Source organism: Nonomuraea sp. bgisy101 (assembly GCF_057708945.1).
Map to the genome: position 1 here is coordinate 1 of NZ_JBYITD010000002.1, position 227655 is coordinate 227655.

Annotated in this window: 215 protein-coding genes, 1 pseudogene and 2 riboswitches (1 of these 218 only partly in view); of the genes and pseudogenes, 133 read left to right on the forward strand and 83 right to left on the reverse strand. The window is 70.4% G+C overall.

Going from position 1 to position 227655, the window contains the following annotated elements; all coding sequences use genetic code 11:
- Window positions 1-60 precede the first annotated feature (60 nt).
- The 40 genes from AC3EO4_RS03555 (at window position 61) to truA (ending at window position 29264) form a co-directional block, all read left to right on the forward strand.
- The gene (locus AC3EO4_RS03555; protein WP_379570550.1) at window positions 61-3939 is read left to right on the forward strand and encodes a DNA-directed RNA polymerase subunit beta'; all 3879 of its coding nucleotides are present in this window, start codon (window positions 61-63) and stop codon (window positions 3937-3939) included.
- A gap of 651 nt (window positions 3940-4590) precedes the next feature.
- Entirely contained in the window at window positions 4591-4962 is a 372-nt protein-coding gene (gene rpsL, locus AC3EO4_RS03560) for a 30S ribosomal protein S12 (protein ID WP_354906488.1), read from the forward strand.
- A 2-nt stretch (window positions 4963-4964) separates the two neighbouring features.
- Complete coding sequence (gene rpsG, locus AC3EO4_RS03565) at window positions 4965-5435, forward strand: 30S ribosomal protein S7 (RefSeq protein WP_358143269.1); 471 nt, start codon at window positions 4965-4967, stop codon at window positions 5433-5435.
- Window positions 5436-5522: 87 nt separating this feature from the next.
- A complete protein-coding gene (gene fusA, locus AC3EO4_RS03570) occupies window positions 5523-7571 on the forward strand; it encodes an elongation factor G (RefSeq protein WP_379571497.1) in 2049 nt (682 codons plus the stop codon).
- A 279-nt stretch (window positions 7572-7850) separates the two neighbouring features.
- Window positions 7851-9044 carry an elongation factor Tu gene (tuf, locus tag AC3EO4_RS03575; RefSeq protein ID WP_379570553.1) on the forward strand — a complete coding sequence of 398 codons (1194 nt, stop codon included), beginning with the start codon at window positions 7851-7853 and terminating at the stop codon, window positions 9042-9044.
- 258 nt (window positions 9045-9302) lie between these two features.
- Window positions 9303-9611, forward strand: coding sequence for a 30S ribosomal protein S10 (gene rpsJ / locus AC3EO4_RS03580; RefSeq protein WP_012887830.1), 309 nt, complete (start codon window positions 9303-9305; stop codon window positions 9609-9611).
- A gap of 14 nt (window positions 9612-9625) precedes the next feature.
- Window positions 9626-10279 (forward strand): 50S ribosomal protein L3, encoded by a 654-nt coding sequence (gene rplC / locus AC3EO4_RS03585; RefSeq protein ID WP_354906485.1) that lies wholly within the window; start codon window positions 9626-9628, stop codon window positions 10277-10279.
- Window positions 10276-10923, forward strand: a complete 648-nt coding sequence (rplD, locus tag AC3EO4_RS03590; RefSeq protein WP_379570555.1) for a 50S ribosomal protein L4 — start codon at window positions 10276-10278, stop codon at window positions 10921-10923. Before rplC ends, rplD begins: the two co-directional genes overlap by 4 nt.
- On the forward strand, window positions 10923-11225 hold the full coding sequence (gene rplW, locus AC3EO4_RS03595; RefSeq protein ID WP_379570557.1) for a 50S ribosomal protein L23: 303 nt from the start codon (window positions 10923-10925) through the stop codon (window positions 11223-11225). The genes rplD and rplW overlap by 1 nt, the downstream gene beginning before the upstream one ends.
- 194 nt (window positions 11226-11419) lie before the next feature.
- Entirely contained in the window at window positions 11420-12256 is an 837-nt protein-coding gene (gene rplB, locus AC3EO4_RS03600) for a 50S ribosomal protein L2 (RefSeq protein WP_379570559.1), read from the forward strand.
- Between the two features lie 11 nt (window positions 12257-12267).
- Entirely contained in the window at window positions 12268-12546 is a 279-nt protein-coding gene (gene rpsS, locus AC3EO4_RS03605) for a 30S ribosomal protein S19 (RefSeq protein ID WP_179819692.1), read from the forward strand.
- 31 nt (window positions 12547-12577) lie between these two features.
- Window positions 12578-12931 carry a 50S ribosomal protein L22 gene (gene rplV / locus AC3EO4_RS03610; RefSeq protein WP_192779597.1) on the forward strand — a complete coding sequence of 118 codons (354 nt, stop codon included), beginning with the start codon at window positions 12578-12580 and terminating at the stop codon, window positions 12929-12931.
- Entirely contained in the window at window positions 12931-13776 is an 846-nt protein-coding gene (gene rpsC / locus AC3EO4_RS03615; protein WP_379570562.1) for a 30S ribosomal protein S3, read from the forward strand. The genes rplV and rpsC overlap by 1 nt, the downstream gene beginning before the upstream one ends.
- A 2-nt stretch (window positions 13777-13778) precedes the next feature.
- On the forward strand, window positions 13779-14198 hold the full coding sequence (gene rplP, locus AC3EO4_RS03620) for a 50S ribosomal protein L16 (protein WP_379570564.1): 420 nt from the start codon (window positions 13779-13781) through the stop codon (window positions 14196-14198).
- Window positions 14198-14434: a 50S ribosomal protein L29 gene (gene rpmC / locus AC3EO4_RS03625; RefSeq protein WP_379570566.1), complete on the forward strand. Its 237-nt coding sequence runs from the start codon at window positions 14198-14200 to the stop codon at window positions 14432-14434. Before rplP ends, rpmC begins: the two co-directional genes overlap by 1 nt.
- The gene (gene rpsQ, locus AC3EO4_RS03630) at window positions 14427-14702 is read left to right on the forward strand and encodes a 30S ribosomal protein S17 (protein WP_379570568.1); all 276 of its coding nucleotides are present in this window, start codon (window positions 14427-14429) and stop codon (window positions 14700-14702) included. The genes rpmC and rpsQ overlap by 8 nt, the downstream gene beginning before the upstream one ends.
- A gap of 230 nt (window positions 14703-14932) precedes the next feature.
- Window positions 14933-15304 carry a 50S ribosomal protein L14 gene (rplN, locus tag AC3EO4_RS03635; protein ID WP_043623452.1) on the forward strand — a complete coding sequence of 124 codons (372 nt, stop codon included), beginning with the start codon at window positions 14933-14935 and terminating at the stop codon, window positions 15302-15304.
- 8 nt (window positions 15305-15312) lie between these two features.
- Window positions 15313-15600: a 50S ribosomal protein L24 gene (gene rplX, locus AC3EO4_RS03640; protein ID WP_379571499.1), complete on the forward strand. Its 288-nt coding sequence runs from the start codon at window positions 15313-15315 to the stop codon at window positions 15598-15600.
- Window positions 15600-16175 (forward strand): 50S ribosomal protein L5, encoded by a 576-nt coding sequence (gene rplE / locus AC3EO4_RS03645; protein WP_358143246.1) that lies wholly within the window; start codon window positions 15600-15602, stop codon window positions 16173-16175. The genes rplX and rplE overlap by 1 nt, the downstream gene beginning before the upstream one ends.
- Window positions 16176-16177: 2 nt before the next feature.
- The gene (locus AC3EO4_RS03650; protein WP_358143244.1) at window positions 16178-16363 is read left to right on the forward strand and encodes a type Z 30S ribosomal protein S14; all 186 of its coding nucleotides are present in this window, start codon (window positions 16178-16180) and stop codon (window positions 16361-16363) included.
- A 226-nt stretch (window positions 16364-16589) separates the two neighbouring features.
- The gene (gene rpsH / locus AC3EO4_RS03655) at window positions 16590-16988 is read left to right on the forward strand and encodes a 30S ribosomal protein S8 (RefSeq protein WP_157252527.1); all 399 of its coding nucleotides are present in this window, start codon (window positions 16590-16592) and stop codon (window positions 16986-16988) included.
- Between the two features lie 18 nt (window positions 16989-17006).
- A complete protein-coding gene (rplF, locus tag AC3EO4_RS03660) occupies window positions 17007-17549 on the forward strand; it encodes a 50S ribosomal protein L6 (RefSeq protein ID WP_379570572.1) in 543 nt (180 codons plus the stop codon).
- 2 nt (window positions 17550-17551) lie between these two features.
- Window positions 17552-17935: a 50S ribosomal protein L18 gene (gene rplR / locus AC3EO4_RS03665; RefSeq protein ID WP_379570574.1), complete on the forward strand. Its 384-nt coding sequence runs from the start codon at window positions 17552-17554 to the stop codon at window positions 17933-17935.
- Between the two features lie 25 nt (window positions 17936-17960).
- Window positions 17961-18593: a 30S ribosomal protein S5 gene (gene rpsE / locus AC3EO4_RS03670; RefSeq protein WP_354906473.1), complete on the forward strand. Its 633-nt coding sequence runs from the start codon at window positions 17961-17963 to the stop codon at window positions 18591-18593.
- A gap of 2 nt (window positions 18594-18595) precedes the next feature.
- The gene (gene rpmD / locus AC3EO4_RS03675; protein ID WP_020542293.1) at window positions 18596-18778 is read left to right on the forward strand and encodes a 50S ribosomal protein L30; all 183 of its coding nucleotides are present in this window, start codon (window positions 18596-18598) and stop codon (window positions 18776-18778) included.
- 2 nt (window positions 18779-18780) lie between these two features.
- Window positions 18781-19236: a 50S ribosomal protein L15 gene (rplO, locus tag AC3EO4_RS03680; RefSeq protein WP_431893698.1), complete on the forward strand. Its 456-nt coding sequence runs from the start codon at window positions 18781-18783 to the stop codon at window positions 19234-19236.
- Between the two features lie 171 nt (window positions 19237-19407).
- The gene (gene secY, locus AC3EO4_RS03685; protein ID WP_379570579.1) at window positions 19408-20724 is read left to right on the forward strand and encodes a preprotein translocase subunit SecY; all 1317 of its coding nucleotides are present in this window, start codon (window positions 19408-19410) and stop codon (window positions 20722-20724) included.
- Window positions 20724-21374: an adenylate kinase gene (locus tag AC3EO4_RS03690; protein WP_431893702.1), complete on the forward strand. Its 651-nt coding sequence runs from the start codon at window positions 20724-20726 to the stop codon at window positions 21372-21374. Before secY ends, AC3EO4_RS03690 begins: the two co-directional genes overlap by 1 nt.
- Window positions 21375-21603: 229 nt before the next feature.
- On the forward strand, window positions 21604-22413 hold the full coding sequence (gene map / locus AC3EO4_RS03695) for a type I methionyl aminopeptidase (RefSeq protein ID WP_379570582.1): 810 nt from the start codon (window positions 21604-21606) through the stop codon (window positions 22411-22413).
- A gap of 35 nt (window positions 22414-22448) precedes the next feature.
- Complete coding sequence (locus AC3EO4_RS03700; protein WP_379570584.1) at window positions 22449-22838, forward strand: DUF1707 SHOCT-like domain-containing protein; 390 nt, start codon at window positions 22449-22451, stop codon at window positions 22836-22838.
- Between the two features lie 96 nt (window positions 22839-22934).
- Entirely contained in the window at window positions 22935-23330 is a 396-nt protein-coding gene (locus AC3EO4_RS03705) for a hypothetical protein (protein WP_379570586.1), read from the forward strand.
- 200 nt (window positions 23331-23530) lie between these two features.
- Complete coding sequence (locus tag AC3EO4_RS03710; protein WP_431893705.1) at window positions 23531-23836, forward strand: hypothetical protein; 306 nt, start codon at window positions 23531-23533, stop codon at window positions 23834-23836.
- Between the two features lie 426 nt (window positions 23837-24262).
- On the forward strand, window positions 24263-24484 hold the full coding sequence (infA, locus tag AC3EO4_RS03715) for a translation initiation factor IF-1 (RefSeq protein WP_012887858.1): 222 nt from the start codon (window positions 24263-24265) through the stop codon (window positions 24482-24484).
- A gap of 25 nt (window positions 24485-24509) precedes the next feature.
- Window positions 24510-24623 (forward strand): 50S ribosomal protein L36, encoded by a 114-nt coding sequence (gene rpmJ, locus AC3EO4_RS03720; protein ID WP_003956441.1) that lies wholly within the window; start codon window positions 24510-24512, stop codon window positions 24621-24623.
- Between the two features lie 189 nt (window positions 24624-24812).
- Window positions 24813-25193 carry a 30S ribosomal protein S13 gene (gene rpsM, locus AC3EO4_RS03725; RefSeq protein ID WP_183650839.1) on the forward strand — a complete coding sequence of 127 codons (381 nt, stop codon included), beginning with the start codon at window positions 24813-24815 and terminating at the stop codon, window positions 25191-25193.
- Between the two features lie 45 nt (window positions 25194-25238).
- Window positions 25239-25643, forward strand: coding sequence for a 30S ribosomal protein S11 (gene rpsK, locus AC3EO4_RS03730; protein ID WP_020542285.1), 405 nt, complete (start codon window positions 25239-25241; stop codon window positions 25641-25643).
- A 20-nt stretch (window positions 25644-25663) separates the two neighbouring features.
- The gene (rpsD, locus tag AC3EO4_RS03735; protein WP_358143225.1) at window positions 25664-26290 is read left to right on the forward strand and encodes a 30S ribosomal protein S4; all 627 of its coding nucleotides are present in this window, start codon (window positions 25664-25666) and stop codon (window positions 26288-26290) included.
- Between the two features lie 289 nt (window positions 26291-26579).
- On the forward strand, window positions 26580-27596 hold the full coding sequence (locus tag AC3EO4_RS03740; RefSeq protein WP_358143223.1) for a DNA-directed RNA polymerase subunit alpha: 1017 nt from the start codon (window positions 26580-26582) through the stop codon (window positions 27594-27596).
- Window positions 27597-27792: 196 nt separating this feature from the next.
- Window positions 27793-28326: a 50S ribosomal protein L17 gene (rplQ, locus tag AC3EO4_RS03745; protein WP_431893784.1), complete on the forward strand. Its 534-nt coding sequence runs from the start codon at window positions 27793-27795 to the stop codon at window positions 28324-28326.
- 71 nt (window positions 28327-28397) lie between these two features.
- Window positions 28398-29264 carry a tRNA pseudouridine(38-40) synthase TruA gene (gene truA / locus AC3EO4_RS03750; RefSeq protein ID WP_431893787.1) on the forward strand — a complete coding sequence of 289 codons (867 nt, stop codon included), beginning with the start codon at window positions 28398-28400 and terminating at the stop codon, window positions 29262-29264.
- A gap of 194 nt (window positions 29265-29458) precedes the next feature.
- Here truA and AC3EO4_RS03755 read toward each other — a convergent pair whose 3' ends face one another.
- The 3 genes from AC3EO4_RS03755 to AC3EO4_RS03765 form a co-directional block, all read right to left on the reverse strand.
- The gene (locus AC3EO4_RS03755) at window positions 29459-32554 is read right to left on the reverse strand and encodes a hypothetical protein (protein ID WP_431893789.1); all 3096 of its coding nucleotides are present in this window, start codon (window positions 32552-32554) and stop codon (window positions 29459-29461) included.
- 195 nt (window positions 32555-32749) lie between these two features.
- Window positions 32750-33553 carry a hypothetical protein gene (locus tag AC3EO4_RS03760; protein ID WP_431893792.1) on the reverse strand — a complete coding sequence of 268 codons (804 nt, stop codon included), beginning with the start codon at window positions 33551-33553 and terminating at the stop codon, window positions 32750-32752.
- Window positions 33554-33588: 35 nt separating this feature from the next.
- Window positions 33589-34338, reverse strand: coding sequence for a CAP domain-containing protein (locus AC3EO4_RS03765; RefSeq protein WP_379570598.1), 750 nt, complete (start codon window positions 34336-34338; stop codon window positions 33589-33591).
- A gap of 307 nt (window positions 34339-34645) precedes the next feature.
- On the opposite strand from AC3EO4_RS03765, the gene rplM reads away from it, so the two are divergent.
- The 4 genes from rplM to AC3EO4_RS03785 all read left to right on the forward strand — a co-directional run bounded on the left by rplM (window position 34646) and on the right by AC3EO4_RS03785 (window position 37627).
- A complete protein-coding gene (gene rplM / locus AC3EO4_RS03770; RefSeq protein WP_379570601.1) occupies window positions 34646-35089 on the forward strand; it encodes a 50S ribosomal protein L13 in 444 nt (147 codons plus the stop codon).
- 26 nt (window positions 35090-35115) lie between these two features.
- Window positions 35116-35640: a 30S ribosomal protein S9 gene (gene rpsI, locus AC3EO4_RS03775; protein WP_379570603.1), complete on the forward strand. Its 525-nt coding sequence runs from the start codon at window positions 35116-35118 to the stop codon at window positions 35638-35640.
- Window position 35641: 1 nt separating this feature from the next.
- Window positions 35642-36991: a phosphoglucosamine mutase gene (gene glmM / locus AC3EO4_RS03780; RefSeq protein WP_431893794.1), complete on the forward strand. Its 1350-nt coding sequence runs from the start codon at window positions 35642-35644 to the stop codon at window positions 36989-36991.
- A 129-nt stretch (window positions 36992-37120) separates the two neighbouring features.
- Window positions 37121-37627, forward strand: a complete 507-nt coding sequence (locus AC3EO4_RS03785) for a hypothetical protein (RefSeq protein WP_379570607.1) — start codon at window positions 37121-37123, stop codon at window positions 37625-37627.
- Window positions 37628-37735: 108 nt separating this feature from the next.
- On the opposite strand, the gene AC3EO4_RS03790 is transcribed toward AC3EO4_RS03785, so the two are convergent.
- The 5 genes from AC3EO4_RS03790 to AC3EO4_RS03810 are packed head-to-tail and all read right to left on the reverse strand — an operon-like array spanning window position 37736 to window position 42076.
- On the reverse strand, window positions 37736-38452 hold the full coding sequence (locus tag AC3EO4_RS03790) for an ABC transporter permease (protein WP_379570609.1): 717 nt from the start codon (window positions 38450-38452) through the stop codon (window positions 37736-37738).
- The gene (locus AC3EO4_RS03795) at window positions 38452-39366 is read right to left on the reverse strand and encodes an ABC transporter ATP-binding protein (protein WP_379570611.1); all 915 of its coding nucleotides are present in this window, start codon (window positions 39364-39366) and stop codon (window positions 38452-38454) included. The genes AC3EO4_RS03790 and AC3EO4_RS03795 overlap by 1 nt, the downstream gene beginning before the upstream one ends.
- The gene (locus tag AC3EO4_RS03800; RefSeq protein ID WP_379570613.1) at window positions 39363-40217 is read right to left on the reverse strand and encodes an ABC transporter permease; all 855 of its coding nucleotides are present in this window, start codon (window positions 40215-40217) and stop codon (window positions 39363-39365) included. Before AC3EO4_RS03800 ends, AC3EO4_RS03795 begins: the two co-directional genes overlap by 4 nt.
- Window positions 40210-41103, reverse strand: a complete 894-nt coding sequence (locus AC3EO4_RS03805; RefSeq protein WP_379570615.1) for an ABC transporter ATP-binding protein — start codon at window positions 41101-41103, stop codon at window positions 40210-40212. The genes AC3EO4_RS03800 and AC3EO4_RS03805 overlap by 8 nt, the downstream gene beginning before the upstream one ends.
- Before the next feature lie 28 nt (window positions 41104-41131).
- Window positions 41132-42076, reverse strand: a complete 945-nt coding sequence (locus AC3EO4_RS03810; RefSeq protein ID WP_379570617.1) for a DUF389 domain-containing protein — start codon at window positions 42074-42076, stop codon at window positions 41132-41134.
- Window positions 42077-42140: 64 nt separating this feature from the next.
- Between AC3EO4_RS03810 and AC3EO4_RS03815 the strand changes: the two genes are divergently transcribed.
- Window positions 42141-42275 (forward strand): hypothetical protein, encoded by a 135-nt coding sequence (locus AC3EO4_RS03815; RefSeq protein WP_379570619.1) that lies wholly within the window; start codon window positions 42141-42143, stop codon window positions 42273-42275.
- Here AC3EO4_RS03815 and coaA read toward each other — a convergent pair.
- The gene (coaA, locus tag AC3EO4_RS03820; protein WP_379571501.1) at window positions 42247-43149 is read right to left on the reverse strand and encodes a type I pantothenate kinase; all 903 of its coding nucleotides are present in this window, start codon (window positions 43147-43149) and stop codon (window positions 42247-42249) included. The genes AC3EO4_RS03815 and coaA overlap by 29 nt on opposite strands.
- Window positions 43150-43248: 99 nt before the next feature.
- On the opposite strand from coaA, the gene AC3EO4_RS03825 reads away from it, so the two are divergent.
- The 12 genes from AC3EO4_RS03825 (at window position 43249) to tsaD (ending at window position 52684) form a co-directional block, all read left to right on the forward strand.
- Window positions 43249-43650, forward strand: coding sequence for an alkaline phosphatase PhoX (locus AC3EO4_RS03825; RefSeq protein ID WP_379571503.1), 402 nt, complete (start codon window positions 43249-43251; stop codon window positions 43648-43650).
- Between the two features lie 19 nt (window positions 43651-43669).
- Complete coding sequence (locus AC3EO4_RS03830) at window positions 43670-44020, forward strand: holo-ACP synthase (RefSeq protein ID WP_379570621.1); 351 nt, start codon at window positions 43670-43672, stop codon at window positions 44018-44020.
- A 10-nt stretch (window positions 44021-44030) separates the two neighbouring features.
- A complete protein-coding gene (locus tag AC3EO4_RS03835; protein ID WP_379570623.1) occupies window positions 44031-45494 on the forward strand; it encodes an NAD(P)H-hydrate dehydratase in 1464 nt (487 codons plus the stop codon).
- A 12-nt stretch (window positions 45495-45506) separates the two neighbouring features.
- Complete coding sequence (alr, locus tag AC3EO4_RS03840; protein WP_379570625.1) at window positions 45507-46649, forward strand: alanine racemase; 1143 nt, start codon at window positions 45507-45509, stop codon at window positions 46647-46649.
- Window positions 46646-47695 (forward strand): alpha/beta fold hydrolase, encoded by a 1050-nt coding sequence (locus AC3EO4_RS03845; RefSeq protein ID WP_379570627.1) that lies wholly within the window; start codon window positions 46646-46648, stop codon window positions 47693-47695. Before alr ends, AC3EO4_RS03845 begins: the two co-directional genes overlap by 4 nt.
- Window positions 47692-48147, forward strand: a complete 456-nt coding sequence (gene tsaE / locus AC3EO4_RS03850; RefSeq protein WP_379570629.1) for a tRNA (adenosine(37)-N6)-threonylcarbamoyltransferase complex ATPase subunit type 1 TsaE — start codon at window positions 47692-47694, stop codon at window positions 48145-48147. The genes AC3EO4_RS03845 and tsaE overlap by 4 nt, the downstream gene beginning before the upstream one ends.
- A 111-nt stretch (window positions 48148-48258) precedes the next feature.
- Window positions 48259-48963 (forward strand): hypothetical protein, encoded by a 705-nt coding sequence (locus AC3EO4_RS03855; protein ID WP_379570631.1) that lies wholly within the window; start codon window positions 48259-48261, stop codon window positions 48961-48963.
- Between the two features lie 3 nt (window positions 48964-48966).
- A complete protein-coding gene (locus AC3EO4_RS03860) occupies window positions 48967-49518 on the forward strand; it encodes a class F sortase (protein WP_379570633.1) in 552 nt (183 codons plus the stop codon).
- Window positions 49519-49554: 36 nt separating this feature from the next.
- On the forward strand, window positions 49555-50484 hold the full coding sequence (locus AC3EO4_RS03865; RefSeq protein ID WP_431893800.1) for an aminoglycoside phosphotransferase family protein: 930 nt from the start codon (window positions 49555-49557) through the stop codon (window positions 50482-50484).
- A 79-nt stretch (window positions 50485-50563) separates the two neighbouring features.
- Entirely contained in the window at window positions 50564-51211 is a 648-nt protein-coding gene (gene tsaB / locus AC3EO4_RS03870) for a tRNA (adenosine(37)-N6)-threonylcarbamoyltransferase complex dimerization subunit type 1 TsaB (protein ID WP_379570637.1), read from the forward strand.
- Window positions 51212-51222: 11 nt separating this feature from the next.
- Window positions 51223-51660: a ribosomal protein S18-alanine N-acetyltransferase gene (gene rimI, locus AC3EO4_RS03875; RefSeq protein ID WP_431894195.1), complete on the forward strand. Its 438-nt coding sequence runs from the start codon at window positions 51223-51225 to the stop codon at window positions 51658-51660.
- A complete protein-coding gene (gene tsaD, locus AC3EO4_RS03880) occupies window positions 51653-52684 on the forward strand; it encodes a tRNA (adenosine(37)-N6)-threonylcarbamoyltransferase complex transferase subunit TsaD (protein WP_379570639.1) in 1032 nt (343 codons plus the stop codon). The genes rimI and tsaD overlap by 8 nt, the downstream gene beginning before the upstream one ends.
- A 91-nt stretch (window positions 52685-52775) precedes the next feature.
- On the opposite strand, the gene AC3EO4_RS03885 is transcribed toward tsaD, so the two are convergent.
- The 4 genes from AC3EO4_RS03885 to AC3EO4_RS03900 all read right to left on the reverse strand — a co-directional run bounded on the left by AC3EO4_RS03885 (window position 52776) and on the right by AC3EO4_RS03900 (window position 58586).
- Entirely contained in the window at window positions 52776-53468 is a 693-nt protein-coding gene (locus AC3EO4_RS03885; protein ID WP_379570641.1) for a DUF429 domain-containing protein, read from the reverse strand.
- Between the two features lie 306 nt (window positions 53469-53774).
- Window positions 53775-56276 carry an endo-beta-N-acetylglucosaminidase gene (locus AC3EO4_RS03890; RefSeq protein WP_431893803.1) on the reverse strand — a complete coding sequence of 834 codons (2502 nt, stop codon included), beginning with the start codon at window positions 56274-56276 and terminating at the stop codon, window positions 53775-53777.
- Window positions 56277-56290: 14 nt separating this feature from the next.
- Complete coding sequence (locus AC3EO4_RS03895; RefSeq protein ID WP_431893805.1) at window positions 56291-57502, reverse strand: glycoside hydrolase 5 family protein; 1212 nt, start codon at window positions 57500-57502, stop codon at window positions 56291-56293.
- Window positions 57503-57557: 55 nt separating this feature from the next.
- Window positions 57558-58586, reverse strand: coding sequence for a LacI family DNA-binding transcriptional regulator (locus AC3EO4_RS03900; protein ID WP_379570647.1), 1029 nt, complete (start codon window positions 58584-58586; stop codon window positions 57558-57560).
- Between the two features lie 100 nt (window positions 58587-58686).
- Here AC3EO4_RS03900 and AC3EO4_RS03905 point away from each other — a divergent pair, with 100 nt between their 5' ends.
- From AC3EO4_RS03905 to AC3EO4_RS03920, 4 genes are read left to right on the forward strand one after another with little or no spacing between them, the layout of a single operon-like run.
- The gene (locus AC3EO4_RS03905) at window positions 58687-59964 is read left to right on the forward strand and encodes an ABC transporter substrate-binding protein (RefSeq protein ID WP_431893807.1); all 1278 of its coding nucleotides are present in this window, start codon (window positions 58687-58689) and stop codon (window positions 59962-59964) included.
- Window positions 59964-60836, forward strand: a complete 873-nt coding sequence (locus AC3EO4_RS03910) for a carbohydrate ABC transporter permease (protein WP_379570651.1) — start codon at window positions 59964-59966, stop codon at window positions 60834-60836. The genes AC3EO4_RS03905 and AC3EO4_RS03910 overlap by 1 nt, the downstream gene beginning before the upstream one ends.
- Before the next feature lies 1 nt (window position 60837).
- Window positions 60838-61704 carry a carbohydrate ABC transporter permease gene (locus AC3EO4_RS03915; protein WP_431893810.1) on the forward strand — a complete coding sequence of 289 codons (867 nt, stop codon included), beginning with the start codon at window positions 60838-60840 and terminating at the stop codon, window positions 61702-61704.
- A 27-nt stretch (window positions 61705-61731) separates the two neighbouring features.
- Window positions 61732-64749 carry an alpha-mannosidase gene (locus AC3EO4_RS03920; RefSeq protein ID WP_431893813.1) on the forward strand — a complete coding sequence of 1006 codons (3018 nt, stop codon included), beginning with the start codon at window positions 61732-61734 and terminating at the stop codon, window positions 64747-64749.
- A 238-nt stretch (window positions 64750-64987) separates the two neighbouring features.
- On the opposite strand, the gene AC3EO4_RS03925 is transcribed toward AC3EO4_RS03920, so the two are convergent.
- The 4 genes from AC3EO4_RS03925 to AC3EO4_RS03940 form a co-directional block, all read right to left on the reverse strand.
- Window positions 64988-66568, reverse strand: a complete 1581-nt coding sequence (locus tag AC3EO4_RS03925; protein WP_431893815.1) for a hypothetical protein — start codon at window positions 66566-66568, stop codon at window positions 64988-64990.
- Between the two features lie 155 nt (window positions 66569-66723).
- Window positions 66724-68070: a class I SAM-dependent methyltransferase gene (locus tag AC3EO4_RS03930; RefSeq protein WP_431893817.1), complete on the reverse strand. Its 1347-nt coding sequence runs from the start codon at window positions 68068-68070 to the stop codon at window positions 66724-66726.
- Between the two features lie 11 nt (window positions 68071-68081).
- The gene (locus AC3EO4_RS03935; protein WP_379570661.1) at window positions 68082-68705 is read right to left on the reverse strand and encodes a Uma2 family endonuclease; all 624 of its coding nucleotides are present in this window, start codon (window positions 68703-68705) and stop codon (window positions 68082-68084) included.
- A 32-nt stretch (window positions 68706-68737) separates the two neighbouring features.
- Window positions 68738-69229, reverse strand: coding sequence for a MarR family winged helix-turn-helix transcriptional regulator (locus AC3EO4_RS03940; protein ID WP_379570663.1), 492 nt, complete (start codon window positions 69227-69229; stop codon window positions 68738-68740).
- A gap of 96 nt (window positions 69230-69325) precedes the next feature.
- Between AC3EO4_RS03940 and AC3EO4_RS03945 the strand changes: the two genes are divergently transcribed.
- The 3 genes from AC3EO4_RS03945 (at window position 69326) to groL (ending at window position 72334) form a co-directional block, all read left to right on the forward strand.
- Complete coding sequence (locus AC3EO4_RS03945; protein ID WP_379570665.1) at window positions 69326-70174, forward strand: NAD-dependent epimerase/dehydratase family protein; 849 nt, start codon at window positions 69326-69328, stop codon at window positions 70172-70174.
- A 166-nt stretch (window positions 70175-70340) separates the two neighbouring features.
- On the forward strand, window positions 70341-70652 hold the full coding sequence (groES, locus tag AC3EO4_RS03950; protein ID WP_043623565.1) for a co-chaperone GroES: 312 nt from the start codon (window positions 70341-70343) through the stop codon (window positions 70650-70652).
- A 59-nt stretch (window positions 70653-70711) separates the two neighbouring features.
- Complete coding sequence (groL, locus tag AC3EO4_RS03955; protein WP_379570667.1) at window positions 70712-72334, forward strand: chaperonin GroEL; 1623 nt, start codon at window positions 70712-70714, stop codon at window positions 72332-72334.
- A gap of 342 nt (window positions 72335-72676) precedes the next feature.
- Here groL and AC3EO4_RS03960 read toward each other — a convergent pair whose 3' ends face one another.
- Window positions 72677-73615, reverse strand: a complete 939-nt coding sequence (locus AC3EO4_RS03960) for a GlxA family transcriptional regulator (protein ID WP_379570669.1) — start codon at window positions 73613-73615, stop codon at window positions 72677-72679.
- A gap of 64 nt (window positions 73616-73679) precedes the next feature.
- Here AC3EO4_RS03960 and AC3EO4_RS03965 point away from each other — a divergent pair, with 64 nt between their 5' ends.
- The 3 genes from AC3EO4_RS03965 (at window position 73680) to AC3EO4_RS03975 (ending at window position 77401) form a co-directional block, all read left to right on the forward strand.
- Window positions 73680-74318, forward strand: coding sequence for an HD domain-containing protein (locus AC3EO4_RS03965; RefSeq protein WP_431893823.1), 639 nt, complete (start codon window positions 73680-73682; stop codon window positions 74316-74318).
- A gap of 42 nt (window positions 74319-74360) precedes the next feature.
- A complete protein-coding gene (locus AC3EO4_RS03970; protein WP_379570673.1) occupies window positions 74361-74816 on the forward strand; it encodes a nuclear transport factor 2 family protein in 456 nt (151 codons plus the stop codon).
- A 1946-nt stretch (window positions 74817-76762) separates the two neighbouring features.
- Complete coding sequence (locus tag AC3EO4_RS03975) at window positions 76763-77401, forward strand: sigma-70 family RNA polymerase sigma factor (protein WP_379571507.1); 639 nt, start codon at window positions 76763-76765, stop codon at window positions 77399-77401.
- Between the two features lie 106 nt (window positions 77402-77507).
- Here the strand turns inward: AC3EO4_RS03975 and AC3EO4_RS03980 are convergent, their stop codons facing one another.
- Both AC3EO4_RS03980 and AC3EO4_RS03985 read right to left on the reverse strand, forming a co-directional pair.
- The gene (locus AC3EO4_RS03980; protein ID WP_379570675.1) at window positions 77508-77885 is read right to left on the reverse strand and encodes a DUF5319 domain-containing protein; all 378 of its coding nucleotides are present in this window, start codon (window positions 77883-77885) and stop codon (window positions 77508-77510) included.
- A 28-nt stretch (window positions 77886-77913) separates the two neighbouring features.
- Complete coding sequence (locus tag AC3EO4_RS03985) at window positions 77914-78924, reverse strand: helix-turn-helix transcriptional regulator (protein WP_379570677.1); 1011 nt, start codon at window positions 78922-78924, stop codon at window positions 77914-77916.
- Between the two features lie 418 nt (window positions 78925-79342).
- Here AC3EO4_RS03985 and guaB point away from each other — a divergent pair, with 418 nt between their 5' ends.
- Entirely contained in the window at window positions 79343-80827 is a 1485-nt protein-coding gene (gene guaB / locus AC3EO4_RS03990; RefSeq protein WP_431893825.1) for an IMP dehydrogenase, read from the forward strand.
- Window positions 80828-80835: 8 nt separating this feature from the next.
- Entirely contained in the window at window positions 80836-81954 is a 1119-nt protein-coding gene (locus AC3EO4_RS03995; RefSeq protein WP_379570681.1) for a GuaB3 family IMP dehydrogenase-related protein, read from the forward strand.
- A gap of 196 nt (window positions 81955-82150) precedes the next feature.
- Here the strand turns inward: AC3EO4_RS03995 and AC3EO4_RS04000 are convergent, their stop codons facing one another.
- A complete protein-coding gene (locus AC3EO4_RS04000) occupies window positions 82151-82570 on the reverse strand; it encodes a dihydrofolate reductase family protein (RefSeq protein WP_431893827.1) in 420 nt (139 codons plus the stop codon).
- Window positions 82571-82577: 7 nt separating this feature from the next.
- On the opposite strand from AC3EO4_RS04000, the gene AC3EO4_RS04005 reads away from it, so the two are divergent.
- Window positions 82578-83165 carry a phosphotransferase gene (locus AC3EO4_RS04005; RefSeq protein ID WP_431893828.1) on the forward strand — a complete coding sequence of 196 codons (588 nt, stop codon included), beginning with the start codon at window positions 82578-82580 and terminating at the stop codon, window positions 83163-83165.
- 6 nt (window positions 83166-83171) lie between these two features.
- Here the strand turns inward: AC3EO4_RS04005 and AC3EO4_RS04010 are convergent, their stop codons facing one another.
- From AC3EO4_RS04010 to AC3EO4_RS04030, 5 genes are all read right to left on the reverse strand, one after another.
- Complete coding sequence (locus AC3EO4_RS04010) at window positions 83172-83549, reverse strand: hypothetical protein (protein ID WP_431893830.1); 378 nt, start codon at window positions 83547-83549, stop codon at window positions 83172-83174.
- A 340-nt stretch (window positions 83550-83889) separates the two neighbouring features.
- A complete protein-coding gene (locus AC3EO4_RS04015; RefSeq protein WP_379570689.1) occupies window positions 83890-84711 on the reverse strand; it encodes a class II fructose-bisphosphate aldolase in 822 nt (273 codons plus the stop codon).
- A 29-nt stretch (window positions 84712-84740) separates the two neighbouring features.
- Window positions 84741-85619 carry a 1-phosphofructokinase family hexose kinase gene (locus tag AC3EO4_RS04020; RefSeq protein WP_431893832.1) on the reverse strand — a complete coding sequence of 293 codons (879 nt, stop codon included), beginning with the start codon at window positions 85617-85619 and terminating at the stop codon, window positions 84741-84743.
- Window positions 85619-86752 carry an N-acetylglucosamine-6-phosphate deacetylase gene (gene nagA / locus AC3EO4_RS04025; RefSeq protein ID WP_379570693.1) on the reverse strand — a complete coding sequence of 378 codons (1134 nt, stop codon included), beginning with the start codon at window positions 86750-86752 and terminating at the stop codon, window positions 85619-85621. The genes AC3EO4_RS04020 and nagA overlap by 1 nt, the downstream gene beginning before the upstream one ends.
- Window positions 86749-87621: an SIS domain-containing protein gene (locus AC3EO4_RS04030; protein WP_431893833.1), complete on the reverse strand. Its 873-nt coding sequence runs from the start codon at window positions 87619-87621 to the stop codon at window positions 86749-86751. The genes nagA and AC3EO4_RS04030 overlap by 4 nt, the downstream gene beginning before the upstream one ends.
- 103 nt (window positions 87622-87724) lie before the next feature.
- Here AC3EO4_RS04030 and AC3EO4_RS04035 point away from each other — a divergent pair, with 103 nt between their 5' ends.
- Both AC3EO4_RS04035 and AC3EO4_RS04040 read left to right on the forward strand, forming a co-directional pair.
- A complete protein-coding gene (locus tag AC3EO4_RS04035; protein ID WP_431893835.1) occupies window positions 87725-88495 on the forward strand; it encodes a DeoR/GlpR family DNA-binding transcription regulator in 771 nt (256 codons plus the stop codon).
- Window positions 88496-88572: 77 nt separating this feature from the next.
- Window positions 88573-90309: a glycerol-3-phosphate dehydrogenase/oxidase gene (locus AC3EO4_RS04040; RefSeq protein WP_379570699.1), complete on the forward strand. Its 1737-nt coding sequence runs from the start codon at window positions 88573-88575 to the stop codon at window positions 90307-90309.
- Between the two features lie 60 nt (window positions 90310-90369).
- Here AC3EO4_RS04040 and AC3EO4_RS04045 read toward each other — a convergent pair whose 3' ends face one another.
- The 3 genes from AC3EO4_RS04045 to AC3EO4_RS04055 all read right to left on the reverse strand — a co-directional run bounded on the left by AC3EO4_RS04045 (window position 90370) and on the right by AC3EO4_RS04055 (window position 96766).
- Window positions 90370-92457 carry a beta-propeller domain-containing protein gene (locus AC3EO4_RS04045; RefSeq protein WP_379570701.1) on the reverse strand — a complete coding sequence of 696 codons (2088 nt, stop codon included), beginning with the start codon at window positions 92455-92457 and terminating at the stop codon, window positions 90370-90372.
- Between the two features lie 32 nt (window positions 92458-92489).
- The gene (locus AC3EO4_RS04050; RefSeq protein ID WP_431893837.1) at window positions 92490-94598 is read right to left on the reverse strand and encodes a protein kinase domain-containing protein; all 2109 of its coding nucleotides are present in this window, start codon (window positions 94596-94598) and stop codon (window positions 92490-92492) included.
- A 182-nt stretch (window positions 94599-94780) separates the two neighbouring features.
- The gene (locus AC3EO4_RS04055) at window positions 94781-96766 is read right to left on the reverse strand and encodes a serine/threonine protein kinase (RefSeq protein ID WP_431893839.1); all 1986 of its coding nucleotides are present in this window, start codon (window positions 96764-96766) and stop codon (window positions 94781-94783) included.
- 55 nt (window positions 96767-96821) lie between these two features.
- Between AC3EO4_RS04055 and AC3EO4_RS04060 the strand changes: the two genes are divergently transcribed.
- Genes AC3EO4_RS04060 through AC3EO4_RS04075 form a run of 4 tightly spaced genes read left to right on the forward strand, consistent with a single transcriptional unit; the run spans window position 96822 to window position 101595 of the window.
- Window positions 96822-98342, forward strand: a complete 1521-nt coding sequence (locus AC3EO4_RS04060) for a succinic semialdehyde dehydrogenase (RefSeq protein WP_379570707.1) — start codon at window positions 96822-96824, stop codon at window positions 98340-98342.
- Complete coding sequence (locus AC3EO4_RS04065; protein WP_431893841.1) at window positions 98339-99985, forward strand: FAD-dependent oxidoreductase; 1647 nt, start codon at window positions 98339-98341, stop codon at window positions 99983-99985. The genes AC3EO4_RS04060 and AC3EO4_RS04065 overlap by 4 nt, the downstream gene beginning before the upstream one ends.
- Complete coding sequence (locus tag AC3EO4_RS04070; RefSeq protein ID WP_379570711.1) at window positions 99982-100836, forward strand: PLP-dependent cysteine synthase family protein; 855 nt, start codon at window positions 99982-99984, stop codon at window positions 100834-100836. The genes AC3EO4_RS04065 and AC3EO4_RS04070 overlap by 4 nt, the downstream gene beginning before the upstream one ends.
- 15 nt (window positions 100837-100851) lie before the next feature.
- A complete protein-coding gene (locus AC3EO4_RS04075; protein ID WP_431893842.1) occupies window positions 100852-101595 on the forward strand; it encodes an MBL fold metallo-hydrolase in 744 nt (247 codons plus the stop codon).
- 61 nt (window positions 101596-101656) lie between these two features.
- On the opposite strand, the gene AC3EO4_RS04080 is transcribed toward AC3EO4_RS04075, so the two are convergent.
- A complete protein-coding gene (locus AC3EO4_RS04080) occupies window positions 101657-102124 on the reverse strand; it encodes an Lrp/AsnC family transcriptional regulator (protein WP_379570714.1) in 468 nt (155 codons plus the stop codon).
- A gap of 66 nt (window positions 102125-102190) precedes the next feature.
- Here AC3EO4_RS04080 and AC3EO4_RS04085 point away from each other — a divergent pair, with 66 nt between their 5' ends.
- Window positions 102191-103555, forward strand: a complete 1365-nt coding sequence (locus tag AC3EO4_RS04085; protein ID WP_431893844.1) for a pyridoxal phosphate-dependent decarboxylase family protein — start codon at window positions 102191-102193, stop codon at window positions 103553-103555.
- Here the strand turns inward: AC3EO4_RS04085 and AC3EO4_RS04090 are convergent.
- Window positions 103548-104780, reverse strand: a complete 1233-nt coding sequence (locus AC3EO4_RS04090; protein ID WP_431893845.1) for an MFS transporter — start codon at window positions 104778-104780, stop codon at window positions 103548-103550. The genes AC3EO4_RS04085 and AC3EO4_RS04090 overlap by 8 nt on opposite strands.
- A 90-nt stretch (window positions 104781-104870) precedes the next feature.
- Here AC3EO4_RS04090 and AC3EO4_RS04095 point away from each other — a divergent pair, with 90 nt between their 5' ends.
- The 5 genes from AC3EO4_RS04095 to AC3EO4_RS04115 all read left to right on the forward strand — a co-directional run bounded on the left by AC3EO4_RS04095 (window position 104871) and on the right by AC3EO4_RS04115 (window position 110513).
- Window positions 104871-105848 carry a LacI family DNA-binding transcriptional regulator gene (locus tag AC3EO4_RS04095; RefSeq protein ID WP_379570720.1) on the forward strand — a complete coding sequence of 326 codons (978 nt, stop codon included), beginning with the start codon at window positions 104871-104873 and terminating at the stop codon, window positions 105846-105848.
- The gene (locus AC3EO4_RS04100; RefSeq protein WP_431893848.1) at window positions 105845-107338 is read left to right on the forward strand and encodes a DUF885 family protein; all 1494 of its coding nucleotides are present in this window, start codon (window positions 105845-105847) and stop codon (window positions 107336-107338) included. The genes AC3EO4_RS04095 and AC3EO4_RS04100 overlap by 4 nt, the downstream gene beginning before the upstream one ends.
- Window positions 107339-107442: 104 nt before the next feature.
- A complete protein-coding gene (locus AC3EO4_RS04105) occupies window positions 107443-108273 on the forward strand; it encodes an SDR family NAD(P)-dependent oxidoreductase (RefSeq protein WP_431893850.1) in 831 nt (276 codons plus the stop codon).
- Between the two features lie 84 nt (window positions 108274-108357).
- A complete protein-coding gene (gene guaA / locus AC3EO4_RS04110) occupies window positions 108358-109908 on the forward strand; it encodes a glutamine-hydrolyzing GMP synthase (protein ID WP_379570726.1) in 1551 nt (516 codons plus the stop codon).
- A 38-nt stretch (window positions 109909-109946) separates the two neighbouring features.
- Window positions 109947-110513 (forward strand): hypothetical protein, encoded by a 567-nt coding sequence (locus AC3EO4_RS04115; RefSeq protein WP_488186329.1) that lies wholly within the window; start codon window positions 109947-109949, stop codon window positions 110511-110513.
- Window positions 110514-110615: 102 nt separating this feature from the next.
- On the opposite strand, the gene AC3EO4_RS04120 is transcribed toward AC3EO4_RS04115, so the two are convergent.
- Complete coding sequence (locus AC3EO4_RS04120; RefSeq protein ID WP_431893854.1) at window positions 110616-112010, reverse strand: MFS transporter; 1395 nt, start codon at window positions 112008-112010, stop codon at window positions 110616-110618.
- A gap of 78 nt (window positions 112011-112088) precedes the next feature.
- Here AC3EO4_RS04120 and AC3EO4_RS04125 point away from each other — a divergent pair, with 78 nt between their 5' ends.
- The gene (locus AC3EO4_RS04125) at window positions 112089-112505 is read left to right on the forward strand and encodes a winged helix-turn-helix transcriptional regulator (protein ID WP_379570732.1); all 417 of its coding nucleotides are present in this window, start codon (window positions 112089-112091) and stop codon (window positions 112503-112505) included.
- Here AC3EO4_RS04125 and AC3EO4_RS04130 read toward each other — a convergent pair.
- The 3 genes from AC3EO4_RS04130 to AC3EO4_RS04140 are packed head-to-tail and all read right to left on the reverse strand — an operon-like array spanning window position 112492 to window position 115764.
- Complete coding sequence (locus AC3EO4_RS04130; protein ID WP_379570734.1) at window positions 112492-113643, reverse strand: acyltransferase family protein; 1152 nt, start codon at window positions 113641-113643, stop codon at window positions 112492-112494. The genes AC3EO4_RS04125 and AC3EO4_RS04130 overlap by 14 nt on opposite strands.
- A 10-nt stretch (window positions 113644-113653) precedes the next feature.
- Window positions 113654-115033: a hypothetical protein gene (locus tag AC3EO4_RS04135; protein WP_431893857.1), complete on the reverse strand. Its 1380-nt coding sequence runs from the start codon at window positions 115031-115033 to the stop codon at window positions 113654-113656.
- A gap of 47 nt (window positions 115034-115080) precedes the next feature.
- Window positions 115081-115764 (reverse strand): polysaccharide deacetylase family protein, encoded by a 684-nt coding sequence (locus AC3EO4_RS04140; RefSeq protein WP_431893858.1) that lies wholly within the window; start codon window positions 115762-115764, stop codon window positions 115081-115083.
- A 159-nt stretch (window positions 115765-115923) separates the two neighbouring features.
- Here AC3EO4_RS04140 and AC3EO4_RS04145 point away from each other — a divergent pair, with 159 nt between their 5' ends.
- A complete protein-coding gene (locus tag AC3EO4_RS04145; protein WP_431893860.1) occupies window positions 115924-117345 on the forward strand; it encodes a glycosyltransferase family 39 protein in 1422 nt (473 codons plus the stop codon).
- Here AC3EO4_RS04145 and AC3EO4_RS04150 read toward each other — a convergent pair.
- The 5 genes from AC3EO4_RS04150 to AC3EO4_RS04170 form a co-directional block, all read right to left on the reverse strand.
- Window positions 117305-118555: an acyl-CoA reductase gene (locus tag AC3EO4_RS04150; protein WP_379570742.1), complete on the reverse strand. Its 1251-nt coding sequence runs from the start codon at window positions 118553-118555 to the stop codon at window positions 117305-117307. The genes AC3EO4_RS04145 and AC3EO4_RS04150 overlap by 41 nt on opposite strands.
- Complete coding sequence (locus AC3EO4_RS04155; protein WP_431893861.1) at window positions 118555-119583, reverse strand: LuxE/PaaK family acyltransferase; 1029 nt, start codon at window positions 119581-119583, stop codon at window positions 118555-118557. Before AC3EO4_RS04155 ends, AC3EO4_RS04150 begins: the two co-directional genes overlap by 1 nt.
- Window positions 119580-120965 (reverse strand): AMP-binding protein, encoded by a 1386-nt coding sequence (locus tag AC3EO4_RS04160; RefSeq protein ID WP_431893863.1) that lies wholly within the window; start codon window positions 120963-120965, stop codon window positions 119580-119582. The genes AC3EO4_RS04155 and AC3EO4_RS04160 overlap by 4 nt, the downstream gene beginning before the upstream one ends.
- Window positions 120966-121031: 66 nt before the next feature.
- Window positions 121032-121778 (reverse strand): SDR family NAD(P)-dependent oxidoreductase, encoded by a 747-nt coding sequence (locus AC3EO4_RS04165; protein ID WP_379570748.1) that lies wholly within the window; start codon window positions 121776-121778, stop codon window positions 121032-121034.
- A complete protein-coding gene (locus AC3EO4_RS04170; RefSeq protein ID WP_379570750.1) occupies window positions 121765-122004 on the reverse strand; it encodes an acyl carrier protein in 240 nt (79 codons plus the stop codon). The genes AC3EO4_RS04165 and AC3EO4_RS04170 overlap by 14 nt, the downstream gene beginning before the upstream one ends.
- Before the next feature lie 172 nt (window positions 122005-122176).
- Here AC3EO4_RS04170 and AC3EO4_RS04175 point away from each other — a divergent pair, with 172 nt between their 5' ends.
- The 3 genes from AC3EO4_RS04175 to AC3EO4_RS04185 are packed head-to-tail and all read left to right on the forward strand — an operon-like array spanning window position 122177 to window position 126554.
- Window positions 122177-123016, forward strand: a complete 840-nt coding sequence (locus AC3EO4_RS04175; RefSeq protein ID WP_431893865.1) for a hypothetical protein — start codon at window positions 122177-122179, stop codon at window positions 123014-123016.
- Window positions 123007-124665 (forward strand): class I SAM-dependent methyltransferase, encoded by a 1659-nt coding sequence (locus AC3EO4_RS04180; RefSeq protein ID WP_379570753.1) that lies wholly within the window; start codon window positions 123007-123009, stop codon window positions 124663-124665. Before AC3EO4_RS04175 ends, AC3EO4_RS04180 begins: the two co-directional genes overlap by 10 nt.
- A gap of 11 nt (window positions 124666-124676) precedes the next feature.
- On the forward strand, window positions 124677-126554 hold the full coding sequence (locus AC3EO4_RS04185; protein ID WP_431893866.1) for a glycosyltransferase family 2 protein: 1878 nt from the start codon (window positions 124677-124679) through the stop codon (window positions 126552-126554).
- Here the strand turns inward: AC3EO4_RS04185 and AC3EO4_RS04190 are convergent.
- The gene (locus AC3EO4_RS04190; RefSeq protein ID WP_431893868.1) at window positions 126547-127671 is read right to left on the reverse strand and encodes a DegT/DnrJ/EryC1/StrS family aminotransferase; all 1125 of its coding nucleotides are present in this window, start codon (window positions 127669-127671) and stop codon (window positions 126547-126549) included. The genes AC3EO4_RS04185 and AC3EO4_RS04190 overlap by 8 nt on opposite strands.
- Entirely contained in the window at window positions 127671-128630 is a 960-nt protein-coding gene (gene pseB, locus AC3EO4_RS04195) for a UDP-N-acetylglucosamine 4,6-dehydratase (inverting) (RefSeq protein ID WP_379570759.1), read from the reverse strand. Before pseB ends, AC3EO4_RS04190 begins: the two co-directional genes overlap by 1 nt.
- A 128-nt stretch (window positions 128631-128758) precedes the next feature.
- Between pseB and AC3EO4_RS04200 the strand changes: the two genes are divergently transcribed.
- Together AC3EO4_RS04200 and AC3EO4_RS04205 are read left to right on the forward strand one after the other, a co-directional pair.
- On the forward strand, window positions 128759-129487 hold the full coding sequence (locus AC3EO4_RS04200) for a cytidylyltransferase domain-containing protein (protein WP_431893870.1): 729 nt from the start codon (window positions 128759-128761) through the stop codon (window positions 129485-129487).
- A complete protein-coding gene (locus AC3EO4_RS04205) occupies window positions 129484-130437 on the forward strand; it encodes a PseG/SpsG family protein (RefSeq protein ID WP_431893872.1) in 954 nt (317 codons plus the stop codon). Before AC3EO4_RS04200 ends, AC3EO4_RS04205 begins: the two co-directional genes overlap by 4 nt.
- 17 nt (window positions 130438-130454) lie before the next feature.
- On the opposite strand, the gene pseI is transcribed toward AC3EO4_RS04205, so the two are convergent.
- Together pseI and AC3EO4_RS04215 are read right to left on the reverse strand one after the other, a co-directional pair.
- Window positions 130455-131498, reverse strand: a complete 1044-nt coding sequence (gene pseI / locus AC3EO4_RS04210) for a pseudaminic acid synthase (protein WP_431893873.1) — start codon at window positions 131496-131498, stop codon at window positions 130455-130457.
- Complete coding sequence (locus AC3EO4_RS04215; protein WP_431893874.1) at window positions 131495-131995, reverse strand: GNAT family N-acetyltransferase; 501 nt, start codon at window positions 131993-131995, stop codon at window positions 131495-131497. Before AC3EO4_RS04215 ends, pseI begins: the two co-directional genes overlap by 4 nt.
- Window positions 131996-132119: 124 nt before the next feature.
- On the opposite strand from AC3EO4_RS04215, the gene AC3EO4_RS04220 reads away from it, so the two are divergent.
- Genes AC3EO4_RS04220 through AC3EO4_RS04230 form a run of 3 tightly spaced genes read left to right on the forward strand, consistent with a single transcriptional unit; the run spans window position 132120 to window position 135608 of the window.
- A complete protein-coding gene (locus tag AC3EO4_RS04220) occupies window positions 132120-133619 on the forward strand; it encodes a glycosyltransferase family 2 protein (RefSeq protein WP_431893875.1) in 1500 nt (499 codons plus the stop codon).
- Window positions 133620-133654: 35 nt separating this feature from the next.
- Window positions 133655-134572 (forward strand): CDP-alcohol phosphatidyltransferase family protein, encoded by a 918-nt coding sequence (locus tag AC3EO4_RS04225; RefSeq protein WP_379570771.1) that lies wholly within the window; start codon window positions 133655-133657, stop codon window positions 134570-134572.
- Window positions 134565-135608: a sulfotransferase family protein gene (locus tag AC3EO4_RS04230; RefSeq protein WP_379570773.1), complete on the forward strand. Its 1044-nt coding sequence runs from the start codon at window positions 134565-134567 to the stop codon at window positions 135606-135608. Before AC3EO4_RS04225 ends, AC3EO4_RS04230 begins: the two co-directional genes overlap by 8 nt.
- A gap of 99 nt (window positions 135609-135707) precedes the next feature.
- On the opposite strand, the gene AC3EO4_RS04235 is transcribed toward AC3EO4_RS04230, so the two are convergent.
- The 8 genes from AC3EO4_RS04235 to AC3EO4_RS04270 all read right to left on the reverse strand — a co-directional run bounded on the left by AC3EO4_RS04235 (window position 135708) and on the right by AC3EO4_RS04270 (window position 146041).
- On the reverse strand, window positions 135708-136757 hold the full coding sequence (locus tag AC3EO4_RS04235; protein ID WP_379570775.1) for a glycosyltransferase: 1050 nt from the start codon (window positions 136755-136757) through the stop codon (window positions 135708-135710).
- Window positions 136754-139429: a bifunctional glycosyltransferase/CDP-glycerol:glycerophosphate glycerophosphotransferase gene (locus AC3EO4_RS04240; RefSeq protein ID WP_431893877.1), complete on the reverse strand. Its 2676-nt coding sequence runs from the start codon at window positions 139427-139429 to the stop codon at window positions 136754-136756. Before AC3EO4_RS04240 ends, AC3EO4_RS04235 begins: the two co-directional genes overlap by 4 nt.
- Before the next feature lie 80 nt (window positions 139430-139509).
- Window positions 139510-140178 carry an SRPBCC family protein gene (locus AC3EO4_RS04245; RefSeq protein ID WP_379570779.1) on the reverse strand — a complete coding sequence of 223 codons (669 nt, stop codon included), beginning with the start codon at window positions 140176-140178 and terminating at the stop codon, window positions 139510-139512.
- Between the two features lie 244 nt (window positions 140179-140422).
- Complete coding sequence (locus AC3EO4_RS04250) at window positions 140423-141265, reverse strand: FAD binding domain-containing protein (RefSeq protein ID WP_379570781.1); 843 nt, start codon at window positions 141263-141265, stop codon at window positions 140423-140425.
- On the reverse strand, window positions 141262-143652 hold the full coding sequence (locus tag AC3EO4_RS04255; RefSeq protein WP_431893879.1) for a xanthine dehydrogenase family protein molybdopterin-binding subunit: 2391 nt from the start codon (window positions 143650-143652) through the stop codon (window positions 141262-141264). Before AC3EO4_RS04255 ends, AC3EO4_RS04250 begins: the two co-directional genes overlap by 4 nt.
- A complete protein-coding gene (locus tag AC3EO4_RS04260; protein WP_379570785.1) occupies window positions 143649-144116 on the reverse strand; it encodes a (2Fe-2S)-binding protein in 468 nt (155 codons plus the stop codon). Before AC3EO4_RS04260 ends, AC3EO4_RS04255 begins: the two co-directional genes overlap by 4 nt.
- Before the next feature lie 139 nt (window positions 144117-144255).
- A complete protein-coding gene (locus AC3EO4_RS04265) occupies window positions 144256-144462 on the reverse strand; it encodes a hypothetical protein (RefSeq protein ID WP_379570787.1) in 207 nt (68 codons plus the stop codon).
- Complete coding sequence (locus tag AC3EO4_RS04270; protein ID WP_431893880.1) at window positions 144452-146041, reverse strand: PspC domain-containing protein; 1590 nt, start codon at window positions 146039-146041, stop codon at window positions 144452-144454. Before AC3EO4_RS04270 ends, AC3EO4_RS04265 begins: the two co-directional genes overlap by 11 nt.
- 125 nt (window positions 146042-146166) lie before the next feature.
- Between AC3EO4_RS04270 and AC3EO4_RS04275 the strand changes: the two genes are divergently transcribed.
- The 4 genes from AC3EO4_RS04275 to AC3EO4_RS04290 all read left to right on the forward strand — a co-directional run bounded on the left by AC3EO4_RS04275 (window position 146167) and on the right by AC3EO4_RS04290 (window position 150675).
- Window positions 146167-147369, forward strand: a complete 1203-nt coding sequence (locus AC3EO4_RS04275) for an ATP-binding protein (RefSeq protein WP_379570791.1) — start codon at window positions 146167-146169, stop codon at window positions 147367-147369.
- A complete protein-coding gene (locus tag AC3EO4_RS04280; RefSeq protein ID WP_379570793.1) occupies window positions 147366-147998 on the forward strand; it encodes a response regulator in 633 nt (210 codons plus the stop codon). Before AC3EO4_RS04275 ends, AC3EO4_RS04280 begins: the two co-directional genes overlap by 4 nt.
- A 56-nt stretch (window positions 147999-148054) precedes the next feature.
- The gene (locus AC3EO4_RS04285) at window positions 148055-149191 is read left to right on the forward strand and encodes an FAD-dependent monooxygenase (protein ID WP_431893882.1); all 1137 of its coding nucleotides are present in this window, start codon (window positions 148055-148057) and stop codon (window positions 149189-149191) included.
- Between the two features lie 83 nt (window positions 149192-149274).
- Entirely contained in the window at window positions 149275-150675 is a 1401-nt protein-coding gene (locus AC3EO4_RS04290) for a glutamate-cysteine ligase family protein (protein WP_431893884.1), read from the forward strand.
- A 132-nt stretch (window positions 150676-150807) separates the two neighbouring features.
- On the opposite strand, the pseudogene AC3EO4_RS04295 reads toward AC3EO4_RS04290, so the two are convergent.
- A pseudogene (locus tag AC3EO4_RS04295) lies at window positions 150808-150912 on the reverse strand (DNA-binding response regulator); the annotation flags it as partial.
- 76 nt (window positions 150913-150988) lie between these two features.
- On the opposite strand from AC3EO4_RS04295, the gene AC3EO4_RS04300 reads away from it, so the two are divergent.
- From AC3EO4_RS04300 to AC3EO4_RS04310, 3 genes are all read left to right on the forward strand, one after another.
- Complete coding sequence (locus AC3EO4_RS04300; protein ID WP_379570799.1) at window positions 150989-151633, forward strand: neutral zinc metallopeptidase; 645 nt, start codon at window positions 150989-150991, stop codon at window positions 151631-151633.
- Between the two features lie 62 nt (window positions 151634-151695).
- On the forward strand, window positions 151696-151959 hold the full coding sequence (locus AC3EO4_RS04305) for a WhiB family transcriptional regulator (protein ID WP_431893886.1): 264 nt from the start codon (window positions 151696-151698) through the stop codon (window positions 151957-151959).
- A 9-nt stretch (window positions 151960-151968) separates the two neighbouring features.
- On the forward strand, window positions 151969-152649 hold the full coding sequence (locus tag AC3EO4_RS04310) for a CPBP family intramembrane glutamic endopeptidase (protein ID WP_379570803.1): 681 nt from the start codon (window positions 151969-151971) through the stop codon (window positions 152647-152649).
- Here AC3EO4_RS04310 and AC3EO4_RS04315 read toward each other — a convergent pair.
- Entirely contained in the window at window positions 152591-153337 is a 747-nt protein-coding gene (locus AC3EO4_RS04315; protein ID WP_379570805.1) for an ABC transporter permease, read from the reverse strand. The genes AC3EO4_RS04310 and AC3EO4_RS04315 overlap by 59 nt on opposite strands.
- A 219-nt stretch (window positions 153338-153556) precedes the next feature.
- Complete coding sequence (locus AC3EO4_RS04320; protein WP_379570807.1) at window positions 153557-154258, reverse strand: PIG-L deacetylase family protein; 702 nt, start codon at window positions 154256-154258, stop codon at window positions 153557-153559.
- Window positions 154259-154354: 96 nt separating this feature from the next.
- Here AC3EO4_RS04320 and pcrA point away from each other — a divergent pair, with 96 nt between their 5' ends.
- From pcrA to katG, 3 genes are all read left to right on the forward strand, one after another.
- Window positions 154355-156604, forward strand: a complete 2250-nt coding sequence (gene pcrA / locus AC3EO4_RS04325; RefSeq protein WP_379570809.1) for a DNA helicase PcrA — start codon at window positions 154355-154357, stop codon at window positions 156602-156604.
- Window positions 156605-157871: 1267 nt separating this feature from the next.
- On the forward strand, window positions 157872-158309 hold the full coding sequence (locus tag AC3EO4_RS04330; RefSeq protein WP_379570811.1) for a Fur family transcriptional regulator: 438 nt from the start codon (window positions 157872-157874) through the stop codon (window positions 158307-158309).
- 33 nt (window positions 158310-158342) lie between these two features.
- The gene (gene katG / locus AC3EO4_RS04335; RefSeq protein WP_431893887.1) at window positions 158343-160571 is read left to right on the forward strand and encodes a catalase/peroxidase HPI; all 2229 of its coding nucleotides are present in this window, start codon (window positions 158343-158345) and stop codon (window positions 160569-160571) included.
- 262 nt (window positions 160572-160833) lie between these two features.
- Here katG and AC3EO4_RS04340 read toward each other — a convergent pair whose 3' ends face one another.
- On the reverse strand, window positions 160834-161040 hold the full coding sequence (locus AC3EO4_RS04340; RefSeq protein WP_379570815.1) for a ferredoxin: 207 nt from the start codon (window positions 161038-161040) through the stop codon (window positions 160834-160836).
- A 3-nt stretch (window positions 161041-161043) separates the two neighbouring features.
- Window positions 161044-162252: a cytochrome P450 gene (locus AC3EO4_RS04345; protein ID WP_379570817.1), complete on the reverse strand. Its 1209-nt coding sequence runs from the start codon at window positions 162250-162252 to the stop codon at window positions 161044-161046.
- A 198-nt stretch (window positions 162253-162450) separates the two neighbouring features.
- Here AC3EO4_RS04345 and AC3EO4_RS04350 point away from each other — a divergent pair, with 198 nt between their 5' ends.
- Window positions 162451-163110, forward strand: a complete 660-nt coding sequence (locus AC3EO4_RS04350) for a GbsR/MarR family transcriptional regulator (protein WP_379570819.1) — start codon at window positions 162451-162453, stop codon at window positions 163108-163110.
- Window positions 163111-163315: 205 nt separating this feature from the next.
- On the opposite strand, the gene AC3EO4_RS04355 is transcribed toward AC3EO4_RS04350, so the two are convergent.
- The 4 genes from AC3EO4_RS04355 to AC3EO4_RS04370 all read right to left on the reverse strand — a co-directional run bounded on the left by AC3EO4_RS04355 (window position 163316) and on the right by AC3EO4_RS04370 (window position 166726).
- Window positions 163316-164107, reverse strand: coding sequence for a hypothetical protein (locus AC3EO4_RS04355; protein WP_379570821.1), 792 nt, complete (start codon window positions 164105-164107; stop codon window positions 163316-163318).
- Window positions 164104-164937, reverse strand: coding sequence for a hypothetical protein (locus AC3EO4_RS04360; protein WP_431893890.1), 834 nt, complete (start codon window positions 164935-164937; stop codon window positions 164104-164106). The genes AC3EO4_RS04355 and AC3EO4_RS04360 overlap by 4 nt, the downstream gene beginning before the upstream one ends.
- A 35-nt stretch (window positions 164938-164972) precedes the next feature.
- Window positions 164973-165761 carry a hypothetical protein gene (locus AC3EO4_RS04365; protein WP_379570825.1) on the reverse strand — a complete coding sequence of 263 codons (789 nt, stop codon included), beginning with the start codon at window positions 165759-165761 and terminating at the stop codon, window positions 164973-164975.
- 140 nt (window positions 165762-165901) lie between these two features.
- On the reverse strand, window positions 165902-166726 hold the full coding sequence (locus AC3EO4_RS04370; RefSeq protein WP_431893892.1) for a hypothetical protein: 825 nt from the start codon (window positions 166724-166726) through the stop codon (window positions 165902-165904).
- 310 nt (window positions 166727-167036) lie between these two features.
- Here AC3EO4_RS04370 and sucC point away from each other — a divergent pair, with 310 nt between their 5' ends.
- From sucC to AC3EO4_RS04385, 3 genes are all read left to right on the forward strand, one after another.
- On the forward strand, window positions 167037-168218 hold the full coding sequence (sucC, locus tag AC3EO4_RS04375; protein WP_379570829.1) for an ADP-forming succinate--CoA ligase subunit beta: 1182 nt from the start codon (window positions 167037-167039) through the stop codon (window positions 168216-168218).
- Window positions 168218-169093, forward strand: a complete 876-nt coding sequence (gene sucD / locus AC3EO4_RS04380; RefSeq protein WP_379570831.1) for a succinate--CoA ligase subunit alpha — start codon at window positions 168218-168220, stop codon at window positions 169091-169093. Before sucC ends, sucD begins: the two co-directional genes overlap by 1 nt.
- 251 nt (window positions 169094-169344) lie before the next feature.
- A complete protein-coding gene (locus AC3EO4_RS04385) occupies window positions 169345-170967 on the forward strand; it encodes a cell division protein PerM (protein ID WP_431893895.1) in 1623 nt (540 codons plus the stop codon).
- Between the two features lie 99 nt (window positions 170968-171066).
- Here AC3EO4_RS04385 and AC3EO4_RS04390 read toward each other — a convergent pair whose 3' ends face one another.
- On the reverse strand, window positions 171067-171483 hold the full coding sequence (locus tag AC3EO4_RS04390) for a hypothetical protein (RefSeq protein ID WP_431893897.1): 417 nt from the start codon (window positions 171481-171483) through the stop codon (window positions 171067-171069).
- A 76-nt stretch (window positions 171484-171559) separates the two neighbouring features.
- Here AC3EO4_RS04390 and purN point away from each other — a divergent pair, with 76 nt between their 5' ends.
- The 3 genes from purN to AC3EO4_RS04405 all read left to right on the forward strand — a co-directional run bounded on the left by purN (window position 171560) and on the right by AC3EO4_RS04405 (window position 174080).
- On the forward strand, window positions 171560-172183 hold the full coding sequence (purN, locus tag AC3EO4_RS04395; protein ID WP_431893898.1) for a phosphoribosylglycinamide formyltransferase: 624 nt from the start codon (window positions 171560-171562) through the stop codon (window positions 172181-172183).
- On the forward strand, window positions 172180-173745 hold the full coding sequence (gene purH, locus AC3EO4_RS04400; protein WP_379570839.1) for a bifunctional phosphoribosylaminoimidazolecarboxamide formyltransferase/IMP cyclohydrolase: 1566 nt from the start codon (window positions 172180-172182) through the stop codon (window positions 173743-173745). Before purN ends, purH begins: the two co-directional genes overlap by 4 nt.
- Before the next feature lie 158 nt (window positions 173746-173903).
- The gene (locus tag AC3EO4_RS04405) at window positions 173904-174080 is read left to right on the forward strand and encodes a hypothetical protein (RefSeq protein ID WP_379570841.1); all 177 of its coding nucleotides are present in this window, start codon (window positions 173904-173906) and stop codon (window positions 174078-174080) included.
- Here the strand turns inward: AC3EO4_RS04405 and AC3EO4_RS04410 are convergent.
- The 3 genes from AC3EO4_RS04410 to AC3EO4_RS04420 are packed head-to-tail and all read right to left on the reverse strand — an operon-like array spanning window position 174040 to window position 180055.
- Window positions 174040-175026, reverse strand: coding sequence for an ROK family protein (locus AC3EO4_RS04410; protein WP_431893900.1), 987 nt, complete (start codon window positions 175024-175026; stop codon window positions 174040-174042). The genes AC3EO4_RS04405 and AC3EO4_RS04410 overlap by 41 nt on opposite strands.
- The gene (locus AC3EO4_RS04415; protein ID WP_431893902.1) at window positions 175026-175928 is read right to left on the reverse strand and encodes a DUF7158 domain-containing protein; all 903 of its coding nucleotides are present in this window, start codon (window positions 175926-175928) and stop codon (window positions 175026-175028) included. Before AC3EO4_RS04415 ends, AC3EO4_RS04410 begins: the two co-directional genes overlap by 1 nt.
- Window positions 175925-180055 (reverse strand): glycoside hydrolase family 38 N-terminal domain-containing protein, encoded by a 4131-nt coding sequence (locus AC3EO4_RS04420; RefSeq protein WP_431893903.1) that lies wholly within the window; start codon window positions 180053-180055, stop codon window positions 175925-175927. Before AC3EO4_RS04420 ends, AC3EO4_RS04415 begins: the two co-directional genes overlap by 4 nt.
- Before the next feature lie 188 nt (window positions 180056-180243).
- Window positions 180244-180373, forward strand: a riboswitch (cobalamin riboswitch).
- Between the two features lie 31 nt (window positions 180374-180404).
- On the opposite strand from AC3EO4_RS04420, the gene AC3EO4_RS04425 reads away from it, so the two are divergent.
- The 6 genes from AC3EO4_RS04425 to AC3EO4_RS04450 are packed head-to-tail and all read left to right on the forward strand — an operon-like array spanning window position 180405 to window position 186117.
- On the forward strand, window positions 180405-180596 hold the full coding sequence (locus AC3EO4_RS04425; RefSeq protein ID WP_358136434.1) for a CbtB domain-containing protein: 192 nt from the start codon (window positions 180405-180407) through the stop codon (window positions 180594-180596).
- Between the two features lie 9 nt (window positions 180597-180605).
- Window positions 180606-181355, forward strand: a complete 750-nt coding sequence (locus AC3EO4_RS04430; protein ID WP_431893906.1) for a CbtA family protein — start codon at window positions 180606-180608, stop codon at window positions 181353-181355.
- Between the two features lie 5 nt (window positions 181356-181360).
- A complete protein-coding gene (locus tag AC3EO4_RS04435) occupies window positions 181361-181987 on the forward strand; it encodes a histidine phosphatase family protein (RefSeq protein ID WP_431893907.1) in 627 nt (208 codons plus the stop codon).
- Complete coding sequence (locus AC3EO4_RS04440; RefSeq protein ID WP_431893909.1) at window positions 181984-184083, forward strand: VWA domain-containing protein; 2100 nt, start codon at window positions 181984-181986, stop codon at window positions 184081-184083. The genes AC3EO4_RS04435 and AC3EO4_RS04440 overlap by 4 nt, the downstream gene beginning before the upstream one ends.
- 1 nt (window position 184084) lies before the next feature.
- Window positions 184085-184687, forward strand: a complete 603-nt coding sequence (gene cobO / locus AC3EO4_RS04445) for a cob(I)yrinic acid a,c-diamide adenosyltransferase (RefSeq protein ID WP_431893911.1) — start codon at window positions 184085-184087, stop codon at window positions 184685-184687.
- An 8-nt stretch (window positions 184688-184695) separates the two neighbouring features.
- Window positions 184696-186117: a cobyrinic acid a,c-diamide synthase CobB gene (locus tag AC3EO4_RS04450; RefSeq protein ID WP_431894198.1), complete on the forward strand. Its 1422-nt coding sequence runs from the start codon at window positions 184696-184698 to the stop codon at window positions 186115-186117.
- Here the strand turns inward: AC3EO4_RS04450 and cobN are convergent.
- On the reverse strand, window positions 186072-189734 hold the full coding sequence (cobN, locus tag AC3EO4_RS04455) for a cobaltochelatase subunit CobN (protein WP_431893912.1): 3663 nt from the start codon (window positions 189732-189734) through the stop codon (window positions 186072-186074). The genes AC3EO4_RS04450 and cobN overlap by 46 nt on opposite strands.
- Window positions 189735-189772: 38 nt before the next feature.
- Window positions 189773-189963, reverse strand: a riboswitch (cobalamin riboswitch).
- Between the two features lie 7 nt (window positions 189964-189970).
- Here cobN and cobG point away from each other — a divergent pair.
- From cobG to AC3EO4_RS04470, 3 genes are read left to right on the forward strand one after another with little or no spacing between them, the layout of a single operon-like run.
- Window positions 189971-191320 carry a precorrin-3B synthase gene (gene cobG / locus AC3EO4_RS04460; RefSeq protein WP_431893913.1) on the forward strand — a complete coding sequence of 450 codons (1350 nt, stop codon included), beginning with the start codon at window positions 189971-189973 and terminating at the stop codon, window positions 191318-191320.
- Window positions 191317-191937: a precorrin-8X methylmutase gene (locus tag AC3EO4_RS04465; protein WP_431893914.1), complete on the forward strand. Its 621-nt coding sequence runs from the start codon at window positions 191317-191319 to the stop codon at window positions 191935-191937. The genes cobG and AC3EO4_RS04465 overlap by 4 nt, the downstream gene beginning before the upstream one ends.
- Window positions 191938-191942: 5 nt before the next feature.
- Complete coding sequence (locus tag AC3EO4_RS04470; protein WP_379571513.1) at window positions 191943-193406, forward strand: precorrin-2 C(20)-methyltransferase; 1464 nt, start codon at window positions 191943-191945, stop codon at window positions 193404-193406.
- On the opposite strand, the gene AC3EO4_RS04475 is transcribed toward AC3EO4_RS04470, so the two are convergent.
- From AC3EO4_RS04475 to AC3EO4_RS04490, 4 genes are all read right to left on the reverse strand, one after another.
- Window positions 193394-194119, reverse strand: a complete 726-nt coding sequence (locus tag AC3EO4_RS04475) for a cobalt-precorrin-6A reductase (protein WP_431893916.1) — start codon at window positions 194117-194119, stop codon at window positions 193394-193396. The genes AC3EO4_RS04470 and AC3EO4_RS04475 overlap by 13 nt on opposite strands.
- A gap of 133 nt (window positions 194120-194252) precedes the next feature.
- Window positions 194253-194999, reverse strand: coding sequence for a precorrin-4 C(11)-methyltransferase (gene cobM, locus AC3EO4_RS04480; RefSeq protein WP_379570865.1), 747 nt, complete (start codon window positions 194997-194999; stop codon window positions 194253-194255).
- On the reverse strand, window positions 194996-196201 hold the full coding sequence (cbiE, locus tag AC3EO4_RS04485) for a precorrin-6y C5,15-methyltransferase (decarboxylating) subunit CbiE (protein WP_431893918.1): 1206 nt from the start codon (window positions 196199-196201) through the stop codon (window positions 194996-194998). Before cbiE ends, cobM begins: the two co-directional genes overlap by 4 nt.
- The gene (locus AC3EO4_RS04490) at window positions 196198-196617 is read right to left on the reverse strand and encodes a pyridoxamine 5'-phosphate oxidase family protein (RefSeq protein ID WP_379570869.1); all 420 of its coding nucleotides are present in this window, start codon (window positions 196615-196617) and stop codon (window positions 196198-196200) included. Before AC3EO4_RS04490 ends, cbiE begins: the two co-directional genes overlap by 4 nt.
- An 81-nt stretch (window positions 196618-196698) precedes the next feature.
- On the opposite strand from AC3EO4_RS04490, the gene AC3EO4_RS04495 reads away from it, so the two are divergent.
- On the forward strand, window positions 196699-197550 hold the full coding sequence (locus AC3EO4_RS04495) for a bifunctional methylenetetrahydrofolate dehydrogenase/methenyltetrahydrofolate cyclohydrolase (protein WP_379570871.1): 852 nt from the start codon (window positions 196699-196701) through the stop codon (window positions 197548-197550).
- Between the two features lie 142 nt (window positions 197551-197692).
- Here AC3EO4_RS04495 and murQ read toward each other — a convergent pair whose 3' ends face one another.
- The 3 genes from murQ to AC3EO4_RS04510 all read right to left on the reverse strand — a co-directional run bounded on the left by murQ (window position 197693) and on the right by AC3EO4_RS04510 (window position 200940).
- Window positions 197693-198598 (reverse strand): N-acetylmuramic acid 6-phosphate etherase, encoded by a 906-nt coding sequence (gene murQ, locus AC3EO4_RS04500; RefSeq protein WP_379570873.1) that lies wholly within the window; start codon window positions 198596-198598, stop codon window positions 197693-197695.
- An 81-nt stretch (window positions 198599-198679) separates the two neighbouring features.
- On the reverse strand, window positions 198680-199552 hold the full coding sequence (locus tag AC3EO4_RS04505) for a MurR/RpiR family transcriptional regulator (protein WP_358136465.1): 873 nt from the start codon (window positions 199550-199552) through the stop codon (window positions 198680-198682).
- Entirely contained in the window at window positions 199537-200940 is a 1404-nt protein-coding gene (locus AC3EO4_RS04510; protein ID WP_431893920.1) for a glycoside hydrolase family 3 protein, read from the reverse strand. Before AC3EO4_RS04510 ends, AC3EO4_RS04505 begins: the two co-directional genes overlap by 16 nt.
- Before the next feature lie 145 nt (window positions 200941-201085).
- Between AC3EO4_RS04510 and AC3EO4_RS04515 the strand changes: the two genes are divergently transcribed.
- On the forward strand, window positions 201086-202609 hold the full coding sequence (locus AC3EO4_RS04515) for a glycoside hydrolase family 10-like protein (RefSeq protein WP_431893921.1): 1524 nt from the start codon (window positions 201086-201088) through the stop codon (window positions 202607-202609).
- Window positions 202610-202833: 224 nt separating this feature from the next.
- On the opposite strand, the gene AC3EO4_RS04520 is transcribed toward AC3EO4_RS04515, so the two are convergent.
- Window positions 202834-203475: an FHA domain-containing protein gene (locus AC3EO4_RS04520; protein WP_358136472.1), complete on the reverse strand. Its 642-nt coding sequence runs from the start codon at window positions 203473-203475 to the stop codon at window positions 202834-202836.
- A 181-nt stretch (window positions 203476-203656) separates the two neighbouring features.
- Here AC3EO4_RS04520 and AC3EO4_RS04525 point away from each other — a divergent pair, with 181 nt between their 5' ends.
- The 4 genes from AC3EO4_RS04525 (at window position 203657) to AC3EO4_RS04540 (ending at window position 207744) form a co-directional block, all read left to right on the forward strand.
- A complete protein-coding gene (locus AC3EO4_RS04525; protein ID WP_431893923.1) occupies window positions 203657-204778 on the forward strand; it encodes a citrate/2-methylcitrate synthase in 1122 nt (373 codons plus the stop codon).
- Complete coding sequence (locus AC3EO4_RS04530; RefSeq protein WP_431893925.1) at window positions 204775-205101, forward strand: DUF3017 domain-containing protein; 327 nt, start codon at window positions 204775-204777, stop codon at window positions 205099-205101. The genes AC3EO4_RS04525 and AC3EO4_RS04530 overlap by 4 nt, the downstream gene beginning before the upstream one ends.
- Before the next feature lie 52 nt (window positions 205102-205153).
- Entirely contained in the window at window positions 205154-206368 is a 1215-nt protein-coding gene (locus tag AC3EO4_RS04535) for an NADP-dependent isocitrate dehydrogenase (RefSeq protein ID WP_379570884.1), read from the forward strand.
- A 335-nt stretch (window positions 206369-206703) separates the two neighbouring features.
- A complete protein-coding gene (locus AC3EO4_RS04540; protein WP_379570886.1) occupies window positions 206704-207744 on the forward strand; it encodes a polysaccharide deacetylase family protein in 1041 nt (346 codons plus the stop codon).
- On the opposite strand, the gene AC3EO4_RS04545 is transcribed toward AC3EO4_RS04540, so the two are convergent.
- On the reverse strand, window positions 207741-208730 hold the full coding sequence (locus AC3EO4_RS04545; RefSeq protein WP_431893928.1) for a hypothetical protein: 990 nt from the start codon (window positions 208728-208730) through the stop codon (window positions 207741-207743). The genes AC3EO4_RS04540 and AC3EO4_RS04545 overlap by 4 nt on opposite strands.
- Before the next feature lie 33 nt (window positions 208731-208763).
- Complete coding sequence (locus tag AC3EO4_RS04550) at window positions 208764-209894, reverse strand: saccharopine dehydrogenase family protein (RefSeq protein ID WP_379571515.1); 1131 nt, start codon at window positions 209892-209894, stop codon at window positions 208764-208766.
- Between the two features lie 206 nt (window positions 209895-210100).
- On the opposite strand from AC3EO4_RS04550, the gene AC3EO4_RS04555 reads away from it, so the two are divergent.
- From AC3EO4_RS04555 to AC3EO4_RS04565, 3 genes are all read left to right on the forward strand, one after another.
- Window positions 210101-212191 (forward strand): serine/threonine-protein kinase, encoded by a 2091-nt coding sequence (locus AC3EO4_RS04555; RefSeq protein WP_431893930.1) that lies wholly within the window; start codon window positions 210101-210103, stop codon window positions 212189-212191.
- Between the two features lie 55 nt (window positions 212192-212246).
- Window positions 212247-213221, forward strand: coding sequence for a malate dehydrogenase (locus AC3EO4_RS04560; protein WP_431893932.1), 975 nt, complete (start codon window positions 212247-212249; stop codon window positions 213219-213221).
- A gap of 399 nt (window positions 213222-213620) precedes the next feature.
- Window positions 213621-214832, forward strand: coding sequence for a COG1361 family protein (locus AC3EO4_RS04565; protein ID WP_379570894.1), 1212 nt, complete (start codon window positions 213621-213623; stop codon window positions 214830-214832).
- On the opposite strand, the gene AC3EO4_RS04570 is transcribed toward AC3EO4_RS04565, so the two are convergent.
- The 3 genes from AC3EO4_RS04570 to galE are packed head-to-tail and all read right to left on the reverse strand — an operon-like array spanning window position 214770 to window position 217174.
- Window positions 214770-216017, reverse strand: a complete 1248-nt coding sequence (locus AC3EO4_RS04570) for an MFS transporter (RefSeq protein ID WP_431893934.1) — start codon at window positions 216015-216017, stop codon at window positions 214770-214772. The genes AC3EO4_RS04565 and AC3EO4_RS04570 overlap by 63 nt on opposite strands.
- 27 nt (window positions 216018-216044) lie before the next feature.
- Entirely contained in the window at window positions 216045-216188 is a 144-nt protein-coding gene (locus tag AC3EO4_RS04575; protein WP_379570898.1) for a hypothetical protein, read from the reverse strand.
- A gap of 26 nt (window positions 216189-216214) precedes the next feature.
- Window positions 216215-217174 carry a UDP-glucose 4-epimerase GalE gene (gene galE / locus AC3EO4_RS04580; protein ID WP_379570900.1) on the reverse strand — a complete coding sequence of 320 codons (960 nt, stop codon included), beginning with the start codon at window positions 217172-217174 and terminating at the stop codon, window positions 216215-216217.
- A 105-nt stretch (window positions 217175-217279) separates the two neighbouring features.
- Between galE and AC3EO4_RS04585 the strand changes: the two genes are divergently transcribed.
- The gene (locus AC3EO4_RS04585; RefSeq protein ID WP_379570902.1) at window positions 217280-218590 is read left to right on the forward strand and encodes a hemolysin family protein; all 1311 of its coding nucleotides are present in this window, start codon (window positions 217280-217282) and stop codon (window positions 218588-218590) included.
- 14 nt (window positions 218591-218604) lie between these two features.
- Complete coding sequence (gene trpS, locus AC3EO4_RS04590) at window positions 218605-219612, forward strand: tryptophan--tRNA ligase (RefSeq protein ID WP_379570904.1); 1008 nt, start codon at window positions 218605-218607, stop codon at window positions 219610-219612.
- Between the two features lie 142 nt (window positions 219613-219754).
- Here trpS and AC3EO4_RS04595 read toward each other — a convergent pair whose 3' ends face one another.
- Entirely contained in the window at window positions 219755-220258 is a 504-nt protein-coding gene (locus AC3EO4_RS04595; protein ID WP_379570906.1) for a MarR family winged helix-turn-helix transcriptional regulator, read from the reverse strand.
- A 59-nt stretch (window positions 220259-220317) separates the two neighbouring features.
- Here AC3EO4_RS04595 and AC3EO4_RS04600 point away from each other — a divergent pair, with 59 nt between their 5' ends.
- Window positions 220318-221538: an amidohydrolase family protein gene (locus tag AC3EO4_RS04600; RefSeq protein WP_431893936.1), complete on the forward strand. Its 1221-nt coding sequence runs from the start codon at window positions 220318-220320 to the stop codon at window positions 221536-221538.
- A 233-nt stretch (window positions 221539-221771) separates the two neighbouring features.
- Window positions 221772-222713, forward strand: coding sequence for a YihY/virulence factor BrkB family protein (locus tag AC3EO4_RS04605; RefSeq protein WP_431893938.1), 942 nt, complete (start codon window positions 221772-221774; stop codon window positions 222711-222713).
- A gap of 190 nt (window positions 222714-222903) precedes the next feature.
- Here the strand turns inward: AC3EO4_RS04605 and AC3EO4_RS04610 are convergent, their stop codons facing one another.
- Window positions 222904-224034, reverse strand: coding sequence for a D-alanyl-D-alanine carboxypeptidase family protein (locus AC3EO4_RS04610; RefSeq protein WP_431893940.1), 1131 nt, complete (start codon window positions 224032-224034; stop codon window positions 222904-222906).
- A gap of 71 nt (window positions 224035-224105) precedes the next feature.
- Between AC3EO4_RS04610 and AC3EO4_RS04615 the strand changes: the two genes are divergently transcribed.
- Window positions 224106-224315, forward strand: coding sequence for an SCO4848 family membrane protein (locus AC3EO4_RS04615; protein ID WP_431893942.1), 210 nt, complete (start codon window positions 224106-224108; stop codon window positions 224313-224315).
- A 94-nt stretch (window positions 224316-224409) separates the two neighbouring features.
- On the opposite strand, the gene AC3EO4_RS04620 is transcribed toward AC3EO4_RS04615, so the two are convergent.
- Complete coding sequence (locus AC3EO4_RS04620; protein ID WP_379570916.1) at window positions 224410-225756, reverse strand: peptide ligase PGM1-related protein; 1347 nt, start codon at window positions 225754-225756, stop codon at window positions 224410-224412.
- Window positions 225757-226217: 461 nt separating this feature from the next.
- Between AC3EO4_RS04620 and AC3EO4_RS04625 the strand changes: the two genes are divergently transcribed.
- Window positions 226218-227453, forward strand: coding sequence for a M20 family metallopeptidase (locus AC3EO4_RS04625; RefSeq protein ID WP_379570918.1), 1236 nt, complete (start codon window positions 226218-226220; stop codon window positions 227451-227453).
- 180 nt (window positions 227454-227633) lie between these two features.
- Here AC3EO4_RS04625 and AC3EO4_RS04630 read toward each other — a convergent pair whose 3' ends face one another.
- Window positions 227634-227655 carry the end of a Xaa-Pro dipeptidyl-peptidase gene (locus tag AC3EO4_RS04630; RefSeq protein ID WP_431893943.1) on the reverse strand. It continues 1838 nt past the right edge of the window, so 22 of the gene's 1860 nt are visible here — the last part of the coding sequence; its start codon lies beyond the right edge, outside the window; the stop codon is at window positions 227634-227636.

The following is a 227655-nucleotide window of genomic DNA, read 5'->3' on the forward strand; positions in this document are numbered from 1 at the left end:
TATCGATCTGTCGCGGCGCGAGCCGAGCAGCGTGGAAGAAGTCTGAGGGGGAGATAGCACATGCTGGACGTCAACTTCTTCGACGAGCTCCGGATCGGCCTTGCCACGGCCGACGACATCCGCCAGTGGTCGCACGGCGAGGTGAAGAAGCCCGAGACCATCAACTACCGGACTCTCAAGCCGGAAAAGGACGGACTCTTCTGCGAGAAGATCTTCGGCCCGACCCGCGACTGGGAGTGCTACTGCGGTAAGTACAAGCGCGTCCGCTTCAAGGGCATCATCTGTGAGCGCTGCGGCGTCGAGGTCACTCGCGCCAAGGTGCGTCGTGAGCGGATGGGCCACATCGAGCTGGCCGCGCCTGTCACTCACATCTGGTACTTCAAGGGCGTTCCCTCGCGCCTCGGCTACCTGCTCGACCTGGCCCCGAAGGACCTGGAGAAGGTCATCTACTTCGCGGCCTACATGATCACGCATGTCGAGACCGAACTGCGTGACCGTGACCTGCCGTCGCTGGAGGCGAAGATCTCCGTCGAGCGGCAGCACATCGAGCAGCGCCGTGACGCCGACATCGAGGCCAGGCAGAAGAAGCTCGAGGGCGACCTGGCCGAGCTCGAGGCCGCCGGTGCCAAGGGTGACCAGCGTCGTAAGGTCCGCGAGGGTGCCGAGCGCGAGATGCGTCAGCTTCGCGACAGGGCCCAGCGCGAGCTGGACCGTCTCGACGAGGTGTGGAGCCGCTTCAAGAACCTCAAGGTCCAGGACCTCGAGGGCGACGAGATGCTCTACCGCGAGATGCGCGACCGCTTCGGCCGCTACTTCAAGGGCGGCATGGGCGCGCAGGCGATCCAGGAGCGCCTGATCAGCTTCGACCTCGACGCCGAGGCCGAGAACCTGCGCGAGACCATCCGCAGCGGCAAGGGCCAGAAGAAGGCCCGTGCCCTCAAGCGGCTCAAGGTCGTGTCGGCGTTCCTCAACACGACCAACTCGCCGCGCGGCATGGTCCTCGACTGCATCCCTGTCATCCCGCCGGACCTGCGCCCGATGGTGCAGCTCGACGGTGGCAGGTTCGCGACCTCCGACCTCAACGACCTCTACCGTCGTGTGATCAACAGGAACAACCGCCTCAAGCGACTTCTCGACCTCGGCGCGCCCGAGATCATCGTGAACAACGAGAAGCGGATGCTCCAGGAGGCCGTCGACGCGCTGTTCGACAACGGCCGCCGCGGTCGCCCCGTCACGGGCCCCGGCAACCGTCCGCTGAAGTCCCTCAGCGACATGCTGAAGGGCAAGCAGGGCCGCTTCCGCCAGAACCTGCTGGGCAAGCGAGTCGACTACTCCGGCCGTTCGGTCATCGTCGTCGGCCCGCAGCTCAAGCTGCACCAGTGCGGTCTGCCCAAGCAGATGGCGCTGGAGCTGTTCAAGCCGTTCGTGATGAAGCGACTGGTCGATCTCAACCACGCCCAGAACATCAAGTCGGCGAAGCGCATGGTCGAGCGCGCCCGCCCCGTGGTGTGGGACGTGCTCGAAGAGGTCATCACCGAGCACCCGGTGCTGCTCAACCGTGCGCCCACGCTCCACCGTCTGGGTATCCAGGCGTTCGAGCCGCAGCTGGTCGAGGGCAAGGCCATCCAGATCCACCCGCTCGTCTGCACCGCGTTCAACGCGGACTTCGACGGCGACCAGATGGCCGTGCACCTGCCGCTGTCGGCTGAGGCCCAGGCCGAGGCTCGCATCCTGATGCTCTCGACCAACAACATCCTCAAGCCGGCCGACGGCAAGCCCGTGACGATGCCCACCCAGGACATGGTCATCGGCCTCTACTGGCTGACCACGCAGAAGGAAGGCGCGCAGGGCGAAGGCAGGGTCTTCGGCTCGGTGGCCGAGGCGCAGATGGCCTTCGACCGCAGCGAGCTGGAGATCCAGGCGAAGATCCAGATCCGGCTCGCCGGCGACGTCCAGCCGCCGCGCGGCTGGGCCGCTCCCGAGGGCTGGGAGCCGGGCGACACCATCCGCCTGGAGACGACCTTCGGCCGGTGCCTGTTCAACCAGACGCTCCCGGCGAACTACCCGTTCGTCAACTTCCAGGTCGGCAAGAAGCAGCTGTCCGCGATCGTCAACGAGCTGGCCGAGACCTACCCCAAGGTCGAAGTCGCCAACTCGCTCGACGCGCTCAAGGACGCGGGCTTCCGCTGGGCGACCCGCTCCGGCGTCACGATCTCCATCGACGACGTCGTCGCGCCGCCCAACAAGGCCGAGATCATGGAGAACTACGAGCGCAGGGCCGACAAGGTCCAGCGTGAGTACGAGCGCGGTCTGATCACCGACGAGGAGCGCCGTCAGGAGCTCATCGAGATCTGGACCCACGCCACGGCGGACGTCGAGACCGACATGGTCAACGCCTTCCCCGCGACGAACCCGGTCTGGATGATGGTCAACTCCGGCGCCCGCGGTAACAAGATGCAGGTGCGTCAGATCGCCGGTATCCGTGGCCTGGTGTCCAACACCAAGGGTGAGACGATCCCCCGGCCGATCAAGGCCTCCTTCCGTGAGGGCCTGTCGGTTCTGGAGTACTTCATCTCCACCCACGGTCAGCGGAAGGGTCTGGCCGACACCGCCCTGCGTACCGCCGACTCGGGTTACCTGACCCGTCGTCTGGTGGACGTCGCGCAGGACGTCATCGTGCGCGAGATCGACTGCGGCACCGACCGCGCGGTCCCGCTGCACGTCGGTGAGCGCGACTCGGCCGGCAACCTGGTCAAGGCGGAGAACGCCGAGTCCAACGTCCACGGCCGCATCCTGGCCGAGGACGTCGAGGTCGACGGCAAGGTCATCGCCTCGGCGGGTGTCGACATCAACGACAACCACGTCACGGCGCTGGTCGAGGCCGGCATCGAGACGGTCCGCACCCGCAGCGCGCTGGTGTGCGAGGCCAAGATCGGTGTCTGCGCGACCTGCTACGGCCGCTCGCTGGCCACCGGCAAGCTCGTCGACGTCGGCGAGGCGGTCGGCATCATCGCCGCCCAGTCGATCGGTGAGCCCGGCACCCAGCTGACGATGCGTACCTTCCACACCGGTGGTGTGGCGGGCGCCGACATCACCCACGGTCTGCCCCGTGTCCAGGAGCTGTTCGAGGCCCGCATCCCCAAGGGTGTCGCCCCGATCTCCGAGGCCGAGGGCAGGGTCCGCATCGACGAGACCGACAAGACCCGCAAGATCGTGATCGTCCCCGACGACGGGTCGGAGGAGGTCGCCTACCCGGTGTCGATGCGTTCGCGCCTGCTCGTGCAGGACGGCCAGCACGTGTCGGTGGGCACCCAGCTCATCGCCGGTGCGGTCAACCCGAACGAGGTGCTGCGCATCCTCGGCCCGCGTGCGGTGCAGCTGCACCTGGTGGCCGAGGTCCAGCAGGTCTACCGCTCGCAGGGTGTGTCGATCCACGACAAGCACATCGAGATCATCGTTCGGCAGATGCTCAAGCGCGTCAACGTGCTCGAGTCCGGCGAGACCGACCTGCTGCCCGGTGAGCTCGTCGAGCGTCCGCGCTTCGAGCAGATGAACCGCGAGACCGTCGCCGAGGGTGGCAGCCCCGCCTCCGGCCGTCCGGTCCTCATGGGCATCACGAAGGCCTCGCTCGCCACCGAGTCGTGGCTGTCGGCGGCCTCCTTCCAGGAGACGACCAGGGTCCTGACGGACGCGGCGATCCACGCCAAGTCCGACTCGCTCCTGGGCCTGAAGGAGAACGTCATCATCGGTAAGCTCATCCCGGCCGGTACGGGCATGCCCCAGTACCGCAACATCAGGGTCGAGCCGACCGAGGAGGCCAAGGCCGCGATGTACACCGTCGGCGGGTACGACGGCTCGGCCGCGGACTACACCTTCGGCACCGGCAGCGGCGAGGCCGTGCCGCTGGAGGAGTACGACTTCGGTCAGTACAACCGGTAGGCGATCAGCTCGTCGGAGCGCCCCGCGTCCTGTCTCACGACAGGACGCGGGGCGCTCCCGCTTTTCCCGACAGTTTCCGCAAGCGTCACCTGCGCCGTGAACGTTCCCGAAGATGTCACCGGCGGCTGATCCGCTGTCCGGTCCGTACGGCACGCCCCGCCACGCCCCACCCGAGGCGCGTGGCCGGGCTCCGTCCAGGGATACGCGTCACCGAGCGCGCGTGGCCGGCCGCCGAAACGGAAGGCCACGACGTGGGCTTGCCGTACAGAAGGGGAAAACGTGTGGCGCAGAAGGGCCGGAGAACTCGGGGGATGCGGGTAAGCTAGACGAGGGTCTGATAGGACCACGGCACGAATGTACGGTCGCATCAACAGTGACCGGGTCGCAGTCGTTTTGACGTGCTGCGCTGGGCTGGGTAGTCTTGCCCTTCGTGCCCGTGTGTTCACGGGCCCTCATGCATGCGCTCCGACAGGCGGCGCGGCATGGTCCCTCTCCGGCGTGCGACTGCGCAGGGGCTCGTGGCTCGGTAGAGCGCGACACGCCCGACCGCGTGGGTCGGCGGGAGGGGAAAACTAGCAGGTCATGACACCGGCAGCACCTGCGAAACGCTCAACCTGACGTATCACCGGCCAAGGCACGAACGGAGTGGCAGTGCCCACTATTCAGCAGTTGGTCCGCAAGGGCCGGCAGGACAAGGTCACCAAGACCAAGACTCCTGCCCTCAAGGGGAGCCCGCAGCGCCGCGGCACTTGCCAGCGCGTCTACACCACGACTCCCAAGAAGCCCAACTCGGCACTGCGCAAGGTGGCCCGTGTTCGGCTCACCAACGGCATCGAGGTCACGGCCTACATCCCCGGTGTGGGTCACAACCTGCAGGAGCACTCCATCGTGCTCGTGCGTGGCGGTCGTGTGAAGGACCTGCCGGGTGTTCGCTACAAGATCATCCGTGGCTCGCTCGACACCCAGGGCGTCCGTAACCGCAAGCAGGCCCGCAGCCGCTACGGCACGAAGAAGGAGAAGTAACCATGCCTCGCAAGGGTTCTCCTGGCCGTCGTCAGCTCATGGCTGACCCGGTTTACAGCTCGCCGCTGGTGACCGCTCTGATCAACAAGGTCCTCCTGGACGGCAAGCGCTCCATCGCGCAGTCGATCGTCTACGGGGCCCTCGAGGGCTGCAAGGACAAGACGGGCAACGACCCCGTCGTCACGCTGAAGCGCGCCCTCGACAACGTCAAGCCCACTCTCGAGGTCCGCAGCCGCCGTGTCGGTGGCGCGACCTACCAGGTGCCGGTCGAGGTGCGCGCCGCGCGCAGCACCACCCTGGCCCTGCGGTGGCTGGTGCAGTACTCCCGCGCCCGCCGCGAGAAGACCATGACCGAGCGCCTCATGAACGAGCTCCTGGACGCCAGCAACGGCCTCGGGGCGAGTGTCAAGAAGCGCGAGGACACCCACAAGATGGCCGAGTCCAACAAGGCCTTCGCCCACTACCGCTGGTAACAGCGGGTTCGACGAGACGACGAGGACGCGAGAGAAGTGGCCACCACGACCGCTCTTGACCTGGCCAAGATCCGCAATATCGGGATCATGGCCCACATCGACGCGGGCAAGACCACCACGACCGAGCGCATCCTGTTCTACACCGGCATCAACTACAAGATCGGTGAAGTCCACGAGGGCGCTGCCACGATGGACTGGATGGAGCAGGAGCAGGAGCGCGGCATCACGATCACGTCTGCCGCGACGACCTGTGAGTGGCTCGACCACACCATCAACATCATCGACACTCCTGGTCACGTCGACTTCACCATCGAGGTGGAGCGCTCGCTCCGCGTCCTCGACGGTGCCGTCGCCGTGTTCGACGGTGTCGCCGGTGTCGAGCCGCAGTCGGAGACGGTGTGGCGCCAGGCTGACCGCTATGGCGTGCCGCGCATCTGCTTCGTGAACAAGATGGACCGCGTCGGCGCGGAGTTCCACCGCTGCGTCGACATGATGATCAGCCGCCTGGGCGCGACCCCGGCTGTCATCCAGCTTCCCTGGGGCGTCGAGTCCGGTTTCAAGGGCGTCATCGACCTGGTGAAGATGAAGGGTCTGCTCTGGAGCGAAGAGGCTGCCAAGGGCGAGATGTACGACACCGTCGACATCCCGGCCGAGTACGCCGACGCTGCTCGTGAGTGGCGCGAGAAGCTGGTCGAGACCGTCGCCGAGAACGACGACGAGCTGATGGAGCTCTTCCTCGAGGGCAACGAGCCCACCGAGGAGCAGCTGGTCGCGGCCATCCGCCGCGCCACGCTGTCCAGCGCCATCAACCCGGTCCTGACCGGCACCGCGTTCAAGAACAAGGGCGTTCAGCCCCTGCTCGACGCGATCGTGGCCTACCTCCCCGCCCCGACCGACATCCCGGCCTTCAAGGGCCACGCGGTCAACAACGAGGACGAGGTCGTCGAGCGTCACGCGGACGTCTCGGAGCCTTTCTCCGCGCTCGCCTTCAAGATCATGAGCGACCAGCACCTGGGTCGTCTGACCTACATCCGCATCTACTCGGGCACGCTCGAGACCGGCACCGGTGTCATCAACTCGGTGAAGGGCAAGAAGGAGCGGATCGGCAAGATCTACCAGATGCACGCGAACAAGCGCGAGGAGCGCCCGTCCGCGCACGCTGGTCAGATCGTCGCCGTGATGGGTCTGAAGGACACCACCACGGGTGACACGCTCTCCGACTCGGCCAACCAGGTCGTGCTCGAGTCGATGACGTTCCCGGCCCCGGTCATCAACGTCGCGATCGAGCCCAAGACCAAGGGCGACCAGGAGAAGCTCGGCACCGCCATCCAGCGTCTGGCCGAGGAGGACCCGTCCTTCCAGGTCCGCCGTGACGAGGAGACCGGTCAGACGGTCATCTGGGGCATGGGCGAGCTTCACCTCGAGATCCTCGTCGACCGTATGCGTCGCGAGTTCAAGGTCGAGGCCAACGTCGGCCGCCCGCAGGTCGCCTACCGCGAGACCATCCGCCGCAAGGTGGAGAAGGTCGACTACACCCACAAGAAGCAGACCGGTGGTTCCGGTCAGTTCGCGCGGGTCATCATCGACCTGGAGCCGCTGGGCGACGGCAACGACGGCTACGAGTTCCAGAACAAGGTCTCGGGTGGTCGTGTCCCGAGGGAGTACATCCCCTCGGTCGACGCGGGCGCCCAGGAGGCGGCCGAGTTCGGCGTGCTGGCCGGCTACCCGATGGTGGGCGTGAAGGTGACGCTGACCGACGGTGCGGCGCACGACGTCGACTCCTCCGAAATGGCCTTCAAGATCGCCGGCTCGATGGCCTTCAAGGAGGCCGCTCGCAAGGCCGACGCCGTGCTCCTCGAGCCGATGATGGCCGTTGAGGTCACCACGCCCGAGGACTACATGGGTGACGTCATCGGTGACCTCAACGGTCGCCGCGGGCAGATCCAGTCGATGGACGAGCGCGCTGGCGCCCGTGTCATCGCCGCGCTCGTTCCGCTGTCCGAGATGTTCGGCTACGTGGGTGACCTGCGCAGCCGTACACAGGGCCGGGCGAGCTACAGCATGCAGTTCGACTCCTACGCGGAAGTGCCTCCGGGCATCGCCAAGGAGATCGTCGCGAAGGCCCGGGGCGAATAACTCCCGAGTCCCGATGGCAGGAGGGCGAAGATCGCTCATCTGCCAAAGGGGCCCGGGGCGAGTAAGTCCCCGGCGTCCGACGGCAGAGGGCTTGTTCCCTCTGCCGGAGAGCCGGGGCGATGCGCCCGGAGACTCGCCCGCGGTCCTGCCGCTGGAGAGGTCCGGGACACCCCGGTGGCCCTGGTGGAGCGGTGACGAGCCGCCCACCGCCCAGGGGCCGGGCTAAACCCCGGGCCCGAGTGTGAAGTAAGTCAGTCAGATTCTCTAAGGAGAGAACCAGTGGCTAAGGCCAAGTTCGAGCGGACTAAGCCGCACGTGAACATCGGCACCATTGGGCACATCGACCACGGCAAGACCACTCTGACCGCGGCGATCACCAAGGTGCTCCACGAGCGTTACCCCGAGCTTAACGAGGCGACCCCGTTCGACAAGATCGACAAGGCGCCCGAGGAGAAGGCTCGTGGTATCACGATCTCCATCGCGCACGTCGAGTACCAGACCGAGAAGCGCCACTACGCTCACGTGGACTGCCCCGGTCACGCCGACTACGTGAAGAACATGATCACCGGTGCCGCTCAGATGGACGGCGCGATCCTCGTGGTCGCCGCCACTGACGGCCCGATGCCGCAGACGAAGGAGCACGTCCTCCTGGCCCGCCAGGTCGGCGTCCCCTACATCGTCGTGGCCCTCAACAAGGCCGACATGGTCGACGACGAGGAGATCCTGGAGCTCGTCGAGCTCGAGGTTCGTGAGCTCCTGTCCGCTCAGGAGTTCCCCGGCGACGACCTGCCCGTCGTTCGCGTCTCCGCTCTGAAGGCCCTCGAGGGCGACCAGAAGTGGGGCGACAGCATCATCGAGCTGATGACCGCTGTCGACGAGAACGTCCCCGAGCCGCAGCGTGACACCGACAAGCCGTTCCTGATGCCGATCGAGGACGTCTTCTCGATCACCGGTCGTGGCACCGTCGTCACCGGCCGTATCGAGCGCGGTGTCGTCAAGGTCAACGAGACGGTCGACATCATCGGCATCCGTACGGAGAAGACCACCACCACGGTCACCGGCGTCGAGATGTTCCGCAAGCTGCTCGACGAGGGCCAGGCCGGTGACAACGTCGGTCTGCTCCTGCGTGGCATCAAGCGTGAGGACGTCGAGCGCGGCCAGTGCATCATCAAGCCGGGCACGACCACCCCGCACACCGAGTTCGAGGCCCAGGTCTACATCCTGAGCAAGGACGAGGGCGGCCGCCACACGCCGTTCTTCAACAACTACCGCCCGCAGTTCTACTTCCGTACGACGGACGTGACCGGTGTGGTGAACCTCCCCGAGGGCACCGAGATGGTCATGCCGGGCGACAACACCGAGATGCGCGTTGAGCTGATCCAGCCCATCGCCATGGAGGACGGTCTGAAGTTCGCGATCCGTGAGGGCGGCCGCACCGTCGGCGCCGGTCGCGTGACGAAGATCCTCAAGTAGCACGACCGCTGGGGCGGCGGTCGGCCCGGGAAGGGGCCGACCGCCGATCCGCGAACTGAGCACCACCGGCTCCACGCACCACCGTGATCTCGCAGTGGCTTCGGCAACGTGACCGAAGTAACTGCCGGATCACGGAAGAAAGTCGCAGATCGATTACGTCTGCTACGTGGGGTCAGCGGGCGGTCTCCGCCCGTACCAATAGCGGCAACAGGCCGCACGATACTTTTTCAGACGACAGCGAAGGACACCGAGGCCACTATGGCGGGACAGAAGATCCGCATCCGGCTTAAGGCCTATGACCACGAGGTCATCGACAGCTCGGCCAAGAAGATCGTCGAGACGGTGACGCGGACTGGCGCGAAGGTCGCGGGCCCGGTGCCGCTGCCGACCGAGAAGAACGTGTACTGCGTCATCCGCTCGCCGCACAAGTACAAGGACAGCCGCGAGCACTTCGAGATGCGCACGCACAAGCGGCTGATTGACATCATCGACCCGACGCCGAAGACGGTCGACTCGCTCATGCGACTCGACCTCCCCGCCGGCGTCGACATTTCGATCAAGCTCTGAGGGAACGCACTGACATGGCTAAGACGATCAAGGGCGTCCTGGGCAAGAAGCTCGGCATGACCCAGGTCTTCGACGCGGACAACCGGATGGTTCCGGTGACCGTGGTCGAGGCCGGTCCGTGCGTGGTGACCAGGGTCCGCACCGCCGACAAGGACGGCTACTCCGCCATCCAGCTCGGCTTCGGGCAGGTCGACCCCCGGAAGGTCAACAAGCCGCTCGGCGACTACCTGCGTAAGCACGACATCACCCCGCGCCGTTACTTTGCGGAGATCCGCACCGACGACGCGAGCGACTACACCCTCGGCCAGGAGCTGCTGGCCGACACCTTCGAGGCCGGCCAGTTCGTCGACGTGACGGGCAAGAGCAAGGGCAAGGGCTTCGCCGGTGTCATGAAGCGGCACGGCTTCGGTGGTCTGGGTGCTTCGCACGGTACGCAGCGCAAGCACCGTTCGCCGGGTTCCATCGGTGGCTGCGCCACCCCGGGCCGCGTTTTCAAGGGTCTCCGCATGGCCGGTCGGATGGGTAACGTCCGCACCACCGTGCAGAGCCTCAAGGTTCACGCCGTGGACGCCGAGAAGGGCCTCATCCTGATCAAGGGTGCGATCCCCGGCGCCAACGGCAGCCTGGTCCTCGTCCGCACCGCTGCAAAGAAGGGGGCTGCCAAGTGACCAGCATTGACGTCCTCGACGCCAGCGGCGCGAAGACCGGCTCCGTCGACCTGCCCGAAGACATCTTCGGCGCCAAGGTCAACGTTCCGCTGATCCACCAGGTCGTCGTGGCCCAGCTCGCCGCTCGCCGGCAGGGCACGCACAAGGCCAAGACCCGTGGTGAGGTCAGCGGTGGCGGTAAGAAGCCTTACCGCCAGAAGGGCACCGGTCGCGCCCGTCAGGGTTCGACCCGCGCGCCGCAGTTCACCGGCGGTGGCACCGTCCACGGTCCGCTCCCGCGTGACTACTCCCAGAAGACGCCCAAGAAGATGAAGGCGGCCGCGCTGCGTGGCGCCCTCTCCGACAGGGCGACCGGCGGTCGCGTGCACGTGGTCAGCGGCCTGGTCACCGGCGAGACGCCGAAGACCAAGGCGGCCCTCGAGGCCCTGCGCAAGATCACCGAGGCCAAGACCGTCCTGGTCGTGGTCGACGAGACCGACGAGCTCACCTGGCTGAGCCTGCGCAACGCGCCGGAGGTCCACCTGCTGGACGCCGGTCAGCTGAACACCTACGACGTGCTCGTGCACGACGACGTGGTCTTCACGCAGGAGGCCTACGACCAGGTCGTGGCTCGCCTGAGCAAGAGCGGGAAGGAAGAGGCCTGATGCAGAAGATCGCCGACCCGCGCGACATCATCATCAAGCCGGTCGTCTCCGAGAAGAGCTACGGCCTGATCGATGAGAACAACAAGTACACGTTCCTGGTGAAGACGACCGCGAACAAGACCCAGGTCAAGATCGCGGTTGAGCAGATCTTCGGGGTCAAGGTCACCAGCGTGAACACCATCAACCGGCAGGGCAAGCGCAAGCGCACCCGCGCCGGCTTCGGCAAGCGTCCCGACACCAAGCGCGCGATCGTGAGCTTGGCCGAGGGCGACAGGATCGACATCTTCGGTCAGATCGGCTAGCCGACAACTAACAAGAAACATGCTCGTCAGGCCGCCGGAACTGGTCGGTGCTCGCACAGGCAGGCGATGGCGGCCCACATCGCACGTTTCTCATTAGTAAGTAAGCGCGGGCCGTACGGCCCGCGGGGGATGAGACCGCCGTGCGAAAGCACGGCGGGCTCACCCATGTAACCGACGAAGGATGAACGAAAAAGATGGGCATCCGTAAGTACAAGCCGACGACTCCGGGTCGCCGCGGCTCGAGTGTCTCGGACTTCTCCGAGATCACCCGCAGCACGCCGGAGAAGTCGCTGCTTGCTCCCCTTCACAGCAAGGGTGGCCGTAACGTCCACGGCCGGGTCACCGCTCGCCACCAGGGTGGTGGACACAAGCGCGCCTACCGGATCATCGACTTCCGCAGGCACGACAAGGATGGCATTCCGGCGAAGGTCGCTCACATCGAGTACGACCCCAACCGCACCGCCAACATCGCGCTGCTGCACTACGCCGACGGCGAGAAGCGCTACATCATCGCGCCGACCGGCCTCAAGCAGGGCGACAGGATCGAGAACGGCCCCTCGGCCGACATCAAGCCTGGCAACTGCCTGCCGCTGCGCAACATCCCGACCGGTACCTTCATCCACGCGGTGGAGCTCCGTCCGGGCGGCGGCGCCAAGCTCGGCCGTTCCGCCGGCGCGCAGATCCAGCTGCTCGCCAAGGAGGGCCAGTACGCCACGCTGCGTATGCCTTCCGGCGAAATGCGCATGGTCGACGTGCGCTGCCGCGCGACGGTCGGCCAGGTCGGCAACGCCGAGCAGGCCAACATCAACTGGGGTAAGGCCGGCCGTATGCGGTGGAAGGGCAAGCGCCCGACCGTCCGTGGTGTGGCGATGAACCCCGTCGACCACCCGCACGGTGGTGGTGAGGGTAAGACCTCCGGTGGTCGCCACCCGGTCAACCCCAAGGGCAAGCCCGAGGGCCGTACCCGTCAGGCGAACAAGGCCAGCGACAGGCTGATCATCCGCCGTCGGTCCAAGAGGAAGAAGCGGTAGGAGCAGCCGAAATGCCACGTAGCCTTAAGAAGGGTCCCTTCGTGGACGACCACCTTCAGAAGAAGGTGGACTCCCAGAACGAGAAGGGCACCAAGAACGTCATCAAGACGTGGTCGCGGCGTTCCATGATCGTTCCCGACATGCTCGGTCACACGATCGCCGTTCACGACGGCCGCAAGCACGTCCCGGTGTTCGTCACCGAGTCGATGATCGGTCACAAGCTCGGTGAGTTCGCGCCCACGCGGACCTTCCGCAGCCACGTCAAGGAAGACCGCCGCAGCCGGCGGTAAGCGCCTTTCAGAAGCATCAGAGGAGTAAGCGATGGAAGCCAGGGCTCAGGCGCGGTTCGTCCGTGTCACGCCCCAGAAGGCCCGCCGCGTGGTGGACCTTATTCGCGGGCTGCCCGCTTCGGAGGCGCAGGCCGTGCTGCAGTTCGCCAGCCAGGCGGCTAGCGAGCCGATTTACAAGGTGCTCTCGAGCGCGATGGCGAACGCTGAGCACAACTTCAAGCTCGACCCGCAGACGCTCGTCGTGAGCCGCGCGTGGGTCGACGAGGGCCCGACGCTGAAGCGGTTCCGTCCGCGTGCCCAGGGTCGCGCCTATCGGATCAACAAGCGGACGAGCCACATCACCGTGATCGTGGAGTCCCGCGAGCCGAAGGGAAGGACCCGATAGTGGGCCAGAAGGTTAACCCGCACGGGTTCCGCCTCGGCATCACGACCGACTTCAAGAGCCGGTGGTACGCCGACAAGCTGTACAAGTCGTACGTCGCTGAGGACGTGGCGATCCGTCGCATGCTGCAGAAGGGCATGGAGCGGGCCGGCATCTCCAAGGTCGAGATCGAGCGTACGACCGACCGCGTCCAGGTCGACATCCACACCGCGCGTCCCGGCATCGTCATCGGTCGCCGCGGCGCCGAGGCGGACCGTATCCGTGGCGACCTCGAGAAGCTGACCAAGAAGCAGGTCCAGCTGAACATCCTCGAGGTCAAGAACCCCGAGATCGACGCCCAGCTCGTCGCGCAGGGCGTGGCCGAGCAGCTCTCCAGCCGTGTCTCCTTCCGCCGCGCCATGCGCAAGGCGATGCAGTCGGCCATGAAGAGCGGCGCCAAGGGCATCAGGGTCGCCTGCTCCGGTCGTCTGGGCGGCGCCGAGATGTCGAGGTCGGAGTTCTACCGCGAGGGTCGTGTGCCGCTGCACACGCTGCGCGCGGACATCGACTACGGCTTCTACGAGGCCCGTACCACCTTCGGCCGTATCGGCGTGAAGGTGTGGATCTACAAGGGTGAGGCTCCGACGAGCCGCGCCGAGCGTGAGGCGGCTGCCGCCGGCGCTCGCGCCGGCCAGCGTCGTGACCGCGACGACCGTCGCGGTGGCGGCGACCGTCCCCGTCGTGGTGGTGGCGCCGGTGGCGCTCGCCGCGGTGGCGGCCGTGGAGACCGTGCCCCCAGGACTGAGGCGGCCTCGCAGGCTGCCCCCGAGACCGGCCCGGCTGCGCAGCCGGGTGCTGAAGGGAGCTGACCATGCTGATCCCGCGCAGGGTCAAGCACCGCAAGCAGCACCGGCCCGACCGCAGCGGAGCCGCCAAGGGCGGCACCAGGGTCGTGTTCGGCGAGTTCGGCATTCAGGCGATTGAGCACTCCTACGTGACCAACCGCCAGATCGAGTCGGCTCGTATCGCCATGACCCGTCACATCCGCCGTGGCGGCAAGGTGTGGATCAACATCTACCCCGACCGTCCGCTCACCAAGAAGCCCGCCGAGACCCGCATGGGTTCCGGTAAGGGTTCGCCGGAGTGGTGGATCGCGAACGTCAAGCCTGGTCGCGTGATGTTCGAGCTGTCCGGTGTCGCCGAGCCCGTGGCTCGCGAGGCGCTGACGCGTGCGATCCACAAGCTTCCGATGAAGTGCAAGATTGTTAAGCGTGAAGTGGGTGAGGCGTGATGGCTAAGGGCCTGACCGCCGGAGAGCTGCGGCTCGAGGACCAGGACACCCTGGTTCAGAAGCTGAAGGAGGCGAAGGAGGAGCTGTTCAACCTCCGCTTCCAGTCGGCGACCGGTCAGCTGGAGAGCCACGGGCGGCTGCGCGCCGTCCGCCGCGAGATCGCCCGTATCTACACCGTGATGCGCGAGCGCGAGCTCGGAATCGTCACGGTCGAGAAGGAGACGAGCGATGTCTGAGGCAACCGAGAAGAGCGCGCGGAACTACCGCAAGACCCGTGAGGGCCTGGTCGTCAGCGACAAGATGGACAAGACCGTCGTCGTCGCCGTCGAGGACCGCGTGAAGCACCCGCTGTACGGCAAGGTCATCCGCCGTACGACCAAGTACAAGGCGCACGACGAGGCCAACAGCTGCGGCGTCGGCGACCGCGTTCTCCTCATGGAGACCAGGCCGCTGTCCGCCACCAAGCGCTGGCGTGTCGTCGAGGTGCTTGAGAAGGCCAAGTAAGGTCTTCCGCATAGATGCGCGCCTCGTGGGGGGTGGAGACACCCCCCATGACGGTGTCCAAGGACGCGGGGGCTCCGCGCGGTGGTCGTGCCTGAGGGCACGGCGCCCGGGACGAAGCCCTCGCGTCGCCTGCGGTGCGGCCCCTTCGGGGCTGTAGCCGGAGGACCAAGAAACCACAGAGTTCCGCCAGGCTCAGGGATGAGAACCAGCGGAGACCAACAGGAGTTGACGTGATTCAGCAGGAGTCGCGGCTCAAGGTCGCCGACAACACGGGTGCCAAGGAGATCCTTTGCATCCGCGTTCTCGGTGGCTCGGGCCGGCGCTACGCAGGAATCGGCGACGTCATCGTCGCCACGGTGAAGGACGCTCTTCCCGGCAGCACTGGTGTGAAGAAGGGCGACGTCGTCAAGGCGGTCGTCGTCCGTACGGTGAAGGAGCGCCGCCGTCCTGACGGCTCCTACATCCGTTTCGACGAGAACGCCGCCGTCATCATCAAGGACAGCGGCGACCCTCGCGGCACTCGTATCTTCGGCCCGGTCGGCCGCGAGCTGCGCGACAAGAAGTTCATGCGCATCATCTCGCTCGCCCCGGAGGTGCTGTGATGGCGAAGCTGCACGTGAAGAAGGGTGACCTGGTTCAGGTCATCGCCGGCAAGGACAAGGGTGCCAAGGGTCGTGTGATCTCGACGAACCCGCGCGAGGACCGCGTGGTCGTCGAGGGCGTCAACATGATCAAGAAGCACTCGAAGGAGAACCTCAACGGTCCTCGCGGCGCCAAGCAGGGCGGCGTCGAGACCATGGAGGCTCCCATCCACGTGAGCAACGTGAAGAAGCTCAAGGATGACGAGAAGCCTGCCAAGAAGGCCGACAAGGCCGACGAGTCGGGTGAGGACAACTGATGACTGCCACGACTACTGAGACCGAGCGTCCCACGCCGCGCCTCAAGACGAAGTACCGCGAGGAGATCATCGCGAAGCTTCGTGACGAGTTCGGTATCGAGAACATCATGCTGGTGCCCGGCCTGACCAAGATCAAGGTCAACATGGGTGTCGGCGAGGCGGCTCGCGACTCGAAGCTCATCGAGGGCGCTGTCCGTGACCTCACCACGATCACCGGCCAGAAGCCCGCGGTCGTCAGGGCCCGCAAGTCCATCGCGCAGTTCAAGCTGCGTGAGGGCATGCCGATCGGCGCGCACGTCACGCTGCGCGGCGACCGCATGTGGGAGTTCCTCGACCGTCTGCTCTCGCTGGCGCTGCCCCGCATCAGGGACTTCCGCGGCCTGTCGCCGAAGCAGTTCGACGGCAACGGCAACTACACCTTCGGTCTCACCGAGCAGGTCATGTTCCACGAGGTCGACCCGGACAAGGTCGACCGTCCGCGAGGCATGGACATCACGGTCGTGACCACCGCGAAGAACGACGATGAGGGCCGGGCGCTGCTGAAGCTTCTCGGTTTCCCGTTCAAGGAGGCCTGAGTATGGCTAAGACGTCTCTGAAGGTGAAGGCGGCGCGCAAGCCGAAGTTCGCGGTTCGCGCCTACACCCGCTGCTCGCGCTGCGGGCGTGCGCACGCCGTCTACAAGAAGTTCGGCCTGTGCCGGATCTGCTTCCGCGAGATGGCGCACCGGGGCGAGCTGCCGGGCATCACCAAGTCCAGCTGGTGACATCCTCCCGCGGGTGCTCCTTCACGTGGGGGGAGCACCACGCGGGAGATGGCATCCTTCTGTAGGGCGTTTCGCGCGTCCTGCGGAGGCTTCGGGGTTCGACCCCGCCGAGCCGTACAAGAAATATCAACCGGGCGCTCTTCAGAGCGCCCATGACCGCGCCGAAGGTCCACCGGTAGAGCTCAGCTTCACCGACTGGAAACCGCGGCGAGGAAGGCCGTTGGCCATGACGATGACCGACCCGATCGCAGACATGTTGACACGTCTGCGCAACGCGAACTCGGCGTATCACGACTCCGTGACCATGCCGTATTCGAAGATCAAGGCGCACATCGCCGAGATCCTCCAGCAGGAGGGTTACATCCAGTCTTGGACCGTCGAGGACGCCAAGGTCGGAAAGAACCTCGTGGTGGAGCTCAAGTTCGGGCCGAGCCGTGAGCGTTCGCTCGCGGGGCTGCGCCGGGTTTCCAAGCCTGGGCTGCGTGTTTACGCGAAGAAGGACAACCTGCCTCGAGTCCTGGGCGGACTGGGTGTCGCGATCATCTCGACGTCCGGTGGCCTCATGACCGACAAGCAGGCCGGCAAGCGTGGTGTGGGCGGGGAAGTCCTCGCCTACGTTTGGTAACGAGGGGAGGACTACAGCATGTCGCGAATCGGACGGCTGCCCATCCCTGTACCGAGCGGCGTCGACATCACGATCGACGGCCAGGATGTCCAGGTCAAGGGCCCGAAGGGCACGCTTTCGCACACGGTCGCTGAGCCCATCACGGTGGCTCGCGACGAGGACGGCACCATCGCCGTCTCCCGGCCCAACGACGAGAACAAGGTCCGCGCTCTGCACGGCCTGTCTCGGACGCTGATCGCCAACATGGTGTCCGGCGTCACCCAGGGTTACTCCAAGACCCTGGAGATCGTCGGCGTCGGTTACCGCGTCGCGGCCAAGGGCCCGACGCAGCTGGAGTTCGCTCTGGGCTTCAGCCACCCGGTGATCGTGGACGCCCCCGAGGGCATCACCTTCCGCGTCGAGAAGCCGACCCTGTTCCACGTGGACGGCATCGACAAGCAGAAGGTCGGCGAGGTCGCCGCCAACATCCGCAAGCTGCGCAAGCCTGACCCCTACAAGGGCAAGGGCGTGCGTTACCAGGGCGAAGTTATCCGCCGCAAGGTCGGAAAGGCTGGTAAGTAGGCATGGCTCCCAAGACTGCGTACAGCAAGCACACGGCTGCTCGCACCGTCTCGCGGGCCCGCCGTCACGGCCGCGTCCGCAAGAAGGTCGTCGGTACGTCCGCGCGCCCGCGTCTGGTCGTCAACCGCTCGACCCGTCACCTGTTCGTGCAGATCGTGGACGACACCGTCGGCCACACGCTGGTCAGCGCGTCCACCATGGACGCCAGCCTGCGCACTGCCGAGGGCGACAAGACCGAGAAGGCCAAGAAGGTCGGCGAGCTCCTCGCTCAGCGGGCCAAGGAAGCCGGGATCACCGCCGTCGTCTTCGACCGTGGCGGTAACCGCTACGCGGGTCGCATCGCGGCTCTCGCGGACAGCGCTCGCGAAGGCGGGCTCGAGTTCTAATGGCTACTGAGAAGAGGAACCACTGATGGCTGCAGCTCCGCGTCGCGGTGGCGGCACCGGTGGCGAGCGGCGGGACCGTCGTGACGATCGCCGCGGTGGCGCCGCCGACAAGGGCGTCTCGTACATCGAGCGCGTCGTAAAGATCAACCGAGTGGCCAAGGTCGTGAAGGGTGGTCGTCGCTTCAGCTTCACCGCCCTGGTTGTCGTCGGTGACGGCAACGGCCTGGTCGGTGTCGGCTACGGCAAGGCCAAGGAAGTACCCGCGGCCATCGCCAAGGGTGTCGAGGAGGCGAAGAAGCACTTCTTCCGCGTCCCCCGCATCCAGGGCACCATCCCGCACACCGTGCAGGGTGAGGAGGCGGCCGGTGTCGTCTTCCTGCGTCCGGCCTCCGCCGGTACCGGTGTCATCGCCGGTGGTCCGGTGCGCGCCGTTCTGGAGTGCGCCGGCATCCACGACGTCCTGTCCAAGTCGCTCGGCTCGGACAACCCGATCAACATCGTGCACGCCACGGTGGCCGCGCTGAAGGGCCTGTCCACGCCCGAGGCGATCGCCGCCCGCCGTGGTCTGGCGATCGAGGACGTCGCTCCGACGGCGATGCTCAAGGCTCGCGCCGAGGGCCTCGCCGAGGCCGCTGCGGCGGCTAAGGCGGTGAGCTAGTCATGGCACGCCTGAAGATCACTCAGGTTCGCTCGAAGATCGGTGGCAAGCAGAACCAGCGTGACTCGCTGCGTTCGCTTGGCCTGAAGCGAATCGGCGATGTCGTCGTCAAGGAGGACCGTCCCGAGATCCGTGGGATGGTCGCCGTGGTGACGCACCTCGTCGAGGTGGAAGAGGTCGACTAGTCATGACTGACAAGGCTCCGCTGAAGATTCACGACCTGCGGCCGGCCAAGGGCGCCAACAAGGCAAAGATCCGCAAGGGTCGCGGCGAGGCGTCCAAGGGCAAGACCGCTGGTCGTGGTACCAAGGGCACGACGGCGCGGAACAAGGTTCCTCTCGGTTTCGAGGGTGGCCAGGTGCCGCTGCAGCGCCGTCTGCCGAAGTACAAGGGCTTCTCCAACGCCCTGTTCAAGACGACCTACCAGGTCGTCAACCTGGACAAGATCGGTGAGCTGTTCCCCGAGGGTGGCGAGGTCACCGTCGAGACGCTGGTCGCCAGGGGCGCTGTCCGCAAGAACCAGCCGGTCAAGGTCCTCGGCACCGGTGAGATCTCCGTCGCGGTGAACGTGCAGGCTCACGCCTTCTCGGGTTCCGCCAAGGAGAAGATCGCCGCGGCCGGTGGGTCCGTTACCGAGCTGTAAGTGTCATTACGAGGCACGGGGGTCCTGACAATGGGCTCCCGTGCCTGTAGTGCGTTAGAGTTCGCGAGACGGCAGGGTTCTGTCCTGCTCGACGCCTGACCTTGAGACTCAGATGGCTGATCCCCGCACCATCGCAGACCCATACCGCCATCACGGCGTGCTGGAGGGACCGTGCTGACCGCGTTTACCCGGGCGTTCCGGACGCCGGACCTGCGCAAGAAGTTGCTCTTCACTCTGGGCATCATCGCGCTGTTCCGCCTCGGCTCGGTTCTTCCGACTCCGGGTGTTCACACCGAGAATATTCGCACCTGTCTCGCACAGGCGCAGGCCGGTGACTCCGGCAACCTCTACGGCATGGTGCAGCTGTTCAGCGGCGGCGCTCTGCTGAAGCTGTCGGTGTTCGCGCTGGGCATCATGCCGTACATCACCGCGAGCATCATCCTGCAACTCCTCGTCGTGGTCATCCCGCGGCTCGAGGCCCTGAAGAAGGAGGGCCAGGCCGGGCAGACGAAGATCACGCAGTACACGCGTTATCTGACCATCGGCCTCGGCATCCTGCAGTCGACCGCCTTCATCGCGCTGGCGCGCTCCGGGCAGCTGTTCCCGCAGTGCAACCAGCAGATCCTGCTCGATCCCGACAACGTCTTCAGCATCGTGACGATGGTCGTCATCATGACGGCGGGCACCTCGGTCATCATGTGGCTGGGCGAGCTCGTCACGGACCGCGGCGTCGGCAACGGCATGTCGATCCTCATCTTCACGCAGGTCATCGCGGTCTTCCCGTCCGAGCTGCTGAACATCTACCGCGTCAACCCGTTCACCTTCGCCGTCGTGATGGTGGTCGGTGTCTTCATGATCGCCGCGGTGGTCTTCGTCGAGCAGGCTCAGCGCCGGGTCCCGGTGCAGTACGCCAAGCGCATGGTCGGCCGCAGGATGTACGGCGGCACCTCGACCTACATCCCGCTGAAGGTCAACCAGGCCGGCATCATCCCGGTCATCTTCGCGTCCTCGCTGCTCTACCTGCCGCAGCTGCTGGTGTCGCTGTTCGCGAACACGTCCACGGACAGCGTCAACCCCGTGGTCGAGTGGATCTCGCGGAACCTCGTCACGGGTGACACGCCGGTCTACATGATCACCTTCTTCGTGCTGATCGTGTTCTTCACGTACTTCTACGTGTCGATTACCTTCAACCCCGCTGAAGTCGCCGACAACATGAAGAAGTACGGTGGGTTCATCCCGGGCATCCGTCCGGGTCGGCCCACGGCCGAATACCTGAACTTCGTTCTGACCCGCCTGACCGCTCCCGGTGCGCTCTACCTCGGCCTCATCTCGATGGTGCCGATCATCGCACTGGCGATCTCGGGGGCCAGCCAGAACTTCCCGTTCGGAGGGACGAGCATCCTGATCATGGTTGGTGTCGGCCTTGACACGGTGAAGCAGATCGAGAGCCAGCTGCAGCAGCGTAACTACGAAGGCTTCCTGCGGTAGTGCGTCTCGTTCTGGTCGGGCCCCCCGGAGCGGGTAAGGGGACACAGGCCCAGTTCATCGCATCGAACCTGTCCATCCCGAAGATCTCGACAGGTGACATCTTCCGTGCCAACGTCTCGGGCGGCACGGAGCTCGGCAAGCTCGCCAAGACCTATATGGACCGTGGCGACCTCGTGCCCGACGAGGTCACCATCGCCATGGTCCGCGACCGTCTGTCCGAGGACGACGCGCAGGACGGTTTCCTGCTCGACGGCTTCCCCCGTACCGTCCCTCAGGCGGAGATCCTCCGCGACATGCTGAAGGACTGGGGGCAGAAGCTCGACCTGGTCCTGGAGCTCGTGGTCGACGACGAGGAGGTCGTCCGCCGCCTGGCCGGACGGCGCACCTGCAGCCAGTGCGGCCGCATCTGGCACGTCGAGTTCGACGACAAGAGGGACGACGTCTGCGACGCCTGCGGCGGCACGCTGTTCCAGCGTGACGACGACAAGGAGGAGACTGTCAGGCACCGCCTGGAGGTCTACCAGCAGCAGACCGCGCCGCTGATCCGCTTCTACGCCGACGAGGACATCCTGGTCGGGGTGGACGCGACAGGCCCCGTCGAAGAGGTCACCCAGCGGGCGATGAAGGAGATCCGGCCCTACGCCGGCTAGCACGAACCGATGACGCCGACCCTGTTGATCAGGGTCGGCGTTATTCATGCCAGGCGTGGTCGGGATCTTCCGCCATCCGGTCGCTCAGCCGCCTGGCCTGCTGTTCGGAGCCCTTTGAGCTGCTCTAACAGTGGAGGCGCGGTTCACATGAGTATTGCGTGATCAGGCCCACTGTGGGGGAATTGGGCTCCAGTGTTCGCCCGTTGAACCACCCTGGGGGGTGTCGAACTTGTTCAAGAAGAACAGACATGGAATCCAGATCAAGTCGCCGGAGCAGCTGGAGAAGATGCGCGCGGCCGGTCTGGTGGTCGGGCGGACGCTGGACCTGTTGAGGCGCTCGGTTGAGCCGGGCATGACACCGCTCGACCTGGACGCGATCGCCGAGAAGGCGATCAGGGACGAGGGCGCGATCCCGTCCTTCAAGGGCTACCAGGGCTTTCCCGCGACGATCTGCGCGTCGGTCAACCACGAGGTCGTTCACGGGATCCCGTCGAACGAGCGCAAGCTGCGCGAGGGCGACATCATCTCGATCGACTGCGGGGCGATTCTCGAGGGGTGGCACGGCGACTCGGCGGTGACCGTACCGGTGGGAGAGGTCGCGCCCGCGCTCACGGAGCTGATGCGGGTGACCGAGGAGTCGATGTGGCGCGGCATCGCCGCGCTGGGCGTCGGCCGGCACCTGTCGGACGTCGGCTACGAGGTCGAGAAGTACGTCAGGTCCCAGGGCAAGTACGGCATCCCGCAGGAGTACGGCGGGCACGGCATCGGCACCGAGATGCACATGGACCCCTGGGTGGCCAACCACGGACGCCCGGGACGGGGCCCTGCCCTCGAGGCGGGCATGTGCCTGGCGATCGAGCCCATGGTCAACATGGGGACGGCCCGCACCCGCGTGCTGGACGACGACTGGACCGTCGTCACGATCGACGGCAAGGCCTCCGCACACTTCGAACACAGCGTCGCCGTGACACATAATGGTCCTTGGGTGCTTACCGCCCTCGATGGGGGCAAAGAGCGCCTTTCGCAACTGCTGAGCTGAAGCGGGAAGTGGTGGGGATGGCGCAGAGCCCCGAAATGCGTGCATCGGATGTCGACCGCGATCGGGTGGCCGCCGTCCTCCGCGAGCACACCGCCCAGGGCCGGATCTCCGTCGAGGAGTTCAACGAACGCCTGGAGCAGGTCTACCAGAGCAAGACCTACGGCGAGCTCGCCAGGGTGACCGCCGACCTGCCCGACGTCGACCTGCGGGCCCAGCCCGCCCGCGTTCCCGCCGCGAAGTCCCCGCAGCAGGGAATGCATCCCGGTATGAGGGGCGCCTGGGCGGCCTGGGCGTCGGCGGTCGCGGTGACCTCGGTGATCTGGCTGCTGACCGACTTCGGCGGCTACTTCTGGCCGATGTGGGTCGCGGGCCCCTGGGGCGCGTTGCTGCTGGTCAGCAGCATTTTCGGGACGAATCGGAAATGACCCCATCTGTGCAGTAGTGCACTGTGTGGATTTGTCCGCAGAAGGCTTGGCGGCGGCTTCCTAACGTGAGTGTCACATCACTCACAGGAGGAAGAAATGCGCAAGTTTCTCGCAGCAGCAGCCATCGCCGGCGCGGCCATCACCGGCCTGACCGTCGCCCCCGCCGCCCAGGCCGCCACCACTCAGGCGACCGCCACGGACAACTGGGGCAGGTACTTCTCCAGCGAAGGCAAGGCCTACACCTACGGCAAGACCTTCAGCTCCCACGGCAAGGTCTACACGAAGTGGTACGGGGTGGAGAAGTTCGGCGGCAAGCACGGCTACGTCTGGTTCGAGTACTACAAGGGCGGCAAGTGGTACAAGTTCTCCCACGGCTGGGACGGCAAGTCCAGCGACGCCTGGAGTGGCCACGGCATCAAGAAGATCTACACCTACACGTGCTGGGGCGACTCGAAGTTCGACAACTGCGGCAGCAAGCACCGCATCTACTGAGGTTCCCCGCGCGCGTGACGCGCGCTTCTGGGGGGCTCTGACATGGAAGGCCCGCCGGTGACACGGTCACCGGCGGGCCTTCGCGCTTCTCTGCCCTGATACGGCAGGCAATAGACCCACTCTTTACCGCTGGTCGCAGTTGGCGGTGATCACGCCGGGTAGGTGATCTTTGACGATGGAACCATCGCAATGGGGGGACGATGGGCCTGAGGCGGTGTTGCGGGCTGTTGGCGTGGATCGCGGTCACCGGCGTGGTGATCGGGTCGCTGACGGCGGGAGCCGTACCGCAGGGTGGGCGGTACGCTTCCGCGACGCCGAACCAGACCAGGCCCGGCATCGAACCGGCCGGACGGCGTCCGGCCGGGCCGCACCTCGGCGGGGGCGGCCCTGACATGGTGGGCCGGTCAGCCCGCGGCGCGTGGCTGGCCGGCGCGCTGGCCGTCCTCGTCGCGGTGGGCGGCACCGCGGCCTTCGTCGCCAGGAGGAGGCGCCCTCCCAGGACGTGACAACGTCCCATGAGCACGTGCCCGCCCGCTACCGCGTGTCGGCGGCCGCAGGGGCGGGCGGGCACGTCGCCCTCGGGCCGGCGCCTGGGCCCTCGGGCTGGCGCCTGGGTCCTTGGGCTGGCGCCTGGCTGGCGCCTGGGTTCTCGCGCTGACGCCGGCGCCGTCGGCCCGGGCTGTCGCATCCACAGCGGATGCCGCGCGGCCTGAGTAGCCGCGGATCTGGGGTAGCCTTGCCTATGGTTGTGTCAGGACACCTGGCATGGGCGTTTCGCATTTTCCCGCTGGGTGTCGTACACTCCTTAGTCGGCTCACTATGGCCATCCTGTGTTGGCGGTCCTGCAGACCGCCGCTCTCATTCGATGCGGATGGCCGCGGCTGCTTAGTGATCCGATACCTCAGACGACCGATCAGTGAAACGCGAGGGACATGGCCAAGAAAGACGGCGCCATCGAGATCGAGGGCACTGTGGTTGAGTCGCTCCCGAACGCGATGTTCAGGGTGCAACTCGACAACGGCCATAAGGTCCTGGCCCACATCAGCGGACGGATGCGGATGCACTACATCCGAATCCTGCCGGACGACCGGGTAGTCGTGGAACTGAGCCCTTACGACCTGAGTCGTGGGCGGATCGTCTACCGATACAAGTAAAACGTCTGAGGAATCACGAAGGACTATGAAGGTTAAGCCGAGCGTCAAGAAGATCTGCGACAAGTGCAAGGTGATCCGCCGGCACGGTCGCGTCATGGTGATCTGCGACAACCTGCGCCACAAGCAGCGTCAGGGCTAGTCGCGAAGGCTTCTCCGAGTCCGCCCCTGCTGGGGAGCGGACTCGACGCATGAGAAGTCTGAATCAGTAATCGCGCGTCACACCCACGCGAGTGGGCCACCCCCGGTCGGAGGCCGGGGCCCTCACCCCGGGCATGGGGAGGGGAGTGGGGCGCAAGACCTCCGCCACAGTGAAGGAGAATGCCCGACCATGGCTCGCCTGGTTGGCGTCGACCTCCCCCGCGAAAAGCGGCTGGAGATCGCTCTCACCTACATCTACGGAATCGGCCGCACCCGTGCCCTGGAGATCCTCCAGGCCACCGGCGTCAGCGGCGACCTCCGCGTGCACCAGCTCTCCGACGCAGAGCTCGTCCCGATGCGTGACTACATCGAGGCGAACTACAAGATCGAGGGTGACCTGCGCCGCGAGGTCCAGGCCGACATCCGTCGCAAGATCGAAATCGGTTGCTACCAGGGCATCCGTCACCGCAAGGGTCTTCCCGTCCACGGCCAGCGCACGCAGACCAACGCGCGCACCCGTAAGGGCAAGAAGAAGACCGTCGCCGGTAAGAAGAAGCCCGGTAAGAAGTAGTCCTCGCAGCCGCGGGACCGATGAACTCAGGAGTGAAGGCAAAGAATGCCTCCTAAGAGCCGCCAGGGTGCGCCCAAGAAGGTGCGCCGCAAGGAAAAGAAGAACGTCGCTCACGGGCACGCCCACATCAAGAGCACGTTCAACAACACGATCGTCTCGATCACCGACCCGAACGGGAACGTGATCTCCTGGGCCAGCGCCGGCCACGTGGGTTTCAAGGGCTCCCGTAAGTCCACCCCGTTCGCCGCGCAGATGGCCGCCGAGAACGCCGCCCGCCGCGCCATGGAGCACGGCATGCGCAAGGTCGACGTCTTCGTGAAGGGCCCCGGCTCCGGCCGTGAGACCGCGATCCGTTCGCTGCAGGCGACGGGCCTCGAGGTCGGCTCCATCCAGGACGTGACCCCGGTTCCGCACAACGGCTGCCGTCCGCCGAAGCGCCGCCGCGTCTGACACCCAGGAGATAGTGAGAAATGGCTCGTTACACGGGTGCGGACTGCAAGCTCTGCCGTCGCGAGAAGACCAAGCTCTTCCTCAAGGGCAGCAAGTGTGAGTCCGCGAAGTGCCCCATCGAGATCCGTCCTTACCCGCCGGGTGAGCACGGTCGCGGCCGTCCGAAGGAGTCTGAGTACCAGCTCCAGCTTCGTGAGAAGCAGAAGACCCGCCGCATCTACGGCGTCCTCGAGAAGCAGTTCCGCAACTACTACGAGGAAGCCAACAAGAAGGGCGGCAAGACCGGCGAGAACCTTCTCCAGATCCTGGAGAGCCGTCTCGACAACGTGGTCTACCGCGCCGGTTTCGCCCAGTCGCGCGACGCCGCTCGCCAGCAGGTCCGTCACGGCCACATCCTGGTGAACGGCAAGAAGGTCGACATCCCGTCGTACCGCGTGCGCGAGCACGACATCGTCGAGGTCCGCGAGAAGGCCGTCAACCTGCTGCCCTACGAGGTCGCCAAGGCGACCGCGGGCGACAAGACGATCCCGGCCTGGCTGGGCGTCGTGCCGGAGAAGCTCCGCGTCCTGGTTCACCAGCTGCCGGTTCGCCAGCAGATCGACACCCAGGTCCAGGAGCAGCTGATCGTCGAGCTCTACTCCAAGTAAGCCCTTCCGGGCGGCGCGCCCCTGGCGCGCCGCCACGGCTCGCCTTCTCGGGCGAGGGTTTCTTGGGGGAACCGGCGGCGGGCCCCGCGCGGGCGCGCCGGCCAGGGTTCGTGGAAGAGGCGTTCGGCCCCGGATTTCCGGGGTCGGGGCGCCGGCAGGCTTCCCCGACGGCTTGGGTTTCCTGGCCGGAGGGGGACGGATGGGGTACGGCATGCCGTACCCCATTTAGGCTGTTTATCGGAGTGGCGTCATATAGCGGGCGCCACACGACAAGGGGAGATCCCGAAGCATGCTGATCGCTCAGCGTCCGACTCTTCTGGAAGAGTCGATCGACGAGACCCGGTCCAAGTTCGTCATCGAGCCGCTGGAGCCGGGCTTCGGCTACACCATCGGCAACTCGCTGCGTCGCACGCTGCTGTCGTCCATCCCGGGCGCGGCCGTGACGAGCATCCGCATCGAGGGCGTGCTGCACGAGTTCTCGACCGTTCCCGGCGTGAAGGAAGATGTCACCGACATCATCCTCAACCTCAAGGAACTGGTCGTCTCCTCCGAGCACGACGAGCCCGTCGTGATGTACCTGCGCAAGCAGGGCCCCGGCGAGGTCACCGCAGCCGACATCGCGCCTCCGGCCGGTGTCGAGGTGCACAACCCCGAGCTGCGCATCGCCACCCTGAACGGCAAGGCGAAGCTGGAGATGGAGCTGACCGTCGAGCGCGGTCGCGGCTACGTCTCCGCCGCGCAGAACAAGCAGCCGGGCCAGGAGATCGGTCGTATCCCGATCGACTCCATCTACTCCCCGGTGCTCAAGGTCACCTACAAGGTCGAGGCGACCCGTGTCGAGCAGCGCACCGACTTCGACCGGCTGATCCTCGACGTCGAGACCAAGGCCGCGATGAAGCCCCGCGACGCGGTGGCCTCCGCGGGCAAGACCCTGGTCGAGCTGTTCGGGCTGGCCCGCGAGCTCAACGTCGAGGCCGAGGGCATCGACATCGGTCCCTCGCCGACGGACGCGGCCCTGGCCGCGGACCTGGCGCTGCCGATCGAGGAGCTCAACCTCACGGTCCGTTCCTACAACTGCCTCAAGCGCGAGGGCATCCACACCGTGGGTGAGCTCGTGGCCCGCAGCGAGCAGGACCTGCTCGACATAAGGAATTTCGGCGCCAAGTCCATCGAAGAGGTCAAGCAGAAGCTGCACGAGATGTCGCTGGCGCTCAAGGACTCCCCGCCCGGATTCGACCCGAGCGCGGTGGCCGGCGGCGGCTACGACGACGACGACAGCGCGTACGTCGAGACCGAGCAGTACTAGATCGCGGCGCGGGGTCTCGTGGCGGTGTCCACGAGGCCCTCTCGCTCGATCCGTCCCGGGAGACCGGGACATCGAGACGCCCGGGGACGTCCCGGGCCGACGCAGCTGGATATCGCGGGCCGCCCTCGTGGCGGCCTGGCGGCTCGACTCCGGTACCTGACACGGCCGGGGCGGGTTCACTCTCAAGGAGAACGCAATGCCCAAGCCCACCAAGGGTGCACGTCTTGGCGGCAGCCCGGCTCACGAGCGGCTGATCCTGGCGAACCTCGCCACGGACCTGTTCCGCCACGGCCGCATCACCACCACCGTGACCAAGGCCAAGCGCGTCCGCCCGCTGGCGGAGCGCCTGATCACCAAGGCCAAGAAGGGCGACATCCACAACCGTCGCCAGGTGCTGACCGTCGTCAAGGACAAGGGCGTCGTCCACCACCTCTTCACCGAGATCGCGGTGACCTTCGCCGAGCGTCCCGGTGGCTACACCCGCATCACCAAGATCGGTAACCGTAAGGGCGACAACGCGCCCATGGCGGTCATCGAGCTGGTGACCGAGGCGCTGAACCAGGTCACCACCGGCCGTACGGCTCCCGCCGCCGCTCCGGCCGCCGCCCCGGCCGCCGAGGCCGTGGAGGAGGTCGTCGAGGAGAGCGCCGAGGCTCAGGCCGAGGAGAGCGCCGAGACCGCGGAGGCCGGCGAGGCTCCCGCCGACGAGGCGAAGAAGGACGAGGCCTGATCTTTCAGGCCCACGGGCCCGGCACCCTTCTGGGTGCCGGGCCTTCCCCATTTCATCCAGGAGGGGTGATCGTGGTACGGCTTCGCCTCGACCTCGGCTACGACGGCACCGACTTCTCCGGTTGGGCTCGCCAGCCGGGGCGGCGCACGGTGCAGGGCGAGCTCGAGGACGCGCTCGGCAAGATCCTCCGGCTGGGAGAGGTCTCGCTCACCGTGGCGGGCAGGACGGACGCGGGCGTCCACGCACGCGGGCAGGTCGCCCATGTCGATCTGCCGGTGACCGCGCTCGGCGAGCTGGAGCGCAACCGGCGCAGGGGCGAGCCGCCCGTCGAGGAAAGCGTCGATGAGCGGCTCGCCACGCTCCTCAGACGGCTGGCCGGGGTCCTGCCGCCGGATGTGCGCGTTCATCGCGTCAGCGTGGCTCCTGAGGGCTTTGACGCACGGTTCTCCGCGCTCTCCAGGCGCTACGTCTACCGCGTTCACGACGCGCCCGGCGGCGTCGACCCGCTGCGGCGCGACGAGATCGTCTGGCACACGCGGCCGCTGGACCTCGACGCGATGATCGCGGGGGCCGCGCACCTGCTGGGCGAGCACGACTTCGCCGCCTTCTGCAAGAAGCGGGAGGGCGCCACCACGATCAGGGAACTGCAGCGGCTCGACTGGGTGCGCTCGCCCTCGGGCGTGCTGGAGGCGACCGTCGTGGCCGACGCGTTCTGCCACTCCATGGTCAGGGCGCTCGTCGGTTGCCTGCTCGCCGTGGGAGACGGCAGGCGACCCGTGGAATGGCCTGCGCGAGTGCTCGCGGGCGCCGTACGGGACTCGGGCGTGCACGTCGCGCCCGCGCACGGGCTGTGCCTTGAAGAGGTCAGCTACCCGGCGGACGACGAGCTGGCCGCCAGGGCGGCCGCGACCCGCAGGGTCCGCACCCTCACGGACTGACTCCCGGGATCGCCCGCCCGCGTGGTGGTGATCCAGCAGGGCCGAGGGGTCGGGGTGATCCAGCGGGGTCCGCGGGAGTCTCCCAGGGGGTCAGCAGGAGTCGTCCAGAGGGGTCAGCGGGAGTCGTCCAGCGGGTCCGCGGGAGTCGTCCAGCGGGGTCCGCGGGGTCGGGTGATCCCGCGGAGCCCGCGCTACTACTCGGTGATCCTGCGCTCCAGCACCAGCGAGGTGTGGTCGCGGAAGGCGCCGCTGACGTCGCCCAGGCCCTTCTCCTTGGCGGTCGGGGTGTGGCCGTCGGCGAACGTCGCGTAGCTGAAGACGATGTAGCGGCCCCACAGCAGCCCAGCGGCGTACCCGCCCGCGATGTGGATCCGGTCGGCGCCGCTGGACGTCGGGCCGGTCAGCGGACGGAACCACAGGTTCTTGTCGAGGTCCTTGGCCTGGTCGGCGGCCGCGGCCGCCTCCTTGTTCGGCAGGACGGCGATGCCCGTGCTGATCGCGTAGCGCTTCTTGTCGTCGACGTAGGTCGCCCGCAGTACGCGACTGCACTTCTGGTCCTGCAGGGCCGTGGCGAACGGGCCGGCGGCGGCCTGCCGGCAGTCGTCGGACATGTCGACCTTCACGCGCGTGTAGACGCGTCCGCCCAGGTCCACCTTCTGCTCGGGGAACGCCTCGTTGATCGACATCTTCTCGGGGTCGGTGCCCTCGGAGTTGAGCAGCGAGTTGGCCAGCGGGTCGTCGGTGTCCGAGACGGACGGCACGGCGCCGGTCGCCGTCGAAGCGCTCGCCTCGGCCGGCTGTCCTGTGCTCATCGACCGGTAGGCGAAGAAGCCGCCGGTGGCGACTCCCAGCACGACGAGGACGCCGACACCGGCGATCAGCGCCTTCCTGCCCGTGCTCGGCTCCTTGGCCGGCGGCTCGGGCGGGGGCGCGATGCCGCCCTGCGACACGGGCGAGAACGGGTCGAAGGTCGCGGCAGGCGTGCCGTGCGGCGGCGTCGGCAGGTCGGCGGGGGAGGCTCCGGCCGGTACGGCGGGGGCGCCGCCGGACGGGGCGGGAAGCGCGGGAAGGCCGGCTGGGGGCGGGATGGCGGGCAGCGGGATGGCTCCATCGGTCGGGAACGGGTGGTCGTGCGGCGCGTCGCTCCCTGTCGTGCCGCCGATGGGCGCGTCGTCCCCTGACACGTCGGTTCGTGACCCGTCGGTTCCTGGCGCACCGTCTCCTGGCGCACGGTTTCCTGCGGCGTCGTTTCCTGGAGCGCCGTCGCCTGGCAGGCCGTCGGGCTGCGTGTCGTTCGGCGAGGCCTGGGCTCCCCGGGCGTCCGAAGCGGGCGAGCCGTGGCCTGACGCGCCTGTAAGAGCGAGGTCGGTGCCGGGCGCGCCCGCGGCGGTGACGTTCGGGCTGGACACGCCTGCGGCGGTGACGTTCGGGCCGGACACGCCTGCGGCAGTGGCGTTCGGGCCGGGCGCGCCGGCGGCGCTGTTGTCCGTGCTGGGCGCGCCTGCGGCCGGGGAGGCGCCGAGCGCGGGTGCCTCCGGGGTGGCGGCGCGGTCGGCGGGAGGGTCGTCCAGCACGTCGGCGGGCGGTTGGTCGCCCTTGGCCCGCCCCCACGTGGCGCTGTCGAACGGCAGGTCGGGGATGCGTTCGTCAGCGTGGTCGGCGCCAGGAGGGTGCGGCGGCCAGACCGGCACGTCGCCGGGCTCGGCGCTGTGGGAGATCGGGACCGTCATGCTCGGATCGGTGGCCTGGGCCTCCTGCGGCCCGTCGTGGTCGTCGATCGGCTCACCGGTCGCGGCGGGCCACGGGGGCATGGCGGGCGCGTCCGTCGTGGAGGACGGCCAGACCTTCATGCCCGCGGCGGCCGCGGTGAAGGCCTGTGGGGGCTGCCAGCCGGCCTGGTCGGGCTCGGCCTGCCACGCCGCTGGGGACGGCTTCCACGGTTCGGCCTGCGGGCCCGGTGATGGCGGCCACTCGGCTTGCGTGCCGGGTGATGGCGGCCACTCGGCTTGCGTGCCAGGGGATTGCGGCCACTCGGCCTGCGGGCCCGGTGATGGCGGCCACTCGGCCTGGGGGCCGGGCGACGGCTGCCACTCGGTCTGCTGTCCCTGCGACGGCTGTCCCTCGGGCTGCGGGCCCTGTGGCGGCTGCCATCCGGTCTGTGGCGACTGGCCTGGCGACCACGGGGGCGGCGGCGCCTGCCCTGGCGCGGGAGTCCATGAGGTCTGGGGCTGGTCGGGCGCCCATGGCGAGGGCGGGGTCCACGCGGCACCGTGCTGGGCAGCGGGCTCGCCGCCGAACGCCGGAGGCGGGGAAACACCGGGCACCGGAGCGCCGGGCACCGGAGCGCCGGGCACCGGAGCGCCGGGCACCGGAGCGCCGGGCATCGGAGCGCCGGGCACGGGGGCGTGCGCGGCGCCGGGTGCCGAGGGGTCGGGCGCGCCGGGTGCCGGGGGATGGGGTGCCGGGAGATGGGGTGCGCCGGGGGAAGGGGGCGCGGGCGGCTGCGGGGCCCCGGGCGGCGCCCACGTGCCCTGCGGCGGAGGCGGCGACGCGGGTACGGAGCCGGGCTGCGGTGAAGCGGGTACGGAGCCGGGCTGCGGCGACGTGGTCTCCGCGCCGGGCTCGGGGTCGGCGAACCAGTCGTAGGGCCGGCCGTCCTCCGTCTGCTCCCACGGCTGGGCCGCGGCCGACCAGGTCTCCGCGGGCACGCCGGGGAAGGCGGGCAGCGGCCTGTCGGGTCTGGGGCGCTCGATCGTCGCGCCCTCCACGGGCTGACCCGCGTCCTGTCCACCGGAAGGGTGCCCGCCGGAGAGCTCGGGCGCCCACGGGGTTCCCGCGTCCGGGGACGCGGGCGGCTCGGGCGTCCACGGGCTTCCCGCGTCCGCGGAGGCCGGCGGCTCGGGAGACCAGGGCGTGCCCGACTCCGGAGCGGCTGATGGGCTCCATGGTCCCTGGGCGCCCGCCGGGGCGGCGGGCTCGGGGCTCCACGGACCGTCCGACGGGGCCGTGAGTTCGGAGCTCCACGGGCCGCTCGACGGGGCCGCGGGCTCGGGGGCCCAGGGGCTGTTGACCGCGGGAGTCATGGGCTGACCCGCGTCAGGAGCCTGCGCGGGCTCGGGGGCCGGCAGGTCGGGCGGCGGCCCCTGGTAGACGGGGATGGGAGGCCGGGCCGGGACCGTATCGGAGTCGATCACCTGGCCGGCGGGGAGGTCGGCGTACGAAGGCGCCGCCAGCGCGTCGCCGTGCGACGCGCCGTAGGCGCCTTCCTGGAAGGCTGATGGGGCCTGCACCGTCGGCCTGCCGAAACTCGGCGGTGGCGTCGCCGGTGCGGCTGAGCCGTCCGTTTCGCGCTCGTGCTCAGACCCAGATTCCTGGCCACGCATAGGGGGAGCCTAACCATAGTCAGGAGATCGCCATGCCCGTATGGGTGTTCTCGGGCGGATCGGCCGGGAAGTTTGATCCCTTTCGGGATTGATTGGGCGGTTTCATCCTCCGCGGCGGCCGCTGAGCGAACGCGAGTCGAGCGCCGGGTACACCGTCGCCTTGGTCACGTCGACGCTGGCCTGGGAGAGCTGCTTGGCGCCCTTCTTGTCGGGCTTGTGGCCGTCCTTGAACTGGACGTACAGCATGACCGCGTAGTGGCCGTGGGTGGCCACGTGGACGCTGGCCTCGCCCGCGCCGATGAACTTGGTGATGTCGTCCTTGCCCGCGAGCGGCTTCACGAACAGCTTGCTCTCGCCCTTGGCGCGCACGGAGGCGGCGACCTTGGCCGCCCCCTTGCCGTCGACCAGGTTGGCGACGCCGACGGTGCCGATGACCTTGCCGGACTTGTCCTTGAAGGTGGCCCGGATGAGCTGCGTGCACTTGGCTGACTTGAGCGCCTTGTCGAGCTTGTCGCCCTCGGCCGCGTCACCGCACTTCTTGTCGGTCTTGAGGGTCGTCACCTCGTAGGAGCGCCCGGAGACCGTGAACTTCTTCTTGGGGAAGAGCTCCTTCTGCGTGAGCGTGTCGGGGTCTGTCTCGCGGGCGGCGGCGAAGCCGTACTTGTCGGCGGGGGCCACGGGCTGGTCGGCGGGCGGCGCGCTCGCCCGTCCCACGGGGTCGGCCGTCGGGTCGGGACCCTCGGAGTTCCACATCACCACGAGACCCGCCACGAGCGCCCCGAGGACGAGCAGGCCGCCGAGGGCGAACCAGAGCGGTGTGCGCGAGCGCGGGCCCTCGTCATAGGGGCTCCACATCGCGCTGCGCTGCTGGGTGGGGGTTTCGTCGGTCTTCTTGGTGGAACCCATGGGCTGAGATTAGCCGGGGTTGACCGTCGGCGAGGTCACGAAAACCCGAAGTCCTGGGTCCACCAGGGGCCGCCGGGGCCCGACACGACGCCTACGCCGACCGCGCGATAGCCGCAATGCAGGAGGTTGCGGCGATGTGCGGGGCTGTCCATCCAGCCGCGCACCGCCTGTTCCGCCGAGACGTAGCCGCGGCCGATGTTCTCCGCCGCGCCGTCGCGGTAGCCGGCCCGCTCCATGCGCTTCCAGGGCGAGGCGCCGTCGGGGGAGTCGTGGGAGAACAGGCCCGACTCGGCCATCTCCAGCGAGTGGGCGCGCGCCGAACTCGTCAGCCGCCGGTCGACCCGCAGCGGGGCGCAGCCCTTGCGAGCGCGGGCGGCGTTGGTGAGCCTGACGACCTGGGCGGCGAGGCCGGGGGAGATCTCCAGCAACGGCGAGCCCAGCACGGTGGTGGGATCGCCTGGCACCTCTCCGGGCACCTCGGTCAGCTTCTTGCGCGCCTGCGCCGTGGGCCTCGACGTCGGCGTGGTCTTGAGCGTACGGCGAGGGCGGCTCTCCAGGCGCGCGCTCGGCTTCTTCTGCGGCGCCGAGACCGAAGGGGTGGGGGTGACGGCCGGCGGGGCCGTGTTGTTGAGGTAGACCTGGTCGGAGGCGTCAAGGCGGTTGACCGACAGCCTGCCGATGAGCACGCCGGCGAACAGGACCGCGAGCAGGCAGGCGAGGAGACCCAGCAGGTTCCGGCGCCGCGATCTTGGCTGGGTGTGCCGGGTGTGAGGGGTCTGCCACATACCGCAGTCAACGATAGGGACGGTAGATATTGCTGGAGAAGGGGTTACAGCTAACCGAAACAGAACCGTGCCGCACGTAGACTGTCCCCCGGTGTCTCCGCTCGTTTTGACCCGTGTCCTCGAGTGGCGGTAACCTTAGCGTTCGTTGTATGCGAGTCGGTCCGTCTGTGACCGATGCGCGGCGCGTCCGGCGTCATCTCCCATCTGTTGGAGACGGAAGGTCCGGGCTGTCGTGCGCCCGCACCGACCGACCATAGAGCTGTCGCATCCGACAGCGCCGAAGACGCGATTAAAGAAGGCTACGACCGTGCGCACGTACACACCGAAGCCCGCCGACGTCCAGCGTCAGTGGTACGTCATCGACGCTACTGACGTGGTGCTGGGCCGGCTGGCCAGCCACGTCGCGACCCTGCTCCGCGGTAAGCACAAGCCGATCTTCGCCAACCACGTCGACACCGGTGACTTCGTCATCGTCATCAACGCCGACAAGATTGCGCTGAGCGGCAACAAGCTCGAGCAGAAGAAGGCCTACCGCCACTCGGGCTACCCGGGCGGTCTGCGTTCCGTGACCTACGGCGAGTTGATGGAGAAGCGGCCCGACCGCGCCGTCGAGAAGGCCGTCAAGGGCATGCTCCCGAAGAACGCCCTCGGCAGGAAGATGGCCAAGAAGCTGAAGGTCTACGCCGGGTCCGAGCACCCGCACCAGGCCCAGCAGCCCGTGCCGTTCGAGATCACCCAGATCGCCCAGTAGTAGTTCGAAAGATTTAGAGGAGAACCGTGGCTGAGCCCACCGGTGTCGAGACGGCCGTGATCGAGGCCGAGCTGGAGGACTTCTCCGGCGAGGACTTCCCGTCCGAGTACACCACCGAGACCGCTGCCAGCGCCGACGCTCCCGTGCGCAAGCCCGTCACCACGGGCAACTCGTACGGCACCGGCCGCCGCAAGGAGGCGATCGCCCGCGTGCGCATCGTCCCCGGCACCGGCAAGTGGACGATCAACGGTCGTTCGCTTGACACCTACTTCCCCAACAAGGTCCACCAGCAGATCGTCAACGAGCCCTTCGTGGTGCTCGGTGCCGAGGAGGCCTTCGACGTCATCGCCCGCATCGACGGCGGCGGCGTGACCGGCCAGGCCGGTGCCCTCCGCATGGGCCTGTCCCGCGCGCTGGCGATCCTCGACGTCGAGAACAACCGCCCGCCGCTGAAGAAGGCCGGCTTCCTCACCCGTGACGCCCGCGCCACGGAGCGGAAGAAGTACGGCCTCAAGAAGGCCCGCAAGGCTCCGCAGTACAGCAAGCGCTAAATTGGGGCGCCTTTTCGGCACCGACGGGGTACGTGGGGTCGCGGGTCGCGACCTCACCGCCGAGCTCGCCATGGACCTTTCGGTCGCGGCGGCTCATGTCCTCGGCGATGCAGGCGCTTTCACCGCCACAGGCCACAAGCGGCCTGTGGCGGTCGTAGGCCGGGACCCCCGCGCTTCAGGTGAATTCCTGGAGGCGGCGGTGGTCGCCGGCCTCGCGTCGTCCGGGGTGGATGTGCTGCGTCTCGGCGTGTTGCCCACTCCCGCCGTCGCCCATCTGACGGCCGCGCTCGGCGCCGATCTCGGCGTCATGCTGTCGGCCTCCCACAACCCGGCGCCCGACAACGGCATCAAGTTCCTGGCCCGTGGCGGCTTCAAGCTGTCCGACACGGTGGAGGACGAGATCGAGCGCCGGCTCGGCGAGCGGTGGCAGCGCCCCGTGGGCGCTGGTGTCGGCCGCGTGCGCGAAGCGTACGGCGAGGCCGACCGCTACATCTCCCACCTGCTCGACACGCTCAACGGGCGGCTCGACGGGCTCCACATCGTCGTCGACTGCGCCAACGGCGCGGCCAGCGTGGTGGCGCCCGAGGCGCTGCTGCGCGCAGGCGCCCAGGTCGAGGCCATCGGCGCCAGGCCGGACGGGCTCAACATCAACGCGGGCTGCGGTTCCACCCACCTGGACAAGCTGCAGCAGGTCGTCATCTCGCGCGGCGCCGACCTCGGCATCGCCTACGACGGCGACGCCGACCGCTGCCTGGCCGTCGACCACACGGGCGCGGTGATCGACGGCGACCAGATCATGGCGATCCTGGCGCTGGCCATGCACGAGGAGAACCGGCTGGCCAAGAGCACCGTGGTCGCGACCGTGATGTCCAACCTCGGCTTCAAGCTGGCCATGCGTGAGGCGGGCATCGAGGTCGTCCAGACCGCGGTCGGCGACCGCTACGTGCTGGAGGCGATGAAGGCCGACGGCTTCAACCTCGGCGGCGAGCAGTCCGGTCACGTGATCCTGCTCGACCACGCGACGACGGGCGACGGCCTGCTGACCTCGCTGCACCTGCTGTCGGTGGTGGCCAGGTCGGGCAAGTCGCTGCGTGACCTCGCCGCGGTGATGACCGCGCTCCCGCAGATCCTGATCAACGTCAAGGACGTCGACAGGGGCAAGGCGGCCGCGCCGCAGCTCTCGGAGGCCGTGGCGGCGGCCGAGGCGGAGCTGGGCGAGACGGGGCGCGTGCTCATCAGGCCGAGCGGCACCGAGCCGATGATCAGGGTGATGGTCGAGGCGTCGTCGGAGGAGCAGGCCAGCAGGGTCGCGGGCCGGCTGGCCGACGTGGTCCGCACCGCCTGCGTCTGAACTCACCCGAACCGCCGGCGTCCGAGCTCACCCGAAGACCGAGCTCGCACGGCGGCTGAGCTCATGCTGAGGCTGAGCTCACACGAAGGGGTACGGCACGCTCGTGCCGTACCTCTTTATAGTGTCCGCGTGAATTCCTTACGCGCGCTCGCTGGAGCGCTTCTCGCCTCGACACTCCTTCTCGGCGCCGCCCCCGCGCAGGCCGCGTCGGCTTCGGCGGTATCGGCTTCGGAAGACTCGGCCGCGGCGGCCAGGCCCGGTAACGGCCGGGTGCTCTACGCCGGTCTCAGCGGCGGAGAGGGCCACCTCAAGGTCAAGAACGGGACGACGAGGGACGCGGTCGTCACGCTGGTCAAGGGTAAGAAGAAGGCGCTGAGCTTCTACATCCGCGCCAAGTCGACGGCGACGCTCAAGGACATCCAGGACGGAACGTACCGGGTGTTCTACACGAGCGGCTACCGGTTCAGCACGTCGAAGGGGCGGTTCACGCGCTACGCGGTGTACCGGCGCTTCGACGACACGCTGAGATACACGACAAGCTCGACGTCGGCGACGATCTGGACGCTCACGCTCAAGCCCGCGATCGGCGGCAACGCGACGACCAGTGGCGTCGATCCGAAGAACTTCCCCTCCTGAGGCCTTCCCTGCCAGAGAGGACGCCCGCTCCGCGCCCGCGGGATCGGGGCGCGGGGCGGGCGACGCCCATGACGGGGTGCTCGGCCCAAGCGGCGGGACTTCGGCGGGTCACTCGTCGCCGGTCAGGGAGAAGGCGCGCAGCCGCTGCCCCGCCCACACCACGGCGCCGACCGTGACCACGATCAGGGCGGGGATCGCGAACCCCGGCTTCACGTCCGTCGACAGGAACGGTGACGAGCTGATCTGGTCGGCGATCGACTTCGCCCACTGCTGGACCGAGAACTGCCGCGCCCCCGGCACCAGGTTGCCGATCAGCCCCTCCCACACCAGCGCGTAGATGATCCCGAAGGTGACCGCGTGCTTGGTGATGACCCCCAGGAGCAGGAACACCGCCGCGTAGGCGATCCCGCCGCACAGCGCTCCCACGGTGAAGCCGCCGGCGATGCCCGACTCCCCGCCCACCAGCAGCCACGCCGACAGGAAGGTGGGCACCCCGGCGAAGACGGCCAGCAGCGAGGCGGCCACGGCGAACTTGGTCTGGGCGATGACGGGGCGCGAGATCGGCTTGGACAGCAGGTGCAGGACGGTGCCGTCGTCGATCTCCGGTGCGATCACGCCGGTGCCGGCGATCAGGCCGAGCAGCGGCAGCATGGTCCCGATGGCGAAGCTCTGCATGAGCGTGACCGCCGAGCGCTCGTCCGTGTTGCCGACCAGCCGCAGCAGCACCGCCATCGCGACCAGGGCGACGGGGAGCAGGATGAGCAGCAGGATGCGGCGGCGGCCGAGTACCGCGCGGTAGGTGATGCCCGCTACGACGCCGTTCACTACGAGCTCCTTGTGATCAGGTAGGCGAAGACGCTCTCCAGGTCCTCGTCGGCGGGGGACACCTGGAGGAGGTGGACGCCCTCGTGCCGGGCCACGCGCGGCAGCAGCCAGGTGAAGCGGCGGAACTCCGCGGCCTGGACCTCCAGCCCGTTGGGAGTGAGCACCACGCCCGCCGCCGAGCTGTCCGCGATCAGCGCGGCGGCCAGCTTCCTGTCGTCGCTCGACCGGATCCTGAACAGGTGCGGCCTGTCGGTCATCAGACGGCGGATCTGGCGGAAGTCACCCGAGGCGGCGTGCCGTCCCGCGACGACGACCTCGATGTGCTGGGCGACGCGCTCGACCTCCTCCAGGATGTGCGAGCTGAACAGGATCGTCTTGCCCGCCGTGCCCATCGCGGTGATGAGGTCCATGAGCTGGAGCCGCTGGCGCGGATCCATGCCGTTGAAGGGCTCGTCGAGCAGCAGCACCTGCGGGTCGTGGACGAGAGCGGCCGCGACCTTGACGCGCTGCTTCATGCCCTTGGAGTACGTCTCGACGCGGCGGTCCTTCGCCGCCTCCATCTCGACCATCGCCAGGGCCTTCTTGGCGGCGTCCTCGGGTGCGGCCAAGCCGTGCAGCTTGGCCGCCGAGAGCACGAACTGCCAGCCGGTGAGGAAGCCGTAGATGCCCTCACGCTCGGGGACCAGGCCGATGTGTCGGTAGATGTGGTGGTTCTTCCACGTCTTGTCGCCGTCGAGGGTGACCGTGCCGCCGGAGGGGGCCAGGAAGCCGGCCATCATGTGCAGCAGCGTGGACTTGCCCGCGCCGTTCGGGCCGAGCAGACCCGTGACGCCAGGGCCGATGGTCATGGTGACGTCGTTGACGGCCACCACGTTGCCGTACCAACGCGAGGCCTGGGCGAGCTCGATCTTCACCGGGAGGCCGCCTTCCGGTAGCGGAGGATGAACGCGGCCAGGCTCGCCGCGATGAGCGCGACGATCGCGAGAGCGGCGACGGCGCCTGGCGGGTAACTGAAGCCGCCGGCGGGCGGGGTGCCGAACAGCCACGACTGCACCACGTCGACGAGGAAGAACGGGTTGATCAGCCACGACCACTCGGCCAGGTCGGAACGGCCGAGCGACTCGAAGGCCCCGAAGAGCGCGGTCTGCACGGCCGAGGCGAGCAGGTACACCGCGATGACCGAGGCGACGCCCAGGCCGCGGCGCGGGGTGAAGGAGGCGAGCGCCAGCCCGAACGTGGACAGCAGCAGCGCCAGCACCAGCGCCGTGACGACGGACGCGACGTACTCCTTGATGTGCGGCGGGCCCGGCGGGTCGACGAGCAGCTCGCCGACGAACATCACCGTCAGCGGTATGGCGACCAGCGCGAACAGCGCGATCGTCATCGCCACGACCTTGGCCGCGACGTAGTCGAGCGAGGAGATGGGCCGCGACAGGTACAGCGGCAGCACCTTGTGCCGCAGGTCGGGCGCGGTGATCGTGGGCGACTGCGAGGCCAGGAAGATGGCGATCACCGGCTGCATGATGACGGCGAAGCCGGTGTAGCCGATGTCGCTGCGGCCCACCGTCGCCATCAGCGCGATCGAGATCACCGGCAGCAGCATCATGGAGCCCGCCAGCAGGAACGGCATGAGCTTGCTGCGGGCCCTGCGGCCGAGCCCGAAGACGCTGCGCAGGTTCTGGACGATCAGCGCTCGTACGGCATGGGCCCTGCCGAGCCGTACCCCTTCGTAGTGGCGGTAGCCGATGTCGTAGATCTCAGACACGGAACACGTCCTCGATTCGCTGCCTGCCCTGTTCGAGCCGGATGAGGCACAGGTCGAGATCGGACACCGCGTCGCGGATCGAGTCGTAGGTCTCGGGGCCGCTGACCTGGACCAGCAGGCCGCGGCCGTGCGCGGTGACGGACTGCCCGAGCTCGGCCAGCCTCGCGGCCAGCGGCTCGGCGCCCTCCTCGACCTCGACGGTGAGGGTCTGGGTCGCCTGGGTGAACTCGGTGATGGCGCTGGAACGCAGCAGCCGCCCGCCGTCGATGACGATGACGTGGTCGCAGACGCGTTCGAGCTCGCCGAGCAGGTGGGAGGTGACCAGGACGCTGATGCCGAACTCGGTGCCGATGCGCCTGATCAGCGTGAGCATCTCGTCGCGGCCCTGCGGGTCGAGCCCGTTGGTCGGCTCGTCAAGGAAGACGAGCTTGGGGTCGTGGACGAGCGCCTGGGCGAGCTTGACCCGCTGTTTCATGCCGGTGGAGTAGCCGCCGATGGCGCGGTAGCGCTCCTCGTACAGGCCGACGTGGCGCAGCACGTCGGCCGCGCGCTCGCGGGCGGCGGTGCGCGGCAGCCCGGAGATCTGTGCGAGGTGGACGACCAGCTCGGTGGCGGACACGTCGGGCGGCAGGCAGTCGTGTTCGGGCATGTAGCCGACGAGCCTGCGGATCTGGGGGCCCTGCGTGACCACGTCGAGCCCCAGGACCTCGGCGCGGCCGGCCGTGGGCGGCAGGAGGCCGAGCAGGATCTTGATCAGCGTCGACTTGCCCGCTCCGTTGGCGCCCACCAGGCCCGTGACGCCGTCGTCGACCGTGATGGACAACTGGTCCAGCGCGGTCACCGCAGGGAAGCGTTCGGTCAGCCCCTCGGTCGCGAGGATGTGCATGATCCGGACACTACCCGCGCGGGCCCACCTACGGCCTCGTCCCCGCGGACGAACCGCGGCTCATCCCCTGGGGCCAGATGCGGCGCTGCACGTACAGCACGGCCGTACCGGAGATGACCATGCCGGCGATGTTGACGGCGAGTTGCAGCGCGGACCCGCCGACCTCCGGCCAGTTGCCGAGAGCCATGGCGACGGCCGCGTAGCCCGCCGCGGGGATGGTGGTGACCGAGATGAAGACACCCACCAGCGCCGAGGACTTGCCCGCGGTGACGGACAGCACTCCGGCCGCTCCCGCGAGCAGGGCGACGATGAAGGACCAGCGGTCGGGCTTGACGATGAACTGGACCTCCTCGTGGCCGATGTCGAGGGAGCGCGCGTCGATCCAGCCGAGCCCCCTGGAGACGAAGGCGCAGGCGAAGGTGATGGCGATCGCGACCGCGAAGCCGATGGCGAGCGTGGTGATGGCCCTGCCGACCAGCCGCCAGCGCCGGGTCAGCAGGCCGAAGCAGGCGGCGGCGATCGCGCCGAACTCGGGGCCGAGGACCATCGCGCCGACGATGAGGACGAGGGAGTTGGTCACGACGCCGATCCCCGCGAGCTGCGCGGCGATCGCGATGAAGGCGAGGTAGGCCCAGGTGAGCCGGAGGTCGTCGTCGACGCGCTGGGCCAGCGCGGCCCACACCACCGCGTCGTCGCCCTCGCCCGGCGCGTCGGCCTCGGCCCGTTCGGCGGCCCGCGAGATCGACAGGTCGATGTGCTCGACGGCGATCGAGCCCTCCTGCTCCAGCCAGTTGACGCGGTCGATGACCTCGTTGGCGGACTCCCTGGCCATGTCGCAGAAGATCAGGTCGCCGCGCGGCGCGCGGGCCGCCCCGGGGAGGACGGCGATGTTCGTGACGCCCGTGCAGCCCTCCAGAACCTCGATCACTTCGTGGGTGCGGTCAGGAGGGCTGATGAGTCGCAGATGCAGCACGCGCCTCATTGTCGTCCATCGAACGTTGATAGCGCGTTGACAGCCTGTCGCCAGGATGCCGTCCATGATGATCAGCTGTCATGAGGAAGGCGAGCCCTGCTGGTTCGCCGACATCGACGATCTGGGGTGTCAGAGCAGGTTCGCGGCGTTCGTGATGGAGGAGGTCGTCGTCAGGTACGGCGCAGCCGTACCCGCTTGATGGCGTGGTCGGGGCCCTTCTTGAGCACCAGGCCTGCGCGCCCGCGGGTGGGGAGGATGTTCTCGACGAGGTTGCGCTCGTTGATGTCGCGCCACACGTTCTTGGCGAACGCGGTGGCCTCCTCTTCGGAGAGCTCGGCGATGTACTTGAAGTACGACTTGGGGTCCTCGAAGGCGGTGCGGCGCAGCTGGTGGAAGCGGTGGACGTACCAGGTGCGGATGTCCTCGACCTTGGCGTCGACGTAGATGGAGAAGTCGAAGTAGTCGTTGACGGCGAGCGCGGTGGGCGGGGCGGGCTGCAGCACGTTGAGGCCCTCGATGATGAGGATGTCAGGCTTTTTCACGACCTGGGTCGCGCCGGGGACGATGTCGTACTCCAGGTGGGAGTAGACGGGGGCATGCACCTCGGCCGCGCCCGCCTTCACCTCGGCGACGAAACGGACCAGGGCGCGGCGGTCGTAGCTCTCGGGGAAGCCCTTGCGGTGCATGATCCCCCTGGCCTCCAGCACCTGGTTGGGGTAGAGGAAGCTGTCGGTGGTGATCAGGGCGACCTGCGGGTGCTCGGGCCATCGGGCCAGCAGCGTCCTGAGCAGCCGCGCCGTGGTCGACTTGCCGACCGCGACGCTGCCGGCGATGCCCAGGATGTACGGCACGCGCTGCTCGTCGTTGCCGAGGAACGCGCTCAGCACGCTGCTGCGCTGCTTGGACCCGGTGAAGTGGAGGTTCAGCAACCGGGTCAGGGGGAGGTAGATGTCGGTGACCTCGGCGAGATCGATGGGATCGTCGACGCCACGGAGGTCTTCCAGCTCGTCTGCGGTGAGAGTCAAGGGCGTGTTCTTGCGGAGCTCGCTCCACTGCTCCCTGCTCAGGTCCACGTAGCCGTTGTTCACCCTGAAAGCCTATTGACCGTGAAAGCTTGGTCGGTTCGTGGGTGTCCCGGTCCATTGTGCACAGCCTGTGGATAACCGCCTGGGATTACGGCGAGAGGAAACCGGGTACATGATTCCTTTCCTCTCCGATCGCCCACCGGCGGGCCCGCCAGGCACGCCGCCAACGAGACCTGGAGCGGACGGCTCAGGCTCGTCTACGAGTCGCCGGGCTCGATGGTGCTCGACCTGCCCGACAACATCACCACCAGCCCCAGGGGCACGCTGGTGCTGTGCGAGGACGGCGGCGCCGACAACTACCTGCGCGGCATCACCCGGCGCGGTGAGATCTTCGACTTCTCCCGGCCGGCACCCGTCGACGGCGACCCCGGCGCGGAGTTCGCAGGCTCGACGTTCGGCCCCGGCGGCCAGACGCTGTACGTCAACGTGCAGTCGTCCGAAGGCCTGTCGATCGCCATCTGGGGCCCGTGGCACTGGGGAGCCTTCTGATCCTGGTTACGCTGGGTGAATGATTCTGGGCATCGGGGTGGACGTCGTCGACGTGGCCAGGTTCGAGGCGACGATGGCGCGCACGCCGGGGCTGCGCTCCCGGCTGTTCACCGAGACGGAGCGGACCCTCGGCCCGCAGTCGCTGGCGGCCAGGTTCGCGGCCAAGGAGGCCGTCGCCAAGGCGCTCGGGGCGCCGCCGGGCCTCAGCCACCTCGACGCCGAGATCCGCTCGGGCGACGACGGCAAGCCCGAACTGCACGTCAGCGGCCAGGCCGCCGAGGTCGCCTACGGTCTCGGCGTGAAGCGCTGGCACGTCTCGCTCACCCACGACGCGGGTATCGCCATGGCCTACGTGATCGCCGAGGGTTAGGTTCTGACACGTGCGCACCGCTTACACCGCCGACCAGATCAGGGCAGCCGAGCTCGCGCTGATGGCCACGCTTCCCGAGGGCACGCTGATGCAGCGCGCGGCCGCGGGCCTGACCTCCGTCTGCGCGAGCCTGCTCGGCAGGGTGTACGGCTCGCGGGTGCTGCTGCTCGTCGGCAGGGGCGACAACGGAGGCGACGCCCTCTACGCCGGTGAGCGGCTGGCCCGTCGCGGAGCCAGGGTGGAGGCGATCCTCGCCGGGTCGAAGACGCACGCCGAGGGGCTGGCGGCCTTCCTCGAGGCGGGCGGCAGGGTCGTCGAGGAGGTGGGCGCCCCCGAACTCGTCGTCGACGGGCTCGTCGGGATCGGAGCGTCGGGGGCGCTGCGCGAGCCGTACGCGTCGCTGGTCGCCGAGGCGAACGCGGTCGACGCGCTGATGGTCGCGGTCGACGTGCCCAGCGGCGTCGACTCCAGCACCGGCCGCGTCGCGGGCGTCGCCGTCGACGCGCACGTCACGGTGACGATGGGAGCCTGCAAGACCGGGCTGCTCGTCGACCCAGGGGCCGCCAAGGTGGGCCTGCTCGAAGTGATCGACATCGGGCTCGGCCCCTACCTGCCCGACCCCGACGTGGCCGCTTTGACCGCCGAGGACGTGGAGGGCCTGCTGCCGAGGCCGGGCGCGGAGTCCGACAAGTACCGCAGGGGCGTGATCGGCATCGCCGCCGGCAGCGACCGCTACACCGGCGCGGCGGTCCTCTCGGTCGGCGGGGCGCTGCGGGCGGGCGCGGGCATGGTCCGCTACGCCGGTACGGCCCCGCCGGTTCAGCAGGTGCGCGCGCGCTGGCCCGAGGCCGTCGTCACGGAGCTGGACCATCCCTCGATCGCCGGCGTCGGACGGGTCCAGGCCTGGGTGGCGGGGCCAGGGCTCGGCACCGGCGACTGGGCCCACGAACTGGTCGCCGGGGTGCTGGCCACCGACGTGCCCGTGCTCCTCGACGCCGACGCGCTCACGATCGTGTCCAGGGACCGCGGTCTGCTGCGCCGCGCCGCACCCGTGCTGATCACCCCGCACGCGGGGGAGCTCTCGCGGCTGATCGGCGTGCCGGGCGACAGGGTGGAGGCGAGCAGGCTCGAGCACGCGCGCAGGGCGGCCGCCGAGCTCGGCGTGACGGTGCTGCTCAAGGGGTCGACCACGCTGATCGCCGAGGATGAGAGGCCGGTCAGGGTCAACCTGACGGGCTCGTCGTGGCTGGCGACGGGCGGCACGGGCGACGTGCTGTCAGGGGTCGGAGGGGCGCTGCTGGCCGCAGGGCTCACACCGTACGACGCGGGCTCGTGCGCGGCCTTCCTGCACGGGCTCGCCGGGCGCATCGCCTCCGACGGCGCGCCGCTGGCCGCGGCCGACGTGGCCGACGCCGTGCCCTCGGCCATCCGATCTCTGAGAGGCGAATCACGCTCAGGTGGTCGGCGGAGCTGACAAACTGGGGGCATGAGCTTCCGTGAGGCCACGCCCGCGCAGGCGCGGGTGGACCTGGCCGCCATCAGGCGAAACGTCGAGCTGCTCAAGGATCGGGCGCCAGGCGCGGAGCTGATGGGCGCGGTCAAGGCCGATGCCTACGGCCACGGTCTCGTGCCCGTCTCGAAGGCCGTCATCGAGGGCGGGGCCACCAGGCTCGGCACCGCCTACGTCAGGGAGGGACTGGCGCTGCGCGCGGCCGGGATCACCGTGCCGGTGCTGTCATGGATCCTCACGCCGGGCGAGCCGCTGGAGGAGGCCCTGCTGGCCGGCATCGAGCTGTCGGCCTCCGGCGCGGGCCGCCTGGAGGAGGTCGCCGCGGCGGCCCGCCGTACGGGCAGGACCGCGAAGACCCACCTCGAAGCCGACACGGGCATGAGCAGGGGCGGCGCGCCCCTGGCCGCGTGGCCGGGGCTGCTCGCCGCGGCGGCGCGGCTGCAGGCCGAGGGAGCGATCGAGGTCGTCGGGCTCTGGTCCCACTTCGCCTGCTCCGACATCCCTGGACACGGTTCCATCGACCTGCAGATCGACGCCTACGAGGCGGCGCTGAAGCTGGCCGAGCAGGCGGGTGTCTCCGGCTCCCACGTGATCAGGCACCTGGCCAACTCGGCGGCCATCGTGTCGCTGCCGCGCACCCACTACGACCTGGTCAGGCCGGGCATCGCGATGTACGGCCTGAGCCCCATCCCCGAGCAGGGCGACTTCGGCCTGCGGCAGGCGATGACGCTGGCGGCGCGGGTCGCGCTGGCCAAGCGGGTGCCGGAGGGCTCGGGCGTCTCCTACGGTCATCTCTACACCACCGCGAGCGAGTCGACGCTCGGCCTGGTGCCGCTCGGCTACGCCGACGGCATCCTCAGGCACGCGACGGGCAGGGCCGAGGTCATGGCGGGTGGCAGGCGCAGGCAGATCGTCGGCAGGGTGTGCATGGACCAGTTCATGATCGACGTGGGCGACGACCCGCTGGACGACGGTGACGAGGTGATCCTGTTCGGCCCGGGTGACGGCGGCGAGCCGACGTGCCAGGAATGGGCCGACAATCTCGGCACGATCACGCATGAGATCGTGACCAGGCTGGGCGCCAGGGTGCCGAGGGTCTACGAGGGAGCGGGCGCATGACGACGACGACGCGCAGGAAGGTCGGCGTCGCGGGCGCGATCGTCGGCGCGGCCTCCGCGGGCCTGGCCGCCGCCGCGCTGGCCAAACGCTACGCGGTCGGCCGGATCAGGCTGCGCCCTGACCTGGAGGCCAACGAGCCGTTCGGCGAGCTGAGGGGCAGGGAGCGCACGCTCACCACCTCCGACGAGGTGGCGCTGCACGTCGAGATCGACGGTCCCGACGACGCACCTGTGACGATCGTGTTCTGCCACGGCTACACGCACAATCTCGACTCCTGGCACTACCAGCGTCGCGACCTGCGGGAGAACTACCGGATCGTGCTGTGGGACCAGCGCTCCCACGGCCTGTCACAGCGCACGGAGAAGCAGGACAGCTCGATCGAACGGCTGGGCGAGGATCTGTTCGAGGTGCTGGAGACGTTCGTGCAGGGGCCGTGCGTCCTGGTCGGCCACTCGATGGGCGGCATGACGATCATGGCGCTCGCCGATCGCCATCCTGAGCTGTTCGGCGACAGGATCAAGGGCGTGGGCCTGATCTCGACCAGTGCGGGCAAGCTGGCCGAGATCACCCTCGGCCTGCCCGCCCTGCTGGCCAAGGGCCTGCACAAGGTGGCCCCGCTGACGGTCTCCATGCTGGGCAGGGGCGGCTCACTGGTCGACAAGACCCGCCACGCCGGCAACGACGTGGCCTTCCTGGTGCTGCGCCACTTCGGGTTCGGCGACTCCAAGAACGTCAGCCCCACCCTGGTCGACTTCGTCGAGTCGATGATCCGCTCGACGCCGACAGAGGTGATCGCGGACTTCTATCCGGCGCTGATGAACCACGACAAACTGTCCGCGCTCGGCGTCCTCGACGACGTGCCGACCGCGATCATGGTCGGTGAGAAGGACTGGCTGACGCCGCCCGAGCACAGCAGGGCGATCGCCGCGGCGCTGCCCAGGGCACAGCTGACCGAGGTGCCGGAGACCTCCCACCTCGTCCAGCTCGAACGGCCGAGCGTGGTCAACGACGCCCTGCGTGATCTGGTGAAGAGGGTGGAGCTGTGACTGTCGTCGCGACGGCCGAGGAGATGCGCGCCCTCGGCGTACGGCTGGCCGCCGGGCTGAGGGGCGGTGACCTGATCATCCTGTCGGGGCCGCTCGGCGCCGGTAAGACCACGCTGGTGCAGGGCATCGCCGAGGGGCTCAAGGTGCGCGGCCCGATCACCTCGCCCACCTTCGTCATCGCCAGGGTCCACCCCTCCCTCGCCGACGGGCCTCCGCTCGTCCACGCCGACGCCTACCGGCTCGGCGGCGATCTCGAAGTCGACGACCTCGACCTCGACGCCTCGCTGGAGGAGTCGGTGACGATCGTGGAGTGGGGCGAGGGGCTCGTCGAAGGCCTGTCCGACGAGCGGCTCGAGGTCCACATCGACAGGTCGGGCGGTGACGACGCGCGCAGTGTCACCCTGCGAGGGGTCGGCGCGCGGTGGGCCGACACGCCGTCTGATCCCGCCTAACGGTCACGTCTTCGCCAAAGCCCGGTCAAGCCTGAGATCATTTCTTCATGGGTTCACCCAGATTTTCTGGGTATCAGGTGGGGTGCAGCCTCCGGATCCGGTGGATGCTGGGTGAAAACGGCGAAGTGGGGTGCGGCGGTGCTCACGGTCAGGCGATTCGCGTACGCGGGGGCCTTCCTCCTGTTAGGTGTGGCGGGATGCTCGGCCTCGGCGGATACGGCCACGCCGTCAGGCACTGCGACCACGACCGCCACCTCCACAGCCACCGCGACCGCGACGGCGACCACCACCCGGCAGAACATCGACGTGCGGCTCAACCCCGACAGGGTGACGGCCGGTGACACCTCCACGGTGTGGATCCTGGCCAACTGCCCCGTGCCGAACGACGGCCCCGAGCACAGCGGCACCGCCACGTCCAAGGCGTTCCTGGCCTCGGTCACGCTCGACCCCGTGCCGCCGCCCACGCCTACCGCGACGCCCAGCGGCACCGCCACTCCCGCTCCCGTGCCGTGGGTGCGCGGCGACGCCCAGATCTCCGGCACGGTCAAGCGCGGCAGCTACCCCGTGAACGTCAAGTGCGACGGCACCAACGACACCGGCAAGGCCACGCTGCGGGTGGTCGCCGCGGGTCCGACCGCCGAGCCGACGTCGACGAAGACCGTCGTGCCCACCAAGGCTCCCGGCGCGGGCGGCGGCGGTACCTTCGCCAAGGACGCCGCGGACGAGTCGGGCATCCCGCTCGGCCCCGCAGGGGTGCTGCTCGGCCTGGCACTGGCCGGAGGCGTCGGTCTGGCGCTACGGCGTCGCCGCGGCTGACGCATGGCCCGCTTTTCCCGGGTGGTCCTCGCGGGGGCCGCCACCGGCCTCGTGCTGGTCGCCTTCGGCAGGACCCTGCAGGTACGGCAGGAGGAGGCCACACCTTCGTCCGTCGTGCCCGAGAGCATCGAGGTTCCCGCCATCGACCTCGAAGCGCCGTTGATGAAGCTCGGGCTGACCAAGGGCGGCGAGGTGGAGCTGCCGCCGTACGAGAAGCCGAAGGTCGCGGGTTGGTTCAAGCACAGCGCGGTGCCCGGCGAGCGCGGTGCGTCGGTGATCATCGGGCACGTCGACACGAAGACGGCGCCCGCGGTGTTCTACAAGCTCAGGCAGCTGCGCAAGGGGCAGATCGTCAAGGTGTCCCGCAGCGACGGGAAGGTCGCCGAGTACAAGGTCGACTCGGTCGAGCAGGTCGACAAGGAGCGCTTCCCCGCCGAACGGGTCTACACCGAGGCGGGGCTGCGGCTCGTGACGTGCGGCGGGAACTTCGACTACGCCAGGCACGAGTACGAGGACAACATCATCGTCTACGCCTCGCCGGTGAAGCTCGCCTGAGGGATATCCGCTTGCGGGCGTGTGGATGATGGGGACATGAGCGACGAGTCGAACCCGCCCGCCTCGGGGGTGCGCCTGCCGTGGGAGCAGGTTCCGGCCGAGCTGCGCGGGCAGGTCGCGGAGTTCCTCGGCGGGCGCGTGGTCGAGGCGGTCACCCAGACGGGCGGCTTCTCGCCCGCGGCGGCCGTACGGCTGAAGCTGGACGACGGCAGGCGCGCCTTCGTCAAGGCCTGCGGTTCCTCCCCGAACCCCACCTCGATCGAGATCTACCGGGCGGAGGCCAGGATCGCGGCCGCGCTGCCCGGCCAGGTGCCCGCGCCGAGGCTGCTGACCTCGTTCGACACCGGCGACTGGGTGGTGCTGGTCTTCGAGGACGTGGAGGGGAGCCACCCAGCCATGCCGTGGCGCGACGGCGAGCTGCGGCGCGTGCTCGACGCGGTCGGCGAGCTGTCGGCCGCGCTCACTCCGTCGCCGATCGAGGCGCGGACCTTCGCCGACGTCCACGAGCAGAGTTTCACCGGCTGGCGGACGCTCCTCCAGGAGGACACCACGGGCCTGGACCCGTGGGCGCTGCGCAACCTGGAGGCCCTGGCCGCGATGGAGGAGGGCTGGGCGGCGGCGGCCGAGGGCGACTCGCTCGTGCACGCCGACCTCAGGGCCGACAACCTGCTGCTCACCGACGACCGGGTCTACGTCGTGGACTGGCCGTGGGCCTCCGTCGGCGCCCCGTGGATCGATCTGGTGTGCATGCTGCCGTCGGTGCGCATGCAGGGCGGGCCGCCACCGCAGGACCTCTTCGACGACGGCGACCCCGCCGTGACCGTGTTGCTCGCCGCGCTGGCGGGCTACTTCGTACGGCACGGCCGCCTGCCGGACCCGCCGGGTCTGCCGACGGTCAGGGCCTTCCAGCGGGCCCAGGGCGTCGAGGCGCTCGCGTGGCTGCGGCACAGGACAGGCTGGGACTGACGCTTTCCGTACCACGGGCTGGTCCGAGCCCGCCCGTGCGTCGGGCAGCACCGCCGGGGACGCACTAGGCTAAATATTCGTGCTGGTCCTGGCCTTTGATACCGCGACCCCCGCCGTCACAGCAGCGCTGCACGACGGCGCGAGGGTGCTCGCCGAATCCACCGTGGTCGACGCCCGTCGCCACGGTGAGCTGCTCGTTCCCACGATCGAGAAGGTGCTGGACGAGGCGGGCGCCTCGCTCCGGGACGTCACCGCGATCGTCGCCGGCTCGGGCCCCGGCCCCTACACGGGGCTGAGAGTGGGCCTGATGACCGCGCAGGCGCTGTCCACCGCGGTCGGCGCGCCCGCGTACGGCATCTGCAGCCTCGACGCCGTGGCCTACGGCAGCGGGCTGGCGACCGAGTTCCTGGCGGCCACCGACGCGCGGCGCAAGGAGGTCTTCTGGGCCCGCTACGCCGACGCGCGCACCCGCCTGGAGGGGCCGTTCGTCGACAAGCCCGCGGACGTGCCGCGCACCGGCGCGCTCCCGGTCGTGGGGGCGGGCGCCGCGCTCTATCCTGCCGTCCTCGGCGAGTCCGACGCGCCGCCGTACCCCTACGGCGGGTTCATGGCCGCGCTGGCGGCCGAGCGGCTGGCGGCCGGCCTGCCCATGGAGGAACCGCGGCCGATCTACCTGCGCAGGCCCGACGCGGTGATCCCGAAGCCGCCGAAAAAGGTGACGGCGTGAAGCTCAGGCGGATGACCGAGGCGGACCTGCCCGCGGTCATGGCGCTGGAGCGGGCGACGTTCCCCCTCGACGCGTGGAGCGAGGGCATGATGCGCGGCGAGCTGGCCGACCAGCCGCGCACCAGGCATTACGTCGTCGCCGTCGACGACGACGACGACCTGATCATCGGCTACGCGGGTCTGGCCGTCGCCGCCGACCAGGCCGACGTGCAGACCATCGCGGTGCTGACCGAACGGCAGCGCGAGGGCGTCGGCAGCGCCATGCTGACCGAGCTGCTCGACGAGGCGCGGCGGCGAGCGGCCCAGGAGATCTTCCTCGAGGTGCGCGCCGACAACCCGCGAGCCAGGTCGGTCTACGAACGGTTCGGATTCGAGGAGATCGGGGTGCGCCGCCGGTACTACGACGACGGCACCGACGCGATCATGATGAAGAGGAAGCTGGATGGCTGACGAACCCCTGGTCCTTGGCATCGAGACCTCCTGCGACGAGACCGGCATCGGCATCGTCAGGGGGCACACGCTGCTGGCCAACACCATCGCCTCCAGCATGGAAGAGCACGCCCGCTTCGGCGGCGTGGTGCCGGAGGTCGCCTCGAGGGCGCACCTGGAGGCGATGACGCCGACCATCGAGTCGGCGCTGGCGACGGCGGGCGTGAAGCTCACCGACATCGACGCCATCGCCGTCACCGCCGGTCCGGGCCTGGCGGGCGCGCTGCTGGTCGGCGTCGCCGCGGCCAAGGCCTACTCGCTCGGCCTCGGAGTGCCGCTCTACGGCGTCAACCACCTGGCCGCCCACGTCGCCGTCGACCAGCTCGAGCACGGGCCGCTGCCCAAGCCGTGCATCGCGCTCCTGGTCTCGGGCGGGCACTCCTCGCTGCTGCTGGTACCCGACGTGTCAGAGGACGTCATCTCGCTCGGCTCCACCGTCGACGACGCCGCCGGTGAGGCGTTCGACAAGGTGGCCCGCGTGCTGGGGCTGCCGTTCCCCGGCGGGCCGCACATCGACAAGGCGGCCGTCCAGGGTTCGGGCACGGCGGTCGCCTTCCCGCGCGGGAAGATCGACGACGGCACGTTCGACTTCTCCTTCTCGGGGCTCAAGACCGCGGTCGCGCGCTGGGTGGAGGCCCGCGAGGCCTCGGGCCAGTCGATCCACGTGCCCGACGTCGCGGCCTCCTTCCAGGAGGCGGTCGTCGACGTGCTGACGCGCAAGGCGCTCCAGGCCTGCAAGAAGTACGGCGTGCACGACCTGCTCATCGGCGGCGGCGTCGCGGCCAACTCGCGGCTGCGCGCGCTGGCGCAGGAGCGGTGCGACAAGGCCGGGGTACGGCTGCGCGTGCCGCGTCCCGGGCTGTGCACGGACAACGGGGCGATGGTGGCGACGCTGGGCTCCGACCTGGTGGCGGCGGGAATAGCGCCGTCGTCCCTGGAGATCCCCGCCGACTCGTCGCTCCCGATCACGACGGTGCACGTGTAGGGGAGCGGCTGGGGTCGGCCATCGGCTCCGGGATCCCGCCCGATTCGGCCGGCGGTCGATGTCGGGTCCGCCAAGAACCTGCGCGATCAGGTCAAACCCAGATCGCGCAGGCGACGCCGTCGGTGAAGGTCTGCGGCGGGCAAGGCATGCAGCCGGCTTGACCGGTGACGACGCGTCTCGCTGTCCAGGCGGCGACGGCCGCGTCGAGGACGTCGTCGACGCCCGCCATCGCGCCGGCGGCGCCTAGGTCTCGGGGAACCACGATGCCGGCGCCTTCGAGGAGAGCGCGTCGGCGCTCCACGCCTGCCCAGGTGGTCTTGCGGACCGGCAGAGGAGCGCCTGCCAACCGGGCGAAGCACACCTCGGGATGGACCTCGACGACACGCTGACCCGTCTGGCGGACCCACCGGTCGACCTGCAGGAGTTTCTCCCGCAGAGCGAACGCCTGCCGGGAGATTCCTTCACCGGCCAGCTCCTGGTTGATCGCGACCGCTGTCACGTAGTCCTCGGCCTCCAGTGCGGCCCGAGTCGGCGTCATGAACACCGAGGGCCAGCGTGCGCCCGCTGCCCGCCGAGCCAGGACGTCGGCCTCCCTCCGCCCGCGATCGGGCAGGCCGATCGGGATGTCGATGGCCACGACCTCAAGCTCACCGTCCATGGCCGCGAGGGAGACCAGCTCGACGATCTGGGCCGCGGAGTACGCGCGCACGGGCTCCTCGCCGACGGCGATGCCTATCCAGCCTTGCCTGCATCCGTCGACGCCGAGCACTCGCCTGTGGTCCATGACGTCATAGTCCACCGATTCGGAGTCGCGGTACGGAGATCCGTACGACACGCCGAGCGGCGAGGTCACGGGCGAGCCGCTCGCTGGCGGGAATGCCGCCATAGGCGCCGGCCGGAGGAGCGCGACCGGCCCTGCCGCGGAGAACACAGGAGGATCATCCTGTGCGGCGGCCTCCGGGATGACGGCGCGAACGAAAGCCCTGCGGCGGACCGCTCGGGGAGGCCGGCGAACTGCCGGCGCGGCCTCCCCGAGCGTGCGGGCCTAGGGACGATACGACCTGGTCATACGGACCCGAGGGGCCGCGGTTCAGCTGCCCCAGGCCTCGAACTCGTAGACGCGGGCGGCCGGGTCGGCGTTCTGGGTGGGCTTGGTGATCGTCAACCTGGCGTAGCGGGCCGTGGCCGTGACGGGGTGCGTGGTCGTGGCGGCGGTGTTGCCGGTGACGGTCACCGCCGTGGTCCACGCGTCGGACGCCGCGGCGCGCACCTGGATCGTGAAGTCACGGGTGTTCCAGCTGGGTGACTCCCCGCCCGCCTGGGCGTGCTTGACGACGAACCGGGTGAGCGTCTTGACGGAGCCGAGGTCGACCTCCAGCCACTTGGTGGCCGCCAGAGCGCACCACTTGTCGGTGTTCCCGCCGTTCACGGTGCCGTTGACGGCCTTGGCCGGGCCCTCGTTCGCGTTGCACTGGCTGGAGGACGTGGCGGGCCGGTTGAGGGCGAGGTTGGTGTCGGTCGGCGGGGTGCCGGACCAGGAGATCGTGGTCGTGGCGGCGGCCGAGCGGCCGTACTCGGCGCCGACCGCCTCCACCTCGATCGTCGTGGCGGACTCGGTGCCGCTCCGGTCGAGCCGCGGCACGAAGTAGGCGTCGTTCGGGGTGGCGCCCAGGTAGGCGCGGGTGCCGTCGGGGTTGCGGCGGTAGACGTCGTAGTGGTGGGCCTGTCCCGCGCCCGTCCAGGACAGGCGGAGCGACTTGCGGGTGGCCGACACGTCGGTGACGCCGAGCACGGTCATCCCCGTCGGGGCGGCGACGCTGTCGACCGCGCCGTCGTAGACGGCCAGCTGGCCCACCCTGATGTCGTAGGAGTCGGCGGTGCCGGCGGCCTGCAGGCCGAGCTGCGCGATCGTCCTGCCCGCGTAGGCGGACAGGTCGAGGGTCCTGCGCTCCCAGCCGGTGCCGCCGGTCGCGCCGAGGTCGATCGTGGTGAAGCTGGTCGGCGAGTCGGTGAACGCGACAGCGGCCTTCAGGTTGGTGGCGCCCGCGGCGGGGGTCTTGACCACGACGGAGAGCTTGGTGTCGGCGGCCACCGGCAGGCGGGTCTGGTAGAGCCGCACCGTGTTGGCCGCGTCGAGGCGTCCGGTGAGGCGGAGCGACGAACCGCCCTCGTAGGCGTCGCCGTAGTCGATGGAGGGGGTCAGCTTGCTGCCGGTGGACGACACGATCCACTGGTAGGTGGGCGGCACGTCCTGGACCGACAGGTTGTTCCAGCCGCCGTCGCGCACGCGGGTGCCGCCGACGTTGTAGAAGTCGCCGTGCCCGGTGTTGAAGCCGGTCACGAACGGCTTCGCGGTGACCGGGGTCGACTCCGCGATGTAGGTGGCCAGGCCCTTCCACGCCGAGGACGTCGAGGTGTTGGACGGGTCGGCGTTGGCGCCCACCCAGAAGCGCGAGTCCTTGGCGCGGAAGTCGGCGGGCCCCGTCGAGGACTTCCACGTCCATTCGGGGCGGTAGATGCCCAGCGAGGTGACGTGCGGCTGCCCTGCGGGGAAGACCGCGTCCCACGGCACTCCGGTGTTGTAGCCGTTGGCCTCGGTGTCGATGCCGGAGTACAGCTCGTGCTCGTCACGGCCGAGTGATCGGGCCAGGTCACGGGAGGAGTTCAGCTTGGCCGAGGTCCAGCCGAAGTCGAGGAACATCGAGTCGGACACCCTGGCGGGATCGGACAGGAAGGCGTCGTTGGCGGTGGTGAGCGCGTCCTGCCAGGACACCGAGCCGCTCTCGGTCATGGCGTCGTACCACATGAACTCGACCGGGCCCTTGGCTCTGGCGTACTTCATCAGGGACCGCAGCTCCGTCGCCAGGGCGGCGTCACCGCCGGCGGTCTCCTGGTTGATGAACCAGCCGTCGAAGCCGTAGTGCTGGGCGACCTGGACGAGCTTGTCGGCGACCGGGTAGGTGGATCCGGACTTCGTGACGAAGTCGCGCACCCACTGGATCTGGCCGCCGTACGCGGTGGGCGGGAAGAAGACGGTGCCGTAGACCTTGACGCCGTTGCGGTGGGCGGCGTCGATCACGGTGGCGTTGGGGGCGAGGATGAGGCCCTCGCCGGCCGAGCCGCCCCAGAACACCAGGGTGTCGACGTACTGCCAGTGGGTGAAGGCGTAGTAGTTGGGGTCGAGCGCGCCCTGGGAGGGGTTGCCCGAGGTGGGGGCGAACGACACCAGGGAGGCGACGCGGCCTTCGGCGGAGCGGGCGTTCGCGTTCGCCTTCAGCGCCGGGTCGGAGACGCGGGGGCGCAGCGGCACGCGGGAGCGGTTGAACCGGGCGTCGGGGTCGGTCGCCGGGTTCCAGTCGAGGATGGTGTTCGGATGCCAGTAGGAGGCGTACGGCTGGTCGCCGCTTCCGGCGGCGGCCCGCCTGCGCGCGGGCGGCGCGGGGTCCGCGGGCGCGGACTCGCCGGGTGCGGGGCGGACCGTGGAGTCGGCCGAGGGCGATACGGCCGGCGAGGGGTCGGCTTGTGCGGGATGCGTGACCAGGGCGGTCGCGGCGAGGACCCCGCACAGCAGGGGTAATAACGTCCGTCGCATCTGATCTCCTTCTCTCAGGCCTGGGCCAGGACGGTGTTGATCCCCCGAGCTGTGAGATAGCCGGTGTCGGCGGCGCGGTCGGCGGTGACGATGGCCAGCGGTCCCGACCGGCGCAGCCGTACCCACTCGGTGTGGAAGGCGCTGCCGGGCGCGACCTCGGCTCTGCGCTCGGGCGCGGACCGCAGGTCCACGTCGCACACCAGCGCCGGCCTGTCCGCGGCGGTACGGCGCCGCTCCTTGATGACGGCCGCCAGCTCCAGGGCCGCGGGCTTGGGCCGGTGGTCGACGGTGAACAGCCCGAGGTCGTACTCGCGGTCGGGGAAGTCGGCCAGCGCGCGGTCGAGATCGTGGGAGCACCACCAGGTGACGCCCCACAGCGCGGGGTTCGCGGTGACCGCGTCGAGCATCCCGCGGACGAACGCGGAGGCGTGGCCCTCGGGGACGTCGGGCCTGGGCGCGCCGACCTCCTGCAGCCACACAGGACGGGCCGGGTCGAGCGAGGTGGCGGCGGCGAGTTCGACCAGGTAGTCGGCGTGGGTGACGGTGGCGGGGCCGAGCGGGCCGTCGATGGCGGAGACGCCGTTGAACACCCACGAGTGGACCGTCGTCAGGTCGCCCAGGTCCACGTTGTCGGCGGGGTGGAACGGGTGGTCGGGGTCGTACCACGTGGCGTCGTACAGCGAGTGCAGGGTCAGCAGGTGCGGCGCGGCCGCGCGGACGGCGTCGATCAGCTCGGCGGCCCAGCGGGCGGACGCCTCCGGCGTGGTCGGGTTGGCGGGGTAGAGGTTGTTGACCTCGTTGCCGAGCGTCACGGCGAACACGTTGTCGCGGCTCGCCACGGCCCGGGTGAGCCGGTCGGCGTAGGCCGCGATGCCGTCGCGGACGGCCGGGTCGGTGAAGAGGCTGCGCTCGTGCCAGGTGAGCACCCAGGACGGCAGGAAGTCGAAGCTGGACAGGTGCCCTTGGAGCAGGTCCACGGCCACGGACAGCTCGAACTCGGCGGCGACGTCGATCAGCTCGAGCAGGTCGTCGATGCCGCGCTGCCTGATCAGCGTGCGGTTGGGCTGGATCCACGGCCAGATCGGGAACACGCGGACGTGGTCGAGCCCGATCCCTGCGAGGTCCTCGAAGTCGCGGCGGGCGGCGTCCGGCGAGGGGTCCAGCCAGCTGTAGAACCAGCCTGCCGAAGGCACGTAGTTGGCGCCGAAACGGATGGGGTGGGGCACGGGCACGCGTCCTCCGAGCGGTGAGTCGATCTCACCGGACCCTAAACCGCTTTAGTCATCCGTGCCAAGCCCCGGGCGCCGCCGTGCTCCGCCTGACGACCAGGCGCGGGGTGGCGGTCTTGAGGTCCTGTCTCGCCTCGGGGGCGGCGATCAACGCCAGCATGGCCTCGGCCACCTGGCCGCCCAGCGCGAAGGTGTCGCGCGAGAGCGCGGTGATGGCGGGGTGCGCGATCCGGGTGAGCACCGAGTCGTCGAAGGCCACGATCGACAGCTCGTCCGGCACCCGTACGCCCATCTCGCCCGCCACGCCCAGGCCCGCGAGGGCCATCACGTCGCTGTCGTAGATGATGGCGGTCGGCCTGCTGCCGCGGGACAGCAGCGCCCTGGTCGCCGCCGCGCCCTCCGAGTCGCTGAAGTCGGTCGCCAGCGACACCGCGTCGACCAGTTCGAGCCGCCGGGTGGAGTCGCGCAGCGCCCGCATGCGGCGCTGGGTGTGCCGGAACGCCGGCAGCCCCGCGACGTGGGCGACGCGCCGGTGGCCGAGCGCCGCGAGGTACTCGACGACCGACAGCATCGCCTCCCTGTCGTCGGCCCAGACGCTGGACAGGGAGCCGTGCCGTCCTGGGCCGCCCAGCACCACGGTGGGCACGCCGAGTTCCTCGAGCACCTCGATCCTGGGGTCGCTCACCTTGAGGTCGACCACGATGAACCCGTCGACCCTGTGTGCGGAAGCCCAGTCGCGGTAGACCTCGATCTCGGCCGCCACGTCCTCGACGATCAGCAGGTGCATCGCCACCGACTGCGCCGACAGTCCGGCCTGCAGGCCGGACAGGAGCTGGGCGAAGAACGGCTCCACGCCCAGCGTGCTGGCGGGCCTGGCGATCACCAGGCCGACCGCCTCCGCCCTGGCGCCGCCCAGGGCCCTGGCGGCGCTGTGCGGACGCCAGTTCATCTCCTTGGCCACCTGGAGGATGCGGGCCCGCGTCGCCTCGCCGACCCCTGGACGCCCGTTGAGCGCGAACGACACCGCGCCCTTGGACACCCCGACCCGCTCGGCGATGTCGGCGATGGTCGGTCGGCCCACGACTGTCTCCTTCACGAGTTCATCTCATCTATTGACACGGAAGTCTAGCCGGGGGGATAGTCCCGCAACTAGAGCGGTTTAGTGCCCGAAGGAGAGCGTCATGCGAAGGTACTGGGCAGGGCTGGCCGTGGTGGCCACGATGGTAGCCGGGGGCTGCGGGCTGGGCGAGCAGGAGCCTCAGGCGGCGGCGCCGAGCGCGAACGCCACCGGAGAGGTGAAGGGCAAGGTCAGCCTGCAGACGTGGGCGCTGAAGCCCAAGTTCACCGACTACGTGCAGGGCGTCATCGACGCCTTCGAGAAGAAGTACCCGGGCGTCGAGGTCGAGTGGCTCGACCAGCCGGGCGACGGCTACTCCGACAAGGTGCTGAGCCAGGCCGCCGGCGGCACCCTGCCCGACGTGACCAACCTCCCGCCGGACTTCGCGCTCCCGCTGGTGAAGCAGGGCCTGCTGCTCGACGTCTCCCAGGCCGACCAGAAGCTGTCCGACGAGTACGTCGCCGGAGGCATCGCCGCCTACTCCTACGCCGGATTCCAGGGCGTCTACGGCTACCCGTGGTACCTCAACACGGACGTCAACTACTGGAACTCCGAGCTGATGACCAAGTACGGCCTGGACGCGAAGAAGCCGCCGACCACCTTCGACGAACTCGTCGCCCAGGCCAGGACCGTCAAGGAGAAGTCCGGCGGCAAGGTCTACCTGATGAGCCGCAGGCCCGAGCTGGGCGACCTGGCCAACGCCGGAGTGAAGCTCATGGCCGACGACGGCAAGAGCTTCACCTTCAACACCCCGGAGGCCGCCGCACTGCTCGACAAGTACCGCGACGCGTTCAAGGAGGGCCTGCTGCCGCGCGACGTGCTGACCGACACCTACGCGGGCAACGCCAAGCTCTTCAACGAAAAGACGGCCGCCTGGACGACGGCCGGCGGCAACTACATCACCAGCCTGGCCACCGACAACCCGTCGCTGGCGCCCAAGGTGGTGCCGTCGACCGCGATGGGTACGCCGCCGCTGTACGTGCAGGGGCTGTCGGTGTCCAAGCAGACCAAGAACGCGCCCGCGGCCATCGCCCTGGCCCGCTGGGTGACCAGCCCGGAGAACCAGGCCGCCTTCGCCCACCTGGTGAGCATCTTCCCGAGCACCAAGGCCTCGGCGAACGACCCGTTCTTCAGCAAGAGCGACGGCACCAACGCCGGCGACGCCAAGGTCATCGCGTTCGCCTCGCTGGCGCAGGCCAAGATGCTCCAGCCGGTCGAGGTCACCGAGGCGATGAGCAAGTTCATCAGGCAGCAGTTCGCGCTCGCGATCAGCGGTGAGATCTCCTCCAAGGAGGCCCTCGACGCGGCCGCCGCCAAGTGCGACGAGCTCCTCAAGAACTGATGACCCATCGACGCTGGTTCACTCCTTGGCTGCTGGTGGCGCCCGCCGCGGTCTGGCTGTTCGTGTTCAACGTCTGGCCATCGATCAACACGGTGGTCCTGGCGTTCACCAACGCCAAACCGCTGGGCGGCGGGCGCTTCACCGGCCTGGACAACTTCGCGCGGGTGCTGGACGACGACCAGCTGGCCGACGCGCTGCTCAACAGCGTCGTGTTCATGCTGGTCTGCCTGCCGTTGCTCACCATGCTGCCGCTGCTGATCGCGGTCCTGGTGGAGAAGAAGCTGCCGGGCATCATGTTCTTCCGGACCGCCTTCTACACTCCCGTGGTCGCCTCCGCCGTGGTGGTCGCGCTGATCTGGGGCTGGGTGCTGGACGACAGAGGCCTGGTGAACGGCTTCGCGCAGTGGCTCGGCGTCGTCACCGAGCCGGTCCCGTTCCTGACCGACCGCTGGCTCCTGCTGTTCAGCGCGATCAGCCTGACCGTCTGGAAGGGCCTCGGCTACTACATGATCATCTACCTTTCGGCTCTCGGGAACGTCAGGCGGGAGCTCCACGAGGCCGCCGCTGTCGACGGTGCGGGGGCGGCACGCCGGTTCTGGAGCGTGACCGTGCCCGGCGTGCGCAACACGATGCTCCTGGTCTCCGTGCTCGTCTCGGTCTCCGCGCTGCGAGTGTTCTCCGAGCTGTACGTGCTGTCCAACGGCACGGGCGGGCCCGGAGGGCGGGACATGTCGGTGGTGATGCTCATCCAGCTCTACAGCCGCGGCTTCACCGGCCACCTCGGCTACGCCTCGGCGCTCAGCATCGTCCTGCTCCTCATCACCATCGGCCCGATGCTTCTGCTCCTGCGGCTCAACAGGAAGGCGGCCTGAGGTGGCGGCACACGCCAGGCCAGGACGGCACAGCGGCTTCAACACGATCACCACCGGTGAGAAGGTCCTGCGTTACGCGCTGCTCCTGCTCGTGCTGGCCCTCACCGTCTCCCCGTTCCTGTGGCAGCTCTCCACCTCGCTGAAAAGCCTGGACGAGGACATCTACACCCAGACGCCGAGCTTCCTGCCTGAGCACCCCACGCTCGACAACTACGCCCAGGTGGCCGAGACCATCCCCGTCTGGTCCTATGCCGTCAACTCGCTCATCGTGGCCGCGATCGTGATCGCGGGCAACGCCTTCGGCGCCACCATCGCCGGCTACGCCCTGGCCAAGCTCCGCTTCCGGGGCGCGAAACTGCTGCTGGGACTCTTCCTGGCCACGCTCGTGCTGCCAGGCGAGGTGACGATCATCTCCCAGTACGTCACCATCCGCAGCCTCGGCCTGGCCGACACCCTCCTCGGCGTGGCGCTGCCCGGCGCCATCGGCATGCTCAACGTGCTGCTGATGCGGACCGCGTTCCAGGCGATCCCGCCCGAGATGGACGAGGCCGCCATCATCGACGGCGCGACCGCCTGGGAACGGCTGCGCCACATCGGCCTGCCCAACGTGCGCGGCATGCTCAGCGTCGTCATCATTTTCGCCTTCATCGGCGCCTGGGATGATTTCCTGTGGCCGCTCATCGTCCTGACCAACCCCGACAACTACACCCTCACCGTCGGCCTGCAGTACCTCAACGGCACGTTCAGCGCCAACCCCCGGCTCATCGCGGCCGGCACGATGATCTCCTTCGTGCCGATCGTGATCGTGTTCGCCTCGCTCCAGCGGTTCTTCTTCAGGGGCGTCGAGGAAGGCGCGATCAAGGGGTGACGGCTCACACCACCAGGGAGTTCCCCCATGCATGACGACCGCGAGCTGGTCGAAGCCCGCCTCAAGCGCGTCCTCGACGAGCGCATCCGCCCGGCCGTGTACCCGGAGTCGGTGCCGCTCGAGGTGGCGGTCTGGCACGCGCCCGGCGAGCCGGTCCCTGTCGCCGAGGGACTGTCGGCCGTACCCGAGCCCATCGCGGTCGGCGACCAGTGGGGCGCTCCGTGGGGCACCAGCTGGTTCACCGTCAGCGGCACGGTGCCGGCCGCGTGGGCGGGCAGGAACGTCGAGGCCATCCTCGATCTCGGATTCGACGAGAACATGCCCGGCTTCCAGTGCGAAGGTCTCGTCTACCGCCCTGACGGCACCCCCGTGAAGGGACTCAACCCGCGTAACCAGTGGATCCGCGTGGGCGCGCCCGTCGAGGGCGGCGAAGAGGTGCGGCTGCACATCGAGGCGGCCTCCAACCCCGTCATCCTCGACTACCACCCCTTCCTGCCGACCACGCTCGGCGACAAGGAGACGGCGGGCACCGCGCCGCAGTACCGGCTGGCCCGCATGGACCTGGCCGTCTTCGACGAGACGGTGTGGCAGCTGGTGATCGACCTGGAGGTGCTCGGCGAGCTGATGCGGGAGCTGCCGGTCGACGGAGCCCGCCGCTGGGAGATCATGCGCGCCGTGGAGCGGGCGCTCGACGCGGTCGACCTGCAGGATGTGAACGGCACCGCGGCCGCCGCGCGCGAACGGCTCGCCGGCGTCCTGTCCACGCCCGCGCAGCCGTCCGCGCACCGGATCAGCGCCGTCGGTCACGCGCACATCGACTCCGCCTGGCTCTGGCCGCTGCGCGAGACGGTCCGCAAGGTGGCCCGCACGACGTCCAACATGACCGCGCTGCTGGAGGACGAGCCCGCCTTCGTCTTCGCCATGTCGCAGGCGCAGCAGTGGGCCTGGGTGAAGGAGCACAGGCCCGAGGTGTGGGCCAGGGTGACCAAGGCCGTGGCCACGGGGCGGTTCGTTCCCACGGGCGGCATGTGGGTGGAGTCCGACACCAACATGCCGGGTTCGGAGGCGATGGCCCGGCAGTTCGTGCACGGCAAGCGGTTCTTCCTGGACGAGTTCGGCATCGAGAACGACGAGGTGTGGCTGCCCGACACGTTCGGCTTCGCGGCAGGACTGCCCCAGATCATCAAGGCCGCGGGATCGAAGCGGCTGCTCACCCAGAAGATCTCGTGGAGCCAGACCAACAGGTTCCCGCACCACACCTTCCTCTGGGAGGGCATCGACGGCACCCGGATCTTCACCCACTTCCCGCCCGTCGACACCTACAACTGCTCGATGAAGGGCAGCGAGATCGCCCACGCGGCGCGCAACTTCAAGGACAAGGGCATCGCCCGGCACTCCCTCGCCCCCACCGGCTGGGGAGACGGAGGCGGCGGCACCACCCGCGAGATGGTCGCCAAGGCGGCCAGGATGCGCGACCTGGAAGGCTCGGCCACCGTCACATGGGAGACGCCCGCCGAGTTCTTCGCCAAGGCCGAGGCCGAATACCCCAACCCGCCCGTCTGGGTCGGCGAGCTCTACCTCGAACTGCACCGCGCCACGCTCACCAGCCAGGCCAAGACCAAGCAGGGCAACCGGCGCAGCGAGTCGCTGCTGCGCGAGGCCGAACTGTGGGCCGCGACCGCCGCCGTCAGGACCGGACATCCCTACCCCCACGAGCGGCTCGACCGCATCTGGAAGACGGTGCTGCTCCACCAGTTCCACGACATCCTGCCCGGATCGTCGATCGCCTGGGTGCACCGCGAGGCGGAGAAGACCTACGCGGCCGTGGCCGACGAGCTCGGCGGCATCATCGACGCTGCCCAGCACGCCCTCGCCGGCGATCCCTCGGCAGGCGCCACTCTCGTCTTCAACGCCGCCCCGCACACCCGCCACGGTGTCCCGGCGGGCGGCGCCTCCGCCGCCCACACCGAAGACGCCGTCGTCCTCCGCCCCCGTGACGAGGGCGGATACGAGCTCGAGAACGGCCTGCTCCGCGTCGAGATCGACGGGCACGGCCTCGTCAGATCGGTGTACGACCTGACCGCCGGGCGGGAGGCGGTCGCGCCTGGCCAGGCGGCCAACCTGCTGCAGATCCACCCCGACTTCCCCAACATGTGGGACGCGTGGGACGTGGACGAGTTCTACCGCAACACGGTCACCGACCTGGTCGCCGCCGACGAGGTGGCACCCGGCGAGGAGCCGGGCTCGGTCCGCGTGGTCCGCTCGTTCGGCCGCTCGAAGGTCACCCAGGTGCTGAGCCTGCCACCGGGCGCCGGGCGGCTCGACATCAGAACCGAGGTCGACTGGCACGAGACCGAGAAGTTCCTCAAGCTGGCCTTCCCGCTGGACGTGCACGCCGAGCGCTACGCCTCGGAGAGCCAGTACGGCCACGCCTACCGGGCCACCCACACCAACACGAGCTGGGAGGCCGCCAAGTTCGAGGCGTGCAACCACCGCTTCGTGCACCTGGAGGAGCCCGGCTGGGGCGTGGCCCTGGTCAACGACTCCACCTACGGTCACGACGTGACCCGCACGGTTCGCGCCACCGACGCGGGGACCACCACCACGCTCAGGGCCTCCCTGCTCCGCGCCCCCCGCTTCCCCGACCCCGAGACCGACCAGGGCGTGCACCGCTTCCGTCACGCGCTCGTGCCGGGGGCGACGATCGGCGACGCGGTCCGCGAGGGCTACTTCATCAACCTGCCCGAGCGCGCCGTCCCCGGCGATGCCGAGGTCGCGCCACTGGTCACGATCGACAACGAGGCGGTGGTCGTGACGGCCGTCAAGCTGGCCGACGACGAGAGCGGAGACGTGATCGTGCGCTTCCACGAGGCACACGGCGGCAGGGCCAGGGCGACCCTGACGGCGGGCTTCCCGATCAGCGGCGTCGCGGCGACTGACCTGCTGGAGCGGCCCATCGCCGAACGTCGGCACGAGGGGGACGCGGTGTCCCTGTCGCTGCGGCCCTTCGAACTGGTCACCCTGCGGCTGAGCCGGCGACCGTAACGCGACGGGCCGCGGGGCCCTCGAACCCCGCGGCCCCTGGTCGACAGGACTCCCGGAAAGGTCCGCACGATCGTGACCCGGGTGTCCTGGGAGGTCCGCGTGAGCGCGGCCTGCGGTTCCTGGGATCATCGCGTTCCATCCCCGCCCGGTGGCCTGGGAGGTCGGTGGCCTGATAGGTCGGAAAACGCGAACGCCGGACCCGTCTTCCTCTCGGGTTCGGCGTTCGGCGGCCGTGCGTCTAGTCCTTCGGGTTGCGGCTGGGGCGCAGGAGGGCCTCGGCCAGGGCGAGCATGGTCTCCTCCAGCGCGCCGAGCCGCTTGGTCAGGTCGCTCGTGGCGGGCTCGACGATCCCCGTGACGCTCTCGGCCAGCTCCACCCGGTCGGGGCGGGCGGCGACGGCGTCGGTGAGGGCGGCGGCCGCGGCGGTCAGCCGCTCGTCGATCGCGTCGAGCCGCTTGACGTGCTCGATCGTCTGGGCGTCGAGCAGCTCGCCGACCCGCTCGCTGATGCTGAGCGTGGCGGGCAGCTGGCCCACACGCTGGTTGACGGCCTCCACCCGGTCGTCGATGGCCTCGAGGTGCTCGCCCGTCTTGTCGGCGGTGGTGGACATGCCGGTGAGCGTGGCGTCGACGCCGTCGAACCGGGCGACCACGCGCTCCTCGACCTCGGCCAGCCGCTCGTCGAGCGTGTCGAGGTGGGTGCCGAGGTCGTTGAAGCGGCCCTCGGTGCGAGTCGCGGTGTCGGCGAGCTGGTTGGCGGTGCCCGCCATGCGCTCGTCGATCGCGGTGAACCGGCCGTCGACGCGCCCGTCGAGCCCGTCGAAACGGTCGTCGTGGCGGCCCAGGTGGCCGTCGAGCGTGCCGAGACGGTGGTCGACGCCCGCGAGGCGGGAGTCGACCCCGCCGAGGCGGCCGTCGATGCCGTCGAGGCGGGTGTCGATGTCGGCCAGGCACTCATCGGCGGTCTCGATGCGGCCGTCGACGCTGGTCAGCCGGTTGTCGACGGCGAGGAGCCTGCCGTCGACGCGGTCGACCCTGCTGTCGACGCCGTCGAGGCGGCCCGTCAGGCGGGTCTCGGTGGCGTCGATCCTGGCGCCTACCTCCTCGATCGAGGCGGACAGCAGCTCCGTCGACGCGGCCAGCGACCCGTCGACCGCCTTGAGCTTCGCCTCGAACATCTCCGGCATGCCCTTCACACCGCTCTCGATGCGGTCGGTGCGGGCGGCGAGCTCGGTCATCGACTTGTCGAGCCTGGTGAAGCGGGTGGCCGCGGCGTCCATGCTGGCGCTGAGCTGGCCGAGCTTGCCGGCGAAGTCGCCGAGGCGCTTGGCGATGCCGTCGGTGCTCGTGATGACCGACTCGATCCGCTTGAGCGCCTCGTCGAGGGTCTCGCTCACGGTGCTGACGTCGGCCCAGAGGCCGGGCAGCTCGATCACCGGCTTGACCCGCTCGCTGACCGACTCGACCCTGGCGTCGACGTTGCCGACCTGCTCGCCTACGGCGTCGACGTGGTCACGCACCGCCTCCACGTGCTGGGCCAGCCCCTCCGCCCACGACGGCGGCCTGGTGGAGATGTCGTCGAGGCGGCCGCTCACTGTCTCGAGCGTGCCGGTGAGGCCGCCGAGCTCGCGCTCGCGGACCTCGCGCAGCAGCCACTCCATGCCCTCAAGCCGCTGGCGGATCTCGTCGAGCACCGCGCCTTGCGTGCGCTGCTCGTAGACGTGGTCCTGGGCGGCCCGCGCGAGCAGCTCGCGCATCCTGTCGGAGATGGCGGTCTGGCTGCCTGCCTGGAGAAGGGTGGTGTGGTTGGAGTGATCCACCGAAAGCTCCTTCACTCGCCGACGGCCTGCCGCGCAGCGGTGGGTATTCAGAATCGTTAGGGGAGAACTCCCGCCCGGTCACCTTAGTAGCTCGATCAAGATCTTTCGGTGCCGACTTTAAAAGATCGTGATTATCGATGTATCGCCCTGATTTGTCATTTACCCAGTTCGAGCGGGGTGCAGATAAGTATGGACGGCCGGTCCGCGATTCGGGTCAGAATGACAACCGCTGATTTGTCGCCGGACAATCGCAAATCGCTGCGCAAGCGTTCGATGTCGACCGCCGAGGCGCGTTTCTTGATAGTCACGTTTCCGACTCGGCGGGCCCGGAGTGCGGCTCTCAGCTTTTTGACGGAGAACGGCATGACTTCATCCACCTCGTACCCGGACGCCCATGCGGTGGCGACAGGTTCGTCACCGGTGACGTAGGCGATCAGCGGGTCGGCCAGCCGTCCGTTGACCATCGCGGCCACCTCGGCGACCAGGTGTGCCCGGATCGCGGCGCCGTCGGGCTCGTAGACGTAGCGTCCCATCGGGCCGACGGGCACCCGCGCGCCTGTCGCGGTGAGCGTGCTCCCGCCGGGCAGCAACGTCGCCCTCCGCGTGAATCTCTCCGCGCCGGGGTCGGCGCCCGCCAGTGCGCCCGTCCAGAGCGCGACCTCCTTGACCTCGCCCTTGAAGGACACCCATTCGGCCTCCGCGCCCTGGGGGACGAACTCGTACGGGATCCCGGGCGCGACCTTCAGGCACGCGGTGGGCGCCCGGGCGAGCAGGTCGAGGATGACGGGCCAGGCAGGGGAGTAGGCGTTCGGGTCGAAGGTCCTCCCCTTGGCGGTACGGCGGGCGGGGTCGGCGAACAGGACGTCGTAGGCGGCGGGGTCGACGGTGGCGGCGTCGGCCGTACGAACCGTGACCCTGTCTGACAGCCCCAGCGCGTCGACGTTGGCCTGCGCGACGGCGACGGTCAGGGGATCGGTGTCGACGGCGTCCACGGAGCAGCCCGCGCGGGCCAGCGCGATCAAGTCGCCCCCGACACCGCTGCACACGTCGACCACCCGCAGGCCCGCGCCGACGCCCCCGGTCGTGCCGCCGCCCCGGATCGCGCCACGGTTCCCGGCCGTGCCGCCGTTGCCGATCGTTCCGCCTTCCCCGGCCGGACCGACGTCGCCGGTCATGCCGCCGTTGCCGATCGTGCCGCCTTCCCCGGTCGTGCCGGTGAGGAGGGAGAGCCTGCGGGCGCGGTGTTCGGCGACCTCGCGGCGGGTGGCCTGCTCGACGCCGTGGGGTGTGAAGTACATCAGCGCCGCGTCGTCACCGAACTTCGCCCTGCCCCGCTCCCTGAGCTTCGCCTGCGTGAGGGCGGCGGAGGTGAGGGAGGCGTCGTAGGTCTTGCGCAGCCTGGTCGCGGCCGCGACGGGATCGGCGCCTGCCAGCTCGACGGCCTCGGCGAGGGCTTGCTGCCCGCGCGGGGTCAGGAGTTCGAGGAAGGCGTCGTGGTCCACGCCATACGACGTTAGTGCAGGGTGTCGAACTCGATGTCGATGGGGAACGGCACGGAGACCTTGAGGTGATCCCGGTGGATGCCGGTGCAGACATAGGAGGCGACGGCCTCGTCGAGTTCGTAGGTGTGGATGACGGGCCTGCTGTCCTCGTCCTTCACGATCCAGAAGTGCTCGATGCCGGCCTCGGCGTAGATCCTGGGCTTGACGTGGTTGTCGCGGTGCTCGGACTCGGGAGAGACGACCTCGATCACCAGATGGACTTCCCGCGGTGTGAACGCCGTGCGATTCCAATCGGTGGTCGCAGCGGTGTCGACCACGAGCACGTCGGGACATGGCCGTTGGCGTGAAGCGATCTTGATGTCCATCTGGCTCACCGCTGAGAAACGCTCAGGGGCCTGCGCTCTCAGAGCGTTTCTGAGGCCGATGATGACGCTCTCGTGGAAGAGCTTCTGAGGGGACATGAGGACAAGGGCTCCATCGACGAGTTCGACACGCTTGAAGAGGTCCAGCTCGCCCTGGGGCCCGTCCTGAGGAAGGAGGTCCAGGTCGTCGGCCGTCCACCCGCCCTCCGGCGGCAACGGCCAGTTGGCGAGGACGTGGCGCACGTCATCCATCGTGCTGGTCACGTCACGCATCGTAGCGTCATCCTCGCCGCCGCTTCTGGTCATCACATGCTCCAGTGTTCCCCGATTCGCGGCTCTGTGTCGTCGAGGGACAGGAGAAGTTTGCTGAGGAGCTCGCCGAAGGCGGACTGCTCGTCGGGTGAGAGGCCCGACAGCAGTGCCCGCTCGGTGGCGGCGCGGCCGTCCGCGAGGGCGGAGACCTGGCGGCGTCCCTCGTCGGTCAGTGTGACGATGATCATGCGGCGGTTGCCGGGGGCGGTCTCGCGGGTCACGAGGTCCTTGGCGACCAGCCGGTCGATGCGGTTGGTCGCGGCGCCGGGGCTGAGCAGCAGGGCGTTGGACAGGTCTGTCATGCAGGAGTAGCCGCCGACCTGGTACAGCGTGGCCAGCACGTCGTACTCCCACGACTCCAGCTCGTGGCCGCTGAAGTAGTCCTTCAGTCCGCGTTCGAGCAGCCGGGAGACGCGGATCGCGCGGCAGGTCACGCGGGCGGTCTCGCCGTCGTGGTCGGGGAGGGTGTCCAGCGCGTCTTCCATGCGGGGAATTCTACCAAACGCTTCGAGATTGAAGTCTTCGACCTTGCGTGTTAGTGTCCACGCAAGATTTCAATGTCGAAGTTTTTGAGGTGGAACATGAAGGTTCTGGTGCTGGGCGCGACGGGGTACATCGGCGGCGCCGTTGTGGAACGGCTGGTCGAGCGCGGCCACGACGTGGCGGTCCTGGTACGGCAACCGCGCACGATCGACGGTGTCGAGGACGTCCGCACGGGCGACCTGGCCGACCTCGCCTCGGTGAAGGCCGCCGTCACCGAGGACATCGAGGTGATCGTCCACGCGGCGGTGCTCACCGGGGACAGGGCCCACGACCTGGCGACCGTCGAGGCCCTGGGCAAGCCGGTCGTCTACGTCAGCGGCGTATGGGTGCTCGGCCCGACGGGGGACGGCCACGAGGAGAGCCCCGTGAACCCGATCGCGATCGTCGGCTACCGGCCGGAGATCGAGCAGGCCGTGCTCGGCAGGGGCGGGATCGTGATCAGGCCCGGCGTGGTTCACGGGCGGGGCGCGGGCATCGTCTCGATCCTGGTCGGGCAGGCGGCCGAGCGCGGGGTCGGGGTCTATGTGGAGGGCGAGAACAAGGCTCCGACGTGGACGTTCGTGCACGTGGACGACCTGGCCGACCTCATCGTGACCGCCGTGGAGAAGGGGCGGCCCGGAGCGGTCTACCACGGGATCGCCGAGGAGGCGGTGTCCGTGGCCGAGGTGGCGAAGGCCGCGGCCAAGGTGGCGGGGGTGCGGGAGGGCGCCGAGCCGTGGCCCGTGGAGCAGGCGGCCGAGGTGTTCGGCGGGCCGTTCGCGGACGCTCTCGCGCTCAGCCAGCGGGCGGGCGCGCGCCGTACCAAGGAGGAACTGGGGTGGGAGCCGGGCCGTCCCGGCGCTCTCGCCGAGTTGGTCGAGGGCTCCTACAGATCCGCTCTGAGCTGAGCCGCGCGGTTCGTGTTGACGGGCAAGGCCTGCTTGCATACTGTTTCGTGTTGGCACTCTCCTACTGAGAGTGCCAACGTGCGACGAGGCAGGTCTGACACCCGCGACGGCAGGCCCAGCTGGTCGCCTCTTCTAGATCAACCAAATCTGAAGGGGAGGTCCGATCGTGACGACCGCCACTAAGGTTCCCGTTAAGCCGCTCGGCGACCGCATTGTGGTCCAGCCGCTTGAGGCCGAGCAGACCACCGCTTCCGGCCTGGTCATCCCGGACACCGCCAAGGAGAAGCCGCAGGAGGGCAAAGTCCTCGCGGTGGGCCCCGGCAACTGGGACGAGGACGGCGACAAGCGGATTCCGCTCGATGTCAGCGAGGGCGACATCGTCCTCTACAGCAAGTACGGCGGCACCGAGGTCAAGTACGGCGGCGAGGAGTACCTCGTGCTCTCCGCCCGTGACGTTCTCGCCATCATCGAGAAGTAAGCCGTGAGAAAGCCCCGGGCCGCCAGTGCCCGGGGCTTTCTACGCTGAGAGGACTTTTCATGCCGAAGATCCTGGAGTTCGAAGAGGACGCGCGGCGCGCGCTCGAGCGCGGCGTCAACGCCCTCGCGGACGCAGTGAAGGTGACCCTCGGCCCGCGCGGCCGCAACGTGGTCATCGACAAGAAGTTCGGTGCGCCGACGATCACCAACGACGGTGTCACCATCGCCCGCGAGGTCGAGCTCGAGGCGCCCTACGAGAACCTCGGCGCCCAGCTCGCCAAGGAAGTGGCGACCAAGACGAACGACATCGCAGGTGACGGCACCACCACCGCGACCGTTCTCGCCCAGGCGATGGTCCGCGAGGGTCTGCGCAACGTGGCCGCGGGCGCTTCCCCGCTGTCGCTCAAGCGCGGCATCGACCAGGCCGCCAAGGCCGTCAGCGAGAAGCTGCTGGCCACCGCGCGCCCCGTCGAGGACAAGAAGGAGATCGCCAATGTCGCGACGATCTCCGCTCAGGACGCCAGGATCGGCGAGCTGATCGCCGAGGCGTTCGACAAGGTGGGCAAGGACGGTGTCATCACCGTCGAAGAGTCCAACGCCATGGGCATGGAGCTCGAGTTCACCGAGGGCATGCAGTTCGACAAGGGCTACCTGTCGGCCTACATGGTCACCGACCCCGAGCGCATGGAGGCGGTCCTCGAGGACCCCTACATCCTCATCCACCAGGGCAAGATCGCGTCCATCACGGACTTCCTGCCGCTGCTGGAGAAGGTCGCCCAGACCAAGAAGCAGCTGCTGGTCATCGCCGAGGACGTCGAGGGCGAGGCCCTGGCCGTCCTGGTGACCAACAAGATCCGCGGCACGTTCACCTCGGTGGCCGTCAAGGCCCCCGGCTTCGGTGACCGCCGCAAGGCCATGCTGCAGGACATCGCGATCCTGACCAACGGCCAGGTCGTCAGCGAGGAGATCGGCCTCAAGCTCGACCAGGTCGGTCTCGAGGTGCTCGGCAGCGCCCGCCGCGTCGTCGTCACCAAGGACGCCACCACGATCGTGGACGGCGCCGGCGACGCGCAGGCGATCGAGGACCGCGTCAAGGAGATCAAGCTCGCCATCGAGCAGTCCGACTCCGACTGGGACCGCGAGAAGCTCCAGGAGCGCCTCGCGAAGCTGTCCGGCGGCGTCTGCGTGCTGCGCGTCGGCGCGGCCACCGAGGTGGAGCTCAAGGAGAAGAAGCACCGCCTCGAGGACGCGATCTCCGCGACCCGCGCCGCGATCGAGGAGGGCATCGTCTCCGGCGGTGGCTCCGCGCTGATCCACGTCGCCAAGGACCTCGACGACCTCGGCCTGTCCGGCGACGAGGCCACCGGCGTGGGCGTCGTCCGCCGCGCGCTGGTCGAGCCGGCCCGCTGGATCGCCGAGAACGCCGGCCTCGAGGGCTACGTCGTCACGCACAAGGTCTCCGAGCTCTCCGTCGGCCACGGCCTCAACGCCGCGACCGGCGAGTACGGCGACCTGGTGGCGCAGGGCGTCATCGACCCCGTCAAGGTGACCCGCTCGGCCGTGCAGAACGCCGCGTCCATCGCCGGCATGCTGCTCACGACCGAGGCCCTCGTGGTGGACAAGCCCGAGGAGGAGGCCCCGGCCGCCAACGGTCACGGCCACGGTCACGGCCACGGCCACTGACCTGGGTTGACCCGAAGGTCCGCGTCCCGTCAGGGGCGCGGACCTTTCGCATTCCCCGGGCGGTCTGCCGGTCTGTGCGGCAGGCGTTCGTCGTTCTTCGGCGGTCTGCCGGTCTGTCTGTACGGCAGGCACCCATAGCCCACCGTGGGCGCGCGGCAGGGGTCCGTCCTGCCACGCCACTCCAGCGGGACGGGGCCGGCCGCCGTTACGGCACGCCCCTGCGCCGGCGTCCTGAGGGGCGGCCCTGGAGGTGTCAGGTCTCCTGCGTCAACGTCCTGAGGGGCGGGCCTGAGGGTGTCAGGTCTCTTGCGCCGACGTCCTGAGGGGCGGGCCTGGAGGTGTTCAGGTCGCCTGCGCCGACGTCCTGAACCGGGCGCGGTAGGCCGAAGGCGTCACGCCCAGGTGGCGGAGGAAGGCCCGCCGCAACGACTCGTCGCTCCCCATACCCGAACGCGTCGCCGCCCCTGTGACCGTTTCGCCGGAGTCGAGGAGCGACTGGGCGGCCTCCAGCCGTACGGACTCCACGAACGCGGCGGGCGTGCACCCCACCCGCTCGTGGAACAGCCGCGTCAGGTGGCGCACGCTCACGCCGGCTCGCGCGGCCATCGCGGGCAGGGAGTGGTCGGCCGCGGGATCGGCGGTCACCCCGTCGAGCAGCTCACGCAGTGGGTCGTGCGCGGGGCGGGGGGTGCGCGAGGCAACGGAGAACTGCGACTGGCCGCCCGGTCGCTGCAGGAACACGACCAGGTCGCGGGCGACCTCCCTGGCCAGCTCGGCACCCGTGTCCTGCTCGACCATGGCCAGCGACAGGTCGATCCCGGCGCTGACCCCCGCCGAGGTGAGCACGTCGCCCGACCGCACGTAGATGGCGTCGGGTTCGACCTCGATCGCGGGGTAGCGTCCGGCCAGCGTGGCGGTGTGGCGCCAGTGGGTGGTGGCCCGCCTGCCGTCCAGGAGCCCCGCCTCGGCCAGCACGAACGCGCCCGTGCACACCGACGCGACCCGCTTCGCCGCGAACGAGGCGACCATCTCCACGACCTCTCCAGGCGGTAGCCGTGCAGGCAGGTCGGGCGAGCCGGGCACGACGAGGGTGTGGGCGCGTGTGACCGGCTCCGTCGCCTCCAGCCGGACGCCGGTCGAGGTCGTCACGGGCGCGCCGGTGGGCGAGCAGAGCCGCACCGTGTACGGCCCGCCGAAGCCCGCGGCCGTGCCGAACACCTCGAGCGGCGCGGTCACGTCCAGCAGCCGCACCCCGTCGTAGGCCAGAATCACGATGTCCATATATGAGGGATAGTAGTCCTGAAGGACATGGCCGCGATACGGTCCGGGTCGGCACGATGAGGTCATGGCAGAACGCATCGCTGACATCGAGATTCCTGACAGCAGCCTGGCGCGCGAGGCCACCGAGCTCGTGCGCGACGTGGCGGCGGAGCTGCTGTTCGACCACTCCCGCCGCGTCTACCTGTTCGGCGCCCTGCGGGGACGCGGGCGAGGGGTCGCCTACGACCCGGAGCTCCTGTACGTCGGGGCCATGTTCCACGACCTCGGCCTTGCCGACCGGCACCTCGAGTCCCGGCAACGGTTCGAGATCGACGGCGCCGACGAGGCGCGCGCGTTCCTCCGCTCGCACGGGGTGAGCGAGCAGGACGCCCAGGTGGTGTGGACGGCGATCGCGCTGCACACCACGCCCGAGATCCCCTGGCATATGGAACCCGAGGTGGCGCTGGTCACCGCGGGCGTCGAGGTGGACGTGCTGGGGATCGGGTACGACGAGGTGCCCGCCGCCGCACGTGAGGCGATCGTCGCCGCGCACCCGAGGCCGGACTTCAAGCAGCGGATCCTTGCGGCGTTCACGCAGGGGATCGAGCACCGGCCCGCCACCACGTTCGGCAACGTCAAGGCGGACGTGCTGGAGCACTTCGTGCCCGGGTTCGTCCGGGGTGACTTCGTCGACGTCATCAAGAACTCCCCATGGCCCGAGTGATCCGCACCCGCTCTTCGAGATCTACACCAAAGGAGATATGTCATGACTCGTCCGCCTGTTCCGCCCTTCACTGAAACCGACGCTCTGGCCAAGGTCCAGGCCGCCGAGGACGCGTGGAACACGCGTGACCCGGCGCGGGTGGCTCTCGCCTACACGCCCGACTCGGTCTGGAGGAACCGGGACACGTTCGTCACGGGGAGAGAGGCGATCGAGCGGTTCCTGACGGATAAGTGGGCGCGGGAGTTGGACTACGCGTTGCGGAAGGAGCTGTGGGCGTTCGGTGAGGACAGGATCGCGGTGCGCTTCCAGTACGAGTGGCGGGACTCGTCGGGGCGGTGGTGGCGGAGCTACGGGAACGAGTTGTGGGAGTTCGACGGCGAGGGGCTGATGCGGAGGCGCGAGGCCAGCATCAACGACGTCTCCATCACGGAGGCGGACCGCCGCATCCACGGCCCGCGCCCGCTCGCCGAGCACGGCGTCCCGTTCCCCCTGGCCTGACGTCTTCCCCCACACCACTCTTCGCCGCACCGCCTTCTGACCTTCTCCCGCACCGCCTTCTGACCTTCCCCCGCACCGCCTTCTGACCTTCCCGGCACCGCCTTGTGACCTTCCCGGCACCGCCTTGTGACCTTCCCGGCACCGCCTTCTGACCTTCTCCCGCACCGCCTTCTGACCTTCTCCCGCACCGCCTTCTGGTCATCCCCCGCACCACCTTCTGGTCTTTCCTCCGCGCCACCTTCTGGGTCCTTTTCGTCGGACTCGGATGGTGACGGCGTGCCGCCTCCAGGTGCGGCCCCGCCGGTCCCGCTGACGACATGACCCGCTTGGGCGAGGGCCGCTTGCGCGGGCGGTGCTAGGCAGTGCCCGACCGCTTACGCGCCGGGTCCGGCTGGCTATGCAGGGATACGGCCGGCCTTGGCGCGGGTTGGTCCGGTTCCCGGGCGAGGTCCTGCTCGCCCGCGCATGGGGCTCAGCCCGCGGGGCCCTGCTCGCTTCGGCTCGGAGGTCGGGTCTGCGGGGTGCTGTCGCTTCGGTGTGGGGCTCGGCCTATGGGGTCCGGCTTGCTTCGGCGCGGAGGTCGGGCCTGCGGGTCCGGCTTGCTTCGGCGTGGGGCTCGGCCTGCGGGGTCCTGCTCGCTTCGGATCGGATATCGGTCTGCAGGGTGCTGCTCGCTTCGGGGTGGAGCTTGGCCTACGGGGTCCGGCTTGCTACGGCGCGGAGGTCGGGCCTGCGACGTCCGGCTTGCCTCGGTGTAAGGCTCGGCCTGCGGGGTCCTGCTCTCTTCATCACGAAGGCCTGTGGAGTCCGGCCTGCTTCGGGGCGGGGTTCGGCTGTGCCATCCGACCTGCTTTCGCGGGTTCGGCCCGCTCCCGGTGGATCCGGCCTCCTCGCCGTAGGGCGCGGCCCGGTCGTTGGGTGCGGTCGCTGTCGCGACGGGGCGGCCCTCAGGTGTGCAGGGCCAGCCCTCGGGTGGGCGGGAAGCCGACCCCTCGGGGTGGCGAGGGGACGCCTGCGACGCCGCAGATCTGGGATGGTCGTGGACCTGTGAGCCGTGGACCTCGGGATGCTGTGGGGCTGGGAGGCGTGGGCCTGTGACGTCGTGACCCCGCGGTGCTGTGGGGCTGGGAGGTGTGGGCCTGTGACGTCGTGGACCCCGGGATGCTGTGGATCTGGGAGGTGTGGGCCTGTGGCGCCGTGCCCCGCCACCTCGTGGACCAGAGAGGCCGCGAAGGTCTGGGGGAGGTGGTGCGGAGGGGGAGTCTGCCGGCGGTGGGTGGGGCTGGAATGGGCGAGCGAACACTGATGGGCCGACCTCGAGGGCGGGCGCGCCGGGGTCGGGGAGGTCGCGTGGGTGGGTGTCCGGGAGGACGGGCTCCGCGTCACGGGATGCCTGGGATCGCCGGGGTCGACACAGGTCGCGGCGTGGAGGGACGGATGGCGTCACGAAGGGGTGAGTCGCTGAAGGCGGGTGAGTGCGCCGGGCCCTCGGCCAGGCGATGACCCGCCGGGACGAGACACCCTGTCGCGGGGGCCGCCGACGCCGGACGTATCCCCCCGACGGGGGCTCGACCTGGCGTGAGGATCGTCCTGATGGTCGATCGCCGGAGGGCGGGGTGCTTGAGGTAGGGAGGGCGCGGGGGCGGTCGGGCGGCGACGATGCTCGTCGATGGGCGGGGCGGGGTGGTCACGGAGAGTTCGTGGAATGGCGGTGGAGTCGCGAGGGCGAAGGTGTCCGGAAAGGGGGTTATTTCCCGGTAAACCGAACCCGTTCGTAAAGCGTCTACGCGTCTGACGCGTTTCGTGCATTTCCGCAAATGGCTTGAAATATCATGGCGACTTGAAATCCTTAGTGTGTCCGTTCGATTACCCCCCGTTATCGTCGCTTCAATGTGACCAATCCGTAGCCGTTCGCTATGACGACAGGCAGTACCAGTGCGGGCATCATGCCTAACGTGAGCGAGGGAAGCGTCGCCGACGCCAAAATTGGGGTAAGGCTTGCGTCGAGACTTCCGGCAAGATCGGATGAGTCCGACCTTCGGGAACTGACGAGCCTCGCCGTCCAGGGGGATCGCAGCGCGATCGAATCTCTGCTCGGGGAGCTCCGCCCGATGGTGGTGCGCTATTGCCGTGCGCGCCTTGGAAGGGTTTCAGGGCAATATCACATTGCCGATGACGTAGCCCAGGAAGTGTGCATCGCCGTCCTGTCCGCGCTGCCCCGTTATCGGGACATGGGGCGGCCGTTCGCCTCGTTCGTGTTCGGGATCGCCTCGCACAAGGTGGCCGACGCGCTGCGCAGTTCGGTGCGCTCGGCCGTACCGACACAGGATCTGCCCGACGGGCCCGACGAGGGGCCGGGGCCGGAGGAGACCGTCGTCCGCTACATCGAGGTTGAGCAGGCCCGCAGGCTGCTGTCGCGGCTGCCGGACAACCAGCGCGAGCTGCTGCTGTTGCGGGTGGTGTCGGGGCTGTCGGCTGAGGAGACGGGTAATGTACTCGGCATGACACCAGGTGCCGTGAGGGTCGCCCAGCATCGGGCGCTGGCCAGGCTACGGCAGATGGCCGAGCTGGAGTCGATCGCTTGACCGAAGACGAAAGCGACGCGCTCCTCGACGCGTTGTCACGGGGTGAGCCGCCGCCCGTGTGGGATCCGGCAGCCAGACTGCTCGCGGCGCTGGTCGAAGACGTCGGTCAGTGCCGCTCTTCGGTGTCGATGACGCCGTCGACGTAGCCCCTGGCGTACTCCCAGCTCACGTAGTTGGACGGGTCGGGGTGGAAGGCCGGCTCGTGCACCTGCGGCTGGCCGTTCTCGATCATCTGGCGGAGGTTGCCGCGCAGCAGCTCCCAGTCGAAGAAATGCTGTTCCGAACATTCGGGGCAGTCGAGGACCAGGCCGAGCACGCCCTGCGGCTCCAGCAGCGAGCGGAAGACCTCGACGTCGGCGAGGTCGGTGATGGCCTCGTCGCGTTCGGCAGCCGTCAGCGGCTCGGCGTCGTCGAGATCACCCAGCGCTGAGCTCGGGTCGTTCGGGTCGTCCGCGAACGGGTCCTGTGGCACATCTTCCAGCACCTTCCCACCATAAGACCGATGGGGTGCTTCAGGTGAGCCATCCCCTCCGCGCGGCCTCGACGCCCGCGTGGAAGCGCGACTGGGCGCCCAGTTCGGCGATGGCGCCGGCGAACCTGGCACGGACCGTGCGGACCGACACGCCGAGGTGGCGCGCGATGGAGTCGTCGCACATGCCCTGCGCGGCCAGGCGCAGCACCTGCACCATGCCGTCGCTCTTGCGTCCCCACGGCAGGGGTACGGCACGCGCCCACAGCTCCTCGAACAGCGAGCGCAACACCCCCACCACGATCGGCGCGCGGACGACGTAGAAGTTGTAGGCGTGGTCGGGCAGGTTGCCGCCCCAGGCGGCGGGCAGTCCCGCCACGCCGGGCCCCGCGGTCATGAACCAGCTCGGCACCTTGTCGAGCGTGCGCACCTGCCCTCCGCTGGCCAGTAACCGGGTCAGCTGGTCGCGCACACCCGGCAGCGGGAGCGTCGAGACCGGGATGATCGCGCGCAGGGACAGCAGCTTCCGCTGCTGGGCGTCCACCCACGGATCGGCGAACTTCCTCGCGAAGTCGAGCATGGTCCGCTCGTCGGGGATGGCGGTGAGCAGCTCCATCGGCGGCGACTGCACGGCGATGCCGACCACGCTCTCGTACAGGATGTCGGCGCCGCTGACCAGTTCGACGGGGAAGGGGCCGCTCTGGTAGTCGCGGCCGGCGTCGTAGTCGCGGATCAGGTGGCGGATCGAGCTGAGCGCCGTGTCGATGCGACGGCTCTCCTCCGCCAGCAGGTCGAGGCGCTGGGCGATGAGCCTGCCGAGGGCGGCGGCGGGATGGCGGGCGAGGTAGTGGCCCGACTGCTCGTCGACCACGCCGAGCCGTACGAGGTCGTCGAGCTGCCTGCCGACGGTGTCGGCGGGGCCGTCCATGGCCGCGGCCAGCTCGGCCAGCGTGGCCCTGTGCAGCCTCAGCACCGCCGTGTACAGCGCGGTCTGTGCCGGATCGAGGCCCAGGGTCTCGAGCGGGTCTGACATGGTGCTGGAGAAGTTGCGCATGTGCGGTGCTCCGTAGAGGGGACACGGGCGTGCCGCGAGGATAACCCGGTCGCCTCGCCCTGTCCCGTCCTTGCGCCGACTCCTCGGCCCGGGGTGCAACTTCGTGCAATTGCACGTTTTCACATTGCGATGTGCCATCGCGTAACGCAGCATTAACCCAGCGTCGGCACCCGGAAGATGAGCAACGCCGCCACTTGGACGCGGAGGGGGGTTCGGTGGCATTCGCGCCTCATCTGAGGCTGCCGGTGGCCGGAGAACCGGGGCGGATCACCGACCGCCCCGGTTCTCCGGCACTTCTCGATGCGTGGAGGACGACGGACCGTGGGGGTCATCGTCCTCCATCCCGGCCATGATCCTTTTGGGCGGACCCTCTAAACTTGCTGCCACAAGCATGTATGGCGGCTGGAGGGGTCACGGCATGTCCAAGTTCACTGAGACGGGGCTCACGTTCGACGACGTGTTGCTCGTACCCGCTTATTCGGACATGCAGCCGGGTGATGCCAATACGGGCACCCGGCTCTCGCGCGGCATCACGCTGTCGATCCCGCTGGTCTCGGCGGCGATGGACACCGTGACGGAGGCGCGCATGGCCGTGGCGATGGCCCGCCAGGGCGGCATCGGCATCCTGCACCGCAACCTGTCCATCGAGGAGCAGGCGCAGCAGGCCGACCTGGTCAAGCGCTCCGAGGCCGGCATGGTCACCAACCCGGTGACGTGCTCGCCTGAGGACACCCTCGCCGACGTCGAGCGGCTCTGCGCCAACTACCGCATCTCCGGCGCCCCCGTGACCGACGCCGACGGCGTGCTCGTCGGCATCGTCACCAACCGCGACATGCGCTACGAGAGCGACCAGCGCAGGACCGTGCGCGAGGTCATGACCCCGATGCCGCTGGTCACCGCGCCGGTCGGGGTGTCGCGCGACGAGGCGTTCGCGCTGCTCAAGACCAACAAGATCGAGAAGTTGCCGCTGGTCGACGCCCAGGGCAGGCTGCGCGGCCTCATCACCATCAAGGACTTCACCAAGAGCGAGCAGTACCCGCTCTCCACCAAGGACGCCGACGGACGCCTGGTGGTCGGCGCGGCCATCGGCGTCGCGGGCGACGCCGAGCAGCGCGCGCAGGCCCTCATCGAGGCGGGCATCGACGTCATCATCGTCGACACCGCGCACGGCGACTCCAAGGGCGTCGGCGACATGATCGCCAAGGTCAAGGCCAACAGCCACGGCATCGACGTCATCGGCGGCAACGTCGCCACCCGCGCGGGCGCGCAGCTGCTCATCGACGCGGGCGCCGACGCGGTCAAGGTCGGCGTCGGCCCCGGCTCCATCTGCACCACCCGGGTGGTCGCGGGCGTGGGCGCGCCGCAGATCACCGCCATCCACCAGGCCTCGCTGGCCTGCGGTCCTGCGGGCGTCCCGCTGATCGGCGACGGCGGCCTGCAGTACTCGGGAGACATCGTCAAGGCCATCGCGGCCGGCGCCAACACCGTGATGCTCGGCTCCCTGCTCGCAGGCTGCGAGGAGTCGCCCGGCGACCTGATCTTCATCAACGGCAAGCAGTTCAAGTCCTACCGGGGCATGGGCTCGCTCGGCGCGGTCCGCAACCGCGAGCGCGGCGGCACCTCCTTCAGCAAGGACCGGTACGGCCAGGGCGAGGTCAGCTCCGAGGACAAGTACATCCCCGAGGGCATCGAGGGTCAGGTGCCCTACCGCGGCCCGGTCTCGGCGGTCACCTACCAGCTCGTCGGCGGTCTCCACCAGGGCATGTGGTACGCCGGGTGCCGCACGATCGAGGAGATGCACGAGCGCAGCCAGCTCATGCCGATCACGTCCGCGGGGCTCAAGGAGAGCCACCCGCACGACATCCAGATGACGGTCGAAGCTCCCAACTATCACAGAAGGTAACCGTTTTGATGACTCAGGTGGAGATCGGCCGCGGCAAGACCGGCCGCCGTGCCTACGCGCTCGACGAGATCGGGCTGGTGCCCTCGCGGCGCACGCGTGACCCGGAGGAGGTCTCGATCGCCTGGCAGATCGACGCCTACCGGTTCGAGCTGCCCGTCGTGGTCGCCCCGATGGACAGCGTCGTGTCTCCCGACACGGCGATCGCGATAGGCAAGCTCGGCGGCCTGGCGCCGCTCGACCTCGAAGGGCTGTGGACGCGCTACGAGGACCCGCGGCCGCTGCTGGAGGAGTGCGCCGCGCTCGACACCGAGGCGGCTACGCGCAGGCTGCAGGAGATCTACGCGGCTCCGATCAAGGAGGAGCTGATCGGGCGGAGGATCCAGGAGATCCGCGACGCGGGCGTGACCACCGCGGTCCGGTTGTCGCCGCAGCGCACGGTGCAGTTCCACAAGACGGTCATCGACGCGGGCGTCGACATCTTCGTCATCCGCGGCACGACGGTCTCGGCCGAGCACGTGTCGAGCAAGGCCGAGCCGCTGAACCTCAAGCAGTTCATCTACGAGCTCGACGTGCCGGTGATCGTCGGCGGGTGCGCCACCTACACCGCGGCCCTGCACCTGATGCGCACGGGCGCGGCGGGTGTGCTGGTGGGCTTCGGTGGCGGCGCCTCCCACACCACCCGCAACGTGCTCGGCGTGGCCGTGCCGATGGCCACGGCGATCTCCGACGTCGCGGCGGCGCGGCGGGACTACCTCGACGAGTCGGGCGGCCGCTACGTCCACGTGATCGCCGACGGCGGCATGGGCACCTCGGGTGACATCGCCAAGGCGATCGCCTGCGGGGCGGACGCTGTCATGGTCGGCTCGCCGCTGGCACGGGCGACGGAGGCTCCGGGGCACGGGTTCCACTGGGGTTCCGAGGCGCACCACCCGGACCTGCCGCGCGGGCGCAGGGTGCAGTTCGGGACGGTGGGCACGCTGGAGCAGATCCTGCACGGGCCCTCCAGCGTGGCCGACGGGTCGATGAACCTGATGGGGGCGCTGAAGCGGACGATGGCGTCGACGGGCTACTCCGACATCAAGGAGTTCCAGCGCGTCGAGGTGGTCGTCGCGCCGGTCCAGCGCTGACGTCCGACAGACGGGAGGACCCGCACCGCCGTACGGGGGTGCGGGTCCTTGTCGTTCGCGGGGTGCCGGGTCGGACGGGGTCCGCCACCCGCCACGGGGGCGTCCGCCGCGAGGCAGGGTTCCGTCATGATCTCTCCCTGGGTGCGAGCGCGGCCGGCGGGGAGGGGAGTTCACGGTGCGAGCCTGGGGGCGGGGCTCAGGCCCGGCTGTACCAGGTCACCCTGGCCCCGTTGCTGAAGGTCTCGGTCTGCGTGGGGGAGAACCGGGTGGGCCTGAAGTCGCCGGAGAAGGCGGGGATGCCGGTCCCCGCGACCACCGGGTAGTGCTTGATGATCAGCTCGTCGATCTCGGGCAGGACGGTGGCGGCCAGCCTGCCGCCGCCGCACAGGTAGATGTCCATGCCCTCCTCCTTCTTCAGCCTGCGCACCAGTTCGAGCGGCTCCCCTCGCACGATCTCGACCTCAGGGTCGGTGCTGTCGGGCAGCGTGGTGGACACGACGTACTGCCGCAGCGGGCTGTAAGGGCTGGTCACGCCGGCGTCGAGGCCGGGGATGTAGGTGCCGCGGCCCATCACCACCGTGTCGAAGCGGCGCGCGGGCGCGTCGAGGCCGACCATCGCGCGGATGTGCGCGGGCACCGTCTCGGGAACGACGGGGCCCGCGCCACTGGCGGGACTGAGCGAGGCGCTGGAGGCGCTCCACTCGGCGGTGCCGGCGCCGGTCCTGCGGGACCTGCCCGAGCGGCCGTGGCAGGCGGGACAGCTCGCCGCGCAGGTGCGCGCCTGGTGCGCAGGGTGGCGGTCCAGGGGTGGCCAGGCCGATCGGGCGGTGAAGGAGGGCGCCAGGTGGTTGGACGGCTGGCGGCCGGGCACAGCCGGGGCGCGGCCCGCGTTCGGCGCGGGCGACGGCAACCTCGCCAACTTCCTCTGGGACGGCGAGCGGGTGCGGGTCGTGGACTTCGAGGACTCGGGGCGCTCGGACCGGGCCTTCGAGCTGGCCGAGCTGGCCGAGCACGTGTCGGCCTGGGTCGACGGCGAGGTGGACGTCCTGGCCGGTGTCGAGCTCGACCACGCGGAGGCGGTCAGGGTGCGGGAGTGCCGCAGGCTGCAGGCGCTGACGTGGCTGTTCCTGCTGTCGGGAGAGGGGCCGCGCAACCCGCCGGGGACGTTCGGGAGGCAGGCCGAAAGGGTGCTGCGGGCGCTGGACGGCTGACTTGCCTCAGCGCCGCCTGGCCCGGCGTGCCGGCCCGGCCGCCAGCCCGGCCAGCAGTACCGCGGCCGCGACGGCGCCGCCCGCGATCGGCCCCCAGGAGGGGCCGCCGGGAGAGGAGCCCGCCGCCATGGGCGAGACGTCCCCTGTCTCCTGGGAGGCCTCCGGCGAAACGGGCACCGGGGCGGCCGGGGTGCCGAGGGCGGCGAGCAGGTCCTTGGAGACGGACTGTCCGAGGGCTCCGGGCGAGCCGGCCTCGTCGCCCCGCCGCAGCGGCCCGGTGCCCGGCCTGAGCTCCAGGTTCCCCTCGCACAGCGACGAGTACAGCGACGTGCCGGGATCCGTCGCGAACAGCCCGCTCGCCGCCGCGCCCGACGACGCGAACACCAGGTAACGTGTCCCCGCCCTGAACGCGTACCCGCAGGAGGCCGAGTCGGCGTTGGTCGCGATCTCGGCCGACGCCGCGCGTCCCCCTTGTAGACCTGGTCGACCGCGAACGTGACCACATAGGGCGGGGTGGGGCCGAGAGGCGATCCGGGCAGCCGCCGGACGGCCTTCACCGTTCCGGTGAACACCGCTGCCGAGCGGGTCATCGCCTCCTTGGGGACGAAGGCCGCGCAGCTGCAGGCGCATGCCGTACCGGCAGGGGCGAGGACGACAGCAGCGATCAGGGCGAGGGCGGCGAGTAGGCGCATGCCCACTCACACGTACGCGCGGCGCCCCAGGTTCAGGACAAGACGCCGAGCAGGTGGGTGACCTCGCGTGCCACGGCCTCGCGGCCCGCCTTGAGGTACTTGCGGGAGTCGACGACCTTGGGGTCGTTCGCCAGGTACTCGCGCACGGCTCCGGTGAAGGCCTTGTTGAGGTGCGTGGCGATGTTGATCTTCTTCATGCCGTGCCGTACGGCATCGCGCAGGTTGTCGTCGGACACCCCCGACGAGCCGTGCAGGACCAGCGGCACCGGCACCGCGGCGTGCAGGTCGGCGATGAGCGCCAGGTCGAGCACCGCGTCCTTGGTCGTCATCGCGTGGGAGGTGCCGACCGCGACGGCCAGGGCGTCGACGCCGGTGCGGGCGACGTAGTCGACGGCCTCGTGCGGCTTGGTGCGGGCACCGGGGGCGTGCACGCCGTCCTTGCCGCCGACCTCGCCGAGCTCGGCCTCCACCCAGACGCCGTGCGCGTGGCAGTGGGCGACGACCTGCGCGGTGGCGGCGACGTTCTCCGCGTCGGGCAGCGCGGAGGCGTCGAACATGACCGATCCGAGGCCCAGCGCGACGGCCTCCTCGACCAGGGCCCTGTCGGTGGCGTGGTCCAGGTGCACGGCCACGGGCACGGCAGCGCGCCTGGCGACGGCGAGCGTGGCGAGGGCGACGGGTTCGAGGGCGCCGTGGTAGCGGACGGCGTTCTCGCTGATCTGCAGCACCACGGGCGCGCCCGCGGCCTCCGCGCCCGCGACGATCGCGGTCGCGTGCTCCAGCTGGATCACGTTGAACGCGCCGACGCCCGCCTTCGCGCTGCTGACGATCTCTGCGATGCCGACGAGAGGCATGGTGCTCCTTCTTGGTTCCTGGCAGGTTGCTAGGCGATGACGATGTCGGGGAGGACGGCGTCGAACACGCCACGGTCGAAGTCGCCCGCCACCGGCGCGGCGACGGCGGCGGCTCCCAGCGCGGCCGCCCTGCGCAGCAGGTCGGGCCACGGCAGGTCCTCCACCAGGCCCAGGGCGAGCCCGGCCACCAGCGCGTCGCCCGCGCCCGTGGGGTTGCCCTCCACCCGGTACGGCATGCGCGCGCGGAAGGTTCCCTCCGGCGTGATGGCGTGCAGCCCTTCCTCGCCCATCGACACGACGACCGCCCCCGCTCCCTCGGCCAGGACGGCCTCGGCGCCGCCGTCGGGGAAGGCGCGGGCCAGCTCGTCCTTGTTGGGCTTGACGATCGAGGGCCGCCCTCTGGGCGCGTGGCGCAGCGGCTCGCCGTCGGCGTCGACGATCGTCGGCACGCCGGTCGTGGCGGCGAGCGTGGCGTAGAGATCGGAGGGGACGCCCCGGGGAAGGCTGCCGGAGATCACGACGGCCTCGGCGTCCTCGGCCAGGCGTTCGAACCCGGCGAGGAAACGGTCGAGCTCGTCGCCGGTCACGAGCGGGCCAGGCTCGTTGAACAGCGCCGTGGTGCCCGAGTGGATCGCCAGCGTGGTGCGGGAGTCGCCGGAGATCGGGGTGAGCGCGGAGGGCAGGCCCGCGGCGTCCAGGTCGGCGCGGATGGCCTCCCCCGTCGGCCCGCCCGCGAGGCCCGCCACCACGACCTCGCGGCCGAGCGCGGCGAGCACCCGCGCGACGTTGACGCCCTTGCCACCGGCACGCCTGTGCACCGAGGAGACCCGGTTCACCCCGTCCCAGTCGGCGTCGGGCACCTGGTAGGTGACGTCGAGGGCGGCGTTGAGCGTGACGGTGAGGATCATCAGGGCTCCGTGATCCAGTCGCCGCGCTTCATGACGCCGGCGACCTCGAGGGAATCGTTGAGGACGACCAGGTCGGCCACCTTGCCCACCGCGATCGACCCCACCTGGTCGGCGACGCCGAGCACGCGGGCGGGGGTCAGTGAGGAGATCTCGACGGCCTCGGCGATGGAGAGCCCGACCTGCTGGACGGCGCGGCGGAAGGCGACGTCCATGGTGAGGGTGCTGCCCGCGATGGAACCGCCCTCGGCCAGGCGCGCCACGCCGTTGCTGACGTCGACCTGCATGGATCCGAGCACGTAGGTGCCGTCGCCCATGCCGGTGGCGGCCATCGCGTCGGTGATCAGCGCCGTGCGCCCTGGCCCCGCGACGGCGTAGGCGAGGCGGAGCATGGCGGGGTGGACGTGGACGCCGTCGTTGATCAGCTCGACGGTGACGCGCTCGTCCTCCAGGAGCGCCGCGATGGGGCCGGGCGCGCGGTGGCCGAGCGGGGGCAGCGCGTTGTAGAGGTGGGTGGCGACGCTCGCGCCCGCGTCGATGCCCGCGATCGTCTGCTCGTAGGTGGCGTCGCTGTGGCCGAGGGCGGCGATGACGCCTTCGGCGCTCGCCGCCCGGATGGTGTCGAGCGCCCCGGGCAGCTCGGCGGCGATGGTCAGCATGCGCACGTGGCCGCGTCCCGCCTTGACCAGCTCGCCGAACTCCTTCGGGTCCGGCTCGCGCAGCAGCTTGGGGTTGTGCGCGCCGCAGCGGGCCTTGGAGATGTAGGGCCCCTCGAAGTGGATGCCGGCGAGGATCCCCTCCTCGCACAGGTCGGCCAGGGAGGCGGTGGCGGCGGCGATGTCCTCGATCGTCCCCGTCACCAGGCTCGCGACCATCGTGGTGGTGCCATGACTCTCGTGGAGCGCGACGGCGTCGCGCGCCTTGTCCTGCTGACCAGCGGGGAAGGACCCGCCCGCGCCGCCATGGTTGTGGATGTCGACGAAGCCGGGCACGACCAGCCGCCCGGCCAGGCTGTGGCCCGCTCGGGGGGCGGGTCCGTGACCGACATGCGTGATGCGGCCGTCTTCGATGGTCAGCCACCCGTCGTGAACTCCCTCGGGAGTCGCGATACGGGCGTCGGCGAGAGTAAGGCTCATGAAGAAAGAATCACAGATCGCGTGAGGTGCATCGGCTCGTCGGGGTCGAGTCCGCGGGCGAAGGCGCGCGCGACCGCGACCCGCTGGGCGCGGATCAGCTCGGCCATCGGGTCGAGCGAGGTCTCGAAGAACGTGCCGCCGGTGGCTTCGACCTGCTCGCGCAGCCCTTCGGGCGCCGTGCCGAGCATCCAGGTGACGCGGCCGGGGCCGGCGATGCTGATCGGGCCGTGGCGGTACTCCATCGCCGGGTACGCCTCGGTCCACGACCTGGAGGCCTCGCGCATCTTCAGCGCCGCCTCCTGCGCCAGGCCGACCGACCAGCCGGTGCCGAGGAAGCTGAACTGCTCGGCCTCGACCAGCTCGGCCCCCAGCGGGGCGGAGACGGCCTCGCTCGCGTCGGCGATGGCCTTGGTGAGGTCCTCGCCGAGGCTGGCGCGCAGCAGCGCGAGCTGGGTGGTGGCGAAGCGGGTCTGCACGACCGACCGCTCGTCGGCGTAGTCGAGGACGATGACCTGGTCGGCCAGCGTCATGACCGGGGTGTTGGGGTCGGCGGTGATGGCCGTGGTCCTGGTCCCGGTTTTGCCGAGCAGGTCGAGGACCTCGGTGGTGGTGCCCGAGCGCGTCAGCGCGAGCACTCTGTCGTAGCCGCGGCCGAGCGGCGCCTCCGACGCGGCGAAGGCGTCGGTCTCACCGAGGCCCGCCTGCTCGCGGAGCGTGGCGTAGGCCATCGCGATGAACCAGGAGGTGCCGCAGCCGACGACGGCGACCCGCTCGCCCGGCTTGGGCAGGGCGTCGGCCGGGATGCTCTCGACGGCTCTGCGCCAGCAGTCGGGCTGAGACGCGATCTCGGCCTCGGTGTGGGTGGTCACGGCTTCCTCCCGATTGTGTTTGTTTCTGCTCTTTTTATATCAGAAAGGAGCACAACTGGGCAGTGGTAGTGGGCGCGTCATCGGATGTGCCACCCTTGCCTCCATGAGCCGTTATGACCGTTGGAACGCGATCCTCGAGCTGCTCGCAGAGGAGGGGCGGCTCTCGGTCGAGGAGGCGGCCCAGGCGCTCGACGTCTCCACCGCGACCATCCGCCGAGACTTCGACCAACTCGCTCAGCAGCAGATGCTCATGCGCACCCGCGGCGGTGCCGTCGCGCAGAGCGTCAGCTACGACCTCCCCCTGCGGTACAAGACCGCGCGGCACGCCGACGAGAAACACCGCATCGCCGCGGCCGCGGCCGAGCTGGTCTCCCCGGGCGCCGTGGTCGGGATGAACGGCGGCACCACCACCTCGGAGCTGGCCCGCACGCTGGCCACCCGCTCGACGCTCGAGGCCGGGTTCACGATCGTCACCAACGCGCTCAACATCGCCTCCGAGCTCACCGTCCGCCAGCACGTGAAGATCGTGGTGACGGGAGGGGTGGCCAGGCAGCAGTCGTACGAGCTCATCGGACCTCTGGCGAGCGGCGTGCTCGAGCAGGTGACGCTGGACGTGGCGTTCCTCGGTGTCGACGCGCTCGACGTCGAGCTGGGCGCCTCCGCCCACCACGAGGGGGAGGCCGCGGTCAACAGCCTGCTCATCGGCAGGGCCGCCCAGGTCGTGGTCGTGGCCGACTCCTCCAAGCTGGGCAAGCGGGCCTTCGCCAGGATCTGCCCCGTCAACCAGATCGACACGCTGGTGACCGACGAGCGGCTGTCCGACGACATGGCGAGCGGCTTCGCCGACGCCGGGGTGAAGGTCATCAGGGCGTGAGCGGGAACGCCAATGTTGTGGCGCAGCTCAAAGTCCGTTAACGCTCGACCCCGACGAAAGCGGGTACGTTTCGTGTCATGACGGCGAACATCGGAGCCTCCAGGCTCGGCCCCGCCGAGAGATCGGCCGCGCTGGCCGCGCTAGCGGAACGAGAGCTTGACGTGGTCGTCGTGGGCGGCGGCGTCGTGGGCGCGGGCGTGGCGCTCGACGCGGCCACCCGCGGCCTGGCCGTCGGGCTCGTCGAGGCGCGGGACTTCGCCTCAGGCACCTCCTCCCGATCCTCCAAACTGATCCACGGCGGCCTGCGCTACCTCGAGCAACTCAACTTCGACCTGGTCAGGGAGGCGCTGCAGGAGCGGGCGCTGCTGCTCCAGCGCATCGCCCCCCACCTGGTACGGCCGGTGCCCTTCCTCTTCCCGATGACCCACTACGGATGGGAGCGCCCCTACGTGGGGGCGGGCGTGGCGCTCTACGACACGCTCGGCTTCGCGTCGGGACTCACCCGTGGCGTACCAGGGCATCGGCACCTGTCCAGGAGCAGGGCGCTGCGGCTGGCCCCCGCGCTCAAGCGAACGGCCTTCACCGGCGCCGTGCAGTACTGGGACGCCCAGGTCGACGACGCCCGCTACGTGATGACCATGCTCCGCACCGCGGCCGCCTACGGCGCGCACGTGGCGCAGCGGGCCCAGGTGGTCGGCTTCCTGCGCGAGGGGGAGCGCGTCACCGGGGTGAGGGTGCGCGACCTGGAGAGCTCCACCGAGGTCGAGATCAGGGCGCGGCAGGTCGTCAACGCCACAGGGGTCTGGACGGACGACATCCAGGAACTGGTCGGCGGCAGGGGCCAGATCCACGTGCGGGCCTCGAAGGGCATCCACCTGGTGGTCCCGCGCGACCGCATCCACTCCCTGACCGGGATCATCCTGCGCACCGAGAAGTCCGTGCTCTTCGTGATCCCGTGGGGCCGGCACTGGATCATCGGCACCACCGACACCGAGTGGACCCTCGACAGGGCCCACCCCGCCGCCTCGCGGGTCGACATCGACTACCTGCTCGACCACGTCAACGCCGTGCTCTCGGTGCCGCTGACCAGGGACGACGTCGAAGGCGTCTACGCCGGGCTGCGCCCGCTGCTGTCGGGTGAGTCGGAGGAGACCTCCAAGCTGTCCAGGGAGCACGTGGTCGCCCACCCGGTGCCCGGCCTGGTGATGATCGCGGGCGGCAAGTACACCACCTACAGGGTGATGGCCAAGGACGCGGTCGACGCGGTCGCGCACGGCCTCGACCAACGCGTGCCCGTCTCCTGCACCGACCGCATCCCGCTGGTGGGCGCCGAGGGCTACCAGGCACTGTGGAACTCCCGCCACCGGCTCGCGCACAGCTCGGGCCTGCACGTGGCGCGCATCGAACACCTGCTGCAGCGGTACGGCTCGCTCATCGACGAGGTGCTGGAGCTCATCGAGAAGGACCGGTCGCTGGCCAGGCCGCTGAACGGCGCCGACGACTACCTGCGCGCCGAGATCGTCTACGCGGCCACCCACGAGGGGGCCAGGCACCTCAACGACGTGCTGACCCGGCGCACGCACATCTCCATCGAGACCTTCCACCGCGGGCTCGCCGTCGCACAGGAGGCGGCCGAACTGCTGGCGGAGCCGCTGGAGTGGGACGACGACCACGTGAAGAGGGAGGTCGAGTACTTCTGCAAGCGGGTGGAGGCCGAGCGGCTCTCCCAGGAGCAGGACACCGACCAGGAGGCCGACGCGATCCGCCTGGGCGCCCCGGAGATCGTTCCCGTCGCCCTCCCCACCCATCCCTGACCCGCCCCGCAAGGTGGTCCCCGGCCCTTCGAGGAGCCGGGGACCGAGGAACGGCAGCGGTCAGGCGAGCGGGATCCAGGCCTGCTCGTCCAGCGTGTTCAGGTCGTTGACCTTGATCCCCGAAGGCGACACCGTCCACAGTGAGTCACCGATCACCAGCGACCGCTGGATGTTCGGCTCGTAGGTGTAGTTCTCCTCCTTCACCCGGGGGTGCTTGATCGTGCCCGCCTCGCTCACCCCGCTGTCGGTGATCTTCAGCACCATCGCCCCGGACTCCGACTCGCCGTTCCTGTAGCTCGACACGGGGATGACGGCGGTCCCGGTCTTGGGCCAGTACAGGAACGCGTGCGGGTCCCACTCGGCCTCGGAGCCCGAGTCCTTCTGGAACAGCTGCGACAGCCGCCGCGGGTTGGCCGGGTCGCTGACGTCGAACAGCGAGACCTGGGTGCCGAGCGTCCTGCCCTTCTCGCTGGCCTCCTGGCCGAGCCCGATCAGCCTGCCCTCGCCCGCCGGGTGCAGGTACGCCGAGTAGCCGGTGATCTTGAGTTCGCCCGTCACCTTCGGCGCGGCGGGGTCGCGCAGGTCAAGCGTGTAGAGCGGGTCGACCTGGCGGAAGGTCACCACGTATCCCACGGGGCCGATGAAGCGGACCGAGTAGATGCGCTCGTTCCTGCCCAGCCCGCCGACCTCGCCGACCTTGGCCAGCGTGTCGGCGCGCAGCACGTAGACGCTGCTGGAACTGGTCTTCTGGTCGGCCGTGGTGGTGGCCACGCGCAGGTTGCCCTCGTACTCCGACATGGCGTACTGGTTCAGCAGCCTCCCGGGGACCTTGCCGGACGCGACGTACTTGGGGGCGCCCGCCTGGCTGATGTCGAAGCGGTGGACCTCGGTCTCCTCAGGCGGGACGGCGGGGCCGGTGGCCGGGGCGCCTGATCCCGTGGGCGTGGGCTCGTCGATGGGGGCGAGCGCCGAACCCGACGACCCGGTGGAGGAGTCGGCGGAGGCCGCGGGGGCGGAGGCCGTGGCGGACGGCGCGTCCGACGGCGAAGCCGGGGGCACGGGCGTGGTCGTGCCTGACACGGTGGCCGGCGGCTGCGGCGTGTCCGCCACCGGCACCGGCTCCATCGGGACGGGGAACCACCAGCGCGGGTTGCTGGTCACGTACAGGCTGGTCCCGGTCCCGTACACGGTGTCGCCGTCGGCCGCCACCGCGATCGGGTCGGCCGCCGAGGCCCCCAGATCCCGCGTCAGGTCGATGGAGTGCACCGTCAGCAGCGACGTCCCGGTGTACTCGTCGGGGTGGCTGACCTGCTCGCACTTCACGGACTCCTCGCGCGACCTGCCCGAGGCGTCGGTGATCGTGAACTTCGGCAGCCACGCCGAGATCGGCGCCTGCCGTACGACGGCCTGGTTGACCTTGATGCGCTCGGCCTCGGGCACGTCCTCGCGCGGCTGCGGGAAGGTGATGTCGGGCTGGCTGCGCACGACCAGCCGGACGGTGGAGCCCACGAGCCTGGCGTCCACGTGCATGCCGCGCGGCTCGATCGTGCCCAGCAGCCTGGGCTCGCCGGACAGGTCGACGAGCGCGTACTGCGGGCCGCCGGTGGGCGCGAAGGCGCGCTTGGCCACGGCGCCGAACGGGATGCCGCCGCCGTTGAACAGCACCAGGGCCCTGTCGCCCGACACGAGCAGGTCGCCCGCGACCCAGTTCTCCTTGGCCAGCTCGAGCGTGCCCGTGACCTTTCTGGTCGCGGCGTCGATGACGCGGAGCTTGCCGTGGCTGACGGTGATGACCCGCTTGCCGTCCGTCTTGACCAGGTCGGGCTCGTCGACGCCCTGCTCGTGCACGTTCGTGGTGGAGTGGTCGGCTGCCTTGCCCTCGGCCGTCGACTGGGGGACGGCCTTGCCTGCGACGTCCGAGCGCTCCATGTACATGATGGGCGGCCCGCCGAGGCCCCATGACGAGACGTTCTTGGCGGTGTTCTCGCGCAGCCCGGACAGCATGTCGTCGCAGCTGCTGTAGGAGACCAGCTTCACGTCGCTCAGGTCGAGTGGCGCCGCGGTGCGCGGGGCGACGGAAGAGGAGCAGGCGGCGGCCGCCGTGGCGAGGGCGGCGGCGGTGAGCGCCGTCCGGATCAGCGTCTTCATGACCACCTACACGGGCGGGCGCGCGGAACGGTTCATGAGGTTCTGGTAAATGTCGGGCTGAAGCCGACGCCGTTCGGGATGTCGAGCAGCGTGCGGACCTCCTTGCCCGCGAAGTCGACGACCTCCACGCGGTCCCTGGTGGCGTTGTCGAGCTCCCAGCAGTAGAGGTGGGTCTCGTCGTACCAGCCGAGGAGCTTGTCGCAGGAGGAGGACACCTTGCGCAGCCGGTCGCCCGAGGCGCTGTCCCAGAGGCACAGCTCGCCCGCGGCGCCGTCGGGGCAGCGGGTGGCGAACGTCCTGCCCGAGGGGGAGAAGATGTCCTGCGTGCCCGCGGGCAACTCGCCGACGTTGACGGCGTCGCGCACCTTGTTGCCCGAGGCGTCGAAGAAGCGCAGGTCGGAGCCGAACAGGTTGACCACGCCCTCGCTCCTGCCGTCCCAGCCGAAGGAGCTCTTGCCCGTCACCTTGACCACCTCGGCCTTCTTCGTGGCCACGTCGACGATGGCGAAGCCCAGGTAGAGCCAGTCGTCGCCCTTGGACTGCTCGACATTGAGCAGGATCTTCGAGCCGTCGGCCGACCAGGCGCGGATGCTGCTGATCAGCGGCTCCTTGACGGTCTTGATCGACGTCTTCCTGTCGGTCCGCTGGTCGGTGATCTCGACGGAGTCGTAGCGGTCGGAGGTGTAGTTCTTGCTGCGTCCCGCGAGGTAACGGCCGTCAGGGGACAGCAGGGTCTCCCAGTTGCCGCCGTAACGGCTGAACGGGCCCGTGAGCGCCCCTCTGGCGTAGTTGACCCACTCCTTGGAGTTCTTGTTGTAGACCTCGTAGGAGGTGAGCTTGATCGGGTCGCCGGAGTGCTCGTAGGCGGTGGCCTGCGTGCCGAGCAGCCGCTGCTTGGTCAGCGCCTGCGTCGGCACGGCCGTGCGGGACGGCGTGGCCGAGGGCTTGGGCGTGCTCTTCTGCGCGGCCGACGACGGCGAAGGCGTGGGGCGCCCGGCCAGTCTCTCCCACGGCACCGCGATGACCGCCACGATGACGAGCAGCGCGACGACGCCTGCCGCGAGGCCGACGACCAGGCCGGTCCTGCTCTTCTTCGGCGGAGGGTAGGCGCCCACCGGATAGGTCGCGGGTTGCCACCCCCTCGGGGGGCCCTGTGGAGGTCCCTGCGGCGCCCACTGGCCCTGAGGGGGCGGTGGCCCCGTGGGACCGGGCGGAGGGAAGCCGGGGTTGGACACCTGTGGGTGCGGCTGGGGTTGCGGCGAGCCTGGGGACGGATAGGTGTGCGGACCGCCCGCGACGGAGGCGGCGGCCGCGGCCTCCTGCAGCATGCCGCCGGGCGTCACCGGGTGCTGCAGCAGCCGCATGATGACCTGCTCGGCCGTGGGCCGCTGGGCCGGGTCCTTGGACAGGCAGGCGTGCACCACCCCGCGCAGCGGCTCGTCGAGGCCGGACACGTCGGGTGCCGCGTTGAGCACCCTGTTGATGACCGCGGGCATGGTGTCACTGCCGAACGGCGCGCGGCCCGAGGCGGCGTAGGCGATCGTGCTGGCCCAGGTGAACAGGTCGGCGGCGGGCCCCACCTGGTGACCGAGTAACTGCTCGGGCGCCATGAACGACGGTGTCCCGACCGGGGAGGAACTGATCGTGGAGGTGGCGTTCAGCGCTCTGGCGATGCCGAAGTCGATCACGCGGGGGCCGTCGGGGGCGATGATGACATTGGCGGGCTTGAAGTCGCGGTGCACGATGCCCGCCTGGTGGATCGCGGCGAGCGCGGTGGCGGTGCCGATCGCCAGGCGGTGGAGGGCCGGCCCGGTGCGCGGGCCCTGCTCCTGGACCACCCGCTGCAGGGAGGGTCCCTCGATGTACTCGCTGACGATGTAGGGCCTGTCGTGCTCGGCGCCCGTGGCCAGGACCTGGGCGGTGCAGAACGGGGCGACCTGCTGGGCGACCCGGACCTCGCGCAGGAACCTCTCGGCGCTGACCGTGTCGCCCGGACGCAGCCACTTGATCGCGACGCGTGCGCCCGTGCGGTCGGCGGCGAGGTAGACGACGCCCTGGCCGCCCTCGCCGAGCCTGCCGAGAAGCGTGTAGTCACCGAGCCTGGCCGGGTCTCCAGATCTGAGCTGGTCGTAGGGCGACATGTACGGAATTCTCGCGTGTCGCCATAACGGTTGAGCCACCGAACATTCTTCCAGGTTTGCCGCGAGGCCTCAGCCGAACCCGGCGAGCCGTTCCCGCCGCTGCACGCTGCGACCCTCGAAGGCCTGGTCGACGGCGTCGTTCAGCGGGAGACGGGCAGGTCTGGTGAGCTGCCCAGGCGTGTTCATGTGACTCTGATGAAGGTGGGACCGTAGTCCTCGTCGTCCGGGCTCTCGAGCAGCGTGCGAACCTCATCGCCGGCGAGGTCGACGACCTCGACGCGGTCCACGGAGGCGTCGTCGAACACCCAGCAGTAGAGGTGGGTCTCGTCGTACCAGCCGAGGAGCCTGTCGCAGGAGGAGGACACCTTGCGCAGCCGGTCACCTGAGGCGCTGTCCCAGAGGCACAGCTCGCCCGCGGCGCCGCGGGGGCATTCCGTGGCGAACGACCTGCCCGAGGGGGAGAAGAGGTCCAGCATGCTGTCGGGAACGTCACCGATGTTGACGGCGGCGCGCACCTTGTTGCCCGCGGCGTCGAGGAAGTACAGATCGGAGCCGTAGAGGTTGACCACGCCGTCGTTGCGGCCGTCCCATCGGAAAGGACGGTCGTTCTCGCCCGCGACCGTGACCACGCTCGCCTTCCGCGCCGCCACGTCGACGATGACGAAGCCCGTGTGGAGCACGTTCTCGCCCTTCGTCTGTTCGACGTCGAGCAGGATCTTCGAGCTGTCCTTCGACCAGGAGATGATGCTGCTCGCCAGCGGGTCCTTGACGGTTGTCACGGCGGCCTTCTGCCGGCCGGTTCTCGTATCGGTGATCTCGATGGAGTCGTAGCGGCCGGCTGTGTCGTTCCTGCTGAGCCGGGCGAGAAGGCTGCCGTCGGGGGAGAGCTGGGTCTCCGTGGCACCGTCATAGTGGCGGAACGGGCCCGTCAGCGTGTCCCTGGCGTAGTTCTCCCACGCATTGGTGCCCTTGCTCTTGAAGTCGTAGGACGTGAGCCTGATCGGATCGTCGGGGCGCTCGAAGAGGGTGGACCGCGTGCCCGGTATTTGCTGCTCGGCCACTCCCTGTGTGGGCCCGTCCGAGCGGGACACGACGACGGCCACCACCGCGAGGAGCAGCGCGGCGAGGGCCGCCGCGAACCCCGCGACCAGCCTTTTCCTGTGTTTCCTCAGCCGCCTCGGACGACTCGTCCCGGGTCGGGCGGCGGTCGACGCCGAGCCCTGCCCGGTTCCCAGTGGTGACTCGGCGGGACCTCGAGGCGGAGGGACGACCGCCTCTGGACTCTGAAGACGTGGGGGGTCGCGGCCAGGGAGAACAACGGTGGGCGCGATGGAGGCGGCGGCCTCCGGCGACATGCAGCCAGGGGCCACCGGGTGCTTGATCAGCCGCTTGATGACCTGCTCGGCGGTGGGCCGCTGGGAGGGATCCTTGGACAGGCAGGCGTGCACCACCCCGGCCAGCGGCTCGTCGAGATCGGACATGTCGGGGCGCTCGTTGAGGATCCTGTGGATGACCGCGGGCATGGTGTCGCTGCCGAACGGCGCGCGGCCCGAGGCGGCGTAGGCGATCGTGCTGGCCCAGGCGAACAGATCGGCGGCGGCGCCGACCTGGTGCCCGAGGAACTGCTCGGGCGCCATGTACGACGGTGTCCCGACGGGGGAGGAGCTGATCGTGGAGGTGGCGTTCAGCGCTCTGGCGATGCCGAAGTCGATCACGCGGGGGCCGTCGGCGGCGATGATGACGTTGCCCGGTTTGAAGTCACGGTGCACGATGCCCGCCTCGTGGATCGCGGCGAGCGCGGTGGCGGTGCCGATCGCCAGGCGGTACAGGGCGGTACCCGCGCGCGGGCCATCCTCCTGGACGACGTGCTGCAGGGTGGGCCCCTCGATGTACTCGCTGACGATGTAGGGCCTGTCCTGCTCGACGCCCGTGTCCAGCACCTGGGCGGTGCAGAAGGGGGCGACCTGCTGGGCGACCTGGACCTCGCGCAGGAACCTCTCGGCGCTGACCGCGTCGCCGAAACGCAGCCATTTGATCGCGACGCGCGCGCCCCAGGGGTCGTCCGCGAGGTAGACGACGCCCTGGCCGCCGTCGCCGAGCCTGCCGACGATCGTGTAGTCACCGAGGTGTGACGGGTCTCCTGACCTGGGCGGATCGTAGGACCGCATACGTGAAATTCTCTCGCGCCTCCCAACGGTGGAGCTACCGAATATTCTTCCAGGTATGCCGCAAAGCCTCAGCCACGTGGTCTCCAGCGGAAGGACGCAGGAGATCAACGCCCCGTTCACCGGCGAACCACTGGCACAAATGCCGATCTCCACACCCGACGACGTCCGCGCCGCCCACGAAAGGGCCCGCGCAGCGCAGGAGGCGTGGGCGGCCCTGCCCGCGGCCGAGCGCGCCAGGCCGTTCCTGCGGCTGCACGACGCGATCCTCGACCGGCGCGCCGAGATTCTCGACGTCGTCCAGCAGGAGACGGGCAAGGCCCGCAGGCACGCCTTCGAGGAGGTGCTCGACGTCGCGGGCTGCGCGCTCTACTACGCCCGCCGTGCCGCGGGACTGCTCGCGCCGAAGGCGCGCAAGGGGATCTTCCCCGTGGCCACGCGCGTGGTCGAGCTGCGCCACCCCAAGGGCGTGGTCGCGCTGATCTCGCCCTGGAACTACCCGCTCTCGCTCGGCGTGGGCGACGTGGTCCCCGCGCTGTTGGCGGGGAACGCGGTGGTGCACAAGCCCGACACGCAGACCTCGCAGTCGACGCTGTGGACGATCGACCTGCTGGCCGAGCTGGGCATGCCGCGCGAGATCTGGCAGGTGGTGCTGGGCGATCCGGCCGACATCGGCGACGCGCTCATGGACGGCGCCGACTACGTTGCCTTCACCGGCTCGACGCGCGGCGGCCGCAAGATCGCCGAGGAATCGGCCAAGCGGCTCATCGGCTGCTCGCTCGAACTCGGCGGCAAGAACCCGATGATCGTGCTGGACGACGCCGACCTCGACGTCGCCGCCCAGGGCGCGATCCGCGCCTGCTTCACCAACGCGGGCCAGCTGTGCATCTCCATCGAGCGTCTCTACGTGCACGAGTCGATCTTCGACGCGTTCGCCGACCGTCTGGTGCGCCAGGTCGAGGGCATGAAGCTCGGCGCGGGCCGCGACTGGTCGATCCAGATGGGCTCGCTGACCTCGCAGCGTCAACTCGACGGCGTGGTCGCGCACGTCACGGACGCGGTCGACAAGGGCGCCAAGGTGCTGACCGGCGGCAGGGCCCGCCCCGACCTCGGACCGCTGTTCTACGAGCCGACCGTGCTGACCGGCGTCACCGAGGACATGGCGCTCTGCCGCGACGAGACGTTCGGCCCCGTCGTCAGCCTGTACCCCTACTCCTCGGAGGAGGAGGTGCTGGCGCTGGCCAACGACACCATCTACGGGCTCAACGCCTCCATCTGGACGGGCGACCCGGCGCGCGGGCGGGCGCTGGCCGCGCGGGTGAAGGCGGGCACCGTCAACATCAACGAGGGCTACGGCTCGGCCTACGCCTCCTACGACGCGCCGATGGGCGGCATGAAGGCCTCGGGCCTCGGCCGCAGGCACGGCGTCGAAGGGCTGCTGAAGTTCACCGAGGTGCAGACCGTCGCCGGCCAGGCGTCGTGGCTGGGCTTCGACCCCCCGATGGGCATGCCGTACGACAAGTACGCCGACCTGCTGGCGGGCCTGCTCAAGACGATGAAGAAACTGCGGCTGAAGTGAGCTTCGACGTCCTGGTCATCGGATCGGGCTTCGGCGGCAGCGTGTCCGCGCTACGGCTGACCGAGAAGGGGTACAAGGTCGGGGTCCTGGAGGCGGGCCGCAGGTTCGACGAGTCGACGCTGCCGAAGACCTCGTGGCGGGCGCGTGACTTCCTCTGGGCGCCATGGCTCGGGTTGAAGGGCATCCAGCGCATCCACGTCCTCGGCGGCGCGAAGGGCACCCGCGTCATGGTGCTGGCGGGCGCGGGGGTCGGCGGCGGCTCGCTCGTCTACGCCAACACCCTCTACGAGCCGCTCGACCCGTTCTTCGCCGACCCGCAGTGGGCGGCGATCACCGACTGGAAGGCGGAGCTGGCCCCCTACTACGACCAGGCCAAACGCATGCTCGGCGTGGCCGTCAACCCGACGCTCACCCGCGCCGACGAGGTCATGAGGAAGGTCGCGGCCAGGATGGGCGTCGAGGAGACGTTCCGCCTGGCCCCCGTCGGCGTGTACTTCGGGCCCTCGGGCCGGGACCCGTACTTCGGCGGCGCGGGACCCGTCCGCCAAGGATGCGTCGAGTGCGGCGAGTGCATGACGGGCTGCCGCCACGGCGCCAAGAACATGCTGACCAAGAACTACCTCTACCTGGCCGAGCGGGCCGGCGCGAAGGTCTACCCGGAGTGCACGGCCGTCTCGGTCAGGCCGGACGGCGACGGCTACGTCGTCACCGCGCACCGGACGGGCGCGCCGTGGCAGCGCCGTACGTTCAGGGCGAGGCAGGTGGTGTTCGCGGCCGGCACCTACGGCACCCAGCGGCTCCTGCACCGGCTCAGGGACAGCACGCTGCCGGGGATCTCGCCCAGGCTCGGCGCGCTGACCCGCACGAACTCCGAGGCGCTGCTCGGCTTCGAGCGGCTTTCGACCGGCGGCGACAGGCTCAACCGCGGTGTGGCGATCACCTCCTCGATCCATCCCGACGCGGAGACCCACATCGAGCCGGTCCGCTACGGCGACGGCTCCAACGCCATGGGCCTGCTGCGCACCCTGCTCGTCGACGGCGACCGGTCCAGGTGGCGCGGGTTCCTGCGTCAGATCGCAGGGGATCCGCTGACCGCGCTGCGCCTGCTCAACCTGCGCCGCTGGTCGGAACGCACGATCATCGCGCTGGTCATGCAGGCCAACCACAACGCCATCACCACCCGCAGGTCACTGTTCGGCCTGCGCAGCGAGGGCGGCAGGAACCCGACGTGGATCCCCGCCGGCCACGAGGCGGTACGGCACGCGGCCAAGGAGATCGGCGGCGTGCCAGGCGGGTCGTGGCTCGACCTGTTCGACACCCCGGCGACCGCGCACTTCCTCGGCGGCTGCGCCATCGGCGACTCCAGGGAGAGCGGGGTCATCGACCCCTACCACCGGATCTACGGCTACGAAGGGCTCCACGTCGTGGACGGCTCGGCGATCTCGGCCAACCTCGGCGTCAACCCGTCGCTCACCATCACCGCGCAGGCCGAGCGCGCCATGGCGTTCTGGCCGAACGCGGGGGACGCCGATCCGCGCCCGGCGGTAGGGTCCCCTTACATGAAGATCACTCCGATCGCGCCGGCGCGGCCGGCCGTACCCGAGGCGGCTCCCGGAGCGCTGCGACTGAAGATCGTCTCATGAGCTGGCAGGAGTGGGCGCTGAGCCTGCTGGACGAGCCCCGCGAGCCCACTCCGCTCGTCGAGTTCCCGGACGGCGGGCCCGTCAGGGTGCTGTTGAAGGACGAGACCGCGCACCCGACGGGGACCATGCGCCACCGGCACGCCAGGGCGCTGTTCCGCAGGGCGATCGTCGAGGGGCTGGTCACCGAGGGCACGACCGTGGTCGAGGCGACGGGAGGCAACGCGGCCGTCGCCCAGGCGTGGTTCGCCAGGCGGCTCGGCCTGCCGTACATCGTGGTGATGCCGGGGCAGCGCACGGAGCAGCGGGCGAGGCGCGTCGAGGAGCTCGGCGGGGAGTGCAGGTTCGTCACTCCACCGCCGGCGATCTACGACGCGGCGCGCAGGATCGAGGGGCACTTCCTCGACCAGTTCGGTCGCGCGACCGAGCACGATCTCGCGGACGAGCTGCTCGCGCAGGTGAAGCCGGACTGGGTGGTGGTCGGCGCGAGCACCGGGGTGACGTCGGCGACGCTCGGCAGGCGGACGCGCGTCGCGGTGGCCGACCCGGAGAACTCCGCCTACTTCCCCGGCTGGACGCTCGACGCGGCCGACTACGCGACGGGCATGCCGTCGCGGATCGAGGGCATCGGCAGGCCGAGGATGGAGCCGGGCTTCAAGGGCGATCTCGTCGACAGGGTGATCCCGGTGCCCGACGAGGAGAGCAGGGCGATGGCGCGGCGCATCCGCGAGGTGACGGGGATCGCGGCGGGTGACGCGGCGGGCGCCGCGCTGGCCGCGGGGCTCATGCTCGCCGAACGCATGGACGGCGGCCTGATCGTGACCGTGATCGGGGGAATAGCCGCCGGCCGGTGAATGTCGTAGTACGCCATGGAGATGCGTTACGCGGGCGGCCCGACCGCCGTGATCGAGCTGGGTGGCGTCCGGCTGGTCGTGGATCCGACGTTCGACCCGCCAGGTGAATACCCGATCGGCGAGCGGAAGCTCACGAAGACGGCGGGGCCGGCCTTCGGGCCCGAACCGGCCGATCTGGTGCTGCTCTCGCACGACCAGCATCCGGACAATCTCGACACGGCAGGCAGGGCCTACCTGGAGACCGTCCCGCTGGTGCTGTCGACGGGACAGGCTGCCGGACGGCTCGGCGGCGCCGTCAGGGCCCTGCCGAACTGGGAGAGCGTCACGGTCGGCGCGCTGCGCGTCACCGGCGTCCCTGCCCAGCACGGACCCGACGGCAGCGAGCACCTGGTGGGCGAGGTCACCGGTTTCGTGCTGTCGGGCGACGGCCTTCCGACCGTGTACGTCAGCGGCGACAACGCCTCACTCGACGTGGTCAGGGCCATCAGCGCCCGCATAGGTGCGATCGACGTGGCCGTGCTGTTCGCGGGAGGGGCGCGGACGCCGCTCCTCGGCGAGGCCTACCTGACCCTTTCGAGCGCCGCCGCCGCCGAGGCCGCGCGCATCCTCGGTGCCCGTGACGTGGTGCCGCTGCACTTCGAGCACTGGCAGCACTTCACTCAGGGGCCCGACACGCTCGTGCAGGCCTTCGAACGGGCCGGCCTGTCCGACCGGCTGCGCCTGCTGAAGCCGGGCGAGCAGATCACAGTGGGTGGCTGACCCAGACGTTCGGCGCGACGTAGACGGCGTGGTCCTGGTCGAGCGCGGAGAGCGGCCATCCTCACGCAGCGGGTCGCTGCACGGGCTGGTCGTACGTCCTGAAGATCAATGTCGTCTGCAGGTGCACGATCTCGGGGCGCACGAGGTACTTCTCGAGCACCAGGCGGTGCAGGCTCTCGGCGTCGGCCACCGCCACGTGCACGAGGAAGTCGTCGGGGCCCGCGACGGCGTAGAACGCGATCGTCTCCGGCAGTCCCAGGATGAACACGCGCAGCGGATCGACGAGCTGGCTGGTGTGCGGCCGCACCTTCAGCGCCAGGAACGCCTGCAGGGGCCTGCCGAGCGCCGAGGTGTCGATGGTCGCCCTGAACCCGGTGATCACACCACGTCGCCGCAGCGACCTGACGCGTTCGAGTGCGGTGGAGGGGGCCACGCCGAGCCGTTCGGCCAGGTCCTTGTTCGGCAGCCGCGCGTCCTTCTGCAGTTCCTTGAGAATCGTCAGGTCGATCGAATCCAGTTCGGCGCTCATCGTCTTCTGCTTCCTCCGATTCGGTGGCGCTGGCCTCTCGCCGCATGTTCACCCGATTATGGCCGTATGTGGGACATCGAGGAGTTCGAGAGCGCGGCGCGGGTCGCCGTCGAGGAGCTGTCGCGCTACGTGGCCGACAGCCAGAGCGGCACGGCCAGGGTGCTCAACCGCACGCCGCCGCGTGAGCTGGCCGAACGCCTTCATCTGCCTGAGCTGATCGAGAAGGGCGGCCTGACGCCCGAGGCCTTCCGCGGCTTCCTGCGGGCCTTCCTCGACGAGGGCACCAGGCTGCACCACCCGGCTTATCTGGCCCACCAGGTCGCCTCGCCCGACTTCCCCGCGGCGCTGGCCGACTTCGTGCACGGCGCGACGAACAACCCGATGGCGGTCTACGAGATGGGTGCCTCCGCCGCCACAGTGGAGTTCGAGGTGCTGCGGTGGATGCTGGACAAGGTCGGCTTCCCCGACGGCGGCGGTGTGCTGACCCACGGCGGCTCGCTGGCCAACCTGACCGCCCTGCTGGCGGCCAGGGCACGCGCCGTTCCCTCCGCATGGGAGGAGGGAGTGCCCGGCGACCTGGCGATTCTCGCGCCGTCCTCCGCGCACTACTCGGTGTCGCGGGCGGCGAGCATCCTGGGCATGGGGCAGCGGGCGGTGATCCCGCTGCCCACCGACTCGCTGGGCCGCATCGACGTCGCCCGCCTGCCCTCCTCGTTCGACCGGCGGCCGATCGCGCTGGTCGCGGGCGCGTGCGCGACCGGCACCGGGCTCCACGACGACCTGCGCGCGGTCGGACAGTGGTGCCGCGAGCGCGGCATCTGGTTCCACGTCGACGCCGCGCACGGGGCGTCGGCGCTGCTCAGCGAGCGGCACGCGCACCTGCTCGACGGGATCTCCTCCCTCGCCGACTCGGTGATCTGGGACGCGCACAAGATGCTGCGCACCTCGGGGCTGTCGGCGGCGGTCCTGGTGCGGCGCGAGGGCGATCTCGACGCGGCCTTCCAGCAGCAGGCCAGCTACCTGTTCTACGGCGACCAGGGTTTCGACCTCATCAGCAGGACCGTGGAGTGCACCAAGGCGGCGCTCGGCCTGAAGGTGTTCCTCAACCTGGCGTGGCGGGGGGAGCGGGGGCTCGGCGACTACGTGGCCAGGCAGTACGACACCGCGCACAGGTTCTGGGAGCTGGCGCGGGAGCGGCCTGGGTTCGTCCTGCCGTACGAGCCGGAGAGCAACATCGTCTGCTTCAGGTACGGCGACGGCGACCAGACGGTGATCCGCGAGCGGCTGATGGCCGACGGCGCCTTCCACCTGACCTCGACCGAACTGGACGGCGTGCGGCACCTGCGCGTCACCGTCATGGCGCCCGCGACGGACGAGCGGCACCTGGAGGCGCTGCTCGACACCGTCGCGGGCGGCCGGAGCACTACCTGACGCCCTTGACCGGCAGGACGGCGACCGCCCCGACGAGAGAGATGACGATGGCCGCGACCCAGAGCGAGGCGTAGCCGCCCAGGCTCCCGATGATCGCCGCGGCGATGAAGGGCGCGATCATCTGCGGCCCCGCGTTGGCGATGTTGAGGATGCCCATGTCGCGGGCGGCGTCCTCCTTGCTGGGCAGGACGAGCGTGACGATGGCGATGTCGACCGCGCTGTACGCGCCGAAAGCGGCGCCCTGCACGACGGCGAACAGGAGCATCGCGGTCCAGGTCGGCCACAGCAGAGGCAACAGCATCGCCAGTGCCGCCACGACACCCGAGACCGTCACGAACAGCTTGCGGCGGTCGAGCCGGTCGGACAGCGGCCCGCAGATCACGGTCGCGACGATGCCGCTCAGCGTGGAGACGATCGTGATGGTGGCCACCGCCTGCGGCGCCTGGTCCTTCGGGATGCCGATGTAGTCCCGGACGATGAACAGGGTGAACATCAGCGGCATGAAGTAGCCGAGGATCATCATCGCGCGGCCGAGGAAGACCCACATGAAGTCGCGGTGCCTCAACGCGGACAGGAAGTCGGTGATCGACGGCCTGGGCTTGACGACGACCTCGTACTCGCCGGGGCGCGGGTCGTGCGTGAGCGTGACGACGAGCAGTGCGCCCAGCACGACCGCCGAGCCGAACACGAGGTAGCCGAGCGAGATGTCGGCGACGAAGAACACCGCGACCTGGGTGCCCAGGATGGTGCCGAACGACAGGGCGACGCCGAGGACGGCGGAGGCGGTGCCGCGGCGCTCCTCCGGCACCCGGTCGGGGACGATCGCGGTGAGGGCGGCCTGGTAGATGTTCATCATGGCCTGGGCCAGCGACCAGCCGAGCAGGATCATCGGGATGGTGGAGACCTGGCTCATCAGCAGCATGGTGGCCAGGGCCGCGAGCGCGCCGCCGATGATCCAGGGGTTGCGCCTGCCCCAGCGGGAGCGGGTGGTCCTGTCGGAGAGCGTGCCGCCGATCGGGTTGAAGACCGTGGCGAAGATCGCGCTCACGCCGGCGACGAGACCGACGTTGGCGACCTTGCCGGCGGGGTCGATCGCGGCGATCTGGGACTGCACGAGCAGGCCGCCGACGCCCATGTAGAGGGCGTACATGACGGCGTTGCCCGCGCCGAGGACGGTGAGCAGTTTCGGAAGGCCGTCCCGGCGGACGCCAGTGGCGGGGACCATGGCGACTCCTGACTTGAGGGGGTGCTTATACGTATAAGCACTGGATAGCATCGGGTGACGGCACCTGACAAGAGGAATGTTCTGAACGTGATGAGCGGCAACAGACCCGCCACCAGCATGGACGTGGCCAGAGCGGCAGGCGTCTCCCAGGCCACGGTCTCGTACGTGCTCAACGACCGGCCGGGCAGCCGGATCAGCGAGGAGACCAGGGCCCGCGTGCGTGACGCGGCGGAACGGCTCGGATACGTCCCCCACGCGGGCGCCCGCACCCTGCGCACAGGCAGCAGCGGCCTGGTGCTCGTCGCGCTGCCGGACGTCCCCCAGGGCTCCCTGGCCACCGGCCTCCTCGAGGAGCTCGACAGGAAGCTGGGCGGGCGCGGCTACACGATGGTCCAGTACGGCGCGCGCGAGGTGAAGGGCGTGGCCGCGGCGAAGGCGTGGGCCGAGCTGCGACCGGTCGCCGTGCTGGCCGACCTGGCCAGGCTGACCGGCGCGGGCATCGAGGTGCTGCGTGCCGCCGGGGTCAAGGCGATCATCGGGATGGGGTCGGAGGGGATCGGCGGAATCCCCTCCGTGCTGGCCGACCACGAGGGGGTGGGCGCGCTGGCCGTACGGCACCTGATGGAAAGGGGCCGCACGGAGATCGTGGCGATCGTGCCCCGCGAGGAGGGGATCAGGCCCATGGGCCTCGAAAGGCTGCGCGGCGCGCGGTCGGCAGGCGTGCCCGTCAGAGCCGTCGACCTGGCCTTCGACGAGGGCGAGGCGGCCGCGTTCGTGGCAGGTCTGTCGGGCGGGGAGGGCGTGTTCGCCTACAACGACGACTACGCGATGCTCCTGCTGGCCGCGCTCCACGACGCGGGGCTCGCCGTGCCGGGCGACGTGGCGGTGGTGGGCTGCGACGACCTGCCGCTCGCGCGCCTGACCCGACCCAGGCTGACCACCGTCAGGCCCGACCTGTCGGAGGCTCCTGCCAGTATTGCCACGTTGATCGACCGGCTCGTCCGCGGCGAGACGTGTGGCGACGTCGGCATCTGGACACTCCAGCTCATCGGAAGGGACTCCACATGACCGAACTCGACGCCCGGCTGCGCGCCGTCCTCGATCTGGCGCAGGCCGACGCGCGGGAGACGGCGGGCAGGCACGAGTACGACGGCAGGATCCAGGACCTGTCTCCCGAAGGTGTGCGGGCCGGGCTCGCGCGGGTCGGTGAGGGGCCCGCGCCCGCCGACGCCTACGACGCCGCCCACCTGGAGGTGTTCGAGGACGCGGCGAAGGTCGTCTTCGGTGAGCTGGAGCTCCACCGGCGCAACCCGCTGTTCCACCTGTCCAATCTCGACCTGGCCTGCTACGACCGCGACTACGCGCCGGAGGAGGAGCGCGCCGCCGCCAAGGCCGCGCACCTGGCGCTGTGGCCCGAGGCCGTCGACCACGCGATCGCCTCCCTCGACCAGGTCCCGGCGCCCATCGCCACCTCGCTGCTCGGCGCGGTCAAGGGCCTGGCGGCGGGCGTCACCGACGCCGAGGCGCTGAAGGCGCACGCCAGGCTGGTCGCGCACGTCGAGCGGGCCGCCGCGGCGGGCGATCCCGACGCCGCTCTCGGCGGCCAGGCCCTGGCCAGGCTGATGGGCGGGTCCGAGGGGCTGCCCGTCGACCTCGGCAGGCTCGCCGAGCGCGCGGACGCCGAGCGCGACCGGCTGATGGAACGGCTCGCCGACGCCTGCGCCAGGCTGGGAGAGCAGGGCAGGCCGCCGCTGGAGGTCGCGCGGGAGCTGGTCAAGCAGCACCCCGACGCCGACGGGGTGATCGAGGCGGCACGGGTCGGCACGGAGAAGGCCATCGCGTTCACCCGCGAGAAGGACCTGGTGCCCTACCACGACGGCGAGTGCCTGGTCGGGCTCGCGCCCGAGTCGCGCCGCTGGGCGATGGCGATGATGGCGTGGAACGCGCCCGGCGAGCCCGAGGGCCCCTCGTGGTACTACATCACGCCGCCCGACGCCTCGTGGCCGGTGGAGGAGCAGGAGGAGTGGCTGGAGGTCTTCAGCGACACCACGCTTCCGGCGATCAACGTGCACGAGGTGGCGCCGGGGCACTTCTCCCACGGCCGCGCGCTGCGACACGTGGGCACCGACGTCAGGCGCCACCTGCTGTCGATGTCGTTCGCCGAGGGATGGGCCCACTACGGCGAGGAGCTGTGCGTCGAGGAGGGCTTCGAGGCTCACGACCCGCGCTTCGAGATCGGCGTCTGGCTGGAGGCGCTGATCCGCGTCACCCGTCTGGCCTGCGCCATCGGCGTCCACACCGGGCAGATGACGGTCGAGGACGGCGCGCGTCGCTTCGCGTCCGACACCCAGCTGGCCGGTCCCGCCGCGCTGTCCGAGGCCCGCAGAGCGGGCTTCGATCCCACCTACGGCCGCTACACGTGGGGGAAGCTGCTCATCCAGGACCTCAGGGCGCGAGCCCGCGCCGAATGGGGCGCGGCGTTCACGCTGCAGCGCTTCCACAAGGCGATGCTCGACCTCGGCTCGCCGCCGCTCGGCCTGCTCGACAGGATCCTCTGAGCCCGCCGACGGGCGCGGGTAACGTTTACCGCGCCCCCCGGTGTCCTTTCCACACGACGGAGATCACGCTAACGTCTCCTTCAAGCGAGCGCTAGGGAGGGGCGGTGCGGGAGCTCTCCGGCAAGGTCGCGGTGGTGACGGGCGCGTCGGGCGGGATCGGCAGAGCGCTGGCGGTGCGGTTCGCGGCGGAGGGCATGTCGCTGATGCTCGCCGACGTCGATCCGCGCGGCCTGGCCGAGACGGCCGCGATGGTCTCGGGGGTCAAGGTGCTCACCCAGATGACCGACGTCTCCGACGCGCCGGCCGTACACCATCTGGCCAACAGGGCCTTCAGCGAGCTCGGCGGGGTGCACGTGCTGTGCAACAACGCGGGCGTCTTCCAGGGCGGACGCATGTGGACGCGCACGGAGGAGGATTTCGCCTGGCTGCTGGGCGTCAACGTCTGGGGCGTGCTGCACGGCATCCGCGAGTTCGTGCCGCGCATGATCGAGCAGGACACCGAGGGCCACATCGTCAACAGCGTCTCCGTCGCGGGCCTGTTCGCCGGGCCCAACCTCGGCGGCCAGGCGGTCAGCAAGTACGCCGCCCTCGCCGCCTCCCAGTCTCTCGCCCACGACCTGCGGCAGGTCGGCTCCAAACTGCGCGTCACCGCGCTGTGCCCCGGCGGGGTGCGCACCGGCATCAGCCGCTCCGAGCGCGTCAGGCCCGCCGACCTCGCGGTGGCCCGCACCCGCGACGACCTCTTCTCGCAGGAGTGGCTCGACGCGCTGGTGGAGAAGGGCGTCGATCCGGCCGAGGTCGCCGACGCGACCGTCGCGGCGATCAGGGACGAGCGCTTCCTCGTGCTGACCCACGCGAGCTACGAGCGGAGCCTGGTCGAGCAGACCGCCACCCTGCTCGACGGAGGGGTTCCGGGCCCGCCCGACTACGAGTGACCGGGGCACAGCCGCCCTGCCGGGTGCTCGCCGGCCTACGGATACACTGAGAGCACCGCATTCACCTGGTTGGGGGTTCTTTCGGTGTCTGAATTCGACACAGTGCTCGTGGTCGACTTCGGTGCGCAGTACGCACAGCTGATTGCCAGGCGGGTGCGCGAATGCCACGTCTACTCCGAGATCGTCCCCTCGACGATGCCGGTCGAGGAGATGCTGGCCAAGAAGCCGAAGGCGATCATCCTGTCCGGCGGCCCCTCCTCGGTCTACGCCGAGGGCGCGCCCGCCGTTCCTCAGGGCCTGTTCGAGACCGGGGTGCCGACCTTCGGCATCTGTTACGGCTTCCAGGCCATGGCCCAGACGCTCGGCGGTGAGGTGGCCCGCACCGGCGTCGCCGAGTACGGCGGCACCGAGCTGCGCGTCGGCCGCGAAGGCGTGCTCTTCTCCGGCCTGCCCGCCAAGCAGACCGTCTGGATGTCCCACGGCGACAGCGTCGCCTCGGCGCCCGCCGGCTTCACCGTCACCGCCGCCACCGACGAGACGCCGGTGGCCGCCTTCGAGCATCCCGCCAAGGGCCTGTACGGCGTGCAGTTCCACCCCGAGGTCCTCCACTCCGACCACGGCCAGGCCGTGCTCAAGCACTTCCTCGACGCCGCCGGCTGCCGGCCCTCGTGGACGATGCTCAACATCGTCGAGGACGCGGTGGCCGCCGTCCAGCAGCAGATCGGCCCCGAGGGCCGCGCCATCTGCGCGCTGTCGGGCGGGGTCGACTCCGCGGTGGCCGCCGCCGTCGTCCAGCGCGCCATCGGTGACCGCCTCACCTGCGTGTTCGTGGACCACGGCCTGCTGCGCAAGGGCGAGGCCGAGCAGGTCGAGCGCGACTTCGTGGCCGCGACGGGCGTCAAGCTCCGCGTCGTCGACGCCGCCGACCGCTTCCTGAAGGCGCTCGACGGGGTCACCGACCCCGAGGAGAAGCGCAAGATCATCGGCCGCGAGTTCATCCGCGTCTTCGAGGACGAGCAGCGCGCCATCATGTCGGAGGGACCTGTCGACTTCCTGGTCCAGGGCACCCTCTACCCCGACGTGGTGGAGTCGGGCGGCGGCACGGGCACCGCCAACATCAAGTCGCACCACAACGTCGGAGGCCTGCCGGAAGACCTGCAGTTCTCGCTCGTGGAGCCGCTGCGCACGCTGTTCAAGGACGAGGTGCGCAGGGCGGGCGAGGAGCTCGGCCTGCCCGCCGCGATGGTGTGGCGCCAGCCGTTCCCCGGTCCCGGCCTCGGCATCCGCATCATCGGCTCCGTCACCCAGGAGCGCCTCGACATCCTGCGCGAGGCCGACGCCATCGCCAGGGAGGAGCTGTCCAGGGCGGGGCTCGACCGCGAGATCTGGCAGTGCCCCGTGGTGCTGCTGGCCGACGTCCGCTCGGTGGGCGTCCAGGGTGACGGCCGCACCTACGGCCACCCCGTGGTCCTGCGCCCGGTGACCTCCGAGGACGCCATGACCGCCGACTGGGCACGGGTGCCCTACGACGTCCTGTCGCGCATCTCCACGCGCATCACCAACGAGGTGCGTGACATCAACAGGGTGGTGGTCGACGTGACCAGCAAGCCGCCCGGCACCATCGAGTGGGAGTAGGCGTTCCTTAGCGGGGAGTTACGGAATAATCGCGTTCCGTGACTCCCCCTTTGCGTTTCGGCTACATCGACGAATCGATCCACGACAGGCAGGGCCTGTATCTCCTCGCGTTGGTGTGCGCGGATCCTTCGCTGGAAGGGGAGGTGCGAGAGCGGCTTTTGCCTTGCACGCCCCGTCATCAGCGCCCGCACTGGCATGCCGAACTGGAGGCCACCCGCGACCTGCTCGTTCAGGTGATCGCTGCGCTCCCCATCTCGGCCCGGGTCTACGGATGCCGGTTCACCGCCGGTGCGCGTCAGGAGGCTGCACGAGCCCGTGCGCTGAGTTGGGCTGCCCAGGAGCTCGCCCCGGGTATTCGACACTTGGTCATCGACCGTCGTGAGGAACGGCAGAACCAGATCGACCGGAGGGTTCTCACGGGAGTCGCCGGCAGGCCTCAACGGTTCACCTTCATGCACGCCGCATCGGAGGGCACGCCCATGCTCTGGTTGGCGGACATCGTCGTCGGCGCGGCGGCGGCGCAGCTGGCACGAGGAGAGGAGCGGCATCTCAAAGTGCTGGGTCCGCTGGTGGAGCACGTGTCGTGTGAGCTGACCGCCTCCTGACAGCGCAAAGGCCGGGCGCCCGTCATACGGCGGAAAACCCGGCCTCACTTCACAGCCCTAGTGGGCTGTGCATCACCAATAGTAATCGAACGACTGCGATCGTCAAGCCGGTTGATGTGCCCGGCTCTCGCTCACGGCGGCCGCCTTCAGGCCAGGCAGCATGGTCAGAGCCACCACCAGGGCGACGGCCATGACGGCGACGGCCGCCCACAGGGCCGCGTGGTAGCCGGCCACCAGGTCGGCGGGCTGGGTGGAGCCGCCCGTGGTCGTCGCGGCCAGCGAGATGAGCACGGCCATGCCGATCGAGATGCCGGTCTGCTGGCTGACGTTCATCAGGCCTGAGGCGAGGCCCGCCTCGCCGGGGGAGGCCTCGGCGGTGGCGGCGACGGTCGCGGGCACGACCATGAGGCCGAAGCCGAAGCCGGTGAGCAGCTCGGGGGCCAGCATGCTGGTGAGGAAGCCGCCGTCGACGTCGATACGCAGGTAGAGGGCGATGCCCGCGAGCATGAACACGATTCCGGTCGCGGCTGTGGCGCGCACGCCGTACCTGCTGAGCGCCCTGCCGCCGACGGTGGAGGCGGTGACGGCGACGGCGACGGCGATGGCGACCATGGACAGGCCCGACTGGGTGGGGCTGTAGCCGAGGACGAACTGCGTGTAGAGGGTCAGGATGAAGAAGATCGGCTGCATGGCGACCGGTACCAGGAACATCAGCACGTTGCCCGCGCGGAGCTGCCGCTTGCGGAAGATGCCCAGGGGCATGAGCGGGTTCTTCGAGCGCGACTCGATGGCCAGGAAGGCCGCCAGCAGTACCACGGCGAGCGCGCCCGCCCACAGCGTGCCCGAGCCCTCGAAGGCGTAGGTCAGCAGGGCGAGCCCGCCGGTGGAGGTGACGGCTCCGGCCAGGTCGAAGCCGCCGCGCGCCTCGGTGGACCTGACGGCGGGCAGCAGGCGGAAGGCCAGGAGGGCGGCGACGGCGCCGACAGGGACGTTCACGAAGAAGACCGAGCGCCAGCCGAACCAGTCGGTGAGCAGCCCGCCGAGCACCACGCCGGCCGCGCCGCCCACACCGCCGACCGCGCCCCACACGCCCATCGCCTTGTTGAGCTGCGGATCGTCCTTGAAGATGGTCATCACCAGCGACAGCGCGGCGGGCGCGACCAGCGCCCCCGCCAGCCCCTGGACGGCCCGCGCCGCGATCACGAGGGCGCCCGTCGAGGCGAGGCCCCCCGCGAGGGAGGCGGCGGCGAACAGCAGCATGCCGGCGACGAAGACGCGGCGGCGGCCCAGGTAGTCCGACAACCGGCCGCCGAGCAGGAGCAACCCGCCGAACACCAGCGTGTACGCGGTGGTCATCCAGGACAGCTCCTGGGGTCTCAGGTGCAACTCCCCGCCCATGATCGGGCTCGCGATGCCGATGATCGTCAGGTCGAGGATCAGGACGAACTGGGTGGCGGCCAGCAGGGCGAGAGCTGCCCACTTGTTGTGCGCGGTCACTGTTACTCCCTTAGTGCATGTTTTGTAACAGTGGCCATGATGTGTGACTATCGAGGTCCGACGGAAGAAGGCACTTTCATGTCTCAGGGGAACACCGCTGTACCAACCCAGCTCAGGACGCTGGACGACGCCAGGGCCCTGCTCGAGATGGGGGAATGCCCCGTCCCGCCCAGGGAGATCCTCGACAGGATCGCGGGCAAGTGGGCCATCCAGATCATCGTCGCCTCGGCCGAAGGGCCGATCAGGTTCACCGAGCTGGAGCGGCTCATCCAGGGCATCTCCCGGCGCATGCTGACGCTGACCCTGCGCAATCTGGAGCGCGACGGGATGCTGACCCGCACCGTCTACCCGACCGTGCCGCCCAAGGTGGAGTACCAGGCGACGCCGATGGCGTTGGAACTGTACGAGGCGATGCTGACGCTCACCGACTGGTCGCGCCGGCACAGCGCCTGCGTGGCCAAGTCACGCGAGCTCTACGACGCTAGGCGGCAATGAGCTCGCGGGCGGCGGCCCGACGTTCGATGAGCCGCCTGCCGTAGCGCTGGGCGGGCAGCTCGACGAAGCGGTAGGTGAGCCAGCTCACGCCCAGGATCAGCGCGAGCAGCGCCAGGCCGAGACCGAGCTGCGCGGGCCACGGCAGCCGCCCTGGATCGCCGATGACGAGCAGCGCGAGCTTGATCAGTGGAACGTGCACGAGGTAGACCGAGTAGCTGATCAGGCCGAGCCAGGCCAGCACGCGCGGGAGTTCGCGCCCGCGCAACGCGAAGAACAGCGCGAACGTCGCGGCGGCCAGGCCCATCGTCGCCAGGTTGGTCAGGCCGTTGAACGTCACGGGCTTGAGGAAGGGCACCAGCAGGATCAGTGCCGCGACTCCCGCCACCGGCCACAGGCCCGAGCCCTGCGCGCGTTCCCAGCGATGGATCGCGGTGCCGGTGAACATCACCGCGAGGATCATCGCGCCCTGCCACGACTCCCTGCTGCCGATCCAGATCAGCGCGACCGCGAGGACGGCCAGCAGGACGGCGCCCGCCGTACGGGAGGAGCGGGAGCCGAACAGCACGCAGCCCAGGCCGACGGCGGCGACGACGAGGACCGCGACGGGCGCCCATGGGCCGTCGAGCAGGTGACCCTCACGCGGCAGTGTGAAGGCCACCAGCGTCGCCAGCAGCGCGAAGGCCAGCGCGAACCAACCGCTGCGCCGGTGCACCCCCGCCACGAACAGGCCCGTGACCAGCAGGTAGAAGACCATCTCGTAGGAGAGCGTCCACATCGGCTCGACCATGCCCGCCGAGCCCGTGACCTCCATGAGCATCGTCAGGTGGGCGACCGCGTTGACGTCGCCGCGCAGTGGCAGCAGCGGCGACAGCGCGAGCGTGACCGCGATGAGCAGCAGGTAGAGCGGGTAGAGGCGGAAGACCCTGCTGATCCAGAACGCCGGCACATCGCCCCTGCGTTCCAGCGACGCGGGAATGATGTAGCCGCTGACCAGGAAGAAGACCAGGACGCCGTAGATGCCCAGATTCATCCAGCGTGGCCGTAGCTCGTCAAGGAAGTGGTAGTTGAGATGCTCCACGAGGACAGCCGTGGCGCCCAGCCCTCGCAGGGCGTCGAGCCACGCCAGCCGTCTCGTCATCTGACGAAGCTTACCCGCGCCCCGCGCGCCAGAAGCGAACGAGCAAGGGGAGCATGAGGAAGCCGATGAAGATCGGCGAAGCCATGTAGCGGAAGTCCTGCGCGGAGATGTTGGCGAGCACCGCGAGCTGCTGGCCGAGCATGGCGGCCGCGATCCCGAGCACCCATCTGTTGCCGCGCAGCCAGGCCGCCAGCGCGAGCGCCACGTAGGCGGCGTAGCACCAGATCGGCCCCCGCCACACCAGCCAGTCGAGGTCGGGCGCGAAGGAGGCGTCCAGCCACTGGTCGGCGACGTCGTGCAGCGGCCACGACAACGGGCTCAGGTTGAAGCTCTCCAGCTCGGGATGGCGCTCGATCATGTCGGGGCCCACGTACTCCCACGCGAACCACCTGCTCGAGAAGTGGTAGGTCGCGCCGCCCTCCGACCAGCGGTCGGCCCCTGGCCGCCACGCGATCGCCCCCCTGCACAACCTGGTCCTGATCACCTGGTCGGGTGCCTCCACCAGGATGCGCTGCCAGAGCGCCATCACCTGCGGGCTGAGCTCGTCCGAGCGCCGCCAGTCGAAGTCGCCCCGCCAGATCAGCGGATTGATCGTGTTGCAGTTGCCGCCCCTCCACCAGCGCTCCAGCGGCGCGATCTCGGCCATGAGCGCCACGTCCTGCGTGGTGAACAGGTCCGTCCGCTCCTTCCACGCGACCGCGATGTCCCCGTAGGCGGTGTGGTAGACGAACGTGCGTGACGGCGGGACGATGCCCACCTGCGGCAGGACGAGGTTGGTGAGCAGGACGGGTACGGCCGCCGCGCCCAGCCCCACGGCCGCCAGCCGCAGCCGCGTCCCCTTACCGATGATCATCAGGGCGAGCACCACGATGCCCACGACCATGAAACCGTTGGCCCTGAACAGCCCCGCGCCCAGCATCACCGCGCCGAGCGCGACCAGCGTCCCCCTGGTCGGGCCTCTGTCCCTGGCGATCCGCGCGCAGACGGCCGTGATGCCGATGACGCAGGCGGTGAACGGCACGTCCTTCCAGAACGTCACGGAGAAGGCCCCGAAGGGCGGCGCGAAGGGCAGCAGGACGGCGGCCAAGGTCGTCGGGAGCCTCGGCGCGCCGAGGCCCTTGAGCTCCTGCGCGAGGAGCGAGATCGCCAGCGCCATGCCCGTGGTCTGGAGAAGGGTCACGGGACTGACGGCGCCCGTGGCCTTGACACTCAGCCACAGGAGCGCGTCGTACAGGACGGAGTGGTCGCTCACCCACGGGCCGACGATGGTGTGGCTCAGATAGAGCACGGAGTCGCGGCTGAACAGGCCTGGATAGAAGGCGGCCCACCACAGCAGGAGCACTGCCTGGATCCAGAGGAAGATCCTTACCGTGGGGCGTTCGATCATCATCGAGAGCTATTGTCCGGGCGGTAGCGGATCAGAGCAAAACGGACGGTCTACGGATAGGTCTCACCCGGTTCGAGCGTGCGCCCCTTGAGCAGGGCCGACACCGTCACCAGGTGGTAGCCGCGCTTGCGCAGATCCTTGATCAGCGTCGGCATCACCTGGACGGTCTGCGGGACCACGTCGTGCATGAGGATGACGCCGTCGCGCCTGGCCAGCTTGAGCACGGCCGCCCTGATCTTCTTCTGGTCGCGCAGCTTCCAGTCGAGCGTGGTGCCGGTCCACAGCACCTGCGCCATCCCCTCGTCGCCCGCCAGCGCGGCCACCCTGTCGTCGGTGTTCCCGTACGGCGGGCGGAACAGCTTCGGCGCCCTGCCGGTGACCTTCTTGACGGCCTCCTGGGTCGTCCTCAGCTCCTGCGTGATCTCCTCGTCGAACAGCGTGGTCAGGCTCGGGTGCGACCAGGTGTGGTTGCCGATCTCGTGCCCCTCCGCCGCCATGCGCTTGACCAGCGTGGGACGGCTTTCGACGTGCTTGCCCATGAGGAAGAAGGTGGCCTTGGCTCCGGACTTCCGCAGCGTGGACAGGAGCGTTCCAGTCGAGGCCCCTGGTCCGTCGTCGAAGGTCAGCGCGAGGCACTTGACCTTCGCGCAGTCGACCTTGGCCGCCGCGTGCGCGGAGGGCGCCGGCAGGAGCACGGCGGCCATTCCGGCCATGACGAGACCACGCACGAACATCAGGCACCTCCATCGACGGGGGATCAACGGGCCCCGTCTATCGTGCCCCATTTCGCCGGTGTTCTCGTCACCGTGGCCGCCTCCCCGCTGTCCGATGGCGCGGACAACAGGGCGTAAAGTCCGGCCCGGCCCGGCGGGCCACGCAGCATGATCCTGACCATGCGACACCCGTCGTTCGCGTGCGCGATCATCGCCTTCTGCCTGGGACTGTGGGGTCTCACCGGGCCTTCGATGTGGGTCGACGAGGTCGTCACCGCCGACCTCGCGACACGGTCGACGCGCCAGATGATGACGATGCTGTCCCAGGTGGACGCCGTGCACGGGCTGTACTACCTGATCGCCAAGGGAGTGGCCGAGCTGGCGGGACAGGCGGGGGAGGCGGTCCTGCGCCTGCCTTCCGTGGTCGCGATCACCGCCGCCTGCGCAGGCCTGGCGGCGGTCGGGTACAGGCTCGGCGGCCGGGGGGTGGGCCTGGCCGCCGGCCTGCTGTTCGCCGCGCTGCCGGTGGCGGCCCAGTACGCGCACGAGGCGCGCTCCTATCCGCTGGTCGCCATGCTGGCGGTCGCCGCCACGTGGCTGCTGGTCCGCGGGATCCAGGACGGCGGCAGGCGGTGGTTCGCCGGTTACGCGCTGGTCCTCGCGCTCATGGGCGCGTTCAACCTGGTGGCGCTGTCGCTCGTCGCGGCGCACGCGGTCACGATGCTGTGGACGCGGCCCGCGCGGCGGACCGCTCTGGCCTGGCTGGCGGCAGCGGCGGCAGGCGGTCTTGCGACGCTTCCGCTGGTGCTGATCGCCTACCCGCAGAAGGGCGCCGTCGCGTTCGTGCCCGCCCCTGCCCTCCGCGGCCTCTGGACGGCGATGTGCGGCCTGGCCGGTTCGGCCGTCGGGGCCGTCGCGCTGGTCGCGCTCATCGGCGCGGGAGTGTGGCACGACAGGGGAAGGAAGGTCGGCGTGGCCGCCGTGGCACTGCCGTGGATGGTGGCGCCGTCCGTGGCGCTGCTGGCCGTCCTGCCCTTCCAGTCGCTCTTCCTGCCGCGCTACCTGTTCTTCTGCGTGCCGGGCTGGGCGCTGGCCGCCGCCATGGGCATCGTCTCGCTCCGCCCGGCGCCGCGCGTGGTCGCGTTCGCGGGCCTGGCCGCCCTCCTGGTACCCGCGAACGTCGCCGCCCGCGCCAACGACGCCAAGCCCATGGACGTGCGGGCCGCCGCGGACGTGCTCAACCGGCACGCGCGCGCCGGCGACCTGATCGTCTACGTGCCGCGCTGGCCCAGGCTCATGTGGGCGGCCTACCCGGGGCCAGGGTCGCGCCTGCGCGACGTGACGATGCGGAAGTCACCCCGTCGGGCAGGCACCCTGGTCGGCCTCGACGCGCGCACCACGAAGGTCGCCGAGCGCCTGGACGCGGGCCGGCGGGTGTGGCTGCTGCGCATCGGCGACCCCAGCGGCGAGGTCGAGCGGCTCCAGCGGATCAGACGCGAGCAGATCAGGGCGGCGGGCGGGTACGCGGTGGCCGGCCGCTGGAGGTTCACCGGCGCGCGCGTCACCCTTTTCGAGCGGCCGATCCCGTGGCCTGTGCGCTGACCGTCACCATGCGGGTGAACTCCGACGGCAGGTCCACCCCGTCCCACACCCGGTGGAAGGTCAGCGCGGAGCCGAAGGGCACCATGCGGTCGACCCCGCGCCCCGCCAGCGCCCTGGCCAGCGCCTCCAGCTCGTCCCTCGCGAAACCGAAATGCGTCATCGTCTGGTCCTTGCGCTCGACGAGCGGGACCAGCTCGCTCAGGTCGCCGAGCCTGGTGTGCGCGAACGTCCCGGTGCCCAGCCACCGCCTCGGCATCGCCGAGGGCGCCGAGAGCCGCACGTCGGTCAGGGCGTTGCCGTGGAAGGTGATCGACTCCCCGGCCCCGTCGGCGGCCATCCCGTAGGCGGCGACCCGCTTCTCGACGGCCATCGCCGCGTCGACGCTCCAGCCGCGGGCGGCGATCGCCTCGGCCAGCCGTACGGCGAAGTCGGCGTGGGCCTTGTCGGTGTCGGCGGCCGAGCCGACCCAGAACACCGTCCTCGGGGACGAGCACGCGGCCTGGTCGAACCAGTAGGAGTCGTTGGCGAACCCCTCGGCGGCCGCGGCCCGCACAGGAGCCGTGCTGCCCAGCCACGCCACCGACCTGATGACGGCGAACGACGAGCGGTCGGGGAAGGTGAGGTCGCGGGCGTGCGGGGCCAGCCGGTGGCGGCGGATGGCGGTGACGGCGGCGTCACCGCCCCAGATGACCCGTAGGTCGCAGGCGGCGGAGAAGGCGGCGGTGGCCTCCTCCGAACGGTCGTAGGAGACGATCCGCTGGGTCTGCGCCACGGCGGGGTCGGCGTCGCGCAGCGCCCTGGCGAGGGTCTCGACGATCGTGCGGGCGACGGCCCCCGAGCGCGGCGACAGCCGTACGACGTTGCGGTTGCCCATGAGCGCCGACAGCGCCCACGAGTAGACGAAGACGGTGTCGACGTTGGCGGGAGGGACGTGGAAGACCAGCCCGCGCGGCACCCGCAGGTGTTCGCCTTCGAGCAGGTCGAGCGCCCTGGCCAGCTCGACGCGGCGCAGGAAGAAGCCGAGCGAGCCGAGCTCGGGATGGCGTCGGGCGATCGCGGGGCTCAGGAGTCTGGCGCCGAACGCGGTCAGGAAGGCGCGCATCCGATCGTCGCCGACCGCCAAAGGGCCGCCGACGGGCGCGGCGGTCAGCTCGGCGACCAGCGTCCCTGCGTCGGATCTGCCGGGGACGGGGAACAGGACGTCGATCATCAGGCGGCCGCTCCGAACGTGTCGCTGCACCCGCGCGCCTCGGCTCTCGGCAGCCTGCCCAGGACGGAGAACCTCTTGCCCGGCCACACCCCGTCGTCCACGCCGTGGACGACGCCCAGGTCCTCGGTCAGCAGCACATGCCCCGGATAGGAGGTGGGCAGCGTGCTGACGACCTCGATCAGTCCAGGCACGCCCACCGGCGCCTCCTGCCAGGTGTCGGGGTCGCGGATCAGCACGTCGGCGAAGTCGGGACAGTAGAGCGCGCCGCCGTCGGCGCCCTCCAGGAAGACCGTGCCGATCTGCTCCACCATCCCGTAGAAGTTGTGCACGGCGGTCAACCCCGTGCGCGCGGCGAAGTGGTGGCGGAAGGCGGCGTTGTCCACGGCCTGCTCGGCCAGCTTCTTCCAGCCGCCTGAGTGGATCAGGATCCCGTTGGACAGGTCGGCCTCCAGCTCCCGCAGGTAGAGCCAGACCATGAAGGTGAAGCCGAACACCAGGAACGGCTCGCGCCCGTGCTCGGCGAGGAAGCCCGACACTGCCTCGGGGTCGGGGCGGCCCTCCTCGTCGAGAGCGAAGGTGTGGTCCCTGCCGAAGTTCATCATCCCGAGCACGCCGGCGCCCCTGGCGCTCAACGTGGGGTCGCGCACGACCGCCCTGGTGTCGGCGATCAGCATGGGCAGCCGCCGCTCGCCCAGCACGCCGCGCATGGTGGCGGCGAGCATGCGCGTCTGCGTGGCGGCCGCCTCCCTGTCCAGGTAGACCAGGCTCGGCCGCTGCCCTGTCGTCCCGCTGGAGGTCAGCACCCTGAACACTTGCTCCTCGGGGATGCTGCGCAGCTCGTGCGTCTTGAACAGGCGGACCGGCAGCCACGGCAGGTCCGCCACCGACCCGTACGGCGGGGCGGACCCCGTCGCGTCCAGGATCCGCCGGTACGGCTCGCACTCGCGCCTGTGGCGCTCGGTCAGGGCGGCGAGCCGGGGCAGCAGCGCCGCCTCCTTCGCCTCCTGGGGCAGGGTGAAGACGCTCACGTGCGGGCCTCCAGCGCTCGGTAGTCGATCTTTCCTGTGGTGAGGAGGGGAAGCCTGTCGACGCCTCGCACGTCGAAGCCGCTCCAGTGCAGGCGCAGCTCGTCGCCCAGCCGTCTGGCCACCGCCTCGCGCGCGCCGGGGTCCATGCCCTCCGTCCACACCGTCACCCTGTCGTCGCCGCCGGTGGCCGCGACGGGGCCGCAGTCGCGCAGGAGCCGCTCCACGTCGTCGAGGTTGACGCGCACGCCGAAGATCTTGGCGATGCGCTTCACCCTGCCCGTGACGAACAGGAACCCCTCCTCGTCGAGACGCCCGAGGTCGCCGGTCCTGAGCACGCCGCCCAGATCGTCGCCCCTGGCCAGGTCGGCCGCGGTCTCGGCGTAGCCCATCATCACGTTGGGGCCCCGGTAGACGACCTCGCCGTCCTCGATGCCGAGCGTGCCGCCGGGAAGCGCGAGGCCCGCCGAGCCGAGCCTGTCGGCCAGGCGGTCGGGAGGCAGCACGGCGATGCGCGCGGTGGCCTCGGTCTGGCCGTACATCACGAAGAACCTGTCGACCTTGGCGGCGAACTCGGCGACCAGCTCGGGTCGCAGCCTGCCGCCCGCCTGGGTCAGCGTGGTGAGCGCGGGATAGGCGGCGGGGTCGAAGCGGAGCCTGCGCAGCATCTCGTACTGGTACGGCACGCCCGCCAGCGAGGTGCAGTGGTGCTCGGCCAGCTGCCGCCAGAAGGGGCGTTCGAGCAGGCTCGCGCCGGTCAGCACGACGGTGGCGCCGACGGCCAGATGGCTGTTGAGCACCGACAGGCCGTAGCTGTAGTGGAGCGGGAGGCTGGTGGGGGCGACGTCGGCGGGGCCGAGGCGCAGGGCCTGGGCGATGGCGCGGGCGTTGGCCATGACGGCGGCGTGCGAGAGCCGTACGAGCTTGGGGTTGCCGGTGGAGCCTGACGTGGTCAGCAGAACGGCCAGGTCGGGGTGCGGGTCGGGAGCGCCGCGCGGCCGCTGCGCGTCGATCCCCGAGAGCGCTGCGGGTCCGGAGAGCGCGTCGACCTCGGAAAACGCTGCGGGTCCGGAGCGTGTGGTGGGTCCGGGGAGCGCGTCGAGCCCGGAGAGGGCGGCGGGCTGGAAGCGGTCGGTCAGGTCGGCAAGCACGGCGGCGTTAAGGGCCGGGTCGAGCAGGGCGACAGGCCTGCGCGCCCGTAGCGCCGCCAGGTAGCCGAGGACGGAGGGCAGGTCGTTGCGCATGCCGAGGAACAGCGGGCCCGGTGGCGACGCGGCCAGCGCCCGCTCCGCCTCGGCGACGCGCCCGGCCAGCTCCTCGCCGCCGAGCACGTCCTGGGTGCCCGCCACGACGAGCCTCGCCTGCGGGTGGGGGAACGGGTCCATCGCTGCTGCCTTTCCTGTCGGGCGCGGTCTCCCCGCGAGGCGCGCGGTCCTTTGGGGTGCGGGTGGTCAGAGCACCAGGCCGCCGTCGACGCCGAGGATCTGGCCGGTCACGAAGGCGGCGTCGGCCGAGAGCAGGAAGGCGGCACTCGCGGCGACGTCCTCGGGTCTGCCGAGCCTGCCGAGCGGCGTGGCGGCGACCGTGGAGGCACGGCCCTGCTCGTCGAGCGTCTCCAGCATGCCGGTCTCGACGAAGCCGGGCGCCACGGCGTTGACCCTGATGCCCGAGGGGCCGAGCTCCTTGGCGGCGGCGAGCGTGAGGCCGAGCACGGCGGCCTTGGTGGCGGAGTAGACGGCCTGTCCCGCGCCGCCCTTGGCGGCCATGACGGAGGAGACCAGGACGACGGCGGGAGCCGTACCCCTGCGCAGCAGCTTCACGGCGGCCTGCAGCGTGTGCGTCGCGCCCACGGCGTTGACCTCGAACAGGCGGCTCACCGACGAGCCGCGCATCATGCCGAGCAGGGCCGCCTCGTGGGCGCCCGCGTTGATCACCAGGGCGTCGAGCCGCCTGTGGCGGCGATGGATCTCCCGCATCAGGGCGGCGACCGCGTCGGCGTCGGCCACGTCGCCGTGGACCGCGCAGGTCGGGCCGCCGGTCTCCGCCGTGATCTCGGCCGCCGCCTTCTCCGCGGCCTCGGCCGTGCGGCCGTGGACGACGACCTCGTGTCCCGTGGCGGCGAGCCTGGCCGCGATCGCCCTGCCGATGCCCCTGGTGGACCCGGTGACGAGGGCGACCCTCGGCTCAGGCCGCGACACCCTGCTTCTCCAGCAGCCGCACGGCTTTCTCGAACGAGCTCATGTCGATCATGTCGTCGGTGTCGATCATGATGTCGAACGCGTCCTCCATCGCGGCGATGAGGGCCATGTGGCCCAGCGAGTCCCACTGCGGGATGGAGCGGTACTCCAGTCCGTCGACGTCGGTGCCCTCTGGCAGGTTGAGCGAGCTGCGGAAGACGACGCGCAGGCGATCGAGATGTCTCATGCTTCCTCACTATCTGCGACAGAATCGAAACGCAGTGTAGCGCCGTGGCGGCAGCTCGAGACGGCGTGTGAAGGCAACTTCCACCGCGAGTAATGGATGGGTATAGCGCCGCGCGGCTCGCGGGGACGACTGGAAAGGTCTGCCCGAGCGCAGGCTAACGAGGAGGTTCGGTGTGGACGAATCCAATCACTGGTACGGGCACTCCCAGATCTTGGGCGCCTACTGCGGGATAGCCCAGGGAGGGCCGCCACGTATCCAGGGATTCGTGCAGCATGGCTGGAACTACCTTCACGGCTTTCCGCCCAACGACAAGTGGTGCAGCCCCGGATATCCCCGGTTCATCTGGTCGGACGTGCTGCGGCGCAGGGGCTGGTCGATGGGCCGTCGGGGCCACTACCTCATCGGCGCGCCGTGGATCTACCTGCTGGCCACGGAGCCCGAGCTGGGCAGGGTGCCGGAGGACGAGCGTGAGGGCACGATCTGGTACCCCTTCCACGGTTGGGAGAAGAGCGCGGTCCACGGCGACCACGCCAGGCTGGCGGCGGAGATCCGCGAGGTCGAGACCGGCCCCGTGACCGTCTGCCTCTACTGGCTCGAGTACGGCGACGCCGCCGTCAGACGGGCCTACGCGTCGGCCGGTTTCCGCGTCATCAGCCACGGCCACAGGGGTTCGCGCTGGGACGGCAAGGGGGGCGACTTCCTGCGCGGCCAGCTCACCGAGCTGCGCCGCCACCGCAGGGTCGCCTCCAACCGGCTGGGCAGCGCGCTGTTCTACGGAGCCTCCGTCGGATGCGACATCGCGGTGTACGGGGACCCGATGCAGTTCGAGGACGAACGCCCCGAGTACGGCGGCACGGCACGCAGGATGCGGCTGTGGCCCGACCTGCACGGCGTGCGGGTGGACCGCGAGCTCGCCCACGAGGTGGCGAGACGCGAGCTCGGTTTCGAGTACCAGGCGGGCCCGGAGGAACTGCGGCGCCTGTTCGGATGGAGAAAGGCGCGATGCGCGTGAACACGACGCCGGACACTGTCCAGCTGATCGGTGGCGAGATGTTGTTGTGGTCGGACTTCACACAGTCGAGAGACTGGGGCGCCGTCGCCACCGAGCTGGCGTCCCTCTTCGTGACGGAACGTGGCAGGGTGCTGGTCCTCGGGCCGCACCCCGGGGGCCTGTTCGACATGGTGGCCGCGCGGGCGGGGTCGCTGTCGGCGTTGCTCCGCTCCTACCCCGACGCCTGCGCGCTGGCCACCAGGCACCCTGCGGCCAGGGTCTTCTGCGGCAGGCTCGACGGGCTTCCGCTGGCCGAGCCGTACGACCTGGTCCTCGCCTTCGAGGGGTTCGCCTCCATGCACTCGGCCGAGTCGCCCGTGCAGAGCTGGCGCGAGACGCTCGCCGCGCTGTCGGAGCTGGTCGCCGAGGGCGGGCGGCTGATCCTGGGCGTGGAGAACGACCTGGGCGTCGACCGGTTCGTGTCGGCCAGGCCGGCCGGCCGCGAGGGCGACGACTCGCAGTGGACGCCCCACGGCTACGACGTGACCTATCCCAACGGCCCCGAGACGGTCGAGCGGGAACTCCAGGCGCTGAACCTCCACGCGGAGACCTGCTACGCGGCCTATCCCACCCGTGAGGCGCCGCGCGCGCTCCTGGCCACCCACGTGCTGGCCCAGCGCCCGCCCGACGCGCTCACCGTCCCGCTCAGCGCCAGGGGCTACGACACCAGGATGGTCGTGGCCGACCCGCTCCATCTGACCCGCACCGCCTTCAGACACGAGCTGGCCGACCGGCTGGCCCCGCTGTGGGTGACCGTCGCGAGGAAGGGGCCCTCGGCTCCCGGCCACACCATCCTGCCGACGGGCCTGCTGCAGAGCGGCCCGATCGTCCACGAGGTGATCTACGGCAGCACCGGCTGGAGCCGCCGCGCGCTGTCCGCGCCGCCGGAGAGCGGCAGGGTGCGCCTGGTGGCGTCGGAGGCCTCCGCGATCATCCCGCACGGCCGGGTGCTGGAGGAGATCCTGCTGGAGGGCTGCGCCCGCGACGACATGCGGGCGCTCAGGGACACCTTCACCGTGCTCGGCGAGTGGGTGAAGGCGCAGCCGCCTTTGATCGCCGTCTTCGGGACGACCGACAACCTCGTCTGGGACGGCGAGCGGCTGCAGCTGGCCGAGTCGGGCTGGACGCTGGACGACGCCCCCGTCGTCGAGATCGTGCTCTGCAGGATCCTGTGGCGCTTCGCCGTACGGCTGCTCGCCGCCGGTCACCACCACCCGTGGCCGTGGCCGATCGAGGCCGACCAGCTCACGCTCACGCTGGCCGGCATGTGCGGGATCCCATGCGACAAGGAGCACCTGGAGGCGGCGATGCGGCTGGAGGAGGAGATCGACACCGTCATCGAGCCAGGCCAGACGCCGCCGGCCTACCGCGAGCTGCTCGACGCCCGCGACCACCTCCACCAGTGCCTGTCCGACTCCCAGGCGAGGGTGGGCAGGCTGGAGACCAAGCTGACCTATCGCGAGCGCGACCTGAAGAAGACCAAGGCGAAGCTCAAGAAGGTTCAGCGCAAGGCCATGGCCTGCCGCAGGACGCTGGGCTACCGGCTCTCGCTCAGGTTCGCGCGGCCCGGGCGGCTGGCCCGCAGGGTCCTCCGCAAGTTCTCCATCTGAAGGGAGTCGCAGTGCTTTCGGTGATCGTCCCCTTCCACAACGTGGAGAAGTACGTCGGCGAGTGCCTGGAGTCGATCGCGAGGCAGACCCTGGGCGACATCGAGGTGATCTGCGTCGACGACGGGTCGACCGACGGCAGCGCGGCCGTCGCGGCGGCGATGTGCGCGGTCGACGACAGGTTCCGCCTGGTCAGGCAGCACAACATGGGCCCTGGCATGGCGCGCAACGTCGGCGTGCGCCTCGCGACGCGACGCTATCTCGCCTTCGTGGACGGCGACGACGTGGTGCCGCGCGTGGCGTTCGCCAAGATGGTCGCCTCGCTGGAGTCGACGGGCTCCGACATGGCGTGCGGCAACGCCAAGCGGCTCATCGGCGGGCGGCTGAAGGCGTCGTGGGCGCACAAGGACGCCTTCAGGGTGCAGAGGAAGCGCACCCACATCACCCGCCATCCGCTGCTGATCCGCGACCGCATGGTCTGGAACAAGGTCTTCAGGCGGTCCTTCTGGGACGAGCTTCGCCTGGCCTTCCCCGACCGGATGTACGAGGACCACCCCGTCACCATGGCGGCGCACGTCCGCGCCGGTTCCGTCGACGTGCTGCGCGAGGTCGTCTACCACTGGCGGCAGCGCGACGAGGCGGAGTCCTCCATCACCCAGCGCAAGCTCGAACCGGACAACCTCCGCGACCGGCTGCTCTCGGTGTGCGACGCCTCCAGGATCCTGCGCGGGGGAGCGCCGCGCCTGGCCGCCGCGTTCGACACCGACACGCTCGACGTCGACATGCACGTGGTGGCGGAGGCGGTCGCCCTCCACGGCGACGCCCTTCCTCCCGACATCGTCGACCTGGCCGTGTCGTATCTCGACCAGGTTCCCCTGTCGGGCTGGCTCGGCCTGCCGTTCGCCCGCCGGCTGCTGGTCCACCTCCTGCACACGCGGCAGCTCGACACGCTCGCGAAGGTCTTCGGCGAGGTCGAGAGCGGCGCGATGCAACCCCTGATGCGCAGAGCAGGGCCGGGGCGGCGCTGGATCGCCGAGCACTCCCGGATGCCCGACCACCTGGCGCCGCTGTCCGGCGACCTGGCTCTCACCTCCCGCCTCCTGCGGCTGGACTGGCACGAGGGCAGGCTGCACGGCGAGGGACGGGTCTCGATCGGCAGGTTCGACGCGGGCGCCGTGGGCCAGGTGAAGCTCACGATCTGGCTGATGGAGCGCAAGAGCGGCGCCAGGATCTCGCTGGGCCACGGAACGGCCTTCCCGACCTGGTCGGAGATCGCCTGGGAGGACGGCAGCACGGCGCTGGAGAGCGGCTACCACTTCGCGTTCGCGCTCGACCCCGCCGCGCTCGCCTCCCACGGCCCGGGCCACTGGGAGCTGCACGTGGAGCTGCGCCGTCCAGGGCTGCACCTGACCGGCAAGATCGGCGGCCCGCGCTGGGCGCCGCCCGCGACCCCGGTCCCCGTACGGCTGCGCCAGCTGTGGCTGGTGCCCGTCCGCACCTTCCGCGGCTCGTGGGGCATCAGGCTGTCGCGGAGCAACGCCGTCGTGCGCGAGTGCCACGTCCATGACGACCGGCTGGTGATATCGGGAGAACTGGGCCGGCGCGGCGACGGCGAACCCGTCCTGCGCCTCATCCGCAGGCACGACGCCGAGGAGATCTACTTCCCCGTGGCCGTCGGCGGCAAGGCCTTCACCGCTCGCGTGGCCTTCGCCGAGATCGACGACTCCAAGCACGAGGAGGCGTGCTGGAATCTCGTCCTCGACCAGGGCAAGGTCGTCAGTCTGGTGGTGGAGACCGCGGCCAGGCCCGAGGTCGAGGTGAGGGGCAGGCGCTTCCTCGTCGACAGGAACGAGGAGGGCGGCCTGATGATCAGGGAGATGGGCGCTAGCTGAGGATGCCCGCCAGGCACTCGACCACGCGGTCCTGGTCTCCCTCGGACAGGTCGGGGAAGAGCGGCAGCGAGAGCTGCTCGCGGTAGTAGGCCTCGGCCTCCGGGCACAGCCCGCGCCGGTAGCCGAGGTCCTCGAAGACCGGATGCCAGTAGGCGGGGATGTAGTTGACCTGGACGCCGATGCCGGCGGCGCGCATCCTGTCGTAGACCTCACGGCGCCGCCCTTCGCGGACGCGGACCGGGTAGAGGTGCCACGAGGGCTCGACGTGGTCGCGCTGGACGGGCAGGCCGAGACCCGGCACCCCGCACAGCAGCTTGTTGTAGCGCGCCACCAGCTCGGCCCTGCGCGCCCTGAACGCGGCCAGGCGGCGGAGCTGGCTGACCCCGAGCGCGCACAGCACATCGGGCAGCCGGTAGTTGAGGCCGAAGGAGTGGACCTCCTGGTGCCAGCCGCCGACCTCGGGGTCGCGCTGCAGAGCGGGGTCCCTGACCAGGCCGTGGTTCCTGAACATGGCCGCGCGCCTGAACAGCTCGGCGTCCCCGGAGACGACGGCGCCCCCTTCGGCCGTGGTCACCGTCTTGGTGGGGAAGAACGAGAACGTCGTGAGGTCGCAGAGCGAGCCGACCGGCCGCCCCCGATAGGCGGCGCCTATGGAGTGGGCGGCGTCGCCCACCAGCGTCGCGCCGCACCCGTCGGCGACCTGGCGCAACCGGTCGTACTCGGCGGGATGGCCCGCGTAGTCGACCGCGGTGATCACGCGTGTCCTGGCCGTCACCGCGGCGGCGGCCGCGGCCGGATCGAGGTTGCCGGTGTCGGGCTCCACGTCGGCGAAGACGACCTTCGCGCCCAGCAGCGCGGCCGTGGCCGCAGTGGCGACGAACGTCAGCGGCGTGGTGACCACCTCGTCGCCCTCGCCGGCACCCGCCGCCGCGTAGGCGACATGGAGCGCCGCGGTGCCCGAGGTGACGCTGACGCACGGTACGCCGCCCGTCCACGTGGCCAGCTCGCGCTCGAACAGCGCGACCGCGGGACCCGTCGTGAGCCAGTCGCCGCGCAGCACCCCGGCGACGGCCTCGACGTCGGCGTCGATGATCGACTGGCGTCCGTAGGGGAGCATCAGGCGTTCACCGTCACCATGTCGCGCAGCTCGTCGACGGACAGCCAGCGGTCGTTGGTGTCCGAGCGGTAGGCGAAGCCCTCGGGCAGCGCCTCCCCGCCCTGCGGCGGGACGTAGCCCCAGGTCGCGATCGTCGGCTGGACCACATAGCGGTCGGTGAGGCGCAGCGTGCGCCTGCCGTCGTCGGGCGCGATCATCTCCTCGTGCAGCTTCTCGCCAGGCCTGATGCCGATCTCCTCCATCGGGCTCTCGGGGGCCAGCGCCTCGGCCAGGTCGGTGATGCGCATGCTCGGGATGCGCGGCACGTACAGCTCGCCGCCCTGCATCATGTCGAAGGAGTCGACGACGAACCTGACCGCCTGCTCGAGGGTGATCCAGAAGCGGGTCATCCGCTTGTCGGTGATCGGCAGGCTGCCGCCCTCCCTGGCCAGGCGCAGGAAGAAGGGCACGACCGAGCCGCGGCTGCCCACCACGTTGCCGTAGCGCACCACGGCGAACCTGGTCACGTGGCTGGCGGCGTAGTGGTTGGCGGAGACGAAGAGCTTGTCGGCGACGAGCTTGGTCGCGCCGTACAGGTTGATGGGGCTGGAGGCCTTGTCCGTGGACAGCGCGACGACCTTGCGCACGCCGCAGTCGATCGCGGCCTCGACGACGTTCTGCGAGCCGGCGATGTTGGTCCTGACGTACTCGAAGGGGTTGTACTCGGCGGTGTCGACCTGCTTGAGCGCGGCGGCGTGGACGACGTGGTCGACGCCGTGCATGGCGCGGGTGAGGCGGTCGCGGTCGCGTACGTCGCCGATGAACCAGCGCAGCCGCTCGTCCTCGCCGAACAGCTGCCTGGCCTCGTACTGCTTGAGCTCGTCGCGGGAGAAGATCACGAGGCGGCGCACACCGAGGTGGTCGAGGGCGTGGCGCACGAAGGCCTTGCCGAACGAGCCCGTGCCTCCAGTGATCAACATTGACGATCCGGTCACCACGCTCACGTCGCCCCCTGATTTCGGTGGTACCACCTGCGTCTGCGTAGACAGGCCGGTAGCATAGCGCGACGAAGCAGACACGCACGGTCACACGGGGGAATGGGGCATCAGTGCGTATTGTCGGAGTCATCCAAGCGCGCATGGGGTCATCGCGACTGCCCGGCAAGGTGCTGCGCGACCTGGGGGGTCGCTCGGTGCTCGGCTGGGTGGTCAGGGCCGTCGACAGGTCGGACGTCGTCGACGACCTCGTGGTGGCGACCACGGGGGAGGCCGCCGACGACGCGGTCGTCGCGGAGTGCGAGCGGCTCGGCGTCGCCTGGCACCGCGGTCCCGTCGACGACGTGCTGACCAGGTTCGTCGACGCGCTGGAGAGCCGTCCGTGCGACGCGGTCATGCGGTTCACCGCCGACTGCCCGCTGCTCGACCCCGAGATCATCAGGGAGGTCGCGCTGGCCTACCAGTCGCTTCCCGGCCTCGACTACATGACCACGAGCCTGGTCCGCACGCTGCCGCGCGGCATGGACGTCGAGATCGTCGGCAGGGACGTGCTGGAGGCGGTCGGCAAGGTCGCCTCCGGCTACCACCGCACGCACGTCACCTCCCACATCTACACCCACCCCGACGACTTCCGGCTGCTCGGCCTCAGCTACTGCCCCGCCGCCCCCGACCTGCGGGTCACGCTCGACACCGAGGACGACTGGCGGCTGATCGCCACGATGGTGGCCGCCATGGGCGACCGCTGCGCGCGCGTGCGCGAGCTGGTCGCGTGGCTGCGCGCGCGGCCGGAGGCGTGCATGATCAACGCACATGTCGAGCAGAAGGCGCTGCGGGAGGCGTGATCGTGCGCGTCGGCATCCGCTGTGACGCGGGGTCCGCGATCGGCGTCGGCCACCTGGTGCGCTGCGTCGCGCTGGCCGAGGAGTTGCGGGCGCGCGGCACGCACGTGTCCTTCCTCGGCGACATGGGGTCGCTGCCGTGGGCCATGCGTCAGCTCGACCTGCGCGCCCTGCCGGTGCGCCCGGCGCCCGCCGAGCCCGGCCGGCTCGCCGCGCTCGGCTTCGACGCGGTCGTGCTCGACTCCTACACGCTGCCCGCCGAGACGGGGCGTGTGCTCATGGCCGCGGGCACGCGCGTCCTCGCGATCATCGACGGCGATCCGCTGGGTCAGGAGGCGCACCTCTATCTCGACCAGAACCTCGGCGCGGAGGAGGTCGCCTGCGCCCTGCCGTATCCGGGGGTGCGGCTGGCCGGGGCACGCTACGTGCTGCTGCGCGACAGCGTACGGCGGGCCGTCCGCGCGCCCGCGCGCACCGGCGCGGCCCCGCCGCACGTGCTGTGCTTCTTCGGCGGCACCGACGCCACCGGCGTCGCGCCCCGGTGGGTGGAGGCGCTGCGCGCGACCGGCGTGCCGTTCACCGCCACCGTGATCAGCTCGGATCCGCTGCCGGCGGGGGAGGGCATCACCGTCCTCCCGCCCACCGACCTGCTGCCCAACCTGATGGCCGAGGCCGACCTGGTGGTGACGGCAGCGGGCTCGGCCATCTGGGAGCTGCTCTATCTCGGCGTGCCCGCGGCGCTGACCTGGGTGGCCGACAACCAGCTCATCGGCTACGAGGCGCTGGTGGGCCGCGGCCTTGCCGCGGGGCTCGGCGGCAGCCCCGAGCGGGCGGTGCCCGCGCTGCGGCGGCTGCTCACCGACCCCGGCCTGCGAGCGGAGTACGGCACGCGCGGCCCTGAGCTGGTCGACGGCAGGGGAAGGGAACGCGTCGCCGACGCCCTCCTCGGCTGAACCCCCGTCCGCCGGATTCAGATGAGGTCCCAGGTCAACGGGGTTCCCATGGCGGCGTCCCTGGTGAACGCGCGACCCATCACCTCGCTCGCCGTCGCGGGCGGCAGACCGCCCGCCGGCCTGATCGACCTGACGTTCTCCGGGGTCACAGGCTCGCCCGCCCGCACGTCGCGCACGACGTAGAGCGAGCGCCTGAACCGCAGGCCTTCGCCCTCGCTCGGCCGCGGCCCGATCACCGGCGCGCCGAGCGACTGCCAGGCCCGATGGCTCTCCACCACGAGCGCCGCCAGCTCGGCGGGCTCCAGCGAGAAGGCGGCGTCGACCCCTCCGTCGGCGCGGGAGAGCGTGATGTGCTTCTCGATGACGCACGCGCCCAGCGCGACCGCCGCCACCGGCACCCCGATCCCTGGCGTGTGGTCGGACACGCCGACCACCGTGCCGGTGATGCCGGCCAGGAGGGGCAGCGCGCGAAGGTTGCTCTCCCCGGGCTCGGCGGGATAGCTGGCCGTGCAGGCCAGCACCACCGGCTGCGCGCACCCCGCCTCCCGGGCGGCCTCGACGGCTGCGTGGATCTCGGCGATCGTCGCCATGCCGGTCGAGATGATCAGCGGCTTGCCCGTGGCCGCCGCCAGCCTGATGAGCGGCAGGTCCACGATCTCCGAGGAGGCGATCTTGTAGGCGGGCGTGTCGAGCTTCTCCAGCAGGTCGATCGCGGTCGGGTCGAACGGCGAGGAGAACGGCACGAGACCCCGCGCGCGGGCCCGCTCGAAGATCGGCTGGTGCCACTCCCACGGGGTGTGGGCGCGCTCGAAGAGCCGGTAGAGGTTCTCGCCGCCCCACAGCTCGTGGCCCTCGCCGACGCGGAAGGCGGGGCCGTCGGCGTCGACGGTGATGGTGTCGGGCCGGTAGGTCTGCAGCTTCAGCGCGTGGGCCCCCGAGGCCGCCACCGCGTCGACGATGGCCAGCGCCCGGCCGAGGTCGCCGTTGTGGTTGCCGGACATCTCGGCGATGACGAACGGCGGGTGCGCCGGCCCTATCTCGCGCCCTGCGATGGAGATCACGCGTTGTCCTCTCTGCTGAGCTGGATGGTGATGACGGTCCTGTCGACCCCGTCGATGGCGCGGGGGTCCGAGCCGAGCTCGGCGAAACCGAAGCGCCGGTGCAGACGCCTGACCGACTCGTTGTCCTCGAGCACCTCGCCGCGCAGCGTCGCCAGGCCGAGCGGGCCGAAGGCGTGCTCGATCGCGGCCCGCTCCAGCCCGATCCACGCCCGCAGCAGCTCGCCCGACGACTCCAGACCCTCGAGGTCGAGGTAGAAGCCCCACGCCGCGCTCGTGGCGCCGGGGCCGAGCCCGGTGAACGTGACCACGCCAGAGGGAGTGCCGCCGTGCTCGTAGACGAGCACCTCGCGGCTCGGGTCGCCTTTCACGCCCGCCCACCATCTGGCGTGCTCGTCGGGGCCGATCTCGTGCGTGGTCAGGCTGGCCGCGCGGACCCTCGGGTGGTTCCGCCAGCGCCTGATGACCTCCAGGTCGTGTTCGCGGACGCGTCTCAGCACCTCGCCCCCCTACGAAGAGTGCTCATGTCGAAGCTCAACGTAGCGGATTCGAGTGTGGGTAAAGAGCTGATCAGGGACAGGCATGCTCCCTGCCGTCCTGTCATGGGGAGGGCATTCTGCGAGCATGCCCCTGCTCAGCGTGATCGTGCCGTACTGCAACGTCGAGCCGTACATCACCGAATGCCTGAAGTCGCTCGCAGCCCAGTCTTTGACAGACCTTGAAGTGATCCTCGTGGACGACGGGTCCACCGACGGGAGTCGCGCGGTCGCCGAGGACTTCGTCGCGAGAGACCCCCGATTCGTGCTGGTCACCCAGGAACGGCAGGGCCCAGGCCCCGCCCGCAACACCGGTGTACGGCACGCGACCGGCACCTACCTCGCCTTCGCCGACAGCGACGACCTGGTGCCCCCGGGCGCGTACGACCTGCTCGTCCGCTCGCTCGAGACGACAGGCTCCGACCTGGCCTGCGGTGGCGTCGAACGCCTGCGGTCGGGAGAGGTCTCGCCGTCCTCGCTGCACGCCAAGCCGTTCAGGCGGAGCGTGGAGCGCACCCACATCAGCCGCATGCGGGTCCTCGTCAGGGACCGCACGGTATGGAACAAGGTGTACCGGCGATCCTTCTGGGACGACCGGCGGCTGGAGTTCGCCGCCGGGATCTACGAGGACCTGCCCGTCGCCATCAGGGCCCACGTCGTGGCCGATCAGGTCGACGTCCTTTCCGAGGTGGTCTACCAGTGGAGAGAGCGCGACGTGGGGGAGCCCTCGATCACTCAGGGCCGCCAGGAGCCGGACAACCTGCGCGCGCGCCACGCGTCGATCAGGGCGGTACGGGAGATCATGGCGGCCGAGGCGGCGCCGCGGCTGCTCGTGTCCTTCGACCGCGTGGTGCTGGAGAAGGACACCGCCTTCCTCCTCCAGGCCGTCGCCGAGAGCGACGCCGAGGAGAGGGGCGAACTTCTGGAGCTGGGGAGGGCCTGGCTGGCCGACCTGCGCCGCTCGGTGGTGAAGGAGGCCAGCGCGCTGCGCCGGCTCGAGCTTTACCTGCTCAAGCGCGGGCTGGCCGACGAACTGCGCGAGGTCCGCGCGTTCCGGGCCAAGGCCGCGGGGGAGCTCCGGGCGGCCAGGCGGCGCAAGAAGGACGAGGGCTGGTACGGCGACTATCCCTATCTCCGGGACAAGCGGCTGCAGATCCCCTACAAGGTCTTCGACATCAGCGAGGAGCTCAGGCTCGTCGCGAGGGTCGAGAGCGCGTCCCTGGACGGCGACCGTCTCAGGGTGCGGGGCGAGGTCTTCATCAGGCGGCTGGAGGGCCGCAGGCTGAAGGTCGCGCTCTGGCTGGAGCAGGACGGGACGACCATCCCCGTGAAGGCGCGATGGAAGAAGCGCAGGACCTTCACCGCCCAGATCGACGCGTCCGCGCTCGCGCACGGGACGTGGCGGATGGGCGTGCGGGCGGAGTTCCAAGAGTTGATCAAGGACGGATATCTTCGGCCCGCGCCCATCGGCGGACAAGACGACGCCGTGGACGACGATCCGGACCTGAATGGATCTACCCAGGAGCTTGGTACGTGCCGGGATGGTCAAGAAGCGGCATGGACATTCTCCAGTAGTTCCAGAGAGTAATCGAAGAACCACGCTGTGTCGCCATGCTGGGATTCATGAGGACCTACTCGCTCGATGACGTCTACGCGACATGCAAGCGGAGAGACTCCTGGTGGACCGTGTGCTTCGTGGACCCGGTCGCCTGCCGGGTCGCGTTGTTCGTCGCGAACCGATCGAACATCACGCCGAACGGTCTCACGGTCTTCTCGCTGGTTCTCGGCATGGCGTCCGCCGGGTGCCTGGCGGCCGGTCAGCTCGCCGCGGGAGCGGTGCTGTTCTACCTGAGCTTCATGATCGACTGTGTCGACGGCAAGATCGCCCGCCTCAAGGGCACGGGGACGCCGTTCGGTCTGTGGCTCGACTTCATGGGCGACAGGATCAGGGAACTGTGCTGCGCCACCGGGCTCGCCTACGGCCAGTACGCGGCCACGGGGAACGTCGCCTTCATCGTGCTCGGCGCCGCGGTGGCCGCACTCGACATGTTCAGGTACGTCAACTCGGCAACGATGAAGCGGGTCAGGGAGACGATCAGGGAGGCCAACGCCTCCTCGACGCCGGCCCACCTTCCCGCGCCGAGACCGCACGAGCCACTGGCGTACCGGCCGATGCCGCACCAGCAGGGGGCACGGCCGGCGCCGGGGCACCAGACGGGAGTACAGACTTCACGGCCGCAGCAGTCCGCGCCGCCACGGCGCCGTGGCCTGCTGCGCCGGGTCAACAGGGCGATGGCCAGGCGGAGGATCCGGTCCCACCTGATCAGCGGCATCGAGTACCACGCGACGGTCTTCGTGATCGCACCGCTGCTGGGGCAGACGGCGCTCATCCCCGTCATCTCGGTCGGCAGCGTCCTGTTCGTGGCCAACGAGATCTTCCTTATCTATCGAATGTGGCTCTTCACCCGCCGCCACGGGGCGGTCCCCAAGCCGGAGGAGAGCCGAGAGCAAGCGCTAATCGGGGGTTCACCAAATGTCTGACAGGCCGGTATTCGTCGTTGGCTGTCCACGTTCGGGCACCACACTGCTGCAGCTGATGCTCCACTCGCACTCGAGGATCGCGGTGCCGCCGGAGACCAGGTTCGTGGGCGCCGTCTACAACAAGCGCCGCTCGTTCGGCGACATGCGGCAGGCCGCCAAGCGCCTCGCGCTGGCCGAGTGGATCACGGGCGACCGCACCAAGTTCCGCGAGCTCGGCGTCGACAAGGACGAGTTCATCAGGCAGGCGGTCGAGGGTCCTGGCTCACTCGGCTCGGTGCTCGGCACCGCGTTCAGGATGTACGCCGACCGCTTCGGCAAGGCAAGGTGGGGCGACAAGCGCCCGAGCTACGTCAAGCAGGTGGACATGCTGGTGAGGCTGTTCCCCGACGCGCAGTTCGTGCACCTGATCAGGGACGGCCGCGACTGCGTCTCCTCGCTGAAGGAGATGCCGTGGTTCACGCACGACTCCTTCCACGCGATCTCCATCTGGGCGGAGGCGATCGACGCGGGTAAGAGGCTGCGCAAGATCATGCCGGAGGACAGCTACTACGAGCTGCGCTACGAGGACCTGACCGACGACCCGGCGACCGAGCTGAAGAAGCTCTGCCACTTCCTCGAAGAGGACTTCGACCCGGCGATGTGCTCGCCGGGTGACATGGCCAGCGTCGCGGTGCCCGCCCACAAGGTGTGGCACAGCAACACCCACGGCGAGGTCCTCAGGTCACGGGTGGGCAGCTGGTCGACGCGCCTCGACAGCTGGGAGGTCAGGCTGTGCGAGCAGGTGCTCGGCGAGCGCCTGGAGGCCAACGGCTACGAGCTGACCGGCGCGCCGAAGGCGGCCAAGGATCACCTGGCCCGCCTGCAGAGGGTCATGCAGAAGCGGCGCGCGGCCCGCATGCGCAAGAGCATGCGCGACCGGTTCAACCGGCTGCGCGAGCCCGGCCCCGTGCCGGCGTTGCTGACCTCCGGCCAGCGCGTGCTCGCCGGCGTCCCCGCGCAGCGCATCGAGGTGGAGGTCCCGCAGCGCGTCATGTGAGGCCTCGGCCTCCGCAGCGCGTCATGTGAGGCCGCGCGGCCTTCACAGCGCGTCATGTGAGGTTCGCGCGGCCTCCGCAGCGGGTCGCGCGTGGCTTCCTCACCGCTCCATGTGAGCGAAGAGCTCTTCCCAGCGGTCGAGCACGGGTTCCAGACGGAACGCCTCGGCCCTGGCGCGAGCGGCGGCGCCCAGTCGCCGCCGCTCGCCCGCCGACTCCATGAGGGCGGCGAGCCGTTCGGCGAGGGCGGGCACGTCGCCGGGCGGCGCGAGCAGCCCGCCGATCGAGCGCACGCCTCCCGAGACGTCGAAGGCGACGGACGGCAGCCCGTGCGCGGCCGCCTCCATGAGAACCAGCGGCAGACCCTCGTGCTCGCTGGACAGCGCGACGATGGACGCGCCGAGGTACTCCCGTTCCATCGCGCCCGCGTCCACGCGGCCCCTGAACACCACCCGGTCGGCGACGCCCTCCTGCGTCGCCCAGGCGCGCAGCCGCGGCTCCTCGGGCCCGTCACCGATGAGGTGCAGCTCCCACGGTGGCGCGGACGCCTTGGCGAAGGCGCTGATCAACCTGTCGAACCGCTTCACGCCGGCCAGCCTGCCGGCGCCCAGCACTCTCGCGGCCGACAGCTCGGCCCTCGCCGCAGGCCAGCCCTGCAAGGGGTTGGGCAGCGACCAGGTGTTGGGCAGCAGCGCGTGCTCGGCGAACAGCCACGCGTCCTGTTCGCTGAGGAAGACCGCCTGGTCGAGATCGCCATAGTGACGCCTGATCGAGCCGAGGTGCGAGCAGATGCGGGCGTGCTGGTAGGAGCCGTGGTACTGGCCGATGGCGCGCGTCCGCTCGGGCAGCAGCCCGGACAGCCGCGTCACCACGCCGGGGGAGGTCAGGACGGCGAAGGCAGGCCCGATCCTGGCGAGCAGCCCGCCGGCGCGCCCCTTCTCGAACACGGACGAGCGCGGGGACCTGCTGATCACGTGCCTCGCGTACAGCGGCCGCGCCACGTATCGGAACGGCTTCTCCGCCCTGTGCAGGCCCACGACGTGCACTTCGTGGCCGCGGCCTGCCAGCCCCTGCGCGAGCGTGTGGGTGACCTGCTGGATGCCGCCGAGGGTGTCGGCGTCCATGCAGGCGAAGACCACCGCCCCGCTCACGAGGCGCTCCGCAGCGGAGGCCGCCGCCGCACCGGTACGGCAGGCGGCACGCCGAAGAAGTCCGCCACGACCCTCGCGGCTGCGTCGCCCCTCTCCTCCTCGCACCACAGCCGCCGCGCCGCGGCGTACTTGGCGGCGAACGAGGCGTGCACCGCCGGAAGGTCGCGCAGGCACGCGACGAGCTCGGCGCCCGTGGTGACGCACGGGCCCGGCGCGATCGCGGGCAGGTCGGTGTTGACGCCCCGCTCGGACAGTCGGTACTCGTCCCAGTCGTCGATGAAGAACAGCATCGGCTTGCCCGTGACCGCGTAGTCGCACATCACGGAGGAGTAGTCCGTCAGCAGCGCGTCGGAGACCAGGATCAGGTCGTTGATCTCGGGATACGCGCCCGCGGGCCGGACGAAGTGGAGCAGGTGCTGGGGGACCTTGTAGCGCTCGACCGGATGGGTGCGCAGGATCACCACCCATTCGTCCGACACCGCCTCCGCCAGCTCGGCCAGGTCCACCCGCACCGACATGCCCGAATTCTTGGCGCCGTCGCGGTAGGTGGGCGCGTAGAGGAGGATCCTGCGGTCCTGCGGGATCTCCAGCCGCTCGCGCACGCCCTCGGGCGGCTCGCCGCGCACCAGCGTGTCGCAGCGTGGCGTGCCGTACCGCAGGACGGGGCCCTCGTAGCCGAGGGCGGGCACGAAGTAGCGGGAGAACTCGGCGCTCGGCGAGATCAGCGCGTCCCATCGGGCGACGGCCGCGCGCCACTGCTCGCGCGGACCCGGCAGGTCGGCGCGCAGGTCGGGGGCGTCGAAGCCGATGGACTTGATGCCCTGGCCGTGCCAGGTCTGCAGGTAGCGGGTGCCGCGCGGCTTGGGGTAGTCGAGGGGGAAGCCGTGGCTGTCGACCCAGATGCCGGCGCGGGCCATGGTCCAGATGTGGCGCCAGCTGCCCCGCCGTACGAGGGGGACGCCGGAGGGGAAGCAGGCGCGGCCGCGGGCGACCGACCAGACGGCGGTGACGGGCAGTCCCCGGCGGCGCACCTCCTCGTAGACGGCGCGCGGGCTGCCGGTGTAGCCCTTGCCGCAGTCGGCCTCGAACAGTGCCAGGTCCTCGCGCGGCGGCAGCACCCTGATCAGCGCCTTGTAGGCCCTGAGCTTCAGCCGGGGCGTGCTCACCCGGCGGAGGACGCTGCGCTTCAGCTTGGCGAGGACGACCCGCGGCGTGGGCCTCGGGCTCAGGTGCAGCTGTCCCGCGGCGCCCGCGGCGCTGACGCGCAGGCGGCCGAGGCCGAACGGCTCCATGCCGGGGTCCGCGAGCAGGGTGTCGGTCGTGGTGAGGCCGTTAGGCCTGGTGAACCCGATGCGCGGGTCGCAGCGCGCCCTGACCTTCGCCAGGTCGAGGGTGACCTCGCTGACGAGGGCGCCGTCGGGGGAGGGAACCGGGTCGATCGGCACCGTGAGAGGGCCGCAGCGCAGGAACGCGGTCCACTCGGTGAGGACCGAGAAGGGGTCGTAGGTGCGCACCCGCATCCGCAGCCGCGTCCCCTCCGTGGCGAGCGCGACCACCTCGTGCCGCAGCCTGGAGGCGGTGTAGGGCAGCTCGGCCATGCGCAGCTCGGTGATGTCCAGGCCTGGCGCCGGCGTGCGGCCCCAGTACGTGCGCCCCTCGTGCGTGACCACCTCGCGCGGCGGGGCCAGGGGCGCGCTCAGCGACCTGGCCGCCACCCGCAGGTCCTCGGCCCTGCCGTCCAGGATCAGCCGGCAGCACACGCGCACCATCGGGTCCATCCGGCCGATCACCTCGTCGGGTACCTCCTCCAGGTACGGCCTGACCATCGAGGCGAACTCCTTGGCCCACACCAGGTCGCGCGAGGGGAGCGGGTTGAGATAGACCCGCAGGTCCTGGCGGACGAAGCGGTACTGCCGATCCGGCACCAGGTCGCCGAACCCGTGCGCGCGCAGCGTCGCGTCGCTGCGTCTTGCCGCCTCCACCCGGTGGCGGACGTTGTTCATCTCCCTGATGCTCATCGAGATCGACGTGCGCTCGTGGGACCTGCGCCAGTGGTAGACCACCCACGGGACGATCGCGAACCTGCGTGCCGAGCAGTACATCTCGGCGCCGAAGACGTGGTCCTCGTAGTGGATGTCCTCGGGGAAGCGCAGCGCGTGACGGCGCAGGAAGGACACGTCGAACAGCTTGTTGGTGCTGAAGCAGTCGAGGAACAGCTCGGGCTCCTCCCGGATGCCCTCGACCACCCGCCGCTTCCTGAACAGTTGCGGGTAGTAGCGCTCGGTCCTGCCCGTCGGCTCGTACAGCCGTGAGATCTGTCCGGAGACGAAGTCGGCGCCGGTCCGCTCGATCTCCGTCAGCATGCTCTTGCACGCGTGCCGCGGCAGCGTGTCGTCGCTGTCGAGGAACATGACGTACGGCGAGAGCGCCGCGTCGATCCCGTCGTTGCGCGGCGCTCCGCACCCGCCCGAGTTGGCCTCCCTGCGCACGTAGCGGACGCGGGCGTCGGCCCGCATGAGCTCCCTGGCCACGCGCGGGGTGTCGTCGGTGCTCGCGTCGTCCGAGATGATCACCTCGAGGTCGCGGAGCGTCTGGTCGAGCACCGAGCGGACCGCTCTCGGGAGGCGGGCGGCGTCGTTGTAGGTGATCACGACAACGGTGCAGTCCGGCATGCCTGTTCTCCCCCGAGTCCCGATGCTCGAAGGCAGACATTCCCCCGCGATTCACCAAGTGTCCTGACTTGATGGCGTTTTTACCGGACGATTCGCCTGATTAGCCACACAAGTAGAACTATCCCGGCAATCGCCCCCGCGATCGGCGCGATCCTCTTGAGCAGCGGTGCTCCCGCGATCTCCAGCAGGTCGAGCGCCTCCTCGTCGGGCGTGCGGGAGGTGCGCAGGGTGCCGCTCGGCCTGACGTCCGCCTCCTCCTCGATCTCCGGCACCGCGGCCAGGTGGCGCTCCTCGCCCTGCGGCTCGCCCAGCAGCGCCGACAGGTTCGCCGCGAACGTGTCGATGAGCTTGGCGCCCACCTCCGCCATGACGCCCCTGCCGAACTGCGCGGGCCTTCCCGTGACGTTGAACGTCGTCTCGACCTTCACCGTGGTGGCCCCTTCGGAAGGGGCCAGCCGGGCGGTGACGGCGGCGTTGGCGGTACCCGAACCGCGGGCCTCCTTGCCCGAGGCCGAGAGCGTGAGGGCGTAGGCGTCCTTGTCGACGTCCTCGAACCTCGCCGTGCCCCGGTAGGTGACGGTGATCGGGCCGACCTTCACCTTCATCCTGCCGGTGAACTCCTCTCCCTCGACGATGTCGAGGGTCGCCCCAGGCAGGCACGGCGCCACCCGCTCGACGTCGAGCAGCGCCGCCCAAGCCTGCTCGACCGGAACAGGAACCGTGAACTCGTGCTCGAACCGCATCGCCATCGATCCGCTCCTTCCACCGACTGGACGCGCTCTCCCAGCCTCGTCCTTGGGACACCCGCTGGCTACCCCCAGGACGGGCCCTCAGCCGCGCCCTCCGAAACCGCGCACCCGCGCGCGGCCCTCCAGGACCGCACCCATGCCTTCCCTGCGGTCCCCGCCGCCTCGCGGGGTGGGAGAGGGCCGGGCCGGCCCTCTCCCCGAAGTCGGAGAAGGCCGCGCCGGCCCCCTCCACGAAGCCCGAGCGTCAGGGGGCGCCGGCCGCCGCGCTGACCGCCCGCTGGGTCAGCACCCGGGCCAGGTGCCGCCGGTAGTCGGGCTGAGCGTGCAGGTCGGCCGTCGGCGACGTGCCCTCCGCCGCCTCCGAGCACGCCTGCGCGAGCGCGTCCCCGACCTCGACGCCCCTCAGCGCCGTCTCCGCCGCCAGTGCCCGCAGCGGCGTCGGCCCCATGTTCGCCAGGCCGATCCTCGCCTCCTGTATCGAGCCGTTCGACCGGCGGACCGCCGCCGCCACGCTGACGATCGCCCACGCCTGCGCCGTGCGGCGGAACTTCTCGTAGTGGAAGCCCCACCCCGGCCCCAGCTTGGGCACCTTGACGCCGAGCAGGATCTCCCCTGGCCCGAGCGCCGTCTCCAGATAGTCGAGGAAGAAGTCCGCGGCCGGGACCTCCCTGGACGAGGTCACCATCACGCACTCCAGCGCCACCGCCACCGCTGGCAGGTCGCCGGCCGGATCGGCGTGGGCGAGGGAGCCGCCGAAGGTGCCGCGGTGCCGTACCGCGGGATCGGCGACGGTGGCTGCCGCGAGGGCCACGAGCGGGCAGCCCGAGGTGACCGCGGGCGACCGCGTCACCTCGTCGTGCGTGGCCATCGCGCCGATGAAGACGTGGTCGCCCTCGTCGCGGATGCCGTTGAGCTCGCTGAGCCTGCTGACGTCCACCAGCAGCGACGGGTACGACAGCCGCAGGCGCAGCAGCGGCAGCAGCGACTGCCCTCCGGCCAGGACCTTCGCGTCCTCGTCCGAGGCCAGCGCCTCGCTCGCCTCCTGGAGGGAGGCGGGCCGCAGGTAGTCGAATGGGGCCGGAATCATCGGATGGCCCTCCAGATCCGTTCGGGCGTGCATGGCATCTGGACGTCGTGGACGCCTCGCGGCCGCAGCGCGTCCACGATGGCGTTGACGACGGCCGGGGTGGAGGCGATCGTGCCGGCCTCGCCGACGCCCTTGACGCCGAGCGGGTTGGACGTCGCCGGCGTCTCGGTCCTGTCGGTGACGAAGTCCGGCAGGTCGGCGGCCGAAGGCAGCAGGTAGTCGGCCATGGTCGCGGTCAGCAGGTTGCCGTCGGCGTCATGGATGGCCTCCTCGAACAGCGCCTGCGCGATGCCCTGCGCGAGGCCGCCGTGCACCTGACCCTCGACGATCAGCGGGTTGATCACATGCCCGACGTCGTCGACCGCCACGTACTTGCGGATCTTCGTCATGCCGGTCTCGGTGTCGACCTCGATCGCGCACAGGTGCGTGCCGTGCGGGAACGAGAAGTTCTCCGGATCGAACGTGGCGTCGGCGTCGAGCCTGGGCTCCACGCCGTCCGGCAGGTCGTGCGCGGCGAACGCGGCCAGTGCCAGCTCCTGGATGGTCTTGCTCGACGTGGTCCCCTTCACCGTGAACGAGCCCTGGGCGAAGTCGAGATCGTCGGCCGAGCACTCCAGCGCGTGCGCGGCTAGCTTCCTGGCCTTGTCCTTCACCTTCTCGCAGGCCTGGAGAACGGCCATGCCGCCCACGACGAGCGAGCGCGAGCCGTAGGTGTCCATGCCCTTGTGCGAGATCGCGGTGTCGCCGTGCATCACCGCGACGTCCTCGAACGGCACGCCGAGCGAGTCGGCCACGATCTGGCTCCACGCCGTCTCGTGGCCCTGGCCGTGGGGCGAGGTGCCGGTGACGACCTCGACCTTGCCGGTGGGCAGCATGCGTACCGAGCCGTGCTCCCATCCGCCCGCGCCGTAGCTGAGCGAGCCGAGCACCCTGCTGGGCGCGAGCCCGCACATCTCGGTGTAGGTGCTGACGCCGATGCCGAGCTGGACGGGGTCGCCCCTGTCGCGCCTGTCGGCCTGTTCGGCGCGCAGCTTGTCGTAGCCGAACAGCGCCATCGCCTTCTCGGTGGCCGCCTCGTAGTTGCCCGAGTCGTAGGTGAGCCCCGCGATCGTGGTGTACGGGAACTCCTCGTGCCTGATCCAGTTGCGCCTGCGCACCTCGATGGGGTCGAGGTGGAGCTCGTCAGCGAGCTCGTCCATGACCCTCTCGATGGCGTAGGTGGCCTCGGGCCGCCCGGCGCCGCGGTAGGCGTCGGTCGGCGTCTTGGTGGTGAAGACGCCCGTGCAGTCGAAGCTGTAGGCGTCCATCTTGTAGATGCCGTTGAACATGAACGCGCCGAGCAGCGGCACCCCCGGCGTGACCAGCATGAGGTAGGCGCCCATGTCGGCCAGCAGCTCGACCTTCAGCCCCCTGATCCTGCCGTCGGACTCGGCGGCCAGCGCGATGTGCTGGATCTGGTCGCGGCCGTGGTGCACGGTCAGGTTGCCCTCGGAGCGCGACTCGGTCCACTTGACCGGCTTGCCGAGCTTCCTGGTCAGCAGCAGGCAGATCACCTCCTCCGCGGTGACCTGCAGCTTGGAGCCGAACCCGCCGCCCACGTCGGGCGCGATGATGCGCAGCTTGTGCTCGGGCACTCCGGTGGTCAGGGCGAGCATCACCCGCAGCACGTGCGGGATCTGCGTCGAGGTCCACAGCGTGAAGCCGTCGCCGTCGGTCGTCGCGACGACCGCGCGCGGTTCCATCGCCGTCGGGATGAGGCGCTGCTGGACGTAGGTGCGGTCGATGACCACGGGGGCGTCCCTGAACGCGGCCTCCATGTCGCCTTGGGCGAACGTCCACGTGAAGGCCTTGTTGCCCGCCTCGTGGACCTTCGGGGCGTCGTCGCCGAGCGCCTCCGTCATGTCGAGGACGGCAGGCAGCGGTTCGTAGTCGACGTCGATGGCGTCGAGCGCGTCGGCGGCCAGGTAACGGTCGGTGGCCACCACGCAGGCCACGGCCTCGCCCGGATAGCGCACCTCCTCGACGGCCATCGGCGGATGGTCGGGAATGACGACGTCCTCACTCACCGGCCACGCGCACGGCAGGCTGCCCTGCTCGTCCGCGAAGTCCTGGCCGCTGAAGGCCGCCACCACGCCCGGCAGGCCCTTCGCGCCGGAGACGTCGACCCCGGTGATCCTGGCGTGCGCCATCGGGCTGCGCTTGAAGGCGACGTACAGCATGCCGGGCAACTGGATGTTGTCGGTCCACTGGGTGCGGCCGGTCAGCAGCCGGGCGTCCTCCTTGCGCCTGCGTGCCCTGCCGATCTCTCTGCCGTCGCCCGGCTCGGAGAGCATCCCGCTCTCGGCCACCTGCTGGGCCACCACGCCCGCGTCGAGTTCCTCGGTCATGACGTCTTCACCGCCGCGCCTCGCCGTACCGCTCTGACGATGTTGCAGTAGCCCGTGCACCGGCAGAGGTTGCCCTCGAGACCCTCCCTGATGGCCTCCTCCGACGGGTCGGGATTCTGCCTGAGCAGGTCGATCGCGGCCATGACCATGCCAGGGGTGCAGTAGCCGCACTGCAGCGCGTGCTCCTCGTGGAAGGCCTGCTGCATCGGGTGCATGGTGCCGTTGGTCGCCAGGCCCTCGATGGTGACCACGTCGCCGCCGTCGGCCTGTACGGCGAGCACGGAACAACTCTTCACGCTCTTGCCGTCGAGCATGACGGTGCAGGCGCCGCAGTTGCTGGTGTCGCACCCGACGGGTGTGCCGGTCTTACCCAGCCGATCCCTGAGCAGGTGCACGAGGAGGAGCCGCGGCTCCACATCCTCCTCGTAGCGGATTCCGTCGACGGTGACGGCGATGCGAGGCATACGTCCTCCCTCGATTCCTGAGGTCAACGAGAAAGGCGCGGGCCGGGCCGCCGCGATGGTGCGCCCGCTCGGAGCGAGGGCGGCGGTCCGGGGGCGGTTTCTCATTGATAAGTGGAACGTACGCCTAACAAACGCCAGGTCAAGAGCGGCGTATCGACCTCGCAACGATCGCCACCACACCGGCCAGTCCCAGGCCGCCGAACAGCAGCGAGAGCAGGAGCACGAAGTCCGTGATGACGCCGGTGACCAACAGGATGCCGATGACCAGGAACAGGATGCCGCTGAGCAGGGCCATCCAGTCGGTCCTGTGCAGAAGCCGCTGCCGCGGGGCCACGTCACGCTGCAACGCGCACCTCCATGTCGCCTACGCCGCCCTTGAGGTTCAGCACGATGGTCGGGGCATCGCCCTTCGGCGGCGTCTCAGGCTCCAGGACCTTGTCGACCTCCACGTCGGTGCCGCCCTCGAAGGACTGGCCGATCATGATGTCGCCCACCCTCGACTTGGCGTGGACCTCCACCCGGGCCGTCGGCGGCACGATCACGACGAGTTCGCCGACCGCCAGCTTGGCGTTGAACGTCACCTTGGCGCCGGGGGTGAGCTTCAGGTCCGACAGGTCCAGCGTGCCGTCGCCGATGCCCACGTCATAGGTACGGGCGGCCTCGGCCACGGTCGTCGGCGCCCAGTTGGCGGTGCCGATCTTCCTGGGGAGGTCGCCGAGCATCAGGCTCGCGCTGATGATGACGATCAGGACGGTCCCGAGAGCGACGAGCCCGGCGCCGCGGCCGAGCCAGGTGGCCACCAGCAGGCCTGCGCCGATGGTGATGAGCATGGCGCCGCCCACGGCGGTGAGGCTCGGGGCGGTGGATCCTGAGGTGGCTTGGGCCGCCACGACGATCCCTCCAACGATCAATGCCAGCAGGACGGTGATCACGCCGGTGAACGACCTGCGTCGTCTCGGGCGTGGGGTGGCGACCTGCTCGCCGTAACGGCTCAGGTCGTAGGGCGAGTGGCCGGCGCGCCTGCGGGGGTCCAGCGGCTGGAACGGGCCGTGCGGGGCGAACGGCTCGCCGTAGGAGTAGGCGGGCTGCCCGGGCGGCGGCGCGGGCCGGTGGTACGGCCGCTGGTACGGCTGCTGGTACTGCGGCGGCTCGGGGACCTCGTTGACCCTCGTCGGCGCCACAGGCTCGCGATGCTCCTCACCGGCCGGCGGCTCGCTCGCCGGGGCGGCGGGCTCGGGCGCATGCCGCGCCTCCCCTGCCTCACCGAACTCCTGCGCCTCGGCGGCTCGCGGAGCCTCGGGTGCTTCAGGAGGGGTGACGGGGGCCTGCGCGCCGGTTCCGGGTGGCGTCCTGAAGGCCGCGGTCTCGAAGGCCACCGTCGCAGGGGGCTCGTGCCGTACGGGGGCGGGCTCCTTGCGGAAGGCGGTCGGCGGGGGCTCGTAGGCGATGTCCTCGGGCGCGATCGGCTCGGTCCTGCGGTTGAGCCGCTCGGGCAGCGACCGCGCGAGAGCCGGCAGATCGACCCCCCTGGCGTGCGCCGTCAGCAGCACGATCGCCATCAACGTGGCCACCACCAGCGTGCCGGTGCCGAGCCACACGGTCGCCACGTTGATGATGAGCCCGAACCCGGCGATGCCCGTCAGCAGCGCGAACACCGTCTCGGCGTCGAAGTCGCGCCGCGTCCACTGCTCGACGTAGCCGGGGCGGCCGTTCGACTCCTTCATCAGCAGGAAGGCCGCGATGTACAGGAACAGGCCGATGCCGGAACCCAGTACCAGCATGGCGAATCCGACGCGGAAGACCACCGGGTCGATCCGCGTGTGGCGGCCGAGCCCCGCGCACACACCGGTGAGCATCCTGCCCTCGCTGCTCCGCTTGAGCACGCGAGGTGGGGCTGCCTGGTCAGTGGGCGGTGCTTCGGTCATGACACCATCGTGGCGTGCGCGGCCTGGACCCGCATCCGGGACTCCCCTGAGGCGACCCCTAGAAGGCGAACCAGGGCTCTCCCCTGATGTCGGTCATGACCGCGACGTGTGACTATGGCGGTGTTATGGCTGACCAACAGACTCTGCGCGAGACGGACGACGCACCCTTTCCTCGCCTGACCCGTCCGATGGAGGGGCGGCTGGTGGGCGGCGTCGCCCAGGGGCTCGCCGCCCAGCTCAAGCTGGACCCCATCGTGATCAGGCTGAGCTTCGTGCTGCTCAGCGTCGTGGACGGCGTAGGCCTTGCCGCCTACGCCGTCATGTGGATGATCACGCCGCGCAGGCAGGACGAGGGGCCGGTTCCCCCGCGCGACTGGAGCCAGCTCGCCGCCTTCACCGCGATCGGCGTGGCGCTGTTCGCGTTCGGGTGGTTGACCGGGGCGTCGAAGGGCGGAATCGGCATGCTGCCGTTCGCCGTCGGCGGCATCGGCACCCTCATCCTCTGGCAGCAGGCCGATCCCGAACGCAGGAAGAGCTGGGTCAGCGGCGCCACCAAGGGCATGCGGAAGAACCGCGTGCGCACGCTGCTCGGCGTGATCCTCGTGGTCGTCGGCGCGATCGGCTTCCTCGCCCTCCAGGGAGAGCTGAACGCCGCCAGGCCCGGGCTGCTCTACACGGCCGTCGTGGTCGGCGGTCTGGCGGTCATCGCCGCCCCCTGGCTGGCGGGCCTGTGGAAGGAGCTCCAGCTCGAGCGGCGCGAGCGCATCAGGCAGGAGGAGCGCGCCGAGGTCGCCGCGATGGTGCACGACTCGGTGCTGCACACCCTCACCCTGATCCAGCGCGTCGCGCACGACCCGCGCGAGGTCACCAGGCTGGCCCGGGCGCAGGAGCGCGACCTGCGCAACTGGCTGTACCAGCCGGCCCAGGACGCCGACGCCACGCTGGCCGCCGCCGTACGGCGGATCGCGGCGGAGGAGGAGGACTCGCACGGCGTGCCCATCGAGGTCGTCTGCGTGGGCGACGTCGAACTCGACTCGGCCGGTCGGCTCGCGGCGATGCTCAAGGCGTCACGGCAGGCGATGGTCAATGCGGCCAAATACTCTGAAAGCCCGGTCATCTCTGTCTACGCGGAGGTAGAGGGTGAAGAAGTCACCATTTTCGTGAAGGATCGGGGCAAGGGCTTCGATCTCGATGAGGTGCCTCTGGACCGCATGGGGATCAGGGAGTCCATCATCGGAAGGATGGAGCGCCACGGCGGCAGCGCCAGGGTGCGCACCGAGCCCGGCGAGGGCACGGAAGTGATGTTGACGATGAAGGTGGAGAAATGATTCGCGTGCTGATCGTCGATGACCATCGGCTGTTCCGCTCCGGCGTCCGCGCCGAGCTGGGCGACTCGATCCAGGTCGTGGGCGAGGCCGAGGACGTCGAGTCGGCGGTGAAGGCGATCGCCGCGCTCGAGCCCGACGTCGTGCTGCTCGACGTGCACATGCCGGGCGGTGGCGGCCAGGAGGTGCTGCGCAGGGTCCTCGGCGCAGGCTCGCAGGTGCGTTTCCTCGCCCTGTCGGTCTCCGACGCGGCCGAGGACGTGATCGGTGTGATCAGGGGAGGCGCGCGGGGCTACGTCACCAAGAACATCAGCGGCCGCGAGCTGACCGACGCCATCCGCCGCGTCGCGGACGGCGACGCGGTGTTCTCCCCACGTCTTGCGGGTTTCGTGCTCGACGCCTTCGCCTCCACGGAGGCGCCCTCGATCGATCCGGAGCTCGACTCGCTCACCCAGCGCGAGCGGGAGGTTCTCCGGCTGATCGCGCGTGGTTACGCCTACAAGGAGATCGCCAAGGAGCTGTTCATCTCCGTCAAGACCGTGGAGACCCACGTGTCGTCGGTGCTGCGCAAGCTCCAGCTGTCGAACCGGCACGAGCTGTCGCGCTGGGCCACCGCCAGACGCCTCGTGTGAGCCGCCGGTCAGCGTCCGGTGCGTGAGCGGTGCGCGGGGCGGGCCACCGTACTCACATGAACATTCTGATCTCCGGTGCGAGCATCGGTGGCCCCGCCCTCGCCTTCTGGCTCAGGAAGTACGGCTTCGACGTCACGATCGTGGAACTGTCGCAGGGGCTCAGGCCCGGCGGGCAGGCGATCGACGTGCGCGGTCCCGCCCTCGACGTGGCCGAGCGGATGGGCCTGCTGGCCGACATCCGCACCGCCCGGGTGGACATGCGGGGCATGTCGATGGTCGACGCCGATGGCAACGAGATCTACCGCTCCGAGGAGCGCACGTTCACCGGCGGCGACCTGTCCAGCCCCGACATCGAGATCCTGCGCGACGACCTGAGCCAGATCATGGCGGCGGCGGCACAGGGGGTGGACTACCTCTTCGGCGACTCCATCAGGGAGATCGTCCAGGACGCCGAGGGCGCGCACGTCACCTTCGAGAGCGGGTTGCGCCGTACGTTCGACATCGTGGTGGGCGCCGACGGGCTCCACTCCAACACCCGCAGGCTGGTCTTCGGTCCCGAGTCGGACTTCAGCCGCCACCTCGGCACCTACCTCGCCGTGTGGACCGCGCCCAACACCCTGGGCCTCGACCGCTGGCAGGTCTTCCACCAGGTGCCTGGCGGCAACTGGGGCGGCGGCGTGATGAGCGTGCGTGGCAACAGCGAGGCGCGCGTCTACATGGGGTTCGAGTCGGAGCCGCTCGACTACGACTACCGCGACGTCGCCGCGCAGAAGCGCCTCCTGCAGGAGCGGCTGGGCGGCGCGGGCTGGGTGCTGCCCGAGCTGCTCGGGCACATGTGGGAGGCCGCGGACTTCCACCTCGACTCGATGTCCCAGATCCACATGGACAGCTGGTCGAGCGGCAGGGTCGTGCTGCTCGGCGACGCGGGCTACTGCGGCTCGCCGCTGTCGGGGCAGGGCACGAGCATGGCGATGGTGGGGGCCTACGTGCTGGCGGGGGAGCTGGCCGCGGCAGGGGGCGACCACGTGGCCGGGTTCGCGGCCTACGAGCGGGAGCTGCGCGAGTACGTCAGGCGCAACCAGGAGCTGGCCTACACCAACAAGGCGAGAGTGGAGGCCGAGCAGGCGGGAGTGGAGTTCGACGGGGAGGACTTCGCCGAGGTCGCGGGGGGCTTGACCTTGAAGGACTACTAGTCTCATGCGACATTTCGGTTATGGGCAGAGACGTGCCAGTCGTCGTGTTCAGTCGAGACGATCGACGGAATTACCGTGACAAAGTGCGGCGAAATCTGGACACCTTCGCCCAGATGTTGCGAGAGTCGCGCTTCGAGTTCGAGCAGCCCCAGGCGGGGCTCGAGATCGAGCTCAACCTGGTCGACGAGCGCGGCGAACCCGCCATGCGCAACGCGGAAGTCCTCGCCGCCATCGCCCAGCCCGACTGGGCGACCGAGCTCGGCCAGTTCAACATCGAGATCAACGTCGCCCCGCAGAGGCTGGACGGCGACGGCGCGCACCGTCTCGAGGAGACGGTGCGAGCCAGGCTCAACCACGCCGAGGAACGCGCCCGCTCGGAGGGTGGCCACCTGGTCCTGATCGGCATCCTGCCGACCCTCAGCCAGAAGGACACCCACGAGGGCACCCTCTCGGCCAACCCGCGCTACAAACTGCTCAACGAGCAGATCTTCGCCGCCAGGGGCGAGGACCTGCACCTGCTGATCGAGGGCGTCGAACGGCTCGACACCTACGCCGACAGCATCACCCCCGAAGCCGCCTGCACCAGCGTCCAGTTGCACCTGCAGATCAGCCCGGAGGCCTTCGCCGCCCACTGGAACGCCGCCCAGGCCATCGCGGGCCCGCAGGTGGCCGTCGCCGCCAACTCGCCCTACCTGTTCGGCAAGGAGCTGCACAGGGAGACCAGGATCGCGCTGTTCGAGCAGGCCACCGACACCCGTCCCACCGAACTCAAAAGCCAGGGGGTACGCCCCCGGGTGTGGTTCGGCGAGAGGTGGATCACCAGCGTCTTCGACCTGTTCGAGGAGAACGTCCGCTACTTCCCCGCGCTGCTGCCGATCTGCTCGGACGAGGACCCGCGCGAGGAACTGCAGGCGGGGCGCATCCCCTCCCTCGACGAGCTGACCCTGCACAACGGCACCATCTACCGGTGGAACAGGCCGGTGTACGCGGTCGTCGAGGGCACCCCTCACCTGCGGGTGGAGAACCGCGTCCTGCCCGCGGGGCCCACCTGCCTGGACGTCATGGCCAACGCGGCCTTCTACTACGGGCTCATGCGGATGCTCCCCAACGCCGAGCGGCCCGTGTGGAGCCAGATGTCGTTCATCACGGCGGAGGAGAACCTGGCGAGCGCCGCCCGGCACGGGCTCGACGCACGGCTGTACTGGCCCGGGCTCGGCGACGTGCCCGCGGCCGAGCTGATCCTGCGCAGGCTGTTGCCGATGGCCGCCGAGGGGCTGGCGCAGTGGGGCGTCGACGCCACGGTCGCCGACCGGCTGCTCGGGGTGATCGAGGGACGCTGCCTGCTGGGGCGGACGGGGGCGACCTGGCAGGTGGAGGCGGTCGAGGCGTTCCGGGGCGAGCGGCGGGAGGCGCTGCGCAGGATGACGCTGGAGTACATCGAGCGCATGCACACCAACGAGCCCGCCCACACCTGGACCCTCTGACCCTTCGAAGGGTCTCGTCGCGGGCACGCCCCACACGGGACCGGTCAGCCGAGGCCGGCCTCGCGGGCCCGGAAACCTCCCGCTCCCTCTCGGTCAACTCGGGGAACGCCGTCCGGGCGGGCTCGGCCATCCCCCGTCCTTCGCCTCGCCCGCGACCTTCATGTCGAGCGCGGACAGCAGCCCGCGCAGCCCTGAGCGGAAGACGGGATGGTCGTCGACGATGAGAACGCGGATCATGCTTCTGATGCTCTCACCGCGCGGTGCTCGCCGTCCCCGTGGCGTACGTCCCCGACCTGCGGGGCAGGATGGGAACATGACCGCGCGCCCTCTGCTCGCAGCCCTCCTGATCCTCGTGCTGGCCGCATGCGGCGGTTCGGTCGGCCGGAGCGCCACCACCGAGGTCCAGGGCGACAGCTTCGAGGAGGACGTCAAGCTGGCCCAGGTCTACACCGAGCAGTTCTGGGCCGCGCAGTTCGAGAGGCTCGGCCGCACCTACAAGCCGGTGACCGAGTTCATCCCCTACCGCGGGGACAACGGGCCCGCGTGCGGCGGAGAGCCCGCCGCGCGGGACAACGCGTTCTACTGCCCCGCCGGCCACTTCATCGCCTACGACCAGGACTGGTTGGAGGGCCTCTGGAACAAGCTCGGCGACGGCTCCACCTACCTGATCATCCCGCACGAGATCGGGCATGCCGTACAGGCGCAGCTGGGAACGCAGTTCGAGCTCAACGTCCAGCGGGAGCTCCAGGCGGACTGCTACGCGGGCGGCGCGCTGGCCGGGATCGTGAAGGCGGGAGTCCTGCGCGCCGACCCTGGCGACGAGAGTGAGCTGATGCTCAACCTGGAGACGGCGGGCGACCCCACGGACGACTGGTTCAACCCCGACGCCCACGGGACCGCGCAGCAGCGCCAGCGGTCGTTCCTGACCGGCTACACCAACGGCGTGGGCGCCTGCTGAGGTAGGCGGAAGTACGCCTCAAGGGTGATGCGGTCACCGGCCCGGAGGTCTAGCTTGAACGCATGCCACTGGGGAACGTCAGGGAGATCAGCTGGTTGCGGCGGGGCGCCTGCAGGACCAGCGATCCCGATCTCTTCTTCCCTCCCGCGCCGTCACCGGCGCAGGAGGCGCGGGCCAAGGCGGTCTGCTCGGGTTGTCAGGTGCTCGCCGAGTGCAGGGCGTACGCGCTGCGGGCGGGGGAGTCCGAAGGCATCTGGGGCGGTCTCACCCCGGACGAACGCAGGCGGTTGCGCTTCCCCGCCGGCTGGCGGCAGCGGAGCGCATAGCCTGCAAGGGTGCTGCTTCGCTCCCTCGCCGTCCTCGTCGCGGCCAACGTCATGAACAACCGCGTCGCCCCCAGACTCGCCCCCCTCACCTCCGCGCTCGCCACCGGCGCACTGGTCGCCATGGCCAGGAGATCGGGCCTGTCGTGGGGCGAGATCGGCTTCACCCACGGGCTGCGGGGCGCCAAGACGGGCGGCGCGCTGGCCGCCACCGTCGCCGCCGGCTACACCGCGGGCATCGCCATCCCGCACACCCGCGCGCTGTTCCACGACGAGCGGGCGTTGTCGCTGTCGAAGGCGGAGGTGGTCGAGGCCGTGCTGCTGCAGGTGCCCGTCGGCACCGTCCTGCTGGAGGAGGTCGGCTTCAGAGGCGCCCTGTACGGCATGCTGCGCCGCGAGCACGGCACCGTCACCGCGACGGCGGTCTCGTCGGCGCTGTTCGGGCTGTGGCACATCCTGCCCGCGATGGAGATGGCGCGTGCCAACCCCGCGCTCGGCGAGCTGGCCTCGGGCAGCACCGACGTGACCAAGGTCGTCGTGGGCAGCGTGGTCTCCACGGCCGCGGCGGGCGTGCTGTTCTGCGAGCTGCGCCGCAGGGGAGGGCTGCTCGCTCCCTCGTTGCTGCATCTGGCCACTAACTCGCTGGGGTATCTGTTCGCCCGAATCGCCCCCGCGCCACCAGCTCGACCGTGACGAGCACGGCGATCGACTCGGCCGCGAGCAGCGAGACCAGCACGACGAGCTGAACCACGCCCGCCTCCAGCGGCTGCGCCCCGCCGAGCAGCATCCCCACGAACGCGCCAGGCAGTGTGACCAGGCCGACGGTCCTGGTCTGGTCGAGCGCGGGGATCAGCGCCTGAGCCGCCGCCGGGCGGCAGATCTCCAGGTTCGCGTCCCTGTCGAGGAAGCCGAGCGACAGCGCGGCCTCCACCTCGCCCCTGCGCTGGCGTAGCTCGTCGAGGGCGCGCCTGCCCGACAGCGCCGTCGCGGTGAGGCAGCCGCCGAGCAGGATCCCCGCGATCGGGATGACGGTGACGCCGCGCATGGGGGCCACGCCGGTGCCGAACAGCGCGGCCAGGACAGGGAAGGTGCCCGCCGCGACAGGGATGGCGGCGGGCCACGGGCGCTCCTTCGAGACGCGGCGGCCCGCGGTGACGGCGGCCACGCCGTACATGACCAGCAGGAAGGCGGCGATGGCGGGCGGTGTGCCGATCACCCAGGCGATCACCAGGGAGACGACGCCCAGCTGGACGGCGGCGCGCAGGCTCGCGGTGAGGACCGCGCGGGCGTGGCCGAGCCCGCCCAGCCGCGCCACGACGGCGCCGCCCACGGCGAGCAGGACGACGACCACGACGAGCGTGGGGGTGAGCGTGAGTCCCATGCCAAGGTTCTACCTGGGAGGCGCGCCACATTCGCGTGACGCCGCCCGGACGTCCTCCTACGGCGAGACCTGTTCGCCCGCCTGCTCTTCCCCAGGTCTCGTCGGCGGCCCCCCTCCGCTCTCCCGCCGCTGCCTCAGGTGTTCTCCGGGGTCGGCGGCCCGCGTCTTGCCCGGCGCTCCGCGCGGCGGCGGGTCAGGCGGTGAGGGCAGGTGGTGGGGTCAGGCGGTGGGGACCACCTGGAAGGCCTCGGCGTAGCGGCCCTCGCCCAGGCCGCCTCTCACCGCGATGCCCGCCCAGCGCTCGCGGACGAACTCCTCGAAGCCCTCGCGGTGCCCGACCTGGCTGGTGTGCGCGGACAGCGCGGTGATCTTCCGGTCCATGGTGTCGGTGATGTCCACGTAGTGGTTGGGGCTCATGCCGCCGATCAGCCACACCTCACTGACGGTCCACGCCTCGAGATCGGCCAGTTCGGGGTAGGCGTAGGGGTTGCGTGCGTCGGGGTAGACGGCGTCGAGTGTGGCGGCGCCCACAGCGCGGTGGTCGGGGTGGCTGGGGCCGATGAACTGGTAGTTGCGCTCGGGCGTGCTCGTGATCACCACATCGGGACGAACCTGGCGGATCACCCTGGCGATGTCGCGGCGCAACTCGATCGTGGGCTCCACCCTGCCGTCGTGATAGCCGGACAGGAAGCGCACGTCCGTGACGCCGACCGCCTTGGCCGCCGCGGACTGCTCGGCCCTGCGCAGGTCGGCCATGCCCTCGCCGTCGAGTTCGCGCTCGTGGCCGCCCGCGTCCCCCGACGTCACGAGCAGGTAGGTCACCTCGACGCCCCTGTCGACGAACTGGGCGATCGAGCCCGCCGCGCCGAAGTCGACGTCGTCCGGGTGCGCGGTCACCACGAGGACGCGGGTGATCTCCATGTTCTCTCCTTCGGAAGGGGGTCCAATCACGCAACCCTGGGGGACTGCGGCGCATTCCTGGCCGCGTTTGTCGGTGGCGCGCTTTACCCTAGGTCCGTGCCCACCCAAGTCTCTGTTGACCACCCCTTGCTCGACGGCCTCAACCCGCAGCAGCGCGAGGCCGTGATCCATCACGGCAGCCCCCTGCTCATCGTCGCGGGGGCGGGGTCAGGCAAGACTCGGGTGCTCACCCATCGCATCGCCTACCTGCTGGCCGAACGCCACGTCCACCCCGGCGAGATCCTGGCGATCACCTTCACCAACAAGGCCGCCAAGGAGATGAAGGAGCGCATCGACAAGCTGATCGGCCCGCGCTCCAAGGCCATGTGGGTGATGACCTTCCACAGCGCCTGCATGCGCATCCTGCGCAGGGAGGCCAAGCGGCTCGGCTACCCGTCCAGTTTCTCCATCTACGACCAGGCCGACTCCCAGCGGCTCATGGCGATGGTCTGCCGCGAGATGGACCTCGACCCCAAGCGATACCCGCCGCGTTCGTTCTCCGCGCAGGTCAGCAACTTCAAGAACGAGCTGATCGACTACGAGACCGCCATCGACAGGGCGGGCTCGCACCTGGAGAAGGTGCTGGCCGAGGCGTACAAGGCCTACCAGCTCAAGCTGACCGAGTCCGGCGCGATGGACTTCGACGACATCATCATGAACACCGTGGTGCTGTTCCAGCTCTTCCCCGAGGTGGCCGAGCACTACCGGATGCGCTTCAGGCACGTGCTCGTCGACGAGTACCAGGACACCAACCACGCCCAGTACATCCTCATCAGGGAGCTGGTCGGACGGCCGCAGCTGACCACCGTCGACGGCGATCCCGTGCGGTCGGGGGCCGAGCAGTCCGAGCTGTGCGTCGTCGGCGACGCCGACCAGTCGATCTACGCCTTCCGCGGCGCGACCATCCGCAACATCCTGGAGTTCGAGCGCGACTATCCCGACGCGCGCACGATCCTGCTGGAGCAGAACTACCGCTCCACCCAGAACATCCTGGCCGCCGCCAACTCGGTCATCTCGCGCAACGAGTCGCGCAAGCCGAAGAACCTGTGGTCCGACCAGGGCGACGGCCCGAAGATCGTCGGCTACGTGGCCGACAACGAGCACGACGAGGCCATGTTCGTCGCCCAGGAGGTCGACAAGCTCACCGACGAGGAGGGCGTGCGGCCCGGCGACGTGGCGGTCTTCTACCGCACCAACGCGGCCTCACGCGTGTTCGAGGAGATCTTCATCCGCACCGGCCTGCCGTACAAGGTGGTCGGGGGTGTGCGCTTCTACGAGCGCAAGGAGGTCAAGGACCTGCTGGCCTACCTGCGGGTGCTGGCCAACCCCAACGACGTGGTCTCCCTGCGCCGCATACTCAACGTGCCCAAGCGCGGCATCGGCGACCGCGCGGAGGCGCTGGTCGAGGCGCTGTCCTCGCGCGAGCGCATCTCCTTCTGGGACGCGCTGCGCAGAGCCGACGAGGCGTACGGCATGGCGACCAGGTCGCTCAACGCCATCCGCGAGTTCGTCGCGCTCATCGAGGACCTCATCGGCAAGGGAGAGGGGATGCCGCCCTCCGCGCTGGCCGAGGAGATTCTGGTGGCGACCGGCTACCGCGCCGAGCTGGAGGCCTCCGAGGACCCGCAGGACGAATCCCGCCTGGAGAACCTCAACGAGCTGATCTCGGTCGCCTCCGAGTTCGAGGAGGCCAACCCCGAGGGCACGCTCGTGGAGTTCCTCGAGCAGGTCTCGCTGGTGGCCGACGCCGACCAGATCCCCGAGGGCGACGGCGGCCAGGGCGTGGTGACACTCATGACGCTCCACACCGCGAAGGGGCTGGAGTTCCCCGTCGTCTTCCTCACCGCGATGGAGGACGGCGTCTTCCCCCACATCCGCTCGCTCGGCGAGCCGAAGGAGCTGGAGGAGGAGCGGCGCCTGGCCTACGTGGGCATCACGCGTGCCGAGCAGCGCCTGTACATCACGCGGGCCGCGGTGCGCAGCTCGTGGGGCTCGCCGTCGTTCAACCCCGCCTCGCGCTTCGTCAACGAGGTGCCCGCCAAGCTCATCGAGTGGCGTACCGACCCGGAGAAGTCGGCGTGGAGCGCGGCCACGGCCCGCAAGGAGACGCCCGCGCCGGCAAGGAAGTCCGCAGGCAAGCCGATGCCGTCGCTGGCCCCCGGCGACCGCGTCACGCACGACGCCTTCGGCCTGGGCACGGTGGTGTCCGTCGACGGGGTGGCCGAGAAGACCAAGGTCAAGATCGACTTCGGTAGCGGCGGGGAGAAGACCCTGCTGCTCGCCTACGCCCCACTGGAGAAGCTGTAACCGGGTCTGGCTGACGGGCGGCACAAGCCTTCACGCGGGGGAGCACGACCCGCGTGAAGGCCCCAGGCTGATCGTCCAGCCTGGTCGCCCCGATGTCGGACGCCCGCGTCTGTACTCAGGAGCCCCACGCCCCCAGTCTTGAACTGGCCCGACGCTGATCTTCCTCCAGGCCCCCTTGCGCGCCGCCCTTCCCACCGTCCGCCGCCCTGTGAGAGTCTCGTACGCCATCACCTGTCGGCACTCGAGCACCCCACAACCCCGGCCGGGCGGCCTGTCCGCCTCCCGCCGGGACCACGAGGGTCTTTGTGACCCTCCCACCCCCTAGCGGCCCATGAGGCTGCGCTCATGAGGTTCGGCCCGTGAGGCTGGGCACGACCTGCCTTTCGGTCTCCCGTCGGCTTTTGCGCACCACGTCGACCCGCGAGAGGCCCGGACGACCCATCTCCCGGTCTTCCTGGTGGTCCCTCGGTCTTTCGGGCCGACTCCCGGTCTTCCCAACGGTCTCCCGGTCTTCCGACGGTCTCCCGGTCTTCCTGGGCGGTCTCTCGGTCTTCTCGATGGCCCGCCGAAATCCCATGCCGCACCAAAGATTCCCGAGGGCAGCGGCCCCCTCATCCGCAGCGTCCCGGCACCCCCGGCTCCAGTCCCTGGCGTCCGCGGTACATGTCCACAGCGTCCCCGCCGCAGACCCGTAACCGCCGCAGAGCCGTAACCGCCGGAGACCCCGGATCCCGCCCGAGGCTCCGTGTCCCGCCCGAGGCTCCGTCACCCGCCCAAGGTGCCGGACGCCGCCCGTGGCTTCGGATCCCGCCCAAGGTGCCGGACCTCGACCCGCCTCTCGGTGTCAGCCCTGCCCCTCGGCGTCGGCCCCGGCTCCCGACCTCGCCCTCGGCCCCTTTCCTCGGCCCGCCCTCACCCTCAGCCCTCGCCCCCGGCCCTCGGCCCCTTTCCTCGGCCCGCCCTCACCCTCAGCCCTCGCCCTCGCCCTCAGCCCTTGCCCTCGGCCCACCCCGGCCCTCGGCCCACCCCGGCCCTCGGCCCCGGCCCCGGCCCTCGGCCCCGGCCGCCTTCAGCTTTGGCTCCAGATCGGGCTGCACGGGCTTCTGGGCTGGCGTCTTCCGTCCTCGCGTCGGCCTGTCGGTCTGGGCGCTCACCGGCCGGATGGGACATGACGCCACGCAACAGGACAAGACTTTCCTGACCCAGTACTAGACTTGGATCATTCACTATCTTGTATCGTTCATGTTTGTGACGGTAGGTTGACGTCATGACCGCATCCAGGACCCCGACCCCCGCCGAGGAGCTGCGTGGTGCCGGCCTGCGCGTGACGGCCGCTCGTGTCGCGCTGCTCGAGACCGTCAGGGACGGTGCTCACCTGGGCGTCGAGGCGATCGCTTCCGGGGTGCGTGATCGTGTGGGCCACATCTCCCTTCAAGCCGTGTACGAGGCCCTCCACGCGCTCACCGCGGCCGGACTCGTACGTCGCATCGAACCGGCCGGCAGTCCGGCTCTGTTCGAGGGACGTGTCGGGGACAACCACCACCACGTCGTATGCCGGTCGTGCGGTGCCGTCGCTGACGTCGACTGTGCGGTCGGTCATGCGCCCTGCCTGGCCGCGTCCGACGACCACGGCTTCACGATCGACGAGGCCGAGGTCGTCTACTGGGGCCTGTGCCCCGACTGTTCCACCACTCGCAGTTCCTGAGCATCGAGATCCGAATAGTCCGGAAGGATTCCCATGTCTGAGAACCACGACGCAATCGTCACAGACGCGAAGGCGGAGGGCGGAGGTGGCTGCCCGGTCGCGCATGAGCGCGCTTCGCACCCGACTCAGGGAGGCGGCAACCGTCAGTGGTGGCCGGAGCGGCTCAACCTGAAGATCCTCGCCAAGAACCCCGCCGTGGCCAACCCCCTCGGTGGGGAGTTCGACTACGCCGAGGCGTTCAAGTCCCTCGACCTGGCGGCCGTGAAGAAGGACATCGCCGAGGTGCTGACGACCTCGCAGGACTGGTGGCCGGCCGACTTCGGCCACTACGGCCCGTTCATGGTCCGTATGGCGTGGCACAGCGCGGGCACGTACCGGATCAGTGACGGCCGCGGCGGTGCCGGGGCGGGCCAGCAGCGCTTCGCCCCCCTCAACAGCTGGCCGGACAACGGGAACCTCGACAAGGCTCGCCGCCTGCTGTGGCCGGTCAAGAAGAAGTACGGCAAGAAGCTCTCGTGGGCCGACCTCATGATCCTCACCGGCAACGTCGCCCTTGAGTCGATGGGCTTCAAGACCTTCGGCTTCGCCGGCGGCCGCGCGGACGTCTGGGAGCCCGACGAGGACGTCTACTGGGGTCCCGAGACCACCTGGCTCGGCGACGAGCGCTACACCGGCGACCGGGAGCTGGAGAACCCTCTCGGCGCGGTCCAGATGGGTCTGATCTACGTCAACCCGGAGGGCCCGAACGGCAACCCGGACCCGCTCGCAGCGGCCCGCGACATCCGTGAGACCTTCCGCCGGATGGCGATGAACGACGAGGAGACGGTCGCCCTGATCGCGGGCGGTCACACCTTCGGCAAGACCCATGGCGCGGGCCCGGCCGACCACGTCGGCGCGGACCCCGAGGCCGCCTCGATCGAGCAGCAGGGCCTGGGCTGGAAGAACTCCTTCGGCACCGGCAAGGGTGCCGACACGATCACCAGCGGTCTCGAGGGTATCTGGACCGACACCCCGGTGACGTGGGACAACAGCTTCTTCGCCATCCTCTTCGGCTACGAGTGGGAGCAGTTCAAGAGCCCCGCGGGCGCGCACCAGTGGCGGCCGAAGGGCGGCGCGGGGGCGGGGACCGTCCCCGACGCCCACGACCCGTCGAAGAGCCACGCCCCGACGATGCTGACGACCGACCTCTCGCTGCGCGTCGACCCGATCTACGAGCAGATCTCGCGGCGCTTCTACGAGAACCCCGACGAGTTTGCCGACGCCTTCGCCCGGGCGTGGTTCAAGCTGACCCACCGCGACATGGGCCCGATCGCGCGCTACCTCGGCCCGGAGGTCCCGGCCGAGACGCTCCTGTGGCAGGACCCCATCCCCGCGGTGACGCACGAGCTCGTCGACGCTGCTGATGTCGCCGCCCTCAAGGGCCAGGCCCTCGCCTCGGGCCTGTCGGTGTCCCAGCTCGTGTCCACCGCGTGGGCGTCGGCCGCGTCCTTCCGCGGCAGCGACAAGCGCGGCGGCGCCAACGGTGCGCGCGTCCGCCTCCAGCCGCAGAGCGGGTGGGAGGTCAACGAGCCCGACCAGCTGGCGACGGTGCTGGGCACCCTTGAGGGGATCCAGCAGACCTTCAACGCCGCCCAGACCGGGGGCAAGCAGATCTCGCTCGCGGACCTGATCGTGCTCGCGGGTGCCGCGGGCGTCGAGAAGGCCGCCAAGGACGCCGGTTTCGACGTCCAGGTCCCCTTCACGCCGGGCCGTGCGGACGCCGCGCAGGAGCAGACCGACGTGGAGTCGTTCGCCGCGCTCGAGCCGACCGCCGACGGGTTCCGCAACTACCTCGGGAAGGGCAACCGGCTGCCGGCCGAGTTCCTGCTGCTCGACCGGGCGAACCTGCTGACCCTGAGCGCTCCGGAGCTGACGGTCCTCGTCGGTGGCCTCCGCGTCCTGGGCGCGAACTACCAGCAGTCGCCGCTCGGTGTCTTCACCGCGACTCCCGGGTCGCTGACCAACGACTTCTTCGTCAACCTGCTCGACCTGGGCACGACGTGGAAGGCGACGTCCGAGGACGCGAACACCTTCGAGGGCAGCGACGCGTCGGGCGAGGTCAAGTGGACCGGCAGCCGAGTCGACCTCGTCTTCGGGTCGAACTCCGAGCTGCGCGCGCTCGCGGAGGTCTACGCGAGCGACGACGCGAAGGAGAAGTTCGTGAACGACTTCGTCGCGGCGTGGGACAAGGTCATGAACCTCGACCGGTTCGACCTCGTCTGATCATGACGTCCAGGCCGGCCCGAGCCGGCCGGCCTGGACGTCATCAGCTCGAAGGATCCGGACATCGCCCGGCTCGACCGCGACGCCGAGAGGCTCGCGGTCGAGCGGGTGCCGGGCCCGTGCGCGTGCCGCAGTCGGCAGAATCCATCGAGCCGATCGACTGGTGGGCCACCCTCGACGCGGAGTGCATGGCGGCCGGGCGATGACCAGCCGCCGCGGACGATGGATGCCACGGGACAAAGCTTTGTCTGGCAACGCTCTGCTAGGGCCGGCGGCCGGTCGACACGGCGATCGCCGCGGCAGGGCACAGGTCGACGGCCTCGCGCACCGCGTCCCACGTTTCGGCGGGCGGCTCGGGGCGCACGACGATCACCTTGCCGTCGTCCTGGCGCTGGTCGAACACCTCGCCGGCGGTCAACACACACATTCCGGACCCGATGCAGCGCTCGGTGTCCACGGTGATCCTCATGGATCACGCATCCCAGGTGACGGGCAGGCTCTTCACCCCGTAGACGTCGGCGGCCTCCGGGCGCAGGGAGACCTCCTCGGCCGGTACGGCCAGGCGCAGCGTGGGGAAGCGGTTGACCAGCGCGGGGAAGGCGACCCGCATCTCGACGCGGGCCAGTTGCTGGCCCAGGCACTGGTGGATGCCGTGGCCGAAGGCCAGGTGCCCGCCGTCCTGCCTGCGGAGGTCGAGGACGTGGGGATCGGTGAAGCGCTCGGGGTCGCGGTTGGCGGTGTTGTAGGACAGGATGACCGTGGTGCCGGCCTTGATGGTCTGGCCGCCCACCTCGACGTCCTCCAGCGCCGTTCTCATGAAGGTCTTGGCGACGCTCAGATAGCGCGTCAGCTCCTCGACGGCCTTGTCGGCGAGCGTGGGGTCGGCACGTAGCGCGGCCAGCTGGGCCGGGTTCCGCAACAGGGCGAAGGTGCCCAGCGCCAGCATGTTCGCGGTGGTGTCGAACCCGGCCGCCAGCAGGATCAGGGCCATGCCCTTCAGTTCCTCGTCGGTCAGGTCGCTGTCGGTGAGTTCGCTGAGTATGTCGTCGGTGGGGTTGGCGCGCTTGGCGGCCACCAGCTCAGCGAGGTACTGCTGCACCGAGGTGTAGGCCGCGATCAGGTCCTCGTCGCCGGCCTCCCCGCTCATGAACGTGTCGATGTTCTCCTGGAAGGAGCCCCGGTCCTCGTACGGCACGCCCAGCAGCTCGCAGATCATGATGGCGGGGACGGGCTTGGCGAACGCGGTCACCAGGTCCGTCGGCGGTCCAGCCTTCTCCATGGCGTCCAGGTGGTCGGCGGTGATCTGCTCGACCCGTTCGGTGAGCTGCCGCATCCGCCGTACGGTGAACTTGCCCACCAGCGGCTTGCGGTAGCGGCTGTGCTGCGGCTCGTCCATGAGGAGGAACTCCCCGGGCGGCGCCGGAGGGACCTCGATGCCGGTCATGTCGATGGTCGGGTGGTGGAGCATGAGCTCCTTGCGCGAGCTGAACCGGGCGTCGGCCAGGATCGATCGGACCAGGTCGTATCCGGTGACCAGCCAGCCCTGGTGCCCGTCAGGGAAGGGGAAGCGGCTGATGGGGCCGTGCCGGCGGGCGTCGATCAGCTCTGCCGGCGGGTCGAAGGGGCAGCCGGGCTGACGCGCCGTCGGCAGCGTCGTGACGGTGTGGAGGGATTCACCCATGACCATTCCTCGCCTCGCGATAGTACGTGTTTTGTACCGCTCGAAAGCTACGTTGCATTCAGATTGATGTCAATCGAGTGAAAGGCGTTTGTCCAGGTGTATGGCGACAAATTGGTGCAATGACGCTGGGCTCGAATGCAATGCTGCGTTGCAATGAATGGTCGTGAAGGCAATACTGGCGCCATGCCAGGAGGACGGTTGACCCAGCAGGACCGCCAGCGCATCGCGGTCGGACTCGCCGACGGGCTCTCCTACGCCGAGATCGCCAGGCGGCTCGGCCGGCCGACCTCGACGATCAGCCGGGAGATCCGACGCAACGGCGGTCCCGGCGGCTACCTGCCCCAGCAGGCGCACAAGGCGACGGTCCAGCGGGCGCGGCGTGGCACACCGGCACCCCCACGCGCGACCACGTCGCCGGGCGGAACGCTGGAAGAGGAGATCATCGAGATGGCGGTCAGGACGGGGCTGCCGAGGATGACCGCGCGCGTGCACCTCGACCTGTTGCTGTCCGAGGACGGCAGGCGCACCGCGGCCGAGCTGACCCGCAGGCTGAAGGTGAGCCCAGCCTCCGTCTCCGTGGCCGTGAACTACCTGGTCCAGCAGGGGTGCGTCCGGCGCGAGCGCGATCCGCGGCGGCGTCGCGACATCTACGTGGTCGATGACGACGCCTGGTACCACTCGATCGTGATCAGCTCGCGGCAGACGCTCGAGGCGGCGCGGGCCTCGATGGCGGCGGCGCGGACGGCAGGGCTCGACAGCCCCGCGGGGCAGCGGCTGGCCAGGGGAGGGGCGTTCCTGGAGCGGGTCAGCCTGGACCTGATGGTCTCGGCCGACCGCTGGCGCGCCCTCCTGGCGTGATGGATCTCATCCGCCACCTGGGGAGCGGGCAGACCGGTTCCTGCTGATCGTCACCGACCCGCGCCACGTCGCCCCGGAGTTCGATCCTGGGGGGAGGGGCGTGAAAGGCCCCGCTCGGCCGCCGGGGCGTGACCTCTGGGGAACGGGCGGGAAGCGGGACGGACGAACGGCGGCCTGTCGCCGGGCCGCCGTTCGTGTCGTTCACCTACTTGTTCGCCTCGGCGATCGGGTCAGGGATGGGTACGGCCTGGCCCAGCGCGTCGGCGTCGTACACCCCGTCGGCCGGAGCGGCGATCTTGACCGAACCCCACCGGCTGACGCGTGTCCCGGTCTTCACCGACATGCCGTCTGTGCTGGGCAGGGTGGCCGAGAAGCTCTTGACCAGGCCCTTCCCGTCGAGGGTGAGCGTCCAGGAGATGGCGCCCTTCGTCGCGAAGGCCCGCAGCCGCGGCGCCACCGAACGCAGTCCGGCGACCGAGGTCGTGCCCTTCACCACGCCGCCCTTCGCGGGCCCGGCGCCGGCCAGCAGCGTCTTGAGCGTCCCGGGAGCCAGGACGTCGATCAGCGGCGCGCCGGGGGACGTGACGGGCTCCTCGAACCGCAGCCATGTCATTCCCGTCGGCAGCGCGTTACGGACGAGCTCGCCCGACACGTAGGTTTCCTTGCCGATGGTGACGAACCGCGAGGTTCCGGCCAGGGCCGAGAGGGCGTGGACGTCGCCGGGCTCGATCGAGGCGAACAGCGCGAGGCTGAGGTCTCCCTTGAACGTCAGGTCGCTGCCCTTGCCGGGCTGGATCTTGCCCTTCTCGGTGAAGCTGATCAGCTTCTTGCCCTTGACGCTCATCGTGGTGCTGGAGGTGACCTCCGCGCCCTTGCCCGAGGAGATCTGCGCCTTGAGAGCCTTGACCGGATCCGGTCTGGCCGCGGCCTGGGCGGGGACGGCGGTGACGAGGGCGACGCCGGTGGTCAGCGCGAGGCCGGCGATGACGCGCCTCACTTGTCGGCCTCGGTGAGCATCTCGGGCATGCCGGGCACGGTGGGCAGTTCCTTGCCGAGGTCCTTGCTGTCGACCCACGACTCGGCGGGAGGCTCGGTCACCTTGACCGTGGAACCCCAGCCGGTGAACCGGCTGTCGGTGGTGAAGTCCAGCGTCTCGCCCTTGCCCGCCGGGAGCGAGACCTTGGTGGTGAACCGGCTCACGAGGCCCTTGCCGTCGAACTGGAGCATCCAGGTGAGCTTCTGGCCGGCTCGGAAGGCCAGGGGCTTGCCGGGCAGCCGGCCGACCTTGATGGTGCCCTTGGCCACGCCGTTCTTGAACGAGGAGGCGCTGGCGAGCAGGGTCTTGAGCGTGCCGGGCGAGAAGAGGTCGACCTCGGCGCCCGCAGGGCTCGCCTCCACTCTCGGGCCGCGCACCCAGGTCTTGCCCTCGGGCAGTGAACTGGCGACGAGCCCGCCGGACAGGTAGCTCCAGCGCTTGATGTTGATCTGGCGTGTGGGAGTGCGCACCAGCTCCTTGAGCGCCTGGCTCTCCTTCTCGTCGTCGAGCGCCGCGACGAGGATCGGGTCGATGCGGAACTTGACGGTCTTGTCGGAGGCGGCGACCCCCGACGCGCCGAACTCGGAGACGCCGCTCTCACTGGCGGTGAGGATCGGGTCGCCGGAGATCGACATCCGTACGGTGGCGGAGGTCTTGACGCCCTTGCCGGCGACGAACTGCGCCTTGAGCGTCTTGACCGGGTCGGCCTTGGGCGCCGCCGCCTGGGCGGGGGCGGCGGCGATCAACGCGACGCCTGTCGTCAAGGCGAGGCCGATGATGGTTCGCTTCATGAACGTTTTCCTTCTGGAGGGGGAGGAAGATCATTTCACTTGGAGATCACGGGCCTGTCTCGCAGGATGGGATCGCCGGGCAGGGTGTCGTCGAGTCGCCGCTCGTCGATCACCTGGTCGGCGGGCGGGGCGACGATGGCGGCTCGCGAGCCCCAGCCGCTGAAGGTGAGATCCGCTCGGATGAACTCGTTCCGGTTCAGCGGGGCAGTGCTGGTGAAACGCTCGATCACTCCCTTGGAGTCGAGCTGGAGCGCCCACGTGAGCCGCAGATGAGGGGCCATGGACGGCAGGTCCTCGAAGTACCGTCTGAACGACGGGGACACGGCGGCGAGGCTCCTGTACGGCGTGCTCCCCCTGATCACCCGCCCGCGACGGGACGTGGCGTCGGCCAGCAGGGTCTTCAGCGTCGCAGGGGCGAGCACATCGGCCGTTCCCGACCAGAACGAAGGCCCCTCCCAGTCCTTCAGCTTGACCCAGGACCTGCCCTCGGGGAGCCCGCCGAACAGGTTTCCGCTGACGTAGGTCCAGCGGCCGAGCCGGATCCACCGCTGCGGCGTCTCCCACTCGGCCATGTCGACCTGGTCGACGGGTTCGCCATGCTCGCGGAGGAAGTCGTGGAACGCGGGACCATAGCGGAGCGTGCGGGTCATCTCCAGGTTGTCGCGGCCGAAGGCGATGGACCCGACCTGGGACTCGGAGACGTACAGCTTGCCGCCGCTGAACTGCTTGGTGAGCGCCTCGATCCGCACACCCTTGCCGGGGGCGTCGATGACGTGGGGCGGTGCGACCAGAGAGACCGCCGTCAGGACCGAATGGACGAGCATGGCGGCGAGCCTCCCAAGCGAAGATCACGAAATGCGGGAGGCGATGCGCACGGATGGTGAAGGTTCGGTGCAGCCCGACGGCACCCTGGACGGCAGAAGGCCCGGCCCCCGTGGTCGGGAAGCCGGGCCTGGCGCGCAGACTAGCCGGCGGCCTCGGTGAGGACGCTGGGCAGTTCGGGAACCTCGGTGTCGAGGTCGGCCGCGTCGATGACCTCCTCCTCCGGCGGAGCGGTGATGGTGACCTTGGAGCCCCAGTCGCTGTAGCGGGTGTCGGCGGTCATGCTCATCACGCCCAGCAGCCCGAAGTCCAGCTTCGCGACGCTGGTCACCCTCGTCACGAGCTGCTTGGAGTTCAGGGTGATCGCGTAGGCGACCTTGACCTTGCCGATCTTGCCGGGCAGTGAGGTACCGCTGGAGGCCTTGCTGAGGTCGCTCAGGCTGATTGCGCCCTTGTAGACGCCGCCGCCGGCGGACTTGGCGCCCTTGAGGACGGTCTTGAGCACGGAGCCGTCGAAGATGTTGATCAGCTGGCTGCCGGACAGGGTGGCGTCGGGCGCGCCGGCGACGCGCACCCACTTCTTGCCCTCGGGCAGGTCGCGCGAGTAGATGCCGCCCTTGGCGTACGTCTGGCCCTTGACGCTGATGTACCGGGTGGGGCTGAACAGGGCGGCGAACTCGTCGTCGGCCTTGACCGCCGGGCCACCCTTGGTGCGGCGGGTCAGGTCGGACGCGACGACGCCGGACTTGCCGAACGCGATCACACCGGTCATGCGGCCGACACCGCCGCTGGGCTTGCCGTCGGTGAGCATGGTGGTGGTCTCGGAGACCTTGACGCCCTTGCCGGCGACGAACTGCTTCTTGAGCGCCTCAACCGGGTTCTTCGGCGCGCTGGAGAACGCGAATGCGGGGGTGGCGACCGCGACCGCGGATACGGTGAGCGCGGTGGCGGCGATCAAACGCCTCATGTCTTTATGTGCCCCTTCGGTCAGATGTGCGGGACATCCTAGATCGCTAAAGAGGACAATCGGGCGATTTGCCACACATTGGTATGGCTCGCGAGCGATATCTATGACCCGATGACCTGGGCAGGTCAAGCTTGGGACTAGGCTTCCTTGGCGGAAACGCCCGGCACACGGGGTGGGCCCGGGCCGTCGAACATCAGTCGAATAGCAGGGAGTGAACCCGACGCAGCGCGCGGAGTGGAAGGCCGTAGGGACGAGGCGTTCCGCGAAGCGAGCGAGGAGGGGGAGCGACCAAGGAGAAGGACGGACCCTCGTGGACCTGTTCGAACATCAGGCGAAGGAGCTCTTCGCGGACTACGGCATCCCGGTGCCGCGCGGCATCGTCGCGCACACCGTGGAGGAGGTGCGTGCGGCTGCCGAGCAGCTGACCGGCCGCGTTGTTGTCAAGGCCCAGGTCAAGACCGGGGGCCGTGGCAAGGCCGGCGGCGTCAAGGTCGCCGATGACGCGGCGGACGCCGTCGCGAAGGCCACCGACATCCTCGGAATGGACATCAAGGGCCACACGGTCCACAAGGTGCTCGTGGAGGAGGCCAGCGCGATCGCCGAGGAGTATTACTTCTCCTTCCTGCTCGACCGCGCGAACCGTACCTTCCTCGCGATCTGCTCCGCCGCCGGCGGCATGGACATCGAAGAGGTCGCCCACAGCGCACCCGACAAGGTCGCCAAGGTGCCGGTCTCGGCGCTGACCGGCGTCGACCGCGCCAAGGCGCGCGAGATCGCCGTCGCCGGCGGCCTGCCCGAGCAGTCCCTGGACGGCGCGGCCGAGCTCATCGAGAAGCTCTGGTGCTGCTTCGTCGACGAGGACGCCTCGCTCGTCGAGGTCAACCCGATGATCCTGTCGGCCGACGGCCAGGTGAAGGCCCTCGACGGCAAGGTCACGCTCGACGACAACGCGACCTTCCGCCAGGCCGACCACGAGAAGTTCGCCGACAAGGCCGCCGAGGACCCGCTCGAGGCCGCGGCCAAGGAGAAGGACCTCAACTACGTCAAGCTCGACGGCAACGTCGGCATCATCGGCAACGGCGCGGGCCTGGTCATGTCCACCCTCGACGTCGTCGCCTACGCGGGAGAGGCCTTCCCCGGCCAGCCCAAGCCGGCCAACTTCCTCGACATCGGCGGCGGCGCCAGCGCCGAGGTCATGGCCGCCGGCCTGGAGATCATCCTCTCCGACGCCGCGGTAAAGTCGATCTTCGTGAACGTCTTCGGCGGCATCACCGCCTGCGACGCCGTCGCCAACGGCATCGTCTCGGCGTTCAAGCTGCTGGAGGAGCGCGGCGAGGCCGTGACCCGCCCCCTGGTCGTCCGGCTGGACGGCAACAACGCCCTGCTCGGGCGCCAGATCCTGCACGACGCCGCGCTCAAGGGCGTCGAGCTGGTTGACACGATGGACGACGCGGCCAAGCGCGCCGCCGAGCTCGCTGCGGTAGGTGCGTAATGGCAATCTGGCTGACCGAGAACAGCAAGATCATCGTTCAGGGCATGACCGGCGGTGAGGGCACCAAGCACGCCAAGCGCATGCTCGCCTCCGGCGCCAGGGTCGTCGGTGGCGTGAACGCCCGCAAGGCGGGCACCACCCACCTGGACCTGCCGGTCTTCGGCACCGTCAAGGAGGCCATGGAGCAGACCGGCGCCGACGTCTCCGTCGTCTTCGTGCCCCCGGCCTTCACCAAGGACGCGGTCATCGAGGCCGTCGACGCGGGCATCCCGCTCTGCGTGGTCATCACCGAAGGCGTGCCGGTCCACGACACCACGGCCTTCTGGGCCTACGCGGTGTCCAAGGGCAACAAGACCCGCATCATCGGCCCGAACTGCCCCGGCATCGCCTCGCCCGGCGCGTCGAACGCGGGCATCATCCCGGCCGACATCACCACTGCGGGCCGCATCGGCCTGGTGTCGAAGTCGGGCACGCTGACCTACCAGCTCATGTACGAGCTGCGTGACTTCGGCTTCTCGACCGCCGTCGGCATCGGTGGCGACCCCGTCATCGGCACCACGCACATCGACGCGCTCCAGGCCTTCCAGGAGGACCCGGGCACCGACGCCATCGTGATGATCGGTGAGATCGGCGGCGACGCCGAGGAGCGGGCCGCCGCCTACATCGAGCAGCACGTGACCAAGCCGGTCGTGGCCTACGTCGCCGGCTTCACCGCCCCCGAGGGCAAGACGATGGGTCACGCGGGCGCGATCGTGTCCGGCTCGGCCGGCACCGCGCAGGCGAAGAAGGAGGCGCTGGAGAAGGTCGGCGTCCGCGTCGGCAAGACGCCCTCCGAGACCGCCCGCCTGATGCGCGAGATCATGCAGTCCCGCTAGTCCCGTCTCCGCGGGGCTCTCCCGAGCCCCTCAGTACGGCAAAGCGTGGTGACGGCCACCGGGGTCACTCGGTGGCCGTCCGCATGTCCACGCCACTCCAGCGGGACTCCGGTGCCCGCCGCCACGCCGGGACCGCGAGCCGGCTCAGGCGCGGAAACGGCGGCGGGGGGCGGCTTGCCGTACAGGATGAATCGCGGGCGCCCGGCGCGGCTGTGGGGTTCTTGACTGAAAACTTGAGAACATCGAGCACTGTGACGGCCCTTCTCGACCAACTGCGGACAGCTCCCCGGACGGTACTGAGCAAGATCTCCGGAGATGACGACGAGACGAGGCGGCCGCTGCCCGTCTCAGGGATGCTCGCGGCGGCGGCCACGTTGGGGGTCGGGCTGGCCGTGCTCATCACCCTCACCCTGGTCGGCTGGATCGCCGCGCCGAGGGGCGCGCTCGGCACGGGCCTGCCGGGCGTGTTCCGCACCGCCGCGCAGATCTGGCTGGCCGCGCACCACGCGGGGTTCGCCTGGCCCGGCGGGCAGCTCGGGTTGCTGCCGCTGGGGCTCATGGTGCTGCCCGCCGTGCTGCTGTACAAGGCGGCCATCTGGATGGCGCGCGACGCCGACCTGCGGCTGCGGCTGCCCGCGCGGCTGCCGAAGAACAGCCCGAAGGAGCAGGCGGGCGCCAGGCGCAAGGCTCAGCTCGTGCTGGTGGCGCAGGCGGGGGTCTCGCTGGCCGCGCCGTACGCGCTGCTGGCCGGGTTGATCGCCCTGGTGGCCAGGAACGACGTCACCCAGCCCTTCATCGGCGAGGCGCTGCTCAGCCACTTCCTGCTGGCGTTCGTCGCGGGCGTGCTGGCCACCGCGCGCACGATCGGCCCCTGGCGCTCGATGCTGCGGCTGCTGCCCGAGCGGCTGCGCGCCGTCACGGTCGGCACGGCGGTCGCCGTCGCCCTGCTGCTGGTCGCGGGCCTGGTGCTGGTGCTGGTGGCGATCGCGGTCAACTTCTCACAGGTGGCCGACCTGACGAGCGGCCTCGCCCCCGGGTTCGTCGGCGGGCTGCTGCTCGTGCTGGTCCAGGGCCTGTACCTGCTGAACGCCGTCATCTGGGGGCTGGCCTACATCGCGGGGCCCGGCTTCGCCGTCGGCACGGGCACGCTGGTCGCGCCGACGGGCGTGCAGCTCGGCTACGTGCCCACGCTGCCGCTGCTCGGTGCGCTGCCCGACAACGGGCCCGTGCCCGGCCTCATGATGGCGGTGATCGCGCTGCCGTTCGCGGCGGGCGCCGTCGCGGGCGTGGTGGTCGCCAGGATCGCGCCCTCGCCGTCGTATGAGGCGGCGCCGCTGTGGGGGTTCGTCACCGGCATCACCACCGGGCTCGCCGCGGGGGTGCTCGCCGCGCTGTCGGGCGGGCCGATCGGCGGGGCCAGACTGGCCGTCGTCGGGCCCTCGCCGTGGGAGGTGGCACTGTCGGTCGGTCTGGAGGTCGGCGTCGCCGCCGGCATCTCGGTGGGGCTGGCCAACTGGTGGCTGCTCTACCAGGGCGCGCGGGGCAAGGGCCCGATCGCGCGCAAGCTGAGCACGGCGCGCAAGGCGGGGGCGGTCATCGCGAAGGCGGCGAGCAAGGTCGGTTTCGCCGAGTCCGAGGGGCGTGCCCTGCCAGGACACTGGATGGACGCCACGGAGGCGGACACCCAGCCGATCCCGATCATCAGGGACGACTGGCAGGACGAGCACGCGTCGGCGGCGGCCGAGGCCGTGCCGCGGCCCGAGCCGCGACGGCCCGAATCGCCCAGGCCGCCCCGCCGCGACATCGTGGACGAGTCGGACGACCGTGGCGGCCACGTGATCTACCTCGATCCCTACGCGTGGGACCGCGACTGAGGAACCCGACCACGGCTCACGGACAGGGGGCTCACGGACAGGGGCTCACGGACAGCGGGCTCGCGGCTCAGGGGTTCGAGGACCGGGGCCCGCGCGGGGCTACTGCACCGACTTCAGGAAGTCGATCACGCCGGGCGGGAGCTTGGCCGCGGCCGCGTCCCTGAACCCGTCGAAGCACGCGCTCTTCGCCTGCACCGTGCCCGCGCCCTTGAGGCACTCCTGGTAGGCGGAGTACTCGTCCATCAGATACAGCTGCATGGCCGTCGCGGAGGCCGAGAGCAGCAACGACACCGTGGCGACCACGATGCCTCCCACCGCCACACCCTGGGACCTGCCGGCGCCGCGCAGCAGCGGCACCGCCCTGAATCCCGCGACCAGCGCGAAGACGGCCATGACCAGGCCGGCGAGCGGGAGCATGAACGTCATGGCCAGCGCCGCGATGGCCAGCCATATCGCCCTGCGGCCCGCGGACTCCGCGAGTTGCTGGCCGCCCGGTGCCTGCACCGGTGTCGTCACCTGACCTCCTCAACGTTGCCGGACGAGGAACAGATACAGTGGCAGCCCCACCCGAGCATGCGAATGGAGTGCGCCTGTGTCCCAGGCAGGTCGGCTTGTGGTTCTCGTCTCCGGCTCTGGAACCAACCTACAGGCCCTTCTGGATGCCTCAGCAGACCCGTCGTACGGTGCCACGATCGTGGCCGTCGGCGCGGATCGCGACGGCATCGAGGGGCTGGCCAGAGCCGAGCGCGCGGGCGTGCCGACGTTCGTGGAGAAACTCTCCTCGTACGGCTCCCGCGCCGACTGGGACACGGCCATCGCCGCCCGCATCGCCGTCCACAAGCCCGACCTGGTGGTCGCGGCGGGATTCATGAAGATCCTCGGCGAGCCCACGCTGAGCGCGTACCCCGTGCTCAACACCCATCCGGCGCTGCTGCCGTCCTTCCCTGGAGCCCACGGCGTGCGCGACGCGCTGGCCCACGGCGTCAAGGTCACCGGCTGCACGGTGATGCTGGCCGACGCCGGCGTCGACACCGGGCCCATCGTCGCTCAGGAGGCGGTGCGCGTCTTCGACGGAGACGACGAGCACCTGCTCCACGAGCGCATCAAGACCGTCGAACGAGGGCTGCTCGTCGACACAGTCGGCCGGATGGCCCGCGAGGGATGGACCATCGCCGGCCGTACCGTCCGCCTCGGATCAGGAGGAGAACAGAAGTGACCGAGCGCAGCGAGAGCGCTTTCCAGTCCGACACCCGCATCGCCATCAGGCGCGCGCTGATCGCGGTGTACGACAAGTCCGGGCTCGAGGAACTGGCCCGCGCGCTCGACGCCGCGGGGGTGGAGATCGTCTCGACCGGTGGCACGGCGGCCGCGATCGCGTCCTTCGGCGTGGCCGTCACCAAGGTCGAGCAGCTGACCGGCTTCCCCGAGTGTCTGGACGGCAGGGTCAAGACCCTGCACCCGCGCGTCCACGCGGGCCTGCTGGCCGACCTGACGAAGGAGCATCACGTCGCCCAGCTCGCCGAGCTGGAGATCGACCCGTTCCAGCTGGTCGTGGTCAACCTTTACCCGTTCCAGCAGACCGTGGCCTCGGGGGCGTCCGACGCCGAGTGCGTCGAGCAGATCGACATCGGCGGGCCCGCCATGATCCGCGGCGCCGCCAAGAACCACGCCACCTGCGCCGTCGTCGTCGACACCGGCTCCTACGGCGAGATCTACCGGGCGCTCGACCAGGGCGGCTTCACCCTTGACGACCGCAAGCGGCTGGCGGGAGGCGCCTACGCGCACACGGCCGCCTACGACGTCGCCGTGGCCGGCTGGTTCGCCTCGACCTACACCGGCGACCAGCGGTTCACCGGCGCGGCGGGGCAGCTCAAGAGCGTCCTGCGCTACGGCGAGAACCCGCACCAGCAGGCCTCCCTGTACGTCTCGGAGGACGGCGGGCTCGCCAACGCCGAGCAGCTGCACGGCAAGGAGATGTCCTACAACAACTACCTCGACGCCGACGCCGCCTGGCGGGCCGCGTGGGACTTCGACGCGCCGTGCGTCGCGATCATCAAGCACCAGAATCCGTGCGGGATCGCCGTCGGCGGCGACGTCGCAGACGCCCACCGCAAGGCCCACGCGTGCGACCCGGTGTCGGCCTACGGCGGGGTCATCGCGGTCAACGGGGAGGTGACCGTCGAGCTGGCCAGGCAGATCGCGGACGTGTTCACCGAGGTGGTGGTCGCGCCCGCGTTCGCCCCCGAGGCGCTCGCCGTCCTCACAGAGAAGAAGAACCTGCGCCTGCTGCGCTGCGAGCAGCGGCCCGCCAACGCCACCGAGTTCCGCAGGATCGACGGGGGGCTGCTCGTGCAGACCGCCGACAGGATCGACGCTCCGGGCGACGCGCCCGAGAACTGGGAGCTCAAGGCGGGCCCGGCGGCCTCGCCCGAGCTGCTGAAGGACCTCGACTTCGCGTGGCGGGCCTCCAGGTCGGTGAAGTCCAACGCGATCGTGCTGGCCTCCGAGGGGGCCACGGTCGGCGTCGGCATGGGCCAGGTCAACCGGGTCGACTCCTGCCGCCTCGCGGTCACCCGCGCAGGGGACAGGGCGGCGGGGTCGGTGGCCTCCTCCGACGCGTTCTTCCCGTTCGCCGACGGGCCCGAGGTGCTCATCGCGGCGGGTGTGAAGGCGATCGTGGAGCCCGGCGGGTCGATCAGGGACGACGAGGTCATCGCGGCGTGCGAGAAGGCCGGCGTCACCCTCTACTTCACGGGGACGCGGCACTTCTTCCACTGACGCGCCGGTACGGCTACCGCTCCCGCGTGTGGCGCGGTAGCCGTCACGGGGGATAGGACCGTGGCGGGAGAGACAGGTGTAAACCGCGACGACCATGCTTGGACGGCGGTTATGGTGAGTCCTCTGTCTGGTTCTTCCCCCGGAGTCCACTTATGCCGATGCTCGAATCGATCCTGCATGTCTTCGTGGCCGTGAACGGCTTCTCCACGAGCCCGGTCGTCCTCGTGGTGCTGGCCTTCGTCGGCGCCTATTTCGGGGCGAAGCTCGTGGAGGTCATTCCCTTCACGCGGCGGATCATCGAGCGTCGTGAGGCTCAGGCGGCGGAGCGGCAGTAGGCCGGCCCGCCGTCCACGCCAGCTTGGCGGCACCGGCCAGCGCGGCCCGGACGCCCAGCCGGGAGCGGCGGATCTCGACGCGCTTGACGAAGTCGAGGCCGGCCAGCTCGTCCATGGCGCGGCGCAGCGGGTCGAAGAGGATCGGACCGGCGTTGGCGACGCCGCCGCCGATGACCACGTGTGTCACCTCGACCGCGGCCGCCGTCGAGACGATCATCGCGGCCAGCGCGCGGGCGCCCCGCCCGAACGCCGCGACCGCCACGGGGTGACCCGCCGCGGCGTCCCTGGCCAGCATCGCCCCGTCCGGCACGACCTCCCCGGCCGCCTCCGGGCCGCCGACTGCGGGGCTGGGGTCGGCGGGTGAGGGGGTCCAGCCGTTCTCGGTGGCCCAGCGGACCAGGTTGGGGCCGCTGGCGTACCGCTCGACGCATCCGCGGCTCCCGCACGCGCACGGGTCGCCGTCGGGGTCGACCGTCATGTGCCCGACATGTCCGGCGTTGCCGGTGGGGCCGAGCAGCGGCGCACCGTCGATGACCAGCCCACCGCCGATGCCCGTCGAGACCACGATGCCCAGCATCGACCGGCTCTCGGCGCCGGTGCCGAGCCAGTGCTCGCCGAGCGCGAAGCACTGCGCGTCCCCCGCCAGCACGGTCGGCAGCCCGGTGAGCTCCCGCACCCGTTCCCTCAGGGGGAAGTCCCTCCAGGTGGTGATGTTGACCGGGCTCACCGTTCCCACGGCCAGGTTGAGCGGGCCCGCGCAGCCGATCCCGACCGCGACGGGCACCGGCCCTTCGGCCACCATCTCGGCGATGAGCAGGGCGAGCGCGTCGAAGACGTCCTCACGAGGCGTCGGGCGCGTGGCCGAGCGCAGGACGGCGCCTTCGCGGTCGACGAGGGCCGCCGCGAGCTTGGTGCCACCGATGTCGATGGCGAGTACGTAGGTCATCAGTGTTTGTGGTGGTTGTCGGGCTGGCGAGGGTCGCCAGGATGTTCGAGGCCGGGGACGAGCTCCACCCGCGCCGCCCGCTGCACGTCCAGCCAGCGGGCGAACGCCCGCTGCCCGGCCGCCGCCACGAGCTCCGCGTCAGCCGAACCGCCCGCAGGCGCGGAGGCGGGCACAGAAGCGGGCACAGAAGCGGGCACAGAAGCGGGCACGGAAGCGGAAGCCGGGGCGGGCACGGGAGCGACGTCGGGAGCGGGGGCGGAAGCCGCGGCGAGACCGGCGGCAGGGGCGGAAGCGGGGGCGGGACGGGCGATGGCCACGTGCCAGCCGAGCGGGTCCCTGACCGGCCCGGCCTGTGTCCCGTACGGCAGGCTCCGCAACGCGGCCGCGATCGCGGAGGGCAGCGTGTCGAGGGAGATCGCCCCGAGCGGCTCCAGGTCGTCGGGGGTGGCGTCGGCGGCGGCGCGCTCGTCGGCGTAGAGCCCGTGCCGTACCAGATGGAGGGGCGGGGCGGGGTCCCGCGGCGGCGGCGACCACGCGGCGGGGACGCGCGCCGACGCGGTCACGGAACGGTGGACGGCGCGGACCCACGGGCTGCCGTTGTAGGCGGAGGCGTTGATGGAGCCCAGCTCGACGGCGGCGAGGCGGTCGAGCGCCGGGCCTTCGAGCGGCGCGAGACCCCTGGCAAGCGCCTCGTGCTCGCACAGCACCTCCGTCAGGATGACCTGCGTCACCCAGCGGGCCATCTGCCTGTCCTCGGAGCTGCCGGGCGCGGGCAGGGCGGCGCTGAGCGGCCCTTCCCGCAGGCCGCGCAGGCGGGCGTCCAGGAGGTCGCGGGGGACGGCGTGCCCGTCGACCGTTCCGATCACGGCCCCGTGGACGTGAGCGGGGTGGGAATGGGTCATCGCGCGACCTCCACGCGGACGGCGGGCGTGTACTGGCATCTGCCGTACCACATGATCTTGGCCAGCGCCCAGGAGCGGACCTCGGGGGCGTCGGGCGGGACCGAGACGGGGAAGGAGACGTCCACCTCCGCGCCCGGGGCCACCTCGAAGCCTTGGACGACGGAGGGGAGCAGCTCCCACGTGCCCCACGGGGAGGCGAGCTGGGCCTCGCCGCGGATGGGCCCCGCGGTGGTGTTGGCCAGGCGTATGGTCAGGGCGGCCCGGTCACCGGGACGCAGGCGGAGCTCCTCGGTGACGGCGGTGACCGACAGCCCTGTCGGCCTGCCTTCGTCCGCCCTGGTCCCCTGCGCGGCCTCCCCGTCCCCTGGCACGGACTCGATGGGCGCGGGCAGCTCGGGGGCGTCGCCGAGCGCGACGGTGACGGCGTCCTCGATCACCTGACCGCCCACCTGGGTGCGGACGGTCACGAAGTGCAGACCCTGGCCCTCGCCGGGAGTGACGGTGAACGGGAAGCGGGCGTGGCCGCCCGGTTCGAGGCGGAAGACGCGCCGGGACGGCTCGGCGGTCCAGCCGTCGGGCAGCTCCAGCGTCACCACGCCCTCGTGGGGCGCGTCCACGAGGTGGGAGGAGACGACGACGTCCATCTCGAACGGGCCCGCGGAGGTGACGAGGGCGGGGGAGGCGGCCAGGCTCACGGGGAGGTAGCCGAGCGGGGCGGGCCCCTTGTTGTGCAGCCAGTAGCGGCTGTAGACCGGCTGGGCGATCTCGGCGGTCGCGCCGAGGACCGCGCTCGACCGGTCGAGGGGCGCGGGGGCCACGAAGGTGGCGACCTCGGCGCCCGCCAGGGAGAGCGTGTCCTGTGTGCCGGGGCCTTCGAGCAGGTCGGAGCGGACCAGGCCGTCCAGGTCGAGGACGGGCGAGTGCAGTGAGGCTGTCGCGCCCAGGCCCGTCGACTCGGTCAGCCTGATCGTCACCCCGTCCTGTTCCGCCGAGACGCCGTGTGCGAGCGGGTTACCCGTGGCCTTGACCGTGCTGAACAGCACCTCACGCGGCGGGTCCACCCGCAGCAGCGAGTGCAGCGGCGGCAGGTCGCCGCCCTGGGCGGGGAGCACGCGGGGCAGCAGCGGCGTGCTGAACCCCTGTCCCGCCGCGGGCAGGCCGAGCGCGCGCCAGTCGCCGTCGCCCGCCGCCAGCGCGTAGGAGAACTCGTGCGTCCAGTGCTGTAGCTGGAACCCCGATCCGTCAGGTGTCGTACGGCGGGGCGGATCCAGCCACACGCCCGAGGGCCAGCCGGTGCACGAGCGCATCAGCGACAGGTGCAGCGCCCCCGAAGGGTCGACGGCGAAGCCCGGCAGGCCGTACGTGAGGAGGGCGACCGTCCTGTCCTCCAGCTCCTCGCCTCCGACGGGGCACAGGGCGTGGATGACCGCCCCGTCCAGCAGCGGGTCGGCCGGGTCGGTCACGATCAGCGCGGGCAGGGCGCGCACGTCCCGCAGGTCGGCGCTCGGCTGCCACACCTCGGCCAGCGGCTTCTCGGCGGGCACCCACACCCGGCTCGCGCCCGACTCGAGCGCGTCGAGGAAGGCGGGGTCGCTGCGCGACAGCAGCTCGGCGGCCAGCGGGTTGGTGCCGGGGCCGCCGAGGATGATGCGCACGTCGGGCAGGTTGGAGTCGACGTCGAGCCAGCCGTACCTGGAGCCGGACGCCGAGGAGGTCGTGGCGGTCACGCCCACCCTGGCCAGTGCCACCACCAGATCGCGGGCGGCGGCCGCCTCCTCGTGGGAGCGGACGACGATCTCCGCCACGCCGATCGCGCGGGCCCCGGCCCCGCCCAGGTCGACGCGGGCGGTGGACGACAGGCCGAACCAGGTGTTGGCGGGGTTGTCCAGCGTCCACGGGTGCTCGGCGCTGTCGACGTCCGGCAGGGCGAATCCGCGTCCGACGACCGCGCCCGCGACGTCGGAGACGGGCAGCGCGCCCCGCACCTGGGCGGGGAAGCGAACCCTGAGCAGCCGGTCGGCGCCGGCGTGGTCGAGGACGCGGGTGGCGAACTCGACCCGCTCGTCCCTGAGCGTGACGACCTGCTCGTAGGACAGGTCGCCGATCTCGCCGGTGACGATCAGGCGGGAGCCGAGCGGGCTGGTCTCGGCTCTCACGGTGGCGGTGGTGGTGCCGGTGCCGGTGATCGCGCCCGTGGGGATGAGGTGCCAGGGGCCCTCGCCCATGTCGGGGTGCTGCGGGTACTCGTCGTAGAGTCGCAGCTCGTTGCCGAGGCCGGTCAGCAGCTCGTGGCCGTCCCTGATGAGGGAGGTCAGGCCACCGCCCCGCGCGGGGTCGGCGGTGACGCGCCAGCGCCCGCTCTCGACGGTGTGGCCCTCGATCGGCCGCCACTCGTCGGCGTCGCCTTCGATCACCTGGTAGGCCCGCCAGCCGAGCGCGGGCACGTCCTCGGCGAGGAAGACGTGCGTGCCGTCCTCGACGACCGAGGGGGCGTCCACCCGCAGCCCCGGCTCCAGCCGTACCCTGACCAGGCCGTCGCGGGCGAAGGAGAGCGTGTTGGTGACGACGACAGAGCGGCCGTCCACGGCCACGCGCCCCAGCAGCGCGTCGAGGGCGCGGTCGCGGGCGTCGGCGGCCAGGTCGTACGCCTCGCGCCAGCCGGTGAGCAGGTCGACGTAGACCTGGTCGGACTCGGAACCGGTGATCGCGTCGTGGTGCGCGCCGTAGGCGAGCTGCCGCCACACCTTGTCCAGCGCCGCGTGCGGGTAGCGGCCGAGACCTAGCAGCGACGCGAACGCGGCGAGCCGCTCGGCGTCGAGCGCGGCCACCTCGGCGGCGCGCTGGGCCTGCTTGGTGTCGATGTACGAGACGTCCTTGCCGGTGTAGATGGGGTTCATGTCGCGTGTCTGCGGGCTGAACGTGCTCGTCGCGGCCTTCACCGCCTCGAAGAAGTCGTGCGGCACCGCGCAGACGAACTTCGGCCACACGTAGCGGGCGGCCCACTCCCTGTGGATCTCGGTCACCCACTTGTTCGGCGGGGTGTAGTCGGTGCCGACGGGCAGCAGCACGTTCTTGGTGGCCGCGACGGGCTTGAGGCTCGCGAACAGCTCGTGGACCGCCGTCATCGCCTCCTCCAGCGTCGCCGAGGAGTCCATCCACCAGCCCGCCGAGTAGTGCGCGGGCATGTAGTGCGTCACGACCCCCAGCCCCGACGGCGAGATCCACTCGAACTCGCTCGGGAACTGCATCAGCGTGGCGTCGTTCTTGGCCTGCCTGAAGTTCTTGCTGATCGGGCCCCACTGGTGGAAGGGCCCGCGTGCCCACGCGCTGCCCGTCAGGCCCGCGGCGGCCAGGTAGCCGGGGAACTGCGGGTCGTGGCCGAACGCGTCGAGCTGCCACGCCGTCCGGGGCTCGCCGCCGAGGATGTCGCGCTGGTAGCCGATGCCGTACACGATGTTGCGGATCGTGGTCTCGGCGCCGGTCAGGTTGGTGTTGGGCTCGTTGTAGGTGCCGCCCATCAGCTCGACCCTGCCCTCGGCCATGAGGCGGCGCAGGTCGGCCCTGCGCTCGGGGTGGATGTCGAAGAACGGCTTCAGATAGTCGATCTCGGCGAGCACGAACTTGTAGTCGGGGTCCCGCGCGGCCAGCGCCAGGTGCGCCTCCACCAGCGCGAACGCGTTGCGCTCCCACAGCGGCCTGGTCGTCGCGTCACCCGACAGCAGCTCCCACGGGCTGGTGTAGGCCGCCTGCGTGTTCCACCAGACGGGGTCGTAGTGGAAGTGCGACACCATGTGCATCGTCCAGCCGGGCTCCTCGACGGTCACCTCGGCGGCGATCTCGCTGCCCGCCGCGCTCACGTGGCAGTGGAGCGTGCTTCCCACCGGGGCGCTCACCTCGAGCGGAACCTCCACCACGACGGTTCCCTCGCCCGCGGGCACGATCGCGTGGCCCGCGATCCCCTCACCGCGCACCTCCAGGCCGGTGTCGTGCTCGCCCTGCTCGGCGGTGACCCTGAGGACCTGGTACGGCTGCGCGTCCGTTCCCACGAAAAGGTCGGTCGACTCGGCGGACAACAGGCGAACGGGCACGGGGTCTCCCTCGGCGTCCTTGGGGGCTGTCGCCGTCACCCTAGGTCCTATCAAGATCAATGGCAACGTTGTCATAGCCGTGACCACTTGCTCACGAACCCCCCGGAACCCGGCGAACCGTCCGCCTCGCGGGCCAGGAGATCCTGGAACGGCGTTCAGGCTCGGGAGGCTCCGCGCCCGGGAAGCATGGGCTCCAAGAACAGGGCGATGTTGACGAGAACCACAGAAAGGGATACGTTCCGGTAGATTTCGCGGCGACTCAGGGGAAATCCGGTGAGATGCCGGTGCGGACGCGCCACTGTATCCGGGAATACAACCCTCGGGAGCCAGGTCACCTGACCGCCGCGACCTCGACCAGCGGGACGCGTCATCCCTGAGGAGGCTTCACATGAGTGGTCTGTCCACGTCCGTAACCGCTATTCCGCTCCACCGTCTCACGCGCTGGCTGCTGGCCGTGCCCGTCCTGATGCTGCTCGCGTACCTCGTCCTGATGGACAACGGCGCGATCTCGCAGACCGGCACGTTCCTGCACGAGCTCATGCACGACGGGCGTCATCTGCTCGGCGTGCCCTGCCACTGAGGCACGGCCGTGGTGAGAACCCTGGTGGTCAGGGGCCTGCTCGTGGGCCTGCTGGCCGGACTCGTCGCGGGCGCGTTCGCCTTCTTCGTGGGTGAGCCGCGCGTCGACGCCGCCATCGCCCTCGAAGAGGCGGCCGCGTCCGCCGCTCCCTCGGAGCCGCACGGGCACGACGACGGCGCGGCGGCCTCCCACGATCACGGCGAAGAGGCCGTGGTCAGCAGACCGGTGCAGAAGGCCGGGCTCTTCCTCGCAACCGGCCTGTACGGCGTGGCGGTGGGCGGCGTCTTCGCCCTCGTCTTCGCCGGGCTGCGCGGCAGGGTGGGGCCCAGGTCGGAGCCCGGGCTGGCCGTCGCCGCCGCGGCGGCCGCCTTCGGCGCCATCATCCTTGTCCCCTTCCTGAAATATCCGGCCAACCCCCCCGCTGTGGGCGACCCTGAAACGATCAACTCGAGGACGGTCCTCTACGTCGTCATGGTCCTCGTCGGCCTCGCCTCCATCGCGATCGCCGTCGCCGCCGCCCGCAGGGTCACCGTGCCCGGGGTGTGGGCGAAGGGCCTGGTGGCAGGGGCCACCTTCCTGGTGCCTGTGATCGCCGCGTGGGCGCTCCTCCCGCGCGTCGACGAGGTGCCGACCGGCTTCCCCGCCGCCCTGCTGTGGGACTTCAGAGTCGCCTCCCTCGGCACCCAGCTGGTGTTCTGGGCGGCGTTCGGGCTGTTGTTCGCCGCGGCGGGCGAACGCGTGAAGGCACGGGTCAGCTGACCAGAGTGCTGTTCGTCCGGCATGCCTTGACGGTCGGCATGCGTGGCGCGCGCTTCCCCACGGGGGAGGAACGTGCCGACCCGTCAAGCCTTGACGCCGCCCACCTCCTGGCAGGGACGCTCCCCGAGGGACCCGGGGGAACGGCGTTCGTCGCCCCGGGCCGGGCCGCGCAGGAGACCGCCGCGGCGCTCGGGTTCGAGCCCGTGGTCGTGCCCGAGCTGGCCGAACCGGACTACGGGAGGTGGCGCGGCCTGCCGTACGAGGACGTCGCCCAGGCGGACCCTGAGTCCTTCGCGCGCTGGCTCGCCGACCCCGGCGCGGCGCCCCACGGCGCCGAGTCCCACAGCCACGCGGCGGCCCGGGTCGTCCGCTGGCTGGAAGGACTCCGCGACGCCGCAGTCCCTGACGACCACCCGCGCGAGCAGGTTCCCGCCCCCGGCGCGGGCCTGGGCGCCCTGCGCGCGATGGTCGTGTGCGATGTCGGCGCCGTACGGGCGGCGGTGGGGCACGCCCTCGGAGTCGGGCCTCTCGTCGCCGCGCGTTTCGATCTCGCCCCTCTTTCTCTCACGCAGTTGTCCGCCACCCCGGAGGGCTGGCGGATCGGGTACGTCAACCGGAAGGCCGCACCGTGACCGCCACCTATCCCTTCAGCGCCGTCGTCGGCCTGGACGATCTCAAGCTGGCGCTGGTGCTCAACGCCGTCTCCCCCCGCGTGGGCGGCGTGCTCGTCAGAGGCGAGAAGGGCACGGCGAAGTCCACGATCGTCAGAGCGCTGGCCGCGCAGCTGCCGCCGGTGGAGGTGCTGGCGGCGTGCAGGTTCGCGTGTGATCCTTCCGCGCCGGACCCCGAGTGTCCCGACGGGCCGCACGAGCCGGGCGAGCAGGCGGTGACCAGGGCGGCGACGCTGGTGGAGCTGCCGGTGGGAGCGTCGGAGGACCGGCTGGTGGGCTCGCTGGACCTGGAACGGGCGCTCACGGAGGGGGTCAAGGCGTTCGAGCCGGGCCTGCTGGCCGCCGCCCACAGGGGCGTGCTCTACGTGGACGAGGTCAACCTCCTGCACGACCACCTGGTGGACCTGCTGCTCGACGCCGCCGCGCTCGGCACCTGCTACGTCGAACGGGAGGCCGTCTCCGTCCGGCACGCGGCCAGATTCCTGCTGGTCGGCACCATGAACCCGGAGGAGGGCGAGCTGCGGCCCCAGCTCCTGGACCGGTTCGGGCTGACGGTGGAGGTGCGGGCGTCGCGAGAGCCGTCGGAACGGGCCGAGGTGGTACGGCGGCGCATGGCTCACGACGCCGACCCGCGAGCGTTCGCGGCGCGGTGGACGGCGCAGGAGGCGGAGCTGGCGGCGGGGATCGCGGCGGCCAGGGACCGTCTCCGGGCGGTGGAGTTGCCTGACGCCCGCCTGCGGCAGATCGCGGAGGTGTGCGCGGCGTTCGAGGTGGACGGCCTGCGCGCCGACCTGGTCACGGCGAACGCCGCCGTCGCGCATGCCGCCTGGCGGGGTTCGAGGGTGGTGACGACCGAGGACGTGCGGGTGGCGGCCAGGCTGTCGCTGCCGCACCGGCGGCGGCGCGACCCGTTCGACGCGCCCGGACTGGACGAGCGGCTCCTGGAGGAGCTGCTGGCCAGGACCTCCGAGGACGAGCACCCCGACGACGACTCCGACCCCGACACCCCGCCCCCGACGGGGGACGACCCCACGGGCGGTCCCGACGGCGACGGCGGTCAGGGCGACGGGCAGGACGAGGGTCAGGGCGAGGGCGGGCAGGGCCACGGGCGGGCCGACGGCGGGCGGCGCGGGGACGCGACATCCGGCGGCGACACCCAGGCGGCGGACGGAGCCCCCGCGGGCGAGCCCCGCGGCGACTCGCGCCCACGGGAGGCGTCAGGGCCGCACGAGAGCCCCGCAGGAGCCGAAGACCAGGAAGGCCGGATCCAGGTGGCCGGGGTGGCGGCGCCGTACCGGGTGCCGTGGCTGAAGGTGGAGGGCCTCGGCGACGGCGCGTCCGGCAGGCGGTCGCGCGCCCGCACCCCGCACGGCCGCACCACAGGCTCCCGTGCCCCCCATGGCCCGCTACGCTCGCTCCATCTCACCGCCACGCTCGTCGCCGCCGCGCCGTACCAGAAGGAACGCGGACGCTCCGCCCCCGGCCTGCTCATCCGCCAGGAGGACCTGCGCGAGACGGTCAAGGAGGGCAGGGAGGGCAACCTGGTGCTCTTCGTCGTCGACGCCAGCGGATCCATGGCCGCGCGCAGGCGGATGACCGCCGTCAAGACCGCGGTCCTGAGCCTGCTGCTCGACGCCTACCAGCGGCGCGACAAGGTCGGCATGGTCACGTTCAGGGGCAGCGCCGCCGAGGTGGCGCTGCCGCCGACCTCGTCGGTCGAGGCGGGCGCGGCGAGGCTGCGCGCGCTGCCGACCGGCGGGCGCACGCCGCTGGCGGCGGGCCTGGCGCGCGCCGCCGAGGTGCTGCGCGTGGAACGCATGCGCGACCCCGACCGCAGGCCGCTGCTGGTGGTGGTGACCGACGGCCGCGCCACCTCGGGCGGCGATGTGGACCGCGCCGCGGCCCTGCTCACCGGCACGGCGAGCGTCGTCGTCGACTGCGAGTCAGGGCCGGTGAGGCTCGGCCTGGCCGCACGCCTGGCGACCAGACTGCGCGCCAGGCTCATCCCGCTCGACGGGATGGACGACCTCATCCGCGACTACAGAAGGGCGAGCTGACATGCCGCAGGGCAAGCCGGAGGTCGTCCCCGACGACGGCCTCACCACCCGGCAGCGCAGGAACAGGCCGCTGCTGATCGTTCACACGGGACCCGGCAAGGGCAAGTCGACGGCCGCGTTCGGGATGGCGCTGCGGGCGTGGAACCAGGGCTGGCCGATCGGCGTGTTCCAGTTCGTGAAATCGGCCAAATGGCGCATCGGCGAGGAGCGGGCCCTGCGCGTCCTCGGCGACTCCGGCGAGGGCGGGCCCGTGACCTGGCACAAGATGGGCGAGGGCTGGTCGTGGATCCAGCGTCCCGGTGCGGAGGAGGACCACGCGGCTGACGCCCTGGAGGGCTGGCGGCAGATCAAGCGCGACCTGGAGGCCGAGGCCTACCGGTTCTACGTGCTCGACGAGTTCACCTACCCGATCAAATGGGGCTGGCTGGACCTCGACGACGTGGTGGCCACGCTCGCCGGCCGTACGGGGAACCAGCACGTGGTGATCACCGGCAGGGACGCGCCGGAGAAGCTGCTCGCGGCGGCCGATCTGGTGACCGAGATGGGCAAGGTCAAGCACCCCATGGACGCGGGCCAGAAGGGGCAGAAGGGCATCGAGTGGTAGTTCCGCGCCTGGTGATCGCCGCGCCGGCCTCGGGGAGCGGCAAGACGACCGTGGCGACGGGGCTCATGGCGGCGCTGCGGGCGCGCGGGCTGCGGGTCTCGCCGCACAAGGTCGGGCCCGACTACATCGACCCCGGCTACCACGCGCTGGCGACGGGCCTGCCGGGCCGCAACCTCGACCCCTGGCTGACCGGCGAGGAGCGGGTGGCGCCGCTGTTCCTGCACGGGGCGGCGGGCGCGGACGTCGCGGTGGTCGAAGGCGTGATGGGCCTGTTCGACGGCAGAGCGGACACGGACTTCGCCTCCACCGCGCACGTCGCCAGGCTCCTGGACGCGCCCGTCGTGCTGGTCGTGGACGCGGCGCGGCAGAGCAGGTCGGTGGCGGCCGTCGTGCATGGTTTCGCCACGTTCGACCCTCGCGTGCGGGTGGGTGGAGTCATCCTCAACCGGGTGGGCTCCGAGCGGCACGAGGAACTCTGCAGGTCGGCGCTGGCGGCCACGGGGACGCCGGTGCTGGGGGCGATCAGGCGGGACGACGCGGTGTCGACCCCTTCACGCCACCTGGGGCTGATCCCCGCCGCCGAACGGGGGAGCGAGGCGGTGGCCGCCGTGGACCGGCTGGGCGAGCTGGTGGCCCGCTCGTGCGATCTGGAGGCGCTGCTACGGCTGGCGCGGACGGCGCCCCCGCTGGACGGACGAGCGTGGAGCCCGGCCGGCGCCCTCCATCGGCCAGGGACCGGTCCGAGCCCGGCGGGCACGACGGTACCCGGCACCGGGCCGAGCCCGGCGGGCACAGCGCGGCCGGGACCGGGGGTCGCAGCGGGAGCGGCCAAGGGAACGGGGCCGGTGGTGGCCGTGGCGGGGGGAGCGGCGTTCACGTTCGGGTACGCCGAGCACGCCGAGCTGCTCAGGGCGGCGGGCGCGGAGGCGGTGACGTTCGACCCGCTGCGCGACGAGGCGCTGCCCGAGGGCACGGCCGCCGTCGTGATCGGCGGTGGCTTCCCCGAGATGTACGCGGCCGACCTCGCCGCCAACGAGCCGCTCAAGCGGGAGATCGCCGCCTTCGGCGGCCCGATCGCGGCGGAGTGCGCGGGCCTGCTGTACCTGTGCGAGAGCCTCGACGACCACCCCATGTGCGGAAAAATCGCGGCGAAGGCGGAAATGACGCCCAGGCTGACCCTCGGCTACCGCGACGCCACGGCCACCCGCGACTCCCTGCTCACCCGCGCGGGCGAGCGCTATCGCGGCCACGAGTTCCACAGGACGGCCGTGACCGTCGCAGGCGAGCCCCTCTTCCGGTGGGAGGGCGGCGGAGACGGCCACGGAGACCCGCTGGTGACCGCCTCCTACCTGCACCTCCACTGGGCGGGCAGCCCGCTGCTCGCTCAGCGGCTGGTGTCGTCCTCCAGATCGCCCTCCGCCTTGAGATAGGCCTCCTGGAGCTCGCGCAGCACGTCAGGGTCTGGGTGCTCCCACATCCCCCGCTCGGCCGCCTCCAGCAGCCGTTCGGCGATGCCGTGCAGCGCCCACGGGTTCGACTTCTCCATGAACTCCCTGTTCACGGGGTCGAGCACGTACGTCTGCGTGAGCTTGTCGTACATCCAGTCCGCGATCACCCCCGTCGTGGCGTCGAAGCCGAACAGGTAGTCCACGGTCGCGGCCAGCTCGAACGCGCCCTTGTAGCCGTGCCGCCGCATCGCGGCCAGCCAGTTCGGGTTCACCACGCGCGCCCTGAAGATCCGCGACGTCTCCTCCGATAGCGTGCGCGTGCGCACGGCGTCGGGGCGGGTGCTGTCGCCGACGTAGGCGGCGGGCGCGCGCCCCGTCAGCGCCCGTACGGTCGCCACCATCCCGCCGTGGTACTGGAAGTAGTCGTCGGAGTCGGCGATGTCGTGCTCGCGTGTGTCGATGTTCTTCGCCGCGACCGCGATCCGCCGGTAGGCGCTCTCCATGTCCTGCCGTGCGGGCACGCCGTCCAGGTCACGGCCGTAGGCGAAGCCGCCCCACACGGCGTACACCTCGGCCAGATCGGCGTCGTCCCGCCAGTTGCGGCTGTCGATCAGCGGGAGCAGGCCCGCGCCGTACGCGCCGGGCCTGGAGCCGAAGACACGCATCGTCGCCCTGCGCTCGTCGCCGTGCGTCCCGAGGTCGGCGGCGACGTGGGCGCGGACGTAGTTGTCCTCGTCGGCCTCGTCCAGCGCGGCGATCATGCGGACGGCGTCGTCCAGCATGGCCACGACGTGCGGGAAGGCGTCGCGGAAGAAGCCGCTGATGCGGACCGTGACGTCGATGCGGGGCCTGGCGAGCTCCTCGAGCGGGATCGGCTCCAGGCGGGTGACCCTCCTGGACGCGTCGTCCCACACGGGCCTGGCGCCCAGCAGCGCCAGGACCTCGGCGACGTCGTCGCCCGCCGTACGCATGGCGCTGGTGCCCCACACCGACAGGCCGACCGAACGCGGCCACTCGCCGGTGTCGGCGCGGTAGCGGGCCAGGAGCGAGTCCGCCATCGCCAGACCCGTCTCCCATGCGAGCCTGCTGGGCACGGCACGCGGGTCGACGGAGTAGAAGTTCCTGCCGGTGGGCAGCACGTTGATCAGGCCGCGCAGCGGCGAGCCGCTGGGCCCCGCGGGGACGTAGCCGCCGTCGAGGGCATGCAGGAGATGGTCGAGCTCGTCGCCCGTCCTTGCCAGCCTGGGGACGACCTCGCCGGCGGCGAACTCCAGGATCCGCGCCACCAGCTCACGCCGCTCCCGGGCGGAGCCGGGAGCGAGGACGGATGCCGCCACCTCCCCGGCCTGGGCGGAGCCGGGAGCGAGGACGGATGCCGCTACCTCCCCTGCCGCCGTCACGTCCCACCCGCGGGCCTCCATGCCCTCCACGAGCGCCCTGGCGGCCGACTCGGCCGCGTCCACGTCGGCCAGGCCGGCCGAGCCGTCCTCCGCGAGGCCCAGCGCCTCGCGCAGACCAGGCAGCGTCTCGGTGCCCGCCCACATCTGCCGGGCCCGCAGCATCGCCAGTACCAGGTCGACGCGCACCGCGCCCTCGGGCGCGGCTCCCAGCACGTGCAGCCCGTCACGGATCTGCGCGTCCTTCACCTCGCACAGCCAGCCGTCCACGTGCAGCAGGAAGTCGTCGAACTCCGTGTCGTGCGGCCGGTCGGCCAGCCCCAGGTCGTGGTCGAGCCGCGCCGCCTGGATCAGCGTCCAGATCTGCGCCCTGATCGCGGGCAGCTTCGCCGGGTCCATCGCCGCGATGGAGGCGTGCTCGTCCAGGAGCTGCTCCAGCCGCGCGATGTCGCCGTAGGTCTCGGCGCGCGCCATCGGCGGCACCATGTGGTCCACCAGGACGGCGTGCGCCCGCCGCTTCGCCTGGGTCCCCTCACCGGGGTCGTTCACCAGGAACGGGTACACCAGCGGCAGATCGCCCAGCGCCGCGTCGGGCCCGCACGCGGCCGACATGCCCGCCGACTTGCCCGGCAGCCACTCCAGGTTCCCGTGCTTGCCGACGTGCACCATCGCGTGCGCGCCGAACTCCGCCGACAGCCACCGGTAGGCGGCCAGGTAGTGGTGGCTGGGCGGCAGGTCAGGGTCGTGGTAGATCGCGATCGGGTTCTCGCCGAAGCCCCGCGGCGGCTGCACCATCACCACGACGTTGCCCGCCTGGAGGGCGGCGAGCACGATGTCGCCCTCGTGCACGAAGAGCTCGCCGGGCGGCGGACCCCAGTGCCGTTCCATCGCCGCGCGCAGTTCCTCGGGAAGCGTCTCGTACCAGGCGGTGTAGGAGGCGGCGGGGATGCGCACGGGGTTGGCCGCGAGCTGCTCCTCCGTCAGCCACTCCTGGTCCTGGCCGCCGGCGGCGATGAGCGCGTGGATGAGCGCGTCGCCGTCCAGCTCCGCGACGCCCGGCAGGCCCTCGCCCAGGTCGTAGCCTTCGGCGGCCAGCCTGGCCAGCAGTTTCACCGTGCTCGCCGGCGTGTCGAGGCCGACCGCGTTGCCGACGCGCGCGTGCTTGGTCGGGTAGGCCGACAGCATCACCACGAGTCGCTTCTCGGCGTTCGGGACGTGCCTGAGCCGCGCGTGCCGTACGGCGGTGCCCGCCACACGGGCGGCCCGTTCGGGGTCGGCCGCGTAGACGGTCAGCCCGTCCTCGTCCACCTCCTTGAACGAGAACGGCACCGTGATGATCCGCCCGTCGAACTCGGGGATCGCCACCTGCGAGGCCGCGTCGAGCGGCGACAGGCCGTCGTCGTTCTCCTCCCACGCCTGCCTGCTCGTGGTCAGGCAGAGTCCCTGCAGGATCGGCACGTCGAGCTCGGCCAGCGCGCCCACGTCCCACGCGGCGTCGTCGCCGCCCGCCCCCGCCGTCGCCGGCCGCGTGCCTCCCGCGGCGAGCACGGTCACCACGAGGGCGTCGGCGGTCCTCAGCGTGTCGAGCAACTCGGGCTCCGCCGTACGCAGCGAGGAGCAGAAGACCGGCAGCGCCCGGCCGCCCGCGTCCTCGATCGCGTCGCAGAGCGTCCGCACGAACCCGGTGTTGCCCGCCATGTGGTGCGCCCGGTAGTAGAGCACGCCCACGACGGGCCCCTCGGCGGGCTCCTCGGTGGGCCGCTCCCTGTCGAGAAGCCCCCAGGTCGGGGTCGGCTCGGGCGCGGCGAACCCGTGTCCCGTGAGCAGAACCGTGTCGGACAGGAAGGCGTGCAGCTCGGCCAGGTTCGACGGGCCGCCGTGGGCGAGGTAGGCGTGCGCCTCGGCGCAGACGCCGCCGCTGACCGTGGACAGCTCCATGAGCTCGGCGTCGGGCGCCTGCTCGCCGCCCAGCACGATCACGGGGCGCGGGCCCGCGAGCAGGTGGTCGAGCCCCTCCTCCCAGGCCCTGCGTCCGCCGAGCAGCCGCACCACCACCAGGTCCGCGCTCTCGACCAGCGCGGGCAGATCGTCGACCGTGAGCCTGGCGGGGTTTCCCAGCCGGTACGGCGCGCCGCTCGCCCTCGCGCTGAGCAGGTCGGTGTCGGAGGTCGACAGCAGCAGAACGGCCGTGCTCTCGGGCACAGGGAACTCCTCCCTCGGGGTCCTCGCCCCGGTCGCGGGTGTCACGAGTGCGGGAGTCTCCTGGCTCCCGGATCGACGCTCACCCCGGCCTTCCCATCCGTCTCCGGACAGTGGCCTTGCGGTGGGGTTCGCTCCCCGGTCACAGTGGCGGGACCGCGCCGGCTTCGCACCGGCTTCCTCCGTCGCCCTCGTCTGCGATCAGACTAGAGGGTTTGGAACGGGTTACCATCCTCCGCGTGGACATAACTGCGGACATTGGCGACTTTTCGGGACATGCGGGTCCCGACGCGTGCCCCGGGGCACTCCAGGTCCACACCGCCGCCGACGGCGCGCTGGCCAGGGTCCGCATCCCGGGCGGAGCGCTCTCGCCGGCCCAGCTGAGGGAGCTGGCCGCCTGCGCCGCCGAGCTCGGATCCGGCGTGATCGAGCTGACCTCCCGCGCGAACGTCCAGGTGCGCGGCCTGCGCGCGCCCGACCCCGCCGACCCGTCCAGCGTGCCGGCCTTCGCCGCCCGGATGGCCGCGGCGGGGCTGCTGCCCTCCGCCACGCACGAGCGGGTGCGCAACATCCTCGCCTCCCCCCTCGCGGGGCGCGTCCCCTCATCGCTCGCGGACGTCCGGCCGCTGGTGAGCGCACTGGATCGCGCGCTGTGCGGCACCCCCGAGCTGGCCGGGCTCTCGGGCCGCTTCCTCTTCGCGCTGGACGACGGCACCGGCGACGTGGTGTCCTGCGGCGCCGACGTGACCTTCCTCGCCACCTCGGCCTCCGGCGGCGTGCTCCTGCTCGGCGGCGTACGGCAGGGCCCGCCCGTGGACCTTGCCGGCGTGGTCCCGCTGATGCTCGCCGCCGCCTCCGCCTTCATGGAGCTGGGCGACGGCGGCGCGTGGCGTGTCAGGGACGTCCAGGACGGCCCCGCCCTGCTCGCGGCCCGCCTGTTCGGCGCCGCCCAGGAAGAGCCCGGCCAGAGCGACCAGGCAGGTGACTCCGGCCCCGCGGGTGACTCCGATCCGACCGGCCCGGCCGATCCGGCCGATCTGGCCCGCCCGGCCGATCTGGCCCGCCCGGCCGATCCGGCCCGCCCGGCCGATCCGGCGGGCCCGGCGGGCCGGGAGCGTGCAGGGGTGCGGGATGCGGGGACCTTCCGGCAGCTCGACGGCGACGTCGCCCTCGAAGTGGTGATCCCGCTCGGCCGCCTGACCGCCCACCAGGCCGCGGTCCTCGCCGACGCCGCCCCCGAGGCGCGCGTCACCCCATGGCGTACCGTCGTCCTGCCCGGCCTGGCCCCCGACGCCGTCCAGCAGGTCGCGGACCGGCTCACCGGGGCGGGCCTGGTCACCGTCCCCGGCACGCCGTGGGCCGGGCTCAGCGCCTGCACGGGCCGCCCTGGCTGCGCGAAATCCTTGGCCGACGTCCAGCTCGACGCCAGAGTCTGGGCCGAGCGGCCGGACCACGAACCTGCAGCCCGTCCCGTCCACTGGGCCGGGTGCGAGCGGCGCTGCGGCCGTCCCGCCGGAGAGGTGGTCGACGTCGTCGCCACCCCGGCCGGCTACCGGGTCGCGGGCCGTACCGAAGAAGAGGGGACATGACCGACTACATCCGCGACGGCGCGGAGATCTACCGGCGCTCGTTCGCCACCATCCGCGCGGAGAGCGACCTCGCGGGGCTGCCGGCGGACGTCGCCCAGGTGGCCGTCCGCATGATCCACGCCTGTGGCATGACCGACCTGGTCACCGACCTGGCCTACTCGCCGGGCGTGGTCGCCGTGGCGAGGGCGGCCCTGCGCGCGGGCGCGCCGATCCTGTGCGACGCCATGATGGTCGCCTCGGGCGTCACGAGGACCCGCCTGCCGAAGGACAACGAGGTGATCTGCACGCTCGGCGACCCGGGCGTGCCGGAGCTGGCCGAGCGGATGGGCACCACGCGCAGCGCGGCGGCGCTGGAGCTGTGGCGCGAGCGGCTCGACGGCGCCGTCGTCGCGGTGGGGAACGCGCCCACCGCCCTCTTCAGGCTGCTGGAGCTGGTCGAGGAGGGCGCGGGGCGTCCTGCGGCGGTGCTCGGCATCCCCGTGGGCTTCATCGGGGCGGCGGAGTCGAAGCAGGCGCTGGCGAGCAGCGGTCTGGAGTACCTGGTGGTGCACGGCCGCAGAGGCGGCAGTGCGATGGCGGCGGCCGCGGTCAACGCGATCGCGAACGAGCGGGAGTGAACGGCGTGGCGGGACGGTTGTTCGGGGTGGGACTGGGTCCCGGGGATCCCGAGCTGGTGACGGTCAAGGCGGCCAGGCTGATCGGCGAGGCGGGCGTCATCGCCTACCACAGCGCCAGGCACGGCAGGAGCATCGCACGTTCGATCGCGCTGCCGTACATGCGGGAGGGGCAGGTCGAGGAGCTGCTCAAGTACCCGCTGACCACGGAGACCACCGACCACCCCGGCGGCTACCAGGGAGCGCTCGACGACTTCTACGCCGAATGCGCGCGGCGTCTCGCTGCCCACCTGGACGAGGGCAGGGACGTGGTGGTGCTGTGCGAGGGCGACCCGCTCTTCTACGGCTCCTACATGCACATGCACAAGCGGCTCGCCCACCGCTACGAGACCGAGGTCGTGCCCGGTGTCACCTCGGTGGCGGGCGCGGCGGCCGTGCTGGGGCGCCCGCTGGTGGAGCACGAGGAGACGCTGACCGTGCTGCCGGGCACGCTCCCTGCCGACGTCATCACCGAGAAGCTGCGCAACGCCGACTCGGTGGCGGTGCTCAAGCTCGGCAGGACCTTCGAGAAGGTCCGCGACGCGCTGGCCGAGGCGGGCCGCCTCGACGAGGCGTGGTACGTCGAGCGGGCGACCACGGCGAACCAGCGGATCGAGCCGCTGAAGGACGTGGACCCGGCGAGCGTGCCGTACTTCTCGCTGGCGATGCTGCCCAGCGGCGGCGGGCGTGACGACGAGCGTCTGGAACCCGGGGTCGCGGTCGTGGGGCTCGGGCCCGCGGGCTCGCAGTGGCTCACCCCCGAGGCGCGGCACGTGCTGGCCGAGGCGACCGACCTGGTCGGCTACGGCCCCTACGTCGACAGGGTGCCGCAGCGGTCGGGCCAGATCAGGCACCGCACCGACAACAGGGTGGAGGCCGAGCGCGCCGCGCACGCGCTGGAACTGGCCCGGCAGGGCCGCAGGGTGGCGGTCGTCTCCTCCGGCGATCCAGGCGTGTTCGCGATGGCCAGCGCGGTGCTGGAGGCGGCGGAGGACTTCCCCGACGTCCCCGTGCGGATCGTGCCCGGTCTGACGGCCGCGCACGCCGTGGCGAGCAAGGCGGGCGCGCCGCTCGGGCACGACTACTGCGTGATCTCCCTGTCGGACCTGCTCAAGCCGTGGGAGATCGTCGCCGAGCGGCTGCGGGCCGCCGCCGTGGCCGACCTGGTGCTGGCGATCTACAATCCGGCCTCGCGCAGCCGTACCTGGCAGGTGGGCGCCGCCCGCGACCTGCTCATGGAGCACCGCGACCCGGCCACCCCCGTGGTGATCGGCCGCGACGTCGGCGGGCCGCAGGAGACGATCACCGTCACCACGCTCGGGGAGCTCGATCCCGCGCAGGTGGACATGCGCTGCCTGCTCATCATCGGCTCCTCCACCACGCGGGTCACGGGCGACGGCGTCGTCTACACCCCGAGGCGTTACCCGGCCTGAACCCACGCCACGGCCGCCGCCACGCTGTCCACCAGCACCGCCCCTTCGGGCAGCGGCGGCCGTCGCACGACCACCACGGGCAGGCCGAGCTCGCCGGTGGCGGTGAGTTTCGCGGTGGTCATCTCGCCGCCGCTGTCCTTGGTGACCAGGACGTCGAGGCGGTGCTCGCCGATCAGCGCCCGCTCGCCCTCGACGGTGTACGGCCCGCGCGCCAGCACCACGTGGACGTTGGAGGGCACCGGCGGCTCGGGCGGGTCGACCGACCTGGCCAGGAACCACAGGTCGGTCAGTCCTGCGAACACCGGCAGGCTCCTGCGCCCGGTCGTCAGGAACACGCGGCGGCCCAGGGAGGGCAGCACCCGCGCGGCGGCCTCCAGCGAGTCGACCAGCACCCAGTCAGGCCGCGGCGCCCAGCCGGGCCGCCGCAGCACCAGCAGCGGCACTCCCGCGGTACGGCACGCCTCGACGGCCGAGGCCGTCATCCGCCGCGCGAACGGGTGCGTGGCGTCCACCACGGCGTCGATGCCGTTGGCCGACACCCACGCGGCCAGCCCTTCCGGGCCGCCGAACCCGCCGACGTGCACGTCGCCGACCGGCAGCCTGGGCTCGCGCACCCGCCCCGCCAGTGACGACACCACGTGGACGGCGCCTTCGAGCGCCGCCGCGAGCGCCCGCGCCTCGGCCGTCCCGCCGAGGATCAGGATCCGTCGCACGCGTCCTCCATCCGGGCCGCTCCCGGCTTCCCGACAGGGCCGCCGAAGGAGACGGGGCCGCCGAGGGAAGGGACGGCCGAGCGGACCCGCCACGGCAGGGTCGTGGAAGCCGTCGTGGGGGTCGTCGTGTGGATCACAGCGGACGGCAGCGTTCGGCGGAGTAGAGGTGGCTGTCGGGGAACTGCGTGGCCGCCAGCACCCTGCCCACGACGATCACCGCGGTCCTGACCACGCCCGCCGCCTTCACCTGGTCCGCGATGTCGGCCAGCGTCCCCTTGATGACCAGTTCGTCGTCACGGCTGGCTCTTGCGACGACCGCCACGGGACAGCCGGCCCCGTAGGCGGGGATGAGCTCGTCAGCGACCTCCGCGATCCGCTGCACGGCCAGGTGCAGCACCATCGTGGCCTTGCTCGCCGACAGCGTGGCGAGGTCCTCGCCCTCGGGCATCGGCGTCGCGCGCGCCGAGGTCCTGGTCAAGATGATCGTCTGGCCGACGCCCGGCACGGTCAGCTCCCTGCCGAGCGACGCGGCCGCCGCCGCGAACGCCGGAACCCCCGGCACCACCTGGTACGGCACGCCGATCGCGTCGAGCCGCCGCATCTGCTCGGCCATCGCGCTGAAGACAGAGGGGTCGCCCGAGTGCAGCCTGGCCACGTCGAGCCCCTTGGCGTGGGCGTCGGCCAGCTCAGCGACGATCTCGTCGAGGGTGAGGTTCGCGGTGTCGACCAGCCGGGCGCCCCGCGGGCACGACTCCAGCAGCTCCTCGGGCACGAGCGAGCCCGCGTACAGGCACACGGGGGAGCTCTCGATCAGGCGCAGCCCGCGCAGCGTGACGAGGTCGGCCGCGCCGGGTCCCGCGCCGATGAAGTGGACGGTCACGCGCCGCTCTCCTTGGTCGCTGTCCAGATGGTCACCGGCATCATGGTCCGCCAGGCGGTGAAGCCGCCCACGGGGCCTGCCCTGCTGACCGAGAGGCGGACCAGGTCGCCGCCGTGCGTGCCGTACCAGGTGGTCAGGACGGACTCCGACTCCAGCGTGACCGCGTTGGCCACCAGCCTGCCGCCGGGCGGCAGGGCCCGCCAGCACGTCTCGAGCAGGCCGGGCCGGGTCGCCCCTCCGCCGACGAACACCGCGTCAGGGGCGGGCAGCCCCTTCAGCGCCTCGGGCGCCCGCCCTGTGACGATCCGCAGGGCGGGAACGCCGAGCGCGGCGGCGTTCCGCCCGATCCTGGCCGCCCGCTCGAGGTCGCTCTCGACGGCGATCGCCCTGCACGTGGGGTGGGTGCGCATCCATTCGATCGCGATGCTGCCCGCGCCCGCGCCGACGTCCCACAGCAGCTCGCCGGGCAGCGGCGCCAGGCGGGCGACGCTGACCGCGCGCACCTCCCGTTTGGTGAGCTGCCCGTCGTGCTCGAAGGCGTCGTCGGGCAGTCCTGGCACCAGCGGGCGCGGCGCCGTCCCCTTGTCGGCCGCGCACTCGGCCGCGACCACGGACAGGCCGGAGCCCGCCCGCTCCCAGGTGGCGGCCGTGCCCGTGAGGTGTGACTCGGCGGCGGAACCGAGGTCCGACAGGACGTGCATGACGCTCGCGCCGTACCCGTGCTCCCTCAGCAGTCCCGCCACGCGGGCGGGCCCGCTCGCGTCCGCCGTCAGCACCAGCAGCCGGCTCCCCGGCAGTACGGCGCGCCGCAACGCGTCGAGGGGCCTGCCCACCAGGCTGACCACGGTCGTCTCCTCGACCGGCCAGCCGAGGCGCGCGCAGGCCAGCGACAGGCTGGACGGCTGCGGCATGACGCGCAGGTTCTCCGGGCCGGCGAGCCTGGCCAGTGTCGAGCCGATCCCGAAGAACATCGGGTCGCCGCTGGCCAGCACGCACAGCCCCGCGTCGCCGAACTCGGCCAGCAGCCCGGGCAGCGCGGGCAGCAGCGGCGAGGGCCAGTGGACCTTCCGGGCGGCGGACTCGGGGACCAGGCCGAGCTGGCGGGCCGAGCCCAGCAGCACCCCCGCCTCCGTGACGGCCTGCCGCGCCTGGGACGTCAGGCCGTCCCAGCCGTCGGCCCCGATGCCGACGACGGTGATCACACCGTGCCCATGGCTCTGGTGACGTGGATCTCGATGACCACCCTGGCGGGGTTCGGCCGCGGTGGCTTGTAGCGGGCGGTGTAGCGGGCCTCGGCGTCGGCGATCTGGTCGGGCTCGGTGCGCACCACGGCCGTGCCCTCGAGCGTGGACCAGCGGCGGCCGTCGACCTGGCACAGCGCCACGGGTGCGCCGTCGCTCCCCGCGAGCACGCGGGCCTTGTGCGAGGTGCCGGAGGTGATGATCCTGGCGATGCCCGTCTCCAGGTCGAGCGTCGCGCCCACCGGCACCACGTGCGGCGTGCCGTCCGGCCTGAGCGTGGTCAGCGTGCACAGGTGCCGCTCCCGCCAGAACTCGGCGAACTCCGCTCCCCGCGCGGCCAGATCCACCTTCGCCCCTTCCGTCCGGTTCTCGTGCACGGTCAGCGTAGCGAGGCCGTCGGCCGGGGTGTCGGGGGCGGGGCTTGCGGACCGCGGAGGAGGCTCTGCAAGGATGTGGACATGAGCGCTGTGAAACTCGACGGCAAGGCGACCGCGGCCAAGATCAAGGCGGACCTCACCGCGCGGGTGACCGCGCTCAAGGAACGGGGCGTCGTCCCCGGGCTCGGCACCGTGCTGGTCGGCGACGACCCCGGCAGCCAGATCTACGTCGCGGGCAAGCACCGCGACTGCGCGGAGGTCGGCATCGCCTCCATCCGCGTCGACCTGCCGGAGACCGCGACCCAGGCCGACGTCGAGGCCGCCATCGACGAGCTCAACGCCTCGCCCTCGTGCACCGGCTACATCGTGCAGCTTCCGCTGCCCAAGCACCTGGACACCATGGCGCTGCTGGAGCGCATGGACCCCGCGAAGGACGCCGACGGCCTCCACCCGGTCAACCTCGGCCGCCTCGTGCACATGGTCGACGCGCCCCTGCCCTGCACCCCGCACGGCATCGTGCTGCTGCTGCAGGAGTACGGCGTGCCGCTGAAGGGGGCCGACGTCGTGGTGGTCGGTCGCGGGATCACGGTGGGCCGCTCGCTCGGGCTGCTGCTGACCAGGCGCACCGAGAACGCGACCGTGACGCTCTGCCACACGGGGACCGCCGACCTGGCCGCGCACGTGCGGCGCGCGGACATCGTGGTGGCGGCCGCGGGCGTTCCCGGACTCATCACGGCGGACATGGTCAAGCCCGGCGCGGCGGTGCTCGACGTGGGCGTGTCGCGGGTGGACGGGAAGATCGCGGGTGACGTGGCGGCGGACGTGGCCGAGGTGGCCGGGTTCCTCACGCCGAACCCCGGCGGCGTGGGCCCGATGACGCGGGCGCTGCTGCTGTCCAACGTGGTGGAGGCGGCGGAGCACGCGCTCCGCTGAGATCCGTCCGCGCAGGCGGGCACTTCGCCGGTCCGGCCGCGCGGCACCTGCCTCCGTCGGACGGTGGGCACTCCGCCGGTCCGGCCGCGCGGCGCCTGCCTCCGTCGGACGGCGGGCAGGGGAGGGCCGCTCCGTGACCGGGTCAGGTGAAGGAGCGGATGGCCTCGCGCAGGTTGCCCGAGGTGCGATCCAGCGCGGCGCGGGCCTCGGCGGGGTCGGCGCCGGTGAGGAGCATGATGACGGCGGCGGGCACCGATCCGTCCGCCGCGCGGAGCGCGGGCCCGACCTCCGCGTCGGGCAGCCCGGTGATCGACGACACCATGTCCTGGGCGCGCGCCCACAGCTTCTCGTTCGAGGCCACCAGGTGCGACATCAGGTTCCCGTGCGTGCGTCCGAGCCGGACCATCGTCAGCGTCGAGATCATGTTGCACACCAGCTTCTGCGCCGTGCCCGCCTTCAGCCTGGTGGACCCCGTCAGGAACTCGGGGCCCACCACGACCTCGATGGCGATCTCCGCCGCCGCGCCGAGCGCCGAGCCCGCGTTGCACGCGACTCCGACGGTCAGCGCGCCGGCGGCGCGGGCGTGCCGTACACCTCCCACCGCGTACGGTGTCCGCCCGCTGGCCGAGATGCCCACCACCGCGTCGGCGGCCGACACCTCCACCTCTGTCAGGTCGGCGACGGCCAGCGCGGCCGAGTCCTCCGCGCCTTCGACGGCGACCGCGAAGGCCGAGGGTCCGCCCGCGATGAGCGCGAACACCTCCGAAGGCGTGGTGCCGAAGGTGGGGCCGCACTCGCTGGCGTCGAGCATGCCGATGCGGCCCGCCGTACCGGCTCCGAGGTAGATCAGTCTGCCGCCCTGCCGCAGGCGCGCGGAGACGGCGTCGACGGCGGCGGCGATCTGCTCGGACTGCCCCGCTACCGCGGCGGGCACCAGGGCGTCCTGCTCGCTCATGCGCCTGACCAGGTCGATCGTGGGGAGCGCGTCGAGGTCGTCGAGTCCGGGCAGTCGCTGCTCGGTGACGAGGTCGGAGATGCCGCGCGTCATGGTCCCCCCGCAGGATGGAGAAAAGCTAGCCATCCACGACTATAGGTGAAAATTTCCTTCATAGGGGCCTTGGGTGGCCCCTTATCGGGTTCTGAAGACCTCGAGCGCCTCCCTGGTCGCGCGCAGAGCCGTCTCCGAGCTGTCGAACGTGCGCTGGGCGAGCCCGACGAAGATGCAGTCGACGATCAGCAGCTGGCTGATCCTGCTGGCCAGCGCCCCAGGCCGGAACGCCGTCTCCCGCCCCGCCGACACCAGCACGTGGTCGACCGTCTGGGCCAGTGACGAGCGCGGGTTGTTGGTGATGGCGATGGCGAGCGCCCCCGCCTCCTTCGCCGTCCTGGTGGGCTCGATCACGTCGGTCGTCTCGCCCGAGCAGCTCACCGCCACCACGACGTCGCCTTCGCGCAGCAGCGCGGCGCTGGTCAGCGCGAGGTGGGCGTCGTTGAAGGGATGGCTGGACAGGCCGATGCGCATCAGCTTGTGCGCGAGGTCGGCCGCCACCAGGCCCGAGGCGCCGACGCCGTAGACGTTGATCCTGCGGGCGGCGGCGATGGCCGCCACCACCTCGCCGAGCTGGTCGGGCACGAGCTGTTCCGCGGTGTCCGACAGCGCGTCCACCTCCGCCCTCGTCACCTTGGCGATCACGTCGGTCAGCGGGTCGTCCGGGCCGAGGTCGCCGGGCACCAGCCGTTCGGGCGTCTCCCTGGCGACGGCGCCCGCCAGCGCGAAGCGGAGCTGGGAGTAGCCGGAGTAGCCCAGCGCGCGGGCGGTCCGCACGATGGTCGCCTCGCTGGTGCCCGACACCGCGCTGAACTCGGTGATCGTGCTGCGCACGACCACGCCGGGATCCTCCAGGATGATCCTGGCGATGGCCTGCGCCGCGGGCGTGAGGGAGGGCAGTACCGCTCGCACCGCCGAGACCGGGTTGACCGGCTCGTTCATCTGGTCAGCCATCGTGCCACCGCCTTCGCCGAGACCTTGGAGATGCCGTGCGTGGCGATGTGGGCCGCGCCCGCGGGCTCGTCGGGGATGCCGGTCTCGACGACGATCACGTCGGGGCGCCGCCGTACGGCCTCCGCCACCGTCTCCCGCACCCATGGGTGACGGGCCGCGTCGTGGACGACCAGGACCACGGGCCGCTCGTCGAAGTCGGGGGTGGAGGTCCGCTCCGTCCCCGGCAGCACCTCGCCGAGCGCGGCGGCCAGTCCCGTCGGGGTGTTCGGGTCGATCGCCTGGTTGTGGCGGGTGTTCACCTCGACGACGAGCGGGGCGGTGGTCAGCCGGGCCGAGCCGGTGATCGTGAGCGCCCTGACGGCCGCCTCCATGCCGGCAGCGTCGTCGGGCTCGGCGTCGCGCGGTTGCGCGGCGTACCACTCGGCAAGGGCGTGCACCCGTCCCGCCGCCTCGGTCAGGCGCTCCTCGGGCAGGGTCCCGTCCAGGACGGCGGCCACGATCGCGTCGCGGATCTCGTAGAGGCCCTCGGCGGTGACCAGGCCCGCGCAGATCGCGTCCACGCCGGCGGCGAGCGCCCGCACGGCGATCTCGCCCGGCGAGTAGATCGCCGCGACCGCCTTCATCTCGATCGCGTCGGTGACCAGCATCCCGTCGAAGCCGAGCTCCTCTCGCAGCAGCCCGGTCAGGATCGTCCGGCTCAGCGTCGCGGGCATCGAGGGGTCGAGCGAGGGAATCAGCAGGTGCCCGCACATGACGGACCGCACGCCCGCCCCGATGGCCGCCTCGAACGGCGGCAGGTCGCGACCGCGCAACTCGGCGAGGGAGGCGTGCACGGTCGGCAGCGCCAGGTGCGAGTCGGTGACGGTGTCGCCGTGCCCGGGGAAGTGCTTGGCGCACGCGGCCACGCCCGCGCCCTGCACGCCCTGGATGTAGGCGACGGAGTGGCGCGCGACGAGATCGGCGGTCGGCCCGAAGGAGCGCACGCCGATCACCGGGTTGGCAGGGTTGGCGTTGACGTCCACGGAAGGGGCGTAGTCGAGCGTGATGTCCAGCTCCGCGAGCATTCGCCCGATCTGGCGGCCCACCCGCTCGGTCAGCGCCACGTCGTCGACCACGCCGAGCGCCCTGTTGCCGGGGAAGGAGCTGCCCTCGCGGGCCTCCAGGCGGGTGACGACGCCGCCCTCCTCGTCGATGGCGACCACCACGCCGGGGTTCTCCGCGCGCAGCGACGCGACCAGCCCGGCCGTGTCGGCGGTGACGTTGCGCGCGAACAGCACGGCGCCGCCCAGCCCCTCACCCAGTGCCTTCCTCAGCCAGTCGGGGGCGGTGGCGCCCTCGAACCCGGGTTGGAGGACGCTCAGTGCGAGTCGGTGCAGGTCAGCGGTCACGAGACCTCCTCGGTCGGCCTCATGACCGAACGGCTGCGATGCCAGTCGGCCAAGGCGGCATTTTCCTTCACAATTATTGATCTGAAGGTAATTTTCTGCCATCGTCGCCCTCGAACACAACCACCTCCCCCGAGAGGCACCCCCCATGCCCACTAGAAGGACCGTTCTGAAGGGCCTGGCCCTCGCCGCGGCCGCATCCGTCGTGCCGCTCCCCGCCTTCGCCGAGCCCGGCTACGTGCCGCCGCTGCGCCAGATGCGCGGCATGTGGATCGCTTCCGTCGTCAACATCAACTGGCCGTCGAAGCAGGGATTGACCGCGGACCAGCAGAAGGCGGAGTTCATCGCCTGGCTCGACCTGGCGGTCCAGCGCAAGCTGAACTCGGTGTTCGTCCAGATCAGGCCCACGGCCGACGCCTTCTGGCCGTCGCCGTTCGAGCCCTGGTCGCACTGGCTGACCGGCGTGCAGGGGCAGGACCCGGGCTACGACCCGCTGGGCTTCGCCGTCGAGGAGACGCACAAGCGCGGCCTCACCTTCCACGCGTGGTTCAACCCCTACCGCGTCTCGATGCAGACCGACCCGAACCAGCTGCACCCCTCGCACCCGGGGCGCGTCCACCCCGAGTGGATCCTGCCGTTCGGCGGCAAGCTGTACTACAACCCCGGCATCCCCGAGGTGCGGAAGTTCTGCCAGGACGCGATGCTCGACGCGCTGACCCGCTACGACATCGACGGCCTGCACTTCGACGACTACTTCTACCCGACCAACACGACGGCCTTCAACGACGCCGACACCTTCGCCAAGTACGGCGCGGGCTTCCCCGACCTGGCCGCGTGGCGGCGCAACAACGTGGACCTGATGGTCTCGGAGATGCAGCAGCGGGTACGCGAGGTCAAGCCCGAGGTGGCGTGGGGCATCAGCCCGTCGGGCATCTGGCGCAACAAGGGCACCGACCCGCTCGGCTCCGAGACCAACGGCGGCCAGTCCTACGACAACCTGCACGCCGACACCCGCGGCTGGGTCAAGAAGGGGTGGCTCGACTACATCGCGCCCCAGCTCTACTGGTACATCGGCCAGCCGCCCGCCGACTACAGCAAGCTCGTGCCCTGGTGGTCCGACGTGGCCGACGGGACGGGCACGATGCTGTGGATCGGCCAGGCCGCCTACAAGGCGGGCGACCCCGCACAGGCCGCGCAGTGGCAGGACCCCGCCGAGCTGTCCAAGCACCTGACGCTCAACCGGTCGCACCCGCAGATCGGCGGCGACATCTGGTACAACGCCAACGACGTGCGGGTCGACAGGATCGGCTCGATCAGCACCGCGGTCAAGGACCACTACCAGCGGCCCGCGCTCCCGCCGCTGCTGCCCAGGCTCGCCGACGGCGAGAAGCCCAAGCGGCCTGTCCTGGCCTACGTGCGCAGGGTCCCCGAGGGCGTCGAGCTGAACATGATCGCGACCGGCAGGCACGAGCCGTTCCAGTTCGCGATCTTCAGGTCCTCCGCCGAGATCGACCGGTTCGACGACGCGAGCAACCTGGTGGCGGTCATCCCCGGCGACAGGGTCGTCCGCTGGGTGGACGCCGAGGGCAAGAAGGGCGACCACTACTACGTCATGGCCGTGGACAGGGTCAGCAGGACCAGCAGCCCGAGCCACGGCCGCAAGGTCTGGTAGGAGACCCACGGGTTCGCGCCCGGCTTGCCCGCGCCCGCCGACCGGTCGAGCGTCACGACGCGTCGACCGGCGAGCGGGCGCCAAGAGTCCACACGCGGGCGCCATGGATCCACACGCGCGGGCATGGAAGGCCCGCGCGTGCGGAGCACGACCGCTCCGGGGTCCGGGCCGTTCCTCAGGCTGCCGGAACCCCTCGCCGAAGCACCGGTCGCCCTGCGGATCGGCTAGCTGGCGCGGCGACCGGCCGGCTGGCTCTCCTGTGACGTTCCAGAGCGCTGTGGGGGCACCACCGGAGTCGGCCTGACCAGACCGAGCGCGACCACCTCGTTGGCCAGCCTGGTACGCCTGTTGGTCCCCTCGGGGATCCTGAACTTCTGGTAGAGCCTGAGCAGGTGCTGTTTCACCGCCGCCTCGGTGACCACCAGGTCATCGGCGATCTCGCGTGCCGTCGCGGGGGCGACGAACGCCTCATCCGAGAGCGCCGGCCTGCACAGCGACGTGAGCACGTCGACCTCTCGCCTGGTCAGCTCGGGCGCGGCGGCCCTGCGCAGCTCGACCTCAGGCGTGAAGTCCTCGCGCGGCACGCCGCCGACGCGCCCGCGCGCCGCGCCGAAGGAGACGACGTCGCCGTCGTCAAGGACCCTCCGGGCGATCGGCCTCCCGTTCACCCGCGTGCCGTTGCGGGACAGGCCCAGGTCAACGACATACAGGTACGGTCCGCGCCGTACGAACTCAGCGTGGAGCCGAGACACGCTCGGGTCGGTCAGCCGGATGTCGACACCACGGCCCCTTCCCACAGTCGTGATCTCGGGACGCAACGGGACCACCTCGCCAGTGTCCTCGATGCGTATGAAGGGCCCCTCCACGGCAGTTCCTCCCCAGGTAGCCCGCCGTTACTGTTACTACAGCTCCGGCTTACCCAAACGAAGGGATGGGGAATCGCCTTTGCCATAAGGAGAATCCGGCGTGAAATTGGTCTGGACCTCTGCGGCCGGTTTTGCCTGCTCACGGGTAGACTTTCGGCGAAGATAAGCGGAGGAAACACACATGGCGGACAAGCCCACAAAAGGCCTGGCCGATGTCGTCGCCGCGTCCACAGCGCTGAGCGACATCGACGGGAAGGCCGGTCGCCTCTTCTATCGTGGATACGACATCCATGACCTGGCCGGCCGCGCGACGTTCGAAGAAACCGCGCACCTGCTGCAGCGCGGCAAGCTGCCCACGCGACAGGAACTGCGCGAGTACGGCGACGAGCTCGTCAGGGGACGCGAGCTGGGCGCCCTCGTCTCGGCCAACATCGCCGAGATCGCGGAGAAGCAGAAGCCGATGGAGGCGCTGCGTTCGCTGGTCTCCCTGTCCGGGGCCGACGACCCCGACAAGGACTCCATCGCGCCTGACGCCAACCTGCGCAAGGCCGCCCGGCTGACCGCCCAGCAGCCGCTGCTCGTGGCCAGGTACCACGCCGCTCGTACCGGCAAGGCCCTGCCCGGCACCGACGACTCGCTCAGCATCGCGGGGAACTTCCTCCTGCAGGTCACGGGACGCACGCCGACGCAGCGCGAGGCTGAGATCTTCGACGCCTGCCTGGTCCTGCACGCCGACCACACCATGAACGCCTCCACGTTCGCCGCCCGCGTGTGCGCCGCGACGCTGTCCGACATGCACTCGGCCATCGTCGCCGCCATCGGCACGCTCAAGGGCCCGCTGCACGGCGGCGCGAACGAACAGGTCATGAAGACGCTGGAGTCGCTCGACCCGGCACAGGTGGCGCAGTCGGTGCGCGACAGGCTGGACGCGCACGAGAAGATCATGGGCTTCGGCCACCGCGTCTACAAGACCGAGGACCCGCGCGCCACGCACCTGCGCAGAATGTCGGAGGAGCTGGCCACGGCGTCGGGCGACGACACCTACTATCGGATGTCCAAGGAGATGGAGGAGGTCGTCCTCGAGACGAAGGGCCTCTATCCCAACGTCGACTTCTACGCTGCCACCGTCTACCACTACCTCGGCATCCCGACCGACCTGTTCACACCGGTCTTCTCGATCAGCCGCATGTCCGGATGGACGGCGCACGTGATCGAGCAGCACGCGGACAACAGGCTGATCAGGCCCGACAGTGAGTACATCGGCGAGCGTGACCAGAAATGGAAGCCCATCGACGAGCGATGAGCCAGGCTGGAGAGGGCGAGGGCGTCAGGGGACGCCCGAGCGACGAGGGCTGGGGACCGTACCCGCTGATCCTGGCGGGTGCGGCTGTTGGGCTGCTCGCACTCTTCCTGGTGGACGCCGAATGGGGCGGGTTCGCGCTCGGAGCGGTGCTCCTGGTCGGGGCCGCTGTCCGATTCGCGGGGTACGGCGGGGCGCTTGCCGTACGCGAGAAGAGCGTCGACGTCTGGACGATGGGGGTGCTCGGAGCCGCGCTGGTGGTCACCGCGCTGTTCCTGGAGTATCCCGAGCTCAAGGCGCAGCTCCTGGTCCTTTTCGGCCGGTGACCACGCCTCCGATAACCTCAAGCATTATTTGTCACGAAGGGGAACCATACGCATGCCCAAGATCAAGGTAGAGGGCCCCGTCGTCGAACTTGACGGCGACGAGATGACCCGGATCATCTGGCAGTTCATCAAGGACCAGCTGATCCTTCCCTACCTCGACGTCGACCTGAAGTACTACGACCTCGGCATCGAGCACCGCGACGCCACCGACGACCAGGTCACCATCGACGCCGCCAACGCCATCAAGAAGTACGGCGTGGGCGTCAAGTGCGCCACCATCACCCCTGACGAGGCGCGCGTCGAGGAGTTCGGCCTCAAGAAGATGTGGAAGTCCCCGAACGGGACCATCCGTAACATCCTCGGCGGCGTCATCTTCCGCGAGCCGATCATCATGTCGAACGTGCCGCGCCTGGTGCCCGGCTGGACCAAGCCGATCGTCGTCGGCCGTCACGCCTTCGGCGACCAGTACCGCGCCACGGACCTGAAGATCCCCGGCGAGGGCACGCTGACCCTGACGTACACCCCCAAGGACGGCTCCGAGCCGATCGAGCTGGACGTGTACGACTTCCCCGGCAGCGGCGTCGCGATGGCCATGTACAACCTGGACGAGTCGATCCGCGACTTCGCCCGCGCCTCCATGCGCTACGGCCTGGCCCGCAACTACCCGGTCTACCTCTCGACGAAGAACACGATCCTCAAGGCCTACGACGGCCGCTTCAAGGACCTCTTCGCCGAGGTCTTCGAGACCGAGTTCAAGGCCGACTTCGAGAAGGCCGGCATCACCTACGAGCACCGCCTCATCGACGACATGGTCGCCGCGGCGCTGAAGTGGGAGGGCGGCTACGTCTGGGCGGCCAAGAACTACGACGGCGACGTCCAGTCCGACACCGTCGCGCAGGGCTTCGGCTCGCTCGGCCTGATGACCTCCGTCCTCATGACCCCCGACGGCCAGACCGTCGAGGCCGAGGCCGCTCACGGCACGGTGACCCGTCACTACCGCGAGCACCAGAAGGGCAACCCGACCTCCACGAACCCGATCGCCTCGATCTTCGCGTGGACGCGTGGTCTGCAGCACCGCGGCAAGCTCGACAACACCCCCGCGGTGACCGAGTTCGCCGAGAAGCTGGAGCAGGTCTGCGTCGAGACCGTCGAGAACGGCCAGATGACCAAGGACCTCGCGCTGCTGGTCGGCGGCGACGCCAAGTGGCTCACCACCCAGGACTTCCTGGCGGCGCTGGACGAGAACCTGAAGAAGAAGATGGCCTGACCCCTCTTCTCCTCCGCTTGAGGGCCGCCTTCGGGCGGCCCTTTCCGCGTTCCCGAGGCGGGGGACGCCGGCCCTCGCCGGTGGCGCGGGCAGGGGCGCGACGGCAGGCGAAGGGCATCACCTGGTCGGTGTCGCCTCCGTATCGGCAAAGAGATCCCCAAGTCCCGAAAGCCCTCCAGGGCTCACGCCGCACCCGCGCGCCATGGTGTACACCGGGGGATCGGCGCCGTTGCGGCTCTCGCGCGTCTCCTGGTTGATTCCATACCAGCGCGCGGTCCATTCACGTACCGTATTTGGGTAAGAGCCCCCTGTAGTCGATCTTCCGGGGGGTTCCCATGCGTGTGCTGGGTGCAGGGCTGATAGTGATGGGCGTGTTGACCGCCGGCTGCGGTGGCGCCGACACCGGGGCGAACGTCGCGAAGCCGCAGCTGGACCAGGCCGCCGTCCTGCGGCAGGCGCAGGCCGCCAAGGCCGCCAAGGTGGCCGCCGCCGTCAAGGTCAAGGCCAACGAGCTGGGCCAGATCCCGGTGATCATGTTCCACCGGGTGATCGACAAGCCGACGACGCAGGACGACCGCACTCCCCAGCAGTTCCGTTCCGACCTCGAACGCATGGCCAAGGACGGCTACGTGCCGATCACCGCCGCCGAGTTCGTCACCGGCAAGATCGACATCCCGGCGGGCAAGCACGCCGTCGTCCTCACCTTCGACGACTCCTCGCCCTCGCAGCTCTCGATGGACGAGCTCGGCCAGCTGAAGCCGGACACCGCGGTCGCCATCCTGCAGGACGTCGCCAGGCAGAACCCCGGCTTCCGCCCCGTCGCCACCTTCTACGTGACCCGCGACATGTTCGGCAAGACCACGCCCGAGGAGCAGTCGCAGATGCTGCTGTGGCTGAAGCAGAACGGCTTCGACATCGGCAACCACACCCGCGACCACCTCAACCTCCTGGGCAAGCCACAGAAGGCGGTGATGGCCGAGATCGCGGCGGGTCAGCGCCTGATCACCGACCTCGAGGGCGCGGCGCCGATCACGCTGGCGCTGCCGTACGGGAACCAGCCTCGCAAGAAGGACTGGGCGGCCAACGGCAAGAACGGCACGACCGTCTACAAGCACGCCGGGGTGTTCCTGGCCGGGTACACGCCCGCGCCGGCGCCGTACAACAAGAACTTCGACGCGCTCGGCATCCCGCGCATCAGGGCCATGGACAAGAAGGGCGACTGCTCGCAGTTCTGCTCGACCGCGTGGTTCGACTGGCTGAAGTCCAACCCCGACCAGCGCTACACCTCGGACGGCGACCCGAACACGGTGGCCTTCCCGAAGTTCAAGGCGCCGTTCCTGCGCAAGGCCTTCGCGCAGCGGGCGCTGCCGTACTAGGAGACGGCGCCGATTCCGACCGCCTCGGGGTCGAGCGGCAGCCGCTTGACCCTGGCGGTCCTCCCTGTGGTGACGTCGAGGGAGAAGAAGCCGGTGAACTCCTGGGTGCCGGCCGTGAACGTCCTGATCAGCAGCGCCTTGGGGCTCAGCCAGGCCTCGGCGGACGAGACGGTCGGCTCCTTCAGCGGGCTGGGGCGCAGCGGCTCGCGCCGCTCGCCCGTCACCGCGTCGAGGAGTTCGATCGTGTCGGCGGGCTGCTCGCCCACCACGGCGAGCCGGAGGCCGTCGGGCGAGAGGCGTGCCCCTGAAGGAAGGGGGAAGTCGTTCAGGCGCGCGCCGCTCCCGCGCAGGAAGCGCACCACCGTGTCGCCCGAGGAGGCGAAGACGGTGTCCCGCGTGATCCCGATCACGCCGTCGGCCCGCGGCAGAGCCGTCGTCCGACCGGTGCCGAAGTCGGTGACGAACACCTGCTCCCCGTCGCTCACGGCGAACCCGTCGCCGTCGGCCGAGATCGCGGTCGCCTCCGTGGGCAGGCCGGCCGTGCCGACCACCGGTGACAGGTCGCGTACGAGCCCGCTGGGCAGGTCGTGCGCCACGAACCGCTGCCGTGCCACGCTGAAGTAGGCGACCCTGTGGCCGTCACGGCTCACGCTGAACCCGGGCATGACCGCCGCGCCGCCGCTGGTCGGCACCCAGACCGCCGCGTCGGGGACCCGGATCCGGTAGGAGCGGCCGCCCTCGGCCTCGCCCGTCTCGTCGTAGTCGGCCACGAGCTTCGCCTGCTTGTCGGTGAACGCCCAGATCATCCATGAGGCGCACTCGGGCGGCCCGTCCGTCTCCGGGCAGGTGTCGGGTACGGCGTAGCGGATCGCGACGGGGATCGCGCCGTGCTTCCACTCCAGCCCGCCCGGCGGCGGGGGCTCCGACGAGGTGCACGCCGCCGTCGCCCACAGCACCGCCGCCACGGCCAAGACTCGTAGGTTCACACCACGGTTGAACGTCTGACGCCCGGCCCTGGTTCAACCCTGACGCGTGGCGAAGCCGATCCCCGCGGACCTGAGGCGGTCGATGAGCGGCCCGCCCATGGCGACGGCCGTGGTGAGCTGCCCCGCCACGTCGGGCACGTCGTCGAAGGCCAGGCACAGCGCCGACTCCGCCAGCATCTTCGCGGTCTCGGAGTAGCCGGGGTCGCCGCCGGAGACCTCGGTGACGACACGCTCGCCGCCGCCCTCGCCGAGCAGGGTGAGCCTGAACCAGCTGCGCGCCCGCCGCTCCGCCGACGGCCCGTCGCCCGCGGCGATCCTCCTGAGCAGCCACTCGCGGCCGGCGGGGACCTGCGCGACGGCCGCCAGCGCCCCCGCCCCTGCCGCCACCGCCAGCGCCGAGGGCAGTCGCCTGACGGCGAAGTGCTGGCGGTAGGTGAAGTCAGGGCCGTAGCGGTCGAGCGCGCGGGCGGAGCGGCCGACGATCTGGTGATCGATGGTGGGCATGGGCAGCGCCCAGCCGCCCACGTAGCGCACGCCGCCGGGCAGCGCGCTCACCCTGCGGTCCTTCGGCCTGGTCTCGACGGAGCGGCGCCGACCGGCCGCCTCGGCCATCTGCCGGGCCCGGGACAGGGCCGTCACCGCCGAGTGGAGGGTGCCGCCCGAGGGCCTGCCGCTGCCCCGCAGGAAGCCGCTGACCTTGAGCGGCACGCCCGCGGGCAGCGACTCGACCGTGTACAGGACGCCGAGATCGTAGGGGATGGAGTCGAAGCCGCACGCGTGGACGATCCTGGCGCCGGTTTCGCGTGCCAGGCCGTCGTAGCGCACGAACATCCTGTCGACGAACTCGGGCTCCCCGGTCAGGTCCACGTAGTGCGTGCCGGCCCCGGCGCAGGCCTTGACGAGCGGCTCGCCGTACCGGAGGTAGGGGCCGACGGTGGTGGCGACCACGCGCGCCTGCCCCGCGAGGGCCTCGAGGGAGGCGGGATCGGTGACGTCGGCGTGCAGAAGGGGGACGTCCAGGCCCAGCGCTTCGAGCTTGGCGCGGTCGCGGCCGGCCAGAGCCCATCGGCATCCCGCGGGGACGGCTCTGGAGAGGTATTCCGCGGTGAGGGCGCCGGTGAAGCCGGTCGCTCCGAGCAGCACGATGTCGTACATGCGCTCCAGAATGACATTCTGTGAGCGCGCTGGCGAGAGACGGGAGAAGGCTCGTGTGAGCGTTGACACCGCCGATGACACAGGGGCCGGCGTGGTGTGGTCCGTGCCCCCCGAAGTCACGAACTGTGACGTCACGAACGGTTAACGGTTCCCTGGGGGGTTCCTGAGCGTCGTAAAGTTTGCGTCGTCAGGCGAAGCCAACGTGGGGATGACGCATGCCGCAGATCGCGCCGTTGACAGCGGGCGATCCCAGCCAGCTGGGCTCGTTCACGCTGTCCGGGCGCATCGGGGAGGGCGGTCAGGGGATCGTCTACCTGGGGGCCGACAACCAGGGAGAGCGTGCGGCGATCAAGCTGCTGCACGTGAAGTTCAGCGGCGACACGACCGCCAGGTCGCGCTTCGCCAGGGAGCTGAAGGCGGCCCAGCGTGTGGCCTCGTTCTGCACGGCACGGGTGATCGAGGCCGACCTCGAGGGCAACACCCCCTACATCGCCAGCGAGTACATCGACGGGCTCTCGCTCAGGGACGTCGTGGAGCGCGACGGGCCGCTGTCGGGCCAGGCGCTGGAGCGGCTGGCGATCGGCACGGCCACCGCGCTCACCGCCATCCACCAGGCCTCGATCATCCACCGCGACTTCAAGCCGGACAACGTGCTCATCGCGGCCGACGGGCCGAGGGTGGTCGACTTCGGGATCGCCCGCATCATCGACTCCACGGGGACGATCACCAGCAGGGCCATCGGCACGCCCGCCTACATGGCGCCCGAGCAGATCGCGGGCGACGACATCGGGCCCTACACCGACGTGTTCGCGTGGGGGGCCACGATCGCCTACGCCGCGACAGGCGTGACCGTCTTCGAGGGCAACTCGATCGCGGTCGTGCTGAACCGCATCCTCAACCACGTGGTCGACGTCAGCGCGCTGCCGGAGCCGCTGCGCGGGGTGGCGGGCGCGGCGCTGACCAAGGACCCGAGGGAGCGGCCCTCGGCCGACGAGATCCTGCTGCGGCTGCTCGGTCACCCTCCGCGTACGGCCGGCGCGTCCACGGCGGTTCTCAGCCAGGGCGTGAAGATCGCCAGCGACGACACGACGCCGATGGCGCGGCTCCCCACGGGCATGGCGCAGGGCCGTCCCGCCACCACGGGCACCTCAGGAGGCCCTTCCGGAGGCCTTTCCGCCTCCGGGGGCCTTCCCGTTTCCGGAGGCATTCCCACTTCCGGGGGCCTTCCCGCTTCCGGGGGTTCGACGGGTTCGACGGCCTCGGGGGAGTCGGCTTACGCCGGGTTCCCCGCGCTGTCCGGAGGCCGGCCGCACACCCAGCAGCCGACCCGGCCGCCCGCCCCCGTCCACACCATGCCGCCCGACCAGCCGGTGCAGGGCCTGCCGTCGGCCCAGTACCTCGTGCCGCCCGCGACGACTCCTCCCGCGAAGCGGCGCAGATCGGTGACGCCGTGGGTGGCGCTGGCGGTGGCCGTGCTGCTCGTCGTCGCGCTCGCGCTCGCCGCCCTCCAGTACGGCTGGCCCATGGCGCTGGTCAGCGAGCGGAGCCCCGAGCCCTCGGCCGCGAGCGAGTCGATCGTCGACAAGGCGGCGACCACGGGCAAGCTCACGATCGGTGTCAGAGGCGACGTCCCCGGCGTCGGCTACCACAGCCGCGACGGCGGGTTCTCCGGCTTCGACATCGACATCGCCAAGCGCATCGCGAAGGAGCTCCGCGTCGCCGAGAGCGGCATCACCTTCGTCATCGTCCCGCCGTCCCAGCGGGCGGAGGCGCTGGCCAAGGGCGAGGTCGACCTGATCGTGGCCACCTACTCGATCGACGACAGCGACGTGCAGTTCGCCGGGCCTTACGTCCTGGCCCACCAGGCCCTGCTGGTCCGCGACGGGGACACCGACATCTCCAAGCCGGCCGACCTCAAGGGCCTGAAGCTGTGCGACCAGCGCAGCTCGGCGGTCCGCAAGGTGCAGAAGATGGTCGACATGGTCACCGTCAGCGCGTCCAACTACGCCGACTGCATCAGGATGCTGTCCACGGGCAAGGTCGACGCGGTGGCGGGGGACGACCTGATCCTCGCGGGATTCGCCAACAGGGAGAACGCCCGCTACCGGATCCTCGGCGCCACGCTGAGCGACGAGCGCTACGCCGTCGGCATCAAGCGGGGCGACGCGCGCACGTGCGAGGCGGTCAAGGGAGCGATCTCCGAGATGATCGCGAGCAACACGATCGGGCAGCTCGTGGCCACTCACTTCCCCAACGTCGACTTCCGGGCGGACCTGAAGGTACCCGTGATGGAATCCTGTCGATGACGAGCGAGTAACATCCAGAAGTCACGATTAGATTCTTCTGAGTTAGGGGAAGGCCATGGCCGCGCCCGTCAAGGTAACCGTCACCGGAGCCGCCGGACAGATCGGTTATGCCCTGCTGTTCCGCATCGCCTCGGGCCAGCTGCTCGGCGCCGACGTTCCGGTCAAGCTGAGCCTGCTGGAGATCCCGCAGGCGGTGAAGGCGGCCGAGGGCACCGCGATGGAGCTCGACGACTGCGCCTTCCCGCTGCTGTCCGGCATCGAGATCACCGACGACCCGAACGTCGCCTTCGACGGCGCCAACGTCGCCCTCCTTGTGGGGGCCATGCCCCGCAAGGCGGGCATGGAGCGCGGCGACCTGCTCGGCGCCAACGGCGGCATCTTCGGCCCGCAGGGCAAGGCGATCAACGACCACGCCGCCGACGACATCAAGGTCCTGGTGGTCGGCAACCCGGCCAACACCAACGCGCTCATCGCCCAGCAGAACGCGCCGGACGTCCCCGCCGAGCGGTTCACCGCGATGACCCGCCTCGACCACAACCGCGCCCTGTCCCAGCTGGCCGCCAAGCTGCAGGTCCCGGTCACCGAGATCCAGAAGATGACCATCTGGGGCAACCACTCCGCGACGCAGTACCCCGACCTGTTCCACGCCGAGGTCGGCGGGAAGATCGCCGCCGAGCAGGTCGACTCCGAGTGGCTGCGCGAGGCCTTCATCCCGACCGTCGCCAAGCGCGGCGCGGCGATCATCGAGGCCCGTGGCGCCTCCTCCGCCGCGTCGGCGGCCAACGCGGCCGTCGACCACGTCTACGACTGGGTGAACGGCACGGAGTGGACCTCCGCGGCGATCCCGTCGGACGGCTCGTACGGGGTGCCGGAGGGGCTCATCTCGTCGTTCCCCGTCCGCTCGGCCGGTGGGCGCTGGGAGATCATCCAGGGCCTGGAGATCGACGCCTTCTCGCGCGAGCGCATCGACGCCTCCGTCGCCGAGCTCGTCGAGGAGCGCGACGCGGTCCGCGAGCTCGGGCTGATCTGATCATCCAGCTGATCTGATCATCCAGTACGGCAAGGCAGGGTCACGGCCACCGGGGTCACCGGTGGCCGTCTGTCTTTCACGCGCACTCCAGCAGGACTCCGGCCGCCCGCCGTCACGTCGCCCCGCCCCTCGAACGATGCGTCCGGCTGTCCCACGCGCCCGGCCCGTTCTGCGACGATCCGCACCCCGGAATCCCGCAGCGGCCCCTCGTCCAGCGGTTTAGACGGGAGGTGTCGCCCGGCGGGTTCGGGCAGGGGGCGCGTCGTTCGGCGGTCTGGGTAGGAGCGTGTCGCCCGGCGGGTTCGGGCAGGGGGCGCGTCGTTCGGCGGTCTGGGTAGGAGCGTGTGGCTCAGCGGGTTCGGGTGGGGGCCGCGTCGTTCGGCGGGTCGGTGCTGGAGCGTGTCGCTCAGCGGGTTCGCGCAGGTCGCCAGGGAAGAATGGGTGGCCGTCGAAGGGGGCGCGGTGGGCGTGGGTTGCGTGGCGAGGAGAACGGTCGCCGTTTCGGCGGCCGTGGTCGTGTTGAGCGGTTCGGTACCGGCGTCGGCGAACGCGGCGCCGGGTCAGGCGGACCTGTCCGTGAAGGTGTCGGCCAGCCCTTCGGTGGCCCGGCCGGGACAGCCGATCGTCTACCGGGTCGACGTCGACAACGCGGGCCCAGGTGACGCCGTGCAGCCCGTTCTCAAGGTGGTCGTCCCCGACGGTGTCGACGTCGTGGGGGTGGACGTGGCCACGTGCCGTCCTGGCCGCACACTCAGGGAGGTGGTCTGTCCCTCGGCCGAGAACGTGGCGGCGGGCGGCTCGGGCGGGGTGACGATCACCGGGCTGGTGCGGCGCGGCACGGCGGGCCCGCTGCGGCTGGTGGCGAGCATGTCGGCCCAGCGGGCGGATGTCGACGACACCGACAACAGGGCGACCCTCACCACCACCGTCGACTCCGGCGCGGACCTCGGCCTGCGGCTCAGGGCGAGGCAGGCGCGCGGCGGCTTCGTGCTGGCCGCGACGGTGAACAACAGGGGACCGCACGTCGTCCGTGACGCCCGCGTCGAGATCAGGGCGGACGGGGCGCACCTGCTCGCGGGAGGCAGCGCGGGCGGTGTGGGGAACCTGGCGGGGGCGCAGACCCCGGCGAGCCCGGCTCCCGTGGACGACGAAGGGAACGCCGGGCGCGACGAACGCCTCGACGCCGGTGAGAGCGGACGCGGCGCGGGCGAGAGCGGCCGTGGTGCGGGTGAGAGCGGACGCGGCATGGGGGAGAGTGGACGCGGCGCGGGGGAGAGCGGCCGTGGTGCGGGTGAGAGTGGACGCGGCATGGGGGAGAGTGGACGCGGCGCGGGGGAGAGCGGCCGTGGTGCGGGTGAGAGCGGACGCGGCACGAGTCAGGCCGGCGCGGGGGATGGCGTGCGGGTCGCGGGCGATGCGGCATGCAGGCGGAGGGCCGGTCTGGTGGTGTGCGAGCCGGCCAAGGTGGGCTCTGGTGACAGGGTGCGCTTCGAGCTGTTCTTCAGCACCTCGCGGGACGTGGTGAACGTCAAGGGCGCCGTCCGGTCGTCACGCTTCGGTGACCGCCGTCCTGCCGACAACGAGGCCGACCTGCGCGTCGCCGTACGCTGACCTGCTCCTGGCGGCCCAGCGGGCGGCGGGCGGGACGGCCAGGCCCGCCCCCAGGAACAGCGCGCCGACGAGCAGCCATCCGGGCCAGCCCCAGCCGATGACGACGGTGGTGAGCAGGACGGGTGCGACGACCTCGGCGGCCTGCCAGCCGGTGTTGTAGAGGCCCTGGTACTGGCCGAGGGCGTGCGAGGGGGCCAGCTCGTAGGACAGGCCCCACGAGCCCGCCGACTGCAGGAGCTCGCCGAACACGTGGAGGAGCGCGCCGCCGACCAGGGCGGCGAGCATGGCCCACAACGGCTGTCCTGCCGCGATCGCGAACAGCACGCAGGCCAGCAGCAGGAGCGCGCCCGCCCTGCGCTGGGCGCGGGCGGCGCCGGCGATCTCGCCGGTGCCGCGGCTGAGCCGCACCTGGAGGAGGGTGACGGTGATGGTGTTGATCAGTCCGATGGCGGCGACCATCACGCCCGGCGCGCCGATGTGCTTGATCCACATCGGGATGATCGTGGTGAGCAGCGACAGGTGCATGACGAGCACCATGTTCAGCAGGGCCAGGACGACGTAGGGGCGGTCGCGCAGGACGATCCACGTCGGGCCGCCCCCGGCGGTGTGCGGGGCGGGGGCGACGCGGGGGACGCGCAGGGTCAGCGCGCCCGCGCCGAGGTAGCAGGCCGCGCAGCCGTACACCATGGCGAGGTAGGCGGGCCTGGTGTCGACGGCCAGGGCCACGCCGGCGGCCAGGCCGCCGATGGACCAGCCGACGTTGGTGACCGCCCGGATGTAGGCGCGGACCCGAACGCGCTCGCCGGGGGGCGCGATGCCGCCGACGAGCGTGGCACGGGCGACGCTGTCTCCCGCGTCGGCGAACTTGGCCAGCGCGGCGACGACCGCGAAGCCCCAGAAGGAGTCCACGAAGGCGTAGCCGAGGATGGCGAGGCCGCCGAACGCGGCGAAGGCGATGGAGACCGCGCGCGGGCCGAGGACGTCGCACAGGCGTCCTGACGGGAGTCCCGCGGCGAGGCTGACGACGCCCGCGATCGTCATGCCGGCCCCGACCTGCGTGGCCGACAGGCCCACCGAACTGAGGAAGAAGATGACGCTGACGGTGATGAACAGGCCTCGACCCGTGGCACGCAGCAGGACCGAGAAGGCGAGGGAGCGCACGGGTCCGCGTTCGGGGAGGATCACGACCGAAAGATTATCGGTCGTCCCTATTTAGCTGTCTTTGGGCGTGCAGGTGGGTGCCTGCTGCGTCGCCGAGGTGGGCTCGGTCGTGGCGAACACCACCCCGGCGGCGGTCACGCTGCTGCAGAGAAGGATCGCGAGAGCGAACAGCACCTTCTGTGAAAAGGTCCTCACATTTCGCTATCTCAGCATATTTTCGCTTACCGGGTGACGGCATTCCAGGCATCCGCCACGATGTCGCGAATCGCGGCGCGTTCGGCCTTCCACCCCAGCTCGTGCTGGATCTTGTCGGAGGAGGCGACGAGCACGGCGGGGTCGCCCGCGCGGCGCGGCCCGACCACGGCGGGGATCGGGTGGCCCGTCACCTCGCGGCAGACCTCGATCACCTCCTGGACGGAGAACCCCGTGCCGCTGCCCAGGTTGTAGATCCTGTGCTCGCCCGGCGTGGTCGCCTCGAGGGCGAGCAGGTGGGCACGGGCCAGGTCGGCGACGTGGATGTAGTCACGCACGCAGGTGCCGTCGGGCGTCGGGTAGTCGGTGCCGAACACGCTGACGGAATCCCGCTCGCCGGTGGCGACCTTGAGAACGTTGGGGATGAGATGCGTCTCGACGGCGTGGCGCTCGCGGTAGACGCGGCCGTCGGGGGCGGTGTAGGCGCCCGCCACGTTGAAGTAGCGCAGGCTGACCGCGCCGAGGCCGTGCAGGCCCGCGTAGGCGGTCAACGCGGTGTCGACGGCCAGTTTGGACGCGCCGTACGGGTTGGTCGGGCGGGTCGGGTCGGTCTCCAGGATGGGGGAGCGCTCGGGCTCGCCGTACGTCGCCGCCGTGGAGGAGAAGACGATCCTGCGCACGCCCTCGGCCCGCATGGCCTCCAGCAGTGCCAGCGTGCCGCCGAGATTGTTGGCCCAGTAGAGCCCCGGCTTGTCGACCGACTCGCCGACCAGCGACTTGGCCGCGAAGTGGAGCACGCCCTCGACCCCTTCGAGCGCGTCGCCCGGCTCGGTGATCGGCCGGTCGACGAACCTGGCCCCGGCGGGGACGGCGTCGGCGTGCCCCGTCGACAGGTCGTCCAGCACCGTCACCTCGTGCCCCGCCTCGACGAGCTGGGCGGCGACGACGCTGCCGATGTACCCGGCGCCTCCCGTGACGAGCAGCCTCATGTTCACCTCTGTTGATTCGTGTTTGATTTTGTACGGCTCTAGCATACTCGGCCCTTACCATCCGGCCAGGTACGCTGGCAGACCACTACGTCGAAAGCACCTGCGTTGAACAGCGTTGCCGCCAATATCGCCATCGTCCTGCTCTTCATCCTGATCGGCGGCTTCTTCGCGGCGGCCGAGATGGCCATGGTCTCCCTGCGGGAAAGCCAGATCCGCAAGCTTGAGCAGCGAGGACGCAGAGGCGCCAGAGTCGCGAAGCTGGCCCAGGACCCGAATCGTTTCCTGTCGGCCGTCCAGATCGGCGTCACGGTCGCGACCATGCTCTCGGCCGCCTTCGGCGCCGACCGACTGGCCGGCGAACTCGAACCTACCCTGGTGCGCTGGGGTCTACCCGGAGGCTTCGCCGAGCCGACCGCGCTGGTCCTGGTGACGCTCGCCATCTCCTACCTCTCCCTCGTGCTCGGCGAGCTGGCGCCCAAGCGCCTGGCCAGGCAGCGCGCCGAAGGGCTCTCGCTGTTCGTCGCGCCCTTCCTCGACCGGCTGGCCAGTCTGTCGCGGCCGATCATCTGGGCCCTGTCGAAGTCCACCGACGGCGTCGTCAAACTGCTCGGCGGCAACCCCGAGGCCGACCGCGAGGAGATGACCACCGAGGAACTGCGCGACATGGTCGTCGGCCACGCCGAGCTGACCGCCGACGAACGGCACCTCATCGGCGAGGTGTTCTCCGCGGGCAAGCGGCAGCTTCGCGAGGTGATGCTGCCGCGCACCGAGGTGGAGTTCATGGAGGCGGACACGCCGCTGGCCGAGGCCGCGGTGCTGGTCGCCGCGCTGCCGCACTCCCGCTTCCCCGTCTACCGCTCCTCCTACGACGAGATCCTCGGATTCGTCCACGTCAGGGACCTGCTCGACCCCGTGCTCACCGGCCGGATCGAGCCGATCAGCCAGCTCGTGCCCATCAGGCCCATCAAGCTCGTGCCCGCCTCCAAACGGGTGCTCACCACGCTGTCGGAGATGCGCGACGAAGGGCACCACCTGGCGATCGTCGTCGACGAGTACGGCGGGACGGCGGGCATCGTCACGATGGAGGACCTGGTCGAGGAGCTCGTCGGCGACATCAGGGACGAGTACGACGTCGAGGAGGACCCCGTCCTGCTCCCCGCGGGCGAGATAGAGGTCGACGGGCTGACCAACCTCAACGACTTCGCCGCCCAGACCGGCATCAGGCTCCCCGACGGTCCCTACGAGACGCTCGGCGGCTTCATGATGGCCGGACTCGGCCATCTGGCCACGGTCGGCGAACGGGTGGAGGTACCCGGCTTCGAGTTCACGGTCACCGAGCTCGACGGCAGGCGGATCTCCCGCATCAGGGTGAAACGCCGTCCGCTGATCGAGTCGCCGCCCGAGCCGGATTCCTGACACAATTGCGGGCTATGGCCAGACCTCGCGTACTCTCCGGCATCCAGCCCACCGCGGACTCTTTCCACCTGGGCAACTACCTGGGTGCGGTCCGCCAGTGGGTGACGTTGCAGGAGACGCACGACGCGTTCTACTGCGTGGTCGACCTGCACGCGATCACCGTGCCCACCGAGCCCGCCGACCTGCGCCGTCGCACCCGTGTGGCCGCCGCGCAGCTGTTCGCCGCGGGGCTCGACCCCGAGCGCTCCACGGTCTTCGTCCAGTCACACGTGCGCGAGCACAGTGAGCTGGCGTGGGTGCTGATCTGCCTCACCGGCATGGGTGAAGCCGCCCGCATGACGCAGTTCAAGGACAAGTCGGCCAAGTTCGGCGAGAACGCGGCCAGCGTCGGCCTGTTCACCTACCCGATCCTCCAGGCCGCCGACATCCTGCTCTACCAGGCCAACAGCGTGCCGGTCGGCGCCGACCAGAAGCAGCACCTGGAGCTGACCCGCGACCTCGCGCAGCGCTTCAACCACCGCTTCGGCGACACCTTCACCCTCCCCGCGCCGCACATCCTCAAGGAGGTCGAGAAAATCACCGACCTTCAGGACCCGTCCGCGAAGATGTCGAAGTCGTCCTCGTCCCCCGCGGGCATCCTCGACGTGCTCGAGCAGCCGGGGCCGCTGCGCAAGAAGGTCATGCGCGCGGTCACCGACACCGGGTCCGAGGTGCTGTTCGACGAGGAGAACAAGCCGGGCATCTCCAACCTGCTGCGCATCCAGTCCGCGCTGTCGGGCACGCCGATCCCCGAGCTCGTGGCCCGCTACGAGGGGCAGGGGTACGGGACGTTCAAGAAGGACGTCGCCGAGGTGGTCGTCGAGGCGTTCACGCCGATTCGCGAGCGCACCGAGAAGCTGCTGGCGGACGAGGCCGAGCTCGACCGGCTGCTGGCCATCGGGGCCGAGCGCGCGGGCGCGGTGGCCAGGGAGACCATGGAGCAGGTGCGCGACCGGGTGGGCTTCCTGCCGCGCGCCTTCTGATCATCACCGTCCAAGGCCCTCCCGTACGGTCACCACCGTCGTGAGGGCCTTCGCCGTTCCCCGGGACCGCCGCTCCGGCGCCCGCCTCTCACGTGAGACGCTCGCCTGCCGGTGGCAACGGTGAGAGGGGCCGGGGCAGAGGTCAGCGGGCGCGGCGGCCCAGGGCGAGGGTCAGCTCGCGCAGGGCGTCGGCCGCGTGGCGCAGCGTGGTCTCAGGGACGCCGGCCATCGCCTCGGTGTGGGCACGGCTCGAGCCTTCGAGGGCCAGGTTCGCCACGCGCAGCCCTTCGGAGGTGAGCTGGACCCAGCGGCTGCGGGCGTCGCCCGGATTGTCCTCACGCTCGACATATCCGGCGGCGGCCAGCCGCTGCAGGACGTTGCTCGTGCCACCCGAGGTCAGGAACAGCGCGCGGGCCAGCTCGCTCGGCTTCAGCCGATGCGGGGGGCCGGTGCGGGCCAGCGCGGCGAGCACGTCGAACTCCGCGTAGGTCAGCCCGAGCTCGGCCAGTTCGGCCTTCACCGCCTGCTCGAACAGCCCGTTGAGGCGGGACATCCGCTTGCTCAGCTCCAGGCTGGCGATGAGCGACTCCGCGAGCCCTGCCTCCCGCCAGCGGGGCACCAGCCCATCGACCTCGTCCTGGTTCACGGTCCGAGGATACTCGCAGTCATATTGCTTTTCGAAAAGCTTCTCTCTAAGCTTTTCGTATGAGTAATTCATGGATCATCAAGAACGGCGTCGTCATCGACACCGAGCCGCAGCCCGTCGTGCTCGGCGAGGTCGACGTGCTCGTCAGGGAGGGAAGGATCGCGGCGGTCGGGCCCGACCTGACCGCGGAGGGGGTCGCGGAGATCGACGCGACCGGCATGATCGTGCTGCCGGGGTTCGTCGACAGCCATCGGCACACCTGGCAGTCGACGATCAGGGCCGTCGCCCCCGACACCACGCTGGGCGGCTACGTGGAACACGTGCTCGGCGAGCTGGGGCCGCGCTTCGGCCCCGGCGACGTCCACGAGGGGATCGCGGCAGGCGCGCGCGAATGCCTGGACGGTGGCATCACGACCATGCTCGACTGGTCGCACGTGCAGTTCACGCCGGAGCACACCGACGCCGCCGTGGACGCGCTCACCGCCTCCGGCATCAGGGCCGTCTTCGGCTTCTGTTACGGCGGAACGGACCAGGACCAGATGGCGCCCGAGGGGCGGCGGGTCCGCGAGGCGCTCACCGGAGACCTGGTGAGCATGGCAGTCGCCGCCTTCGGCCCCGAATTCGGCGACCTCGCACGGGCGGCGGGCGAATGGCGGCTCGCCCAGGAGCTCGACCTCACGGTGAGCGTCCACATGGGCGGCCACGGGGCCGAGAGCGCCGAACGCGGCCTGGCCTTCCTCGACGCGCACGGCTTCATGGGCGGCCCACGTACCACCTACATCCACGCCAACTACTACACCGACGAGCACCTCAAGCGGATCGCGGACAGCGGCGGCAGCGTGTCGGTCTCGCCGTTCAGCGAGATGGCGCTGGCGATCGGATACCCCGTCACCGGCAGGGCGAGGGAGTTCGGCATCCCCGCCTCGTTCAGCGCCGACGCGGTGACCAGCGGCCCCGGCGACATGTTCGGGATGATGCGGACCGCCCACGCCCTGGAGCGGGGCAGGCCCGAGGGCGCGGGACTGGGGTTCACCACCCGTGACGCGCTGCGGATGGCGACGATCGAGGGGGCCGAGGTGGTCGGGCTCGCGGACGTCACCGGATCGCTGCGTGTCGGCAAGCAGGCCGACCTGCAGCTCCTGCGGACCGACACGCCCTCGATGGCCGGTGCGCAGGACGTGATCGGCGCGGTGGTGCTCAACGCGGACACCAGCGCGGTCGACACCGTGATGGTGTCGGGGCGTGTCCTGAAGCGTGCAGGCCGCCTGGCGTCCGTGTGACACCCGCGCCCCGGCATCGAGGGCGGGGAGATCGTGTGATCACCATGTGCCCCCGCCGCCTCGGGTGCGGGAACCGGACACCTCGCGTGGTCACGGCCTGACACCCGCGCCTCCGGCTTCGGACACGGCACCCACCTGGGCCGGGTGGGGAGTGTCGGGAGGCGTCAGGATTCGGGCGGCAAGAGCCCGGGTTGCTGGCTGTATCAGGGCCACATCGGGTAGAAGCATTCGTCATGAGCACATGGGTCGACCGGATCGGCGCGGTCAAGGAATGGAGTCGCCGGACGACCACACGAGCCAGGGTGCGATGGCACGCGGTCGACCACCTGATCAGGACGGTGCAGCGATACCAGATGCAGAGCGGTGACCGGCTGGCCGGCGCTGTCACCTACTACGCGTTCCTGTCGCTCTTCCCCATCATCGCGCTGGCCTTCGCGGTGTTCGGCTACATCCTCCAGGAGCGGACCGAACTCCGCGACGCGCTGGAGAAGTCCATCTCCGAGCAGCTTCCCGGCCTTGCCGACCTCATCAACCTGGAAGGGATCGCGCAGGCCCGGACGAGCGCCGGGGTGATCGGTCTGGTCGGTCTGCTGTACGCGGGGCTCGGCGCGATCGACGCCCTGCGCGGCGCGTTGCGCGAGATGTCGATGACGGCCGCGCCACCGCCCAACTTCGTCGTCGGCAAGGCTCGCGACCTGGCCACGCTGCTCATGCTCGGGGTCACGCTCGTCATCTCGACACTGGTCGGCGGCTTCGCCACCCAGGCGACGACGACCGTGGCGAGGTTCCTCGGCGTGGAGGCGTCGGCGGGCGCCACGTTCACGCTGGCCGTGGTCGGCATCGCGGCCAGCGTGGGCGCCGACTGGGTGCTGTTCCTCATCGTCCTGGGCTGGGTGGCCAGGACGGCCCAGCCGTTCAAGGTCCTGGCCAGGGGGGCTTTGCTCGGCGCGATCGGGTTCGGCGCGCTGAAGCAGGTGGCGACGCTGCTGTTGGCGGGCACGCTGAGCAACCCCGTGTACGGGACGTTCGCCGTGACCGCGGGGTTGCTGCTGTGGATCAACTTCTCGGCGCGGCTGACGCTCTACGTGGCAGCGTGGACCGCGACCGCCGGCTTGCACCCGCCGCCCGACCCGACTCCGGTGCCCTCCGACGGAAGCCTCCCGCTGGGTTACTGAAGCGGGCGACGCGACGGCGGCACACCGGAGTCCGGTTGGACCGGTGGATGTGACGGCGGCATACCGGAGTCCGGCTGACCGGAGGACGTGACGGTGGCATACCGGAGTCAAGCGGGCGACGTGACGGCGGCGCGCCGGAGTCCGGCTGGAGCGGCGTGATGGACGGGCGGTCAGCGGTGACCGCGGTGGGCTATCGGCGGCCTGCCGTACGCGATGATTCGCGGGCGGTCCTGCGCCTGCGCATGCCGTAGAACAGCCACCCCGCGCCGCCGAGCACGCCCGCGCCGATCGCGAGGGCGCCGATCGCGCGGCTCGTCCCGGGCTCCGAACCGGCGCCCTGCGCCGGCGCGGCGGCGGGAGCGGCGGGCACGGCCGGCGCCTGCACCTGCTTCGTCACCGGCTGCGCGGGCAGCGGGTCCACCAGCGTGCCCACGGGGGTGGACTTGCCGCGCATGGCGAAGCCCCAGTCGAGCAGATGCTCGACCTCCTCCCAGAAGTAGCCGTCGTGCCGCATGATCGTCACGATGATCGTGTGCCCGTCGCGGGTGGCCGCGCCGACGAAGCTTCCGAGGGCCTTGGAGGTCCAGCCGTTCTTGACGCCGACCATGCCCTTGTACCGCCACAGGAGCTTGTTGTGGTTGCCGATCTCGTAGTAGCCCTTGGGCGCGGGGAAGCGCGAGGTCTTGAGGCTGACGTACCTGCGGAACTCGGGGTTGGCCAGGCCCGCGCGGGCTATCAGCGCCAGGTCGTAGGCCGAGCTGCTCTGTCCTGGCTTGTCCAGGCCGCTGGGCGTCTTGGCCACCGTGTCGTTGGCCTGCAGGCGCTTGGCCTCGGAGTTCATGTCGGCGAGCGTCGTCGAGAGCCCGCCGTTCGCCTCGGCCAGCGCCATCGCCGCGTCGTTGCCCGAGGTGAGCATGAGCGCCTTGAACAGGTCGTCGACCTTGTAGATGGGCTTGGTGGACAGGCCCACCGCGCTGCCCTCCTGGTTGACGGCCGTCCTGCTGGGCTTGACCTTGAGGTTCCTGTCGAGCTTGGGGATGAGCGCGAGCGCGGTGAGCGTCTTGAGCGTGCTCGCGGGCAGGTAGCGGCCGTGGGGGTTCTTGGCGGCGAGCACCTGTCCTGTCTCGGCGTCTGCGATGACGAAGGAGGTGGCCTTCGTCTTCGGCGGTGCCTTCACGCCCTTGGGCACGATCAGGCCCCTGCCGGCCAGTCGGTCGCCGCCCAGCGGGCCTTCGGCGGCGGGCGGTTCGGCCAAGGCAGGGCCTGTGGCCAGAACGACCGCGGCGAGAAGTGCCGCGACCGGCACCAGTTTCGTCCCCATAGCGACCTCAGCGTAGCTTCGTGACATAGCGCATGAGGCGTCACTACCCGCCAAGAACCAGAGAGATGGGCATGTCACGAAAGATCGCCGGATTCCTGATCATCATTGGCGCGTTCATGGTGTTCGAGTGGATCAATCTTGGATTCAACCTCGCCGACGGGCATCCGACCAGCTTCTACGTGGTGCACGGCATACTCATCGCCGTGAACGTGGTCCTGGGCGTGGTGCTCGCCCTGATCGGCTGGCGCGGCTACAGAGGCGCCGTCCGGCAGAAAGGTTGACAAGGGCCGCTGATGCCCGGGGTCCAGGCCGGATGTGAGGCGGGCGCGAGGACCACGTGGGCCCTCGATCCGGCGCGCCCGCCCGTGGAGTCGGTCAGCCGCCGCAGAGCGCCTGACGGGTGAGCCTGTGCAGTTCCTCGGCCTCCTCGCGGGAGTCGCCGATGGTGGTGAAGCCCAGCTTCCCGTGCTCGGGGATGGCGCCGAGCAGGTGCAGCACGTTCCCCGTACGGCGGCGCCGGTCGAAGCCGAGCCCCAGCCGTTCGACCATCCGCACCACCTGGCCGGGCGTGTAGCCGCGCAGGCAGCCCGCCGAGCAGTTGTCGGTGGCGGTGTAGTACTTCGGCTGGTTCCCGCACATCAGTAACCCCGTGGCGGGGTCGTAGACGGCGTCTGTGGTGAGCAGCGCCGCGCCGAACGGGTGGGTGGTGCCGCCGATGCGCAGGTTCACCTCGCACAGCAGCGCCGCGTAGCCCGCGTCGGTCTTCATCGCGAAGAAGTCCATGCCGAACAGGCCGACCACGCCCCGCTCCGCCAGCAGTTTGGCGATCTTCGTGGCGGAGGCACTGACCTCCTGGCGGTACTCGGACCTGGCGGGGAAGGTGCAGCCCTGGTAGACCGGGCCGTCGAGCACCTGGTCGTGGGTGGCGACCACGTCGTAGTGGCCGCCGGGGGTGATCCTGGCCAGCGCGCTGGGGTAGTAGAGCGGCCGGTGCTCGATGAACTCCTCGACCACGCCGCCCCGCTCGGCGAGCTTGGCGGCGAAGCCCGCCCAGGTCTCGTCCGCGCCGGCGGAGAACTCGGTGCGCGTCCAGTCGTCCTTGGGCACGATCGCGTTGCCGAGGCCCGAGTAGCCGTCGTTCAGCTTGACCATGACGCGCTCGCCGGGCAGCGACAGCACGGCGTCCTCGATCTGCGCCATCGTGTACAGGTCGCCGAAACCGCGCGCCATCGGCACGCCCGCCTCCGTGCCGACCTCGCGGGCCCCGCTCTTCGAGCCGTAGTGGGCCAGCGACATGGCCGGTCCGTAGATGGGGACGTTGAGTGACGCGGCGAGCTGCTCCTCCAGGTCGCTCATGACGAACGGCACCAGCCACGCGTCGTCCCCGATGACGCTCCGTACCCGGTCGATCACCTCGGGTCGGTCGAGCAGGGTCCTGGTCAGCGGCTGGCTGTCCGGGTCGTTCACCGTGATCAGGTGCAGCCGCCTGGCCGCGTCGTCCGGATCGGGAAGGAAGCTGAAGTAGTAGTCGACGATCTCCTGATCGATCGGCATCGAGGAGAGGTAGACCACCGAGATCCCCGGCGCGCGCAGGGTCAGCAGGAGGAAGAGCAGGCGCTCCTCGTAACACCTTGCTGCCTTGATGCGGCGGAGCTCATCCTGCGGCAGGGAGAGCGAGGGCACGACCACCAGGGTCCCCTCGCTCGGCTCGAAGATGCTCAAGCGTGCATGCTTCCCCCCGAACGGGATATTAGTGATCATATAGCGAGTGAAACACGCATTCTTCTCATTGGCATGCATCGCAGCAGTGTGATCACCAGGACATAAGGTGACAGGATTTGGGACGGCGTCAACGTTTGGCAGTGGCCACAACGGGTGACAATTTACTGATCCGATGTGACTATTTCCGGACCAGGTGAGCCCTCACCCAACGTGACGACCTGCGGTTACGGGCATGCCTCAGCCCAACTTTTGGTGTAGGTGTCCGCGAGAAGGTCGGCAGGGGAGATAAAGTCGATGGCATCGCCATCGGGCTTACGGCCAATCCCGCTCATCGCTCGGGTGTGTGGCATTTGCTTCACCGGGCAGCTTCCCCGACCGGGCGGCTGAATCGCGTGATCGCTGGAGGAAACGGCGTATTGAGCCGTGCGACGGCGCTGTCGCACGTGACGGGACGGTGACTAATGCGGGGACGTGAGCTGCGGGGGGAACTCGACGCGTTCCTGGCGGAGCACGAGCAGGATCTGGTGGCCTTCCGCCGCGACCTGCACATGCACCCAGAGCTCGCCTTCGCCGAGTACCGCACGACCCAGAAGATCGTCGACCGGCTCGCCGCCGCGGGTCTCAACCCGTCCGTGCTGCCGCGAGGCACCGGTCTGATCTGCGAGGTCGGCAGCGGTGACGGGCCCACGATCGCGCTCCGCGCCGACATCGACGCGCTCGCCCTTCCCGACGAGAAGGACGTGTCGTACCGGTCGACCGTCCAGGGCGTCTGCCACGCCTGCGGGCACGACGTCCACACCACGATCCTGCTCGGCACCTCGCTCTTCCTCGCCCGCCAGGCCGCCGAAGGCCTGCTGCCCGGGCGGGTGCGCCTGCTGTTCCAGCCCGCCGAGGAACTGCCGGGCGGCGCGCTCGAAGTCATGGCCCACGGCGGCATCAGCGGTGTCGACCGCATCTTCGGCCTCCACTGCGACCCGCGCGTCGACGTCGGCCAGGTCGGTCTCAAGGCCGGTCCCATCACCTCCGCCTGCGACAAGCTCGCCATCCGCGTCAGCGGCCCTGGCGGCCACACCGCCAGGCCCCACCTGACCGCCGACCTCGTCTTCGCCCTCGCCAAGATCCTCACCGAGCTGCCGGCCGCGCTCTCCCGCAGGGTCGACCCCCGCTCGTCACTCTCGCTGGTGTGGGGCCGCGTCGAGGCGGGCTCCGCCGCCAACGCCATCCCCGACGACGGCATCGCCGAGGGCACCGTCCGCTGCCTCGACGAGTCGGCCTGGCACGCCGCGCCCGACCTGATCAAGGCGCTGCTGGAGTCGGTCGCGGGCGCGTACGGCGTCGAGGCCACCATGGACTACACGCGAGGCGTCCCGCCGGTCGTCAACGACGAGGAGAGCGTCCAGATGCTGGCCGAGGCGGCCGAGCGGGCTCTCGGAACCGGCGCGGTCGTTCCCACGCAGCAGTCGCTGGGCGGTGAGGACTTCGCCTGGTACCTCGAGTCGATCCCCGGCGCGTTCGCCAGGCTCGGCACGCGCTCGCCCGGCGGGCTCGAGTACGACATCCACCAGGGCACCTTCGACGTCGACGAGAGCGCGATCGGGAGCGGGGTGCGCTTCATGGCGGCGACCGCGTTGACCGCCCTGTGGGAGGGACACCGTCCTGGACAGGTGGCCGAGCAGACGGTCGTCGAGCTCATCTGACGGGCTCGGGGCCCGGGTCGCGTGCCGGAGGGCACTGGATGGCCCGTTCGCCGACGTAGAGTTCCCTGCCGACGGTGTCTGCTCCGACGCCGTCCTGCACCGGCGACGGCGGGTGGTCCGCCCGTGCACCGATACGGCGAGCGGCCGGGAGCCGCTCGCCGTACAGGGAAGGCCGCTCGGCTAGGAGAGGCGGCCGAAGACG

Coding starts and splice junctions, on each gene's coding strand:
- AC3EO4_RS03555 (WP_379570550.1), top strand. CDS start 61: ATGCTGGACGTCAACTTCTTCGACGAGCTCCGGATCGGCCTTGCCACG.
- rpsG (WP_358143269.1), top strand. CDS start 4,965: ATGCCTCGCAAGGGTTCTCCTGGCCGTCGTCAGCTCATGGCTGACCCG.
- fusA (WP_379571497.1), top strand. CDS start 5,523: ATGGCCCACATCGACGCGGGCAAGACCACCACGACCGAGCGCATCCTG.
- rpsJ (WP_012887830.1), top strand. CDS start 9,303: ATGGCGGGACAGAAGATCCGCATCCGGCTTAAGGCCTATGACCACGAG.
- rplC (WP_354906485.1), top strand. CDS start 9,626: ATGGCTAAGACGATCAAGGGCGTCCTGGGCAAGAAGCTCGGCATGACC.
- rplW (WP_379570557.1), top strand. CDS start 10,923: ATGCAGAAGATCGCCGACCCGCGCGACATCATCATCAAGCCGGTCGTC.
- rplB (WP_379570559.1), top strand. CDS start 11,420: ATGGGCATCCGTAAGTACAAGCCGACGACTCCGGGTCGCCGCGGCTCG.
- rpsS (WP_179819692.1), top strand. CDS start 12,268: ATGCCACGTAGCCTTAAGAAGGGTCCCTTCGTGGACGACCACCTTCAG.
- rplV (WP_192779597.1), top strand. CDS start 12,578: ATGGAAGCCAGGGCTCAGGCGCGGTTCGTCCGTGTCACGCCCCAGAAG.
- rplP (WP_379570564.1), top strand. CDS start 13,779: ATGCTGATCCCGCGCAGGGTCAAGCACCGCAAGCAGCACCGGCCCGAC.
- rpmC (WP_379570566.1), top strand. CDS start 14,198: ATGGCTAAGGGCCTGACCGCCGGAGAGCTGCGGCTCGAGGACCAGGAC.
- rpsQ (WP_379570568.1), top strand. CDS start 14,427: ATGTCTGAGGCAACCGAGAAGAGCGCGCGGAACTACCGCAAGACCCGT.
- rplE (WP_358143246.1), top strand. CDS start 15,600: ATGACTGCCACGACTACTGAGACCGAGCGTCCCACGCCGCGCCTCAAG.
- AC3EO4_RS03650 (WP_358143244.1), top strand. CDS start 16,178: ATGGCTAAGACGTCTCTGAAGGTGAAGGCGGCGCGCAAGCCGAAGTTC.
- rpsH (WP_157252527.1), top strand. CDS start 16,590: ATGACGATGACCGACCCGATCGCAGACATGTTGACACGTCTGCGCAAC.
- rplF (WP_379570572.1), top strand. CDS start 17,007: ATGTCGCGAATCGGACGGCTGCCCATCCCTGTACCGAGCGGCGTCGAC.
- rplR (WP_379570574.1), top strand. CDS start 17,552: ATGGCTCCCAAGACTGCGTACAGCAAGCACACGGCTGCTCGCACCGTC.
- rpsE (WP_354906473.1), top strand. CDS start 17,961: ATGGCTGCAGCTCCGCGTCGCGGTGGCGGCACCGGTGGCGAGCGGCGG.
- rpmD (WP_020542293.1), top strand. CDS start 18,596: ATGGCACGCCTGAAGATCACTCAGGTTCGCTCGAAGATCGGTGGCAAG.
- rplO (WP_431893698.1), top strand. CDS start 18,781: ATGACTGACAAGGCTCCGCTGAAGATTCACGACCTGCGGCCGGCCAAG.
- AC3EO4_RS03700 (WP_379570584.1), top strand. CDS start 22,449: ATGCGTGCATCGGATGTCGACCGCGATCGGGTGGCCGCCGTCCTCCGC.
- AC3EO4_RS03705 (WP_379570586.1), top strand. CDS start 22,935: ATGCGCAAGTTTCTCGCAGCAGCAGCCATCGCCGGCGCGGCCATCACC.
- AC3EO4_RS03710 (WP_431893705.1), top strand. CDS start 23,531: ATGGGCCTGAGGCGGTGTTGCGGGCTGTTGGCGTGGATCGCGGTCACC.
- infA (WP_012887858.1), top strand. CDS start 24,263: ATGGCCAAGAAAGACGGCGCCATCGAGATCGAGGGCACTGTGGTTGAG.
- rpmJ (WP_003956441.1), top strand. CDS start 24,510: ATGAAGGTTAAGCCGAGCGTCAAGAAGATCTGCGACAAGTGCAAGGTG.
- rpsM (WP_183650839.1), top strand. CDS start 24,813: ATGGCTCGCCTGGTTGGCGTCGACCTCCCCCGCGAAAAGCGGCTGGAG.
- rpsK (WP_020542285.1), top strand. CDS start 25,239: ATGCCTCCTAAGAGCCGCCAGGGTGCGCCCAAGAAGGTGCGCCGCAAG.
- rpsD (WP_358143225.1), top strand. CDS start 25,664: ATGGCTCGTTACACGGGTGCGGACTGCAAGCTCTGCCGTCGCGAGAAG.
- AC3EO4_RS03740 (WP_358143223.1), top strand. CDS start 26,580: ATGCTGATCGCTCAGCGTCCGACTCTTCTGGAAGAGTCGATCGACGAG.
- rplQ (WP_431893784.1), top strand. CDS start 27,793: ATGCCCAAGCCCACCAAGGGTGCACGTCTTGGCGGCAGCCCGGCTCAC.
- AC3EO4_RS03760 (WP_431893792.1), bottom strand. CDS start 33,553: ATGGGTTCCACCAAGAAGACCGACGAAACCCCCACCCAGCAGCGCAGC.
- AC3EO4_RS03765 (WP_379570598.1), bottom strand. CDS start 34,338: ATGTGGCAGACCCCTCACACCCGGCACACCCAGCCAAGATCGCGGCGC.
- AC3EO4_RS03805 (WP_379570615.1), bottom strand. CDS start 41,103: ATGCACATCCTCGCGACCGAGGGGCTGACCGAACGCTTCCCTGCGGTG.
- AC3EO4_RS03815 (WP_379570619.1), top strand. CDS start 42,141: ATGATGATCAGCTGTCATGAGGAAGGCGAGCCCTGCTGGTTCGCCGAC.
- AC3EO4_RS03830 (WP_379570621.1), top strand. CDS start 43,670: ATGATTCTGGGCATCGGGGTGGACGTCGTCGACGTGGCCAGGTTCGAG.
- alr (WP_379570625.1), top strand. CDS start 45,507: ATGAGCTTCCGTGAGGCCACGCCCGCGCAGGCGCGGGTGGACCTGGCC.
- AC3EO4_RS03845 (WP_379570627.1), top strand. CDS start 46,646: ATGACGACGACGACGCGCAGGAAGGTCGGCGTCGCGGGCGCGATCGTC.
- AC3EO4_RS03860 (WP_379570633.1), top strand. CDS start 48,967: ATGGCCCGCTTTTCCCGGGTGGTCCTCGCGGGGGCCGCCACCGGCCTC.
- AC3EO4_RS03865 (WP_431893800.1), top strand. CDS start 49,555: ATGAGCGACGAGTCGAACCCGCCCGCCTCGGGGGTGCGCCTGCCGTGG.
- rimI (WP_431894195.1), top strand. CDS start 51,223: ATGACCGAGGCGGACCTGCCCGCGGTCATGGCGCTGGAGCGGGCGACG.
- tsaD (WP_379570639.1), top strand. CDS start 51,653: ATGGCTGACGAACCCCTGGTCCTTGGCATCGAGACCTCCTGCGACGAG.
- AC3EO4_RS03885 (WP_379570641.1), bottom strand. CDS start 53,468: ATGGACCACAGGCGAGTGCTCGGCGTCGACGGATGCAGGCAAGGCTGG.
- AC3EO4_RS03890 (WP_431893803.1), bottom strand. CDS start 56,276: ATGCGACGGACGTTATTACCCCTGCTGTGCGGGGTCCTCGCCGCGACC.
- AC3EO4_RS03905 (WP_431893807.1), top strand. CDS start 58,687: ATGCGAAGGTACTGGGCAGGGCTGGCCGTGGTGGCCACGATGGTAGCC.
- AC3EO4_RS03910 (WP_379570651.1), top strand. CDS start 59,964: ATGACCCATCGACGCTGGTTCACTCCTTGGCTGCTGGTGGCGCCCGCC.
- AC3EO4_RS03920 (WP_431893813.1), top strand. CDS start 61,732: ATGCATGACGACCGCGAGCTGGTCGAAGCCCGCCTCAAGCGCGTCCTC.
- AC3EO4_RS03935 (WP_379570661.1), bottom strand. CDS start 68,705: ATGCGTGACGTGACCAGCACGATGGATGACGTGCGCCACGTCCTCGCC.
- AC3EO4_RS03940 (WP_379570663.1), bottom strand. CDS start 69,229: ATGGAAGACGCGCTGGACACCCTCCCCGACCACGACGGCGAGACCGCC.
- AC3EO4_RS03945 (WP_379570665.1), top strand. CDS start 69,326: ATGAAGGTTCTGGTGCTGGGCGCGACGGGGTACATCGGCGGCGCCGTT.
- groL (WP_379570667.1), top strand. CDS start 70,712: ATGCCGAAGATCCTGGAGTTCGAAGAGGACGCGCGGCGCGCGCTCGAG.
- AC3EO4_RS03960 (WP_379570669.1), bottom strand. CDS start 73,615: ATGGACATCGTGATTCTGGCCTACGACGGGGTGCGGCTGCTGGACGTG.
- AC3EO4_RS03965 (WP_431893823.1), top strand. CDS start 73,680: ATGGCAGAACGCATCGCTGACATCGAGATTCCTGACAGCAGCCTGGCG.
- AC3EO4_RS03970 (WP_379570673.1), top strand. CDS start 74,361: ATGACTCGTCCGCCTGTTCCGCCCTTCACTGAAACCGACGCTCTGGCC.
- AC3EO4_RS03975 (WP_379571507.1), top strand. CDS start 76,763: ATGCCTAACGTGAGCGAGGGAAGCGTCGCCGACGCCAAAATTGGGGTA.
- AC3EO4_RS03985 (WP_379570677.1), bottom strand. CDS start 78,924: ATGCGCAACTTCTCCAGCACCATGTCAGACCCGCTCGAGACCCTGGGC.
- guaB (WP_431893825.1), top strand. CDS start 79,343: ATGTCCAAGTTCACTGAGACGGGGCTCACGTTCGACGACGTGTTGCTC.
- AC3EO4_RS03995 (WP_379570681.1), top strand. CDS start 80,836: ATGACTCAGGTGGAGATCGGCCGCGGCAAGACCGGCCGCCGTGCCTAC.
- AC3EO4_RS04000 (WP_431893827.1), bottom strand. CDS start 82,570: ATGGTCGGCCTCGACGCGCCCGCGCGCCGCTTCGACACGGTGGTGATG.
- AC3EO4_RS04005 (WP_431893828.1), top strand. CDS start 82,578: ATGTGCGCGGGCACCGTCTCGGGAACGACGGGGCCCGCGCCACTGGCG.
- AC3EO4_RS04015 (WP_379570689.1), bottom strand. CDS start 84,711: ATGCCTCTCGTCGGCATCGCAGAGATCGTCAGCAGCGCGAAGGCGGGC.
- AC3EO4_RS04020 (WP_431893832.1), bottom strand. CDS start 85,619: ATGATCCTCACCGTCACGCTCAACGCCGCCCTCGACGTCACCTACCAG.
- nagA (WP_379570693.1), bottom strand. CDS start 86,752: ATGAGCCTTACTCTCGCCGACGCCCGTATCGCGACTCCCGAGGGAGTT.
- AC3EO4_RS04035 (WP_431893835.1), top strand. CDS start 87,725: ATGAGCCGTTATGACCGTTGGAACGCGATCCTCGAGCTGCTCGCAGAG.
- AC3EO4_RS04040 (WP_379570699.1), top strand. CDS start 88,573: ATGACGGCGAACATCGGAGCCTCCAGGCTCGGCCCCGCCGAGAGATCG.
- AC3EO4_RS04045 (WP_379570701.1), bottom strand. CDS start 92,457: ATGAAGACGCTGATCCGGACGGCGCTCACCGCCGCCGCCCTCGCCACG.
- AC3EO4_RS04050 (WP_431893837.1), bottom strand. CDS start 94,598: ATGTCGCCCTACGACCAGCTCAGATCTGGAGACCCGGCCAGGCTCGGT.
- AC3EO4_RS04055 (WP_431893839.1), bottom strand. CDS start 96,766: ATGCGGTCCTACGATCCGCCCAGGTCAGGAGACCCGTCACACCTCGGT.
- AC3EO4_RS04060 (WP_379570707.1), top strand. CDS start 96,822: ATGCCGCAAAGCCTCAGCCACGTGGTCTCCAGCGGAAGGACGCAGGAG.
- AC3EO4_RS04070 (WP_379570711.1), top strand. CDS start 99,982: ATGAGCTGGCAGGAGTGGGCGCTGAGCCTGCTGGACGAGCCCCGCGAG.
- AC3EO4_RS04075 (WP_431893842.1), top strand. CDS start 100,852: ATGGAGATGCGTTACGCGGGCGGCCCGACCGCCGTGATCGAGCTGGGT.
- AC3EO4_RS04080 (WP_379570714.1), bottom strand. CDS start 102,124: ATGAGCGCCGAACTGGATTCGATCGACCTGACGATTCTCAAGGAACTG.
- AC3EO4_RS04085 (WP_431893844.1), top strand. CDS start 102,191: ATGTGGGACATCGAGGAGTTCGAGAGCGCGGCGCGGGTCGCCGTCGAG.
- AC3EO4_RS04090 (WP_431893845.1), bottom strand. CDS start 104,780: ATGGTCCCCGCCACTGGCGTCCGCCGGGACGGCCTTCCGAAACTGCTC.
- AC3EO4_RS04095 (WP_379570720.1), top strand. CDS start 104,871: ATGAGCGGCAACAGACCCGCCACCAGCATGGACGTGGCCAGAGCGGCA.
- AC3EO4_RS04100 (WP_431893848.1), top strand. CDS start 105,845: ATGACCGAACTCGACGCCCGGCTGCGCGCCGTCCTCGATCTGGCGCAG.
- AC3EO4_RS04125 (WP_379570732.1), top strand. CDS start 112,089: ATGTCTCAGGGGAACACCGCTGTACCAACCCAGCTCAGGACGCTGGAC.
- AC3EO4_RS04130 (WP_379570734.1), bottom strand. CDS start 113,643: ATGACGAGACGGCTGGCGTGGCTCGACGCCCTGCGAGGGCTGGGCGCC.
- AC3EO4_RS04135 (WP_431893857.1), bottom strand. CDS start 115,033: ATGATGATCGAACGCCCCACGGTAAGGATCTTCCTCTGGATCCAGGCA.
- AC3EO4_RS04140 (WP_431893858.1), bottom strand. CDS start 115,764: ATGTTCGTGCGTGGTCTCGTCATGGCCGGAATGGCCGCCGTGCTCCTG.
- AC3EO4_RS04145 (WP_431893860.1), top strand. CDS start 115,924: ATGCGACACCCGTCGTTCGCGTGCGCGATCATCGCCTTCTGCCTGGGA.
- AC3EO4_RS04150 (WP_379570742.1), bottom strand. CDS start 118,555: ATGATCGACGTCCTGTTCCCCGTCCCCGGCAGATCCGACGCAGGGACG.
- AC3EO4_RS04160 (WP_431893863.1), bottom strand. CDS start 120,965: ATGGACCCGTTCCCCCACCCGCAGGCGAGGCTCGTCGTGGCGGGCACC.
- AC3EO4_RS04170 (WP_379570750.1), bottom strand. CDS start 122,004: ATGAGACATCTCGATCGCCTGCGCGTCGTCTTCCGCAGCTCGCTCAAC.
- AC3EO4_RS04180 (WP_379570753.1), top strand. CDS start 123,007: ATGCGCGTGAACACGACGCCGGACACTGTCCAGCTGATCGGTGGCGAG.
- AC3EO4_RS04190 (WP_431893868.1), bottom strand. CDS start 127,671: ATGCTCCCCTACGGACGCCAGTCGATCATCGACGCCGACGTCGAGGCC.
- pseB (WP_379570759.1), bottom strand. CDS start 128,630: ATGTTGATCACTGGAGGCACGGGCTCGTTCGGCAAGGCCTTCGTGCGC.
- AC3EO4_RS04220 (WP_431893875.1), top strand. CDS start 132,120: ATGCCCCTGCTCAGCGTGATCGTGCCGTACTGCAACGTCGAGCCGTAC.
- AC3EO4_RS04225 (WP_379570771.1), top strand. CDS start 133,655: ATGAGGACCTACTCGCTCGATGACGTCTACGCGACATGCAAGCGGAGA.
- AC3EO4_RS04230 (WP_379570773.1), top strand. CDS start 134,565: ATGTCTGACAGGCCGGTATTCGTCGTTGGCTGTCCACGTTCGGGCACC.
- AC3EO4_RS04240 (WP_431893877.1), bottom strand. CDS start 139,429: ATGCCGGACTGCACCGTTGTCGTGATCACCTACAACGACGCCGCCCGC.
- AC3EO4_RS04245 (WP_379570779.1), bottom strand. CDS start 140,178: ATGGCGATGCGGTTCGAGCACGAGTTCACGGTTCCTGTTCCGGTCGAG.
- AC3EO4_RS04250 (WP_379570781.1), bottom strand. CDS start 141,265: ATGATTCCGGCCCCATTCGACTACCTGCGGCCCGCCTCCCTCCAGGAG.
- AC3EO4_RS04255 (WP_431893879.1), bottom strand. CDS start 143,652: ATGACCGAGGAACTCGACGCGGGCGTGGTGGCCCAGCAGGTGGCCGAG.
- AC3EO4_RS04260 (WP_379570785.1), bottom strand. CDS start 144,116: ATGCCTCGCATCGCCGTCACCGTCGACGGAATCCGCTACGAGGAGGAT.
- AC3EO4_RS04270 (WP_431893880.1), bottom strand. CDS start 146,041: ATGACCGAAGCACCGCCCACTGACCAGGCAGCCCCACCTCGCGTGCTC.
- AC3EO4_RS04275 (WP_379570791.1), top strand. CDS start 146,167: ATGGCTGACCAACAGACTCTGCGCGAGACGGACGACGCACCCTTTCCT.
- AC3EO4_RS04280 (WP_379570793.1), top strand. CDS start 147,366: ATGATTCGCGTGCTGATCGTCGATGACCATCGGCTGTTCCGCTCCGGC.
- AC3EO4_RS04285 (WP_431893882.1), top strand. CDS start 148,055: ATGAACATTCTGATCTCCGGTGCGAGCATCGGTGGCCCCGCCCTCGCC.
- AC3EO4_RS04300 (WP_379570799.1), top strand. CDS start 150,989: ATGACCGCGCGCCCTCTGCTCGCAGCCCTCCTGATCCTCGTGCTGGCC.
- AC3EO4_RS04305 (WP_431893886.1), top strand. CDS start 151,696: ATGCCACTGGGGAACGTCAGGGAGATCAGCTGGTTGCGGCGGGGCGCC.
- AC3EO4_RS04315 (WP_379570805.1), bottom strand. CDS start 153,337: ATGGGACTCACGCTCACCCCCACGCTCGTCGTGGTCGTCGTCCTGCTC.
- AC3EO4_RS04320 (WP_379570807.1), bottom strand. CDS start 154,258: ATGGAGATCACCCGCGTCCTCGTGGTGACCGCGCACCCGGACGACGTC.
- AC3EO4_RS04330 (WP_379570811.1), top strand. CDS start 157,872: ATGACCGCATCCAGGACCCCGACCCCCGCCGAGGAGCTGCGTGGTGCC.
- katG (WP_431893887.1), top strand. CDS start 158,343: ATGTCTGAGAACCACGACGCAATCGTCACAGACGCGAAGGCGGAGGGC.
- AC3EO4_RS04340 (WP_379570815.1), bottom strand. CDS start 161,040: ATGAGGATCACCGTGGACACCGAGCGCTGCATCGGGTCCGGAATGTGT.
- AC3EO4_RS04345 (WP_379570817.1), bottom strand. CDS start 162,252: ATGGGTGAATCCCTCCACACCGTCACGACGCTGCCGACGGCGCGTCAG.
- AC3EO4_RS04360 (WP_431893890.1), bottom strand. CDS start 164,937: ATGAAGCGAACCATCATCGGCCTCGCCTTGACGACAGGCGTCGCGTTG.
- AC3EO4_RS04365 (WP_379570825.1), bottom strand. CDS start 165,761: ATGCTCGTCCATTCGGTCCTGACGGCGGTCTCTCTGGTCGCACCGCCC.
- AC3EO4_RS04370 (WP_431893892.1), bottom strand. CDS start 166,726: ATGAGGCGTTTGATCGCCGCCACCGCGCTCACCGTATCCGCGGTCGCG.
- sucD (WP_379570831.1), top strand. CDS start 168,218: ATGGCAATCTGGCTGACCGAGAACAGCAAGATCATCGTTCAGGGCATG.
- AC3EO4_RS04405 (WP_379570841.1), top strand. CDS start 173,904: ATGCTCGAATCGATCCTGCATGTCTTCGTGGCCGTGAACGGCTTCTCC.
- AC3EO4_RS04410 (WP_431893900.1), bottom strand. CDS start 175,026: ATGACCTACGTACTCGCCATCGACATCGGTGGCACCAAGCTCGCGGCG.
- AC3EO4_RS04415 (WP_431893902.1), bottom strand. CDS start 175,928: ATGACCCATTCCCACCCCGCTCACGTCCACGGGGCCGTGATCGGAACG.
- AC3EO4_RS04425 (WP_358136434.1), top strand. CDS start 180,405: ATGAGTGGTCTGTCCACGTCCGTAACCGCTATTCCGCTCCACCGTCTC.
- cobO (WP_431893911.1), top strand. CDS start 184,085: ATGCCGCAGGGCAAGCCGGAGGTCGTCCCCGACGACGGCCTCACCACC.
- AC3EO4_RS04465 (WP_431893914.1), top strand. CDS start 191,317: ATGACCGACTACATCCGCGACGGCGCGGAGATCTACCGGCGCTCGTTC.
- AC3EO4_RS04495 (WP_379570871.1), top strand. CDS start 196,699: ATGAGCGCTGTGAAACTCGACGGCAAGGCGACCGCGGCCAAGATCAAG.
- murQ (WP_379570873.1), bottom strand. CDS start 198,598: ATGACGCGCGGCATCTCCGACCTCGTCACCGAGCAGCGACTGCCCGGA.
- AC3EO4_RS04505 (WP_358136465.1), bottom strand. CDS start 199,552: ATGGCTGACCAGATGAACGAGCCGGTCAACCCGGTCTCGGCGGTGCGA.
- AC3EO4_RS04515 (WP_431893921.1), top strand. CDS start 201,086: ATGCCCACTAGAAGGACCGTTCTGAAGGGCCTGGCCCTCGCCGCGGCC.
- AC3EO4_RS04525 (WP_431893923.1), top strand. CDS start 203,657: ATGGCGGACAAGCCCACAAAAGGCCTGGCCGATGTCGTCGCCGCGTCC.
- AC3EO4_RS04530 (WP_431893925.1), top strand. CDS start 204,775: ATGAGCCAGGCTGGAGAGGGCGAGGGCGTCAGGGGACGCCCGAGCGAC.
- AC3EO4_RS04535 (WP_379570884.1), top strand. CDS start 205,154: ATGCCCAAGATCAAGGTAGAGGGCCCCGTCGTCGAACTTGACGGCGAC.
- AC3EO4_RS04540 (WP_379570886.1), top strand. CDS start 206,704: ATGCGTGTGCTGGGTGCAGGGCTGATAGTGATGGGCGTGTTGACCGCC.
- AC3EO4_RS04555 (WP_431893930.1), top strand. CDS start 210,101: ATGCCGCAGATCGCGCCGTTGACAGCGGGCGATCCCAGCCAGCTGGGC.
- AC3EO4_RS04560 (WP_431893932.1), top strand. CDS start 212,247: ATGGCCGCGCCCGTCAAGGTAACCGTCACCGGAGCCGCCGGACAGATC.
- galE (WP_379570900.1), bottom strand. CDS start 217,174: ATGAGGCTGCTCGTCACGGGAGGCGCCGGGTACATCGGCAGCGTCGTC.
- trpS (WP_379570904.1), top strand. CDS start 218,605: ATGGCCAGACCTCGCGTACTCTCCGGCATCCAGCCCACCGCGGACTCT.
- AC3EO4_RS04600 (WP_431893936.1), top strand. CDS start 220,318: ATGAGTAATTCATGGATCATCAAGAACGGCGTCGTCATCGACACCGAG.
- AC3EO4_RS04605 (WP_431893938.1), top strand. CDS start 221,772: ATGAGCACATGGGTCGACCGGATCGGCGCGGTCAAGGAATGGAGTCGC.
- AC3EO4_RS04610 (WP_431893940.1), bottom strand. CDS start 224,034: ATGGGGACGAAACTGGTGCCGGTCGCGGCACTTCTCGCCGCGGTCGTT.
- AC3EO4_RS04615 (WP_431893942.1), top strand. CDS start 224,106: ATGTCACGAAAGATCGCCGGATTCCTGATCATCATTGGCGCGTTCATG.
- AC3EO4_RS04625 (WP_379570918.1), top strand. CDS start 226,218: ATGCGGGGACGTGAGCTGCGGGGGGAACTCGACGCGTTCCTGGCGGAG.